This window comes from Azospirillum sp. FG154 (assembly GCF_057809575.1).
In genome coordinates, this window is record NZ_JBMDKF010000002.1 from 230,686 (window position 1) to 429,336 (window position 198,651).

172 protein-coding genes, 1 tRNA gene, 1 rRNA gene and 2 pseudogenes are annotated in these 198,651 nt (G+C 64.6%); 67 read left to right on the forward strand and 109 right to left on the reverse strand.

Going from position 1 to position 198,651, the window contains the following annotated elements:
- Nucleotides 1-133 precede the first annotated feature (133 nt).
- The gene (locus ACODS4_RS03245; protein ID WP_488860668.1) at nucleotides 134-1,750 is read left to right on the forward strand and encodes an AMP-binding protein; all 1,617 of its coding nucleotides are present in this window, start codon (nucleotides 134-136) and stop codon (nucleotides 1,748-1,750) included.
- Here ACODS4_RS03245 and ACODS4_RS03250 read toward each other — a convergent pair.
- Nucleotides 1,722-2,591: a ChbG/HpnK family deacetylase gene (locus ACODS4_RS03250; RefSeq protein WP_488860670.1), complete on the reverse strand. Its 870-nt coding sequence runs from the start codon at nucleotides 2,589-2,591 to the stop codon at nucleotides 1,722-1,724. The two genes, ACODS4_RS03245 and ACODS4_RS03250, sit on opposite strands and share 29 nt — an antisense overlap.
- Before the next feature lie 73 nt (nucleotides 2,592-2,664).
- Nucleotides 2,665-3,624, reverse strand: coding sequence for a DMT family transporter (locus ACODS4_RS03255; RefSeq protein WP_488860672.1), 960 nt, complete (start codon nucleotides 3,622-3,624; stop codon nucleotides 2,665-2,667).
- 316 nt (nucleotides 3,625-3,940) lie between these two features.
- Here ACODS4_RS03255 and ACODS4_RS03260 point away from each other — a divergent pair, with 316 nt between their 5' ends.
- The 7 genes from ACODS4_RS03260 to ACODS4_RS03290 all read left to right on the forward strand — a co-directional run bounded on the left by ACODS4_RS03260 (nucleotide 3,941) and on the right by ACODS4_RS03290 (nucleotide 10,886).
- Nucleotides 3,941-5,542 carry an ABC transporter substrate-binding protein gene (locus ACODS4_RS03260; protein ID WP_488860674.1) on the forward strand — a complete coding sequence of 534 codons (1,602 nt, stop codon included), beginning with the start codon at nucleotides 3,941-3,943 and terminating at the stop codon, nucleotides 5,540-5,542.
- A gap of 226 nt (nucleotides 5,543-5,768) precedes the next feature.
- Nucleotides 5,769-6,779 (forward strand): ABC transporter permease subunit, encoded by a 1,011-nt coding sequence (locus ACODS4_RS03265; RefSeq protein WP_488860676.1) that lies wholly within the window; start codon nucleotides 5,769-5,771, stop codon nucleotides 6,777-6,779.
- Between the two features lie 8 nt (nucleotides 6,780-6,787).
- The gene (locus ACODS4_RS03270) at nucleotides 6,788-7,702 is read left to right on the forward strand and encodes an ABC transporter permease subunit (RefSeq protein WP_488860678.1); all 915 of its coding nucleotides are present in this window, start codon (nucleotides 6,788-6,790) and stop codon (nucleotides 7,700-7,702) included.
- Between the two features lie 4 nt (nucleotides 7,703-7,706).
- The gene (locus tag ACODS4_RS03275; RefSeq protein WP_488860680.1) at nucleotides 7,707-8,699 is read left to right on the forward strand and encodes an ABC transporter ATP-binding protein; all 993 of its coding nucleotides are present in this window, start codon (nucleotides 7,707-7,709) and stop codon (nucleotides 8,697-8,699) included.
- The gene (locus tag ACODS4_RS03280; protein ID WP_488860682.1) at nucleotides 8,696-9,712 is read left to right on the forward strand and encodes a peptide ABC transporter ATP-binding protein; all 1,017 of its coding nucleotides are present in this window, start codon (nucleotides 8,696-8,698) and stop codon (nucleotides 9,710-9,712) included. Before ACODS4_RS03275 ends, ACODS4_RS03280 begins: the two co-directional genes overlap by 4 nt.
- Nucleotides 9,713-9,806: 94 nt before the next feature.
- A complete protein-coding gene (locus tag ACODS4_RS03285; RefSeq protein WP_488860684.1) occupies nucleotides 9,807-10,295 on the forward strand; it encodes a YajQ family cyclic di-GMP-binding protein in 489 nt (162 codons plus the stop codon).
- 183 nt (nucleotides 10,296-10,478) lie between these two features.
- Nucleotides 10,479-10,886, forward strand: a complete 408-nt coding sequence (locus ACODS4_RS03290; protein ID WP_488860686.1) for a hypothetical protein — start codon at nucleotides 10,479-10,481, stop codon at nucleotides 10,884-10,886.
- A gap of 3 nt (nucleotides 10,887-10,889) precedes the next feature.
- On the opposite strand, the gene ACODS4_RS03295 is transcribed toward ACODS4_RS03290, so the two are convergent.
- Nucleotides 10,890-11,609 (reverse strand): metallophosphoesterase family protein, encoded by a 720-nt coding sequence (locus ACODS4_RS03295; RefSeq protein ID WP_488860688.1) that lies wholly within the window; start codon nucleotides 11,607-11,609, stop codon nucleotides 10,890-10,892.
- A gap of 234 nt (nucleotides 11,610-11,843) precedes the next feature.
- Here ACODS4_RS03295 and ACODS4_RS03300 point away from each other — a divergent pair, with 234 nt between their 5' ends.
- On the forward strand, nucleotides 11,844-13,931 hold the full coding sequence (locus tag ACODS4_RS03300; RefSeq protein ID WP_488860690.1) for a methyl-accepting chemotaxis protein: 2,088 nt from the start codon (nucleotides 11,844-11,846) through the stop codon (nucleotides 13,929-13,931).
- On the opposite strand, the gene ACODS4_RS03305 is transcribed toward ACODS4_RS03300, so the two are convergent.
- Nucleotides 13,928-15,367 (reverse strand): tetratricopeptide repeat protein, encoded by a 1,440-nt coding sequence (locus tag ACODS4_RS03305; protein ID WP_488860692.1) that lies wholly within the window; start codon nucleotides 15,365-15,367, stop codon nucleotides 13,928-13,930. The genes ACODS4_RS03300 and ACODS4_RS03305 overlap by 4 nt on opposite strands.
- 111 nt (nucleotides 15,368-15,478) lie before the next feature.
- Here ACODS4_RS03305 and ACODS4_RS03310 point away from each other — a divergent pair, with 111 nt between their 5' ends.
- A complete protein-coding gene (locus ACODS4_RS03310) occupies nucleotides 15,479-16,741 on the forward strand; it encodes an ABC transporter substrate-binding protein (protein WP_488860694.1) in 1,263 nt (420 codons plus the stop codon).
- A 56-nt stretch (nucleotides 16,742-16,797) separates the two neighbouring features.
- On the opposite strand, the gene ACODS4_RS03315 is transcribed toward ACODS4_RS03310, so the two are convergent.
- Nucleotides 16,798-17,436, reverse strand: a complete 639-nt coding sequence (locus tag ACODS4_RS03315; RefSeq protein WP_488860696.1) for a trimeric intracellular cation channel family protein — start codon at nucleotides 17,434-17,436, stop codon at nucleotides 16,798-16,800.
- 176 nt (nucleotides 17,437-17,612) lie between these two features.
- Here ACODS4_RS03315 and ACODS4_RS03320 point away from each other — a divergent pair, with 176 nt between their 5' ends.
- On the forward strand, nucleotides 17,613-20,054 hold the full coding sequence (locus tag ACODS4_RS03320) for a heavy metal translocating P-type ATPase (protein ID WP_488860698.1): 2,442 nt from the start codon (nucleotides 17,613-17,615) through the stop codon (nucleotides 20,052-20,054).
- The gene (cueR, locus tag ACODS4_RS03325; RefSeq protein WP_488860700.1) at nucleotides 20,051-20,461 is read left to right on the forward strand and encodes a Cu(I)-responsive transcriptional regulator; all 411 of its coding nucleotides are present in this window, start codon (nucleotides 20,051-20,053) and stop codon (nucleotides 20,459-20,461) included. The genes ACODS4_RS03320 and cueR overlap by 4 nt, the downstream gene beginning before the upstream one ends.
- 7 nt (nucleotides 20,462-20,468) lie before the next feature.
- On the opposite strand, the gene ACODS4_RS03330 is transcribed toward cueR, so the two are convergent.
- The 4 genes from ACODS4_RS03330 to rimO all read right to left on the reverse strand — a co-directional run bounded on the left by ACODS4_RS03330 (nucleotide 20,469) and on the right by rimO (nucleotide 23,810).
- The gene (locus tag ACODS4_RS03330; protein WP_119833824.1) at nucleotides 20,469-20,720 is read right to left on the reverse strand and encodes a hypothetical protein; all 252 of its coding nucleotides are present in this window, start codon (nucleotides 20,718-20,720) and stop codon (nucleotides 20,469-20,471) included.
- Between the two features lie 68 nt (nucleotides 20,721-20,788).
- Entirely contained in the window at nucleotides 20,789-21,970 is a 1,182-nt protein-coding gene (locus ACODS4_RS03335; protein WP_488860702.1) for an NAD(P)/FAD-dependent oxidoreductase, read from the reverse strand.
- A 138-nt stretch (nucleotides 21,971-22,108) separates the two neighbouring features.
- Nucleotides 22,109-22,444 carry an HNH endonuclease gene (locus tag ACODS4_RS03340; RefSeq protein WP_488860704.1) on the reverse strand — a complete coding sequence of 112 codons (336 nt, stop codon included), beginning with the start codon at nucleotides 22,442-22,444 and terminating at the stop codon, nucleotides 22,109-22,111.
- A 25-nt stretch (nucleotides 22,445-22,469) separates the two neighbouring features.
- A complete protein-coding gene (rimO, locus tag ACODS4_RS03345) occupies nucleotides 22,470-23,810 on the reverse strand; it encodes a 30S ribosomal protein S12 methylthiotransferase RimO (protein ID WP_488860706.1) in 1,341 nt (446 codons plus the stop codon).
- A gap of 403 nt (nucleotides 23,811-24,213) precedes the next feature.
- Between rimO and ACODS4_RS03350 the strand changes: the two genes are divergently transcribed.
- Nucleotides 24,214-24,606: a MarR family winged helix-turn-helix transcriptional regulator gene (locus tag ACODS4_RS03350; RefSeq protein ID WP_488860708.1), complete on the forward strand. Its 393-nt coding sequence runs from the start codon at nucleotides 24,214-24,216 to the stop codon at nucleotides 24,604-24,606.
- A 94-nt stretch (nucleotides 24,607-24,700) separates the two neighbouring features.
- On the opposite strand, the gene ACODS4_RS03355 is transcribed toward ACODS4_RS03350, so the two are convergent.
- The 5 genes from ACODS4_RS03355 to ACODS4_RS03375 all read right to left on the reverse strand — a co-directional run bounded on the left by ACODS4_RS03355 (nucleotide 24,701) and on the right by ACODS4_RS03375 (nucleotide 28,337).
- Complete coding sequence (locus ACODS4_RS03355; protein ID WP_488860710.1) at nucleotides 24,701-25,066, reverse strand: ribbon-helix-helix domain-containing protein; 366 nt, start codon at nucleotides 25,064-25,066, stop codon at nucleotides 24,701-24,703.
- 123 nt (nucleotides 25,067-25,189) lie between these two features.
- Nucleotides 25,190-25,900 carry a Crp/Fnr family transcriptional regulator gene (locus tag ACODS4_RS03360; protein WP_488860712.1) on the reverse strand — a complete coding sequence of 237 codons (711 nt, stop codon included), beginning with the start codon at nucleotides 25,898-25,900 and terminating at the stop codon, nucleotides 25,190-25,192.
- 104 nt (nucleotides 25,901-26,004) lie between these two features.
- Nucleotides 26,005-26,748: a TfuA-like protein gene (locus tag ACODS4_RS03365; protein ID WP_488860714.1), complete on the reverse strand. Its 744-nt coding sequence runs from the start codon at nucleotides 26,746-26,748 to the stop codon at nucleotides 26,005-26,007.
- Nucleotides 26,745-28,016, reverse strand: a complete 1,272-nt coding sequence (locus ACODS4_RS03370; protein WP_488860716.1) for a YcaO-like family protein — start codon at nucleotides 28,014-28,016, stop codon at nucleotides 26,745-26,747. The genes ACODS4_RS03365 and ACODS4_RS03370 overlap by 4 nt, the downstream gene beginning before the upstream one ends.
- Before the next feature lie 126 nt (nucleotides 28,017-28,142).
- Nucleotides 28,143-28,337: a hypothetical protein gene (locus ACODS4_RS03375; protein WP_488860718.1), complete on the reverse strand. Its 195-nt coding sequence runs from the start codon at nucleotides 28,335-28,337 to the stop codon at nucleotides 28,143-28,145.
- Nucleotides 28,338-28,507: 170 nt separating this feature from the next.
- Here ACODS4_RS03375 and ACODS4_RS03380 point away from each other — a divergent pair, with 170 nt between their 5' ends.
- The gene (locus ACODS4_RS03380) at nucleotides 28,508-28,795 is read left to right on the forward strand and encodes a ribbon-helix-helix domain-containing protein (protein WP_488860720.1); all 288 of its coding nucleotides are present in this window, start codon (nucleotides 28,508-28,510) and stop codon (nucleotides 28,793-28,795) included.
- A 96-nt stretch (nucleotides 28,796-28,891) separates the two neighbouring features.
- Here the strand turns inward: ACODS4_RS03380 and ACODS4_RS03385 are convergent, their stop codons facing one another.
- Entirely contained in the window at nucleotides 28,892-31,999 is a 3,108-nt protein-coding gene (locus ACODS4_RS03385; protein WP_488860722.1) for an ATP-binding protein, read from the reverse strand.
- A 204-nt stretch (nucleotides 32,000-32,203) separates the two neighbouring features.
- The gene (gene ilvD, locus ACODS4_RS03390; protein WP_488860724.1) at nucleotides 32,204-34,069 is read right to left on the reverse strand and encodes a dihydroxy-acid dehydratase; all 1,866 of its coding nucleotides are present in this window, start codon (nucleotides 34,067-34,069) and stop codon (nucleotides 32,204-32,206) included.
- A 251-nt stretch (nucleotides 34,070-34,320) separates the two neighbouring features.
- Here ilvD and ACODS4_RS03395 point away from each other — a divergent pair, with 251 nt between their 5' ends.
- Nucleotides 34,321-35,922 carry a phospholipid carrier-dependent glycosyltransferase gene (locus ACODS4_RS03395; RefSeq protein WP_488860726.1) on the forward strand — a complete coding sequence of 534 codons (1,602 nt, stop codon included), beginning with the start codon at nucleotides 34,321-34,323 and terminating at the stop codon, nucleotides 35,920-35,922.
- Between the two features lie 20 nt (nucleotides 35,923-35,942).
- Here ACODS4_RS03395 and ACODS4_RS03400 read toward each other — a convergent pair whose 3' ends face one another.
- From ACODS4_RS03400 to ACODS4_RS03410, 3 genes are all read right to left on the reverse strand, one after another.
- Complete coding sequence (locus ACODS4_RS03400) at nucleotides 35,943-36,893, reverse strand: glycosyltransferase family 9 protein (RefSeq protein ID WP_488860728.1); 951 nt, start codon at nucleotides 36,891-36,893, stop codon at nucleotides 35,943-35,945.
- A complete protein-coding gene (locus ACODS4_RS03405) occupies nucleotides 36,890-38,131 on the reverse strand; it encodes an O-antigen ligase family protein (protein ID WP_488860730.1) in 1,242 nt (413 codons plus the stop codon). The genes ACODS4_RS03400 and ACODS4_RS03405 overlap by 4 nt, the downstream gene beginning before the upstream one ends.
- Before the next feature lie 442 nt (nucleotides 38,132-38,573).
- Complete coding sequence (locus ACODS4_RS03410; RefSeq protein WP_488860731.1) at nucleotides 38,574-39,323, reverse strand: RluA family pseudouridine synthase; 750 nt, start codon at nucleotides 39,321-39,323, stop codon at nucleotides 38,574-38,576.
- A 215-nt stretch (nucleotides 39,324-39,538) separates the two neighbouring features.
- Between ACODS4_RS03410 and galU the strand changes: the two genes are divergently transcribed.
- The 3 genes from galU (at nucleotide 39,539) to pgmG (ending at nucleotide 43,304) form a co-directional block, all read left to right on the forward strand.
- Nucleotides 39,539-40,408: a UTP--glucose-1-phosphate uridylyltransferase GalU gene (gene galU / locus ACODS4_RS03415; protein ID WP_488860733.1), complete on the forward strand. Its 870-nt coding sequence runs from the start codon at nucleotides 39,539-39,541 to the stop codon at nucleotides 40,406-40,408.
- A gap of 122 nt (nucleotides 40,409-40,530) precedes the next feature.
- Nucleotides 40,531-41,871 carry a UDP-glucose dehydrogenase family protein gene (locus ACODS4_RS03420; RefSeq protein ID WP_488860735.1) on the forward strand — a complete coding sequence of 447 codons (1,341 nt, stop codon included), beginning with the start codon at nucleotides 40,531-40,533 and terminating at the stop codon, nucleotides 41,869-41,871.
- Between the two features lie 29 nt (nucleotides 41,872-41,900).
- Entirely contained in the window at nucleotides 41,901-43,304 is a 1,404-nt protein-coding gene (gene pgmG, locus ACODS4_RS03425; RefSeq protein ID WP_488860737.1) for a phosphoglucomutase/phosphomannomutase PgmG, read from the forward strand.
- Between the two features lie 59 nt (nucleotides 43,305-43,363).
- On the opposite strand, the gene ACODS4_RS03430 is transcribed toward pgmG, so the two are convergent.
- From ACODS4_RS03430 to fliF, 10 genes are read right to left on the reverse strand one after another with little or no spacing between them, the layout of a single operon-like run.
- The gene (locus ACODS4_RS03430) at nucleotides 43,364-43,717 is read right to left on the reverse strand and encodes a hypothetical protein (protein WP_488860739.1); all 354 of its coding nucleotides are present in this window, start codon (nucleotides 43,715-43,717) and stop codon (nucleotides 43,364-43,366) included.
- Entirely contained in the window at nucleotides 43,714-45,561 is a 1,848-nt protein-coding gene (locus ACODS4_RS03435; protein ID WP_488860741.1) for a hypothetical protein, read from the reverse strand. Before ACODS4_RS03435 ends, ACODS4_RS03430 begins: the two co-directional genes overlap by 4 nt.
- A gap of 8 nt (nucleotides 45,562-45,569) precedes the next feature.
- Nucleotides 45,570-46,370, reverse strand: a complete 801-nt coding sequence (locus tag ACODS4_RS03440; RefSeq protein WP_298379577.1) for a MinD/ParA family protein — start codon at nucleotides 46,368-46,370, stop codon at nucleotides 45,570-45,572.
- Nucleotides 46,367-47,461 (reverse strand): flagellar biosynthesis protein FlhF, encoded by a 1,095-nt coding sequence (locus ACODS4_RS03445; RefSeq protein WP_488860744.1) that lies wholly within the window; start codon nucleotides 47,459-47,461, stop codon nucleotides 46,367-46,369. Before ACODS4_RS03445 ends, ACODS4_RS03440 begins: the two co-directional genes overlap by 4 nt.
- A 45-nt stretch (nucleotides 47,462-47,506) precedes the next feature.
- Complete coding sequence (gene flhA, locus ACODS4_RS03450) at nucleotides 47,507-49,687, reverse strand: flagellar biosynthesis protein FlhA (protein WP_488860746.1); 2,181 nt, start codon at nucleotides 49,685-49,687, stop codon at nucleotides 47,507-47,509.
- A 29-nt stretch (nucleotides 49,688-49,716) separates the two neighbouring features.
- Nucleotides 49,717-51,243, reverse strand: a complete 1,527-nt coding sequence (locus tag ACODS4_RS03455; RefSeq protein WP_488860747.1) for a sigma-54 interaction domain-containing protein — start codon at nucleotides 51,241-51,243, stop codon at nucleotides 49,717-49,719.
- Nucleotides 51,244-51,247: 4 nt separating this feature from the next.
- Complete coding sequence (locus tag ACODS4_RS03460) at nucleotides 51,248-52,210, reverse strand: motility protein A (RefSeq protein ID WP_488860749.1); 963 nt, start codon at nucleotides 52,208-52,210, stop codon at nucleotides 51,248-51,250.
- On the reverse strand, nucleotides 52,210-52,524 hold the full coding sequence (gene fliN, locus ACODS4_RS03465) for a flagellar motor switch protein FliN (RefSeq protein WP_488860751.1): 315 nt from the start codon (nucleotides 52,522-52,524) through the stop codon (nucleotides 52,210-52,212). Before fliN ends, ACODS4_RS03460 begins: the two co-directional genes overlap by 1 nt.
- A 33-nt stretch (nucleotides 52,525-52,557) precedes the next feature.
- Entirely contained in the window at nucleotides 52,558-53,325 is a 768-nt protein-coding gene (locus ACODS4_RS03470) for a FliH/SctL family protein (RefSeq protein ID WP_488860753.1), read from the reverse strand.
- Nucleotides 53,326-53,366: 41 nt separating this feature from the next.
- Nucleotides 53,367-55,028 carry a flagellar basal-body MS-ring/collar protein FliF gene (fliF, locus tag ACODS4_RS03475; protein ID WP_488860755.1) on the reverse strand — a complete coding sequence of 554 codons (1,662 nt, stop codon included), beginning with the start codon at nucleotides 55,026-55,028 and terminating at the stop codon, nucleotides 53,367-53,369.
- A 485-nt stretch (nucleotides 55,029-55,513) separates the two neighbouring features.
- Between fliF and ACODS4_RS03480 the strand changes: the two genes are divergently transcribed.
- On the forward strand, nucleotides 55,514-55,993 hold the full coding sequence (locus tag ACODS4_RS03480; RefSeq protein ID WP_488860757.1) for a helix-turn-helix domain-containing protein: 480 nt from the start codon (nucleotides 55,514-55,516) through the stop codon (nucleotides 55,991-55,993).
- A 12-nt stretch (nucleotides 55,994-56,005) separates the two neighbouring features.
- On the opposite strand, the gene ACODS4_RS03485 is transcribed toward ACODS4_RS03480, so the two are convergent.
- Nucleotides 56,006-56,641 (reverse strand): HD family hydrolase, encoded by a 636-nt coding sequence (locus tag ACODS4_RS03485; protein WP_488860759.1) that lies wholly within the window; start codon nucleotides 56,639-56,641, stop codon nucleotides 56,006-56,008.
- Nucleotides 56,642-56,888: 247 nt separating this feature from the next.
- On the opposite strand from ACODS4_RS03485, the gene ACODS4_RS03490 reads away from it, so the two are divergent.
- The 9 genes from ACODS4_RS03490 to pseG all read left to right on the forward strand — a co-directional run bounded on the left by ACODS4_RS03490 (nucleotide 56,889) and on the right by pseG (nucleotide 66,372).
- Nucleotides 56,889-57,587 carry a hypothetical protein gene (locus ACODS4_RS03490; RefSeq protein ID WP_488860761.1) on the forward strand — a complete coding sequence of 233 codons (699 nt, stop codon included), beginning with the start codon at nucleotides 56,889-56,891 and terminating at the stop codon, nucleotides 57,585-57,587.
- A 143-nt stretch (nucleotides 57,588-57,730) separates the two neighbouring features.
- Nucleotides 57,731-58,900 carry a DegT/DnrJ/EryC1/StrS family aminotransferase gene (locus ACODS4_RS03495; RefSeq protein ID WP_488860762.1) on the forward strand — a complete coding sequence of 390 codons (1,170 nt, stop codon included), beginning with the start codon at nucleotides 57,731-57,733 and terminating at the stop codon, nucleotides 58,898-58,900.
- 20 nt (nucleotides 58,901-58,920) lie between these two features.
- A complete protein-coding gene (locus tag ACODS4_RS03500) occupies nucleotides 58,921-59,865 on the forward strand; it encodes an NAD-dependent epimerase/dehydratase family protein (protein ID WP_488860764.1) in 945 nt (314 codons plus the stop codon).
- Between the two features lie 45 nt (nucleotides 59,866-59,910).
- The gene (locus tag ACODS4_RS03505) at nucleotides 59,911-61,458 is read left to right on the forward strand and encodes a B12-binding domain-containing radical SAM protein (protein ID WP_488860766.1); all 1,548 of its coding nucleotides are present in this window, start codon (nucleotides 59,911-59,913) and stop codon (nucleotides 61,456-61,458) included.
- Nucleotides 61,455-62,180, forward strand: coding sequence for a nucleotidyltransferase family protein (locus ACODS4_RS03510; RefSeq protein ID WP_488860768.1), 726 nt, complete (start codon nucleotides 61,455-61,457; stop codon nucleotides 62,178-62,180). Before ACODS4_RS03505 ends, ACODS4_RS03510 begins: the two co-directional genes overlap by 4 nt.
- Nucleotides 62,177-63,190 (forward strand): GHMP family kinase ATP-binding protein, encoded by a 1,014-nt coding sequence (locus ACODS4_RS03515; protein ID WP_488860770.1) that lies wholly within the window; start codon nucleotides 62,177-62,179, stop codon nucleotides 63,188-63,190. Before ACODS4_RS03510 ends, ACODS4_RS03515 begins: the two co-directional genes overlap by 4 nt.
- 46 nt (nucleotides 63,191-63,236) lie before the next feature.
- A complete protein-coding gene (locus tag ACODS4_RS03520; protein ID WP_488860772.1) occupies nucleotides 63,237-64,220 on the forward strand; it encodes a thiamine pyrophosphate-dependent dehydrogenase E1 component subunit alpha in 984 nt (327 codons plus the stop codon).
- Nucleotides 64,213-65,271 carry an alpha-ketoacid dehydrogenase subunit beta gene (locus ACODS4_RS03525; RefSeq protein WP_488860774.1) on the forward strand — a complete coding sequence of 353 codons (1,059 nt, stop codon included), beginning with the start codon at nucleotides 64,213-64,215 and terminating at the stop codon, nucleotides 65,269-65,271. Before ACODS4_RS03520 ends, ACODS4_RS03525 begins: the two co-directional genes overlap by 8 nt.
- Before the next feature lie 33 nt (nucleotides 65,272-65,304).
- Complete coding sequence (pseG, locus tag ACODS4_RS03530) at nucleotides 65,305-66,372, forward strand: UDP-2,4-diacetamido-2,4,6-trideoxy-beta-L-altropyranose hydrolase (RefSeq protein WP_488860776.1); 1,068 nt, start codon at nucleotides 65,305-65,307, stop codon at nucleotides 66,370-66,372.
- 13 nt (nucleotides 66,373-66,385) lie between these two features.
- Here the strand turns inward: pseG and ACODS4_RS03535 are convergent, their stop codons facing one another.
- Nucleotides 66,386-66,898, reverse strand: a complete 513-nt coding sequence (locus tag ACODS4_RS03535; RefSeq protein ID WP_488860778.1) for an RT0821/Lpp0805 family surface protein — start codon at nucleotides 66,896-66,898, stop codon at nucleotides 66,386-66,388.
- A gap of 157 nt (nucleotides 66,899-67,055) precedes the next feature.
- On the opposite strand from ACODS4_RS03535, the gene ACODS4_RS03540 reads away from it, so the two are divergent.
- From ACODS4_RS03540 to ACODS4_RS03550, 3 genes are all read left to right on the forward strand, one after another.
- Entirely contained in the window at nucleotides 67,056-68,696 is a 1,641-nt protein-coding gene (locus ACODS4_RS03540) for an acyl-CoA synthetase (RefSeq protein ID WP_488860780.1), read from the forward strand.
- Nucleotides 68,696-69,433 (forward strand): sulfite exporter TauE/SafE family protein, encoded by a 738-nt coding sequence (locus ACODS4_RS03545; protein ID WP_488860990.1) that lies wholly within the window; start codon nucleotides 68,696-68,698, stop codon nucleotides 69,431-69,433. Before ACODS4_RS03540 ends, ACODS4_RS03545 begins: the two co-directional genes overlap by 1 nt.
- Before the next feature lie 84 nt (nucleotides 69,434-69,517).
- Nucleotides 69,518-70,222: an ABC transporter ATP-binding protein gene (locus ACODS4_RS03550; protein ID WP_488860781.1), complete on the forward strand. Its 705-nt coding sequence runs from the start codon at nucleotides 69,518-69,520 to the stop codon at nucleotides 70,220-70,222.
- A 49-nt stretch (nucleotides 70,223-70,271) separates the two neighbouring features.
- Here the strand turns inward: ACODS4_RS03550 and ACODS4_RS03555 are convergent, their stop codons facing one another.
- The gene (locus ACODS4_RS03555; protein WP_488860783.1) at nucleotides 70,272-72,068 is read right to left on the reverse strand and encodes a glycosyltransferase; all 1,797 of its coding nucleotides are present in this window, start codon (nucleotides 72,066-72,068) and stop codon (nucleotides 70,272-70,274) included.
- Nucleotides 72,069-72,290: 222 nt separating this feature from the next.
- Here ACODS4_RS03555 and ACODS4_RS03560 point away from each other — a divergent pair, with 222 nt between their 5' ends.
- Together ACODS4_RS03560 and ACODS4_RS03565 are read left to right on the forward strand one after the other, a co-directional pair.
- Nucleotides 72,291-74,306: a tetratricopeptide repeat protein gene (locus ACODS4_RS03560; protein ID WP_488860785.1), complete on the forward strand. Its 2,016-nt coding sequence runs from the start codon at nucleotides 72,291-72,293 to the stop codon at nucleotides 74,304-74,306.
- Nucleotides 74,303-79,027, forward strand: coding sequence for a tetratricopeptide repeat protein (locus tag ACODS4_RS03565; protein ID WP_488860787.1), 4,725 nt, complete (start codon nucleotides 74,303-74,305; stop codon nucleotides 79,025-79,027). The genes ACODS4_RS03560 and ACODS4_RS03565 overlap by 4 nt, the downstream gene beginning before the upstream one ends.
- On the opposite strand, the gene ACODS4_RS03570 is transcribed toward ACODS4_RS03565, so the two are convergent.
- Nucleotides 78,998-81,097 (reverse strand): 3-hydroxyacyl-CoA dehydrogenase NAD-binding domain-containing protein, encoded by a 2,100-nt coding sequence (locus ACODS4_RS03570; RefSeq protein WP_488860789.1) that lies wholly within the window; start codon nucleotides 81,095-81,097, stop codon nucleotides 78,998-79,000. The genes ACODS4_RS03565 and ACODS4_RS03570 overlap by 30 nt on opposite strands.
- A 314-nt stretch (nucleotides 81,098-81,411) precedes the next feature.
- On the opposite strand from ACODS4_RS03570, the gene ACODS4_RS03575 reads away from it, so the two are divergent.
- Genes ACODS4_RS03575 through ACODS4_RS03585 form a run of 3 tightly spaced genes read left to right on the forward strand, consistent with a single transcriptional unit; the run spans nucleotide 81,412 to nucleotide 82,822 of the window.
- On the forward strand, nucleotides 81,412-81,948 hold the full coding sequence (locus ACODS4_RS03575; protein ID WP_488860791.1) for a sigma-70 family RNA polymerase sigma factor: 537 nt from the start codon (nucleotides 81,412-81,414) through the stop codon (nucleotides 81,946-81,948).
- Nucleotides 81,945-82,376: a hypothetical protein gene (locus tag ACODS4_RS03580; RefSeq protein WP_488860793.1), complete on the forward strand. Its 432-nt coding sequence runs from the start codon at nucleotides 81,945-81,947 to the stop codon at nucleotides 82,374-82,376. Before ACODS4_RS03575 ends, ACODS4_RS03580 begins: the two co-directional genes overlap by 4 nt.
- On the forward strand, nucleotides 82,373-82,822 hold the full coding sequence (locus ACODS4_RS03585) for a periplasmic heavy metal sensor (protein ID WP_488860795.1): 450 nt from the start codon (nucleotides 82,373-82,375) through the stop codon (nucleotides 82,820-82,822). The genes ACODS4_RS03580 and ACODS4_RS03585 overlap by 4 nt, the downstream gene beginning before the upstream one ends.
- Before the next feature lie 71 nt (nucleotides 82,823-82,893).
- On the opposite strand, the gene ACODS4_RS03590 is transcribed toward ACODS4_RS03585, so the two are convergent.
- Genes ACODS4_RS03590 through hyfB form a run of 6 tightly spaced genes read right to left on the reverse strand, consistent with a single transcriptional unit; the run spans nucleotide 82,894 to nucleotide 90,113 of the window.
- The gene (locus ACODS4_RS03590) at nucleotides 82,894-83,418 is read right to left on the reverse strand and encodes an NADH-quinone oxidoreductase subunit B family protein (protein WP_488860797.1); all 525 of its coding nucleotides are present in this window, start codon (nucleotides 83,416-83,418) and stop codon (nucleotides 82,894-82,896) included.
- 12 nt (nucleotides 83,419-83,430) lie between these two features.
- Nucleotides 83,431-85,020 (reverse strand): hydrogenase large subunit, encoded by a 1,590-nt coding sequence (locus ACODS4_RS03595; RefSeq protein WP_488860798.1) that lies wholly within the window; start codon nucleotides 85,018-85,020, stop codon nucleotides 83,431-83,433.
- Between the two features lie 10 nt (nucleotides 85,021-85,030).
- Nucleotides 85,031-86,467, reverse strand: a complete 1,437-nt coding sequence (locus ACODS4_RS03600) for a hydrogenase 4 subunit F (protein ID WP_488860800.1) — start codon at nucleotides 86,465-86,467, stop codon at nucleotides 85,031-85,033.
- On the reverse strand, nucleotides 86,464-87,126 hold the full coding sequence (locus tag ACODS4_RS03605) for a hydrogenase-4 component E (RefSeq protein ID WP_488860802.1): 663 nt from the start codon (nucleotides 87,124-87,126) through the stop codon (nucleotides 86,464-86,466). Before ACODS4_RS03605 ends, ACODS4_RS03600 begins: the two co-directional genes overlap by 4 nt.
- Nucleotides 87,127-88,071, reverse strand: a complete 945-nt coding sequence (locus ACODS4_RS03610; protein ID WP_488860804.1) for a respiratory chain complex I subunit 1 family protein — start codon at nucleotides 88,069-88,071, stop codon at nucleotides 87,127-87,129. It lies immediately after the preceding gene.
- Entirely contained in the window at nucleotides 88,068-90,113 is a 2,046-nt protein-coding gene (gene hyfB / locus ACODS4_RS03615) for a hydrogenase 4 subunit B (RefSeq protein ID WP_488860806.1), read from the reverse strand. Before hyfB ends, ACODS4_RS03610 begins: the two co-directional genes overlap by 4 nt.
- 246 nt (nucleotides 90,114-90,359) lie before the next feature.
- Between hyfB and ACODS4_RS03620 the strand changes: the two genes are divergently transcribed.
- Nucleotides 90,360-92,744, forward strand: coding sequence for a Tex family protein (locus ACODS4_RS03620; RefSeq protein WP_488860808.1), 2,385 nt, complete (start codon nucleotides 90,360-90,362; stop codon nucleotides 92,742-92,744).
- Between the two features lie 158 nt (nucleotides 92,745-92,902).
- On the opposite strand, the gene ACODS4_RS03625 is transcribed toward ACODS4_RS03620, so the two are convergent.
- Together ACODS4_RS03625 and ACODS4_RS03630 are read right to left on the reverse strand one after the other, a co-directional pair.
- Nucleotides 92,903-93,538, reverse strand: a complete 636-nt coding sequence (locus ACODS4_RS03625) for a LysE family translocator (RefSeq protein WP_488860810.1) — start codon at nucleotides 93,536-93,538, stop codon at nucleotides 92,903-92,905.
- Between the two features lie 140 nt (nucleotides 93,539-93,678).
- Entirely contained in the window at nucleotides 93,679-94,116 is a 438-nt protein-coding gene (locus ACODS4_RS03630) for a winged helix-turn-helix transcriptional regulator (protein ID WP_488860812.1), read from the reverse strand.
- Nucleotides 94,117-94,199: 83 nt separating this feature from the next.
- Between ACODS4_RS03630 and ACODS4_RS03635 the strand changes: the two genes are divergently transcribed.
- From ACODS4_RS03635 to ACODS4_RS03645, 3 genes are all read left to right on the forward strand, one after another.
- Entirely contained in the window at nucleotides 94,200-95,015 is an 816-nt protein-coding gene (locus tag ACODS4_RS03635) for an oxidoreductase (protein ID WP_488860814.1), read from the forward strand.
- A gap of 69 nt (nucleotides 95,016-95,084) precedes the next feature.
- Nucleotides 95,085-95,405: a heavy metal-binding domain-containing protein gene (locus tag ACODS4_RS03640; protein WP_488860816.1), complete on the forward strand. Its 321-nt coding sequence runs from the start codon at nucleotides 95,085-95,087 to the stop codon at nucleotides 95,403-95,405.
- An 83-nt stretch (nucleotides 95,406-95,488) separates the two neighbouring features.
- A complete protein-coding gene (locus ACODS4_RS03645; RefSeq protein ID WP_488860818.1) occupies nucleotides 95,489-96,709 on the forward strand; it encodes an E22 family MetX-like putative esterase in 1,221 nt (406 codons plus the stop codon).
- Nucleotides 96,710-96,763: 54 nt separating this feature from the next.
- Here ACODS4_RS03645 and ACODS4_RS03650 read toward each other — a convergent pair whose 3' ends face one another.
- From ACODS4_RS03650 to ACODS4_RS03660, 3 genes are all read right to left on the reverse strand, one after another.
- The gene (locus tag ACODS4_RS03650; RefSeq protein ID WP_488860820.1) at nucleotides 96,764-97,273 is read right to left on the reverse strand and encodes a hypothetical protein; all 510 of its coding nucleotides are present in this window, start codon (nucleotides 97,271-97,273) and stop codon (nucleotides 96,764-96,766) included.
- A gap of 85 nt (nucleotides 97,274-97,358) precedes the next feature.
- On the reverse strand, nucleotides 97,359-98,927 hold the full coding sequence (locus tag ACODS4_RS03655; RefSeq protein ID WP_488860822.1) for a DHA2 family efflux MFS transporter permease subunit: 1,569 nt from the start codon (nucleotides 98,925-98,927) through the stop codon (nucleotides 97,359-97,361).
- 31 nt (nucleotides 98,928-98,958) lie between these two features.
- Nucleotides 98,959-100,068, reverse strand: coding sequence for an HlyD family secretion protein (locus ACODS4_RS03660; protein ID WP_488860824.1), 1,110 nt, complete (start codon nucleotides 100,066-100,068; stop codon nucleotides 98,959-98,961).
- A 213-nt stretch (nucleotides 100,069-100,281) separates the two neighbouring features.
- On the opposite strand from ACODS4_RS03660, the gene ACODS4_RS03665 reads away from it, so the two are divergent.
- The 3 genes from ACODS4_RS03665 to rodA all read left to right on the forward strand — a co-directional run bounded on the left by ACODS4_RS03665 (nucleotide 100,282) and on the right by rodA (nucleotide 103,514).
- Nucleotides 100,282-100,911, forward strand: a complete 630-nt coding sequence (locus ACODS4_RS03665; protein WP_488860826.1) for a TetR/AcrR family transcriptional regulator — start codon at nucleotides 100,282-100,284, stop codon at nucleotides 100,909-100,911.
- 119 nt (nucleotides 100,912-101,030) lie between these two features.
- On the forward strand, nucleotides 101,031-102,194 hold the full coding sequence (locus ACODS4_RS03670) for a GGDEF domain-containing protein (protein ID WP_488860827.1): 1,164 nt from the start codon (nucleotides 101,031-101,033) through the stop codon (nucleotides 102,192-102,194).
- Between the two features lie 147 nt (nucleotides 102,195-102,341).
- The gene (gene rodA / locus ACODS4_RS03675; protein ID WP_488860828.1) at nucleotides 102,342-103,514 is read left to right on the forward strand and encodes a rod shape-determining protein RodA; all 1,173 of its coding nucleotides are present in this window, start codon (nucleotides 102,342-102,344) and stop codon (nucleotides 103,512-103,514) included.
- A gap of 13 nt (nucleotides 103,515-103,527) precedes the next feature.
- On the opposite strand, the gene ACODS4_RS03680 is transcribed toward rodA, so the two are convergent.
- The 30 genes from ACODS4_RS03680 to ACODS4_RS03825 all read right to left on the reverse strand — a co-directional run bounded on the left by ACODS4_RS03680 (nucleotide 103,528) and on the right by ACODS4_RS03825 (nucleotide 134,450).
- Nucleotides 103,528-104,256: an ABC transporter ATP-binding protein gene (locus tag ACODS4_RS03680; protein ID WP_298364752.1), complete on the reverse strand. Its 729-nt coding sequence runs from the start codon at nucleotides 104,254-104,256 to the stop codon at nucleotides 103,528-103,530.
- On the reverse strand, nucleotides 104,253-105,278 hold the full coding sequence (locus tag ACODS4_RS03685) for a branched-chain amino acid ABC transporter permease (RefSeq protein WP_488860829.1): 1,026 nt from the start codon (nucleotides 105,276-105,278) through the stop codon (nucleotides 104,253-104,255). Before ACODS4_RS03685 ends, ACODS4_RS03680 begins: the two co-directional genes overlap by 4 nt.
- Nucleotides 105,275-106,144 carry a branched-chain amino acid ABC transporter permease gene (locus ACODS4_RS03690; RefSeq protein WP_488860830.1) on the reverse strand — a complete coding sequence of 290 codons (870 nt, stop codon included), beginning with the start codon at nucleotides 106,142-106,144 and terminating at the stop codon, nucleotides 105,275-105,277. The genes ACODS4_RS03685 and ACODS4_RS03690 overlap by 4 nt, the downstream gene beginning before the upstream one ends.
- A 146-nt stretch (nucleotides 106,145-106,290) precedes the next feature.
- Nucleotides 106,291-107,364 (reverse strand): helix-turn-helix domain-containing protein, encoded by a 1,074-nt coding sequence (locus ACODS4_RS03695; protein WP_488860832.1) that lies wholly within the window; start codon nucleotides 107,362-107,364, stop codon nucleotides 106,291-106,293.
- Between the two features lie 412 nt (nucleotides 107,365-107,776).
- A complete protein-coding gene (locus tag ACODS4_RS03700; protein ID WP_488860834.1) occupies nucleotides 107,777-108,805 on the reverse strand; it encodes a sigma-54 interaction domain-containing protein in 1,029 nt (342 codons plus the stop codon).
- 142 nt (nucleotides 108,806-108,947) lie between these two features.
- Nucleotides 108,948-109,652: a hypothetical protein gene (locus ACODS4_RS03705; RefSeq protein WP_488860836.1), complete on the reverse strand. Its 705-nt coding sequence runs from the start codon at nucleotides 109,650-109,652 to the stop codon at nucleotides 108,948-108,950.
- Nucleotides 109,653-109,826: 174 nt separating this feature from the next.
- A complete protein-coding gene (locus tag ACODS4_RS03710; RefSeq protein WP_488860838.1) occupies nucleotides 109,827-111,374 on the reverse strand; it encodes an AMP-binding protein in 1,548 nt (515 codons plus the stop codon).
- The gene (locus ACODS4_RS03715) at nucleotides 111,367-112,740 is read right to left on the reverse strand and encodes a cytochrome P450 (protein WP_488860840.1); all 1,374 of its coding nucleotides are present in this window, start codon (nucleotides 112,738-112,740) and stop codon (nucleotides 111,367-111,369) included. The genes ACODS4_RS03710 and ACODS4_RS03715 overlap by 8 nt, the downstream gene beginning before the upstream one ends.
- Nucleotides 112,741-112,755: 15 nt before the next feature.
- Nucleotides 112,756-114,294, reverse strand: coding sequence for an AMP-binding protein (locus tag ACODS4_RS03720; RefSeq protein WP_488860842.1), 1,539 nt, complete (start codon nucleotides 114,292-114,294; stop codon nucleotides 112,756-112,758).
- Complete coding sequence (locus tag ACODS4_RS03725; protein WP_488860844.1) at nucleotides 114,294-114,563, reverse strand: phosphopantetheine-binding protein; 270 nt, start codon at nucleotides 114,561-114,563, stop codon at nucleotides 114,294-114,296. Before ACODS4_RS03725 ends, ACODS4_RS03720 begins: the two co-directional genes overlap by 1 nt.
- A 45-nt stretch (nucleotides 114,564-114,608) precedes the next feature.
- Nucleotides 114,609-115,994 carry a cytochrome P450 gene (locus ACODS4_RS03730; protein WP_488860846.1) on the reverse strand — a complete coding sequence of 462 codons (1,386 nt, stop codon included), beginning with the start codon at nucleotides 115,992-115,994 and terminating at the stop codon, nucleotides 114,609-114,611.
- On the reverse strand, nucleotides 115,987-117,681 hold the full coding sequence (locus ACODS4_RS03735; RefSeq protein WP_488860848.1) for a class I adenylate-forming enzyme family protein: 1,695 nt from the start codon (nucleotides 117,679-117,681) through the stop codon (nucleotides 115,987-115,989). The genes ACODS4_RS03730 and ACODS4_RS03735 overlap by 8 nt, the downstream gene beginning before the upstream one ends.
- Entirely contained in the window at nucleotides 117,671-118,636 is a 966-nt protein-coding gene (locus ACODS4_RS03740; RefSeq protein WP_488860850.1) for a beta-ketoacyl-[acyl-carrier-protein] synthase family protein, read from the reverse strand. Before ACODS4_RS03740 ends, ACODS4_RS03735 begins: the two co-directional genes overlap by 11 nt.
- Entirely contained in the window at nucleotides 118,623-119,588 is a 966-nt protein-coding gene (locus ACODS4_RS03745) for a beta-ketoacyl-[acyl-carrier-protein] synthase family protein (RefSeq protein ID WP_488860852.1), read from the reverse strand. The genes ACODS4_RS03740 and ACODS4_RS03745 overlap by 14 nt, the downstream gene beginning before the upstream one ends.
- Nucleotides 119,588-120,457 carry a hypothetical protein gene (locus ACODS4_RS03750; protein ID WP_488860853.1) on the reverse strand — a complete coding sequence of 290 codons (870 nt, stop codon included), beginning with the start codon at nucleotides 120,455-120,457 and terminating at the stop codon, nucleotides 119,588-119,590. Before ACODS4_RS03750 ends, ACODS4_RS03745 begins: the two co-directional genes overlap by 1 nt.
- A 2-nt stretch (nucleotides 120,458-120,459) precedes the next feature.
- Entirely contained in the window at nucleotides 120,460-121,581 is a 1,122-nt protein-coding gene (locus tag ACODS4_RS03755) for an acyl-CoA dehydrogenase family protein (protein ID WP_488860855.1), read from the reverse strand.
- Nucleotides 121,568-122,866, reverse strand: a complete 1,299-nt coding sequence (lysA, locus tag ACODS4_RS03760) for a diaminopimelate decarboxylase (protein WP_488860857.1) — start codon at nucleotides 122,864-122,866, stop codon at nucleotides 121,568-121,570. The genes ACODS4_RS03755 and lysA overlap by 14 nt, the downstream gene beginning before the upstream one ends.
- A complete protein-coding gene (locus tag ACODS4_RS03765) occupies nucleotides 122,863-123,150 on the reverse strand; it encodes a hypothetical protein (RefSeq protein WP_488860859.1) in 288 nt (95 codons plus the stop codon). The genes lysA and ACODS4_RS03765 overlap by 4 nt, the downstream gene beginning before the upstream one ends.
- A 9-nt stretch (nucleotides 123,151-123,159) precedes the next feature.
- Nucleotides 123,160-124,101: a 3-oxoacyl-[acyl-carrier-protein] synthase III C-terminal domain-containing protein gene (locus ACODS4_RS03770; RefSeq protein WP_488860861.1), complete on the reverse strand. Its 942-nt coding sequence runs from the start codon at nucleotides 124,099-124,101 to the stop codon at nucleotides 123,160-123,162.
- Complete coding sequence (locus ACODS4_RS03775; RefSeq protein ID WP_488860863.1) at nucleotides 124,094-125,086, reverse strand: alpha/beta fold hydrolase; 993 nt, start codon at nucleotides 125,084-125,086, stop codon at nucleotides 124,094-124,096. Before ACODS4_RS03775 ends, ACODS4_RS03770 begins: the two co-directional genes overlap by 8 nt.
- A complete protein-coding gene (locus tag ACODS4_RS03780; RefSeq protein ID WP_488860865.1) occupies nucleotides 125,076-126,461 on the reverse strand; it encodes a hypothetical protein in 1,386 nt (461 codons plus the stop codon). The genes ACODS4_RS03775 and ACODS4_RS03780 overlap by 11 nt, the downstream gene beginning before the upstream one ends.
- Complete coding sequence (locus tag ACODS4_RS03785; protein ID WP_488860867.1) at nucleotides 126,433-127,062, reverse strand: hypothetical protein; 630 nt, start codon at nucleotides 127,060-127,062, stop codon at nucleotides 126,433-126,435. Before ACODS4_RS03785 ends, ACODS4_RS03780 begins: the two co-directional genes overlap by 29 nt.
- Complete coding sequence (locus tag ACODS4_RS03790; protein ID WP_488860869.1) at nucleotides 127,059-127,793, reverse strand: acyl-CoA dehydrogenase family protein; 735 nt, start codon at nucleotides 127,791-127,793, stop codon at nucleotides 127,059-127,061. The genes ACODS4_RS03785 and ACODS4_RS03790 overlap by 4 nt, the downstream gene beginning before the upstream one ends.
- Nucleotides 127,794-127,802: 9 nt before the next feature.
- Nucleotides 127,803-128,060: an acyl carrier protein gene (locus ACODS4_RS03795; RefSeq protein ID WP_488860871.1), complete on the reverse strand. Its 258-nt coding sequence runs from the start codon at nucleotides 128,058-128,060 to the stop codon at nucleotides 127,803-127,805.
- Nucleotides 128,061-128,070: 10 nt separating this feature from the next.
- Complete coding sequence (locus ACODS4_RS03800; protein WP_488860873.1) at nucleotides 128,071-129,012, reverse strand: hypothetical protein; 942 nt, start codon at nucleotides 129,010-129,012, stop codon at nucleotides 128,071-128,073.
- The gene (locus tag ACODS4_RS03805) at nucleotides 129,009-129,416 is read right to left on the reverse strand and encodes a VOC family protein (RefSeq protein ID WP_488860875.1); all 408 of its coding nucleotides are present in this window, start codon (nucleotides 129,414-129,416) and stop codon (nucleotides 129,009-129,011) included. Before ACODS4_RS03805 ends, ACODS4_RS03800 begins: the two co-directional genes overlap by 4 nt.
- A gap of 861 nt (nucleotides 129,417-130,277) precedes the next feature.
- A complete protein-coding gene (locus ACODS4_RS03810) occupies nucleotides 130,278-131,471 on the reverse strand; it encodes an ABC transporter permease (RefSeq protein WP_488860877.1) in 1,194 nt (397 codons plus the stop codon).
- A 2-nt stretch (nucleotides 131,472-131,473) separates the two neighbouring features.
- A complete protein-coding gene (locus tag ACODS4_RS03815; RefSeq protein ID WP_488860879.1) occupies nucleotides 131,474-132,628 on the reverse strand; it encodes an ABC transporter permease in 1,155 nt (384 codons plus the stop codon).
- Entirely contained in the window at nucleotides 132,628-133,320 is a 693-nt protein-coding gene (locus ACODS4_RS03820; protein WP_488860881.1) for an ABC transporter ATP-binding protein, read from the reverse strand. Before ACODS4_RS03820 ends, ACODS4_RS03815 begins: the two co-directional genes overlap by 1 nt.
- A complete protein-coding gene (locus tag ACODS4_RS03825; RefSeq protein ID WP_488860883.1) occupies nucleotides 133,317-134,450 on the reverse strand; it encodes an efflux RND transporter periplasmic adaptor subunit in 1,134 nt (377 codons plus the stop codon). Before ACODS4_RS03825 ends, ACODS4_RS03820 begins: the two co-directional genes overlap by 4 nt.
- Before the next feature lie 360 nt (nucleotides 134,451-134,810).
- Here ACODS4_RS03825 and ACODS4_RS03830 point away from each other — a divergent pair, with 360 nt between their 5' ends.
- Nucleotides 134,811-135,236 (forward strand): ArdC-like ssDNA-binding domain-containing protein, encoded by a 426-nt coding sequence (locus tag ACODS4_RS03830; protein WP_488860885.1) that lies wholly within the window; start codon nucleotides 134,811-134,813, stop codon nucleotides 135,234-135,236.
- A pseudogene (tnpC, locus tag ACODS4_RS03835) lies at nucleotides 135,145-135,891 on the forward strand (IS66 family transposase); the annotation flags it as partial. The gene ACODS4_RS03830 and the pseudogene tnpC, both read left to right, overlap by 92 nt.
- A gap of 31 nt (nucleotides 135,892-135,922) precedes the next feature.
- Here the strand turns inward: tnpC and ACODS4_RS03840 are convergent.
- From ACODS4_RS03840 to ACODS4_RS03895, 12 genes are all read right to left on the reverse strand, one after another.
- Nucleotides 135,923-136,546, reverse strand: a complete 624-nt coding sequence (locus tag ACODS4_RS03840) for a TetR/AcrR family transcriptional regulator (protein ID WP_488860887.1) — start codon at nucleotides 136,544-136,546, stop codon at nucleotides 135,923-135,925.
- A gap of 374 nt (nucleotides 136,547-136,920) precedes the next feature.
- Entirely contained in the window at nucleotides 136,921-138,672 is a 1,752-nt protein-coding gene (locus ACODS4_RS03845; protein WP_488860889.1) for a methyl-accepting chemotaxis protein, read from the reverse strand.
- A 45-nt stretch (nucleotides 138,673-138,717) separates the two neighbouring features.
- On the reverse strand, nucleotides 138,718-141,102 hold the full coding sequence (locus tag ACODS4_RS03850) for an efflux RND transporter permease subunit (protein ID WP_488860891.1): 2,385 nt from the start codon (nucleotides 141,100-141,102) through the stop codon (nucleotides 138,718-138,720).
- Complete coding sequence (locus ACODS4_RS03855) at nucleotides 141,099-142,214, reverse strand: WD40/YVTN/BNR-like repeat-containing protein (RefSeq protein WP_488860893.1); 1,116 nt, start codon at nucleotides 142,212-142,214, stop codon at nucleotides 141,099-141,101. Before ACODS4_RS03855 ends, ACODS4_RS03850 begins: the two co-directional genes overlap by 4 nt.
- A gap of 9 nt (nucleotides 142,215-142,223) precedes the next feature.
- Nucleotides 142,224-143,600, reverse strand: coding sequence for a DUF1329 domain-containing protein (locus ACODS4_RS03860; RefSeq protein ID WP_488860895.1), 1,377 nt, complete (start codon nucleotides 143,598-143,600; stop codon nucleotides 142,224-142,226).
- An 18-nt stretch (nucleotides 143,601-143,618) separates the two neighbouring features.
- On the reverse strand, nucleotides 143,619-145,301 hold the full coding sequence (locus ACODS4_RS03865) for a DUF1302 domain-containing protein (RefSeq protein ID WP_488860897.1): 1,683 nt from the start codon (nucleotides 145,299-145,301) through the stop codon (nucleotides 143,619-143,621).
- Between the two features lie 304 nt (nucleotides 145,302-145,605).
- Complete coding sequence (locus ACODS4_RS03870; protein ID WP_488860899.1) at nucleotides 145,606-146,532, reverse strand: electron transfer flavoprotein subunit alpha/FixB family protein; 927 nt, start codon at nucleotides 146,530-146,532, stop codon at nucleotides 145,606-145,608.
- 1 nt (nucleotide 146,533) lies between these two features.
- A complete protein-coding gene (locus tag ACODS4_RS03875; RefSeq protein ID WP_488860992.1) occupies nucleotides 146,534-147,295 on the reverse strand; it encodes an electron transfer flavoprotein subunit beta/FixA family protein in 762 nt (253 codons plus the stop codon).
- 52 nt (nucleotides 147,296-147,347) lie between these two features.
- On the reverse strand, nucleotides 147,348-148,187 hold the full coding sequence (locus ACODS4_RS03880; protein ID WP_488860901.1) for an enoyl-CoA hydratase/isomerase family protein: 840 nt from the start codon (nucleotides 148,185-148,187) through the stop codon (nucleotides 147,348-147,350).
- A gap of 29 nt (nucleotides 148,188-148,216) precedes the next feature.
- On the reverse strand, nucleotides 148,217-149,332 hold the full coding sequence (locus ACODS4_RS03885) for a saccharopine dehydrogenase family protein (RefSeq protein ID WP_488860903.1): 1,116 nt from the start codon (nucleotides 149,330-149,332) through the stop codon (nucleotides 148,217-148,219).
- A 31-nt stretch (nucleotides 149,333-149,363) separates the two neighbouring features.
- The gene (locus tag ACODS4_RS03890) at nucleotides 149,364-150,650 is read right to left on the reverse strand and encodes an acyl-CoA dehydrogenase family protein (RefSeq protein WP_488860905.1); all 1,287 of its coding nucleotides are present in this window, start codon (nucleotides 150,648-150,650) and stop codon (nucleotides 149,364-149,366) included.
- 25 nt (nucleotides 150,651-150,675) lie between these two features.
- Nucleotides 150,676-151,914: a thiolase family protein gene (locus ACODS4_RS03895; RefSeq protein WP_488860907.1), complete on the reverse strand. Its 1,239-nt coding sequence runs from the start codon at nucleotides 151,912-151,914 to the stop codon at nucleotides 150,676-150,678.
- A gap of 167 nt (nucleotides 151,915-152,081) precedes the next feature.
- Here ACODS4_RS03895 and ACODS4_RS03900 point away from each other — a divergent pair, with 167 nt between their 5' ends.
- Both ACODS4_RS03900 and ACODS4_RS03905 read left to right on the forward strand, forming a co-directional pair.
- Nucleotides 152,082-154,220 carry a 3-hydroxyacyl-CoA dehydrogenase NAD-binding domain-containing protein gene (locus ACODS4_RS03900; protein ID WP_488860909.1) on the forward strand — a complete coding sequence of 713 codons (2,139 nt, stop codon included), beginning with the start codon at nucleotides 152,082-152,084 and terminating at the stop codon, nucleotides 154,218-154,220.
- Complete coding sequence (locus ACODS4_RS03905) at nucleotides 154,217-155,395, forward strand: acetyl-CoA C-acyltransferase (protein ID WP_488860911.1); 1,179 nt, start codon at nucleotides 154,217-154,219, stop codon at nucleotides 155,393-155,395. Before ACODS4_RS03900 ends, ACODS4_RS03905 begins: the two co-directional genes overlap by 4 nt.
- A 64-nt stretch (nucleotides 155,396-155,459) precedes the next feature.
- Here ACODS4_RS03905 and ACODS4_RS03910 read toward each other — a convergent pair whose 3' ends face one another.
- The gene (locus ACODS4_RS03910; protein WP_488860913.1) at nucleotides 155,460-158,069 is read right to left on the reverse strand and encodes a helix-turn-helix transcriptional regulator; all 2,610 of its coding nucleotides are present in this window, start codon (nucleotides 158,067-158,069) and stop codon (nucleotides 155,460-155,462) included.
- A gap of 279 nt (nucleotides 158,070-158,348) precedes the next feature.
- Between ACODS4_RS03910 and ACODS4_RS03915 the strand changes: the two genes are divergently transcribed.
- The 13 genes from ACODS4_RS03915 (at nucleotide 158,349) to ACODS4_RS03975 (ending at nucleotide 171,183) form a co-directional block, all read left to right on the forward strand.
- Nucleotides 158,349-159,887 (forward strand): AMP-binding protein, encoded by a 1,539-nt coding sequence (locus tag ACODS4_RS03915; RefSeq protein ID WP_488860915.1) that lies wholly within the window; start codon nucleotides 158,349-158,351, stop codon nucleotides 159,885-159,887.
- A gap of 48 nt (nucleotides 159,888-159,935) precedes the next feature.
- A complete protein-coding gene (locus tag ACODS4_RS03920) occupies nucleotides 159,936-160,976 on the forward strand; it encodes an NADP-dependent oxidoreductase (protein ID WP_488860917.1) in 1,041 nt (346 codons plus the stop codon).
- Between the two features lie 60 nt (nucleotides 160,977-161,036).
- The gene (locus tag ACODS4_RS03925; RefSeq protein ID WP_488860919.1) at nucleotides 161,037-161,780 is read left to right on the forward strand and encodes an SDR family NAD(P)-dependent oxidoreductase; all 744 of its coding nucleotides are present in this window, start codon (nucleotides 161,037-161,039) and stop codon (nucleotides 161,778-161,780) included.
- 255 nt (nucleotides 161,781-162,035) lie between these two features.
- Nucleotides 162,036-162,779, forward strand: coding sequence for an SDR family NAD(P)-dependent oxidoreductase (locus tag ACODS4_RS03930; RefSeq protein ID WP_488860921.1), 744 nt, complete (start codon nucleotides 162,036-162,038; stop codon nucleotides 162,777-162,779).
- A 65-nt stretch (nucleotides 162,780-162,844) separates the two neighbouring features.
- Nucleotides 162,845-164,587: an acyl-CoA dehydrogenase family protein gene (locus ACODS4_RS03935; protein WP_488860923.1), complete on the forward strand. Its 1,743-nt coding sequence runs from the start codon at nucleotides 162,845-162,847 to the stop codon at nucleotides 164,585-164,587.
- Nucleotides 164,588-164,671: 84 nt separating this feature from the next.
- Nucleotides 164,672-165,046 carry a c-type cytochrome gene (locus tag ACODS4_RS03940; RefSeq protein ID WP_488860925.1) on the forward strand — a complete coding sequence of 125 codons (375 nt, stop codon included), beginning with the start codon at nucleotides 164,672-164,674 and terminating at the stop codon, nucleotides 165,044-165,046.
- The gene (locus ACODS4_RS03945; RefSeq protein WP_488860998.1) at nucleotides 164,971-165,534 is read left to right on the forward strand and encodes a twin-arginine translocation signal domain-containing protein; all 564 of its coding nucleotides are present in this window, start codon (nucleotides 164,971-164,973) and stop codon (nucleotides 165,532-165,534) included. Before ACODS4_RS03940 ends, ACODS4_RS03945 begins: the two co-directional genes overlap by 76 nt.
- 16 nt (nucleotides 165,535-165,550) lie before the next feature.
- A complete protein-coding gene (locus tag ACODS4_RS03950) occupies nucleotides 165,551-167,098 on the forward strand; it encodes an FAD-binding oxidoreductase (protein WP_488860927.1) in 1,548 nt (515 codons plus the stop codon).
- Nucleotides 167,099-167,283: 185 nt separating this feature from the next.
- A complete protein-coding gene (locus ACODS4_RS03955) occupies nucleotides 167,284-167,943 on the forward strand; it encodes an NAD(P)-dependent oxidoreductase (RefSeq protein ID WP_488860929.1) in 660 nt (219 codons plus the stop codon).
- A 73-nt stretch (nucleotides 167,944-168,016) separates the two neighbouring features.
- Entirely contained in the window at nucleotides 168,017-168,409 is a 393-nt protein-coding gene (locus ACODS4_RS03960; protein ID WP_488860931.1) for a c-type cytochrome, read from the forward strand.
- Nucleotides 168,410-168,465: 56 nt separating this feature from the next.
- Nucleotides 168,466-169,908, forward strand: a complete 1,443-nt coding sequence (locus ACODS4_RS03965; RefSeq protein WP_488860933.1) for an FAD-binding oxidoreductase — start codon at nucleotides 168,466-168,468, stop codon at nucleotides 169,906-169,908.
- A 115-nt stretch (nucleotides 169,909-170,023) separates the two neighbouring features.
- On the forward strand, nucleotides 170,024-170,542 hold the full coding sequence (locus ACODS4_RS03970) for a hypothetical protein (protein ID WP_488860935.1): 519 nt from the start codon (nucleotides 170,024-170,026) through the stop codon (nucleotides 170,540-170,542).
- 224 nt (nucleotides 170,543-170,766) lie between these two features.
- Nucleotides 170,767-171,183, forward strand: coding sequence for a transposase (locus ACODS4_RS03975; RefSeq protein ID WP_488860994.1), 417 nt, complete (start codon nucleotides 170,767-170,769; stop codon nucleotides 171,181-171,183).
- A 40-nt stretch (nucleotides 171,184-171,223) separates the two neighbouring features.
- Here ACODS4_RS03975 and ACODS4_RS03980 read toward each other — a convergent pair whose 3' ends face one another.
- From ACODS4_RS03980 to ACODS4_RS04015, 8 genes and pseudogenes are all read right to left on the reverse strand, one after another.
- Nucleotides 171,224-172,066, reverse strand: coding sequence for an HTD2 family dehydratase (locus tag ACODS4_RS03980; protein ID WP_488860937.1), 843 nt, complete (start codon nucleotides 172,064-172,066; stop codon nucleotides 171,224-171,226).
- Between the two features lie 13 nt (nucleotides 172,067-172,079).
- Complete coding sequence (locus tag ACODS4_RS03985) at nucleotides 172,080-173,036, reverse strand: D-2-hydroxyacid dehydrogenase (RefSeq protein ID WP_488860939.1); 957 nt, start codon at nucleotides 173,034-173,036, stop codon at nucleotides 172,080-172,082.
- Between the two features lie 31 nt (nucleotides 173,037-173,067).
- Entirely contained in the window at nucleotides 173,068-174,348 is a 1,281-nt protein-coding gene (locus ACODS4_RS03990; protein ID WP_488860941.1) for a glycerate kinase type-2 family protein, read from the reverse strand.
- Nucleotides 174,349-174,403: 55 nt separating this feature from the next.
- Nucleotides 174,404-175,939, reverse strand: a complete 1,536-nt coding sequence (gene citF, locus ACODS4_RS03995; protein ID WP_488860943.1) for a citrate lyase subunit alpha — start codon at nucleotides 175,937-175,939, stop codon at nucleotides 174,404-174,406.
- A 44-nt stretch (nucleotides 175,940-175,983) separates the two neighbouring features.
- Nucleotides 175,984-176,883: an HpcH/HpaI aldolase/citrate lyase family protein gene (locus ACODS4_RS04000; RefSeq protein ID WP_488860996.1), complete on the reverse strand. Its 900-nt coding sequence runs from the start codon at nucleotides 176,881-176,883 to the stop codon at nucleotides 175,984-175,986.
- Between the two features lie 35 nt (nucleotides 176,884-176,918).
- Nucleotides 176,919-177,734 (reverse strand): N-acyl homoserine lactonase family protein, encoded by an 816-nt coding sequence (locus tag ACODS4_RS04005; protein WP_488860945.1) that lies wholly within the window; start codon nucleotides 177,732-177,734, stop codon nucleotides 176,919-176,921.
- Nucleotides 177,735-177,753: 19 nt separating this feature from the next.
- Nucleotides 177,754-178,458 carry an MFS transporter gene (locus ACODS4_RS04010; RefSeq protein ID WP_488860947.1) on the reverse strand — a complete coding sequence of 235 codons (705 nt, stop codon included), beginning with the start codon at nucleotides 178,456-178,458 and terminating at the stop codon, nucleotides 177,754-177,756.
- Nucleotides 178,459-178,519: 61 nt separating this feature from the next.
- A pseudogene (locus ACODS4_RS04015) lies at nucleotides 178,520-178,945 on the reverse strand (MFS transporter); the annotation flags it as partial.
- Between ACODS4_RS04015 and ACODS4_RS04020 the strand changes: the two are divergent.
- Nucleotides 178,878-179,093: a hypothetical protein gene (locus tag ACODS4_RS04020; protein WP_488860949.1), complete on the forward strand. Its 216-nt coding sequence runs from the start codon at nucleotides 178,878-178,880 to the stop codon at nucleotides 179,091-179,093. The pseudogene ACODS4_RS04015 and the gene ACODS4_RS04020 overlap by 68 nt on opposite strands.
- Before the next feature lie 113 nt (nucleotides 179,094-179,206).
- Here the strand turns inward: ACODS4_RS04020 and ACODS4_RS04025 are convergent, their stop codons facing one another.
- From ACODS4_RS04025 to ACODS4_RS04040, 4 genes are all read right to left on the reverse strand, one after another.
- The gene (locus ACODS4_RS04025) at nucleotides 179,207-180,505 is read right to left on the reverse strand and encodes a TRAP transporter large permease (protein ID WP_488860951.1); all 1,299 of its coding nucleotides are present in this window, start codon (nucleotides 180,503-180,505) and stop codon (nucleotides 179,207-179,209) included.
- Nucleotides 180,506-180,517: 12 nt separating this feature from the next.
- Nucleotides 180,518-181,114 carry a TRAP transporter small permease gene (locus ACODS4_RS04030; RefSeq protein ID WP_488860953.1) on the reverse strand — a complete coding sequence of 199 codons (597 nt, stop codon included), beginning with the start codon at nucleotides 181,112-181,114 and terminating at the stop codon, nucleotides 180,518-180,520.
- Between the two features lie 83 nt (nucleotides 181,115-181,197).
- Nucleotides 181,198-182,217: a TRAP transporter substrate-binding protein gene (locus tag ACODS4_RS04035; RefSeq protein WP_488860955.1), complete on the reverse strand. Its 1,020-nt coding sequence runs from the start codon at nucleotides 182,215-182,217 to the stop codon at nucleotides 181,198-181,200.
- A 72-nt stretch (nucleotides 182,218-182,289) separates the two neighbouring features.
- Nucleotides 182,290-183,306, reverse strand: coding sequence for a TRAP transporter substrate-binding protein (locus ACODS4_RS04040; RefSeq protein WP_488860957.1), 1,017 nt, complete (start codon nucleotides 183,304-183,306; stop codon nucleotides 182,290-182,292).
- 343 nt (nucleotides 183,307-183,649) lie between these two features.
- Here ACODS4_RS04040 and ACODS4_RS04045 point away from each other — a divergent pair, with 343 nt between their 5' ends.
- The gene (locus ACODS4_RS04045; protein WP_488860959.1) at nucleotides 183,650-184,546 is read left to right on the forward strand and encodes a LysR substrate-binding domain-containing protein; all 897 of its coding nucleotides are present in this window, start codon (nucleotides 183,650-183,652) and stop codon (nucleotides 184,544-184,546) included.
- Nucleotides 184,547-184,592: 46 nt separating this feature from the next.
- Here the strand turns inward: ACODS4_RS04045 and ACODS4_RS04050 are convergent, their stop codons facing one another.
- A complete protein-coding gene (locus ACODS4_RS04050) occupies nucleotides 184,593-185,501 on the reverse strand; it encodes a hydroxymethylglutaryl-CoA lyase (RefSeq protein WP_488860961.1) in 909 nt (302 codons plus the stop codon).
- Nucleotides 185,498-186,760: a CaiB/BaiF CoA transferase family protein gene (locus ACODS4_RS04055; protein ID WP_488860963.1), complete on the reverse strand. Its 1,263-nt coding sequence runs from the start codon at nucleotides 186,758-186,760 to the stop codon at nucleotides 185,498-185,500. Before ACODS4_RS04055 ends, ACODS4_RS04050 begins: the two co-directional genes overlap by 4 nt.
- Nucleotides 186,761-187,176: 416 nt before the next feature.
- Between ACODS4_RS04055 and ACODS4_RS04060 the strand changes: the two genes are divergently transcribed.
- From ACODS4_RS04060 to ACODS4_RS04075, 4 genes are all read left to right on the forward strand, one after another.
- The gene (locus tag ACODS4_RS04060) at nucleotides 187,177-188,073 is read left to right on the forward strand and encodes an NAD(P)-dependent oxidoreductase (RefSeq protein ID WP_488860965.1); all 897 of its coding nucleotides are present in this window, start codon (nucleotides 187,177-187,179) and stop codon (nucleotides 188,071-188,073) included.
- A gap of 46 nt (nucleotides 188,074-188,119) precedes the next feature.
- Nucleotides 188,120-189,814 carry an IlvD/Edd family dehydratase gene (locus tag ACODS4_RS04065; protein ID WP_488860967.1) on the forward strand — a complete coding sequence of 565 codons (1,695 nt, stop codon included), beginning with the start codon at nucleotides 188,120-188,122 and terminating at the stop codon, nucleotides 189,812-189,814.
- Nucleotides 189,815-189,893: 79 nt separating this feature from the next.
- A complete protein-coding gene (locus ACODS4_RS04070) occupies nucleotides 189,894-191,246 on the forward strand; it encodes an NAD(P)H-dependent oxidoreductase (protein ID WP_488860969.1) in 1,353 nt (450 codons plus the stop codon).
- Between the two features lie 86 nt (nucleotides 191,247-191,332).
- Complete coding sequence (locus ACODS4_RS04075; RefSeq protein WP_488860971.1) at nucleotides 191,333-191,710, forward strand: VOC family protein; 378 nt, start codon at nucleotides 191,333-191,335, stop codon at nucleotides 191,708-191,710.
- 183 nt (nucleotides 191,711-191,893) lie between these two features.
- Here ACODS4_RS04075 and ACODS4_RS04080 read toward each other — a convergent pair whose 3' ends face one another.
- The 5 genes from ACODS4_RS04080 to ACODS4_RS04100 all read right to left on the reverse strand — a co-directional run bounded on the left by ACODS4_RS04080 (nucleotide 191,894) and on the right by ACODS4_RS04100 (nucleotide 196,007).
- Complete coding sequence (locus ACODS4_RS04080; protein WP_488860973.1) at nucleotides 191,894-192,676, reverse strand: MlaA family lipoprotein; 783 nt, start codon at nucleotides 192,674-192,676, stop codon at nucleotides 191,894-191,896.
- Between the two features lie 66 nt (nucleotides 192,677-192,742).
- Nucleotides 192,743-194,185 carry a sensor histidine kinase gene (locus ACODS4_RS04085; protein WP_488860975.1) on the reverse strand — a complete coding sequence of 481 codons (1,443 nt, stop codon included), beginning with the start codon at nucleotides 194,183-194,185 and terminating at the stop codon, nucleotides 192,743-192,745.
- Nucleotide 194,186: 1 nt separating this feature from the next.
- Entirely contained in the window at nucleotides 194,187-194,846 is a 660-nt protein-coding gene (locus ACODS4_RS04090; protein WP_488860977.1) for a response regulator transcription factor, read from the reverse strand.
- Between the two features lie 176 nt (nucleotides 194,847-195,022).
- Nucleotides 195,023-195,355 carry an SIP domain-containing protein gene (locus ACODS4_RS04095; protein ID WP_488860979.1) on the reverse strand — a complete coding sequence of 111 codons (333 nt, stop codon included), beginning with the start codon at nucleotides 195,353-195,355 and terminating at the stop codon, nucleotides 195,023-195,025.
- 238 nt (nucleotides 195,356-195,593) lie between these two features.
- The gene (locus ACODS4_RS04100) at nucleotides 195,594-196,007 is read right to left on the reverse strand and encodes a DoxX family protein (RefSeq protein ID WP_488860981.1); all 414 of its coding nucleotides are present in this window, start codon (nucleotides 196,005-196,007) and stop codon (nucleotides 195,594-195,596) included.
- A gap of 122 nt (nucleotides 196,008-196,129) precedes the next feature.
- Here ACODS4_RS04100 and ACODS4_RS04105 point away from each other — a divergent pair, with 122 nt between their 5' ends.
- The gene (locus ACODS4_RS04105) at nucleotides 196,130-197,035 is read left to right on the forward strand and encodes a LysR family transcriptional regulator (protein WP_488860983.1); all 906 of its coding nucleotides are present in this window, start codon (nucleotides 196,130-196,132) and stop codon (nucleotides 197,033-197,035) included.
- Between the two features lie 18 nt (nucleotides 197,036-197,053).
- Here the strand turns inward: ACODS4_RS04105 and ACODS4_RS04110 are convergent, their stop codons facing one another.
- The 3 genes from ACODS4_RS04110 to rrf all read right to left on the reverse strand — a co-directional run bounded on the left by ACODS4_RS04110 (nucleotide 197,054) and on the right by rrf (nucleotide 198,392).
- Nucleotides 197,054-198,016, reverse strand: coding sequence for a MipA/OmpV family protein (locus ACODS4_RS04110; RefSeq protein ID WP_488860985.1), 963 nt, complete (start codon nucleotides 198,014-198,016; stop codon nucleotides 197,054-197,056).
- Between the two features lie 86 nt (nucleotides 198,017-198,102).
- Nucleotides 198,103-198,179: transfer RNA gene (locus ACODS4_RS04115), tRNA-Met, on the reverse strand.
- A gap of 97 nt (nucleotides 198,180-198,276) precedes the next feature.
- Nucleotides 198,277-198,392: ribosomal RNA gene (rrf, locus tag ACODS4_RS04120) — 5S ribosomal RNA — on the reverse strand.
- Between the last annotated feature and the right edge of the window lie 259 nt (nucleotides 198,393-198,651).

Consider the following 198,651-nt stretch of genomic DNA (forward strand, 5'->3'; position numbering starts at 1 on the left):
TGGAGCATATCCATGACGGCAAACGCCTTTGCAGCGGCCCGTGACCGGGTTGCGCGGGAACAATCTCTTTGTCGGCGCTGTCCGACCGATTCCATGGCTTCGACCCCGATGACGGCGGGAGGGCGTTGAGCGCATGGAACGTTCCGGCCACACCGACAGCTTCACCCGCGACCGTTTGCCGGCGCCGTCCCAACGCCCTGACTTCTTGCTTGATCGACCCGAGCTTGCCTATCCGCCCCGTCTGAACGCCGTCTCCGCTCTGTTGGACGGCTGGCGCGAACGCGGCTGGGACGAACGCCCTTGCCTGATCGGCGGGGATTCGGTGTGGAGTTACGGCCAGCTTCGCGACACGGTGGACCGCATCGCCCGCGTCCTGACCGAGGATTACGGAATCGTCCCCGGCAACCGGGTTCTGCTGCGCGGGCCGAACACGCCGATGCTGGCGGCCTGCTGGCTGGCGGTCATCAAGGCCGGGGCGGTGCTGGTGCCGACCATGCCGTTGCTGCGCGCGCCGGAACTGGCCGACGTGCTGGAACGGGCGGCGATCACCATGGCGCTGTGCGACCGGCGTTACCTGGATGATCTGGAGGAGGCCGCCGCGCCGTCGATGCGCATCGTCGGCTTCCAGGGCGGCGAGTTGGAGCATCGGATCGCGGGCAAGCCCGCCGGTTTCACCGCCGCCGACACGGCGAACGACGATGTGGCGTTGATCGCCTTCACGTCGGGCACCACCGGGACGCCCAAGGCGGCGGCGCATCTGCACCGTCATCTGCTGGCGATCGCCGATCTGTCGCCCCGCTCCATTCTCCACACCACGCCCGACGACGTGTTTTGCGGGTCGCCGACGCTGGCCTTCGCCTATGGGCTGGGCGGGCTGTTGCTGTTCCCGTTGCGGATCGGGGCCTCGGTGGTGTTGCTGGAGCGCGGCACCCACGACCGTTTGCTCGACGCGGCGATTCGCCATCGGGCGACCATCCTCTTCACCGTGCCGACCGTCTATCGCGGCATGATCGCGCATCTGGAGAGCGACCCGACGCTGGCCGAAGGCTTGTCGTCGTTGCGCCTGTGCGTGTCGGCGGGCGAACCGCTGCCGCTGCTGACCTTTGAAGGGTGGCGCGCGGCGACCGGGCTGGAGATCCTCGACAGTCTTGGCACCACGGAGTTGCTGAACGCGGTGCTGCACGCTGTTCCGGGCGACGTTCGCCCTGGCTCGACCGGCAAGCCGGTGCCGGGCTATGAGGCGATGGTCGTGGACGACGATTTCCGTCCGGCCCCGCCGGGGCAGGTCGGGCGGCTGGCGGTGCGCGGGGCGACGGGCTGCCTCTATCTCGACGATCCGCGCCAAGAGGCCTATGTGCAACAGGGCTGGAACCTGACCGGCGACGCCTTTCACGTCGATGAGGATGGTTTCTTCTGGTACCACGCGCGCACCGACGATCTGATCGTCTCGGCGGGCTACAAGATCTCCGGGTTGGAGGTCGAAAACATCCTGCTGGGGCATGATGCGGTGCAGGAATGCGCGGTGGTCGCGGCGCCCGATCCCGTGCGCGGCGCCATCCCCAAGGCCTTCGTCGTCATCCGCGAAGGGATGCGGCCCGACGACCGGCTGGTGGAGCTGCTGCAAAGCTATGTGAAGGACCACATCGCGCCCTACAAATACCCGCGCGCCGTCGAATTTCTGGACGCCCTGCCTCGCACCGAAACCGGCAAGGTCCAGCGCTTCAAGCTGCGGCGGTGGGACGGCGACTGAGATCGTGGAAGCGGGCCAAGCGGACGCCGCGCTGTTCCAGCAGGGCGGCGAACTCCGGCCCCTTCAGATACTCATACTCGGCCCGGCGCGGTTCGACGAGGCTGTCCACCCGGCGCAACGCCTCGTCGGGCTGGCCGGGATGGACCATCAGCAAATTCCGACCCGACGGCCCATCGAGAAAGCCGTCAAGAAAGCGTGGCATCAACGCGGCGAAGGGCGTGGTCGTCGCAAAGTCGTAGACCCCGGCGAAACGGTCGTTGGCTGGAATGGCGCGGGCGTCGAGCAAGCGGGACAGGCCATGACCCAGCGCGCCAATCAGCAGGGTTTTCGGCACGGCCACCTTGCGGCGCAGGATGGCGCCCACCGGCTCGCCGCAACGGCGGGCGTAGGCGCCCGGCAGCGTGGCCAAGGCGTCCACCACCGCGTCGCGCACCGTCGGCAGTTGATGGACGTGCTGGTGCCCGTCGATGTAGGCCGGGGGGCCGCCCCAGGCGAAGGCGAAGGCGTCGATCTGCCGGGCCAATTCGTCGCGAATTTCGCCTGCGTCCAGCCCCCCCCGATAGGCCAGCGCCATCAAGCGCCCAAGCGGCGGCAAGCGCCCAGCCGGGGCCAGTCTGGGCATCGGCCCCAGCGGCGTCTGATCGGTCAGGGTGAAATGCAGCCCGACATCGGCCTTGTCAGCCAACTCGCGCAACGCGGCGGCGTCGGGCGCCCAGAAGGGACACAGGCTCATCACCGAAGTGGCGGTCAGACGGCCCGCCGCGATCAACTCCCGGATGGCGGCGTTGACGCCGGGCGCCAACCCGTAATCATCCGCGCAGAGCAAAACGGGCGTGGTCATCGGCGGGGCGCTCGGTGCAGGAGGGGGCAGCGTCGAAGATGGCGAGGCGCAACGCGCCGATCAAGGGCCGTCGTCATGGCGCGCCTGTGGACCGGGGCGGCAACGTCGCCAGAGTGACGCCGGGCAGCACGAGCAGAACGCCCAGCAGATGGAACATCTCCAACCCCTCGCCCAGCAACAGCCAAGAAGCCAGAGCCGCCCACAGCGGCGACACGTAAAGCGCCGTGGACGCCTGCGCCACGCCCATCCGGGCGATGGCCTTCTGGTAAGCAAGAAAGGCGAGGACCGAGGCGAACAGCGCCACCCCGAGAAGCGACAGCGCGGTCGGCACGGTGAAGAGCACCGAACGAACGGCCAGGCTTTCCCACAGATAGAAGGGGGCCAAAACCAGGACTCCCGCCAGCGCGTTGGCGGCGAAGCTGGTGACGACCGGCAACGGATTGCGGGTCTGGCGCAGCAGAATGGTGAAGACCGACCAGGACACCGCCCCGATCAGGACCAGAAGGTCGCCCAGATTGAAGGACAGGTGGCGCAGAAGCTCGACGTCGCCCCGCGTCAGAATCACCAGAACCCCGACCATGGCCAGCAGGATGCCCGCCACTTGGCGCGGGCGGATGCGGTCGCCCAGCCAGATAGCGGCGATCACCAGAACCATCACCGGGCTGGTCGCGTAAATCAGGCTGGCGTTGGTCGCGCTGGTGCGCTCCAGCCCGTAATAGACGATGGCCCCGGAAATCCCCTGCCCCAAAAAGCCCAGCAGAAGAAAATGCCGCCATTCCGACAACAGGCGATGCCGGTGAATCAGCAGACCGGGAATGGCCATGGGCAGAATCATTAAAAAGGCAAGCAACCAGCGCCAGAAGGCCAGACCGATGGGCGGCACGACATGGGCGGCGGCCCGCCCCAACACCGGGTTGGACGCCAGCAACGCCGAGGCGATCAGGTAAAGGCCAATAGCGGCCCAAGGGCCGCTGCGCAGGGCGGACAGCATGGTGGCGAACATGGTGGGGTGGCTGTCAGCGAATCGTTTCACTCTAACATGGAGACTGGCGCGGCGCGTCGACCGGGAACGCATGGCTGAGCTTCGCCAAATGGTTCCTGATTCGGCACGCCACCAATCTGTTCGCGTGGCCAATAATTCGATTGCGTTTGCAACTGTTTCGTTTTGAAGTAAAAAAGCGTGCGGAATCGTCCATTTCCAGCCCCGAAAGAATGCTCCGTAGAGTAGAGTAACGACGTATGCATGTTCACGTTGACAGGTGACGCAAGCGCGAGCCAAATGTCGTAAGAACCCCAAAGCCGAATTGGCAAATTTTTGATCGTTTCAACGGGAATCGGGAGACCAAAGAATGAAGCGCATCCTGTTGGGTGCCGGGCTTGGCATGGCTGCGGCGCTGGCGCTCGCGGCGCCCGCCCAGGCCGCCAAAACCCTCGTCTATTGCTCTGAGGGCAGCCCCGAAAACTTCAATCCGGCGTTGAACACGACCGGGACGAGCTGGGACGCGTCCCTGCCGGTCGTCAGCACCCTGGTTCAGTTTGAACGCGGCGGCACGAAGGTCGTTCCGGGTCTTGCCGAATCCTGGACCATCTCCGACGACGGCTTGGTCTACACCTTCAAGCTGCGCGCTGGGATCAAGTGGCACAGCAACAATGATTTCAAACCGACCCGCGACGCCAACGTCGACGACGTGATCTTCTCCATCGAACGCCAGTGGAAGAAGGAGCATCCCTTCCACAAGGTGTCCGGCGGCGCCTATGATTACTTCGCCGACATGGCGATGCCGACCCTGCTCAAGTCGGTCGAAAAAGTTGACAACCTGACCGTCAAGATCACCTTGAACGAGGTCGAGGCCCCGTTCCTGGCCAATATGGCCATGGCCTTCATGGGAATCCAATCGGCGGAATACGCCGAAGCGATGCTGAAAAAGGGCACGCCGGAAAAGCTGGACCAGGTTCCCATCGGGACCGGCCCCTTCCAGTTCGTGGCCTATCAGAAGGACGCGGTCATTCGCTACAAGGCGTTTGACGGTTATTGGGGCGGCAAGCAGCCCATCGACAATCTGGTCTTCGCCATCACCCCCGACGCCGCCGTTCGTCTGGCCAAGCTGAAGGCGGGCGAGTGCCATGTGATGGCCTATCCCAACCCGGCCGACATCGAGGCGATGAAGAAAGACGCCTCGATCACCGTGCAGGAACAGGAAGGGCTGAACGTCGGTTACGTCTCCTTCAACACGATGAAGAAGCCGTTTGACGATGTGAAGGTCCGCCGCGCCATCAGCATGGCCATCGACAAGAAGGCCATCGTCGACGCCGTGTATCAGGGCGCTGGCGTTCCGGCCAAGAACCCGATTCCGCCGACCATGTGGTCCTACAACAAGGCCATTGAGGATTATCCCTTCGACCAGGAGCGCGCGAAAAAGCTGCTGGCCGAGGCAGGCTATCCCAATGGCTTTGAAACCGACCTGTGGGCCATGCCGGTGGCGCGTCCCTACAACCCGAACGCCAAGCGCGTCGCCGAGATGATGCAGGCCGATCTGGCCAAGATCGGCGTCAAGGCCAAGGTCGTTCAGTATGAGTGGGGCGAATACCGCAAGCGCATGCAGCAGGGCGAGCACCTGATGGGCATGCTGGGCTGGACCGGCGACAACGGCGACCCCGACAACTTCCTGTACACGCTGTTGGGTTGCGAAGCGGCCCGTCCGGGTGGCAACAACCTGTCGAAATGGTGCAACAAGGAGTTCGACAGTCTCGTCGTTCAAGCCAAGCGCACCAACGACATCGCCGCCCGCACCAAACTGTACGAACAGGCTCAAGTGATCTTCAAGGAAGAAGCGCCCTGGTACACCATCGCCCATTCGGTGGTGTATATGGGGCTGAACAAGGCCGTTCAGGGTTACAAGATGGATCCGTTCGCGCTCCATTACTTCGACGGCGTTGATCTGAAGCAGTAAGATTTTGCCGATCTGACGCGGTCTCCCCTTTCATTCCCGGCTTGGAAGCCGTGAGGATGAAAGGGGAGGTTCGCATCTGGGATCCGATGTTTTGCGGCCCCTGTGTCCGCCGCTGCGACGCGGGTAGAAATTTGGGAACACGTTGGTGGTTTGCGTGCCCGTCGTTTCTTGACGAACACGACGATGCGCTGTTCAGACTGATTTCTTTCAAAAGAGTGACAATGCGATGCTTCGCTTCATCCTGACGCGGGTGAGCTTGGTGATTCCGACCTTTCTCGGCATCACCTTTCTAACCTTTATTTTGATCCGGCTCGTCCCCGGCGACCCCATCGAGGTTCGCGTCGGCGAACGCGGCATCGCGCCCGAGCGGCTGGCCCAGTTCCGCCATGAATTGGGTCTGGATTTGCCGCTGTGGCGGCAATTCCTCGACTATGTTTGGAACGTCATGAACGGCGATTTCGGCGTGTCGCTCATCACCCACAATTCGGTGCTGAGCGAATTCGTCACGCTGTTCCCGGCGACCCTGGAACTGGCCTTGGCCGCCATGCTGTTCGCCACGCTGATCGGCCTGCCCGCCGGGATTTTGGCGGCGGTCAAGCGCGGCTCCCTGTTCGACCATGGGGTGATGGGCGTCAGCCTGACCGGCTATTCGATGCCGATCTTCTGGTGGGGCCTGCTGCTGATCCTGTTCTTCTCGGTCGGCTTGGGTTGGACGCCGGTGTCGGGCCGTTTGGACCTGCTCTATTACATTGAGCCGACGACCGGATTCATGCTGATCGACACGCTGATGGCGGGCGAATACGGCGCCTTCTGGTCGGCGCTTCATCACCTGATCTTGCCGACCATCGTGCTGGGTACGGTGCCGTTGGCGGTGGTGGCGCGCATGACCCGTTCGGCCATGCTGGAGGTGTTGGGGGAGGATTACATCCGCACCGCCCACGCCAAGGGTCTGTCGGACGGTCGGGTCATCGGGTTGCACGCGCTGCGCAACGCGCTGATTCCGGTGGTGACGGTCATCGGTCTTCAGGTCGGCACGCTGTTGGGCGGCGCCATCCTGACCGAAACCATCTTCTCGTGGCCCGGCATCGGCAAATGGCTGATCGAATCGATTGGCCGTCGCGACTATCCGGCGCTGCAAGGCGGCGTGCTGCTGATCGCCACCTCGGTGATCGCCGTCAATCTGTTGGTTGACGTGCTGTACGGCGTTCTCAACCCTCGTATCCGTCACGCGCGGTGAGTCCCGACATGTCCGCTGATCTCTCCACGCCCTCCGCCGCGCCTGTGGCGGCGCCGTCCCGCCCGCCGCACCCGCTGCTGGAATTCTGGTATCATTTCAAACAGAACAAGGGATCGCTGATCGGTCTGTTGGTGATTCTGGCCATCGCCGTGATCGCGATCTTCGCCGAGTTGCTGGCCCCGTACGACCCCAACATCCAGTTTCGCGACGCCATTCTCGCCCCGCCGGTCTGGTACGACGGCGGAACCTGGCGCTTCATCCTGGGCACCGACGACATTGGCCGCGACATGATGTCCCGTCTGATGCACGGCGCGCGGCTGTCGATGATGATCGGCCTGATCGTCGTCACCCTGTCGCTGGCCATTGGGTTGGCGCTGGGCATGCTGGCCGGTTTCTTCGGCGGCATGGTCGATGTGCTCATCATGCGCTTCATGGACATTTTGCTGGCGCTGCCCAGCCTGCTGCTGGCCGTGGTGGTGGCCGCCATCCTCGGGCCGGGGCTGGTCAACGCCATGCTGGCGGTGTCGGTGGTCGTCATCCCGCACTACGCCCGCCTGACCCGCGCGGCGGTGCTGGCGGAGGTCAACCGGGATTACGTCATCGCCTCGCGCGTGGCGGGGGCCGGGCCGCTGCGTCTGATGCTGATCGTCGTGCTGCCGAACTGCGTGGCGCCGTTGATCGTGCAGGCGACGTTGGGCTTCTCCACCGCCATTCTGGACGCCGCCGCGTTGGGCTTCCTGGGTTTGGGCGCGCAGCCGCCGACGCCGGAATGGGGCACCATGCTGGCCTCCTCCCTCCAGTTCCTCCAGCGCGCGCCGTGGGTCGTCACCTGGCCCGGCGTGTCGATCCTGGTGACGGTTCTGGCCTTCAATCTGTTGGGCGACGGTCTTCGCGACGCGCTCGACCCCAAGCTGAAGCGTTGACGCCATGCCTCTTCTCGACATCAAAAACCTGTCGGTCGAGTTCACCACCCGCGCCGGAACCTTCCGCGCGGTGGATGGAATCGACCTGACCGTGGACGAGGGCGAGGTCGTCGGCATCGTCGGCGAATCCGGGTCCGGCAAATCGGTGACGTCGCTCGCCGTCATGGGGCTGCTGGGCGGCAACGGCCGCATCGTCGCCGACCGCATGAACTTCGCCGGAACCGATCTCTTGACCCTGGAGCCGTCCAAACGCCGGAAGATCACCGGCAAGGACGTCGCCATGGTGTTTCAGGAGCCGATGACCAGCCTGAATCCCTGCTTCACCGTCGGCTTCCAGATCATGGAAACCCTACGGGTGCATGAGGGGCTGACCGGCAAGGCGCTGCGCCATCGCGCCATCGATCTGCTGGAGCAGGTCGGCATTCCCGCCCCGGAAACCCGGCTGTCGGCCTTCCCGCATCAGCTTTCGGGCGGCATGAACCAGCGCGTGATGATCGCCATCGCCATCGCCTGCAACCCGCGCCTGCTGGTGGCGGACGAGCCGACGACGGCGCTGGACGTCACCATCCAGAAACAGATCCTCGATCTGCTGGTCCGGCTGCAAAAGGAACGGGGCATGGCCCTGATCCTCATCACGCACGACATGGGCGTGGTGGCGGAAACCGCCCAGCGCGTCGCCGTGATGTACGCCGGTCAGTTGGCGGAAACCCGCCCGGTCGCCGACCTGTTCGCGCGTCCGCGCCACCCCTACACCGGGGCGCTGCTCGACGCGCTGCCGGAGCGGGCGTTGGGCAAGCGCCGTCTGCCGACGATTCCGGGCATGGTTCCCGGCATCGCCGACCGCCCGGCGGGCTGCCTGTTCAGCCCGCGCTGCCGCTTCGCCACCGACCGTTGCCGGGCCGAGCGTCCGGCCTTGCTTGACGTTGAAAACGGGCGCGCCCGCTGCTTCTACCCCTTGCCTGACGGGCAGGTTGCCGCCGAGGGGGCGATCCAATGACCACCAACGCTTTGAATCCCGACTTTCTGACGGATGGGGACGACCGCGCCGTCGTTCTGGAAGCCCGCCATCTGCGCAAATATTACGGCGTCAAGCGCGGCGTCTTCAAACCGATGGCGACGGTCAAGGCGCTGGACGGCGTGTCCTTTCAGCTTCGCGCCGGGCGGACTCTGGCCGTGGTCGGCGAATCCGGCTGCGGCAAATCCACCCTGGCCCGCTCCGTCACCATGATCGAGCCGCCCAGTTCGGGCGAGCTGCATTACGACGGGCGCGACGTCGTCGGGCGCAGCGCGGCGGATCTGAAGGAGCTGCGCCGCACGGTCCAGATGGTGTTCCAGAACCCCTATGGGTCGCTGAATCCACGCAAGACCGTCGGCTCGATCCTGACGGAGCCGCTGGTCATCAACACCAACCTGTCCAAGGACGAACGCCGCGACCGCGCCGTCGCCATGATGGGCAAGGTCGGTCTCCGCGCCGATCAGGTGGACCGTTACCCGCACATGTTCTCCGGCGGGCAGCGGCAGCGCATCGCCATCGCCCGCGCGCTGATGCTCAGCCCGCGCGTCGTCGTGGCGGACGAGCCGGTGTCGGCGCTCGACGTGTCGATCCAGGCGCAGGTGCTGAACCTGATGATGGATCTTCAGGAAGAGCTGAACCTCGCCTACCTGTTCATCTCCCACGATCTCAGCGTCGTCCGCCACATCGCCGACGCCATCATGGTGATGTATCTGGGCAAGCCGGTGGAGCATGGGGCCAAGGACGTGGTGTTCGCCCGTCCGCGCCACCCCTACACCCGAATCCTGCTGGCGGCGACGCCGCGCGTCAACCCGGCCCTGCGGCTGGAGCGGGTGGTCCCGAAGGGCGAGCTTCCCTCGCCGCTCAACCCGCCGCCGGGCTGCTCCTTTCACAAGCGCTGCCCGTTCGCGACGGAGCGTTGCGGGGTGGAGGTTCCGGCGCTGCGTCCGGTCGATGATCGGCTGGTCGCCTGCCACCACGCCGAACAGATGAACTGAGCGCTGACCGTTGGGCGGAGAAGGCGGCTGTTGAGTGCGGCGGCCGTCTTCTTTAGGGTGCGCCGAATTCGTTTGTTCCAAGGAGAAAACCGCCATGCCGTCGTTCGACATCGCGTCCAAGACGGACATCCACGAGATCGACAACGCGCTCGCCGGTGTCCGCCGCGAGGTTGAAACCCGCTTTGACTTCAAAGGCTCGAAATGCACGGTCGAGCGGACAGAGAACGACATCGTCCTGCTGGCCGATGACGAGCCGAAGCTGCTGCAAATGCAGGAGCTGCTGCGCGTTTACGTGACCCGCCGCAAGCTTGACGCTTCGGCGCTCGATTTTTCGGCCAAGCCGGAGCGCGCGGCCAACGACGCGCTGCGCCACACCGTCACGGTCAAGCAGGGCATCGCGCAGGAGTTGGCCAAGCGCATCGTCAAATCGATCAAGGACAGCAAGATGAAGGTCCAGGTTTCGATTCAAGGCGACGAACTGCGCGTCACTGGCAAGAAGCGCGACGATCTGCAAGAGGCCATCGCGCATGTGAAGCGTATGGGGATCGAGCAGCCGTTGCAGTATGACAATTTCCGCGATTGAGCGGAACGACGCCTTCCCCGGCAAAGCCTGCCGGGGAAGGTGGAAGATTCTGCCGGGTGATCGGTAATTTTTGCCGGTCAATCGGTCGCAGCCTCCAATGCTTCGTTGACGATGCTGCCTTTGGCTTCTGGCGTGAAAATTGCTTAGACCTGTGGGTTCGCCAAACGCCACAGGGGTGGTCCCATGTCGATGATGGCCAACAGCGAGGCCACGCAAGCGATGCGCATCCGGGCGGAAGACGTCCTGGAGCGCAAAGGGGCGTCCGCGACCCGCGACGCCGGGGCGTTGGCGGGGCAATTTGCGGCGATGCTGCAAACGCTGAACGGCGTGGATCAAGGGGCTACGGCCGGTGTCGGGGCAAGCGCGGTGGCGCCCAACAGCCAACCCTCCATCCGGTTGGGCGTGGGGGCCGTCACCCTGTTCGCACAAGACGTCGGCGGTTCCAACAACGCCCAGGGCGGCGAAACGCCCGATTTGACCACACAGGATCCCGCTGGACCGCTTCAGGTGGTGGAAAGCGCGATCCAGAGCGGCGATGGCTCCAATTTTCGCTGGCTCACCACGTTGCTGACCCAGAACACGGCGGCGTGACCGTCACGCGGTGACGAGAAAGCGCCGCTCCGTTCCTTCCAAAACCACAGCGGTCAAACGGTGCGTGGCGTAGGCGCCGGTGTCGACGCCAATGCGGTTCGCGTAGGATTCCGGTTCGCTTGTCACGGTGTGGCCGTGAACGATGATTTTGCCATGATCGTCGCTGGAATTCAGGAACTCGTGGCGGATCCAAAGCCGATCCGCGTCCTTCTGCCGATCCAGCGGCACGCCGGGGCGAACGCCCGCGTGAACGAAATGATAGTCGCCCAAGGTCGCTTGGCAGCGCAGGCCGCTGAGGAAGGCGCGGTGATGGTCGGGCAGCGCTTGGTTCAGGGCGCGCTGCGCCTCGGCCAACGCCGCTGGCGGCGCGTCGGCGGCTGGAGCCGGAACGCCATAGCTGGCCAAGGTGGCGCGTCCGCCATAAGTCAGCCAACCGGGGGCCGCGCGCAGGTCGCTGAGGAAGCGGACCATCACATCCTCATGATTGCCGCGCAGACAGACCGTGCTGAAGACCGGCGGCAAGCCGCTGATGAGTCGGTCGATGACGCGAGCGGAATCGGGACCACGATCAATGTAATCCCCAAGGAAAATCAGAGATTTTACCAGATTGGGGGCGTCGTCGGCGTCGCGCGCGATCTGATCGAGCAGCGCGTCAAGCAGATCGAGTCGCCCATGAATGTCGCCGACAGCGTAAACCCGCGTGCCACGCGGGACCGCCGCCATGGATCCTGCGACCGTTGGTTCTGATTGGCGCACAAAGCCGAACATGTGGCCTCTCCCCGTTGCGACGCTTGAATTCCATTGAGCCTCTTTTGAGCGGCTTTGCGCAACCCTGGATCAACGCAGAAAATGTTATAATCTTCTAATAATAGATGAATTCTATTTACTGCGATCGGTTATCAGTCAAACATGACTCAATTGTTGCATATGGCAGGGTTGGATGCTGTGGCGGGTTGGATGACGTTGGGTTTGCGGACCAAGATCGTGGTCGGCATGGTCGCTGTGTTGGCCGTTGGAGCAACGGCGATCACTGGGGTTTCGCTGTGGTTGTCGCGCGAGTCGGCGCAGGAGGCCGCCATCGCGCTGGTCGCCGAAACCGCCGAACATCAGGCCGCGCGGGTCGCCGCCGACATTGGAGCGGCTGTGGATGGCGCGCGGGGAATCGCCGCTTTGGTGTCGGTCGAACATGGTTTGCCGGGACCGCGTCGCGCTGTGGTCAATCGCTATCTGGGACAACTCGCCACCGCCAACCCGCTTTATGCCGGGGTGTGGATCGACATGGCCGACGATGGTTTTGATGGGCGCGACAAAGAGTTCGCCCAACGCACCAGCGGCGCGGAAATCTTGGGTCTGCCCAAGACCGGGCGGATGAGTCTGCTGTGGTTGCCGTCGCCGACCGGGCCGAAGGCTGACGACAGCGAGGGGGTCGCTTACGCGGACGTGCAGGAGAAAGAGTATTACAAGGCGGCGGCCTCGGCGAAGAAAGAGGTTGTGACCGAACCCTATCTCGACGATCTGACCAAGCAGTTGATGACCAGCGCCGCCATGCCGGTGCTGGACGGCCAACGGGTGATCGGCGTTGCGGGCATTGACCTGTCGCTGGCCGGATTGACCGACATTGTGCGGTCGGTGAAGCCTTATGGCGACGGTTATGTCGCGGTGCTGTCCTCGTCGGGGCAGTATGTGGCGCACCCGGATTCGGCGCGCCTGTCCAAGCCCGCCGACGATCTGCCCCCGGCGGCGCAACGGGCCGTGGCGGCGGGAACGCTGTTTGAAGGCTACGCCCAATTGGCGGGCCGCGAGCATTATCTGCGCGTGTCGCCAATCCGTCTTGGCGGCACAGGGACGGTGTGGTCCTTCGTCGTCGCCGCGCCGACGGCCAGCATCATGGAGGACGCCAACCGGCTGACCTTGTTGTCGGCGTTGGTCGGGTTGGGCTGCGTCGCCGTCGGCGCTTTGGTCGCGTTGGGCATCGGCGGCGGCTTGGCCCGCCCCTTGACCGGGATGGCGGCGGCGATGGCGCGGTTGGCCGGGGGCGATCTCGACACGCCAATTCCCGCTCTCGACCGCCAGGACGAAGCGGGAACGATGGCCCGCGCCGTGGACGTCTTCAAACTGGGCTTGATCCGCGCCCGCGATCTCGATCAGGCGCAACAGGCCGAATGGAAGGCGCAACAGGAACAGGCGACCGCGCTGGCCGCCTTGCAGCGCGGCTTTGAATCGAAGGCGGGCGGTCTGGCGGGCGAAATGTCCACCGCCGCCATGCAGTTGAAGGCGACGGCGGAATCCCTGACCACCATCGCCGCGCGGACCAACGGCCAGGCCGTATCCGTCGCCGCCACCGCCGAGCAATCCTCCGGCAACGTCCAGACCGTGGCGGCGACGACCGAACAATTGTCGGCCTCGATCCGCGACATCGGGCGGCAGGTCGATGAATCGGCGCGTATCGCCAGCGCCGCCGTGGCCGACGTCGAGCGCACCAACGCGACGGTGGAGGCGCTGGCCCAGGGCGCCCAGCAGATCGGCGACGTGGTGACGCTGATTCAATCCATCGCCGCGCAAACCAATTTGCTGGCCCTCAACGCGACCATCGAAGCCGCCCGCGCGGGCGAGGCGGGCAAGGGATTCGCCGTGGTGGCGCAGGAGGTCAAGAATCTCGCCAACCAGACCGCCAAGGCGACGGAGGACATTGTGTCCCAGGTCGAGGAGATCCGCACGGTGACGAAGGAGACGGTCGGGTCGATGCAGAGCATCGGCGACACCATCGCCCAGGTCAGCCGCATCGCCTCCACCATCGCCGCCGCCGTCGAGGAGCAGGGGGTGGCGACCGAGGAAATCGCCCGCAATATCCAGCAGGCGGCCCAAGGCTCGCGCGAGGTCAGCGACACCGTCGGCGGCATTCGCGGCGCGGCGGCGGAAACCGGCGGCGCGGCCAGCCAAGTGCTGTCCGCCGCCGCCAGCGTCGCCGACCGCTCCAAGGCGCTGACCGCCGAGGTTGACGGCTTCTTCGCCGCCGTTCATCGGGTGCGCGCGTCGGGGGGCTAAGCGCGCCCTGTTTTGGGAAGGTCGGCCAGGGTCAACAGCGGGCGGCGCAGGCACCCGCCCGCGACGTCGGCGCGCAGGGCGTCGATGTCCTGCTGGCGGATGCGTTCCAACTCCGCCCGGTTGGCGTCGATGAAGGGGTTTTGGTCGGTGGAGTTTTCGGGCCGGGCGTGCTCCAGGTGATAGAGCGGGCCGGGCGTCCGCTCCACCGTCAAACCCAGGCGGCGGAAGCGGACGACGATCTCGTCGTCCTCATAGCCCCAGGACAGGAAATTTTCGTTGTAACCGCCCGCTGCGAACAGCCGTTCCCGGTCGAAAAAGGCGCTGCCGCCGGGCGAACTGCGGTGCATCAGCGGAAAGCGCGGGCACATGGCGTTCAGCGGAGCGGCTGACAGGGTGTGGCCGAAGCGGTGGACCTCGCGCCCCATGATCCAGAAGAACCAGCCATTGTAGGGAAAGACCAACCCGTCGCCGCGCCGGACCGCGTCGCGCGCCAGGACATATTGGACCGGATCGACGACGATGTCGGTGTCGTGCAGGGCGACGACGGGCGTCTCCGCCGCCTCCGCCATCCGGTTGATGAGAAAGGCCTTATGGGTGTAGGGCGTGTCGTTGCCGGTCAGATGCAGGTGACGGCAGCGCGCCGCCAACTCCGGCCCCAACGCCTCGGCGACGTCGCTTGGCCCGTTCTTGTCCTCGCCGATCAGAATGGTCGTGTCGGCGTGCTTCAGGATGTAGGCGACGATCCAGCGCAGGTTGCGTTTGCGGTCGGCGCTGTCGGCGCGGAAGGGGATGAGAAAGGTCACGTCGCGCAGATCATGCCGCCCGTCGGGGCCGCGCGCGTCCAGGACGGCGCGGCGGGCGTGAAAGGCGGCGGCCTCCCCGGCGATCTTCCCGGCGAGGGACTCGTCGTTCGGGTCGAGCGACTGCGCCATCTCGTAAAAGCCGACGGCGGCGCCGGGGCGGCCCAGCATCGCCTCGATGTTGCCGCGCTGGCGCCAGCCCGCCGGATGGTGCGGGTGGCGGGTCAGCAAAATGTCGAGCGCGGCCAGCGCCTCGTCGATTCGCCCGATGCCTTGCAGCGCCTCGCTCAGATGATATTCGGCGTCGGGGAAATCGGGGCGCAGCGCGATGGCCCGGCGGTAGCAGGCGATGGCCTCCTCCGTCTCCAACGCGACATGGTGCAGGGAGCCGAGGTTGAACAGCGCGTCGGCGTCCGGCGTGCCGTCACGCTCGCCCAACTCCACCGCGCGCAGCAGCAGGGGGCGCGCCGCCGCGTGATCGCCGCGAAAGGCGTGGAGCACGCCCAGCCGGTGCAGGGCGTCGGCGTTGTCGGGGTCGGCGTCCAGCACGCGGCGGTAAATCACCTCCGCCTGTGCGTGGCGTCCGGCGGTCAGATGGTCGAGGGCGGCGGTCAGCGCCTCGCCGATGGTGGCCATGGGGGAAATTCCGGGCAGAGCGTTGAGATTCCACTTTGACACAACGGGCCGCGCGGGTGGACTCTTCGGTCATCAGGATCGAACTGTTCCATCAAAGGCGCCGCCCGAATCATGACCAACGATCATAAGAACCGTTCCGCCGGAGGACTCGCCCTCACCCGCCGCCAGCTTGGTCAGGCCGCCCTGGCGGGCGGCGCGCTCGCCAGCTTTGGCCGCGCCCCCGCCTTCGCCCAGAACACGACGCTGAAGGTCGGCGTGCTGCTGCCGCGCTCCGGTCTGCTGGCCCAGGCCGGGCAGGCCTGCCAGCGCGGGGCCGACATCGCGCCCGCCGTGCTCGCCGACATGGGCTACAAGGTCGAGGTGATGTCCGCCGACACCGAATCGAACGTCGACGTCGCCCGCTCGCGCACGGAAAAGCTCATCAACGATGGGGCGCAGGTGATCGTCGGGGCGTTCGACAGCGGCCAGACCGCCGCCGCCGCGCAGGTCTGCGAACAGCGCGGCGTGCCGCTGGTGATGAACATCGCCGCCGCCGACCGCCTGACCGAACAGGGTTACAAGACCGTGTTCCGCAACTTCCCGACTTCCACCATGCTGGTGTCGAACGGGTTGTCGCTGATGAAGGATCTGTTCGCCGCCACCGGCGTCACGCCGAAATCGGCGGTGTTCCTGCACGCCAACGACACCTTCGGCATGGCCAACCGGCAGGCGATGGACGCCCTGTTCCCCAAGCTGGGCATGCCCTTCACCCTGGTCGATTCGATTTCCTACGACCCCAAGGCGCAGGATCTGGCGGTCGAGGTGGCCAAGGCCAAGGCGACGGGGGCCGAACTGGCCATCGTCACGACCCGCGCCAACGACGCCATCATGCTGGTGCGCGAGATGGTCAAGCAGCGTTGGGAGCCGAAGGGCATCGTCTCCCCCGGTTCGCCCGGCCTGTATGACGAACAGTTCTACAAGGTGCTCGGCAAATACGCCGATTTCGCCATCACCAACCTGCCCTGGTACGACCCGAAAGCGCCGCTGACCAAGATTGTCGAAGCGGCCTTCAAGAAGCAGTTCCCCAGCGACCGTTTTGAAGGCTACGCCTTCAACGTCGCCTTCACCTTTGAGGCGATCTTGATCGCCGCCGACGCCTTCAAGCGCGCCGGTTCGGCGGATTCGGCCAGTCTGCTGGCGGCGCTGCGCGCCACCAACCTGACCAACAAGATGATGGTCGGCCCGGCGATCACCTTTGACGAGAAGGGCCAGAACACGCAGCTCATCTCGGCTTGCGTGCAGAACCACAACCAGCGCCCGACAGTGGTCCTGCCGAAAGCCTCGGCGGAAACCGCCCCGGTGTTCCCGGCGCCGGGTTGGGGCAAGCGCGGGTAATCAGGATCGGACGGTGCGGCGACGGTCTTCCCTGTTCGGGGCCTGTCGCCGCCCCCTCAGCTTCCCGGCGCCCGGGGCGCGCTCCAGCCGCGCAGGACGCTGACGACGCGCAGCACGAACACCGCCGTCGCCCCGGCCACGGCGACGGGAACCGGCGGCAGTCCCAGATGCTGCCCGGCGATCACGATGATCGCCCCCAGCAGGGCGGCCATCGCGTAAATTTCCTCGCACAGCACGCGCGGCACCTCAGCCACCAGCAAATCGCGCATCACCCCGCCGCCGCAGGCGGTCAACACCGCCAACAGCGCGGCGGGCAGGGGGGCCAAGCCAAAGGCCAGCGCCTTGCCGCAGCCCGCCACGGCGAACAGCCCCAACCCGGCGGCGTCCAGCACCATCACCGGCTTGCCCAGCCGCTTGATCGGGCGATGAAAGAAAAAGGCGACGAACCCGGCGGCCAGGGCGGCGAGCAAATAGCGCTCGTCGCGCAGGCTGGCGGGGGGAACGGCGCCGATCAGCAGATCGCGGAACACGCCGCCCGCCAAGGCGGCGGCCAGCGACAGCACCAGCACGCCGAAAATGTCCAACCGCTTGCGCACCGCCAGCGTCCCGCCGCTCAGGCCAAAGACGAAGACGCCGATCAGGTCCATGACCATCAACAGGGTGGACAGGTCGCTGGGCATCGGGATGGTGGGCATGGCGGATCCGCTGGTCTCGTCAGAACGCCCAAGGTTTCAGCACAGCGGCGCGTCGCCGCCAAGGAAAACCGGATATGCGCCAATCCGCGCCGATTTGTCCCTTGACCTTCCAATCACTGGAATCACCATAGTCAGGGGCGCGGCGAGACAAGGCCAGACCAGGAAGGACATCCGGCATGACCAGCGCGACCACGAATCCCACACACATCGACGCCCAAGCGGGGAAGGATCTCGACATCGGCGTGTCGGGCATGACCTGCGCGTCCTGCGTCCGGCGGGTGGAAAAGGCGTTGGGCCGCGTGCCCGGCGTGACCGAAGTCGCCGTCAATCTGGCGACGGAGCGGGCGCGCGTCGGCTTTTCCGGCCCCGTTGACGCCAAGGCGGTCGCCGAGGCCATCGAAAACGCCGGTTTCCACGCCGAACGGCGCGACATCGAGCTGTCCATCGGCGGGATGACCTGCGCGTCCTGCGCCGGGCGGGTGGAAAAGGCGCTGAACCGGGTTCCCGGCGTCGAAAGCGCGGCGGTCAATCTGGCGACCGAACAGGCCCATGTCGTCGTCTTCGGCGCGGCGGCCGACGCGGCGCGGCTGGCCGAGGCGGTCGAACGGGTGGGCTTCACCGCCGCCGCCCTGGTCGCCGGAACCGAAGACGCGGCGGCGGAGGAGCGGGCGGATCGCGCCCGGCGGGAGGGGCGGCGGGTGTTGATCGCGGCGGCGCTGTCGGCGCCGCTGGCGCTGGGCATGGTCGGCGATCTTGCCGGGTTTGACGGGATGTTGCCGGGCTGGGCGCAACTGGGGCTGGCCAGCGTGGTTCAGTTCTGGCTGGGCGCGCGCTTTTACCGGGCGGGCTGGGGGGCGTTGCGCGCCGGGGCCGGGAACATGGATCTGCTGGTGGCGCTCGGCACCTCGGCGGCGTGGGGGTTGAGCCTTTATCTGCTGGCCACGGCCCATCCCGGCCACACGCCGCATCTCTATTTCGAGGCGTCGGCGGTCCTCATCACCTTTGTCCTGCTCGGCAAATGGTTGGAGGCGCGGGCGAAAGGCCAGACGGCGGCGGCGATCCGCGCCCTGATGGATTTGCGCCCGGCCACCGCCCGGCTGCGGCGGGACGGCGTCGAGCGTGAGGTCCCGGTGGAGCGGATTCGCGTCGGCGATCAGGTCGTCGTTCGCCCCGGCGAGCGGATTCCGGTTGATGGCGTGGTGGCGGAGGGCGCGGGCGCGGTCGATGACTCCATGCTGACCGGCGAAAGCCTGCCGGTGGACAAGGAACCCGGCGGGCGCGTCACCGGCGGTTCGATCAATCTGGATGGGGCGCTGGTGATCGACACGACGGCGGTCGGCGGCGAAACCATGCTGGCCCAGATCGTCCGTCTGGTGGAAGGCGCGCAGGCGTCGAAGGCGCCGATCCAGCGATTGGTCGATCGGGTCAGCGCGGTGTTCGTTCCGGTGGTTCTGGTCATCGCGGCGCTGACGCTGGCCGGATGGTGGCTGGCGACCGGCGACGCGGAATTCGCCATCGTCACCGCCGTGTCGGTGCTGGTGATCGCCTGCCCCTGCGCGCTGGGTCTGGCGACGCCGACCGCCATCATGGTGGGAACCGGCGCGGCGGCACGGCATGGAATCCTCATCAAGGACGCCGAAGCGCTGGAACGCGCCCACGCCGTCACCACGGTCGCCTTCGACAAAACCGGCACGCTGACCGAAGGCAAGCCGCGCGTCACCGATCTGGTCGCGGCGGCGGATTTGGACGAAAGCGGTTTGTTGCGGCTCGCCGCCGCCTTGCAAGCGGGCAGCGAGCACCCGCTTGGCTACGCCGTGCGGGAGCGCGCCGCCGCCCTGGGGTTGGCGGAGCGTCCGGCGGATTTCCGGGCGCTGGCCGGGCGCGGGGTGACGGGAACGGTGGACGGGCGCGCCCTGCTGTTGGGCAACGCGCGGGCGGCGACCGAGTGGGGCGTGAGCGATCCGGCGCTGAGCGACCGCGCCGCCGGGTTGGAACAGGCCGGGCGCACGGTGTCCTGGCTGGTGGAACGCGCGGAGACGCCGCGCGCCTTGGGCCTGATCGCCTTTGGCGACACGGTGAAGCCGGGAGCCGCCGCCGCCATCCGGGCCTTGCGGGCGCAAGGCGTCGAGCCGGTGATGGTGACGGGCGACAATTGGGGGGCGGCGCGCGCGGTGGCGGCGTGTCTGGGCGTCACCCGGATCTTTGCCGAGGTTCTGCCCGGCGACAAGGCCGCCGTCATCGCCACCCTGAAGGCGGAAGGCCAGCGCGTCGCCATGGTGGGCGACGGGGTGAACGACGCTCCGGCGCTGGCGGCGGCGGATGTCGGCGTCGCCATGGCGACGGGAACCGACGTGGCGATGCACAGCGCCGGGGTGACGCTGATGCGCGGCGATCCCCGTCTGGTCGCCGGGGCCATCGACGCGTCGCGGCGGACCTACGCCAAGATCCGCCAGGGGCTGTTCTGGGCCTTCGCCTACAACGTCGTTGGGATTCCGTTGGCCGCGTCGGGCCATCTCAGCCCGGTGTTGGCGGGAGGGGCGATGGCGCTGAGTTCGGTCAGCGTCGTCCTCAACGCGCTGAGCCTGCGCGGCTGGGCGCCGCCGAAGGGGGAGGAATGATGATGAATCCGGGGGGCGTGACCATCGGCGACGCCGCCAAGGCGTCGGGCGTCAACGCCAAGCTTATCCGTTATTATGAATCCATCGGGTTGATCCCGCAGGCCGGGCGCACGGCGTCGGGCTATCGCGTCTACAGCCCGGCGGAGGTCAACGTCCTGCGCTTCGTCAAACGCGCGCGAAGCTTGGGCTTTGGCATCGAACAGATTCAAAGGCTGGTCGGTTTGTGGCGTGACCGCAGCCGGGCCAGCGCCGAGGTGAAGCGGGTGGCGCAGGCCCACATCGACGAGTTGGAGGCGAAAATCGCCGAACTGGCGGCGATGCGCGACAGCCTGCGCGAATTGGCCGACGCCTGCCACGGCGACGACCGCCCCGATTGCCCGATCCTGCGCGATCTGGCGGGGCCGTGAGGAGCCGTCAGCTTTCCTGAACGGTTTCAATCTCCGACAGGTCGGACAGGCGGCGGGCGAGGCGGTCGGTGCAGCGGATTTCCAGAATGCCGAACCCGGCGTTCGGGGCGATGGAATGAAGCTCCCCCGCCATGCCGTTTTCGCTGGCGAAGCGCTTGACCCGGTCCACCATGGCGTCGCGTTCCGGGCGTCCGGGGCGCAGGCCGGGCAGGGGGCGGGTGAAGTGCAGCTTGTAACGCTTGAAGATCGCGGGGGCCAACGGGGCGTCCTTTGGTGGTCCGATGCGCCCAGATCACGGACGGAACGCCCCGCTGTCAACCCCCGCCCTCAGATCACGCAGGTTTCCAGCAGCGGGCGGTTCTCGAGCAGACGTTGATAACCGAAGGGCGTCAAATCCAGGCTGCGGTAGCCGCCATGGACGATCAACTCGGCCAGACCGCGCCCGACGCCGGGGGCCTGTTGCAGGCCATGGCCGCTGAAGCCATTGCAGAACAACAGGTTGGCGACGTCCGGGTGCGCGCCCAGAATGGCGTTTTGATCGACGTCGTTGTATTCGTAGAAACCCGCCCAGGAGGCCGTGACCTTGATCGCCTCAAAGGCCGGAACGCGGGCGGCCAGCGCGGGCCACATCGTGTCGTCGAACAGGTCATGCTCGACGGTCAGATCGTCGGTGTCCGGGTCGCGGTCGGCGGGGGGCGGGGCGCCGCAGATGAATTGCGCGCCTTCCGGGCGGAACCAGACGCCCGACGGGTCGATGACCAGCGGGCAGGCGGGCAGCGGATCCCGGCAATCAAAAACGAAGACGCAACGCTTGCGGGCCGACACCGGCAGGGGAATTCCGGCGAATTCGGCCACCCGGCGGGCCTTGGCCCCGGCGGCGTTGACCACCACGCCGCAGTCCAGCCGCTCGCCATTGTCCAGCAAAACGCCATTCACCCGGTCGCCGACCCGATGCATCCCGACCACGTCGGCGGCGATGAAGGTAACGCCCAGCGCCTTGGCCTTGCGGCGGAAGCCCTGCATCAGGCTGTACCCGTCAAACCAGCCCTCGCCCGACAGGCCGAGCGACCCGGCGACCAGCCCATCGACCGACAGCCAGGGGAAACGGGCGGCCAGTTCCTCCGGCGTCAGCAGGGCGACGTCGACGGCGCTGGCCTTTTGAATCGCGTGGTTCTTGCGGAGAATGTCGGCCCCGGCCTCCGTCGCCAGATAGAGATAGCCCGGCTCGCGCAGGCCCAAATCGACCGGATCGTCATCGACCGACAGATGATCGCTGACCGACCGCAAGAAGGAGATGCCGAACTGCGACAGGGCGATGTTCGCCGGGGTCGAGAATTGCTGACGGATCGAGCTGGCCGACAACGCCGAAGAGGCGGTTCGGTAGGTCGGATCACGTTCCACCACGGCGATTTTGCCGCCAAACGCCGGGTCGGAGGCCAGGAAATAGGCGACCGAACATCCCATCACGCCACCACCGACGATCACCACGTCGAACCGACCGCTCATCATGCCTCCTGCTGGCTTCATCGGGGCGGATTGAACGCCGTCCCCCCTCTGTTTGCTTGGAGCGAATTATGCACGGAACATCGGCTTGGAAAATAAGAGAAAATTATCGCACAGCTTTTGTTATAATGAATGAATTATAACTTATTTCTCTTGCGATATGGCTCGCGCCACGGCGATCCATTCCTGCCCCTCTTCGGCGGCGCGCAAGGCCCGCAGGGGCGGCCAGATCCCCAAACGGCTGGCGCGGCGTTGGGTGAAAAAGCGGTCGAGTTCGTCTGGGCTGGGCAGGCGGTCGCCCTTGCGCTGGTTGCAGCGGCGGTGCGCCAGAACCACGTTGGCCGGGATGTCGGTGCCGCCATAGGCCTGCGGGATCAGATGGTCAAAGGTCGCTTTTCCCCCGACCGGCTCCCCGCAGTAAAAGCAACGCCCGCCTTGCAGGACGTCCATCAGTTTGGCGTCGTCCGGCGTGACGGGCATCGCGACCGCTCCACAGCGTTGGAAATCAGACGTCGCGTTCGACGCTGCCCCACAGATCATACTCGTCGGCGTGCTCGATGGTGACGTCCACCAAATCGCCGGGCTTGAGCGTGGTTTCGCCGTTCAGGAAGACGTTGCCGTCAATTTCCGGCGCCTCGGCGTAGGAACGGCCAATGGCCCCATCCTCGTCCACCTCGTCGATCAGCACGCCGAGAGTCCAGCCGACCTTCTTTTGCAGCCGTTCGGCGCTGATCGCCTTTTGGGTCTCCATGAAGCGTTCCCAGCGCTCTTGCTTGACCTCTTCCGGGACGGCGCCCGGCAGGGCGTTGGCGGGCGCGCCGTCCACCGCCTCATACTTGAAGCAGCCGACGCGGTCGAGTTGCGCCTCTTGCAGCCAATCCAGCATGAACTGGAAATCCGCCTCCGTCTCGCCGGGGAAGCCGGTGATGAAGGTGGAGCGCAGGGCCAGATGCGGGCACTCCTCGCGCCATTTGCGGATGCGGTCCAGTTGCTTTTCCTGGGCCGCCGGGCGGCGCATCGCCTTCAAAACATTGGGCGAGGCGTGTTGGAACGGGATGTCGAGATAAGGCAGGATCTTGCCCTCCGCCATCAGCGGGATGACCTCGTCGACATGGGGGTAGGGGTAGACATAATGCAGGCGGACCCACACGTCGAGATTGGCCAACTCCGTGCAGAGATCCAGAAAGCGGGTGCGGACCGAACGGTCGTACCACATCTCTTCCTTGTATTTGGCGTCAACGCCGTAGGCGCTGGTGTCCTGCGAAATGACCAGCAGCTCCTTCACCCCGGCGACCGCCAGCTTTTCCGCCTCGCGCAGCACCGACGTGATCGGGCGGCTGACCAGATCGCCGCGAATGGACGGGATGATGCAGAAGGTGCAGCGGTTGTTGCAGCCTTCGGAAATTTTCAGATAGGCGTAATGGCGCGGCGTCAGCCGCAGCCCTTCCGGCGGCACCAGATCGGTGAAGGGGTCGTGCTTGGGCGGCAGGGCGTCGTGAACGGCGCTGACCACCTGTTCATACTGGTGGGGGCCGGTGACGGCGAGCACGCCGGGGTGGGTCTTACGGATGACGTCCGGTTCGACGCCCAGGCAGCCGGTGACGATGACCCGCCCGTTTTCCTTGATCGCCTCGCCAATCGCGTCGAGCGATTCCTGCTTGGCGCTGTCCAGGAAGCCGCAGGTGTTGACGAGCACGACGTCCGCCCCGTCGTAGGACGGCGAGATCTCGTACCCTTCGGCGCGGAGACGGGTCAGAATGCGCTCGGAATCGACGAGCGCCTTCGGGCAGCCGAGGCTGACGATGCCGACCTTGGGGGCGGACTTGGAAGCGGGTGATGTGGTCATCTCGCGCGTATACAGGCGAACGTCGGACGACGCCAGTCAATTCGCCATCCCTGTTGGCGGGTACGGTCCCGGCTGCGGTGTTTCCGCACGCTCCGCGCGAGGGGAGGGTGCGACAATTCGCAACCACCGGATGGCCTTGAGGGTTGTTTCGTTTTCGTTTGAGCCGCACTACAGTGCAGTCCGATGATGATTGGTGGGCGTTCGGTCCTTACGGGCCAGGCGTTCGCCCCGTCGGATAGTGTCTCCATTTTGTAGAGTGAAGACGATGGCTTTGGTGGAATTGCGCAGACCCGGAAGCGACCGTGCGGCTTTGTCGGACGGCGCGGCTGCGCGTTCGGCGGCTCCCACGAACGGGCTATCCGCCGCGTCATCGTCGGCTTCGCCGCAGGGGATCGCCGAGGTCATGATGCACATCGGTCATCTGGCCGACAGTTTGGGCTACACCCACGGCCTCAAGCCTTCGCAATGGACGGCTCTGCGCTATTTCGCCGGGACAACCAGCGGCCAGCGAACAGTGTCGGCCTTCGCCGACTTCCACGCCACCACCCGTGGCGCGGCGTCGCAAATGGTCGAGGTGTTGGTGAACAAGGAACTGTTGGTTCGCGTGCCGGTGCCCGAAGACCGCCGGGTGATGCAGCTTCATCCCACGACCAAGGCGCAAGAGCTGCTGCGCTATGATCCGTTGAAGGAATTCGCCAGCGTCATCGCCGATCTGCCGACCGCCGATCAGTGCCATCTGGCGGAAACCTTGTCGGAGTTGCTGCGCGGGTTGTTGGCGAAGCGACAAACCGCCTGATCGGACGCTCTCGGGCGCTCAGGCGAACGTCAAACAGCCTCCGTCCCTCTTGTGGGGCGGGGGCGATCATTTTTCAGGCTTGGAATCGGGGTGTTCAGGCGTCGCTGCTGATGGATGAGCGATCAAACGGGGTGCTGGCGAATGGATCGCCCTGCCCATGCCCGGCGCGCGCATGCCCGCGTTCCGTCGCCGCTTGTCGAAAATAGCCAACGACAAAGACACGCAACGCGTTGGCCAAGGAAACGCCGCCTTGCCCACCCAGACGGCGGTTTTGCTGTTCCATCCGTTCTTGAACGTCGGCGCACAATTCGTCGGCGGTCAAATCCTCCCGGCGACAAATTTCATCCAGCCCCTCCCAATAGGACGGTTCAAGACGAACCTGGACATCGCGTCCCGCCACAATCAAAGGGCGAGCGATCAATGACGCGACGCCGTGAGTTTGATTCTTGCGCGCCGCCAATTTTCCATTGTCCGACATGACCATTCGTCCTCTTGATACCCGTCCGGCTGCCCCCCTGCATTCGTACTATAACCCGATTGAAGGGTGATTGGGGAACAAAACTGCAAGCAGGTGACGATTGGGTCAAGACACGCGGCTGGTTTCTCCGGCCATGTCTTTGAGCAGGGAGAGATTATTGATGACGATGAAGCCCTTGGCATAGGTCACGATGCCGGATTTGCGCAGGGCGCCGAGGCTTTTGTTCACCATCTCTCGCGTGACGCCCAGCATGCTGGCCAAGGCTTCCTGGGACAAGGGTTGGATGATGCGCAAGCCCGAGGGGCCATTTTGCCCGTAGCTGTCAGCCAGATAAAGAAGCTTGCGGGCAAGGCGGCGGGGAACATCGTGGAAAACGGCGTCTTCGATGTTTTCAGACACCCAGCGCAGGCGTTCGCACAGAACAATCATCATCCGGGTGCACAGGCGGGGATGACGCTCAAGAAACGGAATAAAATCGGCGCGGTCGATCCGATACAGTTCCGTCGGTCCCAAAGCGACGGCGCTGGCGGTTCGTTCACGCCCATCCAACAACCCGATCTCGCCCAGAACGTCGCCGCTGTTCAGAATGTTCAGCAGCATGGTCTTGCCATCGGTGGACGAGGTCCGAATGGCGATCTGCCCCTTCAGCACGGCGTACAGGCAATCCCCTGGATCGCCCTTGTCAAAGATCGTCTGCTCAGGGGTGAATCGGCTGGTGTAGCCAAGGGGCAGGAGTTCGGCCATTTGCGTCTCGTCCAGCTCTTCGAGCAGACGGTTGCGCCGCAAAATGGCGGCGACGTCCGTTGGTGCGCTCATTCACCGCTCCCGCCTGTTTGTCCCGCCCCGCCATCAGTTGGTGGCGCGCGAAAAATCATGGCGCACTCACCAAAGCGAGAACAACCAGTGTAGAACAAGCGGCGTTACATCGCGAGGGGAGACGCTTCGCGCACTGCACGATCCCACAAGCTGGTGCGCTCGAAATGGAAGCGTGCTTCCGGCGTTTGGTCGGCGCACCCCAGATGGCGGCGCATGACCCGCAGCATCTGGCGGGCGTCGTCCCGCTTCTGGTCGAAGCGTCCGGTCGGCAGCCACGTCTTGAAGGCGGCCAATTCGTCGCCAGGCAGGCCGATGTCGGCGGCCAACCGCAAGGCGCGACCAAACCCACGCTCCCGGTACGGCAATTCCTTGGCGATGGCTTCAAGCCGCAGGCCGACGCTCGGCGACAGCACCCGCTCCGCCATGGCGTCGGCCAGGGTCCGGCGGATGTTGACCATCGCCTCCGACAGGGCTGGATAGCCAAGTTCGGCGGGGCCATGAACCACGGCGACCTCGTCGTCATCCTCAAGCCGTCCATCGCGGTAGGCTTCAAAAATCGCGCCGACGCCGATCATGCCGAACGGGTGCAGTTCGGCGGCGCGCAAGGCCCCCATGCTGGACGCGCCGAAGACCGGAATCCCCGCGTGGATGGCGAACAGAATTTCTTTGTGCCAGACCGAGGGAACGCTTTCAAAAAAGCCGTCGATGACGCCAATGGCCTTGGGCTTTTGCGCGCACAGGCGAATCACGTCGCCCTGGGCCACCGGCGGCAGGAAGGTGGCGTTCAGTTCCCGTTCGGCCTCATCGCGGGGCAGGGTGGGGCCGAGAAACACGCAGACGTCGTTCATGCGGCCTTCTCCATGGTTTGGGCCGAGGCGCGCTGCCCACGTTCACCCAGCAGATAATCGGGGGATTCATCCAGCCCTTCCAGGCCCGGCGCGATGACGCGGACCACGGGGACGCCAAATTCCGGCTTGGTCAGATCAACCGCGATCACCTCTTTGATCCCAACCGCGCGCAGCCGGTCCAACTGGTGCTGAAGATCGGCGTCGATGGTCGCCGCGCTGTGGGTTGGGCAATCGCTGAAGGGTCGTTGGCCGACGTCGGACAGGATGCGGGCCTTCCACCGCGCGTGCTGCGCCGGATCAAGATGGCGGTCATATTCGGCGCGGGGCATGTCGTCGCGCGCCCCGGCGATGAAGGTCAGGCGGCTTTGCGCGGCTTCGGTCAACGCGCGGGACAGGGCGATTTCTCGATCGGCGTGGCATCCCATGCCGTTGGCGGGGCGGATGGAGTGCTGCGGGCAATCCTCGCGCTCGACGGTGCGGCAGAGGAAGGCGGGCAGTCCGATGTCGCTGCTGATGTCCCACACGCCGACCGCGACGCCTGCGGCCTCGAAACGCTCGATCAGCGACCGGCACACAGGGTCATCGACGCTGTCGAGGTCGATGCGGGTCGCCCGCTGGGCCGCCGCGTCGCGCTGGCGCCACAGGGTGGTGGCGTCCCGCTCGATCAACTCGGTGACGGCGTGGCTGGTCGCCTCGGTCACATGGTTGCCCGACGCCAGACCGTTGGAACTGGCCAGAAAACAACCATGGCCCGGAGCCGCTGGCATGGTGAAGTTCAAATGAACCGTCTCGAACGGCGTCCATTTGCGTCCACCGTTCAGCAGGTCAACCCCTTCGATCCACAGGATCGGGGTGTGCGGGGTGTAGGCGCTGGTGGCCAACCGGGGCAGCCGATCCACATCGACCACCGGGTGGGTCCAGCGCAACTCCTCAAAACTGGCGAATTTCAGCGGAAGCGTGATGCGTTCGGCGTGGTAGCTCTCAATCGACTCCATCACGCCCGACGCCTTGGCGGCGGCCAGCGTGACGCCTTTTCCTTGCGACACGGAGATGGAGCGCGCGTTGGGGCGCGTGACCATCACGACGGGAATGCCCACCGTGTCCAGGCCGGTGACGTTGGCGACCCGCGTGATGCCCATCACAGGCAGGAAAGGAGCGACGCGGGCGAGGGTCTGCTCTGGCGCGACAATGCGATGCGTTCCCACTGTGTGGGCCTTGACCGCTTCAAAGGCGGCGGCGACGGGAGCGTCGCATTGATCGAATGGCATGGCGGAACGCCCCAGGCATGAGCATCGACGGTGATTGAGCGGTGTTGTTCCTCGCGCCTTGCCGACCTGACCGATGGAACGGAACCGATCAGAGGGAGCGCAAGGCGCGAGGAACCTCGTTCAATCTCATTCGGCCGGCGAGATGTTGTAGCGCCCAGCTTCTTGATCGGCGGTGTCATAGCCGTCCCGGCTGCCCGCCCGGATGGCTTTGCGGGGCGGCTGCGCGCCAACTTCAGCGACTTCAGAGACGCTGTGCGGGGCAACCGCGTAGAGACGGCCATCAGCGCCGCGAATCATCGAAGCCTTTGAGATCATGGTCATGAATGCGATTCCATTTCATCGGAGGTTGCACCCGGAGGTGGGCTTGGGACAGATCATTAGGTTCCTTAGCTTCTGGCGCTGTGAAGTTTTTCACAGATCAATACCCAGGTATGACCTATTCCTCGTTCCTGTTGAGCCGCTCATCCAGGAACGGTGAAAGGGGAATTGCGATGCAAGCGCTGGAAACGGTGAAGGACGGGGCGGTTGACGTCTCGTATGTGGCGGCGGCCTTGGCCCCATGGCCGATGCTTGCGGTTCGCACTGTTCCTTTGCGGGATCGGCGCATCCGCATCCGCTTGGAAGTGGCCGTTTGGGACGGTCTTGAGATTATCGCCGAGCAGTTGGGGCGCTCTGTTCACAGCCTGTGCGGCGAGGTAGACGCGGCCCGCCCGAACCACATCGCGCTGACCAGCGCCATACGCACCTATGTTCTGGAGTATTTCCGCAAACTGGCCTGAGATTGACCAGAGGATGCGGGCGGCGGTCGTTTGCCCGTCGAATTTGCGTAAGCTGATGATTGGGGAGATCCGCTCCAGCAGTCTTCGGCGCGCGCGTCAAGCGCGACCGGCCAGCAGAGTTGGGGCGAAATCTTCGCACGCGTCGAGCAATCCGGGGATCGCCAGGGTCCGGGCGATGGTCTGGACGCGGTGAATCCGGGTCATACGGTCGGCCCAGTTGCGCGCGTCGGGATGTGCGGCGTTGGCGATGAACAGGTTGCCATAGGCCTCATACGACAATTGACCGGTCTTTATAGCGACGTCGATCACGTCCTGCGCGACAGCGAGGGCGTCGCGGTGTTTTCCCGCATGCGCCAACGCTTGCGCCTGCCAAAGCAGGACTTGCGGCAGGAAAACACGCGGGTGGTAGGGGTTTCGGGCGTTCCCTTGGCGCTGAAACGACGCGAAGCTCTCCTCGAAAAGCTGGAACCCGGTCGAATGTTCGCCGGTCAGGACGCTTGCGTAACCCAATCCGCCGGTTATCAAGGGGCGCAGGATGGGCGCGCGCGCCGCTTCGGAAAGCGACAGAGCCTTGCGCAACGGCGGAATAGCCTGCTCGACATCGCCAAGCACGAGGCAGGCCCAGCCCAAATGGGCGTTTGCGTAGATTTGGGAAAAGACGTGGCGTGATTCTTCGGCGATGTCGACCGCGTGCGCGCCCGCTGAAAGGGCTTCGGCGCGGCGGTTGAGACCGGCCAGACTGCGCGCGCTGACGCTGGGTGGGTGAACGGCGGCAAAGGTGGCCATGCCATAATTGCCAACCTCCAAATTCCCCCGCAACAGGGCGTCTCCGGCGCTCAACGTGGCCAGCGCCTGGGCGAAATACCCTTGATCGGAAAGGACGCCGCCCAAACGGAACAGCAATTGAATGCGGATTTGCTGGTGGTCCCGGGCTTCAAGCGCCTGCAAACCCTGTCGGCACACGGCGATCGCGTCCTCCAACTCGCCGTAAGCCCAGAGAAAGGAAACCAGCGTCGCGTTGGCTTGGGCCAGACGCGTCGAATCATCGGACTCCTCAGCCAAAGCGCGGGCTTGATTCAGATGGTCGTGAACATCGGTTCCACCACGCGGCAACAGGGTCCGAGGCAGGTCGATCAGCAGATCAATCCGGCGCGGGATGTTGCGTCGGGATTTGTCCAACGCGTTCAGGGCGCTCAGGGCGTTGCGGTAGTGGCGCGTGGCGTCTTCCAGCTTTGAACGGGATTCCGCCTTGCGCCCGGCCCGGCGACCACAGACATAGGCGGCGCTCCAGCTTTCAGCCCGAAAAGCGTGGTGAGCCAACAGATCGATCCGATTGGGCAAATCGGCGACGCGCCGCTTGCGCAACGCGCGGAAGACGTTGGCGTGCAGGGCCTTGCGGGCCGCCTTGGTCAGGGTGGCGTAGGCGGTTTCCTGGATCATGGTGTGGTGGAAGGCGTATTCCAAATTGGGCAGCAAGCGCGTCCGTAGGATGAAGCCAGCCCGTTCCAGATAGCTCAAAGATTTTTCCAACCCGTCGCCCTGCGGAGAGGCCAGGGCGCTCAACAGACCGATGTCGAAGGTTGGGCCGATCACCGCCGCGTTCAGCAGCACTTGACGGTGGTTTTGATCCAGCAAATCCATCCTTGCGGCCAGCAGCCCGTGCAGGGATCGCGGCAGATTTTGCGCCGCCAGCGGATCGATCAGGCGAAAGGCGCCCGGCGTTCCGGCAATCGCTTTGGTGGATTCCAGCGCCCGAAGGATTTCTTCAAGATACAGCGGAACCCCCTGGCTGCGGTCCGCCACCTGGGTTTTCAGATCGGTCAGGGACCAGTCGGGGCCAAGCCAATGGTTGAGAAATTGCTCCCCCTGCTGGCGGGACAGGGTTTTCAAATCGAGGCAGCGGATGCTCTTGGCCGGCGCCCAACCTTCCACGCTGGATTCCAGGCGCAAGGCCGGTGGCCGCATGGTGACGATCACCAGCAGGCGCGCGGTCTGGCCGGTCAACGCGGCGGTCAGCGCGTTGAGAAGGCGGATCATCACCGGACGAGCCCAATGGGCGTCTTCGACCAGCACCAACATCGGATGATGGGCTGACAGGTCGAGCAGCGCCCCCACCAGCCCTTCAATGGCCAGGGTCAGCCGTTGAGACGGGTCAAGGCCGTTCCACAGTGGGGTTAGAGCGTCGAAGCCGAGCAATTCGCGCACAGCGTCGGCGGCCTGGGAACCGACCCGCCCTTCGGCGGCGGCCACAACGCGCTGAGCGCCGTCGTCGTTGGCCGACTCCGCCACCTGGACGGCGAGATTTTGAGCCACCGCCTCCAGATCGTCGAGATCGCCCAGGCGACGGACGGGCATCTGCGACCATAACAGAACGGTCCATCGGCGATTCCGGGAGTTTCTTAGGAACTCGCCGACCAAACGGGATTTGCCGATGCCGGCCTCGCCGCGCAGAATCAAGGCCGCCGCCTGTCCGGCTTCGGCCTGCGCGGCCAATTGGTTGATGGTCGCCATCTCCGAGTCCCGCCCGATAAAGGGGGCGTTGGTCGCGCGCAGCAGATCGGTGGCGGTCCGGCGCACCGCCCGCGCGCCCTCCAAGGCAAAGGCGGGCATCGGCACGGCGCCCTTGGCCAGGATGAGGCTGCCGACCGGTCGGACAGCCACGCCGACCGGAGCAAGGTCGAGGGTGTCCAGGCTCAACTGGGCGCTGTTGGGGTCGGCGCGCTGTTGCAGCTTTGCGGCAAGATGAACGCATTCGCCAACCGCGCGGTAATCGGCCCAGACGCCGCTTTCCACGACATGGGCCACCACATCGCCGGAACTGATGCCGATGCGGACTTGGAAATCGGGAAGATCGGCGGCTTCGACCGTGGCGCGGACCATGTCCTGGGCGGCCAGACAGGCGCGCAGAGCGTGGTCTTCCTGGGCGTTCGGGGCGCCGAACACGGCCATGAAGCCGTCGCCCAAAAGTTGCGACACCATGCCGTCGTAACGGGGAACCGCTTCGATCAGACTGTTCAGAATCGACAACAAAATCTGGTCGGCGTCTTCCGGGTCACGACCAGCGACCAGGGCGGAGGAGCTGACGATGTCGACGAACAGGGTGGTGAGGACTTTGCGCTCAGGCGTCTTGCCGCGCACAGGGCGTGCAACGTCATGGGGAGCCGAACCTCCCAAACCTTCGATGATCCTCTCGACCACCGCCATGTCCGCCCCCCTGCGGAATCCGCGTTGACATATTAGAGCATGTATTTTGCATTTTGTGGATATCTCAGCGCTGCAAAGCAGATTCTTTTTCACGCTGAGAGAACGATGCATACTATAGTATGCAATTGATGAAAAAGAGAAAGCGCCGAGAATACTCCCGACGCTTTCTTTCTCATTCAGTTTCCGTTGGTTGCGTGAACAACCTCAACGAGGGATGGCAAGACCTTCCACCTGCGACACGTCGCGCACCGCGCCTCGGTCGGCGCTGGTGGTCAGCGCGGCGTAAGCGCGCAGAGCGGGGGAAACCACACGGTCGCGCGCAACCGGTTTCCATCCATCCACACCCTTTGCGTTCATCGCGTCACGGCGAGTCTGCAACGCTTCGTCGCTGATGGCCAGGCGAATGGTGCGGTTGGGGATGTCGATTTCGATGCGGTCGCCTTCTTCCACCAGACCGATGGCGCCGCCGCTGGCCGCTTCCGGCGAAGCGTGGCCGATCGACAGGCCGGAGGTGCCGCCGGAGAAACGCCCGTCGGTGACGAGCGCGCAGGCCTTGCCCAGCCCCTTCGACTTCAGATAGCTGGTCGGGTAGAGCATTTCCTGCATGCCGGGGCCGCCGCGCGGGCCTTCGTAGCGGATGATGACGACGTCGCCCGCCTTCACCGTGTCGCCCAGAATCCCGGCGACGGCGTCGTCCTGGCTTTCAAACACGCGGGCCGGACCGGCGAAGACGAGGTTGGCGGCGTCGACGCCCGCCGTCTTCACGATGCAGCCCTTTTCGGCGATGTTGCCGTACAGAACGGCCAGACCGCCGTCCTTGCTGAAGGCGGTCTCGGCGTTGCGGATGACGCCAGTTTCGCGGTTGAGGTCCAGTTCCGGCCAGCGACGTTCCTGGCTGAAGGGAACCACGGTCGGGATGCCGCCGGGGGCGGCCTTGTAGAGGGTGTGAACCGCCGGATCGTCGGTGCGGATGACGTCCCAACGGTCGATCGCCTCGCCCAGGCTGGGGGCGTGGACGGTCGGGGCGTCGCGGTTCAGCAGACCGGCCCGGTCCAACTCGCCGAGAATGCCGAAGATGCCGCCCGCCCGGTGCACGTCCTCGATGTGGACGTCGGAGACGGCGGGGGCCACCTTGCAGACGTTGGGAACGCGGCGCGACAGACGGTCGATGTCGGCCATGGTGAAATCGACCTCGCCCTCCTGGGCGGCGGCCAGAATGTGGAGAACGGTGTTGGTCGAACCGCCCATGGCGATGTCCAGGGTCATCGCGTTTTCAAAGGCGGCCTTGGTCGCGATGTTGCGCGGCAGGGCGGAGGCGTCCTCCTCCTGATACCAGCGGCGGCAGAGATCGACGGCGACGCGGCCCGCCTTGAGGAACAGTTCCTTGCGGTCGGCGTGGGTGGCCAAAATGGTGCCGTTGCCGGGCAGCGACAGGCCCAGCGCTTCGGTCAGGCAGTTCATCGAGTTGGCGGTGAACATGCCGGAACAGGAGCCGCAGGTCGGGCAGGAGCCGCGTTCCATCTCCGCCGCTTCCTCGTCGGTCACGGTGGGATCGGCGGCGGCGACCATGGCGTCGATCAGATCGACCGACTTCACCTTGCCGCGCCACTTGACCTTGCCAGCCTCCATCGGGCCGCCCGAGACGAAGATCGCCGGGATGTTCAGGCGCATGGCGGCCATCAGCATGCCGGGCGTGATCTTGTCGCAGTTGGAGATGCAGACCAGCGCGTCGGCGCAATGGGCGTTGGCCATATACTCCACGGCGTCGGCGATCAATTCGCGCGAAGGCAGGCTGTAGAGCATGCCGCCATGGCCCATGGCGATGCCGTCATCCACCGCGATGGTGTTGAATTCCTTGGCGACGCCGCCCGCCTTTTCGATTTCACGGGCGACGAGCTGACCCAAATCCTTCAGATGGACGTGGCCCGGAACGAATTGGGTGAAGGAGTTGGCGATGGCGATGATCGGCTTGCCGAAATCGCCGTCCTTCATGCCGGTGGCCCGCCACAGACCGCGTGCGCCCGCCATGTTGCGGCCATGGGTGGAGGTGCGGGAACGGTAATGCGGCATGGACGTGTCCTCGACTGATCGCGCGCGGGCGGTTTCGCGAAAGGAATGGGAAGAAACAGGTGGGCACCTTAGCAATCTCCTGTCGGCGTTTCCAGAGCCGCGACGGGGGGCGAAGCCCTGCCATGCGTGACGTGGGCGGCGCTGGGTCATGGGGCGGGCCAGAGCCAATCTTCCAACCGGCGCGGACTCGTGGCACAACCCGCAGCGCGGTCGTTCCCGTGGCCGCCGCTTGCTTCGGAATGATCCTCGCCATGAACCAGACGCTTTCCCACTCCTCGGCCCTTGACCGCCTGTCGCGGGCGCCTTGGTGGGCGCTGTGCCTGGGGCTTGCGGCTGTCATGGCGCTGTCCGTTCTGCTGGTTGGTTTTAGGCTGCCCTATTGGGTGCACGCCGATCAGGATCTGGTGCTGGCCTATCATGGCCTGCTGTTTGGCGACGGCTTGCCGCAGGAGTATTTCGACCATCCCGGTTACGGCTATTTCCTGGTCATCGACGGTTGGTATCGGCTGCTCCACGCGCTGGGTCTTCTGCCGGTCGCCCGTTTGTCGGCGCTGCCGCCAGCCAGCGACGCGGCGGCCAACGCGGCGGCGTGGCAGGCGTTGGTTGAGGCCGGGCGGGCGCTGTCCATTGTCCTGACCGCGCTGTTCGCCGTCACCTACGCGACGCTGGTCCGCGACCTGGTCGGGGATCGCCGGGTGGCGCTGCTGGCGGGGGTGCTGTTGGCCTTCGGCGTCGGTTTGACGGCGCAGGGGCGGCAGATGCGCACGGATTTGTTGTCGGCGGGATTCGTCGTCACCGCATTGTTGATGGCTCTGGTCGCGGTGCGGCAACCGCCGGGGAAGACGGGCCGCTCCCTGCTGTTGCTGGGCGGGGCCGGACTGCTGGTCGCCTTGGCGATGGCGACCAAGGTGCAGGCTGTGTTTCTGGCGCTGGTGATACCCGTGGCCGCCCTGCTGTTCGGGCGGCGCTTCGTCGGAGAGGCGGGCTCTTGGGGGCGGACGGCGCTGCTGGCGGCGCTGGCGGCCGCAGCGCTGGTTCCGGCGGTCGGCTTGATGGCTGACGGGATCGCGTCGTGGGGGCAGGCGGTCTATCCCTACACCTCGGTCGGCGGCGGACTGTCGGGGCGTTACCAGGGCGTGGTCGTCGGATGGGGCGTGTTGGGCGTGTTGGCGTATGGCTGGGTCTGGCGGACGCCGTTGGTTCACAATCTGGCGGCGCTAGCGGCGCTGGCCTTGGGGATCGCGCTTGGGCTGCTGGCGCTGGAGATCCGTTACAACCTGCAAAACGTCATCGCTGTGGCGAATTTCATTGAGCACATGTTCGTCTTCACCTCCTGGCGGCACGCCAGCGCCTTGCAAGGTCAGGGGCAGGTGGTTGGCGAGGGGCTGTTGACCCTGCTGATGAGCGGCGTTGGGCGGACGCTGGCGATCCGCACCATCATCCTGCACCCCGACAACATCCCGCAGACGGTCATCGTCGAATGGTTCGCTCTGGGCGGCGCGCTGGTTCTGTGGCGTCGGGGCGAGCGGTTGGCGGCGCTTCAGGCGTTGTTCCTGATTCTGGTCGCTTGGGGACTGGAATCGCTGTTTTCCCTGCGTGGCTTTCAGCGGGCCTACGCGGCTTACACGGATCCCTTGGTGGTTCTGTCCGCCGCGTGGGTGCTTGCGCGACTGCCGGAGCTGTTGGACGGCGCCCGGTCCCGCCGTTGGATCGTCGGCGGAGTGGCCCTGGTGGTGGTGGCCGCCCACGCTTGGCCGATCATCGAGACGCGCCGTTTGCCGAACCCGGCCAGCCATTGCGACTGGATTCCAACCTACCTGCCGCGCGTCGAACCCTTTCCGTTCTGCCGTTGAGCGACGGAAGCGGACGAGCCTCAAGCGCGGGCGCGGTCGATGGCCTCCAGCACCCCGGCGCTGTCCATGGCGTCGAATTCCGGGCGGTGATGCACGATCACGCGCGGACCGGAGCTGTGAATTGGGTTCGACGCGTCGGAGAACACGGCGACCGTCGGGCAGCCGACGGCGGCGATGAGGTGGGTCGGCCCGGTGTCGTTGCCAACCGCCGCCCAGGCCCGCCGCGCCAACCCACCCAACTCCGGCACACTGGTCTTTGCGGTCAGATCGACGGTTTGCGGACAGAGTTCGGCGATGGAGCGGGCGATGTCCGCCTCTATAGCCGTGCCGATGACGACGGGCGTCACCCCGCGCTGGACCAGCGCCGCCGCGATTTCCGCGTAGCGTCGCATCGGCCATCGTTTGTCCGGGCGTCCGGGGGAGGAGCCGGGGATCAGCAGAGCGAAGGGGGTGGGGATGCCGAAACGAGCAATGTCGGCGTCCAGCCAGCCCAGATCCGGCACGGGATCCGGGACGATGCCAAAAGGAGCCAATTGTCGGGCGTAGCGTTGGAGAACCGGCGTCTTGCGTCGCCCGTCATAGCGGTCCGGGTGGGACGCGCCCGGCGCCGTGCCCGACCATTCCGGCCAAGGGCCTGGAAAGAACAGGCGGAAATACAGGTCGGTGCGGGTTTGCGCCTGCAAATCATAAACGCGGTCGAATCGCCCGGCGCGCAGCGTTCGGCGCACCGCCAGATAGGCGGACAAGGAGCGCTCGCGCGGATCTTCCAACACCTCGTCGAACAGGCCGCTCATCCGAGCCAGAGGGGCCAGGGATGGGATGGTCAACAGACTCAGCCGATCACCCGCATGGTGACGGCGGATGGCGGCGAAACTGGTTTGGGCCAAGAAGAAATCGCCAAAAGCGCCCAGCTTGACGATCAGAATCCGCCGCTGTCGCGCGGAGGCGTGGCTGTGGTCGGCGGCGCTCATCGCCCATCCGCCGGAACACGGGCTGCCAGCCGAAGCGTCAGCCCCGCCGCGAGAAAACCCGCCATCCACCAGGGTTGCCACACCCCATAGGCGGTGCTTATCATCGCCAGCCCGGTGGCGAACAAGGCGAGCGCGAAGGGTTGATCCCGCTGGTCGAGACTCTTGACGCCGTTCAGCAGCAGCAGCGTGATCGCCAGAGCCAGGGCCGCGCCCACCCCCCCCAGCTCCAGCCATACTTGCAAGAAGGCGTTGTGCGGGTGCAGCGGCAGCAGGCTGTCGGTGATCGGCGAGAAGCGCGACACCTCGCCATGCGGGGCCAACGCCCGTGAAGCGTCGATTCCCTGCCCCAGCAGCGGTGTTTCAAGCGCGCGGTCGGCCGCCATGCCCCAAATCTCGACCCGATGCTGGGCGGAGGTGAACAACCAGGGCGCGCGCGTCAGATCCAGAACACGGTCGAACAGCAGCACCAGCGGCAGCACGGCGACAAAGGCCGCCGACACCACCGCGCCCAGCAGGCGGCGGGTCATCGGACGGGACCAGAGGGCCAACGCATAAGCCGCAAGACCAATGGCGATGCCCAGCATGGCCGACCGACTGGTCAACGGCAGACAGAGCAAGGCGTAGGCCACCGGCAAGGCGAGAGCCAAGCGGCGGCGCCCGATCCGGTCGATGGCCAGCGCGGCGGGCCACACCAACAGGCACAACAGCGCCGAACTGCGTTTGGGAACGTTGCTGTAGAGGATCTGGGCGATGTCCTCGGCGGGTATGGCGTTCCACCAGCGATGAACCGGAAAATTCAGCAGCGCCTCGATTCCGAACAGCGCCACCCCGGCCAGCAGACCGCCCAGGAACAGACCGGTCAACCGCCGGGCCTCCACGCCGGGCTGTTGCGACACCCAAGCCCCACCGACCAGCGCGCCAAGAGCGATGTAGCCAATTTCGGCGACGGTGGCGATCGACCGGCCAGACGGACTCCACAGACAAGACAGCAGAGCCAACAAAAGGAAAAGCCCGACCAGCGTCGTGGGAACCAGCGCGCGAATCAGCCGCCCCACCGCCTGCCGTCGCGCAAGCCCGGCGAAGGCGATCACGGTGGTCAGAATGGCCCACACCGGCAACCCGCGCGGGGCCAGCGCCGCCAATGGGCCGAGCGACGCCGCCGAAAACCCGGACGCCGCCGTCAGCAGAATCTCGGGCAAACCGTTGGAAGACGCGTGACGCGACAAAGGGAGGGCCATGGACACACAAACGGGGGGTTGCTGTGGGTTGTCGCGACTTAACAGAACTCCTGACGAGAAAGCAACGGGCGCCACGGGCGCTACCCCTGATCCGCCGCGCTCGCCCTTGAGCGGCTCATGGCGTCCATTGACATTTCATAAAATTAACATAAAATACAAATTATCTATCTGTGGGAGGTTCGTGGCATGACCGAACCAATTCCAAACACAGCGTTTCCAATGGCGCAGGACGGCCACGCGTTGTTGAGCGTCGTCGTGGCCCAGCCGTTGGCTTCGGCCATTGTCGCGTTTTTTCTGCTCTACGCATTGTTGACGGTGTTTTTGCGGCTGGCGGATTGGGCGGAACCACCGTTGCGTCGCCCCCGCCGCCCAACAAGCCCCACACCGCAGCCGAAACTCTGGCGCTTCCGCTGAAGCGCGGTCCGCGCGCCCTTCGCCTGCGTTACGTGGACGCTTGCCAGCCGCAGGCGGCGAGCGCCTCGACCATGTGAGACGGCGGCGGGGCCACAGCCGTCACTGGCGGATATTGATGGGCCAGTTGAAAGGCGACGGACCGAGCCACCAGATGCAAATTTCCCGGCGGGATGCGTTCCGGTCCGTAAAATGGTTCGCCAATCAGCGGGCAGCCGATGGCGGCGCAATGAACGCGAAGCTGGTGGGTGCGTCCGGTGCGCGGCGTCAGCTCCAACCAGGAGCGCCGCCGTTCCTCGTCAACGCCCAGCACCCGGTATTCGGTGATCGCTGGCTGGCCGGTCGGGTCGGGCAGAATGTTCCACGCTCCCGGCTCCGTGATCTTCAGCAGCGGCAGGTCGATCACCCCCTGCGGCGTGTCCGGCACGCCATCGGCCACCGCCCAATAGGTCTTGGCGACGTGACCGGCGGCGAACATGGCGCCCAGCCGTTTCAGCGACCACAGGGTGCGACCCAAAATCAGGCAACCGGCGGTGTCGCGGTCCAGGCGATGAGCAAGCTTTGGCGGCGCGCCGTCGGCGTCGGCCAAGGCGGGCAGATACAGTTCGAGATGATCGACGATGCGCCCGGATTTGTGAACGGCCAGCCCGGCGGGCTTGTCGATCACGAACAGCCAAGGGTCTTCATGCAGCACGCGGGCGCGCAGCGAGTCGGGGGTCAGGGTGGGCGTCATGGCCGCAACATGGACCAGCTCCCGCCGGGCGCGCAAGGGCGAAGCCATGGCGGGGCGGCACGGTGTCGCGGTTCTGTGGAAGGTTCGGAATAATCGCCCCGCGTCGGTGTTCATCATGACAAGGTGACGGCGCGCGCTGGTCTGGAAGGTTTGTTGCGCAGGATGCCAAGGCGTGGCAGAAAGCCGACGGAACGGCGGCGCTGGCGCCAAGCTGGTCGGTTTCCGATCTATGAACGACATGTTTCAACGATAAGAGAACCTCAATGCGAAAACCCGTGCGCAAGGTGGTGTTCCCCGTCGCCGGTCTCGGCACGCGCTTCCTGCCCGCCACCAAGGCGATCCCGAAGGAAATGTTGCCTTTGGTCGATCGCCCGCTGTTGCAGCACGCCGTGGAAGAGGCGCGGGCGGCTGGCATCGAGGATTTCGTGTTCGTCACGGGCCGTTCCAAGCGCGCCATCGAAGACCATTTTGACGCCGACACCGAACTGAACCGCACCCTTGAGGAGCGCGGCAAGCTCGACGCCCTGGAAGAGGTGCGGCACAGCGAGATCGCGCCGGGTCGCTGCTTCTACACCCGTCAGCAGGTTCCGCTGGGTCTGGGCCACGCGGTGTGGTGCGCCCGCGCGGTGATCGGCAACGACCCCTTCGCCATCGTGCTGCCCGACGATTTCGTGCAGGGAAACACGCCCTGCCTGAAACAGATGGTCGAGGCCTATGACGAGGTGGGCGGCAACATCGTCGCCGTCGTCGATGTGCCGCGCGAACACACCAGCCGCTATGGCATTCTTGACGTCGAAAAGGACGATGGCCGTCTGGCCACCGTGCGCGGTCTGGTCGAAAAGCCCAAGCCGGAGGACGCGCCGTCGACCCTGTCGATCATCGGTCGCTACATCCTCCAGCCGGAAATTTTCGAGCATCTGGAGTTGCAGCAGCGCGGCGCGGGCAACGAAATCCAGTTGACCGACGCGATGGCCAAGCTGATCGGCAACCAACCCTTCCACGGCCTGCGCTTTGAAGGCACGCGTTTTGACTGCGGCGACAAGGTCGGCTTCATCGAGGCGACCGTCGCCTACGCGCTGAAGCGGCCCGACATGGCCGACAAGGTGCGTGAGATGCTGCGGAAATATTGCTGATCCACGGAAATTGTTGGAAACATACACCCGCCGCCGTTCGTTGACCCGGACGGCGGCGGGTGTTTGTGTTGCGACGGGTTGACCGACGAACGCCGCATGATGGAAGAGACAAGGGGCACACGATGCGCATCGCGATGATCGGCACGGGCTATGTCGGCTTGGTGTCCGGCGCCTGTTTTTCGGAGTTTGGCGTTCACGTCACCTGCGTCGACAAGGACGCGGAGAAGATCGAGCGGCTGAAGCGCGGCGAAATCCCAATTTATGAGCCGGGCCTTGACGATCTGGTCGCCCGCAACGTCGCCGCCGGTCGCCTGTCCTTCACCTTGGATCTGAAAGAGGCGATGGAGGGCGTTGACGCCGTGTTCATCGCCGTCGGCACGCCGTCGCGCCGGGGCGACGGGCACGCCGACCTGTCCTATGTGTACGGCGCGGCGGAAGAGATCGCACAGAACCTGGACCATTACACGGTGGTCGTCACCAAATCGACCGTGCCGGTCGGCACTGGTCGGGAGGTCGAGGCGATCATCCGCAAGGTCGCGCCGAACGCCGAGTTCGACGTCGCGTCCAACCCGGAATTTTTGCGCGAAGGCTCGGCCATCAGCGATTTCATGCGGCCCGACCGCGTCGTCATCGGCGCCAGTTCGGATCGCGCGGGCGAGGTGATGCGGCAATTGTACCGCCCGCTTTACCTGATTGAGACGCCCATCGTCGTCACGTCGCTGGAAACGGCGGAGCTGACGAAATACGCCGCCAACACCTTCCTCGCCGCCAAGATCACCTTCATCAACGAGATCGCCGATCTCTGCGAAAAGGTCGGGGCCAACGTCCATGACGTGGCGCGCGGCATCGGGTTGGACGGCCGCATCGGCAAGAAATTCCTGCACCCTGGTCCCGGCTACGGCGGCTCCTGTTTCCCCAAGGACACGCTGGCGTTGGTGCGCACCGCCCAGCAGGTCGGCAGCCCGCTGCGCATCATCGAGACGGTCGTCGACATCAACGACAAGCGCAAGAAGCAGATGGCCCAGCGCGTCATCGCCGCTTGCGGCGGCGACGTGACCGGCAAGACCATCGCCGTTCTGGGCGTCGCCTTCAAACCGAACACCGACGACATGCGCGACAGCCCGTCGCTGGACATCGTTCCGGCCCTTCAGGCGGCGGGCGCGACGGTGCGCGCCTATGACCCGGCGGCGATGCACGAGGCGGAAAAGCTGTTGCCCGGCGTGGTCTGGGCCAAGGACGCCTACAGCGCCCTGGACGGCGCGGATTGCGTCGCCATTCTGACGGAATGGAACGAGTTCCGGGCGCTGGATCTGCGGCGCGTCAAGGCGCTGTTGACGGCGCCGGTCATGGTGGACTTGCGCAACATTTACAACCCGGACGACATGGCCCAGGCTGGCTTCGTCTACAGCTCGATTGGTCGGCCCGCCGCGTCGACCAAAAGCCCGGCCAACACGACCGCTTGAACGACGGCGCCCAACGGAGGAAAAACAGCATGAGCGAAGCCCATATTTTCCATTCCACCGTCCTGCGTGAATACGACATTCGCGGCATCGTCGGCACGACGCTGAATCCCGCCGACGCGCTGGCCGTCGGTCGTTCCTTTGGCACCGTGGTTGTGCGCAAGGGCGGCAAGACCGTCTGCGTCGGCTATGACGGTCGTCTCTCCTCGCCCGCGTTGGAAGAGGCGCTGGTCGAAGGGCTGATGTCCACCGGCCTGCATGTCCTGCGCATCGGCCTTGGCCCGACGCCAATGCTGTATTTCGCCACCCGCGACCGCGAGGCGGCGGCCGGCATCATGATTACCGGCTCGCACAACCCGCCCGATTACAACGGCATCAAGATGATGCTGGGCAAGGGGCCGGTCTACGGTCAACAGATTCTGGAGCTTGGCGCGCTCGCCGCCGCCGCCGATTGGGAGCAGGGCGAAGGCTCCTCCGAAAAGATCGACGTTCAGGACGAGTATGTCGCCCGCCTGCTGAAGGATTACGACGGCCTCCGCGATCTGACCATCGCTTGGGATTCGGGCAACGGCGCGTCGGGCGAGATCCTGCGCCGTCTGACCGCCAAGCTGCCGGGCAAGCACGTCCTGCTGTTCGATGAGATCGACGGCAATTTCCCCAACCACCACCCCGATCCGACGGTGGAAAAGAACCTCGTCGATCTGAAGAAGGCGGTGGCCGATCATGGCTGCGACCTTGGCATCGGCTTTGACGGCGACGGCGACCGCATCGGCGCCATCGACCATCTGGGCCGCGTGGTGTGGGGCGACCAACTGGTCGCGCTCTACGCCGCCGACGTTTTGAAGAGCCACCCCGGCGCCACCATCATCGCCGACGTCAAGGCCAGCCAAGCCCTGTTCGACGAGATCGCCAAGCATGGCGGCGTGCCGCTGATGTGGAAGACCGGCCATTCGCTGTTGAAGGCGAAGATGGCGGAAACCGGATCGCCGCTGGCCGGTGAAATGTCGGGTCACATCTTCTTCGCCGACAAATGGTACGGCTTTGACGACGCGCTCTATTGCGGCGTTCGTCTGGTCGGTCTGGTCAGCAAGCTGGGCACGACCTTGGCCACGTTGCGCGACGGCCTGCCCGACATGATTAACACCCCGGAAACCCGCTTCCAGACCAGCGAGGAGCGCAAGTTCGCGGTGGTGGACGAGGTCAAGGAACGGTTGAAGGCGGCGGGCGCCAACGTCAACGACATCGACGGCGTGCGGGTCAGCACCCCGGACGGCTGGTGGTTGCTGCGCGCCTCCAACACCCAGGACGTGCTGGTCGCCCGCGCCGAATCCTTCACTCATGAAGGCTTGGAGCGTCTGAAAAGCGCGTTGATCGAACAGTTGCTGGCGTCGGGCCTGGAAGCCCCCTCTTTCGAGGGCGGCGGCACGGCCCACTGATCGGCGTTTGCTGATTGCAAAACAAACGGCCCGCCTCTTCCAAGGGGCGGGCCGTTTCGTTACAGGCGGCGCAACCGCGCCATCAGTTGTGGGTTGTCCCAGTTGGGTTGCCGGTCTTCGATGACCACCCGATGGGGCAGCGGCGCGGCGCGTTCCACCGTCACCTCGACCCAGCGCGGCACCAGCTCGTTGTTCAGGTCGTCGAGCACGGCCATGGCCAGGGATTCCGGGCTGGCTGCGTCGTTCGGCGGTTCGGCCAGATAGCGGGCGAGTCCGGCGACCTCCAAAACCAGCCGGTCGGGCACAAGACGGATGGTCAGCCGCGTGCCGGGGATTGGCTCGCCGCGCAGCTCCACCAGAAAGTCATGACGGCTGTCGGGCGACGGCGTTGTAGTCAGCGACTCCCGCCTCACGCCGAAACCCCCAACCCGGCCCGTCCGGCGCGGGTCAGCTTGACCCAGCTTTTCGCCCCGGATTGGAAGGACAGCCCACCGCTGTACCCCACGGCGCGGACGCTGTCGGCGAAGACCTGAATCAATTGAACGCGCAGATCGGGCGGCAACCCGGCGTGGCTGCGCAGAATCAGGTCGAAATGGTTTGGGCGCACCAGCCCATCCAACTGCATCGGGCCAAGACGGCTCATCTCCACGTCGATCAGGAAGCGGCTGCCAGGCTTGGCCTTTTCCTTGCCTTCGCCCCCCTCCTCATCGCCCTTCAGAGGGTGGACGTAGACATGGATGGGCTTGACGCCGTTGGCGTCCATCATCGGCAGGGTGTAGGGCCGCCAGTCGCCGGGCAGTGGTTCGGCGGCCTGTTGCTTGACGCTCTCAAAATCCTTTTCAAGCTGGGCCAACAGATCCCGGCGGCCAGATTTTTCCAGCGCGCTTGTCGCGTCCTCGCCCAGCCAGCTCCGCGCGTCGCCGCCTTGGATCGCCGCCATGAAGAAGCTGAGGGCCGCCGTCAGCTTGCGGTTTGGCTGCGGCATGGTCGCTTGCAGCGCGCGGGCCGCCGCCGGATCGCTGTTGAGCAGAGCCGCCATCGCCAGCCGCAACGCGGGCCAATCCCGCTCGCTCATCGGCGCCAACGGATCGCCGCCGGGAGGGGCGGCGGCTTGGGTGGCGCGGGCCAGATCGGTCAGCGCGGCGGTCACGGTGGAGCCTTGCGGCAAGCTGGCCGGGACGTTCAGCGCCAGCATGCCTTGTTTGGTCGCCAGAATCGGCTGACCCTGCGGCGTGCTTCCGGCCACGGTGCCGCGCAAAATGGGCGTGTCGGGGGCCAAATCAGCGGTGCTGCCATCGGTGGTGGGACGTTGACCGCCGTCGGTTAGATCCCCTTGCCCCCCTTGACCGCCCGGCTGCCGGGCCTGCCCTTGCCCGGCGTCGGGCGGCAGGTTCGGCTGGTTGGCTTGGGGCAGGGTGACGGTCAGGATTTTTAAGGCGACCGTCGCCCCGCGCGGCAGGTCCGGGGCCTCTGGGCGGGCGTCGGGATTGGTTGGCTTCAGCGTGGGCGTCTCCGCGCCGGGATGGGCGGCGTCCCCGCCCAACTCGACCGAAGCGTCCGGCATCGGGGCCGAGGGCAAGGGCGCGCTGGTGGACGGGCTGGCCGCCGCCCCGGAGGCAGGCGCTTGCGTCGCCGTCCCACCCGCAGGGGCAGCCGTCGCCGGTCCACTTCCGACCGACGGCGCGGCGGTGGTGGAGCCGGGAAGGGTGGGCTGGTTGGGCGCGGCGGCGCCGCTGGCGGTCGGCGGTCGCGTCGAGGTCGCCGCCGCCAACACCAGCGCCGGAACCACGGTTCCAACGGTCAACATCGGCAAGGTTGGAACGGCGGGAGTCGCCGTGGGCGTCGGCAAAATGACGCTGGGGGGTTGGGAACCGCCAATGGTCGGCGACGACGCTCCGCTCGCCGATCCAGCGGCGCCTGGCGTCGCAAGGCTTTGCAGCAGGATGAGCGCGGTTGGCTTGGTCTGTTGTCCCTGGGTTGATCCCGGCGTGATTTGCAGCGTCACCGGCTTGTCCACCGGCAGCGGGGTCGGGCTGTCGAGCAGCACCTCGCCAGCGGCGGTGCGGATTCGGGTCAGTCCTTCGGGCGTTTCACCGGCCACGGTGCCGGTCAGCACCACCGGGCGGCTGATGTCCTGAAGCCGGTCGGGCAGCTTGGCCACCGCCGCCTCGGCGACCGGCGTGGCTGGGGGAGTGGCTGGGCTTGTTCCCGCCGTTGAAACAGCCGGTGTGACCGGCGGTGGGATGGCCCCGCCCATCGCCGCCGTCAGGTGGGAGCGTTGGCGAGAAGCCGCTGCACGATGGCCTCCACGTCGCGGGCGGCGTCGCTGGCGGGCGAGCGGGTCAGCAGCGGCGTTTGGTTGCGAATGGCGTCGCGCACCTTCAGATCCCGGCGGATGATTCCGGCCAGCGACGGCTTGTATTTCAGGAAATTCTGACAGGCTTTCAGGATGGTGCCGTAGGTCCGTTCGCCATCCTTCACGCTCTGCGCCATGTTGACGACGATCCGCAGATCCGCCGCCGGGTTGGTGGCGTGGGTCAGCTTGATGAAGGCGTAGGCGTCGGTCAGCGAGGTCGGCTCGTCCGTCGTCACCACCAGCGTGACGCCCGCCGGGCCGGACAGGGTGCGCACCGTGCGGTCCACGCCCGCCCCCATGTCCATGACCACCCGGTCATAATCCTTGGCCAGCTCCAGCAAATCGTTGCGCAGGCTGGACAGGCGTTGGCTGGGCAATTGCGCCAGCGTGCCCGATCCAGACCGCCCGGCGATGATGTCGAATCCGGTGTCGGGGAAGCGTTGGGCGGCCTTGGCGAGCGTGACCTCGCCGTTGATGACGGCGCCCAGATCGTTTTTCGGCGAGAAACCAAGCTGAATGTCGACGTTGGCGAGGCCCAAATCGCCGTCGAACAGCAGCGTGTTCATCCCCGCCTTGGTCAGGGCGTGGCTGAGCGTGATGGAAAACCACGTCTTGCCGACGCCGCCCTTTCCGCTGGCCACGGCGATCACGTTGACGCCGCGCAGCGGGCGAACGTTCTTAAGGGCGGCCGGGAACACCGGATCGGTCATGGCAGAGTCCTCGACGCAGGCGAACTGGCGGCTTTTGCCTTGGTTGCGGGCTTGGTGGGTCTTGCGGCGGGCTTGTTGCGCGGGGCTGGAGCCGTCTCCCGCTCCTCCGCCTCCGCCTCCGCCTTTTCGGCGGGGGGAATAATCATACGGGCGAGCGACATTGGATTGAGCGTGGTCAGCCCCTCGGCGACCTTGGACGACACGCTGGCGTCGCAGAAGGACAGACGCGCCCGGTTGGCGATGGCCAGCAGGCTGCCCAACCGCCGGGTGATGTCCAGCCGCGTCACCAGCAGGCGGCGCACGCCGAGGGCCTTGAAAGCCAGCGCGATGTCCGACGCCTCCAACGCGTCCAGCCCGGCGGGCAGAACCAGCACCGGCTCGACCTCGCCCGCCGACAGCAGGGCGCGCAGATCGTCCATGTCCTCTTCGCTGAAGGGATTCCGTCCGGCGGTGTCCACCAGAACCAGATCGGTCTTGCGGTGAACCTCATAGGCGCCGGCCAGCGCGTCGGGATCCTCGACGGTCGCCAGCTTCAATTTCATCAGGCGGGTGAAAGCCGCAAGCTGGTCAACGCCGCCTGCGCGCACCGTGTCGGTGGTGATGACGCCGACCGACCGCTTTTTAAACACCGCGCGGGCGGCGAGTTTGGCGACGATCAGGGTCTTGCCGGTGCCCGGCGGGCCGACCAGCACCAGCGGCTTGACCGCTGAGCGGCCATCGGGCAGCGGGTTGAAGCTGTACATGGAATCGAGCGCCGACCCCAGCGCCAAACAAGGATCGTCGGTGTCCAGACCGGACGCCGCGTCGATCAACTGTTCGGCCAGCGCGGCGGGAACGCCGTGGCGGTGCAGGGCGTCGGCCACCGCCTCGCCCACGTCGATTTCGGGTTCGACCGGCTTTGCCGGTTTGCTGGGCTGGCGGTTGCGCTCCTGCGCGACCGGCATGTCGTCTTCTTCGACGGCGGCGGTGACGCGAACGCCGCCGCCTTCCTCCTCACGCGTGGCCACGATGATGGCTTCGTCGCCCAGAGACTGGCGCACCATCCGCATGGCGTCGGACATGGTTTTCGCGTGGAAGGACTTCAGCCGCATCGGCGGAGCCTTCGATCAGTCAGAGGAAGAGCGGATGGCGCCATGTCAGATCTGCCCCAGGGTCTTGATCCGCGCCTTGGGGTGAATCTCGTTCTGCGACATGACCACGGTCGTCGGTCGGAACCGCTCGACGATCGAGCGGACGAAGGGACGAATCAGCGGGCTGGTCAACAGGACGGGGCTCTCGCCCATCATGGCGTGTCGCTCGAAAGTTTGACGGACGGAGGTGATGAACTGCTGCAACTTGGACGGAGCCATCGTCAACTGCCGGTCGTCGCCGTCGCCCACCAGCGACTCCGCGAACGCCTGCTCCCATTCAGGGGACAGGGTGACGAGCGGGATGAAGCCCATCTCGTTCGTGTTCGTGTCGCAAATCTGCCGGGCGAGGCGTGACCGCACATGCTCGGTGATCTGGGTGATGCTGCGCGTCTGGCTGGCCGCTTCGGATACCCCTTCCAAGATGGTGGGAAGATCCCGGATCGAAACGCGTTCGGCAAGGAGATTCTGCAACACCCGTTGCAATCCGCCCACAGTGATCTGATTCGGCACCACGTCGGCGATCAGCTTTTGGTGATCCTTGTCGGTTTCATCCAGCAGCTTTTGCGTTTCGGTGAAGGACAACAGTTCGGGCATGTTGTCCTTGATAAGCTCGGTCAGATGGGTCGTCACCACGGTCGAGGGATCGACGACGGTGTAGCCCTTGAACAGCGCCTCTTCGCGATAGCCGGGTTCGATCCAGATCGCGGGCAGGCCAAAGGTCGGCTCCACCGTGGTTTCGCCGGGCAGGCTCATGGCGTCGCCGCGCGGATCCATGACCAGCAGCATGGTGGGGCGGATGTCGCCACGCCCGGCCTCGATCTCCTTGATGCGGATGATGTAGGTGTTGGGCGGCAGTTGCAGATTGTCCTGGATGCGGACGGCGGGCATGACGAAGCCGACCTCGCCCGCGATCTGCCGCCGCAAGCCCTTGATCTGATCGGTCAGCCGGTGGCTGCCCGCCTGCGGTTGGTTGATGAGCGACAGCAGGCCATAGCCAAGCTCCAACCGGATGAGGTCGATGGCCAGCGCCGTGGCGATGGGTTCGTCGGCCATTTGCGCGCCGCCCGGCCCCAAGCCGCCGGGCGCGCTGGCCGCCGACGCTTCCTCCGCCGCCCGCTGGGCCTCTTCGGCCTCCTGTTTGGCGCGCATCTTCGGCAGGTAATAGGCCGCGCCGCCGACCAGCGCGATGATCGGCACGAAGGTCAGCATCGGCATGCCGGGCAGCAGCGCCAAAACCAGGATCGCGCCCGCCGACAGGGCGAGCGCGGAGCTGTGGCCGGTCAACTGGCCGACCACGGCCTTGTCGGTCGAACCGCCGGCGCCGGCCTTCGACACCAGAAAGCCGGAGGAAATCGAGATGACCAGCGCCGGAATCTGCGAGACCAAACCGTCGCCGATGGTCAGCTTGGTGAAGGTGTCCAAGGCCTCCATCACCGGCATGCCGTGCCGGACCACGGCGATGGACACGCCGCCGATGATGTTGATGAACATAATCATCAGACCGGCGACCGCGTCGCCCTTGACGAATTTCGACGCGCCGTCCATGGAGCCGAAGAAGGCGCTTTCGTCTTCCAATTCCTTGCGGCGCGCGCGGGCGGTGGATTCGTCGATCATGCCCGCCGACAAATCGGCGTCGATGGCCATCTGCTTGCCGGGCATGGCGTCCAAGGTGAAACGCGCCGCCACTTCGGCGATGCGGCCCGAACCGGCGGTGATGACCTTGAAATTCACAATGGTCAGAATGCCGTAGACGATCACGCCGATGATGAAGTCGCCGCCCATCACGAAATTGGCGAACGCCTCGATGACGTGCCCGGCGGCGCTGGTGCCTTCGTGACCGTGCGTCAGGATCAGACGGGTCGAGGCCATGTTCAACGACAGCCGCAACAGCGTCGTAATCAACAAAATGGTCGGATAGGAGGACAGATCGAGCGGTTTGACGATGAACAGCGTCACCATCAGGATGAGGATCGAGACGGTGACGCTGATGCCCAGCATCATGTCGAGCAGAAGCGACGGCAACGGCATGATGAGGCCGATGACGATCATCATGATCCCCATCGCCATGATGACGTCGCCGCGTTTCAGCGACGTCTTGGCGACCTGGAACATCTCGCCGAACGCGGCCATGTTGCCGCTTCCGCCGCCACCGCCGGGGCCGCCGGGGTTGTGTTCGGTCAAGGCCATGCTGTGCCGCTCCAACGCTCAATCACGGGTCAAGCCGTCGCCCGTTCTTCGTTGCCCGGCGCGGCGACGGGGCGCCCCTCGTCGCCATACTGCTTCAGCTTGTTGCGCAGCGTGCGGATGGAAATGCCCAGGATGTTCGCGGCGTGGGTGCGGTTGCCCAGGCAATGGGTCAGGGTTTCCAGAATCAGGTCGCGCTCGACGTCGGCGACCGTGCGCCCGATCAGCGCCTGGAGCGTCGTGCCGCCGCCATTGCCGTTTCCATAGCCCGGCCCCTTGGCCCCCTTCGGTCCATAGCTGGTCGGCAAGGCGGCGGGCGGGGCGATGACCAGCGGCGGCGTGGTCGGTTGCAAGGCCGACGGGATGGCGGCGGGAACCGTTCCCCCCGGCCCGGCGAAGGGGTTGGCGACCGGCGAGTTGGCTGGGATCGACGCCTGCGCGCCGCCTTCCGGGGCCAGCATCTGGCTGGTCAGCATGATGGCTTCCGGCCCGACCTCTTCCCCGCGCGACAGCAGGACGGCGCGGTGCATGGTGTTTTCCAGCTCGCGCACGTTGCCGCGCCAATGATGGGCCTTCAGCATCAGCAGGGCGTCTTCGGTCAGACGCTTGTCGCCCAGCCCGTTCGCCTCGGCGTATTTCTTCAGGAAATGCTCGGCGATCATCGGAATGTCGGCCGGGCGTTCGCGCAAGGCCGGAATGGCGACGGCGAAGACGTTCAGGCGGAAATACAAATCCTCGCGGAAATTGCCCGACCGCACTTCCGCTTCCAGATTGCGGTTGGAGGTGGCGAGGATGCGGACGTTGATCTTGACCGGCTGGGCCGAGCCGATGCGGTCGATTTCCTTTTCCTGGATCGCGCGCAACAGTTTGGCCTGAAGACGCGGATGCATTTCCGACAATTCGTCGAGCAGCAGAGTGCCGTTGTTGGCCTCCTCGAACTTGCCGAGCCGTCGGGCGACGGCGCCGGTGAAGGCGCCCTTCTCGTGACCGAACAGTTCGGATTCCAGAAGATTTTCCGGGATGGCGGCGCAGTTCACCGCGACGAACGGTTCGTTCGCCCGTCGGCTCTTGCGGTGGATGTAGCGAGCCATCAGCTCCTTGCCGGTGCCGCTCTCGCCGGTAATCATGACCGAGGCGTCGCTGGGCGCCACTTGATCGGCCAGCCGCAGCGTCGCCAGCATCGCCGGATCGGAACAGACGATGGAGTGGCTTTCCTCGGCCACCGCTTCCAACACCGCCGCGATCAACTCGGCGTTGGGGGGCAGCGGCAGATACTCCTTGGCGCCCGCGCGGATGGCGCGCACGGCGGCGGCGGCGTCGGTGCCGATGCCGCAGGCGACCACCGGGATGGTGATCCGTTCGGCCTTCAGGCTGTCGATGAAGACGGCGACGTCGAGTTTGACGTCGATCATCACCAGATCGGCCCCGGCAGCGGCGCGCAAGGCGTTGAGCGCCCCCTCGATGCTGTCGGTGTGCGACACCTTGGCCCCCCGCTTCATGGCGATCTTGCCAGCGGCGGTGATGTAGCCTTCCAACGTTCCAACGATCAGCAGACGCATGGCGTTACGCTCCCACTCTCGGGGCTTCCCGGTCGAAATATTGGATCCGCTTTCCAGGCGGCAGAACGGCGTTCAGGAGCATCTCCAGACGCCGGGGATTTTCTTGGCGCGCGATGGAAACGGCGCCGATCGTGTAGAGAGTCTTGACCAGGGCGTCATCCTCCGCCGCCCGCTCGACCTTCGCGGCGAGCGGGGCGAGAACGACGTTGCCAAGAACCGCTCCGTAAAAGGTGGTCAGCAGCGCCAGCGCCATGGCCGGGCCGATGGCCGAGGGATCGTTCAGGCTGCCCAGCATCTGGACCAGACCGACCAGCGTGCCGATCAGCCCCATCGCCGGGGCGACTTCCGAGGCGCGGCGCAGCACGCCCGCGCTTTTGCCATGCCCGCCCGCCGAGGCTTCGACCTCGCCCGTCAGCATCCGTTCCATCACATCGGGCGGCAAGCCTTCAGTGATGAGCGTCACGCTGCGGTGAAGAAACGGTTCGGCGCGCAACTCGGGCAGCACGTTCTTCAAGGTTTCCGGGCCAGCCCGCCGCGCGGCTTCCGCCAGCAGCAGGACCTGACGCGCCACGCCCTTGGGGTCGAGCGTCTGGTGGATCAGCACGGCGGCGGCGTTCTTCCAGGCGACGGCGACGTCGCCCAGCGAGAAGGAGGCCGTCGTCACCGCCAGCGTGCCGCCCAGCACGATCATCAGCGAGGGCGGATCGACGAAGGCGCGCAAAGACCCGCCCGAGGTGATGGCGATCAGGATCACCGCCGCCGCCGCCGACAGGCCGACCAGGGTCGCCACGTCGAAACCACCGCGCAACCGCACGCTCCGCGCCGGGGCGGCGGGAGCCGTCGTCTTGGCCGGGGGCGATTCCGCGCGCGAGTCGGCGGACCGCGCCTCGGTCCGGGCGTCCGGCTTCGGCGGCGGTTTGGCGCGGGGCGCGCCCGGCGTTGCGGCGGCGTCGGAGGCGTTGGCCATCAGCCCCGATCCGACTTGATGATTTCCGTCATGGTCACGCCCAGCCGATCCTCCACCACCACGACCTCGCCACGGGCGACGAGACGGTTGTTGACGTAGATGTCGATGGCCTCGCCAACCTTGCGGTCCAGCTCAACCACGGCGCCACGACCCAGCTTCAGCAATTGGGCGACCTGCATGGTCGATTTGCCCAGCACCGCCGAGATCTGAACCGGGATGTCGTAGACGGCTTCCAGATCCTTGGCGACGCCGGATCCGTAATCGTCGCCGTCACCGGCGTTCAGGTCGTTCAGCGAGAAATTGTCGCTTGGCATAACGGTCTCTGACCTCCTCGTTTCCGACCCCCTTTAGACGGGGACCGGAGCCTCCAGCAGGCGCCCGGCGCAGCGCTCGATTTCCGCCATCAGTTGGGCGGTGTCGCGCTCCACGCCGCCGTCGGCCCATTCGATCCGGCAGCCGCCGGGGGCGACGGTGGAATCGCCAACCACCATCAGCTTTGCCCCAAAACCGCGCGACCCGACCGTTTGGTCGAGATGATCGCGGACCAGATCAATGGTGTCCTCGGCGACGCGGATCACCAGACGCGGTTCGTCGATCAAATCGGTCAGGCAGGCGCGCACCATGGCCTCCACCTCCACCATGCCGCCGCGCCGCGCCCATTCGGGCATCAGCTTGCGGACGATGGCCAAGGCCAGATAGATGGGCTGGTCGGACCGCATGGCGTTGGTCGCCTCGCGCTCGGCCAGCAGATGGGCGACTCCGTTGCTGATCTGGTCCAGCGCGTTGGCGATGCGGGCGTTGACCGTCGCCTCGATTTCGGTCTTGCCGCGCTCATAGCCGGTGTTCTGCCCGGCGACCATGCCCTCGCCAAAGCCCTTGCCGTAACCGGCGGCGGTGCCCTCCGACTTGCCGGCGGCGAAGCCTTCGGCGTGGCCTTGCGCGCGCGCGGCCTCCAACTCGGCTTCGCTGAAGGTTGGCGGCGGCGGGGGCGGGGGGGGCTCCGGCTCCTTCGGAAGTTCTGGTTCCGGCAGATACTCGTCATCCTCAGCGTGGGACATGCGCGGAACCGCGTCCACGTCGAAGGATTCGTCAAACAGGAATTTGCGGACGCTCATGGCCGAACCGTCCAGGCTTCAGGAAAAATGAACGTCATCGCTCAGCTCTCCTGATACAACCAGTTGCGCAGGATCGAGACCGCTTCTTCCGGGTGTTTGTCGACGATCTCGCCAACCTTGCGCAGCGAAGAGGCGCGCACGCGGCCCTCGACGCGGTTGATGTCGATCATCTGCTCCAACTCTTCGTCGGCTTGGGCGGCCTCCAGCGCCAGATCCTGGGCCAGCGCGCCGGTCGGCGCGGCCAGCGCGGCGGGCATGCCGGCCTGATCGGTCAGCAGCCGGTCCATCTCGTCGTCCTCCTGCATGTCCGCGCGTTCAAACGCGCGGGAAATCAGCGGACGGATGACCAGAAGGATGATGAGGACGGCGACGATGCCGAGAACCACCATTTCGGCGATGCGGAACACGTCGTCCTTGCCCAGACCCATGAACAGGTCTTCAGGCTTCGGCATGTCGTCTTCCGGGGTCCAGAAGCGCATGTTGATGACTTCCAGCGTGTCGCCGCGCACCGGGTCGAGACCGACGGCGGAGCGGACGAGCGCCTTGATGCTCTCCACCTCCTGCTCGGTGCGCGGTTGATAGACGGGCTGGTTGTCCTTTGACATCTGATAGGCGCCGTCCACCAGAACGGCGACCGACAGGCGGCGGACCTGTCCGCTTTCCCGGACGTGGGATTTGGAGGTCTTGGTGATCTCGTAATTGATCGTTTCTTCGGCGCGACTGGACTTGTTCGACGACAGCGGCCCGCTGGTGTTGCCCGACTGGGCGGTCGGCAGATTTTGATCGACCGTCACCGGGGCCAGCGGGTCGCGGTCGCTGCTTTCGTTCGATTCGTTGACCGTCTGGGTCGAACGGACGACTTGGCTTTCTGGGTCGAAGATTTCCGAATTCGTCGTGATTCGGTCGAAATCCAGATCCGCCGACACCTCGGCCCGGACCTTGCCGTAGCCCAGCGTGCGGCCCAACAAATCCTCGACGATGCGGGCCAGGCGGGTTTCATAGGCCTGCTTCTTCTCGTCGGCGTTCGCCATCATGGCGTCGGGCGTGTCGCTGCCGGTGCCGCGCGCCAACAGCTTGCCCTTGTCATCGACGATCGAGATCCGACCGGGGTCAAGGTTGGGAACCGACGCCGCGATCAATTGTTGGATCGCCTGGATATTTTCACGCGACAATTGCGCGCCGGGCCGCAGCTTCAAGAAGACGCTGGCGGTCGCCGGATTCTGCTGGCGGGCGAACAGTTCGCGCTTGGGCAGCACCAGATGGACGCGGGCCTGCTGAACGCCGTTCAACGTCTGCACCGTGCGCGCCATCTCGCCTTCCAGCGCGCGCAGGTGGTTGATGTTCTGCATGAAACTGGTGGCGCCGAAGCCTTCCGACTTGTCGAACAGCTCGTAACCGACCGACCCGCCGGACGGCAGGCCCTGGGCCGCCATCTTCATGCGCACCGGGCCAACCTGATCGGCGGGAACGGTGATCCTTGTGCCGGTCTTGTCCACGGTGAAGGGGATTTTGGACGCTTCCAGACTCTTCGCGATGGCCGCCGCTTCGCTGGGCTGGAGTTCGGCGTACAGCAGCTCCATCTCGGGCGTGGACAGGCGCGTCGTCAGATAGACGAAAAAGCCGATCAGCAGCAGGCCGACGCCGCCGATCGCCGCAAGGCGCGCGGGGCCGAGATTGCGCAAGGTCTGCAACAGGTTGTTCACGCGCCATCCCCAATCGGAATCCGTCCCGGCATCCTCACCCCATCCATCCGTTCCGCAATCGCGAACACGATGTTTGCAAGTTCCGCGCCGATCCCATGCATCAAAGGATCATGCTGGAGCGTCTTGATGAACAGAGGGTTAATGGGCGGCATATTTTGCCCAGTGCCCGGCAAAATATGCCTAGCGCAGGGCCGGTGTTGCCGGTTTGACACGCCGCCAACCACCACCCCCAGTGGTTTCCCCGTGGGGCAAAAAAACAATCATAGCGTATATGATGAATGGCTAAGTATTAAGGGAATTATCCAGGCCAGATGGAATAAATGCATCAGCTGAGGTTGACAATTGCCTCCCCCTGTCTTAGCTGAGTTGCAAATCATGCCCGTGTTCCGACGAATCAATCTCCGGTATCAGACATCTTCATGCTTGATCCGGCGGATTTGTTTTTTGCTGGATGGGCGCGCGCTAAATCACCCGAGGGGACTGCCATGAAAAGACGTGGCCGTGAGAAAAAAGAAGGCCTGAACGATGTTGATGTTTTCGTCGGACAACGTCTGCGGGAACTGAGAATGTTGGCGGGTCTAAGCCAGAGCGACGTCGCGGCGGCTTTGGGACTTACTTTCCAACAGTTGCAGAAATATGAGCGCGGGTTCAACCGTGTGTCGTCCAGCCGTCTGTTCAAGCTTGGGCAATTCTTCCGAGTTCCGGTTTCGGTGTTTTTTGACGGGCTGGAAAGCCGTCCGGCCACAGCCGACGCCGAGGCCTGCGTCGTGCGCGCCGCCGACTCCGACACGACGCTGGGGTCGCGGGAAGCCTTGATGCTGGCCCGTTATTTCCAAAGCATTCCCGATCCCCATGTCCGGGCGGCGATCCTGGAACTGGCGGAGCGGTGCGCCGACCAGACGCCTCTGGAGGGCGGGGCGGCGGATCATGCCGACGATCAGGTTCGGGCGGGTGGAACCGCCTGAGGCGACGCTCTTTTACGGGATGTTTTGAGCGATTCGGGCCGTGAGGCGCTTCAACTCCGCCAAAAAGCGGTCCGTCGCCAGACCGGGGGGCCATGGCTCCCAAGGAGCGCCGCCATAGGCTTTGGCCAGGGGGTCGGCGTCGAGCGGCTTGAAACGAATCTTCAGGGTCTTGCGCACTTCGTCGGGGGTCCAGCCGACGACGTGCACAGCCTCCGTCGCCGCCGCCACGCGGTCGGCGCGTTTGTGCGCGCGCTTTTCCTCGTCGGTCCAAGCGGGCAAGCCATAGCGTCGGAACACAGCCTCTTCGAGTCGGGCCGACAACGCTCGAAACCGCTCGCCGAGAAAAGGTTTCAGCACGCTGATGCAATCAAAGCCCAACAGCCCTTCTTCGGCGTCGTGCAACAGTTCGCGCAGTTCGCTGAGCGGATCAAGGCCGGTGGGCGCGGCGGCGCGGCGCAGCAGCATCACCGTGATGGAATGTTGGGCCACCGACAGCGGCAGCGGCCAGACGGAATGGCCGCCCCAGCGGTAGGTGCGCGCCAACCCCAGGGCAAGATCCCCGTCGTCCCAGTCAAACGGCGTCGGGTGCAAAAGATCCAAACGTCGGCCCGACGGCATGCGGACCCAGGCGCGCGCATCGCTGGACATCGGCGTTTCTCCCAATCTGTAAGGCCGCGCCGCCAACTACGGCATTCCGCCGCCTCTGCCAACTGTTCCAATCAAGGCACGCGCTGGTTGGTTTACGGTGAGCCGGCCCCGCTCCTGCGCTGAAACCGGGACGCGCGTCGAAAATTAATTGTCAATTAACGAGACCCGCCTTACCGTGAAAAGGCGTGAACAGGATGGCGGACCATTGTGAGGTCCGCTCGCCGAGCGACTTATGGGGGATGGGATCATGTCGGACGGTGTGTCAAGCGTCAGCCAGATGGTCTCGGACCTCAACAAGTCCCTCAAGGCCGCCATCGCCAATGTCCAATCCCAACAGCAGGCGCAGACCCCGGCGGCGGAGGTCAAGAGCTATGAAAAGCAGGTCCGCAAATCCTCATCGGACAGCCGCATGTTTGCGACCGACATCGGCGTTTTGTCGAAAAACGTCAGTCGGCTGAACGTGGTCGGCACGCTTGCGCCCAACGATCCGGTTGATTTTTACAAATTCCGCGTCACCAGCAAAGGTGAGGCGACGATGGGGCAAATTGGCGATCAGGGCGTGCAAGTGCAGTTGTTGAGCAAGACCGGCCAAGTGCTCGCCGACAGCAACAAGAACGCGGGCAAAGCCTATGATTCCTTCCGCAGTCTGCAACGTGGGCAGTTGTCGTTGGACCAAGGGGATTACACGGTGCGGCTAACCCGTGACAAAGGCGAATCGGCCAAGGATCCCAAGAATTACGCCATTCAGTTCAGCATGGGCGGCTATTCCCAGGATTACGACACCGTCGCCAAGGCGCCCCGCAAAGGCGACAGCCCGTTCCAGATGACGCAGGCCCAGCAGCAGATGCTTGATGGCCTGAACTCGGCGATCAGTTCGATGAACTCAATTCCGACCGGCCAGACCGGCACGCAAAAGCTGATGGGAAGTTTCAGCCTGTTCGCCTGACGCGGGTGATGACGGCGTTCCATGTTCGGTCATTAAAGCGTTGTTAACAGCCTTCGTTCCAAATCGGAACGGGCTGGTCGCGGGTTCGTGTGGGACACCCCGAGTGATCTGTGACGGCCAGTCAACAAACCGGGGTGGGGTGTATGTTCTACGAGTTGGCGGCGACCACATGGGGGTCGGAGGAGATCGCGGCGATTGACCGCGTCGTTGCGTCCGGTCGTTTCACCATGGGTGAACAGGTCGCGGCCTTTGAGCGTGAGTTCGCCGATTATTTCGGCGTGAAGCACGGAGTCATGGTCAATTCCGGCTCCTCGGCCAATTTGATCGCCGTCGCGGCCTTGGCCTATAAAAAGGAGCGCCCGCTCCAGCGCGGCGACGAGGTGATCGTTCCCGCCATCTCTTGGGCCACCACCTATCACCCACTGCAACAATATGGTCTGAAGCTCCGTTTCGTTGACGTTGAGCTGGACACGCTGAACATCGACGTCTCGAAGCTGGAACAAGCGCTGACCCCGCGCACGCGGGCGATTGTTCCGGTGTCGATTCTGGGCAACCCGGCGGCGCTGGACGTCATCCGGGCCTTCGCCGACGCCCATGGCCTGTATGTCATGGAAGACAATTGCGAATCGATGGACGCCGAACTGAACGGCAAGAAGGCGGGAACCTTCGGCGACCTCAACACGTTCAGCTTCTTCTTCTCGCACCACATCTCGACGATGGAAGGCGGGATGGTGCTGACCGACGATCTGGAACTGGCCCATCTGTGCCGGTCCATGCGCGCCCATGGTTGGACCCGCGACCTGCCGCACGACACCCCCTTGTACGAGCGCACGTCATCGGATCATTTCGAGGCCTACCGTTTCATCCTGCCCGGCTACAACGTCCGTCCGTTGGAGATGGAGGGCGCCATTGGTCGCGAGCAGTTGAAGAAGTTGCCGTCGCTGACCGCCGCCCGACGCAAGAACATGGCGTTGTTCCAGGCGCTGTTCGCCGGGGATGAGCGTTTCATCATCCAGCGGGAACATGGCGTTTCGTCCTGCTTCAGCTTCACCGTCATCCTCAATCCGGCCTTCAACCCGGATCGGGAAAAAGTGTTCGCCGCGCTGAAAGAGGCCGACATTGGCTTTCGCATCATCACCGGCGGCTGTTTTCTGCGCCATGACGTGCTGAAATATTACGATTACGACACGGTCGGCGCGATTGAGAACGCCTTCACGGCGCATGATCTGGGTTTCTTCGTTGGCAACCACCCCTTTGACCTGACCCCGCAGATCGAACGGCTGCGCGCCGTGCTTGATCGCGTGTGCTCCTGAGTCCTGACCGGAAGACGCCCATGGCCGACAGCAAGAACATCCTCATCACCGGCGGCGCCGGCTATCTCGGCTCCATCATGGTTCCGGCGCTGCTGGACGCCGGTCATAAGGTCACGGTGCTCGACAGTTTCCTGTTCCGACAAACGCCGCTGGCCCATGTCTGCGCCCACCCCAATTTCGACATCCATCGTGGCGACGCCCGCAACGAAGAGACCTTGCGCCCGCTGGTCGCCAAGGCGGACGTGGTGATCCCGCTGGCGGCGCTGGTCGGCGCGCCGATGTGCGACGCCGACATCCTGGCGGCGACCAGCACCAACCGCGACGCGGTGCTGACGCTGATTCGACTGCTGTCGAGTGAGCAGCGGATCATGATGCCGGTGACAAATTCCGGCTATGGTATTGGAGAAAAAGGGAAGTTCTGCACCGAAGACACGCCGTTGCGCCCGATCTCGCTGTATGGCCGCACCAAGGTGGAGGCGGAAACGGCGGTGTTGGAGCGCGGCAACTCCATCTCCTTCCGGCTGGCGACGGTGTTCGGCATGGCGCCGCGCATGCGGGTGGATTTGCTGGTCAACGACTTTGTCTATCGCGCCATTTATGATCGCGCGGTCGTCCTGTTCGAGCCGCATTTCAAGCGCAACTACATCCACATCCGCGACGTCGCCCGCGCTTTCCTGCACGGGCTGGACAATTTTGAAGCGATGAAGGATCGGCCCTACAACGTCGGCCTGTCGGACGCGAACCTGTCGAAATGGGAATTGTGCGAAGTCATCGCCCGCCATTTGCCGAAATTCGTGTTTCTGGAGGCCCCCATCGGCGAGGATCCCGACAAGCGCGATTACATCGTGTCGAACGAACGGATCGAAGCGACCGGCTACAAGCCCGCCTTCTCGCTCGACGACGGCGTTCGGGAGTTGATGAAGGGCTATCGCATGCTGCGCAACAGCCAGCATGGCAATGTCTGACCACGAACGCGCGGCGTTCGCATCGAACAAAGGCTCCTTCCGCCCATGACCACCCCCACCGACGGCCGCATCGACCTCGTGCTTGTCCATCCCGGTGGGCGGAAGCAGGTTTACCAGACTCTGGCCGACGACTTGACGGCGGTCGAACCGCCGGTGTGGTGCCGTTTGATCGCCGATTATTGCCGGACGCGGGGCCACCGGGTCGCCATCATCGACAGCGAGGCGGAATCGCTCGATCCGGCGGCCGTGGCTCTGCGGATCGCGGAGATGGATCCCCGGTTGGTGGCGCTGGTCGTCTATGGGCATCAACCGTCGGCGTCCACCCAGTCGCTTCCGGCGGCGGGCGCGGTGGCCCGCGCGGTGAAAGACGCCGCGCCGCGCCGTCCGATCATCCTGATTGGCGGCCACGCCGCAGCGTTGCCGGAGCGCACTTTGCGCGAGGAAGCGGTGGATTTCGTCGCGACCGGCGAGGGACCGGTGACGGTGGACGCCCTGCTGCGCGCCCTGCCGACCGACAGGTTGGACGTCATCGCCGATGTTCCCGGACTGGCCTTCTGGCAGGACACGGACGAAGGCGAGCGCGTGGTCCGACGCAGCGCTCCGGCCCCCTTGGTCGAGGATCTGGACGGCGACTTGTCCGGCGACGCTTGGGATCTGCTGCCGATGGACAAATATCGGGCGCACAATTGGCAGTGTTTCGGCGATATGGACCGCCGGATGCCTTATGCGTCGATCTACACGACGCTCGGCTGTCCCTACAAATGCAGCTTTTGCTGCATCAACGCGCCATTCGGCAAGAACGGCTACCGTTTCCGCAGCCCGGCGTCGGTGATCGCCGAGATTGATATCCTGATCGAGCGCTATGGCGTGCGCACCTTCAAGATCGTCGACGAGATGTTCGTGCTGAACGAGCGCCACGTCACCGCGATTTGCGAAGCGTTGATTCCGCGCAACGAGGCGCTGGGCGGAACGCTGAATTTCTGGGCCTACGCGCGGGTGGACACGGTCAAACCGGCGATGCTGGCGATGCTGCGCCGGGCTGGGGTTCGCTGGTTGGCGCTGGGCATCGAATCGGGCAGCAAGCATGTGCGCGACGGCGCCAAGAAAGCGCTGCGGTCGGAGGACATCGTCGGCATCGTCCGGGCGATCCAAGAGGCTGGCATCAACGTCATCGGCAACTACATCTTCGGGCTTCCCGACGATGATCTGGACTCGATGCGCGAGACTCTGGAGCTTGCCAAGGAATTGAACTGCGAGTTCGCCAATTTCTATTCGGCCATGGCCTATCCAGGCTCACCACTCTACAATCAGGCGGTGGAACGAGAGCGGGATTTGCCGGAAAGCTGGAGCGGTTATTCGCAGCACAGCTATGATTGCAAGCCACTGGCGACGGAGACACTGTCGGCGGCGGATGTTTTGCGGTTTCGGGATGCGGCCTTTACCGAATATTTCACCAATCCACGCTATTTGAAGATGGTCGATCAACGTTTCGGCGACGCCACCAGCCGTCACATTCGGTCGATGACCCGGCACACGCTTCGTCGTAAGCTGCTGGACGAGGCTGATGGTTTGCAGGAAAGGGCGATCGGTTGAGGTCTGAAGACGCTCTTGCCAACATTGACGTCGCGGTGCTGGCCGGTGGGCTGGGCACCCGCATCCGGGGTGTGCTGGGCGACACGCCGAAGGTTCTGGCTCCGGTGGCCGGTCGGGCTTTCCTTGGCCATCTGCTGGATTACCTGTCGACCTATGGCGCGCGCCGGGTGGTTTTGTGCCTGGGTCATCTGGCCGACCGGGTGACGGCGTGGCTGGCGCGCGGCGATTCGGCCGGCGCCATGGATGTGGTGTGTCAGATTGAACCCCGCCCCCTTGGCACCGCCGGGGCGTTGGGCTATGTCCGCAAGGAATTGCGGTCGAGCGTCGTTCTGGTTGTCAACGGCGACACGTTTCTCGACGCCGATTTGCGCGCTTTCGTCGCTTCGCACAGACTGTCAGGGGCTGAAGCGTCGGTGTTGTGCGTCAACGTGGACGACGCCGCCCGTTATGGCCGGGTGGACATTGGGCCGGACAGCCGCATTCGCCGCTTTGTCGAAAAGGCGCCGGGCAGCGGCACCATAAACGCCGGGGTCTATCTGTTTTCCACCGCATTCCTCGACCGGATCATCGCCGAGGGGGCCGTGTCGCTGGAACGCGACGTTCTGGAAAAAGCCCCGCCGGGCAGCCTGCACGCCCATGTGGCGAAGGCCCGTTTCATCGACATCGGCACGCCGGAGAGTCTGGCGGCGGCGGGCGGCGTGATCGTCGGGAGAGACGCGTGATTATCAGCCGCACCCCTTTCCGCGTCTCGCTGTTCGGAGGGGGCACCGATCTGCCGCAATGGTACAACCGTCATGGCGGCGCGGTGATCGGCGGGGCCATCGACAAATATTGCTACATCAGCCTGCGCGCTCTGCCGCCCTTCTTCGCGCACAAGCACCGCATCGTCTATTCCAACATCGAACAGGTGCGCGAGGTCGAGGAGATCAAGCACCCGTCGGTGCGCGCCTGTCTTTCCGAAATGGGCATCGAAAACGGGTTGGAGATCCACCACGACGGCGACCTTCCGGCGCGGTCCGGTTTGGGATCCTCCTCCTCCTTCACCGTTGGTCTGCTGAACGCGCTGCACGCGTATCGCGGCCATATGGCCAGCAAGCAGGAGTTGGCCGAGGAAGCGATCCGCATCGAGCAGGAGGTGATCGGTGAGAATGTCGGGTCGCAGGATCAAATTTGGGCGGCCTATGGCGGGCTGAACCGCATTGATTTCCAGCCCGACGGCGCCATCGACGTGACGCCGCTCATCATTGACCGCGACCGGCGCGACGCGCTCCAGAGCCATTTCGTCCTCTATTTCACCGGCCTGTCCCGCTTCGCTTCGACCATCGAGGGCGAGAAGATCGCCAACCTCGACAAGCGCGAGGCGCAACTGCACGCGCTGCGCGGCATGGTGGACGAAGCGGCGGCGATGCTGAGCGACCCCCGGCGCGACCTCTGCGATCTGGGCCGTTTGCTGCACGACGGTTGGATGCTCAAGCGCGAGCTGTCGACAAACGTGTCGAACACCGCCATTGATGAGCTGTATCAGGCCGCCCTGTCGGCGGGGGCCTTGGGCGGCAAGCTGTTGGGCGCGGGTGGCGGCGGCTTTTTGCTGCTGTTCATCCCACCGGAACGGCAAGCGGCGGTGCGGGAACGCCTGAAGGACTTCATCGCGGTGGCCTTCCGCTTCGACAGCGGCGGCAGCAAGATCGTCGTCTATGAACCCACTGATTTCGAGCGCCGCCGCCGCGCCTGACGCTTGCGTTGGAACCGGCGGCGATGGTGTTGAGAGGAAAGTCTCCGTGTCCATAGCCCAAGACGCCCAAGCCCCCGCCGTAGCGCAAGATCCGGCTGTGATCGAGCGCCTTTACCGCGCGCTGCGCCTGACCCGATTGGTGGAGGAGGAGGTGGCGCGCGTCTATCCGACCGACGTCATCAAAAGCCCGGTGCATCTGTCCATCGGGCAGGAATTCATCTCGGTCGGCGTCTGCGACGCGCTGGAACCACGCGATCATGTGTCGATCACCTACCGGGGCCACGCCGCCTACATCGCCAAGGGCGGCGACCTCAACGCGATGATCGCCGAGATGTACGGCAAAAAGGCGGGCTGCGCCCAGGGGCGCGGCGGGTCGATGCATCTGGTGGACATGCAAGCGGGGGTGATCGGCGCCTCGGCGGTGGTCGGCACCTCGATCCCGGTGGCGACCGGCTTCGCGCTTGCCGCCAAACGCAAGGCGACCGGCGGGGTGGTCGCCTGCTTCATCGGCGACGGCGCGACCGAAGAAGGGTGCTTCGCCGAAAGCCTGAATTTCGCGGCGCTGCACAAGCTGCCGATCCTGTTCGTCTGCGAAAACAACGGCTACGCCATTCACGAGCCGCTGGCGAAACGCTGGGCGACCGAACGGTTGTGCGAGCGGGTCGCGACCTACGGCATTCCGACGACGAAGATCACCGACGGCGACGTTTTCACCGTGCGCGACGCGGCGCGGTCGGCGGTGGCGGCGATGCGCGCCGGGCAGGGTCCGGCCTTTCTGGAAGTAACCTGCTATCGCTGGCGCGAGCATGTCGGCCCGAACGAGGATTTCAACCAAGGCTACCGCCCGGCGTCGGAGATGACGCCCTGGGCGGAACGCGACGAGGTGGCGCGGCTGGCCAGCCTGCTGCCGCCGGAGCGTGTCGCCGCCCTGGAGACGGAAATCGTCGCCACGGTGGCCGCCGCCTTCGCTTTCGCCGAAACCAGCCCCTTCCCGGTGTCCGAGGACCTCTATGACCACGTCTATGCCTGAAGGGCGCCTGCTGCGCTATGTTGACGCTCTGCGCGAAGCGGTCGCGCAGGAAATGCGGCGCGACGGGGACGTCTTCGTCTTCGGCCTCGACGTGGACGACCACAAGTCGATCCAGGGTTCGACCGCCGGTCTGTTGGCGGAATTCGGGCCGGAGCGCGTCTTCACCACGCCCTTGTCGGAAGACGCGATGACCGGCGTGGCCATCGGCGCGGCCATGGCCGGGATGCGCCCGATCCATGTCCACATCCGCATGGATTTCCTGCTGCTCTGCATGAACCAACTGGTCAACATCGCCGCCAAGGCGCGCGCCATGTATGGCGGGTCGGTCAAGGTGCCGCTGGTCGTCCGCTCCATGGTCGGCAAGTCGTGGGGGCAGGGCGCGCAGCACTCCCAGGGCCTGCATTCCATGTTCATGCATGTGCCGGGGCTGAAGGTGGTCGCGCCCAGCAACGCCCACGACGTCAAGGGCTGCATGATCGCGGCGATCCGCGACGACAACCCGGTGATCTTCATGGAACACCGGCTGCTGTACCCGACCGAGGCCTATGTCCCGGAAACCCCGTATGAGGTTTTGCCGGGCAAGGCGCGGGTGGTGGCGCCGGGCGACGACGTGACGTTGGTCGGCGTCTCCAACATGGTGCTGGAATGCCTGCGCGCGCGTGAATTGCTGGCGGAAATCGGCATCGGGGCGGAGGTGATCGACCCGATTTGGCTCGCCCCGCTCGACATCGACACCATCGTGGACTCCGCGCGGCGCACCCGGCGGCTGGTGGTGGCCGACAATGGCTGGACCGCCTGCGGGGTGGGGGCGGAGATCGTCGCGGCGGTGCTGGAGCGGGTCGGGCCGGAGGGCGGAATCGCCGTCAAGCGCATCGGCTTCGCCGCCACCGCCTGCCCGCCGTCGCCAGCGCTGGAGGCCGCCTTCTACCCGAATCCCGGCACCGTCGCTTCGACCGTTCATGCGCTGGTTCGTCCCACGGCCCCCGCCTGGACTCCCGACCCGGAACGGGCCAAACTCGCTCATCAGGCGCAGTTTCGCGGCCCCTTCTGACAGGGGAGCGGCTGCGCATTCGGACAGACGCCGATGGCCATCATCCTTGCCCGCGCCGACGCATCGCCTGAGATTGGAACGGGGCATGTGATGCGTTGCCTCGCGGTGGCCGAGGCGTTGCGCGACGACGGGCATGAGGTGCTGTTCGCCAGCGCCGAATCCACCCCGGCCATCGACCGACGGTTGAAAGCGGAGGGTTTCCGACAAATCGCCATCGCCGGGCCGGTGGGGCAGGCGGCGGATTTGGCGGCGACCCGCTCGGCCATGCGGTTGGAGCATTGTTCGGCGGTGATGCTGGACGGCTACCATTTTGGCGAAGCCTACCGCGCCGGGTTGCAGGCGGCGCGGATCCGTGTGATGGCGTGGGACGATCTGGGCGACGGCGGCGCGCTGCACGCCGATCTGGTGGTCAACGCCGCGCCGCAGGCGCATCGGCTGCCCTATGACCGCATGGCGCCGGGTGCGGTTCTGCTGCTCGGCCCCAGCTACGCGCCGTTGCGCCGGGAGTTGCGGTTGGCGGCGCGGGAAGCCCATCACGCCATCGCGGATCGTCCGGTTCTTTTGCTGACCTTCGGCGGGTCGGACCCGCTCGGGTTGACCGGGCCGCTGTTGGCGGCCTTGGCGGAACGACGGCCTGACGATTGCCGTTTGGTCGCCGTGGTCGGCGGCAGCAACCCGCGCGCGGCGGAGGTCGCCGCTCTGGCGGATCGTCTCGGGCCGGGCGTCGCCGTCCAGGTCGATTGCCCACGCATGGGGGCGGTGATGGCCGAATCCGGGCTGGCCGTGTCGGCGGGCGGCGGAACCATGGGGGAGTTGGCGGCTTTGGCTGTGCCCACGCTGCTGGTGGTGACGGCGGACAATCAGGCCTTGGCCAGCCAGGACGCGGCGACGCTGGGCTGGTGCGACGCGCTGGACGCGCGCGACGGCGACATGGTGGCGACCATCGCCGACGCAGCGTTGACGCTGTGGGCCGACGGCGCCCGCCGCCAGCGCATGGCGGCGGCGGCGGGCGCGTTGCCGCTGGACGGCGAGGGGGCGATTCGCATCGCCCGCGCTCTGACCGCGCCGCGCGCCCGCGCGCAGCCGCGCGTTCGGGCCTGATCGCGTTTTTCCGTCAGTCCACAACCCGCCAACTGCCGTCGCGCTGTTGGCACGCGGCGCCGACGCCCTGTTGCGTCCGCCCGCCGACGACGATGCTTGTCTGATACTCGCGGCAGAATTCGCCGCTTTGGCTGCGGCCATCCCGCACCGGGGTGTAGGTTCCGTAATTGCCGGTTTCCGGGTTGTTCCAACGGATGGTCTGGCCGGTCGGCGCGCCATAGGCGTTCTGGGCGGCCTGCTCCGCGTAGGTCTGATCGGCGCGGTCGAGCGAGGCGCCCGCCGCGTTGCCCAAGGCGGCGCCCAGCAGCGTGCCGATTCCCACCGCGACCAGCTTGCCGCTGCCGCCGCCAAAGCGCGACCCGGCGACGCCGCCGACCACGCCGCCCAGAATGGTTCCGGCGGTCTGTTTGTTGGCTTGAACGCCGCCGAAGCTGTCGCCGCCATAGCCGGGCTGGGCGCAACCGGCGAGCGGCGCGGCCAACAGGCTGGCGGACAGGAGGGCGGCGAGAAGGGGACGGGCGCTCATGGTTGGCTCTTTGGTTGCGCGATGCGAATCGCTGACACAGGGGTGAACATGGCAGACCCGCAAATTGTTCCATCCGCGTGACGCCATCGGTTGCTTGCCCCTATGATCCACGCAACGGCGCATCCAGCGCCGACAAGAAACACATGGGGGAAACGCGATGCTGCCGACCGGCGACCGCTATGAAACGGTGCGCGATCACTTCGTGTGGCGCGTGCCGGAACGTTACAACATAGGCGTGGACGTCTGTGACCGCTGGGCGGACGCGGACCCGCAACGGCTGGCCTTGATCCACAAACGCCGCGACGGCGGGGTGGAGGAGCACCGCTTCGCCGACATCCGCGCCCTGTCCAACCGCTTCGCCAACGTGCTGATCGCCCATGGGGTGGAACGGGGCGACCGGGTCGGCGTTTTGCTGCCGCAAGCCCCGGAAACCGCCATTTCCCACATCGCCGTTTACAAAATGGGCGGCGTCGCCGTGCCGCTCTTCGCCCTGTTCGGGGTCGAGGCGTTGGAATACCGGCTGGCCAATTGCGGGGCGCGGGCGGTGGTGACGGACGCGGCGGGGGCGGCCAAAATCGCCGAAATCCGGCATCGCCTGCCCGACCTGCGCGCGGTTTTTCGGATCGACGCCGAAGCCGACGCTGACGGCGGCGACGCCATGGACGGCTGCCTGGATTGGCACGGCCTGACCGACGCGGCGTCGGACGTTTTCACCCCGGTGGACACGGCGGCGGACGATCCGGCGATCATCATCTACACCTCCGGCACCACCGGACAGCCCAAGGGGGCGCTGCACGCCCATCGCGTGCTGCTGGGGCATCTGCCGGGGGTGGAGATGTCCCACGATCTGTTCCCGCAGCCGGGCGACCGCATTTGGACGCCCGCCGATTGGGCGTGGATCGGCGGCTTGCTCGACGTGCTGCTGCCCGCTTGGCACCATGGCGTGACCGTGGTGTCCCATCGGTTTGAGAAGTTCGACGGCGAGCAGGCCTTTCGTCTGCTGGCGGAGTTCCAGGTCCGCAACACATTTTTGCCGCCAACGGCGTTGAAGATGATGCGGTCGGTCGTCGATCCGGCGGCGCGCCACGCCTACCGCCTGCGCTCGGTCGCCAGCGGCGGCGAGACGTTGGGGGCGGAACTGCTGGATTGGGGCCGCCAGACCTTCGGCCTGACGATCAACGAGTTTTACGGCCAGACCGAATGCAACATGCTGGTCTCCTCCGCCGCGACGCTGATGCCGTCCAAGCCGGGGATCATCGGACGCCCGGCGCCGGGCCATGACGTGGCGGTGATCGACGAGCGGGGCGAGCGGCTGCCGCCCGGCGAATTGGGGTTGATCGCCGTGCGGCGGCCCGACCCGGTGATGTTTCTGGGCTATTGGAACAACCCGACGGCGACGGCGGCGAAATTCATCGGCGATTGGCTCGTCACCGGCGACCAGGGGGAGTTGGACGCCGACGGCTACATCCGCTTCGTCGGGCGGGACGATGACGTCATCACCTCGGCGGGCTACCGCATCGGCCCGGGCGAGATCGAGGATTGCCTGATCGGCCATCCCGCCGTGCGCATGGCCGCCGTGGTCGGCGCGCCCGACCCCCTGCGCACCGAGATCGTCAAGGCCTTCGTCGTGCTTCAGGACGGGGTGACGGCGGACGACGCGCTTGTCGCCTCGATCCAGGAGCATGTGAAAACCCGGCTGGCGGCGCATGAATACCCACGCGCCATCGTCTTTCTCGACAGCCTGCCCATGACCACCACCGGCAAGATCATCCGCCGAGAACTGCGCGACCGGACATGATGACCGAACTTCTGCTGTTGACCGCCGCCTTTTTGGCGGGGGCGATGAACGCCGTGGCCGGTGGGGGCAGCTTCCTCACCTTGCCCGCCTTGATCTACGCCGGGGCGCCGCCCGTCGCCGCCAACGCGACCGGCACGGTGGCGCTGCTGCCCGGCTACGCCAGCGGGCTGTACGGCTACCGCCAGGATTTGACTCCGGTGGGCGACGTCAGCTTGCCGTTGCTGTCTTTGGTCAGTCTGGCGGGCGGGTTGGCCGGGGCGGGGCTGTTGCTGGTGACGCCGGACGCGGTGTTTCGCGGCATCGTGCCATGGTTGCTGCTGGTCGCCACCGGGCTGTTCGCCTTTGGCGGCGCGTTGGCCGCCCGCCTGCGCGCGGTCGGGCTGCACGGGCGCGGCGCGCTGCTCGGCACGCTGTTCGCCGTGTCGGTTTATGGCGGCTATTTCAACGGCGGGCTGGGAATTTTGCTGCTGGCGCAGTTGAGCCTGTTCGGCATGACCAACCTCAACGCCATGAACGGGCTGAAAAATCTGTTCTCCACCGTGCTGACGGCGATCGCGGTGGCCGCTTACGCGCTGGGCGGGGCGGTGGATTGGCCCAAGGCCACGTTGATGGTGCTGGCGGCGGTGGCCGGGGGGTATGTCGGCGCGCGGCTGGGCCGCCGCATTCCCCAACCCATCCTGCGCGGGAGCATCATCGCCGTCGGCCTGGGCATGAGCGCGGTGTTTTTCGCCAAGTGAACAAGGCCCCGCGTGAGGAAAGATGAAAAAGGGAAGCGTGCGCGGTAAAGTGCGCTCCCCTTCGTTTCCGCCGGTGCGCCCGCCATGCTGTCCGTTTCCGATCTCGACCTGTTTTACGGCGACGCCCAGGCGCTTGACGGCGTGACGTTGGAGGTGGCGGAGGGATCGACCACGGCGATTGTCGGCGCGAACGGCGCGGGCAAAACCTCGTTGATCCGCACGGTGGCGGGCATTTTGAAACCGGCGCGCGGCAGCATCCGTTTCCGGGGCCGGGACATCGCGGGGCTGCCCAGCCACGTCGTGTGCGACCTCGGCGTTGGGCAGGTGGCGGAGGGGCGGCAAATCTTCCCCAGCCTGAGCATCCGCGAGAATTTGGAGATGGGCGCGGTCATCCCCCGCGCGCGCGCCTCGGCCAAGCAGACCATGGAACGGGTGCTGGCCCTGTTTCCCCGCCTGTTGGAGCGGATGGATCAGGCCGCCGGAACCCTGTCGGGCGGCGAACAGCAGATGCTGGCGATTGGCCGCTGTCTGATGGGCAAGCCCGATCTGATTATGTTCGACGAGCCGTCGCTTGGCCTGTCTCCCGCACTGGTGCAGGAGCTGTTCCGCATCATCCGCGCTTTGGCGGCGGACGGCATGACGATCATTCTGGTTGAACAGAACGTCGCGGCGTCGCTGAAAATCGCCCAACGCGCCTATGTTCTGGAAAATGGCCGGGTGGCGCTGTCCGGCACGGGCGCGGCGTTGCTGGACGATCCGGCGGTCAAACAGGCCTATTTGGGTCTGTGACGTCAGAAGGCGGACAAGGAGCGGGGGCGCCGCTCCTTGTCGCCAGTTGTCAGCGGGGCTGTTGCGCCTCCAGCGCGTAGCCCAACAACCGCTCCACCGAGCGGGCGCGGTCGCCGGTGTCGGCGAATCGCGCCTTGGCGGCGGCGGATTGTCGGGCGCGCAGATCGGCGTCCTCCACCAGAGCGACCGCCCGCTCCAGGAACGCCGCGTCGTCAGGGACGATGAAGGCGGGACCGGCGACGCTGGCGACGTCGCCGCCGCTGCGCGTGACCACCGGCAGCCCCTCGGCCAACGCGAAGGCGGCGCTGCCGCCACCGCCCTGGCGGGTCGGGTTCAGATAGGCCGTGACCACCCGATAGAAGGCGCGGATGTCGTCCACATGACCCAGAACGTCAACGCGGGCGGCGTTGCGCAGCGCGGCGACGCGGGCGGGCAGATTCTCCACCGCGCCCGCGAAGGCGACCCGCGCGGCAGGAAGCCGATCCAGCAGCGCGTCGATGCGGGCCAGGAACTCCGGCCCGGCCTCTTGATCCAGGCGGTTGCCGACGACGGCGAAGACTGGCATGCCGTCGTCCAGGCCAAAATCGCCGCGCGTCAGCGGCGCGCCGCCCTCGGGCAGAGTCCAACCGAAGGAGAAGGGGCGGAAACGGTCCCGCACGTCGTCGGGCCAGCCTTCCGCGCTGTCCTCCGGCCCCCAGCCCAGAATCAGCCGGGCGAGCGACGGCGGCAGCCCGGTCGAGGTCGGCAGGCAGACGACGGGCCGAGTGCGGGCGAACAGGTCGGCGATGGTGTTGGAGCCGCCGAACGACACGATGACGTCGGGATCGAAGCCTTCGACCGCGTCGACGATGGCGTGCAGCTTGCCTTCGTCAAAATGCTTTTGCGGAAAGGACAGCATCCGCACCCGCGCGCCGAAGGCGGTGATGGTCTGATCGCCGTCATACTCCTCGGTCACATTGTAGCTGTATTCGGGCACGAAGCCGTTTTCGCCCGCCACCGCCATGGCGTTGGGGTTGATGATGACGACCTCGCAGCCCTGCTCGTTCTGAAGGCGGCGGGCGTAGTCGAAGGCGTCCACCGTCGGCTGATGGCCCTGACCCAGCATCTGGTTGGTGATGAGCGCCACGCGCTTGATCGAGTCGCGCGGTTGGGCGCGGCGCACCCGAACGGCGATGCCGTAACGTCGGGAGGTTTCTTCGACCAGCAGGCGGTAAAATCGGCGGAAGGGGCCGCCGGTGAAAGCCCCGACGTCGCCCAGATGAGCCTCGCCCTGGAACAGGCGCATGGCCATGCCCCAATAGGCGTAATGGAGCGACGCCACAGAAAAACGCAGAGGCTCGTCCAGCACCGCCTGAACCAGATTCTGGTAATGCGCGATGTCGCCCGACAGCAAGAACAGCAAGGAATGACGGCGCATCACGTCGCCCATGCCATAACTCGCGTCAACCTCCGCCGTCGCAGCCTTGCGGGTGTCGTCGTCGTAGCGGCGGATCAGGTTGGCCAGCGCCCCGATGTTGGCCCAGCCTTCGCCCTGGTTGTTGAGCAGGGTCAGCGCGCGGGCGAAGCTGAGCGCGGCGTCGCGCGTCCGCCCGCAAGCGTGCAGGGCATGGCCGAGGTTGGCGTGGAACAGGGCCGATCCACCATCGCTGACCACCGCCTTGCCGATCAACTCCGCCGCTTCCGCCGCCCGTCCGCTTTGCAGGGCGATCACGCCCAGCAGATGCAGCGCGTCGGGGTGGCCGGGCGATGCGTCCAGCACATCGCGATACAGGCGCTGGGCCTCATCGGTGCGCCCGGCGCGGTGATGCTCGGTCGCGACGGCCAGCGTCTGTTCGATCATGTCCATGATGACGTTCCTGTTGCCGGGTCCGTGGGACCCTGAATTCGGCGGCTGGTTGTGCAGATCGTCTGTTTGATCCCCCCATATTTACCCTGTTTTGCCGACGGGGCGGTCAACTTTTCGCAGGGTCATGGGTGGGGCGGATGGAAAAGACGTCCGCTCTGTGCATCCTTCTGAAACATGCTATTGGCTGAGGCCACACGCGCCAACCGACCAGCAGGCGGCAAAATGAACCGGAACCAACGCAGGGCCGCCAACACGAACGCCAAGGGGGGCAAGGCCGCCGCCGCGCTGTTGGCGCAAGCCGTGCCGCTGCATCAGGTCGGTCGGCTGGCCGAGGCCGAGGCGCTCTATCGGCAGGCTTTGGCGGCCCACCCCCGCCAACCCGACGCGCTGCATCTGTTGGGCATGATCGCCTGCCAGACCGGACGTTTCGCCGAGGCCGCCGATCTGATTGGACAGGCTGTGGCCGCGAACCGGACAGCGCCCGATTATCACGCCAATCTGGCCTACGCGCTCCAGGCCCTGGGGCGGGCGGAGGAGGCCGAAGCGGCGGCCCGCGCCGCCCTGCGCCTGCGCTCTTCCTTCCCGGAAGCAGCCAACACGTTGGGCAACGCCCTGAACACGCAAGGGCGGTTCGATCAGGCCGCCGACGCCTACCGCGAAGCCCTGCGAACCCGGCCCGACTACGCCGAGGCGCTGGGCAATCTGGGCGCCGTCCTGCGCACGCTGAATCGTTCGGGCGAGGCCGAAGCGGTGTTGCGGCAGGCGTTGGCGCTGGCCCCGCGTCTCGCCGACGCCCGCGCCGCCCTTGGCCTCGCCCTGCTCGATCTGGACCGGAACGACGAGGGGGAGGCCGTTTTGCGCGAGGCGCTGCGCCAACGCCCCGATCACGCTGGGGCGTTGCTGGCTTTGGCGGGAGTGGCGCAGCGTCATGGCCAGACCGTCGAGCCGCTCTATCGGCGTTACATGACCCTGCAACCATCCGATGCGGAAGCCTGGAACGGCTGGGGACTGGATCAGCAAAAGCGTGACCGCGTTGACGAGGCCGCCGCCGCCTTCGCCAAGGCCCTGCGGTTGGTCCCGTCGATGACGGAAGCCTTGACCAATTTGGGCAGCGTGCGCCGCTTGCAAGGGCGCTGCGCCGAGGCGGCGGCCCTGCAACGCCGGGCGCTGGATCTGCGGCCCGACTACGCCGCCGCCCATTCCAACCTTGGTCAAGCCCTTCAGGATCTGGGCGACGACCGGGCGGCGGAAAACAGCTACACCCGCGCGTTGGAGTTTGATCCAAAGGAATCGACCGCCCGTTTCAACCGCGCCCTGCTGCGGCTGCGTCATGGTCGCCTGAAAACCGGGTGGGAGGATTACGCCGACCGTTTCACCTCTGGGCGTTTGGGGCGTTCACGCGAATTTCCCATGCCGGAATGGCGGGGCGAGGATTTGACCGGGCGCCGTTTGCTGCTGTGGGCGGAGCAAGGGTTGGGCGACGAGCTTATGTTCGGGTCGGTCCTGCCCGATCTGGTTGGTCGGGTCGGCTTCCTCATCATCGAATGCGATCCCCGGCTGGTTCCGCTGCTCCAGCGCTCCTTTCCGTCCGCGCTGGTCCGGGCGCCGACCCTGCGGCCCGATGACGCGGATCGCCATCTGCCCTTCGGCTCGCTGCCGCGCCTGCTGCGCGGGCGGTTGGCCGATTTCCCGGCGCGGTCAGGCTGGCTGGTCCCGGACCCGGCGCGCGCGGCGGATTGGCGCGGGCGGTTGGCCGGTTTGGGGCCGGGGCTGACCGTCGGCGTCGCCTGGACCAGCCGCCGGATCACCACGGAGCGGCGGGCCGCCTACACCACGCTCGACCAATGGGGGCCGCTGCTGCGCCTGCCCCATCTGCGGATCGTCAGCCTTCAGTATGACGGGCGGGAGGACGAGATCGCCGCCGCCGAACGTCGTTTCGGCGTGACCATCCATCGCTGGAGCGATCTGGACCAAACCGCCGATCTGGAGGGGACCGCCGCCCTGATCGCCGGGTTGGATCTTGTGGTGACGGTGGCCTCCTCAGCGGGCGAATTCGCCGGAGCGTTGGGCGTGCCGGTCTGGCGCCTTGGCGGCCTGGATTGGACCCATCTGGGGGCGGCGACCCGCCCCTGGTTCCCCAGCATGCGCAGTCTGCGTCCGCTGGTCGGTGGCGGACTTGATGGGGCAATTTTCCAGGCGTCTCAAGATATTCTACGTTTTTGTGGAGGTGATTTGTGAGCGTAGACGCATGGTTTTCCGAAGCCCTGCGCCTGCACCAAACGGGCGCTCTCGACGCGGCGGAAGCCTTGTACAGCAAGGTTTTGCGCGCACGCCCCAAGCACGCCGACGCGCTTCATCTGCTTGGCGTCCTTAAGCATCAGATGAATAAAAATGATGAAGCACTTGAATTTATTGATAAAGCAATCCGCCTTGACCCCAAACCCGCCGATTTTCACGGCAACCGGGGGTTGGCGCTCCAGGCGCTGGGTCGGCTGACGGAGGCGGTGGCGGCGCAAGAGCGCGCCATCGCCCGCAACCCCAACCACGCCGGGGCGCGGTTCAATTTGGGGCTAGCCCTGGCGGCGCTGGGGCAACGTGAGCACGCGGTTCTTCAATACGCGGAGGCGGCGCGGTTGGCCCCCGATCTGGCGGACGCGCACCTCAATCTCGGCGCGCTCCTGCATGATCTGGGGCGGTTTGAGGAGGCGGTCGCCGCGCACCGCCGGGCCGCCCAACGCTTGTCCAGCGACCCGCGCCCCTGGAACAACCTCGCCGCCAGCCTGAACGCCTTGGGCCGGGCCGGAGAGGCCGCCGACGCGCTGAGCCAAGCGCTGGCGCGCGGCGGCGCGGCGACCAGCGACGCCGTCGCGTTGGCTGGTCTCGCCGCCAGCCTGCACGCCGCCGGGCGGTTGGAAGAGGCCGCCGGGCGCTACATCGACGCGTTGAGGATTGAACCAGAAAATCCGATATTTTTGAACAATTTCGGCCTTCTTCTTCAAGCGATGAATCAACCGAACGACGCCGCGTCTTGCTTCGACGCGGCGATGGCGATAGACCCGAAATTCGCCGAACCCTGCGACAATCTCGGCTCGATCCGGGCCGCCCAAGGCCACCCGACGGAGGCCGAGGCCCTGCACAGCGCCGCACTGGCCCGCAAACCCGATCTGGCCGGGGCCTGGAACAATCTGGGCAACGCCCGCAAGGCGCAGGGTCGGACACAAGCGGCGTTGCCCGCCTGGCGGATCGCCGCCGCGCTGGAACCGGGTCGGGTGGAGGTTCACTCCAACCTCGGCAACGCTCTGCGGGAGGAAGAATGTTTTGCGGAGTCCGAAGCGTGCCACCGCCGCGCGCTTCGCCTCAACCCCGGCGCCGCCGTGCCGAACAACAATTATGGCCACGCCCTGCAAGGGCGGCAGGACTTTGCCGGGGCCGTTCCCTGCTACCGCCGCGCCGTCGCCCTGGATCCGGCCTACGCCGAAGCCTGGAGCAATCTTGGTCTGGCCGGGCAACGGCTGGGCGACCCACAGGCCGAGCGAAGCTATGACCGGGCGCTGCGGCTGCGGCCCGATCTGGCGCTGGCCCATTTCAACAAGGGGCTGTTGCGGTTGGAGCGTGGCGATTTGGCCGCTGGTTGGTCAGGCTACGCGTGGCGTTTCGCCTCCGGGCAGGTGGGGGTTGGGCGGCAACCGCGCGCGCAAGCGTGGCGGGGCGAAGATCTGACTGGGCGTCGCCTGTTGATCTGGGGAGAGCAGGGGGTGGGCGACAGCATCCTGTTTTCCGGTCTGTGCGCGGAAGTGGCGGCGCGAACCCGCTCCACCATCCTTGAGGTGGACCGGCGTCTGGTTCCACTTTTCGCGCGCTCTTTCCCCGGCGTCCTGGTGCGGGCCGAGGCCATTGACGGGCAGGGGCGGGAGAGCCGGGCGATCGCCGATTACGACCGCCATGTCCCGATGGGGTCGCTGGCGCGCGTGACCCGTCCCGGCCTGCCCGCGTTTCCCGCCCGACCCTCCTGGCTGGTTCCCGATCCGGCGCTGGTCGCGCAATGGCGGGATCGGGTGGCCAAACTGGGCGGCGCTTTGACCGTCGGCATCGGCTGGCGCAGCCAGTTTCTGACGGCGGAGCGTCGCGCCGCCTATCTTGATCTCAACCAGTGGGGAGCGCTGTTCGCCATTCCCGGAATCGCCTGGGTGGTTCTGCAATATGGCGATTGCGCGGACGAGATCCGGCAAGCCGAGGCGCGTTTCGGCGTTCGTCTGCACCGCTGGGACGATCTGAACCTGAAGGATGATTTCGATGGGGTGGCGGCGCTGATCGCCAATCTGGATTTGGTGATTTCGCCCGCCATGTCGGTTGGCGAGCTGGCGGGGGCGCTGGGCGCGCCGGTCTGGCGTTTCGGCACGCGCGACTGGACTCAACTGGGAGCGCGGGCGCGCCCATGGTTTCCGACGATGCGGCTGTTCCAACCGCGCGCGGGCGAGGCGTTGCCCGACACGCTGGCCCAGATGGCCGCCGACTTGCGCCGACTTGCGCCGTCAGAGGCGGCCAAAGCCGGGCCACCGTCGCCCGCCGACCCAAAGCTTTTGGCGGGGCTGCTGGGCGAGGGGCTGCGGCATCACCAAGCGGGGCGGTTGGCGGAGGCCGACGGCTGTTACCGCCGCATCCTGGCCTTGGATGGCGATCACGCGGACGCGCTGCATCTGTCGGGCGTCATCGCCCACCAGCAAGGGCGCAACCCGGAGGCCGCAGCCCTGATCGAAAGGGCCATCGCCCAACGGGGGGAGGTCGCCGAGTATCACGGCAATCTTGGATCCACGCTCCAGGCGCTTCACCGTTTGCCCGAGGCGGTGGCGCGCTACGAAACCGCGCTGCGCCTGCGCCCGGTCCACCCGGACGCGCTGAACAATCTGGGCAGCGCGCTTCAGGCGCTGGGCCGCTTGCCGGAAGCCGAGGCGCGGTATCGCGCCGCCTTGGCGCAGCGCCCGGATTTTCCTCAAGCGCTGGCCAATCTCGGCACCCTCCTGCACGCCATGGGGCGGAGGGTCGAAGCTCTGGCCTGCTTGAGTGACGCCGTGGCGCGCGATCCCCAGGCGCTCGACGCCCGGCTTGGGCTGGGCGCGCTGCTGAACGATCTGGGTCGGGCGGTCGAAGCCGCCGAACAGTATCGGGCGGCGCTGGCGTTGGCCGAGGACGACGCCGACGCCCACGCCGGTTTGGGCGTCGCCCTGTTCCATCTGGGCCGCCGCGCCGAAGCGGCGGACAGCCTGCGTCAGGCGGTGAATCTGGGCGGCGACCGGGCGGCGACGCTGGATTTGTTGGGGGCGATCCTGCGCGGATTGGGCGACCCGGCGGCGGCGGCTTGGCACCGGCGGGCCATCGCGCGGGAGCCGGATCGGGCGGCGACCCACGCCAATCTTGGCCTCGCGCTGGCCGGGCAGGGGCGGATTGAGGCCGCCATCGAACAGCACCGCCGCGCCCTGGCCCTGTTCCCGGCCTTCGTCGAGGCGCTGAACAATTTGGGCGTCGCCTTGCAAGGGCGCAGTGAAACCATAGACGACGCCATCGCCTGCTGCCGCCGCGCCGTGCGCCTGCGCCCGCAATCGGCGGAGAGCTGGGGCAATCTGGGAGCGTCCTTCCTGACCGGCAAGCGCTACGACGAGGCTGTGGCCGCTTGCCGGAACGCTCTCGTTCTGGCCCCGGCGCTGGCGGGGGCCTGGACCACCGGCGGCGCGGCGCTGAAAGGTTTGGGCCGCTTTGGCGCGGCGGCGGCGCGGCATCGCCGGGCCTTGCGGGTGACGCCCGGTCACGCGAAATCCTGGTCCAACCTTGGAACCGCTTTGGCCGGCGATTCGCGGTGGGACGACGCGCGAGCGGCGCTGCGGCGGGCGTTGGCGCTCAACCCCGCCTTGGCCGAGGCCCATCTCAACATCGGACACGCCGCGCAGGTTCTCGGGGCCACGCGGGAAGCCCGGCTGGGAGCGGAGCGGGCGTTGATCCTGATCCCGGATCGGGCCGACGCGCGGATGAACCGGGCGCTGCTGCGGTTGGCGGCGGGGGATCTGGCCGGGGGGTGGTCGGATTACCAACAGCGCTTCGCCAGCGGGGAGGCGCAGGCCCGACGCTTCGCCCTGCCCGAATGGCGGGGGGAAGACCTGGCCAGTCGGACCATCCTGGTTTGGGGAGAACAAGGGCTGGGCGACGAGATTCTGTTCGGCACGGTTTTGCCCGATCTGCTGGCGCGTGCCGGGCGGGTGATCGTCGAATGCGACCCGCGTCTGGTCCGCCTGTTCGCCCGCGCGCTGCCCGGCGCGTTGGTCCGTCCGCCGACGGTCGATCCGCGCGACGCCGATCACCACGCGCCGATGGGCGACGTCGCCGCGCGCCTGCGGCCCAGCCTTGCCGCCTTTCCCCCGCGCGTTCCCTTTCTGACGCCGTCGCCGGAGGACGCCCAGCGCTGGCGCGACCGTCTGGCGGCGTTGGGGCAAGGATTGACGGTGGGGGTTTGTTGGCGCAGCAGCCGGGTCACGGCGGAACGGGCCGGGGCCTACAGCCGCTTGGCGCAATGGGGAACGTTGTTGACCTTGCCCGGTCTGCGGCTGGTCAATCTGCAATATGACGAGTGCGCCGAGGAGTTGGCCGAGGCGCGGCGCCGCTTCGGCGTCGCCCCCCATGTTTGGCCCGATCTGGATCTGCGCGACGATCTGGACGACGTGGCGGCGCTGATGGCCGGGCTGGATCTGGTGGTGACGGCCCCGACGTCGGTCGGGGAACTGGCGGCGGCGGTGGGAACCCCGGTCTGGCGACTGAGCGGGGCGGGGGACTGGTCCACGCTGGGCAGCGCGGTTCGCCCCTGGTTTGCCACCATGGGTTTGCGCCAAGCTGGGGACGGCCATGACGCCGCGCTGGCCGAGGTCGCGCGGCGCCTGCGCCGGTTACAGGTCGCGAAAGCCCCGGCCCTCTAGAACCAGACGGCGCAGCAGCGGCGACAGTTCCCAATGGCTGCCGCCAAACCGGGCGTGGTAGCCCTCGACGGCCTCGGCGATCACCGGCAAACCCACCTGATCGGCCCAGAACAGCAGCCCGCCGCGATGGGCGGGAAAGCCGTAGCCGTGCAGCCAGATCGCGTCCACGTCCACCGGGCGGGCGGCGATTCCCTCATCCAGGATCTTGGCGGCCTCGTTGACCATGGCGTAGAGGCAGCGATCACGGATCTCGTCGTCCGACACCACGCGCGGGACGAGTCCCCGTTTGGCGCGGTCGGCGGATATCAAGGCGTCCACCGCCGGATCGGGGATGGCGACCCGGCTGCCCGGCTCGTAGCGGTAGATCCCGGCGTTGGTCTTTTGGCCGAAGCGCCCCTGTTCGGCCAGCGCGTCAAGCCAATTGACCGCTTGAGCGTCGGGATCGCCGGATTTGCGCCGCTCCTCGCGGATGCGCCAGCCGACGTCGATGCCCGCCAGATCGGTCATGGCGAAATGGCCGAGCGGAAAGCCAAACTCCGTCAGCACCCGGTCGGCCTGCTGGGGCGAGGCGCCCTCGTCCACCAGCGCCATGGATTCCCGCCCGCGCTGGTGCAGGATGCGGTTGCCGACGAAGCCATAGCAGACGCCGACCAGAACGCCGACCTTGCCAATCCGCCGCGCCAGATCCATCACGGTGGCCAGCACGTCGTCCGCCGTTTGCGCCCCCCGGACATTCTCCAGCAGGCGCATCACGTTGGCCGGGCTGAAGAAATGCATCCCCACCACGTCTTGCGGGCGGCTGGTCGCGGCGGCGATGGCGTTGACGTCCAACGTCGAGGTGTTGGTGGCCAAAATCGCCCCCGGCTTGCACACCCGGTCCAACTCCCCAAAGATCCGACGCTTGATCTCCATGTTTTCAAAGGCCGCTTCGATCACCAGATCGGCGTCGGCGAGATCGTCGTAGGACAGGGTGGGGCGGATCAACGCCATGCGGCTGTCCACCTGCGCGTCGGTCAGCTTACCCTTTTTCGCGCTGGCTTCGTAATTGCGGCGGATCGCCTGAACGCCCCGGTCGAGCGCTTCGGCGGCGGCGTCAAGCAATCGCACCGGAAAGCCCGCGTTGGCGAAGCACATGGCGATGCCGCCGCCCATGGTGCCGGCCCCGATCACGGCCACCGCGCGCACGTCACGTTTAGGCGTGTCGGTGGGCAGGCCGGGGATCTTGGCGACCTCCCGTTCGGCAAAGAAAGAGTGGATCAATCCGGCGCGCTGGGGCGACTCCATGCAGGCGAGAAACAACTCCCGCTCGCGCGCCACGCCGTCGGCGAAGGGCAGGGTGACGGCGGCCTCGACCGCGTCGACGCAGCGGTGCGGCGAAAACAGATGGGGCGCGCGCTTGGCCAGGACGGCGCGGCGCTCCGCGAACAGCGCCGGGTCGATGCCGGTGATTGTGTCGGTCCGCGCGCTGGTCGGGCGAGGCGTCCAGCCCTCCGCCAAGGCGCGTTCGGCCAGACGCAGGCCCGCGTCCAAGGCTGAATCGCTGTCATCGACCGCGTCGATCAAGCCAAGCTCCAGCGCCGTCGCCGCCGTCACCGGATCGCCCGACAGGATCATGTCCAGCGCCTTGGCCGGACCAATCAGGCGCGGCAAGCGTTGAGTGCCGCCAGCCCCTGGCAGAAGCCCGAGCTTCACCTCCGGCAAGCCCAGCTTGGCCGACCGCAAGGCCACGCGGAAGTGACAGGCCAAGGCGACCTCCAGCCCGCCGCCCAACGCCGTTCCGTGGATCGCCGCGACGATGGGCTTGGCGCTGGCGTCGAAGGCGGCGATCACCTCGGGCAGGATCGGCGGCTGGGACGGCTTGCCGAACTCCCGGATATCGGCCCCGGCCATGAAGGTTCGTCCGGCGGCGGTCAGCAGCAGGATGTCCGCCTCCGCGTCGGCCAACCCGGCGTCCAGCGCGCTCCGCAGGCCGCTGCGGACGCCGACGCCCACCGCGTTGACTGGCGGGTAATCAACGGTGATGACGCCGACGCGACCGACGCGCCGATAGGACACAACGCTGCTCACCATGATCGTCTGAACTCCCAAAGGGCGGATTCGGTTGGATGATTGTTGACGGGACGGGGCAGGCCCGGATGGTCAGTGTAGCAGACGAAAGCAGAGATGCAAGTTTTCGGAATTTAATTTCATTAAGCGGAATTTGATGAATCTCGATTTTTAACTCATAATATTAGTTATGGAAAATACGAGAGGGTTTGAGAAAAATGCGCGCTCTGGCGCAGGATGTGCCCGCCTATGCCGTATAACCTAACGTAAGCAACCTGGAGCGAACGGACACGGGCGTGGAGCCTTGGGCAGATGAGGCGGTTTCTGACGAGGCGCTGATGGCAGACGCCGCCGCCGGAGACAGCAAAGCGTTCGGAATTCTCACGCGCCGTCATCTGCGCCGCAGCATCGCCTTGGCCCAACGGGTCTCGGGCAACGCCAGCGACGCGGAAGAGATCGTGCAGGATGCGTTTCTTCAGATCTGGGCCAACGCGGATCGTTGGCGTGGCGATGGCACACGTTTTACAACGTGGCTGTACCGCATCGTGGTCAATCGAGCCATCGACTATCGGCGACGGCGGACCTTTGCCCCGCTTGACGCCGCCGACGAGATCGCCGACCCGGCCTGGAGCGCGGAAACATTGGTGGATGGCCGCAAGATTGGGGCGGAGGTGGACGCGGCGATCGCCGCCCTGCCGGAACGGCAACGCGCCGCCCTCAGTCTTTGCTATCATGAGGAGATGACCTGCGCGGAAGCGTCGGAGGTTCTCCAAGTGTCGGTGTCCGCCATGGAAAGTCTTCTCGTGCGGGCGCGCCGCGTGGTGCGCGCCCGTCTTCAACCCCTGATCCGTCAGAAGGACGGCGCACGGCCATGACACTCAAAGAGTTCACCCGTTATGCCTCGCTCCACGGCGCTGATCTTGATCGCTGGCCGGTCAAAATCGTTGACGCCGCCCGAGATTTTCTTGATCGCAGCGAGGAGGCGCGCAACGTCCTGGCCGACGCCGCGCTGACCGATGATTTGTTGAATCAGGCGACCATTCCCCATGTGTCGGCGGAGCGCGAACAGCGGGTGTTCGACCGGATCGCCGCACGAATCGCTGAACAGACTGCGCCGGATTTCGTGCCCTGGTTCCTCGCGAAATCCCCGATCCGCATCGCGCCGATGGCGGGGTTTCTCGCCATGATGGGATTTCTTGGGTTCCTGTCCTACACTCAGGGGCTGTTGCCCATGCCCAGCTCGACACCGTCGCATGACTTGTCGGGCGTGATGATCGTCAGCTATTTGGGAGAGATACGATGACGCCGCCGCCTCTTCGGCGCCGTTGGCCCTGGTTCCTTCTGATCGGCTCCTTGGCGGTCAACATGTTGGCCGGGGGCTTTGTGGTCGCGTACGCCCTGCGTCCGCCGCCTCCGCCGCCGGGGCCGGAACACGCGCTGGGGCATTTCATTGAACGGGCGGCGGAACGTCTGTCCCCCGAAGACGCGGCGATTTTGCGCCGCGCGCTGGAAGACGCCCGCCCGCTGTTTGTGCGGATCCACGCCGCGCGCGGTGATTTCGGGGCGCGGATGCGCACCGAGTTGATCGCGACTCCGTTCAATGCGGAACGGGTGCGGGCGCTGTTCGACAGCAACCGGGCCGCCGACGACGCTCTGCGCGCTGAGATTGAGGCCCGCGTGGTGGAAACGATGAAGCGCCTGTCGCCGCAAGGCCGTTTGGGGTTGGCGGAAAGCCGGATGCCGCCTTGATTTCGCACGCGTTGTTCTGTTGATGGAAGGGCCGGAACCGTTGGAGTTCCGGCCTTTTTTGTTTCTGGCCGCTACGCGGCCCGCGCGCTGCGCTCCAACAAAGCCAACAGCCCTGCCAGCAACTCGGTAGGCCGAGGCGGGCAGCCGGGGATGCGCAAATCGACGGGAATCACCGTCTCCACCGGGCCGAGGCAAGCGTAGGATCCGGCGAACAATCCGCCGTCAATCGCGCAGGCCCCGCAGGCCACCACCCATTTGGGATCGGGCGTCGCCTCCCAGGTCCGGCGCAGGGCGTCAGCCATGTTTTTGGTGACAGGCCCCGTCACCAGCAGCACGTCGGCGTGGCGAGGCGAGGCGACGAAACGCAGACCGAAACGTTCCAGGTCATAGAGCGGGTTGTTCAAGGCGTGGAGTTCCAACTCGCAACCGTTGCAAGACCCGGCGTCCACCGCGCGGATCGACAGGCTGCGGCCCAGCCGCGCCTTGGCGGCGCGGTCCACCTGCCCCGCCAGTTCGGCCAAGCCGTCGGGCGACGGATCAGGGGCGGTTTCCGTCACCGGACCGCCGGTCAGCGACCGCAGGATGTGCTTGAACATGGTCCGCCTCCCCTACAGGTCGTGGCCGGAATAGGAACAATTGAAGGATTTGTTGCACAACGGAAAATCGGCGACGATGTTGCCCTCGATGGCGGCCTCCAACAGCGGCCATTGGAACCAGGAGGGATCGCGCGGGTGGCAGCGCTCCACCGTTCCGTCGGCGGCGATCCGCACCCAGGTCAGAATCTCGCCCCGGAAGGATTCGACCAGCGCCATCCCCTCGCCTCCCCCGCTCGCCTTGGCGTGGTCCAGGACATGGTTCAAGGCGAGCAGCGGCGGCGGGGTGATGCCGTCGGGGCCGCGCGGCACGCCGGGCATGCGGCGGACGATCTGCTCGACCAACGACAGGGACTGTTCGACCTCGCGGATGCGGATCCAGACGCGCGCGTTCACGTCGCCCTCGGTCAGGACGGGAACCTCGAACTCAAGATCGCTGTAGGGGGCGTAGCCGGGCGATTTGCGGGCGTCCAGCCCCCGGCCCGACGCCCGCCCGACAGGACCACCGGCGCCAAAGCGGTTGACCAGCCCGGTGTTGACGATCCCGGTGGACACCGTCCGGTCCTGCAAAGACGCCTTTTCGTCGTAAATGGCGACCAGCGGGGCGAAGCGGCGGCGCAACTCGACGGTCAGGTCGAGCAGCCGTTTCGGCCCGGTTTCGGCGATGTCCGGGAAAACGCCGCCGGGGACCACGCAATCCATCATCAGCCGGTGGCCAAAACAGGCGTCGGCGGCGCGCAACACGGCCTCGCGCAATTGGCTGAGTTCGGCCAGCATGAAGGCGAAGGCGGCGTCGTTGCAGATCGCGCCAATATCGCCAAAATGGTTGGCGAGTCGCTCCAACTCCGCCATCAGGGCGCGCAGCCACAGCGCGCGCGGCGGGACCGAGAGAGAGAGAGCGGATTCGACCGCGCGGGCGAAGGCGATGGAGTGCGCGACCGTGCTGTCGCCCGACAACCGGGCGATGATCCGCGCCGCCTCCAACACCGGCTTGCCGCGCGTCAGCCCCTCGATCCCCTTGTGGACGTAGCCAAGCCGCTCCTCCAACCGCGCCACGGTTTCGCCGTTGGCGGTGAAACGAAAATGGCCGGGTTCGATGATCCCCGCATGGACCGGGCCAACCGGAATTTGATGCAGGCCGTGGCCTTCGCTTTTCAGGAAGGGGTAGGGCGCGGTTTCCGACGTGGCGCCTTCCTCCGGCGTCTGGGCCAACGGATGACGCACGCCCCAGCGCCCATGATCCAACCAGGGGCGCGGGTCAGTGATTCCCTCAGCGATCAGGCCGAACAGGTCGCAGGCGGCGCGCTCCAACCGGATGGCGGCGGGGCGGACGGCGGACAGGCTGGGGAACCGCCCGTCCGGGCATGGCAGGCTGACCAGCCCGACGTCGCCGGACAGATCCTCGCGCAGAGCGGCGTGAACCGTCAGGACGTCGGCGTCACGGTCGCCCCACAGGCCCAGCAGCGACCAGTTGTTTTGCCCCAGATGGTCGATCAACAGCCGCCAACCGGCGCGGTCGGTGACGTGGCGCGGCCAGGGCCGATGGTTCGGCGCCGGGCGGCCAAGGCGGTTGAGCAGACCGAACAGGGGTTCTTCGCCGTACATGCGCCCTCCCCTAACCCAACATCGCGGCGACGGTCTGGAACCAGGCGACCAGCGGTCCCGGCAACCACAGCCCGGCCAGCAGCACCAGCGCCAGATGCGCGTAAAGCGGCGCCAGCGTCCCGTGAAGCGGGTGGCTTTCCCCCGTCGGCGCGCCAAAACAGATTTGCTGAACCCGCAGGACCAGCGCCCCAAAGGCCAACAGAATGCCCAAAACCAGGACCAGCGCCAACAGAGGTTGCCGCGCGAAGGTGTTGCTGATGAGCAGGAACTCGCTCATGAACACGCCAAAGGGCGGCAACCCGGCGATCGCCACCACCCCGGCCAGAAGGCCCCAGCCCAAGGCCGGATGGCTGACGGTCAGCCCCCGGATGCCGTCGATCCTTTGAGTGCCCTTGGCCTGCGTCGCGTGGCCGACGGCGTAGAAGATCGCCGATTTGGTCAGGCTGTGCATCGCCATGTGCAGCAGACCGGCGAAATTCGCCAACGGCCCGCCGATGCCGAAGGCAAAGGCGATGATGCCCATATGCTCGATGGAGCTGTAGGCGAAGAAGCGTTTGATGTCGCGCCGCCGGTACAGCATCAGCCCGGCCAACAACAGCGACGACAGCCCCATCGTCATCATCAACGGCCCGGGCGCCATCGTCGCCCCGTTCGCCGCCAGCAGCATCTTGAACCGCAACACGGCGTAGAGCGCCACATTCAGCAGCAACCCCGACAGCACGGCGGAAATCGGCGTCGGGCCTTCGGCGTGGGCGTCGGGCAACCAGGCGTGCAGCGGGGCCAGACCAACCTTGGTGCCATAGCCGATCAGCAGAAAGACGAAGGCGAGGTTGAGGATGTTCGGCTCGATCTTCGCGCTGTCGGCCAGCAGTCGGGTCCAGGTCATCGCCGCCAGTCCCGGCCCCATCACCGGCTGCGCCGCCAGATAGATCAGGATGGTGCCGAACAGGGCCAGCGCGATGCCGACGCCGCACAGGATGAAGTATTTCCACGCCGCCTCGATGCTGGCCGCCGTGCGGTACAGGCTGACCATCAGAACGGTGGTCAGAGTCGCCCCCTCCACCGCCACCCACAGCACGCCCAGATTGTTGGCCGACAAGGCCAGCAGCATGGTGAACAGGAAGGCCTGATACATGGCGTGGTAAAAACGCAGCCGCAGCGGGTTCAGCTTGCCGCTCGCCACCTCATGCCCGATGTAGCTGGCCGAGAAGACCGAAGTGGTCAGCCCGACGAAGGCGGTCAGGGCGATCAAGGTGACGTTGAAGGCGTCCAGCACCAGCATGGCGGTGGCCGCCGGTTTGGCGGTGAACAGGGTCAACGTCGCCGCCAACGTCACCGCGCAGGCCCCGACGTTCAGCCAGGAGGCCACGCGCCAGTTGGGCACGAGAACCAGCAAAAGCGCGGCGACCAGCGGCGCGATCAGGACGAAGGGCAGCGCCGGAGTCAATCGCTTTCCCCCCGGAAACTTTCGATCTTGCGCATATCCAACGTCTCGAACCGTTCGCGAATCTGGAACAGGAAGATGCCGAAGATGATGAAGGCGACCATGACGGAAAAGGCGATGGACATCTCCACCACCAGCGGCATCCCCGCCACGCCGACCGCCGCCAGAATCAAGCCATTCTCGATGGACATGAAACCGACCACCTGGCTGACCGCGTTGCGTCGTGAAATCATCATCAACAGCCCCAGCAGCACCACCGACAGCGACAGCGCCAGATCCTCGCGGGTCAACGCCGTGGCGTTCTCCGTCACCGGCAGAACCAGCAGGATCGACAGCGTGACCAGCGACACCCCGGCCACCATGGTCAAGCCGATGCCCAGCGCCGGTTCGACCGTCCGTTCGATGTGCAGGCGTTGGATGATCCGGTGCAGCGCCAGCGGAATGGCGATGGCCTTCAGGGTCAAGGTCAGGATCGCGGTGATGTAGAGATGCGGCTCGTCATGGGCGTAGGCCTGCCACGCCGCCGCCCCGCTCAGCGCCAACGCTTGGACGGTGAAGACGTTCAGCAGCGAGAACAACCGCCGTTGGTAGAGCAGCGCGAAGCTGGTCAACAAAACCAGCGCGCCGAGCAGGTGGGCCGCGTCGTAACCGATGTCGATCACTCACACCCCCCGCGACACGTAAAGGAAGATGGCCCCCAGCAGGCTGAGCAGCAACGCCCCGCCCAGAAATTCGCCGACGCGAAAGACGCGCATCTTGGCGACGCTGGTCTCGAACACCGCCAGCGCGGTTCCCGCCGCCGCCAGCTTGGCCAGAAAACTCAGCAAACCAATCAACAGATTGCCTTGGGTCGGCGTCGCCATGCCCCAGGGCAGAAAAACGCAGGCGATCAGCGCGGCGTAGAGCAGCAGCTTGAGCATCGCCGCGCCTTCGATCAGCGCCAGATGGCGACCGGAATATTCCAGCACCATCGCCTCATGCACCATGGTCAGTTCCAGATGCGTCGCCGGGTTGTCGATGGGGATGCGGGCGTTCTCGGCGATCGCCACCATCACCAGCGCGATCAACGCCAGCGCCAGCGACACCCGCAAGCCCACGGTTCCGCCCATCATATAGGTGGCGATTTCCGCCAGCGAGGTGGTGCGGACCAGCACGGCGACGGAAAACACCACCATCAGCATCGCCGGTTCGGCCAGCGCCGCGATCATCATCTCGCGCGAGGAGCCGATGCCGCCGAAGCTGGTTCCCGTGTCCATCCCGGCCAGAGCCAGGAAGAAACGCGCGGTTCCCAACAGCGCGATCAACGCGATCAAATCGGCGGTGGGGGCCAGCGCCAGATCGGTGGTGAAAACCGGCACCAACCCGGCGGCCAGCCAAATGGCGGTGAACATCACATAAGGGACGGAACGGAACAGCCAGGAGGCGTTGTCAGCCAACACCGCCTCTTTGCGCAGCAGCCGGGCGAGGTCGCGATAGGGCTGAAGCAAAGACGGCCCCCGCCGCCCCAGCAGCCGCGCCTTGACCAGCCGCACCCAGCCGGTCAGCAAGGGCGACAGGGCCAGCACCAGCGCCATTTGCACGATCTGGTGGATCACCGACGCGATCATGACCGCACCACCGCGACCAGCGCCAGAACCACCACCAGCGCGGTGAACATCAAAGTCAGATAGCTGCGGATGGTCAGGAATTGCAGCACGTCGGCCCGGTCGGCCAGCCAATTCACCGTGCGGCGGATCGGGGTGAACAGATAGGCCCAGGCCGGATCGGTCCAGCGCACGGTCAGGCGGGCGGGCCGGGTGTCGCCCGGTTCCGGCATCTCAACCCGGTCATGGGCGTTGAACACCGTGCCGCCGAAAGCGCGGCGGATCGGTTGGGCGAAGCTCGACGCGCTGTATTGCGACAGGGCCGTCGGGTCCGGCTCCACATGGCCGCAACCCCAAGCGATGGACCAGCGCACCTTGTCCGAGGCCCAGCGGTGGATGACCAGCACCAGCGGAATCGACAGCGCGGCGATGGCGGCCAGCATAATCAATCCGTTGTAAGAGTTGCCGATGGCCGAGGTCGGGGCCAGCCAGATCCAGGGCTGATAGCTGCGGTCGTCGAACGGTCCGGCCTCCACCATCGCGCGGACGGCGGGTTCAAACAGACGGATCAGGAAGGTCGGCAACACGCCCAACACCACGCAAAGAGCCGCTGGGATCATCATCCCCGCCCGCATGGCGACGCCAACCTCCCCCGCCCCTGCGGCCTCGCTTGAGCGCGGGCGCCCGAGGAAGGCGACGCCATAGAGCCGGACGAAGCAAGCCGCCGCCAGGGCCGCCGCCAACGCCACGACCGCGCCGACCACGGCGATGCCGATCTTCAGCGACCATTCCGGCAAAGCCGGAGCGTTCAAAATCGCCTGGAACAGCAGCCATTCGCCGACAAAGCCGTTCAGCGGCGGCAAGGCGGAAATCGCCGCCGCGCCGATCAAGGCCAGAACCGCCGTCACCGGCATTCGATGGATCAACCCGCCCAGCCGGTTCAAATCACGCGATCCGGTCGCCGTCAGAACGGCTCCGGCGACAAAGAACAGCAGGCTCTTGAACAGCGAATGGTTGACGACGTGCAGCAGCGCGGCGCTCAGCGCCAGGGCCGCGATCACCGGGGTGTGGCTGGCCTTGAAGACCAGCGCCAGCCCCAGCGCGATGACGATCACCCCGATGTTTTCAATGGTGGAACAGGCCAGCAGCCGTTTCACGTCGTCTTGCATCAGGGCGTAGAGCACCCCCATCACCGCCGTGACCGCGCCCACGATCATCAGCGCCCCACCCCACCACCAGACCGGCTCGCCCAGCAGATCGAACAGCACGCGGACCATGGCGTAAATCGCCACCTTGGTCATGACGCCCGACATCAGGGCCGACACATGGCTGGGCGCGGCGGGATGGGCCAGCGGCAGCCAGACATGCAGCGGAACCAACCCGGCCTTTGACCCGGCCCCCAGCAGGACCAGCAGCACGGCCAGCGCCGCCGCGCCTGCGGTCGGCGCGTGTTGGCGGATGGCGTCGAACTGGTAATCGCCCGCCCCGCTGGCCAGCAGGCCAAAGGCCAGCAGCAAGCAGGCCGTTCCGGCGCTCGCCATAATCAGATAGAGGCGCGCGGCCTCCGACGTGTCCGGCTCGCGGTGGGTGGACAGCACCAACAGCCAGGAGGTCAGCGACATGAATTCCCACGACACCAGAAAGGTGAAGGCGTCGTCGGCCAGCAGCACCAGACTCATGCCCGCCAGAAACAGAGGGAAAAAGGGCAAAACCGGGCCGGAGTCGCCGTGCCCATGCCCGCTTCCATGCCCGTCCGTCTGCGCCCGTTCATAGCCCCAACCGAACAGGCTGGCGGTCACGCCGCCAAAATTCACCACCAGCAGGAAAAAGGCGCTCAAGCCATCGGCCCGCAGATGCGCGCCGATCCAGGGCAGGCCCATCGGCAGGGTGATGGTCGCGGCCCCGCTCCGCCCCGCCAACGCGAAGCCAGCCCACAGGGCGACCACCGCGCAGACCGTCGCCGTTCCGCCATAAACGACCGCGCCGCCCCACGGCGCGCGACGCGCGACCACCCCGACGACCGCCAGGGCGAACAGCGCAAGAAGGGCAACGAGCGGAACCGTCACGGCAACAAACCCACGGAATGCATGTGGGGATATTGTAAGGATATTGCCCATAGGCTTGGCAAGCGAAAAAGACACTGGAAATTTTGTCCAATGGTCGCGTTTGCCGGAATGATTTTGTGGCACAGCCGAAAGGCGGCCCCCGTCCGCCCATCACCCACCCATTCAGGAGGCTGGCCGGATCCGCCCAATCGCGCTATAGGAGCCGCCTTTGTTTCCCTTCTCCAGCCAGCGCGGATTCCCCTGCTTATGCTGTCCATCAGCCAGCGCATCGCCGACGAACTGTCGGTTCGCGAAGCCCAAGTCGCCGCCGCCGTCGCCCTGATCGACGAAGGATCGACCGTCCCCTTCATCGCCCGTTACCGCAAGGAAGCCACTGGCGGGCTGGACGACACGCAACTCCGCAACCTGGAAGAGCGGTTGGGCTATCTGCGCGAGTTGGAAGAGCGCCGCGCCGCCATCCTGTCCACCATCCAGGACCAGGGCAAGCTGACGCCGGAGCTGGAGCGCCAGATCAAGCTGGCCGACACCAAGACCCGGCTGGAGGATCTCTACCTCCCCTACAAGCAAAAGCGCCGGACCAAGGCGCAGATCGCCCGCGAAGCCGGGTTGGAGCCGCTGGCCGATCTGTTGCTGTCCGATCCGACCAAAAACCCGGAGGCCGAGGCCGCCGCCTTCGTTGACGCTGAAAAGGCGGTCGCCGACGTCAAGGCGGCGCTGGACGGGGCGCGTCACATTCTGGTCGAACGCTTTGGCGAAGACGCCGAACTGGTCGGGCGGTTGCGCGCCGCCATGGCCGAAAAGGGCGTCGTCACCTCCAAACTGGTCGAGGAGAAGAAGGCCGAAGGAGCCAAATTCTCCGACTATTTCGATTTCTCGGAAAATTGGGCGAAGATCCCGTCGCACCGGGCGCTGGCGCTGTTCCGGGGCCGCGCCCAGGGCGTGCTGACCATCGGCCTGGATCTGGTGGTCGAGGACGGGCAACCCCATCCGGCGGAACGAACCATCGCCGCCCATGCCGGCATCCGCGACCAGGGCCGCCCCGCCGACAAATGGCTGTCGGACGTCGTGCGTTGGACCTGGAAGCTGAAGATCGGGCCGCATGTCGAAACTGACCTGATGGGCGGTTTGCGCGAACGGGCGGAGGACGAGGCGATTCGGGTTTTCGCCCGCAACCTGCATGATTTGCTGCTCGCCGCCCCCGCCGGGCAACGCGCCACCATCGGGCTGGATCCCGGCATCCGCACCGGGGTGAAGGTGGCGGTCGTCGATTCGACCGGCAAGCTGGTGGAAACCACCACGATCTACCCGCACCCGCCGCGCAACGATTGGGACGGCTCGCTGGCCGTGCTGGCGGCGCTGGCCCACCGGCACAAGGTCGAATTGATCTCCATCGGCAACGGCACCGCGTCGCGCGAGACGGACAAGCTGGCCGCCGATCTGATGAAGCGCCATCCCGAATTGTCGCTGACCAAGCTGGTGGTCAGCGAGGCCGGGGCGTCGGTCTATTCGGCGTCGGAAACCGCCGCGCTGGAATTCCCCGGCCTGGACGTGTCCCTGCGCGGCGCCGTCTCCATCGCCCGGCGTCTTCAGGATCCCTTGGCCGAGTTGGTGAAGATCGAGCCGAAATCCATCGGCGTCGGCCAGTATCAGCACGACGTCGCGGGCGGCAAGCTGGCCCGCTCGCTTGACGCCGTGGTCGAGGATTGCGTGAACGCGGTCGGCGTCGATCTCAACACCGCCTCCATCCCGCTGCTGACCCGCGTGTCGGGCCTGAACGAGACCATCGCCCGCAACATCGTCGAACACCGCGACCGCAACGGCGCCTTCCGCTCGCGCAAGCAATTGCTGGAGGTCGCCCGACTGGGTCCGAAGACCTTCGAGCAGGCGGCGGGCTTTCTGCGCATCCGCGCGGGCGACAACCCGCTCGACGGCTCGGCGGTTCACCCGGAAGCCTACCCGCTGGTTCAGCGCATCCTGAAGACCACCGGCAAGGATCTGGGCAGCGTCATCGGCGACGCCCGTTTCCTGCGCGCCCTGAACGCCGAGGATTTCACCGACGAGCGGTTCGGCGTGCCGACCATCGAAGACATCATCAAGGAACTGGAAAAGCCGGGCCGTGACCCCCGCCCGGAATTCAAGACCGCCACCTTCCAGGAGGGCGTCGAGCAGTTGAAGGATCTCCAGGTCGGCATGATCCTGGAAGGGGTGGCGACCAACATCACCGCCTTCGGCGCCTTCGTGGACATCGGCGTCCATCAGGACGGTCTGGTCCACATCTCCCAGCTTTCCACCAGTTTCGTGAAGGATCCGCACAGCGTGGTGAAGGCGGGCGACGTGGTGAAGGTGAAGGTTCTGGAGGTGGACATCCCGCGCAAGCGCATCGCCCTGACCATGCGCCTGACCGACGCCCCGCCCCGCCCGGCCCCCGGCGAGCGAGCGCCGTCCGGCGGCCCGCGCCCGCAAGGCGGCGACCACGCCCGCCCGCAAGGCAGCCGCCCGCCGGACCGCGACCGCCGCCCGGCCCCGGTCACCTCCGCGCCGAAGGCTCCGGCCAAACCGGCCAAAGCCCTGGAACCGATCAACAGCGCCTTCGCCGAAGCCTTCGCGCGGGCGCAGACGAAGAAGAGCTGAGGGGCGTCCTGCCCCCTCCCCGACCCTCCCCCGCTTTCGCGGGAGAGGGGGACAGGCACCTTGTCAAAGTACGGCGGAGTGCCTTCTCCCGCAAAGCGGGGGAGGGTTAGGGAGGGGGCAATCCATTGCCAAACCTCCCCCGATTCAAACCAAAACCCTCACCCCTGCGGCGCGGCGTCGGCGACCAGACGGAGGCCCAAGCCGCCCATGGCGGCGGCGGCGACTCGGTCCACCCAGCCTTTCGACCGCAGGTAGGCCGCGCACGGCTTTTCCGCCGAAAAGGCGACGGCGACGATGGCGTACCATCCGGCCTCCACCACAAAGACCGAGGGCGGCAGGGCCAGCAGCAGCCAGGCGGACGGCTCGGCGGGGAGAAGCGCGGCGAAGATGCTGCCGTAGACCACCGCCGTTTTCGGGTTGCTGATCTGGGTGACGAAGCCCAGGGCGAAGGCCCGCCACAGCCCGGTTGGCGCGGTCGGGCCGTCCGCCGTGACGGTCAGCGGAACCGACGCGCCGCGCCACAGGCGATAGGCCATCCACAGCAGATACAGGCCGCCGACGATCTTCAACCCGGCATAGAGCCACGCGAATTGGGTCAACAGGCTGTGCAGGCCGAACAGCGCCAGCCCGGCGAACAGCACGCCGCCAATCCCCATGCCGACCGAGGCCGCCAAACCGGCTTGCCGCGACACCGACACCGAACTGCGGGCGATCATCAGAAAGCTTGGCCCCGGACTGACCACGCCGACCGCCAAACCACCCAAAATGCCCAGCAGGGCCACCATAGGATCCATGCGTGGACTCCCCCATCCGTCTTCGGGCCATGCCCATCCTGTGCAAACATAACGACAGGCGTGGCCAACCGTCATCAAGCCCTTTGCCGCCTTCGGCGGGCTGTCGCCTCAGTCAGCCCGGCCCAGCCCCCAAATTGCTTTCAATCCGGCTCAATGATTCTGAACGGCCTGGAACCAATTTCCGCGCCAGTCTCAACATCGACCAGCTTCGCTTGGATATCCTTTCCCGTTTCAGCGTCGACATACCGCGCGATCCGGCCCCCCCCGCGATGTTTCCGCCCCCAGGCGCCGATCATGACCAGGACCGGCAGAAAATCACGCCCCGCGTCAGTCAAGACATACTCATCGCGTGGCGGTCGCTCTGAATAGCGGCGTTTTTCAAGCAAACCACCCTCCGTCAAGGTGGCAAGCCGCTTGGTCAGGATGGTCGGGGCAATCCCAAGATTTTTTCGGAACGCGTCGAATCGCGTGATGCCCATGGCCGCGTCGCGAAGGACCAGAATGCTCCAGGCGTCGCCGACGCATGCGACGCCCCTGGCGATCGGGCATGCGGGTGGAGAGGAATCGTCTCTGTTCATATCATTTCGATAGTGACTTAGTATCGAAATGATAGTATCACATTTTCCAGACAGACCCTACCCTTGATGAAATGGAAATCAGAATGAGCAGTGCCAATCGCGGCGTCGCCCTTGTGACCGGCGCGTCCACCGGCATCGGGTATGCGACGGCCATCACGCTGGCCAAAGCTGGCTTCCGGGTTTTCGGCACCAGTCGGAAGCCGACCTCCGATGGCCCTGCCGACGTGACGATGCGCGTTTGCGACGTGAGCGACGACGCATCGGTGTCAACATTGGTTGCCGACATTGTTGCGGAAACGGGGCGCATTGATTTGTTGGTCAACAATGCTGGCGTCGGTCTTGTGGGAGGGGCGGAAGAATCCTCGATTTCCCAAGCTCAGCAGCTTTTCAGCATCAATTTCTTCGGCATTCTTCGGACAACCAACGCTGTGCTGCCGATCATGCGGCGTCAAAAGAGCGGCAGAATCGTCAATATGAGTTCGGTTCTGGGTTTGATGCCGGCGCCGTTCCTCGCGCTTTACGCAGCGAGCAAACACGCCGTTGAGGGCTATTCGGAATCGCTGGATCACGAGGTGCGCGCGCAGGGCGTCCGAGTCATCTTGGTTGAGCCTGCCTACACCCGAACATCCTTTGAAGAAAATCGCTCAGAGGTGGATAGCATTCTGGAAATTTACAACCAGGACCGCGCCAGGATGGGCGGAGTGATTCGCAAAGCCATGGAAACCGGCGACATGCCGCAGGTCGTTGCCGACGCTGTCCTGAAAGCGGCAACCGTTCACACCCCTAAACACCGCTATACGGCGGGAAAAATGGCGCGGCAAGTTAGCATTTTGCGCCGCTTCGTTCCTGAATCGTTGTTCGATAAGAGCCTACGAAAGCAAAACGGTCTCCCCGTTTGATCAATCGGCGTAAGATGCGCGTCGCCTTCTCGCAGGCTGATTTGACCATTGAATAAGGACCGCGCCGTCATGATTATCACCAGCACCGATTCGGTCGAAGGGCGTCCGATCACGCAGTATCTCGGCATGGTCGCGGGCGAGGCGATCATGGGGGTGAACGTCTTCCGCGACCTGTTTTCCTCGGTGCGCGACATCGTCGGCGGACGCGCTGGGGGCTATCAGGACGCGCTGCGCGAAGCGCGCGAGGCCGCCTACGCCGATCTGACCGACGCGGCGCGCGCCTTGGGGGCCGACGCCATCGTCGGCGTCGATCTGGATTACGAGGTGTTGGGCAAGGAAAACGGCATGTTGATGGTGTCGATCAACGGCACGGCGGTTCGTCTGACGTAACGCGACCGTCACGGAACGTCGCTGGACAGACGCATCGGCATCCGTAAACTCCCGATTTATAAATGAATCGGGAGGGCGGACCTATGCGGGATGGAGCTTGCGGTGCTTTCAGTCGTTGGGCGGGACGGTTTGGCGCGGCGGCGCTGGCCCTTGGGTTGCTCGCGGCGTCTCCGGCCTTGGCGCTGGATGGCGTCGTTGAGAAAAAGCTGTTTGAAATGCCATTCTACACCACCACCGGCGGCGGCACGATCAAGAATGTCCGCATTGGTTGGGAAAGCTACGGCAAGCTGAACGCCGCCAAAGACAACGTCATTCTTCTGACTCATTTCTTCAGCGGCAGCAGCCACGCCGCCGGGAAATACAAGGCCGAAGACGCGGCGCCCGGCTATTGGGACAGCATTGTCGGGCCGGGCAAGCCGCTGGACACCGACAAATATTTCATCATCAGCTCCGACACTTTGGTCAATCTGTCGCCCAAGGATCCGACCGTCATCACCACCGGCCCGGCCAGCGTCAACCCGGACACCGGAAAACCTTACGGTCTGACCTTCCCGGTCGTCACCATCCGCGATTTCGTCAATGTTCAGAAAAGCTTGCTGGACAGCCTCGGCGTCACCGGGGTGCAGGCGGTGATGGGCGGGTCGATGGGGTCGCTCCAGGCGCTGGAATGGGGCGTCGCCTATCCCGAGATGGTCAAGCGCGTCATCGCCGTCATCGGCGGGGCGGAGGCCGATCCCTTCCTGATCGGCTGGTTGAACCTGTGGGCCGCGCCGATCAAGCTCGATCCCAATTGGAACAACGGCGATTATTACGGCAAGACGGAACCGAAAGCCGGGCTGACGGAGGCGCTGAAGCTGGTCACGCTGCACGCGCGTCATTGGAAATGGGCCGACGCGGCGTTTGGCCGCAAGTGGGCGGACGAGGGCAAGGATCCGCGCGCGGCGCTGGGCAACCAGTACGCCATCGAAGCGTGGCTGGACAAGGCCGCCGCCGGACGCGCCGCCGTCAGCGACGCCAACCACTTCCTCTATCTGGTCAAGGCCAGCCAGACCTTTGTGATCGGCAACGGCGCGTCTCTGGAAGAGGGGTTGGCCAAGCTGAAGGCCCCGACCCTGCTGATTCCGTCCGCCGACGATCTGGTCTTCGCCCCCGACCGCAACATGCGCCCCCTGAAAGAGCGGCTGGAAAAACAGGGCAACGCGGTGGAGTACACCGAGGCGATCACCTCCACTCTGGGTCATCTGGACGGCGTGGCGAACATCGCCAAGGCGGGCGACAGCATCGCCAAATTCCTGGCCAAGTGACGGCTTGCGGAATGGGGGCGGCGACGCCCCCGATTCCGGCTTGTCACACGACGCTCAGCCGTTGAAGCTCAACAGGCTGGGCGCCTTGTCGATGATCTCTTCTAGGATCATCGACGCGGTTTCCAGATCGCGCTCCATCTCCGGCCCCAGCTTTCCGGCGTAACCGGGGCGTTGAAGCTTTTCGCTGGCGTCGTGCAAGCTGCGCAACTCCGCCACGAAAATCTCGCGCGCGCCCATCGGCAAAACCGCGTTGGCCGACAACACGAAGAAGAAACGCATGCTGGCGCGCACCAGCAAGGCCAGCATCACCATGTCCAGCCGCTCGAACTGGTCGCGCAAGTCGTCCGATCGGTTGTCGACAAGATTGCGCAGTCGTTGTTCGATCAGAATGACCAGCGCCTGAAATTCGCCGACCTTGTCACGAAATTCCCGGTAGGCGCCAAAGCTGTGTTTGCTTGCCTCTTTTTCGGCCAATGCGGCCAGTTTGGATGCGTCGCGGCATTGGCGCTCCAGCGCGCCCAACAGCTCTTTGACTTCGGCTCGTGTGTATTGACGCTTGCTCATGGGAACCAGGAACGGGCAGACCAGTGATTGACGCGTTATAGCACAACCCGGACGCTACAGCCTATCCCGCTGTCAACCTGCCCCCTCAGTGATCGGCGGCCACCGGCGCGCCGGGTCGGCGGACCAACGGCATGAACAGCAACGCGACGAAGAACACGCCGGACATCAGCAGCAGGCAATCGTTGAAGGTCAGGATCAAGGCTTCGCGCTGCATCATGCCGACCAGCTTGGACATGGCGGCGAGGTTGGCGTCGGCGACCAAACCGTCGAAGCTGGCGGCCAGACCGTCCAGCGTCTGCCGCACCTCGGCGCGGGAGAGATTGAGGTTGTCGCCCAAGCGGTTGGTGTGCAGGGCAAGCCGGTCGATCATCACGGTGTTGATCGCCGCCAAACCGATGGCCCCGCCCAGATTGCGCATCAGGTTGTACAAGCCGGAAGCGTTCTTCAGCTTGTCGGGCGACAGAGTGCCAAGAGCAATGCTGTTGATCGGGATGAAGCACATCATCAGGGACATGCCGCGCACCGCCTGCGGAAGAAACAACTCCCAAAAGCCGGTCTGGTTGGTCAGATGGCTGTTCAACCAAACGCCGGCGCCGAACAGAACCAAGCCAATGCCCAGCATGAGCCGCAAATCAAGCTTCTTCGACAGCGCCCCGGCGATGGGGGCCGACAGGAATTGGAAAATTCCGGTCACGAACATGATGGTGCCGATTTGCAGGCTGTTGAAGCCGCGCACCCGCGCCAGAAACAAAGGTTGGAGATAGACTGAGCCGTACAGCCCAATGCCAAGAAGGAAGCTGTAAAGCGAGCCGATGGCGAAATTCCGGTCGGCGAAGGCGCGCAGCTCGACAACCGGGTTGCGGTAGCTCAAGACCCGCCAGAAGAACCCGACTCCACCGACGACGGCGACCACGGCCAAACCCGCCACGGTTTCATCGGCGAACCAATCGTTGCGCGGCCCTTCCTCCACCACATACTCAAGGCTGCCCAGGAAGGCGGCCATCAGGCCAAGGCCCAGAAAGTCAAACCCCTTGCGCAGTTCCGGGTTGGGGCGATCCACATCGACCAAGGACCAGACGAGCGAGGTGACGATGATTCCCGGCACGACGTTGGCCAGAAACAACCAATGCCAGGACAGGCTTTGCGTCAGCCAACCACCCAGCGTCGGGCCGATGGTCGGGGCCATGGTGGCGACCAACCCCATCATCACCGACACGCCCGCCCGCTTTTCCGGCGGGAAAATGGCGAAGCTGGTGGCGAAGACGGTGGGGATCATCGCCCCGCCGATGAAGCCCTGCAAGGCCCGCCAAAAAATCATCGCTTCGATGCCGCTGGAAAAGGCGCAGGTCACGCTGGTCAGGGTGAAGCCAGCGGCGGCGATGGTGAACAGGATGCGGGTGGACAGGATGCGCGAGAGAATCCCCGACAGGGGGATCATCACCACCTCGGCGATCAGATAGGCGGTCTGCACCCACGAAATCTCATCGGCGCTGGCCGCCAAGCCCGCCTGGATTTCCGACAGGGAACTGGAGACGATCTGAATGTCCAGGATGGCCATGAACATGCCGACCACCATGGCGAAAAAGCCGATGCGGTCGCGTGCGGTCAAGGTCCGCATGCCCTGCGCCGAAAGCGCCGACGAGTTGGTCGTCATGGTGAAAGTCCCCCTCCCGAACGCCGTCGGCTCACTTGGCGGCGACGGCCTGCTTGCTGGTCAAGGCGCCGAAGACGCCACCGGCCACCGCGTGCGGCGTCGCCTCGCCGCCGCGCGTGTCCACCTCCGCCGTCACCGACAGGCCGGGACGCAGCAGGCCGGACAGGGGGTTGTCGCGCGGCAGGGCGATGCGCACCGGCACGCGTTGGACAATCTTGGTGAAGTTGCCCGTCGCGTTTTCCGGCGGCAGCAGGGAGAATTTGGAACCCGAGGCCGGGGCGAAGCTTTCCACCGTGCCTTCCAAAGTCTGGCCGGGGAAGGCGTCAACCGACACCGCCACGCTTTGCCCCAGACGCATGTGGGCAAGTTGGGTTTCCTTGAAATTCGCCACGACATAGACGTCCGGCAGCGGCACCAGAACCAGCAACTGCACGCCGGGCCGAGCGTATTGGCCGACCTGGACGCCGCGATTGCCGACGACGCCATCAACCGCCGCGCGGATGACGGTGTTGGTCAAATCGTTGCGGGCGGACTCAAGAGCGGCTTCGGCTTGGGCCAATCGGGCTTCGGTTTCGACGCGGGTGGCGTGCAGAACGGCGACCTGGTCGTTTTCGGCGGCGAGAGCGGCGCGGGATTTGGCCACCTGAGCCACAGCCTTGCGCAGATCGGCGTCCGATGTTTCCAGCTTTTGCCGACTGGTCCAACTGTCGTTGGCCAGCGAGCGGTTGCGGTCGTAATCCTGCTGGGCGCGACGCTGTTCGGCCTCGGCGCTCGCCAGTGTGGCGGCGGCTTGGTCGATGATGGCGCGTTGCAGCTCCAACTTGCTGTCGAGCGTGCCCAGCCCAGCCTTCTGCGCGGCCACCGCCGCTTCGGACTCCAGCACCTTGGAGCGAAAATCATGATCGTCGAGCACGGCCAGCACGTCGCCCGCCCGCACCAACTGGTTTTCCGCCGCGCGCACTTCGCGCACATAGGCGGACACCTTGGGGCTGACGATGGTGATGTCGCTTTGCACATAGGCGTTGTCGGTCGATTCCATGAACCGGCCCGTCGTCCACCAGCCATAGCCGCCATAACCGACGCCGGTCAAAGCCGCGACCGCGACAGCCGACAGGATGATTTTCCGCAAGCCCGATGCCATTGCCTGTATCCCTTGAACCCGTTCCGGTTCGCGCTGTCGCGCGACGTTCCGTCGCGCCTTCAAACTGAACCGTTCAGTTTAGTCTTGTCGGAAGATGAGCGATCACCTATGTCTTGTCAAGATCGAACTGAACGGTTTAGTTTTTAGAAGAGGGGTTGTCGTCCGATGCGGAACGCGGTAGGGGCGAAGCGGATAGTGACAGACGAGGCGTGCATGACCAAACTGGTTGCCCCCACTCCCGAAGCGGGATCCAAACCGGCCCAAATTCTGGCGGCGGCGGGCGCCCTGTTTCTGGAAAACGGCTATGGCGCGGTCAGCATGGACGCGGTGTCCAAGAAGGCCAACGTCTCCAAGGCGACGCTTTACGCCCATTTCGGCAGCAAGGACGAACTGTTCCGCGCCATGGTCGCTTGCGAGTGCGCCAGCGCGGCCTTGGCCAACGTGTGGGACAAGGCGATGGCGCTGCCCGCCGCCGAAGGGCTGCGCATGATCGGTCTGGAATTCGTCACCTTCGTTCTGTCACCCAAGGCGCTGGCCGCCCACCGTGTGGTGTTGGGCGAGGCGCATCGTTTTCCTGAACTGGCCCGCGCCTTTTACGAGGCTGGTCCGGCGTTGACGGTTGGTCGGGTGAACGATTATTTGAGCGCCCTCAATCGCCGGGGCGAGTTGGCCATCCCCGACATCGACATGGCCACTCAGCAATATTTCGGACTCATCAAGGCCAATCTGCACATGAAACTTCTGCTGTGCCTGACCGAACGGCCCAGCGACCTCACGATCCGACGTTTTGTGGACGCCGCCGTCGATCTGTTCGTCAAGGGCTACGCCCCGCCCATGTCTTGATCGAATCACGTCCTGTCTGTGCGGTCGACAAGGCTGTCTTGTAATGGATGGTTGCATCGGATAGCGTTCCAGCCATACGGGCGTACTCGGTCTGGCTGGAAGGGCGCATGAACGTCGATATGATTGTCATCGCTCAGATGATCGCGGCGCTCAGCCTTGCCGTTGGCGCGTCGGTTCTTTTGGCCTCGTTGAACTATCCGCGCCACATCCGGCATGCGCTTCAGTCCTACGCCTACGCAAAACTGCTGCTGGGGGCGGCCTTCCTGGTCGCAGCCTTTCGCGATGGCATGCCCACCGAAGTTTTTGCGCCCGTGGCCAATGGTTTCGCCACTGCGGCGTTGTCTTTGAACTATGTCGCCATTCTTCGCATGCAAAACAAACGGACGCCGCGTTGTCTTACGGCGAGCGTGGGCGTTCTGGTGGCGGTCGTCTGCTTTCTGGCCTTGCGGGTCAGCCCCGATGATCTGAACCTTGTCCGCGCCATCTCCAGTGTGGTTGGCGCCGTGTTCCTGCTGGTGATCGCGGTTGAGCTTCTGTGGTTTTATCAAGGTCGGGGGATCGCCCATTACATGTCCGGCGGGGTGATTCTCGTAAATTTTCTGACGCTTGGGGTGCGCATTTGGGCAAACCTGTCCCAGATCGGCCCATCGGACAACCTCGTCATCAGCGATGGGGTGGAACGTGGGGTGTATGCCGTCACTTTTCTCAGCAACATCATCGGCGCCATCATTTTTCTGCTGATGGCCAGCGACGAGTTCAACAAGGAACTTCAAATCCTTGCCAACACCGATGGCCTGACCGGGGTTTTGACCCGGCGCCGCTTCCTGGAAATGGCCGAGATTGAGTTCCGCAGGGCCAAACGCTATGGACGGCCGCTGACCTTGCTCATCATCGACATCGACCGTTTCAAAGCGATCAACGATCAGGCGGGGCATCCCTTTGGCGATCGGGTGATTAAGGCGGTCGCCGATTGCTGCGCCGCGAATCTCCGGCCGGAGGATTCCATCGGGCGTTTGGGTGGCGAGGAGTTCGCCATTCTGCTGCCAGAAAGCGACCTGGAGGTTGGTGAACGGATTGCGGAGCGGCTGCGAGCCAACATAGAGCGCAGCGTTGGGGTGTTGGGCGCGGAAAAGGCCTTGGCGGTGACGTGCAGCGTTGGCGGCGTCGCGCTTGCCCCCGATCATGACAGCTTCGCAAGCTTGATCGAGCAATCCGACGCCGCGCTGTATGAGGCCAAGGATCGGGGCCGCAATCGGGTCCATTTCGCCAAGGCCGCCGCCTAGCCCCCTTGCTTTGCTTGGCAGACGTGACGGGGGTTTGTGAGAAAAGCAGGACGCCGCACGGCCCGGCTTTACGCCCGCAGCGGCTTCCCGCATTATCCGCCGCGCCTGCCCGGACGGCGTCGCCGGGTTTTTTGACGAACAGAGCAGATGGTCGCGGTCCTTTCTCCACTCGGGTCCGGCGGGTTGGAGCCTCAACGCTCCCAACTCACCCTTGGAACCAAAGTCCGGCTTATCAATTGGGGGCTGGTTTTGCTGGTCGCCATCATCACGGCGGTCGGCGTCGCCCTGCTGTTTTCCGCCGCCGGTGGGCATTGGAAGCCCTGGGCGCAGCCGCAGTTGGTGCGCGCCATCCCCGGCTTCGTGCTGATGCTGACCATCGCCCTGATCGACGTCCGCCATCTGATGAAGTCGGCCTACATCATCTTCTTTCTGGTGCTGTGCCTGTTGATCGCGGTGGAATTGATGGGCCGCATCGGCATGGGCGCGCAGCGCTGGATCGATCTTGGTTTTTTCCAGCTTCAACCGTCGGAATTGATGAAACCGGCGCTGACCTTGGCGTTGGCGCGGTACTTTCACGGCGTCACGCTGGACCAGATCGGGCGGCCTTTGCTGCTGATTCCGCCGTTGCTGCTGGTGTTCACGCCGGTGGCCTTCGTGCTGATGCAGCCCAATTTGGGCACGTCCCTGCTGCTCATCATGGGCAGCGGCGCGATGTTCTTCGCCGCCGGGGTGCGCATCTGGAAATTCCTGCTGGTGATCGGCGGCGGCCTGGGCGCGATTCCGGTGGCCTGGGAATTCCTGCATGATTACCAGAAGCAGCGGGTCTACACCTTCCTCGACCCGGAAACCGATCCGCTGGGGGCCGGTTACAACATCCTGCAATCGAAAATCGCGCTGGGATCGGGCGGGCTGTTCGGCAAGGGCTTCATGTCCGGTTCGCAAAGCCAGTTGATGTTCCTGCCGGAAAAACACACGGACTTCATCTTCGTCGTGTTGGCGGAGGAGTTCGGCATGGCCGGGGCGGTGGCCCTGCTGGCGCTGTATCTCATCCTGTTGATTTACGGCTGGGTGATCGCGTTGAGCTGCCGCAGCCAGTTCGCCCGGTTGGTGGCGGTGGGCATGACGACGCAGTTCTTTCTGTACGTCATCGTCAACGTGTCGATGGTGATGGGGCTGATTCCGGTCGTCGGCATTCCGCTGCCGCTGGTGTCCTATGGCGGGTCGGCGATGATGACGCTGATGATCGGCGTCGGCCTGCTGCTGAGTATGTCGGTCCACCGCGAGGTGCGGATTCCGAAAAGCGGCGTCACGGATTTGTGACGCCCCTGCCCGCTCACGCCTCTTCGGCGCCGAGGTAGGATTCGATGACGCGGGGATCGGCGACGATCTCCGCTGGGGAGCCGTCGGCGATCTTTTCGCCATGGTCGAGCACCACCACCCGGTCGGACAGCGCCATGACGGCGCGCATCACATGCTCGATCATCAGGATGGTCAGACCTTCGCGCCGGTTCAGGTCGCGCAGAACCTCGACCATGCGGTCCACCTCGGTCGGTCGCAGCCCCGCCAGCACCTCGTCCAGCAACAGCAGGGTCGGACGGGTGGCCAGCGCGCGGGCCACCTCCAGCCGCTTGCGATCGGGCAAGGTCAGGCTGCGGGCCGGGCGCTGGGCTTGATCGGCCAACTCCAACCGCTCCAACAGGGCGCGTGCCTGCCGCCGGGCCGTTTCGACCGAGCGTTCGCGGGCCAGCGCGCCGACCACCACATTCTCTTCGACCGTCAAGTGACCGAAGGGTTTGACGATCTGAAAGGTCCGGCCAATCCCGGCGGCGCAAACCCGGTTGGGCTTCAGCCCGGTCAAGCGCTGCCCCTTCAGGGTGACGGTCCCTTCGTCGGGCGGGAACACCCCGGCGATCAGGTTGAAGCTGGTGGTCTTGCCCGCCCCGTTCGGGCCGATCAGGGCCAGAATGCGCCCTTCCGGCACGGTGAAGGTGAGGTTCGACACCGCCTTCAGGCCGCGAAAGCGCTTGGACAGATTGTCGACGGTCAGCAGCGCGTCGCTCATCGCTCGTCCCCCTCCCCGCTCGCGCGGACCAGCCCCAAACGGCTGGCCAGCCAGGGCCAAACGCCGTCCGGGCGGAACACGACGATGACCACCAGCGCGACGCCGTAGAACAGTTGCTTCAGCCCCGGCAACTCCCACCCGCTCACCTCCAGAAGGAAGGTCAACCCCTCGCCCAGCGGCGTCAGGATGAAGGCGCCGAGGATCGGGCCGATCAAGGTGCCGATGCCGCCGACGATGGCGGGCAGGATGATTTCGATGGAGCGACCCATCGAGAACACCTGTTCGGGGAACAGATTGTTGAAATAGAAGGCCTGGAACACCCCGCCCAGCGCAGTCAACGCCGAGGAGACGGCGACGGCGGTCATGCGGGCGTGGAACAGATCGACGCCGACAGCCTCCGCCGCCTCCGCGTCCTCGCGCACCGCCAGCCATTGATAGCCCAGGCGGCTGTGCAGCAGCAGGCGCGAGATCGCCAACGCCGCCAGCACCAGGGCGAGGATGACGTAATAGAACAGGGTCGGCGAGCCGCGCAGATTCAGCGGGTCGCTCACCCCGGCCTCGACCGGCAGGAAGAAACCGCCCGATCCGCCCAGCCATTGCATGTGGTCGAAACCGACCCGCGCCACCTCGGCGAAGGCGATGGTCAGCAGGGCGAAATGCACGCCCTTGACGCCGAAGCGGAAACCGAGAAAGCCGATGCCGCAGCCCGCCGCGACGGCGACCAGCATGGCCAGAAACGCGCCCGCCCACGGACCGACGCCGAAATGGATGAACAGCGCGGCGCTGGCGTAGGCCCCCAACCCGACATAGAGCGCGTGGCCGAGCGACAACAGGCCGGAAAAGCCCATCATCACGTTCCACGCCTGCCCGACATAGGCGAACCACAGCACCGTGGTCAGCACCGACACCAGATAGCGGTCGGCCACCAGCGGGGCCAGCAGCAGCGCCAGCCCGCTGAGCGCCAGCAGCGCCGCCCCGCGCCCGGTCACGCCCCAGGCGTTGCGCAATCCCAGGATCGTCATGACCGTTTCCCCAACAGCCCTTGCGGGCGCAGCAGCAACACCAAAATCAGCACCGCGTAGCTGAACAGGGATTTCAGCGACGGCGTCAGCAGAAAGCCCGCCAGCGTTTCCGACAAGCCGATCAGCACCCCGCCCAACAGCGCGCCGGGCAGGCTGCCCAGCCCGCCGACGATGACGATGATGAAGCTCAACAGCGTGTATTCCGGGGCCAGTTGCGGGCGGGCGTCCACCAGCAGGGTCATCAGCGCCCCCGCCGCCCCGACCACCGCCGCGCCGATGCCGAAGGTCAGCGCGTAAAGCCCGTCGATGTTCAAACCGACGACGCGCGCGCCCAACGGGTTGTCGGCGCAGGCGCGGATGGCCTTGCCGGTGCGGGTGAAGCGGAAAAAGGCGAACAGACCCGCCGCGATCACAATCGCCGCCGCCCCGGCGCGCACGCGCACCTCGTCCAGCAGCAGCGGGCCAAGCTCCAGCGTGTCAAAGCCATAGGGCACGGCGACGTTGCGGGAATCCGGCCCGAACAGCATCAGCATGGCGTTGACCAGAATGGTGGCGACGCCCAGCAGCAGAATGAACTGCATGTGCTCGGGCCGCTCGACGAAGCGGTTGACCAGCCCGCGTTGCAAGCCCCAGCCGCAGACGAACAGAACGGCGGCGACGATGGGGGCCGACAGCAGCGGGTCCAACCCGGCGTACCCCGCCAGCAGCACCGCGCCATACATCCCCGCCACCATCATTTCGCCATGGGCGAAATTGACGACGCGGACGACGCCGAAAATCACCGACAGTCCCAACGCCGCCAGCCCATAGAGAAGGCCGGTCAGCAGACCCGAGGCGGCGATGTTGAGGTAATAGTCGATGGGCATGCGGAACCGCGCGGACGTCGATGAAGCCGTTGCGGCGTACCAGCCCTGTCGGCGCCAAGCAAGAGAAGATCGCGGCGGCGGCGCAGGGGCCTGGAGTTTTCCTGGAAAAGTGGAGAGCCTTCCGAGACAACAACGTCAACTGCGGTTCACACCTCTTCAGCATCAGCATCAGCATTGTGATGGTGGCTGTTGGAAGATCTCTCGGTACGGAATTGGCGTGGCGACAATCCAGTCACCCGCAGAAACTCACGGTTGAAGTTTGATTTTGTTTGGAAACCCGATTCAAACATGATCTGGCTGACCAGCATGTCGGATTCTTCCAACAGGTGACAGGCCTCGCCAACCCGAAATTCATTCACATATTGAGATACGCTTTTGCCGTGGATGCGATTGATTGCTTCGGAAATCCGCCGCGCCGGGATATGCAGCTTGCGAGACAATCGCGTAAGGTTAAGATCGACCTCCTTATAATATTTTTTTTCCCGCATGGCTGTTTCAACGGCAAGCGCAACGATCGAATCCTCTCCATTTGTTTCAAGCGGCGTCGCGCCATCGTCCGGCTCTTCGTCCTCCATAATGGGAGCCGCTTGGCCACTGATGGCAACCGAGGCAGCCCAACCGAGTAGCAGCAAAGCAACCGCGTTTGCGACCGCAACCATTGTCGCTGCGTGAAAGCCGCTGCCATAGACAGCGTCCAGACTAATCAGGATGTCGGTGAACGCCGAGGCCAGGACGACGATCGAGGTTATTTGCAGGGAACGATAGGATAGAAGCGCTCCATCCAATCTGGTCGACAGCAAAGCGTCTGGACCGATCCAAGCAATTCTGGAAAGTGCGAAACCATAACCAAGGAAAACAAGTATCAGTGTCCCACCAACAAGGTCCGGCCAAATTATCAATTCGGTGACAACCATCAATGTGGGTATCAGATGGAATCCCAACAAACGACGCTGACGCAGAAGATTTTCAACTGTCAGGCTTTTGAAGGATAGCCACGAGAGTGTAGCGACCAATGCCGCAAGCGTCGCCTGATAGGGCAATACCTTCGTTATGCCATAGCCCCAGCGCAATCCGAGGATAAAAGATTGAATCGCAAAACAAACCAGAAGGAAAATAAATAGAATTTCTTCCAATGTCCGCGACCGATCCTGCTTAACGACGCGCACTATTAGTATGGAAATGAGAATAGTGACAACAAAAGGAAGAGGGATAAAGATCATATTGGACCAACTCATCTTGTTGCATGAGGAGAATGCTAGAAAGTTCCCTATTCCTGCTCATTTCCCTTCAGTCGGGCCATCGATTAAAAATCACACTCCTTTATTCAATTATTGATTGCATTTGATTTAAGAACATTTCATTGATATGCCATCCATGAAATCATACCGCTTCCCGGTGGCGATTTCCAGTTGCTCATTCCGGCATTGATAATCGTTCAACCGCTTCCGCTGTATGGCGCATAGGCCCTTTCGCATCGTGTCTCAAATTGGTGGGGTATGATGACCGGGCGAACGGCGCATGGTTACGCATCAGCGCAAGCTGCGCCGTCTCGGTCAAATGAGGGTGAGCGCAAAGCTTGGCACATGGAAACCTTGCGCTCGACAGCCTGCTCGCCTTCTCAAATTCTGGGCGTCAGACCGTAAAAAGCAGCGCATGATTGCCGACTTGATGCTTGTCGCGGGTTTTCTGCAGGCGACGATAGAGCGCGCTACGGCTGATGCCAAGACTGCTGGCCGTCTTGATAACGTCATTGTCGAAATCCGCGAGCCGCCGACGGACAATGCCATCCTCGATCTCGTCAAGGGTGGCATGACGTGGATCGCACCCCAAATCGTCCTCCAGCGGAGAAGGGTGGTTTCGGTCGCGCAACGGTTGCTCCAGGATTCGCAGATTCAGATCCGAGGCACGAATACCGCAGTCCTTGCACAGGACGACGGCTCTTTCCATCACGTTCGATAATTCGCGGATGTTGCCTGGCCATGAATGGGTGAGAATGGCCTCGATTGCGGAGCGATGCAGTTCAAGCCTCGGCTTACGGTACTTGAGAGCAAACCGGCGCAGGAAATGATCCGCCAGAAGCGGAAGATCGTCGTTGCGTTCTCTCAAGGGCGGGAGCTTGATCTCGATCGTGTTGATGCGGAAGAGAAGATCGAGGCGGAACCGGTTGTCACGCACCAGAGCGGCAAGGTCCGCATTGGTGGCGCCAATAAAGCGCAGATCCGCAGCCTCGGTCTGGGAGGACCCGATACGCTCGAACTCCTTCCGGTCCAGCAGGCGCAACAGTTTCGCCTGCTGCACCAGGGGGGTGTTTGAGATTTCGTCCATGAAAAGAGTGCCTTCATGGGCAAGCTCGACTCGTCCGACTCTGTCGCCTTTGGCGTCTGTAAACGCTCCTCGGACATGGCCGAAGAATTCGCTCTCGAAAACGGCCTCTGGAATCGCTCCCATGTTGACAGAGACAAAACGTTTGGCGGCCCGGCGTGATTTTCGGTGCAGAAGTGCGGCCATTTCCGTTTTACCGGTGCCATTCTCTCCCGTGAGAAGAACATTGGCATCGCTTTGAGCGATCTGTTCAATACCATCCATGATCTCGCGCATGACCTTGGATTTTCCGATGATCGGTTCGCGTTCCGGTAAAGTTGCAACTTTCTGCTCCGGCATCCCTCACCCTCCCTGGCTGAAAAAGCGACACGCCTGCTCAGCCTAAAATATTCGATTGGGAAATCTCTAATGTCGCGATGCGGGCGTCGTTTGATGCGATGAGCGCCTGTTCAGCCGTCGATGCCCGGTGACGACCGGCTGGTCAGTCGATGTTGACCTTGGCCTTTTCGGCGGCGACCCGGATGTCGGGCTTTGCTCCCTGTGTGTTGGGATAGCGGCTATTGGTCATTGCCGCGTCGGCGTCGATCCGATAGCTGATGGCATCGACCTTGACGAAATGCACATCAACCTCGGTGAGTTTTGCGTCGATTAATATGGTCTCATTGCCTTTCACATTATCATACGATATTTTGGCTTTGAGAGCGTTTGCTTTCAGATCGATATCGCGCGCTTCACCTGACAGGCTGAAATTTACAGCTTCACTCTTCAGCTTCACTTGATCAAAGATGCCCTTCAGATCGACCTCCGCCGCCGGTTGCTCGATGGTTATGCTGCTGCCTTGGCGAACATTGACGGTGACGACGACGTGGCAGCTTGACAGATTGCTGGAGGCGACCGTTACGGTGAGCGTGTCGCCTTCAAGCCGCATGCTGCTGGTTGTCGTGCATTCGCCATAACTCCAAAGCGACAACATCTGTCCGATCCAGCCTTGGTGGCGCTGGTTGATCGTGCCGACGAACGGGATATCGGTTCGGGTGGTCAGAACGACGCTGCCGGGCTCTCCGATCACGCGGACGTTCTTGACGGCGGACAGGTCCAGCTTCCCATCGGCGCTCCCACCGGTGGCGAAAACTGGCAAGGGGGAAAGGATCATGCAAAGAACCATGAAAAGTCGGGCGAGCGACATGGACGGGCTCCTGGGTGGCGGATCAACTGACCTCAAGCTCTCTGACTTTGCGGTCACATTCGACCGTGATCCGGTTCTTGTCCGTCCTAATACGCGTTCAAGGACCTTCGAGGACTGCCAAACGAAAGGCCAACTGTCTGCGGGGACCCTGCTCCCTGGGGGCCTGCCGGGAAATCAGTGGATCGGCTCGCGGGTGAAGAGGCGGGCCAGACGCTGGCGGTCGACCTTGCCCGCCTGCGTCAACGGCAACGCATCCATTGCATGCACTGAACGGGGGCAGAACGCCGGGGGAAGCTTGGCTTTGAGATGGGCGGCGACCTCGGCGTCAAGGCCAGGCGACCGCCGTGACGACTGGACGACCAAGCGAAGCGAGCGAACCTGATTGCCCTCGTCACGATCGACGAGGAGAGCCGCGTTCTCGACCCCCGCGCATTCCATCGCCACGCGCTCGATCTCACCGCACTCGATACGGTTGCCTTTCCACTTGATCTGGCCGTCGCGACGTCCTTCGACGAAGAGACCACCAGTCGCATCGAGCCAGCCATAGTCGCCGGTGCGATAAGCGCGCAGGTTCGGTGTCGAGGTGGTTCCTGTGAAGGCCGACCCGTTGCCGGGATGGAGGACAGGGAGATAACCTGGCGAAATCTGGGGACCGATGAGCTCGATCTCGCCAACCAAACCGGGGGCGAGAGCTTTCCCCGTCTCATCCAGGATGCGGACCGCCATGCCGCCTTGCGCCGTGCCGAGCGGCAATGGGCCAGCGCCGACAAGCTGGTCCTGGTTCAGGGCAAGGCAATGGGTGACGCAGGTTGCTTCGGATGGGCCGTAGCCATGCAACAGCTCGGCATCGGGAAAGCGTTCGCGAAGCAGAGCCAGAGTGCTGCGATTGACTTGCTCGCCACCAACGAAGAAGGTTTTGAGGCGCGGCAGTTCGCGCGCGCAGAAAGCCGGGTCGGCGAGCATCATCGAAAGGAATGCCGGAGTGGAGGTCCAGCTTCCCGGTCCGACCTCCGGCATGCCGATGTCTCTGGAAAGGTGGCGCAAGGTCGCCCGTGCGTTGACGTTGTTGCGGTGGTCGAGAAGATAGACCGGACGCCCTCCGCGCAAGGCTGGCCAAAGATCGCTCGCCGACATGTCGAAAGCGAAATTCGCATGGTTGACATGGCCTCCTCCATGCCCCGCGCACCCATCGCAGAGCGGTCCGAACCAACCGAGGAAGCTCGCGAAGTTGCTGCGGCTGATCTGCACCCCTTTCGGCGTGCCGGTGCTTCCCGATGTCATGGTGAGACAGAGCAGGCCGTCACCCCGCACAGGAGGCATTGGTCCGAACTTCCGAAGCGGCGCAGTCTGAGCGGGTGTGATCTCGCGACTGTGCAAGGTGGGGATCGGAAGATCCGGGCGCCCGGAGCCGACGGCCAGAGCAAAGGTGGCTGAGGCGGTGCGGGCGATGCTGTTTAGACGGGTGGCTGGGCTGGAGGCGTCGGCAAAGACATAGCCACGCCCCAACCAGATGGCCGCCAGCATGGCGGCCACGGCCTCCGGTTCCTTGTGACCGTGAATGAGCATGATCCCATCCGGAAGATCACGAAGAACGGTGAGGAAGCGAAGGATCTCCGCGCCAAGCTGGCCGTATGTCCAATGGGCGTCGGGCATCACCAGCGCGGGAGCGTCGGGAGCCGATCCAATTGTGTCGAACACTGGCTGGAACAAGCTTTCAAGCATGGACGGTTCCTTCATCGATTTGCCGGGCCAGGCTAGGGCGGTGGCGGCGTGGACGGACCTGCACCCGTATCTCTCCGCGTGGTTCCAGGTTGACCCGCATGATCGGCGTCAGGTCTCCAGGTCGTGTTCCATCCGCCAGCGCGAGGTCGAAGCGGGATAGCAGCGCACGTGTCGCGAAGGTCATCTGCTGAAAGACGAGATTCATGCCCGAACATGTGCGAGGACCCACGCCAAACGGGAAATAGCTGTTCGGCACTTGGCTGGCGCGCGGGAGGAAACGGTCGGGATTGAACGATTTCGGTTCCGTCCAATAGCGCGGGTCACGATGGATCAGCCAATTGGCGAAGAGCACCATCGTACCGGCCGGCGCCGAACAGCCACCGAACGCCATGTCGCGCACCAGCCGACGCTCGATGAAAGGCAAGGCCGGGTAGAGACGTTGGGTTTCCCGCACGGCTGCAAAGGCGACCGGGGTCTTGGTCACTTGATCGGTCGCGGCAAGACCGGACCCGGCGCTTTCGTCGGCTATCCGCGCCGCAAGCATTTGATCGCGCGCCAGATTCGCCACGGTCCACACCAAGGCAAGGGCATTGATGTGAAGACTGGCGGCGATGAGGCCGATCACCACGGAGCCGACCGCATCCTTTTGTTCATGCTCGCCAAGGCCCGAGGGCAAGGCCGACAGGCAGGCGGCCGCGATCGTGTCGCCGCCAGTTCGGGCGCCCGCCATGGTCGCCGTCAGCACCTGATCGATCTTCGCCTTGGCCTCGGCGAACTGCGGCAGGACGAGATAATCCTCCGCCTTGGCGCTGGAGAGACGGGCCATGACGAGAAAGCAGGATTGCAGGCTTTCCACAAGATCGACCGCCGCCGAATGGGGAACATCAGGACCGAGGATCGGGCCGCAGACGCTGCGAACCGCCCAGTCGATGGCAAGCGGCATGAGCGGAACCCCGCGCGGGTCGCCGCTTCGCGATTCGATCTCCTCCACGAGCATCCGTGTTGCCGAAGCGAGGCATCGCGTGAACCAAGGGCTGGCCAGACGCGTCAGCGTGGTCATTTGTCGGCGCATGGCGCTCCATTCCTCACCTTGGCGGGCGGTGAGCAAGGAGGGACCAAGCAAGAGGCGGGTAAGGGCGGCGGAAGTCGGCAGGCGATCGAAGTCTTTCACAAAGGCGTCGCTCTGGCCTTGCCATTGGCCGACATGTTCGGCGGCGGCAAGGAGAAGGGTTTCGGAGCCATCCTCGAAGCGCAGCCGGAAAACATCACCAAAACGGCGAGCGCCCTGTTCGCTGAGGCGCAGCAGTCCGCCGGCTGCGGCGGCGCCCGCGACCTCGAACACCGGGCAGGCTGGAGATGGTTGCATGGGGCAGGTTCTCCTTCAGAGCGAAGCCTCGCCACCGGCATGGATGTGAAGCATGGAGTTGGTTTCGGCCAAGGCGCGCAAACGGGTTCGGTCAAGCTTTCCGTTCAGATTGAGTGGCTGCGGCAGCCCGCCGTACCAGCGGCGGGGCAGATAGGCGGCCGGCAGGCGCCTGGCCAACGCGGAGGCAAGCTCGGCCAGGTCGCTTTTGCTGGTCGGTCCGACGACGAAGGCGTCCAACCCGCGCGCCTCGCCACGGATGGCGAAGACATCGACGATGGCGTCCTCCACACCAGGCAGCGACCGGATGAAACCTTCAATGGCGTTGAGATCGATGCGGACACCCTGCACCTTGACCTCCCGGTCGAGGCGGCCGTGGAAGTGCCAGACACCAAAACGATCGACATGCCCCTGGTCGCCGGTGAGATAGGCGTTCGCCGTGGGAAAGGCGCGGTTCTGGCGTTCGGGCAAGCCGATGTAGCCAAGCCCCACCGCTCGGCCGCAGATCAGAATTTCTCCACCTTCACCGTCAGGCCGGGCATGGCCATCAATTGCGAGTTGCAGCCATGTGCCCATGCGGGGCTGGCCGATGGGGATCGCGTCATCGGATGCCAAATGAGCCGGGGTGATCTCCACGCCGGTAACGGCGACGGTGCATTCGGTTGGACCATAGGTGTTGTAGATGCGGGCGCCGGGAAACCGCTCCCAGATCCTGGACACGGTGTCTTTGGGCAAGACCTCGCCGCAAAAGAGGAAAACCGCCAGGTCGGGAAGCGTGTCCGCCTTGAATTGGGGAGCCTTCAGATAATAGCGGATCACCGAAGGGGTCGAGACCCACCAGCCAACCTTGTCGGACCGCAAGCGCGCGATATGCGAAGCGGGATCCGCGAAATCGCGATGATCCAACGTGCACAGAGGTATCAGCGTCGTCCAGGACAGCCAGAGTTCAAAAAGCGATACATCGAAGCAATGGCGGACATTGCCGGTGACGGCGGCGGGCGTCCCCAATGTTTCGCGCAACGTGATGAGCCAGGCGACAAAATCCTGCAAATTGTCATAGCTGATCTGGATGCCTTTTGCGGCTCCCGTCGTGCCTGAAGAGAACATGATGTAGCAGACGTCCCGATCTTCGACATGGGGCGGACTCACGGGTGCTGGCGCCGCCTGTTCCGACGGCTGCGGCACCATCAGAACGCTACAGTGAAGTTTTGGCCGGGTGGATCGAGGTTCCGTGGCGACAAGAAGCAGGCCGGCCGCACAGTGGGCCGCGATCTCCGCGATGCGCTGGACCGGCGTGTCGGGTTCGACCGGCACGATGGGGCGGCCAAGGAGGAGCGCCGCCCAATAGGCGATGGGGAAGCGGCGATCCTTGTGCGCCAAAATCAGGATAGGGCTGCGGTCTCCCTTCCATCGACCGGATATCCGGTTCGCGAGGCGGCTCGCTTCCCGGTGAAGGTCGTCGAAGGACAGATCTCCATCGGCATGACGCCAAGCTGGGCTTTCCGTCCCGGCGAATGCGTGAAAGCAGTCCAGAAGGGCGGCGTGGGCGCCCGCCATCACGCCAAAGCCTTTTCGGTCTCGGACATGCATTTGCCGACATGGGCGGCGATTGTGCGAACGGTGCGGAAATCTTCGGACTGCATGCGTGAAGGGTCCATTCTGAGCCCCTCAACCGTCTCCTCAAGCATCAAGTTGAGATCGAGATACAGCCCACTGTCAAAGCCAAGATCCTCGACCAGGAAGGTCTCTTCGGTGATGGCATGGCTGTCGTCGATGTCCATGACCTGGCGGATGGCATCGATCACTTCGTTCACATAGGTCGTCATATCTGACATCTCCGAAGCGGAAGGATTGGTCGAGGGGAGTTCGGTTCAGGCGTCCAGAGTTTCACGCTCCCGGACCCGGCACTGGATGCGGACGGGCGCGCGGGGTTCCAGCAGGATGCGCTGGACGGGCTTCCAAGCGACCGGCTTGCAATCGGGCACGCGCTCAAGCGTCATCCGTCCGCAGATGCGGGAAACGGCGAAGGTGAGCTGGGGGAGAGCGAAATTCATGCCGATGCAGCCACGCGGGCCAAGGCCGAAAGGGAAATAGGCGCTGTGATCGATCTTGCCGTTTCCAAGGAAGCGCTCCGGGCGGAAGCTGAGCGGATCCGGCCAGACCTGCGGATCGCGGTGGACCAGCCAGGGGGCGAACATGACCGTCGTTCCCGTTGGCGCCTCCACGTCACCGAAATCAACCGGCTCGCAGGTGACTCGTTCAATGAAGGGGACGATGGGCGTGATGCGCAAGGATTCACGCACTGCGGCTTGTGCTTTGGGGAAGTCATCCATGCGCCAATCCCGCCCGTGAGCCGACAGGCTTTCCGTATCCTTCCGGCTTTCCGCATGGATGCCGTCGGCGATCCCGGGCGCGTCCGCCAATTGGAAGAGGGTCCACAGCAATGTCAGCGCCGTGGTGTGGATGCTGGCGACCAGATTGCCGGAGACGATGGGGACGAGAAGCCGGACAAGGTCGGCATCATCCAACCCCTCGCCCACGCTGTCCGCGACGACGGAGACCATGGATTCCCCGCCTGGCTTCCGTGTCCGCACCGCCTTGTCGACCAGGGCGATGGTCAGGTCGCGCATGTGGACGACACGCGGATCCTCGCGCAACGCGGCGATGTCGCGTTCCTCCTCCGCGTGGAGCGTCAGCTCGAACATGGTTTTCACCAGACCGTCGACGACCGCGAGCGTTTGTTCGTCTTCGATCTCGTGACCGAGCATCGGCTTGCTGACGGCACGGGCGGCCCAGATGGCGCAGGTCTCCCACAGGGTGGCCCGCCCCCCGTCACGCAAAAGATCGTCAAGCAGGGCGTCGCTGGCGGAAACGAGGGCGGAGGAGAAGCTTGGCTCGGTGATGCGCATCAAGGGCATCGACTGGCTGCGCCGCTCCTTCCAGAGTGGGCCTTCCGGCGTGCTCGTCACCGAATCCTTCAGAAGGAGGGCGACGACGGCGGCGGTGGAGGGAAGCTGTTCGACTTCCTTCCGGAAGGCCGCCGGATTGCGGCGAAACACGTCGTTGTGGCGCCGGTCGGAGAGGAGCAAAATCTCCGAACCGTTTGGAAGAACCACGCGCACGGTTCTTCCGTGACGGCGGGCGGCCAATTCCGCCCAGGTCTGGAAACCGGGGAAGCCGTGACCATCGAGGCGGATCGTATAGGTCGGGATCTGGGACAGCGGTCTGGGACGAGGCGCTGAGACGGCTTCATGCATTGATGATCTCCTCCGCAGGGCGGCTGATGCCGCCGCTCCGGTTGTGACGCGTACCGGGGACCGGGGCCGCAAGCCGGGCGGGCTGTGGTTCCGAGACGGAGCCGGACGTCCGTTCCGCGAGGGGCGTGGCAAGACGGGCGCTCAGAGCGAGCTTGTCGATCTTGCCGTTTCCGTTTCGCGGCAGATGCGCCTGGATATGGAAAGCGGCAGGCGCCATGTGGCTTTCGAGGCGCGCGCCGCACCAGACGGCAAGCTCCTGCGGGAACCGCTCCGCATTCGGGATCGACGACATGGCGACCGGCTCGACGAAGGCGATGACCTTGTGGCCAAGCACTGGATCGTCCACGCCGAGAACTGCGGCCTGGGCGATGGCCGGATGCGCGAGAAGAACGTCCTCCACCTCACGTGGAGCGACCTTTTCGCCCCGGACCTTGAGGACATCGTCCTTGCGGGCGATGAAATACAACAGACCGTCACCATCCAACCGACAGATGTCGCCGGTGTGGAGCACCTGCTCCCCAGGCAGGGGACCCGGCTTCAACTTGCGGTCGGTCTGCTCCGGGTTCCGCCAGTAACCCTTCATCACCGTGCTGCCCCGTATCACCAGTTCACCGGTCGCCTCCCGGGTGTGGCGGACGCCCTGCTCATCGACGACCCAAAGTTCGGTGTTGGGGATGGCGCGACCGACGCTGCCCGGGTGTGTCGCAAGCAGGGTCGGCGGCAGATAGGTGCAACGGTGGCACTCGGTCAAACCATACATGGAGAAGATCTCGGCCGACGCGAACAGCTCACGCAGAACCCCGATCTGGCGTGGGGACAACGCGGCCGCCGTATTGGTGACGATGCGGATCGCCGAAAAATCGAACCGGGCGGCGAGCGGTTCGATCAGCGCGACCATGGTCGGGACCAGGGGGAGAACCGTGGCCTTGGACTGCACGAGCCGATTCAGTGAGAAGAATGGCTTGGCGAATGATCGTTCGACGACCAGTTCCGCTCCCACAAGCGCCGTCATGGTGATCTGGTGGAGGCCATAATCGAAGGTGAAGGGCACAGCGCAGAAAACCGCGTCGCTGGCCTGGTAATGCAGATATTGGGCGACCGAGCGGGCTGCGGTGAGCACGTTGAGATGGCTCAGCATCACCCCTTTCGGGTTCCCGGTCGAACCCGAGGTGTAGATGATGAGGGCGAGATTCTGGTCGAGGTTCGCCGGTGGAGTCTCCGCCTCGTCGTCACGGCCCAGCAGGAGATCGGGCAAGCAGGCGGCGGACGGCGCATCGACGGATCGGTCGGCGACGATCAGCGTCATGTCGAGGCCTTGCGCCGCATCATGCAGCGTCTTCCAAATCTCCGCGTCGGCGATCGCGACCGAAGGCTGGCAATCCTCCAGAATCCAGCGAAGCTTCTGTTCCTTGGTGTCGGCATTGACCGGCACGATGGTCGCGCCGCTGTAAACCGCCCCCCAGAAGGCGAGCACGAAATCGACGCTGTTGCCCATGAAAAGCACGACCCGGTCGCCAACATCGACACCGTCGGCGCGTAGATGCCGGGCCAGGCTGGAAGCGGCGCGATGCATCTCGGCGAAGCTGAGCGAACGCCCTTCGCCGGTCACGCCGATGCCGCCGGGATCACGCAAGGCAGCCTGCCGCAACAGGCCACCGAGGAGATGGTTATCCTGATTACCAAGCATCGTCACCATCCTTCCTGAGAATGAGAGCCGCGAAGGTTCCGGTCATGCCTGCGGCGAAGGTCATGGCGTATCTGTCGCGTGCGGTCTTTCCAGTGCTGTCGCGCCAAGACCGCAGATTGATGAAGGCGTCTCCGCAAAAGCAGTGGCCGAGTATGGACAGGTTGTCCTTGATGATCTCGACGTCGGGGATGCCAAGCTGCCGGGCCACCTTGTCGAAGGTGAAAGGGCTGAGATGGGTCGGCAGGAGGATATCGAGTTGCCGAGCTCCGATCCTGGCGCGGGCAAGGGCGCGCTCGATGACGGCGATGATGGTGGGGATATAGGCGTCATCGAAACGGTTGCGGGTTTCCAGGTCATGCTTGACGACAGGATCGTAAATGCCGGCCACGCGCCCATGTGCGCTGGCGACGACATGGAAACCTTTCCCATCTTCAGGATGGACATCTATCAGGGCTGCGGTGGTCCCCTCGCCGAAGAGTCCGCTCTGTGGCGCGTATTGCAGCACCGCGTCGAAGCACTTCTCGCCGGTCAGGATGACGAAAAGGCGGCCCGACGCGTTGGCGTTGACGGCCCCGGCGAGGAATTCGAGCGCGCTGATGGCCGAAGCGCAGGCGCTGTTGGTGATCGAGAACACCTCGGGGATGCCGCCCAGGAAGCGGCGCGCCAACTCGCCCAGGATGTGGTGGTCGATGGGAGTGGTGTTGTTCAGGGCATGACAGTAGAGAAGACCGTCGATGCGACCGAACGCGCCGGGATTGGCGGTCATGAGCCTCGACAGACTTGCGGCCAGAGTGTCCCGAAGGCTCCCACCCTCATGAAGGCAGGCCGACCGCAGGCCGTAGAGGCGGGAGAAGATGCGCTGGTCGCGGTCGCTCCAACCATACAGGTCTTGCAATTCGTCCAGTCCCACGAGGCGGCCATCCTCGACCGACGTGGCGATGTCAAGAATGCGCATGGTGGAAGATCCCAGGCTTGGCCGTCGGCAATGCGATGCGGCATCCAGCGGCGAATCCGCCCAGGGCCACTGAAAGCAGGGTGCAGGCCCGGTCGTCGGAAGCGGCGAAGCCGTCGTTGAGATGACGGTCGAGCAGCAGCAGCGGATCGACCGTGTAGCAATGGCCCGCGAGTGGCAGAAGATCGAGTTTGATCCGTTCGACCGCGACCCCGCTGGCTCGACAGAACTGGGTCCAAACGAGCCGATTGATGTTGTGGGGCAGGATCGGTTCCCCGCCGTCAAGGGAAGCGTCCAGTCTTCGCAGGATCGAAAGCACCGAATTGGTGTGGGCGGCGTTGAAGCGCCGCATTTCCTCAGGGGTTCCGTACTGACCAAAGGCGAAGCCGGGAGTGTTGGCGACGAACAGATCCAACACCCGGATCCCTTCCTCGCCGCGATCAACCGTAAGACCGGCAAAGGCGTCGCCAAGCAGCGTGCAGCCGGGGATGTAACGCTCGGTCATCGGCAGCGCCGACTGGTCGTCACCGGCAAGAATGGCGACACATTCGGCAAAGCCGCCAGCCAGGAGTTTCCCGGCAAGGTCGAGCGACCAGAAAAGGCCGGCGCAATTGTATTGGTCGATTTCAAAGCTGTTGCGGATCCTGGCCAGAAACGGATGGTCCCGCCCCAGGCGAACCATTGGAGACGCATCCCCGGAATACTGCACGGGAATCCCGTGGGTGTAGATCAGCGCATCCGGCAAGGCGCCCGCATGCCGTCGCTGCAACTGATCGAGAACCAAAGCGAAAGCATCGGCGATGTCCGATCCGGGCGCGGAGACGGCCACGGTGTCGATGCCGAAGACACGGGTGAAGACGCGGGCCTCGACAGCGGGCGCGCCGGTCGCACGGATGATGTCGGCGGCGGGAACCCGCATGGCCGGAATGTGGCTTGCCAGCGACGCGATGCGCATCAGGCGGCCCTCCCCCAATGGAAGGCGACGCCGGTCAGGCAGACGCTGTCACGGGTCAGCAGAAGATAGGTGCCGCCCGGCTCGGCAAGCTCGCTCATGCGCGCGAATGGCCCGGAGCACAGCAGCCGTGGGTCGGCGGCGGCGGTGGCCGCGAGAGCCTTGCGGTGGTTCGACAGGAGATTGAGCAGGAATGGTTCGGCGATGAGGGTGATGTCCTGAAACCGCAGCGCGAGCTTCTCCGTCAACTGCCGAAAACTGTTGTCGAGGCTCTGGCCGGGCAATGGCACACGCATATAGCCGGCATAGAGCAAGCCCTCGGTCAAGCTGGTGTCGATGGAGATCACACAGGCGCTATTCGCCGGCTGGTAGCGCTCGACGATGTCCGAACGGTAGAGAAGATGTTTCTGATCCATGGCGAGGAGCAGGCCACGGCTGCGGCCATCGCGCAGGTACCTGCACATGCAGTCGAGAGCGAAGAAGGGGGCGGAAAGGCCATGATCGGAAATGGCAAAGCCGAAGCTGTCGTCAAGTTGCAGCTTGTGCATGACGAAGTTGGTGACTGAAGTGCCGAGATGGAGATCCGGCAGCCAGTGCGCCAACAGGACGAAGTCGATGCGCGAGAGATCGACCCGGTTGCGCAGCCGGTCCAGAAGCGCGTCGGCCATCGCCGCGAAGGGCGCGCGGTCCGGCGCGCTGAGCCACGCCTCGACGTTGCTGTCGGCGTCGCTGTAATCAAGGCCATTCGAGCGGAAAAATGCCTTGGTGTATTGCTCCCAATAGTCCTTCTGATCCAGCCAATGCGGTGACGGCGCCTCCAGCGCTGTGAACTGATCGCAAATGATGTGAGTGGGATCGATGAAAAGCGTCATGGTCAATGCCCCGGCTGGTAAGAGCGGAAAGCATTGAGCGAATGGATATGAGAGCTGCCTTCCATGTACTCGAAGGCGCGACCGTCCCGTATCAGCTTGAACAACGATGAATCGGCGAATATTTCGCGTGCGGGAAGAGCATCCACAATGTAAGCGCTGACTGCATCCACCAGCGCTACGGCATCAAGCTTGAACTGGCTTGTCTGATGGGAGGCCGCCCGACCGACGGCATGGTCGAGACCAATCCGCACCATGCGCTGAAGAAGGGCCGCATGGGTGAGCGCGAACTGGTCGAAGTCCGCGCCGACTGCCCCCAGCCTGGCGACGCGATCGAGCAGACCGCGCGCGGTGCCCAGCGCCATGGCCGCCACCAAGGGGCGATGCCGGGAGAAGACCGAATTGATGGCCATGAACCCGTCACGCAGCGACGAGGGGACGCCGCCGATCAGCATGTCCTCCGTCACCACGAGATCCCTGATCCGGATCTCGGTCAAGTCGGCGCCGGCAAGTCCCACGGTCGCCAGGCGTTCTATCGCGAAGGCGTCTCCGGCTTCGCCCGGATGCACCATGACCAACGCTCGTCGGTTGCCCTCCTCGAACCGTGCGAAGACCAGACCGACGCTGGCGCGCTTGGCGCCGCCAATCAGGATCTTATGGCCATTCAGGACATAGTGGTCGCCCCGTCGCCGCAACACCGTTGCGCAGTTGGCGGCGTCGCTGCCGCCGGATGGCTCGGTGATGGCCAGGAAGGTGAATTGCGGCGCTTGCCGATAAGGTCCGAAAAACCGTTCCTGCTGCGTCGGCGTGCCGAGGATGCCGACCGCCGCACCGGCCAGGGAGGGGCCGGGCATGGCCATCAGGCTGCTGGCGTCGAAGCGCGCCAGACGTTCGATGATGGCCAGAAGGGCGGGATACTTCGCCTCCGGCAGCTCGATTCCGACATCCGCAGCCTTGAAACCATTGAAGCGTTCCGGCACATCCAGAAGCGCCAGCGCCTTGGCGAGATCATCCTCGAGGAGCGGCGCGTAGGCGTCCGGGTCGCGATCAAGCGCAAGGCCGGTGCGGCACAGCAATGGTCCCAGCCGACAGAATCCTTCGATTGCCGGATGCTCAAGCAGGTTCATGGGTCGGCTCCTTCAGGCGGATGCGCGCGCAGTCCAAGGGCTGTGGAGTTTGCATCCTGATGAGATGCCTGACGCTGTCGGCATGTCGGACGATCAGCGCCTTGACGCCATCGATCATGATTTCGGCGGGATGGCCAAAACTCAGGAAATGGATCGGCGACGCGCTCGGCCCATAGGCGCCGGATTGGCCGATCACGATCAGATCGCCGGGCAGAAGCTCAGGCAACGCCACGTCCTGGCCGATGATGTCGGTGGGCGTGCAGAGAGGACCCGTGACGGTCCAGAGTGCGGTCGCCCCGTCCTGCTCGGTCTTGCCGACGACGGTGATGGGAAGGTTCTTGCGAAAGGCGGAACCCAGACCGGCTGCGGCGCTGTTGCAGTTGGAGCCGCCATCGCAGACCGCGAAGCGTTTCCCCTTCGTCTCCTTGACCGTTCGCACACGGGTGACGAAGACCCCTGCGGGAGCGGTCAGATAGCGGCCAAGCTCAAAGGCGATGCGCGTCTGCGGCTGTTCGCGCTGTCGTCGGGCCAACTCCGGCGCGAGGTCCCGCGCGAGCGCATCAATATCGAGGTCCTGCTCCTTCTCGAAATAGGGAATGCCGAAGCCGCCACCGACATCCACGAAGTCCAGCGCCTTCCCCGTCTTCCGCGCCACGGCGTCGGCAAGTTCCAGAATGCGCCGGGTGTTCTCCGCGATGGCGGCGTGATCGAGGATGCGGGTCCCCATGTAGACATGGAGACCGTGCAGGCGCAGGTGGGAGAACCGGACGAGGCCATCCAGAACGGCATCAAGGCTCTCGCTGTCGATGCCGAACTGGGTGGCTCGTCCGCTCATGGCAAGCCTCGCCCCGCCGGTCCGGAACCCGGGATTGATGCGCAGCGCCACCGCCTGGCATGTGCCGTGGGACGCGGCTATCTTGTCGAGAAGACGCAACTCTGAAAGGGATTCGGCGACAACGGCGCGGACTCCCACCTCGACAGCCCGCGTCAGCTCGGGCATGCCCTTGGCTGGACCGACGAAGATCATGTCCTGTGCCGCCACCCCTGCGGCAAGGGCGACCTCCAACTCGCCAAGACTGCAAATTTCGGCCTTGGCGCCGGCTTCGCACAGCGTTCTGACCACCGACAGGTTCGGGTTGGCTTTGAGCGAATAAAAGAGATCGGCGTTGGGGAAGGCGTCACGCACGCGCCGGACGCGGGCGCGCAACGTTTCGGCGTCGTAGCAATAGAACGGCGTGCCGACAGCATCGGCCAGTGCGGACAAATCGGGGGGAACGGGGATCATGCCGTCACCTCGGAGAGCAGCGTGCCGAGATGGTCGGACAGGGCCTTGATGCTGGCGAATGCGTTCGGCAGGTTGCCGTCGAGCTCCTCGACCAGTTCGAAGAGGTCGATCGGCATCCCGTCGAGCAACTGGGTCAGTTCCGAGATGAAGCGGACGAAGTCCAGGGAATCGAGCACTCCGCCCTCGCCATAAAGAACGGCGCCCTCCTGGGCCCCGGCGAGGCGTTGGGCGTCGATGCCGATGTTTCCAAGGGCCTTGGTGATGACGGGCGCAAAAGCAGCCATGATTCATCCTTATGAATTGGGGGTGTTCACTTCGAGAAGGGCGCAGGACGCGGTCGCGCCAAGGCCTATGCTGACGAGAAGAATCTTGTCGCCGCAGGACAGGAGTCCGTCATCATCGGCGGCCCCCAGATTGAGAAAGGGATCGGCGGCGAAACAGTGACCAAAGCGCGCGCCGGACGGCATGAAAATCTGGTCCGGGCGGGCGCCGAGCATCTGTCCTATCTGGCGCCAGGACGCGGCATTGGCGTTGTGCGGAAAGAGCCAGCGGATCTCGGCAAGATCCACGCCGAACATGCCAAGGGCCGTCGTGATGCTGGCGACCGCGAATTCAAGATAGAATTTGTCGAACCCGCGAAGATAGTCGTCATCCGGGCGACCGCTGTTGAGGCTGAAGCGACCGTCATGCCGGGTCGCGCCGTACAGCAGCCGAAAGCGGCCGGGTCGGCGCCCCACCAGAATGGCGACCGCCGCCTCTCCCATGATCGTGGTGTTGACGATGTGGCGGACCGTGGGGTGAAAGGCCTTGTCGCCGACGACGATAAGACCAAGCCCGCCCGGTGGCAGCACCGCCTGATGGAGCGCCAGCGCTGACACGGCCGAGGCGCAGTGGTTCATCGTCAGGCTCAGGCTGACGCTTCCGCCTTTGTGGTAGGTGTCGAGGATGCTGTCCTGCGCCCGGGACGTCATCGGGCCGGAACTCATCAGTGTGTGGCAATAGGTCATGAGCGAAATGTCTGCCGCGCGGAGACCATTGCGGGCGATGACGTCGGCCTCCGCCAAGCGCAGCAGGGCGTCGAGCGGCTGCTCCGGGTCGCAGCGGAATTCCTCATAACCGAAGAAACGGTTGTGCATTCTCGCTTCGCGCGGGTTGAGGCCCAGGCCGACGGCGGTATCCCAAATGGTTTCGATGCGTGCGGGCGCGGCGATGGAAAGGTCGATGACGTCAAGCATCGGCGCTCCTCCCGTCTTGAGCCGGATCGCTCAGGAAACGCAGAAGGCGGTCATGGAATTCAGATGCCCGCAGGATCGCGAGATGACTGTAACCATCGGTGAAGAAGCTTTGGCCGCGCCGCGCCCCCCTGGCGATCTCTTCGGCATTGCTCCTGGCGATCATCCAATCGCGCTTGTCCTGGACGGCGAGCACGGGACAATGGAGTCTTGCGAACAGCGGCGGCCCGACGTCGGCAGGCGCGGCGCCGAAACGGACACGGTAACGGTCCCGAATTGCCGGCAGGAGACGCGGCGGCAGTTGATTGGCCGCCAGATAGGTTTGCAGCAGGCCATCAAGGGAGGACGGGGCGGAAAGGGTGACGAGACGCTCCGCCTTCAGACCACGATCCATCGCGATGGCGGCGATCAGCCCACCGGCCGAGTGGCCGACCACGGCGGCGAACGGACCAAGGGGATTGCAGCATTCAACCAACGTCAGCCCGAGTTGCTGAAAGGCATAACGATCCCCGTGCGAACTGCCATGGCCCGGCAAGTCCGGGGTGAACACCTGATAACCGGCCTCGACCATGGCGTCGACCAGCGGGGCCAGCCCGGCTCCCGTGGCGTTCCAGCCGTGAACGAGGAGAAGACGCGGCCCATCGAGCGGCCCGCAGGACCGGATGTCGACACGGGCTTCGCCGCATCGGACCGTCGTCAGCCGCATCCGCGCCATGTGGTCGAGCGCACGCTTGCGCGGCTTGGCCCGTTTGGTGATCTCGAACCGCTTCAGCGCCAGATCGGCGGCCAGGCGTGGCGACAGGCGGGCGGTGACTTCGATTTCAAACTTGCGCAGCTTCCAGCTTATGACCCGGAAATGGGTCTCGGGCGATCCATCCGCGAGAAGCGTCACCTTGTGGCCGAAGCCCAGAGCGATCATGGTCCTTGCCCGAAACTGGCGAAGCCGGGCCAGCAGCCAGAGTCCCGGATAGACGGCTTCATACAGCATCGCGCGCCTCCTCCCGCCAACGCGGGGCGCTGCGCAGCAGATACAGGAACTGGACGCCGTAGAGCAGAAGCGACAACGTGCTGAAGGCGATCAGTATGAAACAGATGTCGGAAAGACTGTCGCCGACGCGCAGATAGGCGAGCACGCTCAGGCAGGTCATGGTTTCGACGAAGACAGTCACCAGCAGGACGAAGAGGCCGCGTTCAAGCTGCTCCAGGATGATCTGCAACATGGTCGCAACCGCTGTCGTGAAAAAGGTCGGCGCGAGGCACAACAGGATTTCGGCGCTTGACAGGCGCAAGGCGGCGGCATCGGCGGGCAGGACAAGATCGAGCAGTTGTGGCGCGCCGACGATGAGAAGGAGCGTCGCCAGGGCGTAAAATATCGCCATAGCCGGAGTTGAGATCATCAGGTGCGATGTGGCCGCCGGTGTGCCCTGCGCCTGATTGCTCAGGATCGCGATGGCCGAACCGGCGGCGATCGCCGGAACCATGAACAGAATGCGCAGCCGGATGACGAGGAGGAAGGCGGCTGCGGTTTCGGCTCCGAGATTTGCCATCGCCGGGAAGAGCACGGCGGCGCTGGCGAAACCGGCCACCATGGTCAGGAAGACCGGTAGGCCAATCATGACGAGCAGGCGACGGAGCCGGGCGAGCGTTTCCTTCAGCAATGGGCTGTCCCCCCCGTGGCTGCACCGGTGGGCGCCGATGATGACGATCGGCGCGGCGACGAGCGGACCCGCGACGTTGCCGAGCAGGACGGCCTCGAAGCCCCAGCCGAAGCCGGTCATCGCCGCATAGGTCAGCGACAGATCGACCGCCATCAGCAGGATCAGGGACAGCACCCCGGTTTTGACGTGTCCCTGGCCGCGCAGGGCGGCGTTGTAAACCTCGAACAGAAAGAACGGCACAATCGAGAGTATATAGAGGGGAAGGGGCTGTAGAACCTGCGGCGCGAGGATGCCCGGAGCCGCCGCGACGGTTGCCGCCGCCGGTCCCACGGCGAGACTTTGCAAGCCGTATGAGCAGACGACCAGCGAGGCGGCGACCAGAAAACCCGCCAGGAGAATGATCAGCGATGATTGCCGGATGCCGGCGAGTGGCCAATTCTTCTTCGAGCGGGCGCTGAAAACCTGATTGGTGATCGCCAGCGTCTCCAGAAAGGCGAGCAACAGCAGATGGTAGGGCTGAAGCAGCGATAGGGTGGTCAGGACCCCCGTGTCCGGATGATAGGAAAGCAGCCAAGCCTTGCTGAATTGCAATCCCGACGCGGCGAGCACGCCAAGCGACAGGGGCAGCGCCATGCCGATCATATCCCGCAGGACCGAAATGCGTCTGGAAAGGCGATCAAGTGAGAGAGGCTGGATCGTCATCATCGGTCCTTCCTGGGCGCGGGAGACGTGGGTGGAACGCGAGGGCGCGTCCAAACAGCGTGAGCGTTATGCATGGAGTGGCGAAGGTGGGGCCTGCCCCATGGCGCAACCGTTCGAGCGGGTCGTCGATGACCATCACATGGCGATGGGCGACGAGAAACTCCGGGACGAGATTGAATGCGTGCGTCGCCGCCTGGCCCGAGTGAATGCGAAGAGCCAGGGAAGGTCCCACATGTCCAAGCATGTCGAGCAGCTTTTGCAGGATCGGCGTCTTGGCTTCGGCTTGATGCCCACGGTGGATATAGAAAAGGCAGACGTCTTCAATACGCTCGACCAAGCCACAGAGGCTGTGAAACGCCTGACCGAGGGTCGCGGGAAAGAGGGCATGCGCGTCGCCGCCGGGGAAACGGGCCGCCAATGGCGTCCTATCTCCCGCCGCTCCGACCGTCATCGGCGCGATATTGTGGGCAAGCCAGTCACCTGCCAGCGGAAGGCGTTTTTCGGGAACCGGGCGCCATTCGGTCGGCGCCTCCACCGTGAGGCGGCCAAGCGAAACTGCGTTTCCAGGGGGGCTCGCCGGGTTGATGAGGGGCCAAACGCTCATGCCGCCCCCTCCAGCCGCAGCTTTTCCGTCGGCTGGTCCGCAATGGCTGAAGGTCGGGCAATGGTTCGATCCAATGCCGGATAGAGGCTGGCGAGCACAAGCGAAAGATGGTCCAGGGCGACAATGCCGCTGAGAAGAAAGGCGTGACCGCCCATCAGCTTGTTGAGCATGGTTGACGCATGGGTGATCGTCTGGTGATGGCGGTCCGCACAGGCGCGGACGCCGTCTTCATGCACGCCCTGCCAGCGCTGTAGCAGGGCGACCTCGCCGAAACACTGCTGAATCCGGGCATGGACGCGGGCGAAATCCGCACGTACGAGCTGGTGCTTGAGGACCGGCTGCCCGAAGCTTCTGCGCGACATCAGATGGTGATGGGTCATATCCAGACCGCGCGCCAACAGACCGAGGCGCAGATGCAGCAAGGGGAGGAGCGCGGACGGCGGCGTGATCTCCGCAGCGGGCGTTTCGCAACGCAAAAGAGCAAGACCAAGAGCCTTGAGGGCAGGATCATGGATCGTGTCGCACTTGCCCGGCGCCGGGCCGCCCGAAAGCGCGACGATCTGCCCCGCTCCGCCCACGCCGACAAGCGCCAGACCCGAGAGGGCCAGATAACCGTCCTGTCCCGTCATCCGCTTGGCGAAGGCGCGCAGGGCGGCGTCATAAGCGCCCTGTCTTGCCAGTTTGAAAAGGTCCGGGTCGTCAAACGGCATCCAATCCACCGCATCGGGCATCGGAGCCTCCTAGGCCGCTTGCGCGGCGGTGCGTTGCAGGAAGTCCTTGAGCGTGCCGATGTCGTTGAAGGCCGCTTCGCCGATCGCGTCCGGGGCGAATTGCAGGTTCGGGACACGGTCCTCCAAGGCGAGAAGGAACTGGACGAACATGACGGAATCGAGATCGAAATGTTCGTCGAGGCGCATATCCTCGGAGATTTCCTCGATCGGCCTTTCCGTCACTTCGATCAGGCATTCCTTGATGATGGTCAGCAGATTGTCCGCCATGGTCGGCTCCTCAGTGGTTGGATTGAGAGCGCTCAAGAAGCAGCGCGGCGTAGGTCACGCCCATGCCGGCGGCGAATGCGAAGACACGGGCTGGATCACGGGGGGCAACGGACAGGTCGCACAGATTGGCGGCGATGTCGGAGCAGTACATGTGCCCGTCGCAGGCTATGTCGCCATAGGCCATCACCTCTTCCCACCCGAACGCTCCGGCGAGGCGGCGCAGAAGCGGAAGATTGAGGTTGTAGGGAACGACCGTGTAGGGCGTGGCGGCAAAATCGGGGTCGATTGCCAGCGCTTCGTGGAGAAAATGATGGAACCGCTCGTAGAACGCATCGTTCAGAACGCGTTTGTCATCCGGAGCCATGTCATCCGGATTGCGGTGAAAGCGCGGCAGATGAGAAACACAAGATCCGCGCACACACCATTCGCCCGATGTTTCATCGAGGATGATCGACACCGGGCGTTCCGAAAGAAGACCGACGGACAGTCGGCTGAAGGCGGGATGGAAGGCCTTCTCGCCAGCGAGGAGGATGACGGTGTGCCCAGGGCCACGCGCTTCCTTCGTGCGAAGCGCCCAATGGGCGGCGGCAAGGACGGAGGCGCAATTGGTCATGGACAGGGTGAAGCACTCCCAACCGCCCAGCCCGGCGGCGGTCGCAAGCTCTGAAAGCCAGTCGGCTTCGCTGATCGTGTTGTGGGTCTGGGTTTTGCAGTAGATGATCGTGCCGGCGGCACGGCCTTGACCATCTGGACGAAGGCGGGCTGCGGCCCTGACAAGAACATCCGCGAGCATCAGCCGCAGCGATGAGGGGGAGCGCAGCACGCTCCTCAGATCATAGAACCGTTCGTATGTGCGGGCGCTGCGCTCGCTTATGCCGTGGCTTTCGCCAAGGTCACGCAACACGACCCGTTCAAGTCCGCTGCGTGGCGCGATGCAAGTCAGGAAAGTCATGGCGCGGCATCCTCGATGATCTCGACCATCCCGGCGGCCTGCTTGAAGAGGTGCGAGGCGCGCAGCGCCTTGTCGATTCCCTGGAACGGACGCGTGACCATCAACCAGCCGTCCGCCCGCATCGAGCGCAACGTCGCGTCGAAATCCTTGACCGAGTAGCAGATGTGATAAGGGCTTGCCCCGTCGATGCAGTTCCCCAATCGGCGCCGCATGGCGGTGTTGCCGGGGTACGGCTCGACCAACTCGATGTATGGCCCCCCCGCTTCCGTTCCCAGCAGACTGATGTAGACGCCTTGGGCGTCAAGCGGCTTGCGGTCCACATGACGAATGGGGGCCAAGGGCGCGAAAGCCCGCGCTGTCGATTCAGTTTCCGAGACGAGGTATCCGATATGATGAATCTTCATGGTGTCCCCCCACGATGTTCCAGGGGCCGACTCGTCTGTGGATGGCACGGCGTTCCCGGAACAATGACCAGAAAAGCAAGTGACGTGCCAAAGCCATTGCAGCCACGTCAGAAAACGATTTTCTCATCGATACGCTCACGCAATGAGTGTAAATCATTGGAACAATGGGGCAAAATCCATTGGCTGTTCGTCTGCGGCGGCGTTGAGATGAGTGGGGTACAGGCCATAAGCTCATTTTTGCGAAATATTATTTCTATCCCAGGAAACCTTCTTCCGTTTTTGGGTCCTATTATCGCGACATGACAATTGGAGACGGGCGCCGATTTCGGGAATGGGCGGCGATGGCGGTTCGACCTTCACGTCCCGGCGCCGGTTTGAGACCAGGACCGGCCAGTTTCAGAAGCGAGTTCCAACAGCGATTTGCGGCACGGCATGAATTCCCTGATCCCGAAAATCCGGGAGGGTCCTGATCGCGCTCGCTATCCCGGTGGTTTCACACATGTTCCATCGCGACCGCGATGGGATGATGCGGCAGAATGATGAAGATCGTCGGGCCTGACGGGACTTGCCTGTCAGCGGATCGCACCACGCCGCCACAAGGCGCGGCCTGACCTCAGAGAGATATTAACAATAAAAATCAATTGTCTACAGTCAGTCCAGCGCTTCAATAAGCGCCAGACGGACGCCAACCGGCGATGGGAATGTCATCGGATTTTCAGGACTGGCCCGGCGAAACGAAGCCGGCGCAGGCTCGAAACGGTCCGTTCAAGCCCGCGCCGTCGGAGGCCCCAATTGTCAGGACAGATCCTTCGCAACCTGTCGCAAGCGATTGCACGGAATGGCTTCGCTTCTGGCGCGCGATCAGATTTGCTGGCGCAACGCATCGCGGATCGGAGTCCGTGCGGCGGCCAGGGCCGGAACACCGCCGCCGATCAACCCGATTCCCAAGGCGAGCGCAAGGGCGGCCAAGGCTCCGTCCAGCGACACCGTCAGAGCGAAACCGACCTGGGTTCCATCGCTGCCCAAGGTCGACATGGACCAGCCATCCAGCGTTATCATCATACACACGATCCCCAACGCGCCTCCTACCACGGCGAGGCAACAGGCTTCGAGCGCCGTCGCCACAAAGGTCGAGGAGGGGCGAAACCCAAGCGCCCGCACCGTCGCGATCTCTGCGGCGCGGTCGGAAACCGAAGCGGCCATGGTGTTGACCGTCCCGGCGACGGCGCCGATGGAAATCGCCAGCGCGAGGGGTACGCCGAACCAGAGGATCAACGCCGATGTGCGGGAGGTCTGGTCGGCGTAGAAGTCGCTTTCCGTCCTCACGCTGACACCGGCGCTGCGGTCACTCTCCACATATGCCCGCAGCGCCGCAATGGCCGAGGGATCGGAAAGCCGTAAGCGCAGGCTTTGCACGACGCCCTGGCGGTTGAATATGGTTTGCACGACGGCCAGATCGGCAAGGATCTCGGACTCGAACACCGATCCCCCAGCCTCGAAAATACCCGCAACGGTCCATTTCGATGAACCGAAGGTGACTTGGCTGCCGACCTGGAAGCCGGGATAGGCCAAGGCGATCCGCCGTCCGACGACCAATTCAGCCTGTCCCGGCGAGAACGGACGACCTTCGATCAGCCGGAAGCTTGGCCGCAAGGTGAAACCATTGGCGCCGATGCCACGGAGCGACAAGCTGGTCGGCAATTCGGACGCCTGGGGCGCCGCATCCACGGCCACTTGCAACTCCGCCGACATCATCGCCTCGCCGCCCTGATTGCGGGCAATGCCGGGAGCCGCCTCCAGGGCATGAAGCTGGGCGATGGCCAAGCGGCTGCCGGCCTCGGAGGTGGAACCGGCGCTCAGGGCGATCGCCACATCCGTCGATCCCGCCGCCGAGTAAGCGGTGCGGAAGCCTGCGGCCATGGAGAGGAAGCCAAGCAGAAGCATCGAGGTCAGGGCGACGGAAATCACCATCGAGGCGGTGATCCAACCGCGCCGGGCGAGCGAGAAGGCGCTGATACGCAGCAGGATCCAGACCTGCACGGCGATGGAATACATCGTCAAACCCTCCTGATCGCTTGTATGACCTTGAGCCGAAGCGCATGGCCGAGAGGGGCGGCTGTGGTGATGGCGGTGACGGCGAGCATCAGGGCGACGGCTTGCCAGACCGTGGTCCAGGACAGGTTGACGCTGGGCGCCAGCGTTTGCAGCTCTTCACCAAAAAATCCGATGAAGAGCGCGGCGGCGCCAAGTCCGATGAGGCCTCCGCCCACGCAGATGAACAGCATCTCGGCAGCGATCAACGCGATGATCCTGTTTGCCGGGAACCCAATGGCCTTGAGAATGCCGATTTCCGTCCTGCGCTCGCGCACCGCGAAGGCCATGGTGTTGGCGACGATGAGCAGGATGGTCAGGAAGGCGACGGCGAGAACGATGGTGACGATGAGCGAGATGTTGGCGAACTGGGCGGCGAAAGCCCGGTTGAGTTCCGATTCCGTGCCCGTTCGGGTCTGAGCCGCCGAGTTGAGGAAGGTCTGGTCGATGGTTTGGCGCACCAAGTCGGACGAGGCCCCCGGTTCCAGCAGAAACACGAAACCGTCCACGGTGTCCCGTCCGGCGAGCCTGGCCTCGTTGAGATAGTCGTAGCGGATAATCATGAAGCCGGTGTCCACGGTCGACCGCTGGCCATCGAAGATCCCGAGGATCTCGAATGTCCAATCCAGCGAGCCGTTCCGTTGCCGGATGCTGTTGCTCGTGATGGTCACGCGCTGGCCAACCTGCCAGTTCATCCGCTGCGCCAGCATCCGGCCGATGAGAGCGCCGTCGCGTTGCGCGGCAATCTTGTCCTGAAGCGCTGCCGGAAAAAGGAAATCATCCGCATAGACGACGGCATAGTCGGGAAGAGGAACCGCGTTGACGCCGATGACGGCGTGCGGCTCCAGGTAATGGCCGCGCAGACGTGCGGCATAAGCGGTTCTGGCGACACCTGCGGTGGCCGCGATGGCTTGGGCATGGGTGACGGGCAAAGGATCGCTGACGCCGATCCTGCTGACCGTCACAAGCCGCTGCCTTGCCTCTTCACGATGCGAGAAGCCCTCATTGACACTGGTCAACACGCCGAAAACGGAGAATGCGATGGCGACAGAGAGTATGAGAAGCAGCGTGCGTGACAGCTTGCGTGTGAGGTTCTTGCTTATCAGGGTTAGAAAACTCATCACGCCGCTTCCTTCTTCAGGAACTGCCCCTTCTCCAGGTGCAGAGTCCGCTTTGCGAATTGCGCCGCCTGTGGATCGTGGGTCGCCATGATGATGGTTTTGCCGAAGCGGGCGTTGAGCAACCTCAACAAGGTGAGGACATCGTCGGCGGCCTCGCGGTCGAGATCGCCGGTCGGCTCGTCGCAGACGATGATCTTCGGATCCCCAGCGATGGCGCGACCGACCCCGATCCGCTGCTGCTGACCACCCGAAAGCTGATCTGGACGATGGTGGGCGCGCTCTTTCAGCGAGAGCAGATCAAGGATCGTCTCGCAGCGCGCCTGCCGTTCGCGGCGGCTCAGATTGCGCAGGAGCAATGGGATCTCGATGTTCTGCGCAGCCGTCAGTGTTGGCAACAGATTGAAGAACTGGAACACGAAGCCCAGGTTTTCAGCCCGCCAACGGCTCAGGCGAGTTTCACTCAGGGAATCGATGCGCAACGCGCCGACCGTGATCGAACCGCTGTCCGGCCGGTCAAATCCACACAGCAAATTCAGGAAGGTCGACTTGCCGGACCCCGATGGACCCATGATCGCCAGGAAATCCCCCGGGGGGATGTCCATGGACAGATTGTCGAAGACGTGGCTGGTCACGCCGCCGCGTGTGAAGCATTTTGTCAAATCATTGAGATGTATGCTGTTCTCAAGGCTCATCGAAGGGCTTCCCGTGCGTTGGAGGAGTTGTCGGCGGCCAGATTCGGATCCGGGACGATGGTGATCTTGGCGGCCATTTCAGGAACTATCGCCTTGGGGGGCTCGGCGAAGGTCAGTTGGACCTTGATGGTGCCGCGTTCGCGCGAGCTCATCGGTCGGATGGCCTTGACGGTCATGGGGAAATGCATCCCGGGCAGGGCGCTGAAGGTGGCGTCGGCCGCTTGTCCACGGCGGATTTGACCGACGCTGCTTTCGGCGACTTCCATTTCGACCTCCAGCGAGGCGGGATCGAACAGAATGGCGACGCCCTGGCCTGGACGATTGGAATTGTTCGCCGACAGCGTCGTTTCCCCCGGATCGACCAGAAGCTGGGCGATGACGCCGGTGATGGGAGCCCGCACCTTGTGCTGTTCCAGGACTAGGCGCGTCCGTGCCGCCTCCCGGCGGGCGGTTTCCGCCTTCGCCTCTTCCAACGCCAGTTGCGCCGCCTTCTGATCGACGGCGAAACGGGCGTCTGTCAGGGTCGTTTCGGAAACCACTCCGCGTTTCTGCAATTGAGCCAGCCGGTTCAGCGGGTCTGACGCGATCACGAGCGCGACTTTCGCGGACCGCACGGATGCCTCGGCCTCCGCAACCTTGGAGGCGCTGATCGCATAATCCTCCGCAGCGACGACATCCTTGAGCGCAATCAACAATTGGCCGGCTGCGACATGCTCGCCTTCCTCGACCTGGACCGAGTCAACGATGCCGGTGGCCTCGGCCATCACAGTGATCTGATGGCTGGCGACCGCATATCCGGAACCGACGACTCCTCCGCGGACGGCCGCCAAGCGGGTTGGCGGCGTTTCCGGCTTGCCGACTGCGGCAGGATGTTGCGCCGCCACGCCTTCGACCGGTAGCGATGGGATGGCTGGCTCGTTCCGCTCTATAGCTCTGGCTGCAAGGCTCGGATAGGAAGCCTTGACGAGGCCTTTCCGGTCGGCGACGACGGCGCCCGCCATGACCGCGCCGATGAACAGGACACCAAAGAGCTGCATCTTCCAGGGAGATCGGGGGGCGCCCCGGGCTTCGATCCGCAAAGATCCCAGTTTCTGGACGAGATCGTCGGCATCGCTGGGGGCGCCGGCCATGTGGGTCTTCCTCGATGAAATTCGACACCCACGGTACAAGCAAGGGCCATGCCTTGATGAAAAGTGTTTATCTCCAGCGCCTTAGATAAGGATCGGCCAGCCGATCTCTCAATATCGACACTGATTTCCAAGTCTTGGGACTGAATTGCGCCAGGATTCCCGGCGGCCCCGTTTCCTGAGCGACTGTGGATGACGTTGGTGCAAAAGGCTGGGTTGGGAAGCCCAGAAGGGTCATGAGCGTGGCCGCCCCCTTCGTGCCGGATCGGTATGGCCGAAGAGAGGAAGAGGACGGACGGGATTCCCGTGACGGGTTGAGAGCTGGAGGAAAGGCTTCCGGCGCCCGTCGCGGAGGTTCCCGCCATGTCAAGACCATCAGCCCCGCCCGGCTCCGACCGGGCGAGCCTGTACGATGACATCACCGGCACGATCATCGCCCAGTTGGAGGGCGGCTGCGTGCCCTGGGTTCAGCCCTGGGGGACGGCGGCGGCGAAAGCGCCGCTCGCCATGCCGAAGAACGCCAGCACCGGACGCTGTTATTCCGGGATCAACGTGCTGATCCTGTGGGGCGCGGTCATCCAGCACGGCTTTCCGGCCCAGACCTGGCTGACCTTCCGCCAAGCCTTGTCGTTGGGTGGCGCCGTCCGCAAGGGCGAACGCGGCGTCACCATCGTCTACGCCGACCGCTTCATTCCCGACGACGAGAGGGCGACTGTGGGTGTATTTGCGCGACGAACGTCCCCATGCCGGACCAGCGCCGCCAGCGGTGCTGTACCGCTACACGCCTGATCGCCGGGGTGAGCGCCCGCAAACGGAACTGGCCAGTTTTCGCGGCCATCTGCATGCCGATGGCTATGCTGGATTCGACGCTCTGTACGAAGCCAAGAACGGTCGGCCCGCCGCCGAGGTCTCCTGCATGGCCCATGTGCGCCGGAAAATCTTCGACGTTCACGCCACCACCGGCTCGCCCCTGGCCGAGGACGCCCTGAAACGGATTGCGCTGCTCTTCACCATCGAGCGCGAGGTGACCGGGCAGTCACCCGAGGAGCGGCGGCGCGTCCGCCAGGCCAAGGCACGGCCCGTGACCGACGACTTGGCGCTGTTCCTCGGCACCACGCTGGACCGCATTCCCGGCAGGAGCGAACTGGCGGCGGCCATCCGCTACGCCCGATCACGCTGGACGGCGCTCACCCGCTATCTTGAGAACAGTCGCTTGGAGATATCCAACAATGCAGCCGAGCGCAGCATCCGCCCCATGGCCATTGGCCGACGAAACTGGATGTTCGTCGGCTCCGACAAAGGTGGCGTCCGTGCCGCGACGATCCACACCATCGTGGAAACGGCGAAGCTCAACGGCCTGAATACCCACGCTTACCTGAGAGACCTGCTGGGCCGCATCGCCGACCTCCTGCCCTGGAACATCAAACCCACGTCCTGCGCCTGACGGTACCGTCAATCCGTTTCTGCCGCAGTCATCAAACGACGCTTACGCCCAACCAGCCGCGTAGGAAATAGCCAACCACTTGTCGGGCAGCCCGTGAGACCTCCTCTGGGGGGATCGTCTCACTCAGTCCCCAAAGACAACCTTCGTGCGGTCCAGCTTCACAGAGCGCCCGGAAATGTGCCGCAGCCCCAGGCAATGCCAAATATTCCCAACCCGGTGCGTCAGTTCGCTCTGCCAAGCGCCGCAAAATGGCGGCAATCTGCCCTTCAGTGCGCCGCAGCCCGCGCTCGAAGAAGATACGACCAACGTCTGGAAAGCGGCCAGTTTCAGCCATCACCAGCCGGGTCACGGCAAGCACGGAAGGGGCCACGATCAGATTCAAATAGGCTTGTGCGGTGTCCTCCAGCACAGCCTCAGGTTCCTTTCCCTCGACGTCAACTGCGGCGAGAGCGGAGCAGGCCAAAGTGCCGACCTCCTCAACATAAGCTGCGAACAGCGCCGCCTTGGAAGGAAAATAACGATAAAGCGTGGTCTTGGAACCTCCCACCTCAGCAGCGATGCAATCCATCGAAGTGTCAGCATAGCCGTTCCGAAGAAAGATTTCGCCAGCTACCATTAGAATTGCAGTCCGTCGGTTGGATATGCCGCCTGACATGATTACATTATCTCTGAATGATACGTTCTTTTTGATGTCTCGTCCATTTGGCTCCCCTTCAAAAAACTCAATCAGCCCGTCATAGGTTTAGATCCCCGTGCGTCACATTGAGTCCGACTTCATGCGATCCACTCTGAGCGGCGGCAAATGCGAAAAACAAACTGACGCGGATTCGGCTTGAGAATAAAATTCTCCGTCAGGACCGGGGTCTCCTAAAATCGCAGCGGTCTTCTGCGCCAAGGAAACAAGTCCATGATTGATCCGCCCAGTCGGTCAATAGGAGGGCGTTATCCCATTGGCGCGGAGGGCGCATCCAACAGGCAAGCCTCCCCCATTCGCACGATTCCCCTGCCGAGGTCTCCCGCACAACCCTTTCACCCTCTGCCGACCTTCAAAAGAAATCGATCCACGGCGGTTCGCAGATTTCCGGCTTCACCGACCAAACCGGCGGCGGTAGACAGCATTTCACCTGCCAAAGCATTGGTTTTGTCGGCGCCGTCGGTGAAGCCGACCATTTGACTGCGGACGGTGTTGGCCCCGCTGGCCGCCCTGTTTGCCTGCCGGGCGATCTCACCGACGACCTGCCCCTGCTGGGCGATCGAAGCGCTGATCGAAACCGCGATGTCCTCCAAGCGGAGCACAATTTGTCCGACGGACTTGATGGTTTCCGCAGAGTCCGCCGCAGCTTGGCGCATTCCATCGATCTGCCTTTGCACCCGTTGGGTCGCCAACGATGTCTGGCTGGCAAGAGCCTTCACCTCCTGAGCCACAATCGCAAAGCCACGTCCAGCCTCCCCTGCCCGCGCCGCCTCGATCGCCGCGTTCAGAGCCAGCAGATTGGTTCTGTTGGCGATGTCATTGATAAGGTGCACCACATCGCCAACCTCGTCGGTCGCCGCCAACAGCGCCAACATCGCCGCCTCAGAACGTTCCGCGCTTCCTGTCGCGGATCTGGTCATGCTCTCGGCCTCCGAGACGCGCTGCACGATCTCATGAATGTTGGTCGAAAGCTCTTCCGTCGCCGCAGCCACGCTCTCGACGCATTCTGTAGCCTCTCCGGCATTGCAGGCGACCTCGTTTGATTCCTGCCGGGCGTGGGCGGCGAGATGGTCGAGTTCCATCGCGGCCTCATGCATCTGTGTCGCTGCTCCGGCGACGGCTTCGACCACGTCGGCCATGCGGCTCTGGAAATCGACAGCCAAGCTTTGCAAAACCTCGCGTTGTCGCTCCTCCTGCTGTTGGCGCATAAGCTTGCGGCTGACGCGCAGTTCCTCAGCTTCACGCATGGCGGTCTGGAAAACAGCCAGCGCGCGCGCGGTGGCGCCAATCTCGTCGCCCCTTTCCCCACCATGGATGACGATGGACAGATCACCCTGAGACAGACGATGCATTTCGATGACGATCCTGCGCAGGGGACGCGACAGGAACCGGCTGGCAACCATCATCGCCAGGGCCAGAACCAGGATGGCTCCGACGCCGCCAGTCGCCAGCGTTACCGCAACCGTCCGGTGGTATCGTTCCTCGGCCTGGATGCCAGCATCGACAATGAGCTTGGCGATGTCCTCGGCCAGACCGTCGAACTGGCTCAATGTGGTCGCGATGTCCATGTTCAGGAACGCCTCTTCCGCCCCCCGCCTGTCCTTGGCGACCGCCAGGCGCCGAACCGTCTCGGCGATGGCGAGCAGGCTGTCGAGTTGCACCAGGGACGATTGGATTTCATCGCGCCGCTGCGGCAGAATCCGCTGCAATTCGGCGACGTTGACGACGAAACTGGTCTTCAGCGCCTTCAAATCCTGTTCGGCATAGCGCAGAGTGTCGTCGTCGCCCCTGATGAGCAGGTCCATCGCAACAATCTGGATCGACCGCAATGTTCCTGTCGCGATCAGGGCGGCCTTGCTGCGCTCAGCCAGTTCCACCACGGAACCATAATTGGTTTTGATGGTCCGCATCTGCGCAAGGCTGTAGAGGGACAGCCCGGCGCAGAGGATAATCATCAACGACAACAGGAACGCGATCTTCCCCGCCATCGGAAGATTGGCCAGCAACCGTCCGGCAACGCCAAGGCTATTCACGCCACGCCCCCAGCCATCGGCGCCCCGGCGCGCCAGCGCCTCGTGATCTGCCATGTCAGCCCCCTTCCTCTGACCGATCATCTCCTCCTTTCCTGTCATTCACAGCGCCATTGCGGACGGCTGCGGCGAAGGCTTGGGCTCCAACAGGAAATGCGCCAGCGCAGGAAGCAAAACCAAAGCGCCGATCATGTTGCCGATGAACATAAAGGCCAACAAAATCCCCATGTCGGCCTGGAACTTGATTGGCGACCACGCCCACACCGCCACGCCTGCGGCCAGGGTGAAGCCGGTCAGCATCACCATCCGCCCGGTGAACAGCAGGGAGGCTTCAAAGGCGTCGGACAGGGATTCGCCCTTGCGCAGATGAGCGAGCAGGATGCTCATGACATACAGCGCGTAATCGACGCCGATGCCGACGCCCAGCGCGATCACCGGCAGCGTCGCGACCTTGACGCCAATGCCGAGCATCACCATCAACGCCTCGCACAGCAGAGAGGTGAGGGCCAGCGGCGCCATGGTGCACAGGACCGCCCGCCACGACCGGAAGGTTACGAAGCACAACACCAGCACCGCGCCATAGACCCACAGCAGCATTTCGCGATTGGCCTGCCGCACCACGATGTTTGTCGCCGCCTCGATGCCGGCGCTGCCGCCGGCCAGCAGGAAGCGGGTGGCCGCGCTGTCGTTGGCGTCGGCGAAGCTCTGCGTCGCGTCGACCACCGCGTTCAACGTATCCGCGCGGTGATCCTGGAGATAGGCGGTCAACGGCAGGACCGAACAGGAGTCGTTGAACAGCCCCCGAGGCGAGTTGGCCGTGATGGTGTTCAGCATGTCGCGGTTTCTCGGCAGCTCGAACCATTTCGGGTTGCCTTCATTGTAACCGCTCATCAGCAGACGCTGCTGCCCGGCCAACGACGCGGTGCTGTCCACCGTCGGCAGACTGCGCAAGAGCCAGTCCAGCGCATCGACCCGCATCAGCGCGTCGTGGCTGGAGCACTCGCCCTCCACCGTCCGCACCATGACGATGAAGGCGTCGCCGCTCGCCCCGTATTTGGCGTTGATATAGGCGTTGTCACGGTTGTAGCGGGAGTCGGCGCGAAGTTCCGGCGCGCCCGGATCGAGATCGCCGATCTTCAGGCGCTGGCTCACCAGAAATGCGGCGACCGCCACCACGAAGCAGACGGCGACCGTCGCCATGGCCCGACGGCGTTCGGTCAGCCTGCCCAGCCAATGCCAGACGGGATGGCTCTGGCCCCGCTCGGCGCGCAGGCTGCGCTCTGCCGCGATGGGGCTGACGCCGACATAGCTCAACAGGACCGGCAACAGGATCAGATTGGTGAAGATCAGGATCGCCACCCCCAGACTGGCGATCATCGCCAGTTCCTGGATGACGGCGATGTGGATGATGAGCAGCACGGCAAAGCCGACGGCGTCGCACAGCAGGGCGGTCAACCCTGCCAGGAACAGCCGACGGAAAGTGTAACGGGCCGCCACCTCCTTGGGCGCGCCCCGCCCGACATCCTGCATGATGCCGTTCATCTTCTGGGCGCCATGGCTCATGCCGATGGCGAAGACGAGGAAAGGGACGAGGACCGAATAGGGGTTGAGTTCAAACCCGAGCGTCGGCAAGGCGCCCAGTTGCCAGACCACCGCAACGAGAGAGCAGACGACCACCAGCAGGGTGCTGCGCACGCACCGGGTGTGTGCGTAGAGGACCGCCGCCGCCAGTACAATGGACAGGACGAAAAACAGAGCGATCTTGCGCAAGCCGTCGATCAGGTCGCCGACGACCTTGGCGAAGCCGGTGACGCGCACCGGCACGCCCTGCGCCTCGTACCGGGCGCGCACCCGCTCCAGACGGTCGTTCAGAACGCCATAGTCGATAAACCGATGTTGTTGAGGGTTGTCGGCCAGAAGAGGAACGGAAATCAGCGCGGATTTCTCGTCGAAGGAGACGATCTTGCCGATCTCCCCGGAGCGGCGGACATTGACGCGCAACTGTTGGAGATCCTGCGGACTGCCCCGGTACTCGCTGGGCACCAGTGGCCCGGCGTCAAACCCCTCCTCGGTCACACCCTGCCAGCGGGCGTTGGGTGTCCACAGGCTCTTAAGCCCGACGCGATCGACCTCTGGAAAAGCGACCAACTCGTTGGTCAACTGCCTGAGCGTTTCAAGAAAACCTGAATCATAGATGTCGCCGCCCGGCGCTTCGAGCGCGACCCGTATGACGTTGGGATTCGGCAGATCGCTCTTCATCGCCGTGTAATTGACGATGAAGGGGTGTTCGGTCGGAATCATCTTCTCGAAACTGCCGTTGCTGTGCAGCCGTGGCAGTTGGATGGCTGCGGCCACAGTGACGGCGGCGCAAATAAGAAGAATGACAAGGCGATAATTGAACAACAGACGTTCCACAACGCTTCCCGACCCGGGGTCGAACGGAAGCGCGCCGTCTTCAGGATGCAGAGTGAGGGTTGAAGCGGTCATGGGCGTTTGCTTTCGATCGACGGGCTGGCCATCAGCGGGCCGGGAAGACGGACAGCTCCCTGGCTGCCCCCGAGGACGAGGGTGCCGTCGTCCGCCAGGACCATGGTCGCCGGACTGCCCACCGCCGACACCCCTGATTTCTCAAGGTCGCGGCCCTGAAGCCGGTACAGGCCGCCTGCCTGATCCGCCAACAGAATGGCCCCATCCAGCAATGGCAGACTGGCGACGACCGATACGGGAGCCGGGAGGGGCAACGGATCGAAGCTGCGACCGCCATCAGCGGAGTGGAAGACATTGCCACGCAACCCGGCGACGGTGATCCCGGCAGCCCCCAGTTGCGCGGTGAACAGGCTTCCCTCATAAGGCAGATCGAGTGTGGCGAAGCTGTCGCCGCCATCGCCGGAGCGGAGCACCAGCCCTTGCTCGCCAACAATGACAATTTCCTGCCCCCTGGTCCGCACCGCATAGAGATGACGATCCAAGGTCCCGAGGTGGGATGACCACGCCTCCCACCGAAGACCGTCATCGCTGCGCAGCAACTGGCCGTAGGCGCCCGCCAACCACAGACGACCGCGATCATCAACGGCCAGATCCAGCCAGGGGCGGTCGCGCCGGTCAGCGGCAAGCTCGTCGGCGAGGCGACGGGCCGTGCGGCTCCTGGGATCCGCGTCGCCAAGTTCCTTGGCGAGCCGATCAGCCGCCTGCCGGTAGAGGCCGAGAACGTCGCGATGATCGAACTGCCGCTTCCAGGTCGCGCCGCCATCCTCGCTGGACAGCAGCACGCCGTCATGCCCGGCCGCCCACCCCCGTTTCGGGTCGATGAACAGAACGGCGGTCAACGTAACGCCGACCGGAACCGCCGCCTGACCCCAGTTCGCGCCATTGTCATCGGAATAGAGAATGACGCCGCGTTCTCCAACCGCCACCAAACGCTTGCCAGCCCGCGCCAGCCCAAGAAGGACCGCCCTCTCAGCTCTCGGTGAGATCAGGGCCGACCGCTCCAGCGGATCGGCCTCGCGCGGGGCCGCCGCGACGGTCGAGGATTTCGCCATGACGGCTGCAAGGACAAGAGTCACTCCCAGCGCCGCGATCCGTCGCACCCTGCGATCCATGACGCATCCTCAACGGAGTTGGTTGCCGACCATGGCGTCGGGCGTGAAGTCCGAGTCCTTCAGGTCTGTGCTGGCGGTGACGCCGATTGTCGCGCCCGGCGCGTTCATGAAGGGACCGGCATACCAGGCGCCGGAAACCAGATCGTAATAACCGAAGGTGACGATGTCGGTCATGCTCATCTCGCCATAGGTGATCGGCGTGCCGTACAGCGTCCGCCAGAGCTGGCCATTGACGTCCCAGCGATCGGCAAGCAGCGCCAGCCAGGAATCCTCATCCACGTAATAGACGCTGCGCGGCGAGGTGTGGCGTTTGCCGGATTTGAGATTTCCTTCCACCACCCACACCCGGTGCAGTTCCCAGCGGACGTAATCAGGGTTCATGAAGGACGAACCCATCACGGTTTCCGCGCTGTCGGGCTGCAACAGCTTGTAGGTGTTGTAGGGAACCAGAATCTCCTTCTTGCCCAGCATTTTCCAGTCGTAATAGCCAGGACCGGAACCGAAGACGCTGACCTCGTCGAAACTGATCATGCCGGCCGAGGTCGGCAGCGGCGTGTCGCCGTTCGAGTTGGGGAGCTTCCGCACCCGGCGCTGGCCGGTCAGGTAAACCCAGGTGTTGGTTTTCGCATCGTCCACGTTCAGGCGACCGACCAGAGCCTCACCGGCGCGGATCGGCGGGCCGTCGTTGAGCACGCGCGTCAAAAAGTAAACGCCGTCGAACTTCTCGACCGAGCCGTTCGGATCGTAATAGGGCGTTATGTTGTGCTGTTCGCCCTTCATCACCATCACTTTCTTACCGTCAGCCGTGACCATCCAGGTCTGGCCGTTGGTCCCGCGAGTCTGGTTCCCGATGTAGCGAAGGATGTGGTTCCAGATCACCTCAAGTCCGCTTTTGGGGATGGGAAAGGGGGGGCCGCCAAATGCGCCCGAGGGAATCGGGTAGTTCGTGCCATCAACAAGCTTTGCGCGGGTGGCGTTCTTGAAGGTGTTGTCCTGGACCCATTGCGGCGTCATCGCGGTGCGATGGGTGGGGTACACGTCGATCCGGTAGGCCGGATAACGCTGAAGCATCGCCTTCTGACCATCGGTCAGCTTGTCGGCGTGCTGCGCCATGTTCTTGGCGGTGATCGAATAGAGCGGCTTTTCGGCGGCGAAGGGATCGGGTCGGCGCTGGGCGGTGGTGAAACCGGGCGGCACCTTCACCCCTTCGCCGGTCCAGGCCGGAATCGTCCCGTCCTTGTTGCCCGCACGCTCGGCGCCCAGGGGGGTCAGGGTGGATTTGAGCTGCTGCGCCTCCTGCTCGGTCACGGCGGCGGCGGCAGGCAGGATCGGGGCCGCGACGCTCACACAGAGCGCCGCACCCAGGAACAACATGTCCAGTCTCATCGGGATCTCCAGAAGAGCTTAGAAAGTCCGGCTGATGTTCAGCGAGACGAAGTCACGGTCCTTGAAATACTGCTTGTAACCCCAAGCTTGGGCGCCGCTCCGGCCGACCGAGCTGAACAACACATCGGCCCCTCCGAAGTAATGGGTCAGGTTCAACCCCATCTGCCAGGTGTCGAGATAACTGGCCTTGACGCCGACATTGATCGTCCCCCCGTTTTCCGGCATCGGGGCCAGACCGACCATGTTGCGCGATCCCTTCGGCTGGTAGCTGAAGCCGATCGGCAGACGCAGATCAACGCCGGGCAATGCTTGGTAATAGACCGGCTCGAACAGCATCTGGAACCGCAGACTGTTCCGGCTCCCGTTCGGTTGACAGACCGAACCGGGGAAACTGGCGGGTTGGCAGCCGCTGAGGGTGTCGGCATTCTCCGTCACCTTCAGGACATGATTGAAGGCAACCTCGCCAATCAGCGAGGCGTCGTCCCAAAGCGGCGAGTTCCCGAGATTGGAGCCGAAAGCCGAAACATTGACGTGCATTGTCCGACCGACGGCATACCGGGCGCCGCTGCCCAGATCATAGGCGTTGGGCGACAGCAGATCCTGGTTGCTCCGCATAGAGGCTTCGACGGCGTAGTTGAACAGGCCGACGCTGCGGTTGGCGCTGGCGCCGAACGTATTGATGCCGTTGTGATACGCCTCGTAAAATCTCCCCGTTACCGGATTGGTGACGGTCTGGCTGGTCTTGCTGTTGAAGCGGAGGGCATACAGGCCATAGTCGGTGTCCTCGCCACGGAAACGCAACGCCACGCCACCCTGACCGGTGTTCTTCCCGTCGCGGGTTTCGCTGCGCCGGAGCGCTCCGGTGGGGGTGTAGACCAGATCGCCGCCAGCCTGAAAGTCGATCGGGGAAAAGTAGCTGCCGGCCCCCTGCGTTCGATTGGGCCGCCACCCGAACTGATAGATGGCGTATGCGGTCAGTTCGTCGGTCAATTGAATCTGCCCCGACGCCTGCGGAACCGGACGCAGGATTTCCTGGAAGCGCAGATTGGGCACCGACAGAGCCTTCGCCTGATCGATGGGGGACATGGCGCCGGCGATGGCGTTGTCCCCGAAGAACAGGCTTTCGCCCCAAATGACGCTGTGCTGACCCAACCGCAAGGTCGCCTGCCGTCCATCGACATCGAAGCGGCTGGACACCAGCGCGTCGAGCAGTTCGGCGTTGCGGCCATGAACACGCCGGGTATAGGAACTGAACCCGGTCGGGTTGGAGGGATCGGCGGTGTTGACGGCGCTGGTTCCGGGTCCAAAGGCTCCGGCGGTGTTGTTGTCATTGTGCCGGTTGTAGACGGTGTCGTACCAGGCGGCGCCGCTCAGTCGCACACCGAACTGCTGATAGCTCGCCTCCAGTTCGCTCAGCAGGTCGGCGCGGTTCGAGACGATGCCGCGCTTGCGAAAATTGGTGTCGCCATCGCTGAGATTGGGATTGCCAAGCAAACCACTGTCGGCGTTTTTCAACCGATAGGCGGAACTGTACTTCACTGTGTTGTCCCAGCGAAGCTTCAGATCGGGAATGTCGGTTTCGATCTGGCCAGCCGATGCGGATCCCGCAGTCAGAATAACCGCAAACGGAAGAAGCCTCTGCAAGATCCGTTGTTCCAGCCGATAGCGGGACGTCGCCCCTTTCCAGAATTTTATCACCACGTCTCTCCTCCCCAATTCAAGCGCATTGATGATTTTTCTTCAGATCGCCTCATTAACTGAGGTCAACACAGGCTTTCTTTTGGAAATTTCCTGTATTTTTATTTCAGGTTCATCTCTGGATCTCTTCACAATCACAAAATCCAGAACCGCTTCACGCCAGTGTTCCGTGACTCTGATTGTTTATGGATCATACGATGATGATGGGGGCGGTAGCGCCCCCCCGTGAAGAGTGGGGTCCACCCCCTGTCGCCCGCCAAGAAAGAGAACGCCCTTCACCGGCGATCTCTGCGCACGGGCAAAGCCTTCAGAGCTTGCCGCTCAGTTCTGGAACGGCAGAAAAGAGATCGGCGACCAGACCATAATCGGCGACCTGGAAGATCGGCGCCTCTTCATCCTTGTTGATGGCGACGATGATCTTGGAATCCTTCATTCCGGCCAGATGCTGGATGGCGCCGGAAATTCCCACCGCCACATAAAGCTCCGGGGCGACGATCTTGCCGGTCTGGCCCACTTGCCAGTCGTTCGGGGCGAACCCCGAATCGACCGCCGCACGCGACGCGCCGACCGCCGCCCCCAGCCGATCAGCCAGCGCCTCGACAACGGCGAAGTTCTGCTGCGATCCGACGCCGCGCCCCCCGGACACGATGATCTTCGCCGAAGCCAGATCCGGTCGCTTTGACGCCTCGATCTTGTCAGCAATCCAGCGCGACAGCCCCGCATCGACCGGGGCGACGCGGTTCTCAACCGGCGCGCTCCCCCCTGGTCCGACCGGCGCGAAGGCGGAGGCGCGGACGGTCAACACCTTGACCGGATCGATCGACCGCACCGTCTGGATCGCGTTGCCGGCATAGACCGGTCGCTCGAACGTCTCGACATCGACGATGCCGGAGACATCGGACACGACCATCACGTCGAGAAGGGCCGCGACACGCGGCATCACATTTTTTCCGTGGGTGGTGGCCGGCGCCACGATGTGGGTGAAGTCCGCCGCCAGCGACGCGATCAGCGCCGCCATAGGCTCGGCCAGACGATGGCCGAGCGCCGGATCCTCCACGCACAGGACAGAGGCGACGCCCTCCAGCATCGCCGCCTCCGCAGCCGCGCCGTCGGCGACCGCATCGGCGCACAGCACAGTGACGTCCCCGAGCAGGGCGGCGGCGGTTAGCGCCTTCGCCGTGACATCGACCGACAATCGACCGTTCGACATTTCCGCTATCAGAAGAACAGCCATCTCAGATCACTCCCGTTTCGCCCTTCAGCCGGGCGATCAACTCATCGACCGAGCCGACCTTCACGCCCGCCTTGCGTCCGGTCGGCTCCACCGTCCCCAGGACGGCGAGACGGGGTGCAAGATCGACGCCGCAATCGACCGCCATCCTGGTGTCGAGCGGCTTCTTCTTCGCCTTCATGATGTTGGGCAGGGAAGCGTAACGCGGCTCGTTGAGGCGCAAATCGACCGTGACCACAGCGGGCAACCGCGCCGAGATCGTCTGCAGACCACCATCAACCTCGCGAGTGACCGTGACCGCTTCACCCTCAATCAGGATTTCCGAGGCGAAGGTGGCCTGCGACCAGCCGAGCAGCGCCGCCAGCATCTGACCCGTGGCGTTCATGTCGTTGTCGATCGCCTGCTTGCCGCAGAGGATCAGACCCGGTTGCTCCTCTTCCGCCACCTTGGCCAGCAGCTTGGCGACGGCCAGCGGTTCCACGTCAGCGGGGTCATCGACCGGCGTCTCGATCAGGATCGCGCGGTCCGCCCCCATGGCCAGGGCGGTGCGCAGGGTCTCCTGCGCCGGTTTCGGTCCGACGGACACCACGACAACCTCCGCCGCAATCCCTTTTTCCTTCAACCGAACCGCCTCTTCCACGGCAATCTCGTCGAAGGGGTTCATGGACATCTTCACATTGGCCAGATCGACACCCGATCCGTCCGCCTTGACACGAACTTTCACGTTGTAGTCGACGACCCGTTTGACGGGAACCAGCAGCTTCACGTCGCGCACTCCTTTTCCTGCACGCCGCAGACCGGCGGACACGGCATGGGTTTCACCGCCTGGCGGCGAGCGCCCGAATGCTGCCCGGCAGGTCAAGTTCAAATTCACGGGTTTGGCCGACCTCGGCCATCCGCTTCGCTTCCCTGGCGATCATTCCGCTGGCGATGCCGGCGCGAAAGCCGACATTCTCAACCGCCAGCCCCGCGAACATCGGTTCGACAAAGGGTTCAACGACCTTGTCCAGCACGGCGCGGTGCATGGCGATGACCTCCGACGTCAACGAGGCGATGCGGGCGACGAGATCGGCGACGTAGGCGTCGATCTCACCGTTCGGCAGGGCCTTGTTGACAAGGTTCCAGCGCTCGAACTCGAGGCCGGTGAAGTCCCGCATCGACAGCAGGATTTCCAGACCGCGCGCCGGGCCAGCCATCATCATCAGCCGGGTGCTGCCGCCGCCAGCCGCAAGGAAACCGGCGCCGGCCTCTGGATTGCAGAACAGCGCGCCTTCCGTGGCGAAGCGCATGTCCAGCGACAGCAGGAACTCCAGCCCGCCCCCGCGCGCCCGGCCCTTGACCTTGCCGATGGTGATCTGCGGAACGTTCTGCCAGATCAGGCCCAGCGACTGGACGGCGTTGATGTCGGGATATTTGCTCTGCGTCGCCGGATTCTTCAGCGACGCCTCCAACTCCGTCACGTCGAAATGGGCGATCCAGAAATCGGGGTCGGCGCTGTCAAGGACGACCACCTTCAGATCGCGGCGCTGCATCAGCATGCCGCCGACCTGCATCAGCTCGCCCACCATCTGGCCATTCATCAGATTGATCGGTGGGTTGTCGAGCGTGACGTAAAGCACGCCGTTCTCTTCACGCAGCTTCAGCGTTTGAAAATTCATGGGATCCTCCCGGTACCGTATTCCGTGTTTCAGACCAGCCGTTCGACCTTGATGCCGCAATAGCCGTAGCTTTCCAGCACCCCCATCAACTGTCTGTGGTCGAAGGCCTCGCACGGGCTGGCGAACCCGGCCACCGACGGACGATCCTTGCAAAGCCGCATGGCGCCATAGGCCTGGACCAGGCCGGTGGTGTAGTAGCCGCCATTGCTAATCATGGTGGATTTGACCATCACGGTGCTGCCGGAGCCGACGCAGACATCAATGGCGCGATGGACGTAGCGCGATTCCCGTGGCGGTGTCGCCGGGGCGATTGACGTCGCCATGGCGTCCATCATCGGGTAGAGCGCCGCGTCCGGGATCCATTGGAGCGACACCTTGTTGGCGCGCTCCAACTCCAGCTCCTTCTTGTAAAGCTCCTGATTCCACATCGCGACCATCATCTTGCAATTGCGCACCCGTCCGTCCCGGCTGAACCAGACCGGGTGGGAGGCGCCGCCCCATTGCGACGCGCGCAGCACGCGGCCCGATGGGGTGGTGAGGTCGCAGGTCTCGACCCCGGCATAGCGGATCAATTCGCGATTTTTCAAATACGCCGATGGCTGGCGCACGGCGTCCAGGATGGTCTGGGCGGAGGCCACCGTCGGCACCGCCTCGGCAATGCCAGTCATGTCCAGGGAATCGACGCCAGGCGTCTCCAAACAGAACCGCGCCCCGATCTCCGACACGCCATACATGTAGGATGCGGACGGGATGATCAGCCGATCCACAGCCTTGAAGCGCTCGTCCCAGTCGCGCAGCAGTTCAGCGACCCAGTGCTGTTCGCCGGTGGTGTCAAGGTAATGAACCCGCGCGTTGCAGGCCGCCTCCACCACTTCACGACCGAAGCGGTTGAACGGCCCGACGGTGTTGCACACGACCTTGCGGCCGGACAGCAGTTCGGTCAGCGCCTCCACCGTGTGCTCCACCGCCGCGATCTCGAAGCGGGCGGATTCGATGCCCGGGACCATGGCGACCGACTTCTCGATCTTCTCCCGGTTGCGACCGGCGGCGATGAACGGCACCCCCAGTTCACGCAGATGCTCCATGACCAGACGGCCGGTGTAGCCGCTCGCCCCATAGACGACGACCGGAAAATCCTTGCTCATGACGTCTCCACCCTCAGGGTTGTTTTTGCTGTCAGTTTTTTCCCCAGGCGCCGGCGCGGTTCATCTGCGCGAGCAGGAAGCCGTAATGCATGAAGAGGATGTTGGTCTCACCATCCTCGATCTGCATGGCGCGGGCGTCCCTCATCAGTTTTTCGATGGGAAACTCCTGGGTCAGTCCCACACCGCCGAACAATTGCAGGCACTCGTTGACGACGGTGAACATCTCGGAACTGCAAAAGGCCTTTCCTGCGGCCGTGAAATAGGGATGCGGCGCGGGCGAAATCCTGGTGTAGTCGGCGACATGGCGCGACATCGCCTTGATCGCCTCCACCTTCGCGCCCAGCCGACCAAGCCGGAATTGGGTGAGCTGCAAGTCGGCCAGCAGGGCACCGCCCTGTTTGCGTTCGTTCGTGTAGGCCAGGGCCAGTTCAAAGGCGGCCCGCGCCAGCCCCGCAGACAGATGGCTCATCGCCGTTCCGGCATGCGCCCAAGCCATCGCGTGCTTGATCTCGTAATCGTCGCGCGCGGCGATGGCGAAGCGACGGGGCAAGCGCACCTGGTCGAAATAGATCTCGCCCTGCGGCAGCGCCCGCTTGCCGAGCTTGCGCAGCGGCTTGCCCCGCGAAACGCCCTTCACGTCCAACGGCACGATGACGTTGCAGCCATACGTGTCGCCCTGCGAATCGTGATAGCCCTGGCCGTAGTCGGCGACGATGTCGAGCAGGCCGACCTGGGCGACGCAGCCGTTGGACACCCAGGCCGAACTTTGACCGTTCACAACGATTTCGTCGCCGATGAACCGGGCCGTCAGATTGCCGACAGTGCCCTTGGCGCCGACCGCGCGTTCCTGTGGATACAGGATCAGCCCGTCCGATCCGCGATCCGGTTGGGTGGCGATCCAGCAGCCAAGCTTGCCCTGGCAAAGCTCGATCAATTCACGCTCGCCACTGGCCAGCGCGCCGCGCAGCGGCATTTCGCCGGCGCCGGTCGACACCGCCAACCCGACGTCGCCCCACCCCATCTCGGCGATGACCAGGGCTTCCAGCCGGGCGGCGGCGCGGGGGTCAAGCCCCTCCAACGCCTCCGGTCCCATCCCCAACGTCGTCGCCGCCTTGTGGAAATCCCAGAAGGGTGATCCTTCGGCATAGGCATGATCGGGATCCATGCGGTCCAACGCGCGCCCGATGGGTCGCATCACCTCGGCGGCGAAACGGTGAATGACCGCCTGGGCCGCCGTCTCCTGCTCCGTCAGCCCGGCGTCGAAGCCCGACAGTTCGACATGGGGAAACGGCAAGGCGTGGGTCGTCGTGTGTTCCACCTCATCTCCTCCCGCATTTGTTCGTTCATCGGGTGAACAGGTTGACGGTGACGACGGCTTCTTCGTAGCCGACCTGACCACCGCCGTTTTCCTGAAGCGCAACCCGGGCGCCCTCGACCTGCCGCACACCGGCCTCGCCGCGCAGTTGCGTGACCAACTCGGTGATCTGGCCAAGGCCGGTGGCCCCGATCGGATGGCCCTTCGACTCCAGCCCGCCCGAAGGGTTGACCGGGATGCGGCCGCCGATCGACAGTTCGCCGCGCTCCGCCGCTGGCCCGGCGCCTCCCATCTCGGTCAGGCGCAGGAACTCGACGGCCATGATCTCGCCCATGGCGGTGGCGTCGTGGACCTCCGCCACCGACACGTCCTGCGGCCCCAGACCGGCGGCCTCATAGGCCTTGTCCGCCGCGCGGCGGGCCGCCGCTTGCTCGAAGGCGTCCGCAGCGCGGGGAGACGCGGTGGCGATCGCGGTGGCGGCGACCTTGACCGCGCGCCCCGCCGAACCGTTCAGCCGCTTCAACCCCCGCTCGGAGCAGACCACGACCGCAGAGCCGCCATCCGACACCGGCGAACACATCGGGATGGTCAGCGGGTAGGTGATCGGCGCCGCCCGCATCACCTCCTCGATGGTGAACGGCTTGCGGTACTGCGATTTCGGATTGTCGACCGAATGCATATGGTTCTTGGCGCTGACCGCCGCGATCTGGCGCTGGGTCGTGCCGAACCGGTTCATCCAGAACCGGCACATGGCGGCGTAGATCGCCATGAAACGGCTGTAGGGCCGGTCGGACTCGCTGCCCTCGGGCACCTCGATCCCATGGCCGAGCGCCAGCAGCTTGGCCGCGCTTTCCTCGGCGCGGCTGACGTCCCAGCCGCCTTCAAACAGCGAGATCGCCCGGAGCTTGTCCGCGATGTTCATCTTCTCAGCGCCGATGGCGAGCGCGACGTCGCATTGCCCGGCGCGGATCGCCTGCACCGCCAACTGGAAGGCGCTGGTCCCAGACGCACAGGCGTTTTCAATGTTGTAGACCGGAATCGACGGCAGCCCGATCCGCGCGAAGACCACCTGACCCGGAATGGCGTATTGGCCCTGCAAAGCGCCCTGGGTCTGGCCGGAGTAAAATGCGGCTTCGATCTGCGACAGATCGGCGCCGGCGTCGGCGACACAAAACCCCAAAGCCTCTTGAGCCAGTTCCCAGACCTGCTTGTCAGGATGGCGACCGAATTGGGTCATTCCGACCCCCGCGACATAAACGTCGCCCATGCGCCCCTCCCCCGTCTCGTCGTCGCCGGCTCTTGCTCCGGCTGGATGATTGTTGGGCCTACAATTATTCAAACCGCTGACGACAATCTCCCCCCTGTCGCGGGGGGGGGATCTCGGGACCGGCGGGACCTATCACCCTTCCGCATAAGCTGAAAATGGGAGGGAACATGCCGGACGACGCTGAACGGGCGACGACCGTTGAGGTGCTTCGCGTCGAGCGCAAGGGCGCCATAAGCGTCCTGACGATGACGGGCGCCAACATGAACGCCTTGAGCCGTCGGCTGCGGGCCGCGCTGTTCGATGCGATGGCCGACGCGGCGGACGACCCTACGGTGCACGCGGTGCTGCTGGCGGCGGACGGCCCCGCCTGGTGCGCCGGCGCCGATCTGAAGGAGATGGACAGCCCCGAATCCGAAGCCGATCCCAGTCTACAGGAAGCCATCTTCGGCCTGATCCGCAGCATGGACAAACCGATCATCGCGGTGATCGCTGGCGCGGCGCTGGGCGGTGGCTTAGAATTGGCGCTCGGCTGCCACCACCGGCTCGCCACACGGAATGCGCGGATCGGCCTGCCGGAGGTGACGCTGGGCCTGCTGCCGGGCGCTGGGGGAACCCAGCATCTGCCCCGCGCCATCGGGCTGGAGGCCGCCGCCGACGTGATCCTGAGCGGCAGAACCGACCGCGCCGCAGCGTTCGAAGGCACGGCGCTGTTCGACGCCATGCTGGGCGACAATCCGCTGGCCGAAGCGCTGGCCTTCGCCGAAACCCTGCCCCGGGCAACCCAACCGCCCCTTCTGCGCGACCGACCGGTCGGGCATCCCAATCCCGAAGCCTATCTGAAGGCGGTGCGCATGGCGGTCGAGGGCAACCCGCGTCGCACCAGCGGCCATCTTCCGGCGGTTGACTGCCTGCTGGCCGCCGCAACAAAATCCTATGAGCAGGGGATGGCGTTTGAATATGCGGCCTTCCGCGCCGCGCGCGCCGACCGGGCGTCAGAACCTTTCCGCTACGCTTTCCTGGCCGAACGCCGGGCGGCGCAAGTGCCCGGCCTTGACCCGGCGGCCAAGCCTCGACCGCTGGACAGCGTCGCGGTGATCGGCGCCGGCGTGATGGGACGCGGCATCGCCCTGGCCTGCGCCCAAATCGGCCTTCCGGTGATCCTGATGGATCAGGCCGAGGACGCGCTGTCCCGCGCGATGGCCGCCATCGCCAAGACCATCGGGGACGGCGTGGCGCGCGGTCGGACAACGGAGGCGGAGGCCGCCCGCACCCTGTCTCTGGTGGCGACGGCAACCGATCCCGACGCCATCGCCGGGTGCGATCTTGTGATCGAGGCGGTGGTTGAAACGATGGCGGTCAAACAAGCCGTCTTCCAGGCGCTTGACCGGACGATGAAGCCCGGCGCGATCCTGGCGACCAACACCTCGACGCTGGACATCGACCGGATCGCCGCCTTCACCTCCCGCCCAACCGACGTGGTTGGTCTTCATTTCTTCAATCCGGCCAACGTGATGCGGCTTCTGGAGGTGGTGCGTGGCAAGGCCACCGCCGACAGCGTGCTGGCGACGGCGCTGGCGTTCGGCAAGCGGCTGCGCAAGGTGTCGGTCGTCGCCGGGGTATGCGACGGCTTCATCGGCAACCGAATGGTCGAGCAGTATCTCCGGCAAGCCCAGTTTCTGGTCGAGGAGGGCGCCAGCCCGGCCGAGGTCGATGGGGCGTTGGAACGCTGGGGCATGGCGATGGGGCCGTTCCGCATGATGGATCTGGCGGGCAACGATGTGAACGACGCCATCCGCCAGCGCCGCCGGGCGGAAAAGCCGGACGCCATCCTGGCGGACATTCCCGACATCCTGACCGCCAACGGCTGGTTGGGCCAGAAATCCGGCATCGGTTGGTACAGCCACCCGCCAGGCGCCCGCCGCCCGGTCGAGAATGCCGAGCTGACCGCCGCGCTGGCGCAATGGCGGGCCGGAAACGGCATCGTGCCGCGACGGATAAAGGCGGAGGAGATCGTGGACCGCTGCATCCTCGCTCTGGTGAACGAGGGCGCGGCTCTTCTGGCGGAGGGCATCGCGTCGCGCGCCTCCGACATCGACGTCGTCTATCTCACCGGCTACGGTTTCCCGTCGGCCAAAGGTGGCCCGATGCATATCGCCGACCGTCTCGGCTTGCGGTCGGTGTTGCGCCGGATGCGCGCATTCGCCGCCATCGGCTGCGGGGATCCGGGATTCTGGGCGCCGCATCCGCTGCTGACCCGCCTCGCCGCCGATCTGAAAAGCCTTTCCGAGTACGGAGCTTCCGAATGACCGACGCCGTCATCGTCTCCACCGCCCGCACCGGACTGGCCAAGTCCTGGAAAGGGGCCTTGAACATGACTCACGGGGCGACGCTGGGCGCCCATGTGATCGCCCACGCCGTCCGCCGCGCCGGCCTGGACGGGCCGGAGGTCGAGGACGTCATTCTCGGCTGCTCCAACCCGGAGGGGGCCACCGGGATGAACATCGCCCGGCAGGCCGCCTACAAGGCCGGGCTTGGCGTCACCGTGCCGGGCATGACGGTCAACCGCTTCTGCGCATCCAGCCTGCAAACCATCGCCATCGCCGCTCAACGGATCATGACGGGCGAATGCGAAATTCTGGTGGCGGGCGGCATCGAATCGATCTCCTGCGTGCAGAACGAGATGAACCGCCACATGATGGACGATCCCTGGATCGTCCAGAACAAGCCGGAACTTTACTGGCCGATGCCCAGAACCGCCGAGCGGGTGGCCGAACGCTATGGCATTGGCCGCGACCGGCAGGACGAATACGGAGTGCGCAGCCAACTCCGGGCGGCGGCGGCGGCCGATGCCGGTCGCTTCGCCGATGAAATCGTGCCGATGACCGTGACCATGGCGGTGGCCGACCGCAAAACCGGCGCCGTCACAACGAAAGAGGTCACGCTGGATCGCGACGAAGGGATTAGGCCCGACACCACGCTGGCGGGAATGTCCGCCATCCGCACCGTCTACGAGGGTGGCGTCATCACCGCCGGGAACGCCTCGCAACTCTCCGATGGCGGGTCCGCCTGCGTGGTGATGAGCGCGACCGAGGCGGCGCGACGCAACCTGACGCCGATGGGCGTGTTCCGTGGTTTCGCCGTCACCGGCTGCGAGCCGGGCGAAATGGGAATCGGCCCGGTCTTCGCCGTGCCGAAGCTTCTCGCGAAGGCTGGCGTCCGCTTGTCCGACATCGACCTTTGGGAACTCAACGAGGCGTTCGCGGTCCAGGTGCTGTATTGCCGCGACCGGCTGGGAATCCCTGACGACCGGCTGAACGTCAACGGCGGCGCCATCGCGGTCGGCCATCCCTATGGCGTCAGCGGGTCGCGCATCGCCGCCCACGCCCTGATCGAGGGCAAGCGGCGGGGCGCGAAGCTGGTGGTGGCGACCATGTGCATCGGCGCCGGTCAGGGCGCCGCCGCCTTGTTCGAGGTCTGCTGACGCCATCCCCGCCATGGCGGGTGGAACCGACGAACGGACATTCGGGTTCCAGCCGCCATGACGGTCAAAGAATGCCCAGCATGCGGGCGCGGGCGACGGCGATCTTGCGTTCCCCGGCGTCCAGCTTCTGAAACAGGTTCTTCAGGTGCCACTTGACCGTCTCGTTGCTGAGGCCGAGCGACAGGGCGATTTCCTTGTTGCTGAGATGGGCGGCGATGCCGCACAGGATGTCGTACTCACGCCGGGTCAGGATGCCGATGTTTCCCTCGCCGCCAGCCGGAGTCGGCAAGACTGACGGAGCGGACGCCTTCGGCGCCAGCTCTCGCTGGCCGGACCGGTTCAGCGCCATCAGATCGGCGTGAAGTCGGAGCAACCCCCATCCCTTCGCCGTGGCGGCGGCCTCTTCGAATTCGGCTTGCCCCGCCGCTTCCCCGGCCTGGACCAAGGCCACGCCGTGCAGGGCCGACGCGAGCAGTTGATCGCTGCCACGACCCAACTCTTGCGCCAACCGGACCGCCCGCGCCGCCGCGTCCACCATCGGCGTCTCCCCGGACCGTTCCGGCAGCACCGCGCGCGCCAAATTGGCCTGCAAGGAGATGATCGAGCGGATTTGCACCGGGCTGTCCGGCGGCAACAGCGCCTCCAGCGTGTCCAGCCGCAACGACGCCGCGCGGGCGAGGCTGGAATGGCCATGCCGCGCATGGAACCGGGCGAGCATCGACAGGCCGACCGCCTCGACGCGCGGCAACTGGCGGGTCTTGCCGGTCGACACCAGCGCCGCCAACAGGGATTCGGCCAGATCAAAACGCCCTTCCGCCTCGGCCAGCCGGGCCGACGCCAGATGGCCCGCGATCAGCGCGTCGGGGGATGGCAGCTTTTCGATCATCGCCAGCCGTCCGCCGATGATTGACCGGGCCTCGTCGATCTTCATGATCTCGACGGCCGCCTCCGCCAGGACGGCGGCGATCAGCGACACCGCGAAACTGCGGCGATCAACCTCGGACAGCAGTCGCTCCATGACCGGCTTCAGCACGTCGTAGGCCATGGCCGGCTTGCCCTCCCACAGGAAGGACAAGGCGATGTAATAGTCAGCGTAGGCGTGGACGATGCCCGAACTTTCCCTGCCCCCCCGTTCCGCCTCGGTTGCCGCGATGATCGCGCGGGCCTCGACCGGGCGACCGGACAGATGACGCTCCGTGGCCAGCACCAGGGCGTGGAGCAGCGTTTCGCTCTGCAAACTGTCCGGTGGCGATTCCGGCCAGTCCTGAGCGAAGGCGGCCAACCTGGCGTAATCGTCGCGATACCCGGCGATGGCCACTTCGATCAGAGCCACCTCGAACCGCTCCGTCCGGGTCATGTCGGATTTGGTGCACAGGAGGTCCAGCAGCGGCTGCACCTTGTCGGGACGGTTGGCGTTCGCATAGGCCCAGGCGGCGGGCAGCCAGAACGTCGGACGAGTCCGCAGGTCGGCTGGGGACAGCCGCTCGATCCAGCCGATGACGTCCGACGGTCGCCCCTCGGTGGTCATTTCGCGCACCGCCATTTCCACCAGATCGAGAGCGACATCGTCATCGCCCGCCCGCCTTGCCTCCTGCGCCGCCTCTTCGTGCAAGCCGTTCCGCGTGTACCAGCTCGCCGCCGCCCGGGCGCAAGCGGCGCGGCGGGCGGGCGGCCACAGCCGATGGAGCCCGGCGAGCAATTTACGAGCGGCCGGGTGCAAGGTCATCCAACGGTCGGTCTGCGACCGGACGATCAGCGGCGTGGTGTCGGCCAACCGTTCCAGATCGGCCAGCGGCGCGTCGGGACCGATAACCGCCGCAACAAGCTCTGGATGGATCGGATCGAGAAAGGCCACCGCTTCCAGCATCTCGCGCACCGGCGGAGTCTGGTGGTTCAGGATCGCCTCTGTGAAGTATTTGCCAAGCGCCATCGACACCACCTCTTCCGGCGGTTTGGCGAAATCCTTCCCGACCTGCGACGACAGCACCAGTTGCAGGCCAAAAGGCCAGCCGTCGGTCAGCCGGTGCAAATGGGCGCACAGAGCGGCCGACGCCCGCCCCTGAAGCGAACGGGCGGTGACGGCGAACGCCTCATCCTCGGTAAAGCGCAATTCCTGAGCGGTGATGCGGATGAGAGGGCAGCAGAACAGCGGGGCTTGCTGGAAGATCGGATTTCCAGGCCGGGTGGACAGCGCAATCTTCAGATTCCCCGGCGCGTTGGCCAGGGCAAATGCCACTTCCTCCTCCTGCAATTGCGGACTGACCAGATCGGCGTCGTCGAGGATCAGCAGGCAGTCCTTGCCGCATTGGGCGATCTCGACGATCCAGCCAGTCAGAGCGGCCATGGTGTCGTCGGCATCCCGCACCCAGGCGGCGAAGGCCTCGTCCAACACCGCCTGCCCCTTGCGGGTGCTGGCCGCGACCAGACCCTGGACAAAGCGCCGGGAATCGTATTGGCCATCGAGGCTGAGCCATATGATGGCTTTACCCTGTTCCCGCGCTTCGGCGTGCCATTGGGCGAGAAGGTGCGTCTTGCCAAACCCCTGGGGGGCGCTGACCTCGATGATGTTGGAGCCGGCGCCGACGAAACGCTCGAACGACAACCGACGCCGAACCAACGAATTCGCCGACAGCGACGGCGGCGTCGTCTTCAATTGAAGGGACCAGGGCCACATTGTCAAAATCCTCCCAGAGCGCCGATCCATCTTTGTCTTTTGCGGTTGGCTGACCCCGCATGTGGCGGCCAACGGCTTTTTTCGATGGTTTCGACCTTAACTCTGCCAAAGCGTAGCCTGTCTGCGATGGAAAAGACCAGTCCCCTCGACGCTGCGCGCCGCCATCGCCGCTTTATGGGCGCCCCCCCTTCGCTGGGGGGAGGGAGGGGAGGCGCCACCCGCTATGGTGCATGAAACAGCGCCTTCAAGGCGCACGCAATAAGCACAGGGAGGGCGGTCGTGCCGCTGATTTCACTCTTCGACCGGGGCGCCAGCCTCGGGCGCGAACGCGTCGCGTTTGTGCGCGGTTCCTCTGAAATGACGTTCGGGGCTGCACAAGATCAAACCTATCGCATCGCCCGGGCGCTGGCTGCGGTGGAGGTGCCGCGCGGCGCCCACTGCGCCGTGCTGTCCGACAATGATCCGGCATCCTGGTTGTGCGTGCTGGCGGTCTGGCGGGCGGCGCATGTCTGGATTCCACTGAACCCGCGCTCGCCACTGGCCGAACACGTCCATCTGATCGACGGATTTGATGTCGAGTTGCTGTTCTTCAAGAAGATGTTCGCGCCGATGGTGCAGGAGATTCGCAACCACTGCCCCAATCTGAAGCGGTTGATCTGCATTGACGGCAAGGTCGATGACGCGTTGAGCCTGACCGACCTCACGATCGACCTGCCCGCCCTGCCGCCGGACATTCACGCGGAAGAGGATGAACTGGCGGCGATCATGCCGACCGGCGGCACCACCGGTCGCCCCAAAGGGGTGATGCTGACCCACCGCAGTCTGGTGATTTCGGTGGTCAACGGCATCCTGAACACCCCCTACCTGCCGGGGGAGGAGATCGTCAATCTCGCCGCCGCGCCGATGACCCACACCGCCGGTTTCCTGTCGCTGTCGGCGACGGCGCGCGGCGGCAAGGTGGTGGTGATGACCCGACCGGACCCACAGGAGCTTCTGGGAATCGTGACGGGCCAGGGCGTCACCGAATTCTTCCTGCCCCCGACCGTGATCTATCGGCTTCTCGACATGCCGGACATCGAACGGCATGACTTTTCCCGGTTGAAGTACCTGATGTACGGCGCCGCGCCGATGTCGGTGGAAAAGCTCCGCCATGCGTTGCGGGTCTTCGGCCCGGTGATGTTGCAAGGCTATGGCCAGACCGAAGCGCCCGGATCGATCTCCTTCCTGCGGCCCGGCGATCACTTCCGCAACGGCGCGGTGGCGGAGGATCAGCGCCTGTCCTCCTGCGGTCTGCCGTCGGTGTTCAACAGCACCGCGATCCTGGATGAACAGGGCCGTCCTCTGCCGTCCGGCAGCACCGGGGAGATCTGCGTGCGCGGCGACATCGTGATGAACGGTTACTACAAGCAGCCGGACAAAACCGCTGAAACGATCATCGACGGCTGGCTGCACACTGGCGATCTCGGCCACATCGACGCCGAAGGCTTCCTTCACATCACCGACCGCAAGAAGGACATGATCATTTCCGGCGGCTACAACGTCTACCCCAGCGAGGTCGAGCAGGCGATCTGGAGCCATCCGGCCGTGTTGGACTGCGCCGTGATCGGAGTGCCCGACGCGGATTGGGGCGAAGCCGTCAAGGCGGTGGTGGAGTTGCGACCGGGCGCGACGGTCACGCCGGACGAGCTGATCGCCTATTGCAAGGAACGGGTTGGGTCGGTCAAGGCCCCGAAAACCGTGGATTTCATCGATAGTCTGCCGCGCAGCCCCGTGGGCAAGGTGGTCAAGAAGGACCTCCGCGAGCGCTACCGCAACTGACCAACCACACACTTCATAATAATCGACTGTCCAATGGGAGGAAGAACAATGAGCAGCACCGTGAACACGGTCGTCAACCGTCAGTGGATTTTGCAGCGCCGTCCGCAAGGCCCGATCAGCCGGGAGGATTTCACATTCGTCGAAGGCCGTGTGCCCGAGATCGTTGACGGCGACGTGCTGGTCCGCTCGCTCTACTTCGGTTACGACGCCAGCCAGCGGATCTGGTTGACCGACGATGGCGGCTACATGAAGCCGATCATGCCGGGCGAGCCAATGCGCTGCATGGGCATCGGTCAGGTGATCGACAGCCGGAACCAGGATTACAAGTCCGGCGATCTGGTGGAAGGCTTCATGAGCTGGCAGGACTACGCCGTGGTGCGGGCCGACGGTCCGATGCCGTTGCGCCATCTGCCAAAGGCTGATTTCCCGTTGTCTTGGAATCTCGGTGTCTTCGGGGTCGGCGGTCTGACCGCTTACTTTGGCGTGACGGACGGGTTGAAGGTGAAGGACGGCGACACCGTGGTCATTTCCGCCGCGACCGGCGCCACCGGCAGCCTCGCCTGCCAGATCGCCCGGTTGCACGGCGCCAAGACGGTGATCGGCATCGCCGGCGGTGCGGACAAATGCAACTGGGTGGTCGAGAACACCGGCTGCGACGCCTGCGTCGATTACAAGAGCGCTGACTGGACCAACCGGTTGGCTGAACTGGCGCCAAACGGTGTGGACGCCTATTTCGACAATGTCGGCGGCGACATGCTCGACGAGATGTTTCTGCTCATGGCCCCCAAGGGCCGCATTCTGATCTGCGGAGCGATGTCCCAGGGCTACACCGGCGTAAAGGTGCAGGGGCCGACCAACTATATGCGGATCTGCACCCACCAGTTGACGGTCCAGGGCATTCTTCTGTTCAACTACGCGCAGCAAATCCCCCAGGCCGCGCAGCAGATTGGGCAGTGGGTGATGGAAGGCAAGCTGAAGGTCTCGGAAAACCTCCAGGAAGGTTTCGAAAAGGCTCCCGATCTTCTGCCCACCATGTTCACCGGCAAGGATCCCGGCAAGCTCGTGCTCCGCATCGCCGATCCCCAATGATCGGCAAGCGCCGCACGAACCGGGAGAGCATGAGAACGGTGAAAGCGCAGGAGGATTGGAATGCAGGATTTGGAGAACAAGGTCATCCTTGTCACCGGTGGCGCGTCCGGGATCGGGGCCGCCATCGTCCGACAGGCGGCGGCGGCGCGCGCGCGGGTCGCCGTCGTCGGGCGCGATCTATCCGCAGTCGAAGCCTTCGCGTCCGGCGTCGCCCAAGCGCGGGGTTATGAAGCCGACGTCCGTTCCGCAGAGTCGATGGAGGCGGTGTGCGCGGCGGTCGTCCGTGATTTCGGTCGGCTCGACGGGGCGGTCAACAACGCCGGCATCGGGGGCGTTTTCGCCCCCTTCGCCGAAGCCGCTCTCGACAATTGGCAGGCGGTGCTCGACACCAACCTGACCGGCGTGTTCAACAGCACCCGGGCCGAACTGGCCCGGATGCTGCCCACGGGCGGCGGTTCCATCGTCAACATGGGGTCGCTGTCCAGCCTGCTGGCGGAGCGGCACATGTCGGCCTACATCGCGTCCAAACACGCGGTTGTCGGGCTGACCCGCGCGACGGCCATCGACCATGCCCGGGACGGAATCCGCTGCAACGCCATCTGCCCCAGCTTCGTCAAAACGCCGATGACCGAGGCCGGGATTCCCGATCCGGCGGTCTGGGACGCGATCGCCGCGCAGCATCCGGGCGGGCGACTGGTGACGGTCGATGATGTCGCGGAGATCGCCGTCTTCCTGTTGAGCGACCGTTCGACCGGCATGACCGCCAGCGTCCATCTCGCCGATGCCGGGGTCGCGGCGGTTTGACATCCCCGGTGGCGCGCAAAGACCCCACAGCCGCAAACCGATGCGAACAGTCGGCGCAAAGTCGGCATGACTTAGGGCCTGTTTGGAAACGCTTTCGAGCCACCGATACCTCCCTGCTTCGTCATCCCCGCGCAGGCAGGGAATCAGGGATCTCCAAAGAACACCGGACGCCAAAGCCTGGTCTCCGCCGTCGCGGGGATGGCGTGGTGACAATGAGCGCTTTCAAACAGTCTCTTATAAAATGAGGAGGAAACGATGCGGGATCTTCAGGACAAGGTGGTGCTCGTCACCGGCGGCGCGGTCGGAATCGGGGCGGCGGTGGTGCGCTCCGCCGTTGCGCACGGGGCGCAGGTCGCCATCATCGACCGTATGGCGGCGGCGGCGGCGGCGTTGGCCGCCGAAGTCGGCAATGCCCGCGCCTACGCGGCGGACGTCGCCGACTTCGGCGCGATGGAACAGGTCTGCGCCCGCATCGTCGCCGACTTTGGTCGGTTGGACGGAGCGGTGAACAACGCGGGCGTCGGCGGCGAGTTCGCTCCGGTCGCCGCCTGCACCCTGGACAATTGGAACGCGGTCATCGCCGTCAACCTGACCGGCGTGTTCTACAGCATGAAAGCGGAGCTGGCTCACATGCTGCCAGCCGGTCGCGGCGCGATCGTCAACATGGCCTCGATGGCCGGCCTGCTCGCCGAAGCGAATCTGCCGGCCTATGTCGCTTCGAAGCATGGCGTCGTCGGCCTGACCAAATCGGCGGCGGTCGATCACGGTCGGGATGGAATCCGCTGCAACGCCGTTTGTCCGGCCTTCGTCAGGTCGCCGCTGACCGAACCGCTGTTCGCCAACCCCGATTTCGTCGCGATGATGAACGCCCGCCAGCCAATGGGCCGCACCGTCACCGCCGAAGAGGTGGCGGAGACCACCGTCTTCCTGCTCAGCGACCGGGCCGGTGGCATGACCGGCAGCGTGCATTTGCTCGACGGTGGAATCGGCGCAACCTGAGCGGGATTGCGGAAGCCATCAGCAATCCGACAGCGCCCCGAAGCCATGAACCGAAAGCATACGCCATGCCCCACTATACCGCCCCCCTGAAAGACCACCGTTTCCTTCTCCACAATGTCTTTCCCGCGTCGGATCTGTCGCGCGCAACCCTGTTCCAGGACAGCACCCCCGATATTCTCGACGCCGTTCTGGAAGAGGCGGCCAAGTTCTCCGAACAGGTTCTGGCGCCGCTCAACCGTTCCGGCGACGAACAGGGCTGCACCGCCGTCAACGGCGTCGTCACCACGCCCGACGGCTTCCCGGAGGCGTACCGGCTGTTCATGGAAGGCGGTTGGGCCGGGCTGACCGCAAGCCCGGAGCATGGCGGCCAAGGGTTGCCGCACACCCTGCACATCCTGGTGGACGAGATGACCACCTCGGCCAACCCGGGCTTCGCCATGTATCGCGGCCTGATCGACGGCGCCTACAAGACGATCTTGCAGCATGGCTCAAAAACGCTGAAGCAAGACTATCTGGCGCCGATCGCCACGGGAGAAACATTGCCGACCATGAATCTGACGGAACCGCATTGCGGCAGCGATCTAGGGCTGTTGCGGACCAAGGCGGAACCTCTGGCGGACGGCGCCTATCGGATCACCGGCACCAAGATCTTCATCACCGGCGGCGAACACGATCTCACCCGGAACATTCTGCATCTGGTCTTGGCGCGGTTGCCGGACGCGCCGGAAGGAAGCCGAGGAATCAGCCTGTTCCTGGTTCCCAAATACTATGTCGATCCGAAAAGCGGCGCCGAAATCCGCAACGATGTGACCTGCGGCGGGATCGAACACAAGATGGGCCTGAAGGCGTCGGCCACCTGCCTGATGAATTACGACGGCGCCCGAGGCTGGTTGGTCGGCGCTCCGCACTCTGGACTGGCGGCGATGTTCACCATGATGAATTCCGCGCGGTTGGGTGTTGGCGTTCAGGGGGTGTGCGCGGCGGAAGGCGCCCACCAGATCGCTGCGGCCTATGCCGCCGAACGTCGGCAAGGCAAGGCGCCAGGTTCGACGGGCGTCGGCCCCGATCCGATCGACCGGCACCCGGATGTCAAACGCATGCTGACGACCCAGAAGGCGTTCGCCCAAGGCGGTCGGGCGCTGGCTGTTCGGGTGGCGCTGGCGCTTGATTTCAGCCATGCCGCCGCGACCGAGGCGGAACGGCAAGCCCACGAGGAGCGGGTGCAACTGTTGACCCCGATCGTCAAGGCATTCCTGACCGACGTTGGCAGCGAGGCGGCCAATCTGGCGCTCCAGACCATGGGTGGCCATGGCTACATTCGCGAATGGGGAGTCGAGCAGTGGGTTCGCGACATTCGCATCGCGGCGATCTACGAAGGCACCAACGGCATTCAGGCGCTGGATCTGGTCGGACGCAAATTGTCGATGAAGGGCGGCGGTGCGGTCGAGCGCTACTTCAGTGACTTGCGCAGCCTGTTCAAACGGGCGCAACCGCTGTTTCCCGCAGCCGTCGAAGGGGAAAAAGCTCTGGCGGCTCTGGTCGACGCCACCAGCTTGGTGTCGGCGGCTGGGCCGATCGGGCGCTGCGAAGCGGCGAGCGATTACCTCACCCTGTTCGGATTGGTGGCCTTGGCCGGCGAATGGGTCGAGATGGCGCGGGTGTCCGTGCAATTGCGAACCACGGACCCGGTGTTCCATGACGACAAGATCGGGACGGCTGACTTCTATCTGCGCCGGATTCTGCCGCGCCATCTTGGCCACGCCGCTGCCATCCGGGCGGCGATCAACAGCGCGGACAATCGGCATTAGGCCGACGGGTAACACCCTGTCGGCTCGACCGAATCGGCCAAGCGCCTCATAGCATCTTTAAAAATCGCCCAGGGAGGGACAGGAATGAGATCAGCATGGCAGAGATTTTGCCTGGTTGGAACAACGGTGGCAAGTCTGCTCGGCGCCGTGGATTCCGCCGCTGCCCAGACATCCGCTGCATCCGGCAACGAGCCGGAACGGCTCTACAACACCTCATGCACCTTCTGCCACAGTCGACCGTTTCCGCCATTCCCGGCGCCGGAGTTGCGCGGTCGCAAGCTGGATCCTGCCACAATCAGGCATTTTGTGCGCCATGGCCCTGGCGGCATGGCCCCGTTTCGCCCGACCGACCTCACCGACGAAGATTTGGAGCGGCTGAGTCAATGGATCGCCGCAAGCCCCGCTCCGCCCAAGCCGGCGCTGCCGCCGATGCCACCGACACAGGGGGCGAAGCCATGATGCCCGATCGACGTGATTTCATCAGCATGCTTGCCGCAGCGGCCGGCGCCACCGCTCTAACCGGACCGACAAGCGCCGTTGCGCTGTCCGTTTCACTGAAAGACCGCAGAATATCCTATGCTGATGCGCTGGTCATTGAAACCGGCCTTCCCACCGACGCAGCCTTTGTCCGTGGCGTCGCGGCGACGCAGACGCATCGGTTTTGGACAAGCTCAGAAGGGTATTTCGATTTGGTGGCCCGCTTCGCAGGGCACCAGGGCAGGCCCATTCTCGCACTCACCAACCCAGCCAACGCCATCTTGATCGAACAGGCGTTGCGCGACGGCGGAGGACGACTGGTGGAGCGGCGCTCTCTGCGCACGCCTGCTCAATACGACCAATCGGCCTGGGCCTACACTGTCGGAAGCCATTTGGTTCACGGCACTCTGACCGATCATCCACATTCTCATGATGGCCATCTCGTCGCCGCCATCGTGGCACATCTTTGAACTCATGGGGAATCGCATGACCAGTCAAGCCGTTCTTCCGCCCGGCGTCTCCAGAGAACACTTTGCTGCGGCGCTTGCCGAATACCGCGCCATCGTGGGCGATCAATGGGTCTTCGCCGATCTTGAACGTTTGGCTCCCTATTCGCGGATCATTATTCCCGACGATCCCATGGCGCATCAGCCTTGTGGGGCGATCGCTCCCGGATCGGTCGAGGAAATTCAGCGCATATTGGCCGTCAGCAACAAATACAAGATACCGCTCTGGTCGATCTCCACAGGTCGCAATTTGGGCTACGGCGAAGCCGCACCCGCGACGCCTGGACAGATGGTCCTCGACCTGAAACGGATGAATCGGATTATCGAGGTCGATCCTGAGTTGGGAACGGCCTTGGTCGAGCCGGGCGTCACCTTCAAACAGCTCCACGACTATCTGACGGAGCATAAGCTTCCATTCTGGCTCAACAAACCCGCTCCCGCGCCGATCGTCGGCCCGGTGGGTTTCACCCTGGAGCGCGGAATGGGCTATACCCGCTATCAGGAGCAGGCCCAGAATTTCAGCGGCATGGAGGTCGTCCTGGCCGATGGTTCGGTCGTCCGCACCGGCATGGGCGGCGTCGAAAACAGCAAGACCTGGCAGGCCTATCGTTGGGGATATGGTCCATGGATCGACGGACTTTTCCTTCAGTCGAACTTTGGCATCGTGACAAAATTGGGCCTGTGGCTGATGAAGCGGCCCGCCGCCAACAAGACCTGGAAAGCCGCGTTCGCTGACATCGAAGGGGCGAGCCGGGCGATTGAGGCTCTGCGCGATCTGCGACTGGATGGCGTGATCGACAACGGATTCGTCATCCACATGGGCGTAGGCGTCGCGGAGACCCAACGCCGTGCTGACATCTTCAAGGGACCCGGCGCCATTTCCGAAGAAATGTGGTCGGCGATGGCCAAACAAGCGGGTGTGGCTCTGTGGAGCGCCATTGGAACCGTTTACGGCACACCGGACCAAGTGAAGGTCAATCTGGGAATCATCCGGGAAGCGATGACGGCGGTCGGCGGAACCTTTGCGACCGAAGATCAGGCGGAGGGGCCGATCGATCTATTTCTCTACGGCAATATCAAGATGTTGACGGCGAACGGCATGTCTCTGGAGGATTTTGCCATCTTCAATTTCCGTGGCTCGGGTGGCGCTTGGTTTGCTCCCGTCATCCCGGCCAAGGCAAAAGACGCCATGGAGTGTTATAAGATCTCGCAACGAGTCCTTGCCGAGTTCGGCTTCGACTACCTCGGCGGATTCTTTATCGGATACAGCGGTCGCCACTTTGACGCCGTGAATATCCTGGTGTTTGATCGGGACAATCCCGAAGAGTTGGAACGCGCCAAGCAATGCTACGCGAAAGTCGTCAGCCTCTGCGCCAAAGCCGGCTATCCAGTCTATCGGGCCAGCACGGCAGTCATGAAAATGACGGCTGATTTCTACGGCGAGGCCCAGAAAACGATCAATGCGCGCCTGAAGCACGCGCTGGACCCCAACCACATTCTTGCGCCTGGAAAGTCCGGGATTGCTTGAAGTTGATGTGCTGATCCAAGCGCTAGATCAAATTGTGCGTAGTCCGGTTTGACCGACAGATGGCTGTCATCTGTCGGAATCGGAGCACAAGGATCACTCACCAAAATTACCAAAGAAAAACTCCCGCACCATCATAATCAAATGATGAAAATTGCGGCTCCTTCCATAGTCAAGAGATGCGAATCATGAAAATTCTATTGCTTGGCGCAACGGGCCGCACCGGGCGGGCCGTGCTCCAGACCGCGCTTGAGGCCGGCCACGAGGTTGTGACGCTCGTGCGCGACCCGGCCCGTCTGTCGGTGCAACAGCATGACCGCCTGTCGGTGATCGCGGGCACTCCCGAGAATGAAGCGAATGTTTCGCAAGCGCTGTCGGGCTGCACCGCCGTCATCAGCACGTTGAACAACAATCGCACGTCGGATGCGCCTTGGTCCAAGCCGGTCTCTCCTGCAGGATTCATGACGGGCGCCATGCGCAATTGCGTAGCGGCGATGAAGGACCAGGGCATTTCACGGATCGCCGTCCTCAGCGCGGCTGGCGTCGGCGATTCCTTCACCGCAGTGCCATGGCTGTTCCGATGGCTTATCCGCCACACCAACCTGGGTCATACCTACCGCGACCATGAAACACAGGAACAAGTCCTGGCGGACTCCGGGCTTGAGTGGACCGTCGCCCGACCGGTGGGGCTGAGCGACAAGCCAACCAACCGCGCGCTGGCGATCGCATTGGGCAAGCCGCAGAAGAGTTCGATGACGATCCAACGCAGGCATGTCGCTCGGTTCCTCGTTGACTGCCTGCAAGACCCCAAGCTGATCGGCAAAGCGGCCTTCCTCTACGAGACGTGATTATCCGGCGACAAGGGGGCGGCCGTCCTACCGGACATCGCCTGCTTATCGGCACCAGACGAATGGGGTAGCAATGAAGATTCAAGCGATGAGTATGGTTGTGGCCGTACTGGTTGGCGCCGTCTTGGGTCCGGCATCGGCCGCAGAGGGGACATCCGCCGCCAACGGGGAACTCGCCTTCTATCGAAATTGCAGTTCCTGCCACTCAATCGAAAAAGGCAAGAACCTGATCGGTCCCTCTCTTCACTTGGTATTCGGGAGGAAGGCCGGATCATTGGAAAACTACAGGTATAGCGACGCGCTACACGCCCTTGACGCGATCTGGACCGCTGACAAACTCGACGTCTATTTGAAAGATACGCAGTCGGTCGCCCCAGGCAATAAGATGTGGGTCCGCTTTCCGGACGCGACGGTCCGTGAGGAGATCATCGCTTTCCTGGCTGCGCGCTCCGAGGCGGGCAAGTGATCGTCGCTGAAGCGACACCAATCCGGGATTGTAAATCAATTGGAGGTTGTTAGGCCATGACGATTTCACGCCGCCCCCTTCTGAAAGCCCTCGCCGCCCTGGCGGCGGTTCCCGGATTTCCTGCCTTCGCGGCAGCCACGAAGTGGCAGGCCGCCGCGCTCGAGCAGGAGCTGGGTTGCCCGGTCCTCACCCCGGAGAGCGGCATCAAATATCAAATCGCCACGGAACTCTGGAATGGCTGGTGGAAGAAGAAGCCGGCATTCATTGCCAAATGCAGCAATGCGAACGACGTTGCCCGCTGCGTCGACTATGCGCGCAGCACCAATACGCCTTTGTCGGTGAAATCCTGCGGACACCACCCGGCCGGCTTTGCGCTGCGTGACGGTGGCATGACCATTGACCTGTCCGAGATGATGAATATCGACGTCGATCCTGTCGGAAAGCGGGTTGTTGTCCAACCCGGCGTACGGATCGGTCACTTGCAGATGGCGCTCGAACCACACAAGCTTTACGCGGTGGGTCCTATGACGTCGACGGTCGGCGTCGCAGGGATGATGATGGGTGGTGGCTACGGCTGGTTCTCCGGTGAGGCCGGATTTGCGGTGGACAACCTGATCTCGGCCGAGATCGTCACCAGCGACGGCAAGATACGCAAGATCGACGCCCAGAAAAATCCCGATCTGTTCTGGGCGATTCGCGGAGGTGCGGGGAACTTCGGCGTCATTACGTCACTCGAGTTTCGCGTCCACGACCTGCCGCCGCTGACCGGTGGCGTCATCGTCTATGCCGGTCCAGATGTGGAAGCGGCTGCCAAGGGTTGGGCGCGATACACGGAGGATCCGGAACTACCACCAGAACTGTTCTCGAATCTGGTGATACTGCCGTCACCGCCCGGCGTTCCAGTACCCACCGTCCTGTTTATGACGAAGAGCGCACTCCAAGGGAAAGCGAACGACACAGCGCTGGAAAGATTGCGCTCCTTCGGCAAGCCGGTGCAGGACGCAATGCGTCCGGTTTCGCTGACGGAGATGCAGGGGATGGCCGATTTGGATGGCGAAGCCGGGTACAGCTATGCGGTCAACACCCACCTTTTCAAACATTTGCCGGACGAGGCCATCGACATCATGCTGAAGGCAATGGCCAATCCCCCGTCCCCACACGCGATCATACTCTGGGGGCCCCAACACGGGGCGATGCGGAAACCAGGTCCGACAGACACCGCGTTCTACCATCGCGACGCCAAGGTCAACGGCTTCGTGCTGAGCCGTTGGACCGATCCCGCCGACGCGGAGAAGAACATCGAATGGGTCCGCCGGGTATGGAACGATCTCAAGCCCTACTCGACCGGACAGGTCATGTTGAGCTTCACCAGCGAGACGGAGCCGGATTTGGGGAGAATCTGCTTCGGCGACAACTATGAAAGATTGTCCCACATCAAGCGTGAATATGATCCCTCCAACATGTTCAGTTCTACGGTGAATATCCGGCCAGCCGCATAGGAGGACCGTCAAGAAGTCCCCGTCGTGTCGACCGCGCCAAGACAAGCCGTCGCACCACCCGTGCCGCTACGGTAAGGCAGACGTATTTTATCGGTCATTCAAAAGGGATCGAACCATGGTCACCGTTCAATCTACAACCTGCGCCGACCTGCGTCACTTCCTGATCGTGGAGATGGCCATAGCCGGAACCGTCAATGGTGTGATCATGGCGGTTATCGCATGGCTTGTCTTTTCCGGGCACGAGCCGGTGCCTGTCTGGGGAGTCGATGGTCTGGTCTTTGACTTGCTGCCCAGTTCCGCCTTGCCGGTGTTCACAATGGCGCTGATCCTGCCGGCCGTGTTGCGCAAACGCCTCAGCAAGGGGGAGCGGCTTCCGGCGTACGATTGGAGCGACCTGGATGATTGGAGTCGTGCGCTTCCCAAGGGTGTCGTCGCCCTGGCGTTTGTCTTAGGGATCGTCTGGGCCGCCCTCTTCGTTCCGGTCGGAACAGCCATGCTGTGGATTTCCGGTTGGAGCACAGTGTCCCAATGGTCAACTGTGCTGGGCAAAGCATTGTTCGGTGTGCTTCTAGGAGCCAGCGCAGCACCATTCATCATACTGTCGACTCTGGCCCGATTGAACGTAAGCCGCTGAAGTAGAATAAATGAACCGCGCCGGGATTGTCGGCGGCTATTGTTCGTGAGTCACGCGGCTACTGGCATGGTCTCCCTGTCGGCATAATAACGTCGCTCGGCCTCGGCTGGCGGAATATTTCCTATGGGTTCGAGCAGGCGCCTGTTGTTGAACCAATCGACCCATTCGAGAGAACCAGGCGGACCGCCCGTGACCGGATTTCCGGGGAAAATTTGTTCGTTGTCTTGCTCATCGTCGCTCCATCCTCTCAGGAGTGGGAGCCGCTGACAATCCCGGCGCGGTTCATTCCTGGCGTCGGTGAACTGACCGCCGCCATGCTCCTGATCGAAATGCCGGAGCTCGGCGCCATGGACACCAAGCAGGCCGCCAGCCCCGCCGGACTTGCTCCCATGACCCAGGCGTCCGGACACTGGAAAGGAAAAGACCACATCCGTGGTGGAAGAGCAGGACTGCGCAGCGCCCTCTATATGCCAGCTCTGGCTGCCACCCGGTTCAACCCCGATCTCAAAGCGCTCGACACCCGCCTGACCGATGCCGGGAAGCCAGCCAAACTCGCCATCACCGCCGTCATGCGGAAGCTCGTCACCATCGCCAACGCACTCCTCCGAAAAGGAACAGCCTGGCAACAGAAAACAGCTTGATCAAAACGGATACTCTCCACTTTTCACAGGCCACTCCAACTCACCCCGCGTCCAGTTCGGCGGACATGGCGACGAAGCCCTCATGATCCGTAACCCACATCCGCGCGCCGGATGCGGTTGGCGCCGCGCACACGGTCAAGGGATGAATGTCGAACAAGGGCCGTTTCGCCCGGAAGCGGAAGCCCGTAATCCACGTCCCCGGCTTATGGCGCAGATACAGATCGACCAACAAGGTGGCGCTGAGAGGGCCGTGGAAGACCAACCCCGGATAACCCTCGACCTTGCGGCAATAGCTGCGGTCGTAATGGATGCGATGGCCGTTGAAGGTCAGCGCCGAATAGCGGAACAACAGCACCGGATCAGGAACAAGCGACCGCTTCCAGATCGGTTCCTCGGCAGGCCGCTCTCCCGCTGGGGGCGGGTCGTCGGGCTTGGCCGCCTCGCGATACACGATGTCGTGGATTTCGGTCACGGCGGGGCCGGTGGCGGTGGCGATCTCGTGCCGGACCTTCACAAACACCATCTGGCCCGAGCGGCCCTGTTTCAGCTCGACGTCGTCAATGACAGATTGGCGGCTGATGGCCTCGCCGCTGCGGATGGGGTGATGGAAGGACAGGCGGCCCCCCGCCCACATGCGGCGAGGCAGATCCACCGGGGGAAGAAAACCGCCCTTGTGGGCGTGGCCGTCCCCGGCCAGATCGCGTTGCGGCGCGCTCGGCAGGAAGTACAACCAATGGCCAAGCGGCGGCACCTCGCCCGCGCGCCAGGGCGGGGCGTCATGGTCCAGCGTCGCCGCCAGCCCGGTCAAAGGGGCCTGGGTGGCGATGTCCTCAGCGCGCTCCGAGCGACCAATCCAATTCCGCAATTCCTCAAAACGCGTCATGCCGTCCCCTCTGTCAGGAAATCGCATTGACCATCCGTCCGGTCAGATAACCGACGAGGTTTTCCTCGGCGATCGCCATCATGCGCCGCCGGGCCTCAATGGTCGACCACGCCATATGGGGCGTGACGATGCAGTTGCGCGCGGTCAGCAGCGGGTTGTCCGGGCGCGGCGGCTCCTCGCACAGCACATCGAGCGCGGCCCCGGCGATGCGACCGGCGTTCAACGCATCGGCCAAATCCTGTTCCACGATCAACGGCCCGCGCGAGGTGTTCAACAGCAGGGCCGTGCGTTTCATCCTGGCGATGGCCGTGCTGTCGATCATGCCCCGGTTGGAGTCGAACAGGGGGCAATGGAGGCTGATGACGTCGGATTCGGCGTACAGGCGATCAAGCTCCACACAGCGCAGCGTTTCGCTTTCCAAACTCCGATCCGGGTGGGCGTCAAACGCCAGCACGGACATGCCAAGCGCCTGCCCCACCCGGGCAAAGGCCTGCCCGATCCGCCCGAAACCAACCACGCCCAGAGCCTTGCCGTTCAACTCGATGGACGGGGCCAGCCAATAGCACCAGTCGGGCGAGCGCGCCCAACCACCCGCCCGCACGTCGTCGCTGTGCCGCCCGACGTGATGGCACAGTTCCAACAGCAGCGCCGTGGCGTATTGCGCCACCGACGCCGTGCCGTAGGTCGGAATGTTGCAGACGGTAACGCCATGGTCCCGCGCCGCCGCCACATCCACGATGTTGTAGCCGGTCGCCAGAACGCAGACAAAGCGCAGCGCCGGGCAGCGATCGAACACCGACCGCGTCAGCGGAGTCTTGTTGGTGAAGACCACGGCGGCGTCGCCGATCCGCTCCACGATCTGGTCAGCGGCGGTGCGGTCGTACACGGTCAGATCGCCGTGCCGTTCGATGCCGCTCCAACTCAGATCGCCCGGATTCAGGGTCCAGCCATCAAGCACCACGATGTTCATGAGCGTGTCCTTAGCAAGAGGATCGCCGCCCTCAGGGGCGGTCGATCAGAATGGCGCGAAAATCGTTCACGTTGGTCAGGGTCGGCCCGGTGACGAGGCTGTCGCCCAAGGCCCCGAAATAACCGTGCCCGTCATTGTCGGCCAAACGGTCCTTGGGGTTCAGCCCAAGCGCCCAGCCCCGCCGCAGGCTGTCGGGGCCGAGAGTGGCTCCGGCGATCTCCTCGACGCCGTCCACCCCGTCGGTGTCCGCCGCCAGGGCGTGGATGCGGGGATGCCCGTCAACAGCGACGCCGAAGGCCAACAGGAACTCCACATTGCGGCCGCCCCGCCCCTGCCCGCGCACGGTCACGGTGGTTTCCCCGCCGGAGAGCAGGACGCACGGCGCGGCGAACGGCTGGTCCCGCTTGGCCACATGCAGGGCGATTCCCGCCAGCGTGGTCCCGACGTCCTTGGCCTCCCCCTCGATGGCGTCCCCCAGAATGTGGACGGGATAGCCCGCCGCCCGCGCAACGGCGGCGGCGGCCTCCAACGCCATGGCCGGGGTGGCGATCATGCGGGTTTCGCTGCGGGCAAGACGCGGGTCGCCCGGCTTGACGCTTTCCCCTCGCCCGCTTTCCAAAGCCGCCCGCACCCGTGGCGGAGCATCGATGGCGAAACGGTCGAGGATGGCCAGGGCGTCGGCGCAGGTGGTGGCGTCGGCCACCGTCGGCCCGGACGCGATGTCGCCCGGATGGTCGCCCGGCACGTCGGACATCAGCAGGGTGACGACCCGCGCGGGATGGCAGGCCGCCGCCAACCGCCCGCCCTTGATGGCGGACAGGTGACGCCGAACGCAGTTGATCTCCGAAATCGTCGCCCCGGATCGCAGCAGCGCGCGACTGACCGCCTGTTTGTCCTCCAGCGTCACCCCGTCGAGCGGCAGAGCCAACAGGGCCGATCCGCCGCCGGAAATCAGACAGAGCACGGTGTCGTCCGCCGTCAGCCCGCGCACCGTCTCCATCATCCGCCGGGCGGCGTCCAGACCCGCCGCGTCCGGGACCGGATGGGCCGCCTCGGCAATCTCGATGCGGTCGCACGGAACCGCGTAGCCATAGCGCGTCACCACCAGGCCCGACAGGGGGCCGGGCCAATGGGTTTCGACCGCGCGGGCCATCGAGGCGGACGCCTTGCCCGCGCCGATCACCACCAGCCGCCCCTTGGGCGGTTCCGGCAGATGCGGCGGCAGGCAATGGTTGGGCTGGGCGGCGTTCACCGCCGCGTCGAACAGGCGCCGCAGCAGCGCGCGGGGGGAATCGGCAAGCGGGGCGGTCATGATCGGATGGATCCGTCGTCGGTCAGTCGGAGGGAGCGCGTCGATGCCGGATTCGTCAACCGGGGTTGGCGCGGATGACGTCGATCACCGTGCCATCCCGATATTGCCCAACGGCGAGAATCCGGCCCTCCGCCGGGTTGACCGACGGCGGCGTCACGCCTTCGCGCAGGGATGCCTTGTGTTGAAGCTCGTCGATGGACACGACCGGCAACCCGGCGTCGCGCAGCCGCTCGCGCAGATCCTCCCGCCGGGGATTGACGGCGATGCCCGCCTCGGTCACGACGGCGTCGATGGTTTCGCCAGGGGTGGTGACGAAGGACACCCGTTCAACGATCTTGGGATGGGTGTTCGTCGCCAGCGACGTTGTCACCAAGGCCAGCTTGGCCCCCGCCGCCGTGTCGCTGTGGCCGCCGGAACCGCCCAGGATGACGCCGTTGTTGCCAAGCGTGACGTTGACGTTGAAATCCAGATCGACCTCCGCCGCGCCCAGCATCATGGCGTCGAGCTGGTTGACGACCGCCCCGCAGGTGTGGGGGTTGCCGTATTGCGAGGCCGACATGGATTGATGGGCCGGGTTGCGGCGGTAGGAATCGACCGCCTTCAGATCGAAACATTGGACATCGAACAGGGTGCGGAACAGCCCGGCCTCCAGCATGTCCACCAGGGTTCCGGTGATGCCGCCCGCCGCAAAGCTTCCCACAATGCCCCGTTCGGTCATGATGGCTTTCAGCGTGTCGGCGACGGCCAACGACACGCCGCCAGCGCCCATCTGAAAGGAAAACCCGTCCTTCAACAGGCCGGACGCGTCGATCACCACCGCCGCCATCGCCGCAATCGCCTTGCCCTCCGGCTTGGTGGTGACGCGGGTGATGCCCGACACGATGCGCTGCGGGTCGCCGATGCTGTCGATGGGCACGACGAAATCGACGTCCTCCTGCGAGATGTCGATGGGACAGGCCGGGTAGGGAACGAGATGGTCGGTGATGGCCACCACCCGGTCGGCGCAGCGCGCGTCCACCATCGGATAGCCCAGGGCGCCGCAGGCCGATTTGCCCTGCACGCCGTTGATGTTGCCATAGGGGTCCGCCGTGGGGGCGGCGACAAAGGCGACGTCGATGCAGATGTCGCCCGCCTCCAACGCCCGCGCCCGCCCGCCATGGGTCAACAGAACCGCCGGTGTCGGCAGCGCCCCGGCGGCGATCGCCTCGGCGACGGGGCCGAGGATGTAGGTGGCGCTGATGCCGCTGACAACCCCGTTGCGGATGTGATCGGCCAAGGGGGCATGGACCGGAAACAGCGAGGTCGCGGCGACCGTGATGTCGCGGAATCCCATCGCCGCGATCTCCGCCATCACCGCGCGCAGCACATCGTCGCCGTTGCGCAGATGGTGGTGGAACGACACCGTGGCCCCGTCCTTCAGACCGCAGGCTTCGATGGCCGCCCGGATGGAGGGCAGCAGCTTTGTCTGTCCGGGACGGACGGCCTGCCGGGTTACGGACCGCCGGGTGGCCGGACCCAAACGGGCGAAGGCCCCGGCGAACGGTTCGACCGGCCCATAGCCCTCGATGAAAGCCGGAACGGAACGGATCATGGGTGGTTTCCTTCGGCTGTGTCTGTGGCGGGCCTGGGATGGCGTCAGGCGGTTCCGTCCGCCGCGTCGCCGTCGGCGGAGGCGGCGCTCAGGATGCGTTCGGCCAGTTTCAGATGGGGACCATCCAACATCCGACCGTCCAGGGTGAGAACGCCGTTTTGCGGGTTGCCCGCGAACAGGTCCCGCACCGCGCGCGCCCAGGCGACGCGGTCCGGCGACGGGGTGAACAGCGCGGCCACCGGGTCGATCTGATCGGGGTGGATGCATTGCTTGCCGGAAAAGCCGTCGCTGACCGCCGCAGCGGTTTCGGCCAACAGGGCGTCGGGCGCGCGCGTGTCGGGGAAGGGCGTGTCGATGGCCGGAACCCCGGCGGCGGCGGCGGCGGTGAGCAGAGCGGCGCGCGCCGCCGCAATGGGCGCGGTCCATCGCCCGTCGGGACGCCTCGGCGCGATGCCGAAATCAGCGGACAGATCCTCCGCCCCGAACAGCAAGGCGCGCAAACGGGGCGTCACCCCCCGGTAGTGGAGGTTTTGCAGCGCCAGGGCGGATTCGGTGGCCAGCGCCCAAACACCAATGCCGCCAACCGTCCGCCCCGCCGCCGTTTCCAGCGCCTCCAAATGATGGTCGAGCCGCCGCAGATCCTCCGGCCCGTTGCATTTGGGCAGCAGGATCGCGTCCGGCCCGGCGGCGACCACCGCCGCCAGATCAGACAGATGCCACGGCGTGCCATAGGGGTTGACGCGCACGATCAAACCCGGACGCTCCCCTGACCGCTGCCGATGGCCGGTGATCGCCGCCGCTGCCGAAAGGCGCGCCGCCTCCTTGGCGGACACCGCGACGCTGTCCTCAAGATCGAGGATCACGGCGTCCGCCGCCGAGGCCAGCGCCTTGCTGATTTTCCGTTCCGAATCCGCCGGAGCGAACAGCGGGTTTCGCAATCTCATCACGCCCTCACACTCTTGTCATTCTGCGGCACGCGTCAATCCAGCCGGATCGTCAAACCGTCCGGATCTTCGGCAACCCGTGGATGGCGCGCCATCACCAGCGGATCATGACCGGGAATGACCAAGGACGGATCGGACGACAAACGGCGCAAGCGGTCATAGCCGTCCAGCAGGGCCGGAAGATTGGTGACGAGCGGAAACACCTCGTTCCGTTCCAGATGACGGTAATAATGGCAGGCGTCGGACGCCAGCACCAGCCAGCCACGGCGCGTGTTGACCCGGACGAACTGCAAACCGGCGGTGTGGCCCGCCGCCAGATGAACCGATACCCCAGGGGCAAGCGTATCATCGCCGTCGTGGAAGGCGACGCGCCCCTTGAAGACATTGCGCACCAGTTCCACCACATCCTCGGGTTCGTAGGCCGCGCACAGGCAGCGGCGCCGCATCATCCGCCCGGTGGCGAAGGCCATTTCCTTGTCCTGGATGTGGAAAGTGGCGTTTGGGAAGAGCGCGTAGTTGCCGACATGATCGTAGTGGAGGTGCGTCACGATGACGTCCGTCACCCGGCCTGGATCCACCCCCAGCCGCGCCAACCCTTCCCCCGGGCAGCGCAGGAAGGTTCGGCGACGACGCTCCCCGACCGCGCGGGTGAAGCCCATGTCGATGACGATGGCCGTCGCGCCGGACCGGATCACCCACACGAAGTAATCCATGTCCACGGCCGGGTCGTGGGGATCGCTGCCCAGAAAGATGTCGGTCGAGGGGCGACCTTTCAATTCGGCGTATTTGACCGCGTACACCTCGTATTCCGGCAAGCCGGTCCGGGTGGCGGCATCGAAAGCGGGGGTCATGGCGCGTTGTCCTCACGCATCAGGAATGAACGGGGCTGTTGGTCGCAAGACCCGGCGACGGCCGGGACACCCGCCAGATCAGCAGGACGCCGATGGTCGCGCAGACGGCGATGGACCCCAGCCCCCCTTCAAACCCGCCAAAGCGGTCGCGGAACTGCCCCATGATGGTCGGTTGGATGAAACCCGACAGATTGCCCACCGCGTTGATGGCGGCGATGCCCGCCGCAAAGGCCGCACGCGGCAGGACGGTGGGCGGGAGCGACCAGAACAGCGGCAGGGCGGAGAAAATACCGGCGCTCGCCACGCACAGAAACACCAGCTTCACGACCAGCGTGCTGGAAAACGCCGTGCCGATCAGACCGACAATGGACAGCAGCACCGCCCCACAGATGTGACGGCGGCGTTCGCCCAGCCGGTCGGACCGCGCGCCCCACAGGATCATGGCGATCCCGGCGCAGGCGAAGGGGAGCGCGGAAAGCAGACCGACCGTCAGCTTGGAGCCGCCGAACCCGGACACGATTTGCGGCATGAAAAAGCTGAGGCCGTAGTTGATCCCGGTCAGGCCGAGCCACGCCACCGCCAACAGCAGAACCGCCGGGGTGCGGATCACACGCCACAGGCCGACATGCGCGACGGGCGCGCCCTCGTTCTGCGCCAGAGCCTTGCCCAACCAAGCCCTTGCCCAACCAAGCCCGCTCGTCGTCCGCCAACCAATCGCAGTCATCGGGCTTGTCAGACAGCACGACATAGACGACCGGGGCCAGCAGGATGGCCGGAAGCGCTTCGATGAGGAACAGCCATTGCCAGCCATGCAGACCCCAAACCCCATCCATCCCCAGGATCAGCCCGGACACCGGCGAGCCGATGACGCTGGCCACCGGCATGGCGGCCATGAACGCGCCGATGAAGCGACCGCGATAGGCGGGCGGAACCCAATGGGTCAGGAAGAAGATGATGCCCGGGAAGAACCCGGCTTCCGCCGCGCCCAACAGCAAGCGCACCGTGTAAAAGCTGGTGGGGCCTTGCACAAAGGCGGTTCCCGCCGACAGCACGCCCCACGTCACCATGATCCGCGCGATCCACAGCCGCGCGCCGTAGCGCTCCAGCGCCAGATTCGACGGAACCTCCGCCAGGACGTAGGTGATGAAAAACAATCCCGCACCAAAACCGAATTGGGCGGCGGACAGCCCGATATCCACGTTCATCGTCAACGCCGCGAACCCGACATTGACGCGATCAAGAAATGATATGACAAAACACACAAACAGAATGGGCAAAAACCGCCTGGTGATTTTTGCCATTGTTCTTGTGGAAACGGAATCGTCCATTGTTTTTCCTCCCGATCCGAACGTCATGTGACGCGATTGGATGATTTGTTTGTTTTTCCAGCAATCATCGTCCAATCGGGCATGGGTTCAAGTTCCGGTTCGCGATTGCCGCCATCTCCATCCGGGATGGCGGCGTCCGCAGGCTCACATCATCCCGAGCGTCCGGGGCAACCACAGCGACAGAATGGGCGCGTAGGTGATGAGAACGAGAAAGCCCAGCATCGCCAGCAACCACGGCCACACCGCCACCGTCAGTTCGGTGATGCCCATCTTGGTGATGCCGCTGGCGACGTAGAGGTTGAGGCCGACTGGCGGGTGGCACATGCCAACCTCCATGTTGACCACCATGATGATGCCGAAATGGACCGGATCGACGCCCAACGTCACCGCCACCGGGAACAGAATCGGGGCCATGATGAGAACGATGGAGGACGGCTCCATGAAATTGCCCGCCATCAGCAGCAACAGATTGGTCACGAGCAGAAAGGCGATGACGCCAAAGCCCTGCGCGACGATCCAATCGGCGACGTGCTGCGGAATGTTTTCCGACGTCAGGACGAAGGAGAACAGCACGGCGTTGGTGATGATGTAGAGCAGCATCGCCGACATGTTGGCCGATGACAACAGCACCTTGGGCACCCCCATCAACGGCATGTCCTTGTAGACGAACACCGCGATGACGAAGGCGTAGACCGCGCTCGTCGCCGCCGCTTCGGTCGGGGTGAACGCCCCGGTGTAGATGCCGCCAATGACGATGACGATCAGCAACAGGCCCCAGATCGCGTCACGAAACGCGCGCCAGCGTTCCCCGGCGCTGGCCTTGGGCATGCGCGGATAGCCGAACTTGCGCGCCCGATGCCAGGTCACGCCACCCAACAGCGCCGCCAGCATCAAACCGGGAATCACCCCGGCCATGAACAATTGCCCGACAGACGCCGAATGTTGGCTGCCGCTGGTCGCCACCGAATACATGATCATCACGATTGAGGGCGGAATCAGAATGCCCAGCGCGCCTGACGTGGTGATGACGCCCGCGCCGAAGTGGCGCGGGAAACCCTGCCGCACCATGGCGGGCAAAATGATGGAACCGATGGCCACAACCGTCGCCGGGCTGGATCCCGACACCGCCGCGAACAGCGCGCAACCAAGAACACCAGCCAACCCCAAGCCGCCATGCCAATGGCCAACCATCGACGTGGCAAACAGAATCATCCGGCGGGCGACGCCGCCGTGCGTCAGGAAATTTCCCGCCAGAATGAAGAACGGGATCGCCATGATCTCGAACTTCTCGATGCCGGTGAACAGCTTCAGCGCCACCGCCTGCACCGGAACCTCGGTCATGGTGAAGAGGAAGGTCAGAACGGTCAGACCCAGCGAAATGGAAATCGGCATGCCGGTCAGCATCAGGACCAGCAACAGGCCAAAAATGACGGCGGCGCTCATGGCGTGGCCCCTTTAGGAACGGGTGGTGTCGGTGGGCGATGGGGTGGCGACGCCAACCGGCGGCGCGTCCCCGTCCTCCAGTCCGTCAACATGGCCGTGATCGTGATGCGGCAACGCGCCGGTGCGCAGAAAGGCGGCCATGACCTGGAGAAAGCGGAAGCACATCAGATAGGATCCCAACGGGATCGCCAGATAGACGATCCACATCGGCCATTCCAGATCGGCCGAGGTCTGCTCGGTCTGCGCCATGTGCCAGACGAAATTGGCCCCCAGGGACCCGACGGCGCCGGTGAACAACGCCCCCGCCAGCAGACCGATCACGATGAAACGGCCCCGCGCGGCGGGTTCCAGCCGGTTGATGACCACATCGACGCCAACATGAATCCCGGTGCGCACGCCATAGGCCGCCCCGAATTTGGCCATCCACACGAACATGTAGATGCACAACTCCTGCGCCCAGGCGAAATCCCAATGCAGGATGTAATTCTGGATGACCGGCAGACCCGAGGCGTAACGGTGAACCACCGCCACAAAGATGATCGTGGTCGCGGCCCCCATCAGCGTCGCAATGAGGATTTCCTCCAGGCGATTAAGACATTTCAAAAACATGAAAACTCCGTGGCGCGGCATGGCGCAGCCGGTTGGAACAGAACGGAGGGGGGGAAGCGCCGCTCCCCCCGGGGCACGCCGGATCAGAAGGTCGAGGGATCGAATCCGGTCGCCTTGTAGATGCTCTGGATCAGCACGTCGCCGACGCGGGCCGCCATCATCTTGTGAACCGGCAGCAGCGCTTTTTTCAAACCGGCCTTTTCCTGGGGCGTCAGTTCGACGATGTCGGTTTTGCCCGATTTGCGGATGGCGTCGAGCGCCGCGTCGTCGTCCTGCTTGGCGATGCTGTTGAAATAGGCCGTGGTGTCCTTGATCGCGGCGGTCAGCACCCCGCGCAGATCGGCGGGCAATTCATCCCAAAAGCGCTTGTTGGTCAGCAGAAGGTAGCCGTGATAGCCATGGTTGGTGATGGTCAGCGCCTTCTGCACCTCGTGGAACTTCTGGGTGTAGATGTTGGAAAAGGGGTTTTCCTGCCCATCGACCACGCCGGTCTGCAACGCCTGATACACTTCGGAGAAGGCCAGCACCTGCGGCAGGGCGTTCAGCGCGCGCATTTGCGCGTCCAGAACCTTGGACGATTGGATGCGCAGCTTCAGACCCTTGAAGTCCTCCGGCATCCGCAGCGGCCGGTTGGCGGTCATTTGCTTGAAGGAATTGTCCCAAAAGGCCAGGCCGGTGATGCCACGGGATTCGGCCTTTTTCAAAAGCTCCTGCCCGATGGGGCCTTGTGTGACCGCCTGGGCGTCGCTCATGCTGTCGAAGAGATAAGGCAGATCGAAAACCTCGAACTCCCGCAGCCCCATCGATCCCAGCTTGGCGTAAGCGGGGGCGAGCAACTGCACCGCGCCCAACTGCAGGGCTTCGATCTCCTCCTTGTCCTTGTAAAGCTGGCTGTTCGGGTACACCTCGACCACAACGCGCCCGCCGGTTCGCTCCTCGACCAACTTTTTGAAATAATCGGCGGCCTTTCCCTTTGGCGCGTCGGCGGTCACGACATGGCTGAATTTGATGGTGACGCGGTCCTGGGCAACCGCCGGAAGCGCCATGGCTCCCAAGGCGACAGCTCCCAGAATGACGGCGTGCGACAGCGAACGAAGGAACATGATGATGCCCCCCTGATGAATGGGACTGTGTGTGGGATCGCAACGGACGACGCGGCGCTGCCGCGCAACGTCTCATGGCGCGAGGAAGCCGGTTTCCTTGTGGATGGCCTGGATCAGATCGCGGCCCACCCGCTGCCCCATGTCCACATGCACCGGCGTCAGAGCCTTGCGCCAGGCGGCTTCCTGATCAGGCGTCAGGGTGTGGTAGGTCGATTTGCCCGATGCCTTCATCGCCGCCAGCGCGTTGTCGTTGTCGGTCCGGGCGATCTGGTTGACATAGGCGGTGGCGTCCCGCATCGCCCCTTCCAGAATCGTCCGGACATCCGGCGGCAAGCCTTCCCAGAAGGTCTTGTTCACGATCACCGCGTAGCCGATGTACCCATGGTTCGACAGCGTCGTGTGCTTTTGAACCTCGTCGATCTTTTGGGTCAACTGGTTGGACGGGGTGTTTTCCGTGCCATCGACCACGCCGGTTTGCATGGCCTGATACACTTCGGAAAAGGCCATCACCTGCGGCAGCGCGCCCAGGGCGCGGAACTGCGCCTCCAGCACCTTGGACGACTGGATGCGCATCTTCAGACCTTTGAAATCCTCCGGCATCAGCAAGGGACGGTTGGCGCTCATCAGCTTGAACCCGTTGTCCCAATAGGCCAAACCAATGATCCCCTTGGATTCCAGCTTTTTCAGCAGCGTCCGCCCGATCGGGCCTTCCGTCACCTTGCGCAGCGCTTCGGTGTTCGGGAAGATGTAGGGGAGGTCGAACACCTCGAATTCCTTGGCGCCGAGGGGGCCGAATTTCGACAAGGCGGGGGCCAGCATCTGCACCGCTCCCAGTTGAAGCGCCTCGATCTCCTCCTTGTCCTTGTAAAGCTGGCTGTTGGGGTAGACCTCGACCTTCACCTTGCCGCCGGAACGCGCCTCGGCCAACTCCTTGAACGTCTCCGCTCCTTTCCCCTTCGGGGTGTCCGGCGTGACGACGTGGCTGAATTTGATGACGATGGGCGATTGCTGCGCCGCAGCCCCTCCGGGGATCAGCGCCAACGACGATGCGCCAATGGTCAAGGCCATCAGCCAAGACTGAATCTTCATGCATTCCTCCCAAATCGGTCCATGGATTGGCGGCGGTGCGCAACACCACGCCGATCCCGCCGGGCGAACCGGTGTCGATTGTTCTTTTTGCGGATGATCGGCGACGTCTTCGATAAGGCCACGCCACCCGACCCGGCGGAATCACTGTTTGGGAACGCGCGACATCGCGTTTGGCGATGACGGCGGATCAGCGGCGCACAGCCATCGCTGTTGACGATGCCATTCGCCCCGAATGGCGAATTGCATGATGGCAAAGACGGGGACACGATGGCTCGACGCGCGTTGTGCCCGGCCCTCGCCGTCGCCTGAACGCACCGCGCGGCGACCGGCAGGGAGGCTCAACATGGTGCGCCACGATCTTTTGACGCTTCAACTGTTCACGACCGTAGCGGAATGCGGGAACATCGCCCAAGCCTCGGCGCTGCACAACATCGCGGCGTCGGCGGTCAGCAAGCGGATCGCCGATCTGGAATACGGGATGGGCGTGCCCCTGCTCTACCGCCGCCATAGGGGGGTCGCCTTGACGCCGGCGGGCGAGGTCCTGTTGCGCCACGCCCGCGCCATCACGCAGATGACCGAACGCATGTCCGCCGACATGAGCGAATTCGCCAGCGGCGTGCGCGGGCATGTCCGCATCGCCGCCAACATCTCCGCCATCGCGCAATTCCTGCCCGACGATCTGGCCAGCTTCGTCAACGCCAACCCCGATGTGCGGATCGAGCTGCGGGAGGAAAACAGCGACACCATCCTTTCTCTGGTGCGCGACGGTTTGGCCGATCTGGGCATCTACAACGGCGTCATGCCCGCCGACGACCTGGAAACCCTGTCCTACCGCCGGGATCGCCTGGTCGTCATCGTGCCTTGCGGCCACGCGCTGGACGGGGCGGACTCCGTCGATTTCGCCCATGTGCTCGACCATGATCTGGTCGGTCTGCAAACCGGCAGTTCGCTGCAAGCGATGTTCCGGGCGAAGGCCGCCGAGCTTGGGCGCAGCGTCCGCGTGCGGGTGGAGGCCATGAGCTTTGACGGGGTGCGGCGGATGGTGCGCGCCGGGTTGGGCATCGCGATCCTGCCCGATGGGGCCGCCCTGCCCTACGCCGAAACCTCGCGTTTGGCCGTGGTTCCCCTGGCCGAACCATGGGCGGCGCGCGAAATCCGCATCGCCGCGCGCGAGATGTCCAGCCTGCCCAAGGTGGTGCGCGTCCTGATCGACCATTTGCGGGGGCAAAGCGCCGAGTGATCCCCCGCCACGGGACCAACCGCGCGCCTCACCCCCGCCTTGACCGTCACGCCGCCACCACCCGATGGCGGGGCAACGCGCGGACATGCCCGCCCACGCACGCGCCGGGAATGACAACCGCCCGGTCGGCGACGGCCAGCAAACGGTCCAGATCGATGCCGGTGCGCACCCCCATGTTGGCGAAGGTGAAGACCAGATCCTCCGTGGCCGTGTTGCCGGTGGCGCCCGGCGCGAAGGGGCAACCGCCCAATCCCCCGGTCGCCGCGTCGAACACGCGGATGCCCGCGTCATAGGCCGCCAGCGCGTTCGCGATCCCCAGCCCGTAGGTGTCGTGCCCATGAAAGGCGAAACCGACCTGCTCAGACCCGTAGTGCGTGCGCAGCCGCCCCATCAAGCGACGGACATGGTCGGGAAAGGCCCGTCCGGTGGTGTCGCACACCCCAAATTCCAGCGCGGACGTTTGCGCCAGCGCCTGCTCGACAAAGCCGCACACCCGGTCCTCGTCCACCCGCCCCTCGAACGGGCAATCGAAGCAGGTCGCGAGGTTAAGGCGGAGCCGGAAGGCGCGCGGCGCGGCGCGCAGCAGAACCGCAAGGTCGGCGAAGGACTCGTCCGTCGTGCGTCCCACGTTGGAGCGGTTGTGCGCTTCGGACACCGAAATCACGAACACGATCTCGTCCACCCCGGCCTCCAACGCCAGCAACCCGCCTTTGGCGTTGGGGGCGAGCACCGATATCCGCCGCCCCGCAGGCTTGCCGATGGCGGCCAGAACCTGCCGGACATCGGACATCTGCGGAATGGCCTTTGGGCTGACGAAGGCGCCAGCCTCCAACCGCGTGACACCGGCGTTCAGCAGACCTTGGCACAGCGCGATCTTGTCCGCCGTCGGGATGATGGGAACGACGGCCTGGAAGCCGTCGCGCGGCCCAACCTCGACAATCTCAACGACGCTCATATCACCCCCTCCGCCGCAAGCTGTTCCATCATGGTCTGAGACAACCCAAGCAAACCGCCATAGACTTCGGCGTTGTGCGCGCCCACCTCCGGGCCGGGCCACCGGATCGCGCCGCCGCCCACACCGCCGCTGAACATCGGCAAGGGTGCCGGATGCAGCACGGTTCCAAAGGCCGGATCCACGACCTCCCGGATCATGCCGCGTTCCAGGAACTGCCGGTCGTTGGCGATGTCGGCGATTGAATAGATCTTCGTCGCCGGAATGTTGACGGCGGCAAGGCGTTCAACCGCATCATCGACCGTCAGGCCAGCGGTCCACTCCCCGATGATCGCGTCCAACGCCTCGGCGTGGCGCACCCGATCCGGGTTTTCGGCAAAGCGTGGATCGCGCGCCAGAGCGGGCCGATCCATCAGCGTGGCCAGCGCCACGAACAACGGGGTCGAATTGGCGGCGATCAGCACCCATTCGCCGTCCTTGCAGCGGTAGGCGTTCGACGGCGCGTTGGTGGGCAGGGTCGAGCCGGTCGGTTCGTGCACCTTGCCCAACAACCCATATTCCGGCAGACACCCTTCCATCAGGCTGAGAACCGATTCGGTCAGCGCGACATCGACCACCCGCAATTCCGGGGTTTGCCGCGCGCGTTGGTCCAAAATCGCGGCCAGCGCGCCGAACGCGCCGTACAGGGCGGCGACGCTGTCGCCCAGGCTGACGCCGGTGCGGGCGGGCGGCAGATCGGTGACGCCGTCGGGAAAGGCGGTCAACCGACGGATGCCGCCAATCGCCTCGCCAATCACGCCAAAGGCCGACCGATCCGCGTAGGGTCCGCTCTGGCCATAGCCCGAGATCCGGACCAGCACCAAACCGGGGCGGGCGCGTTGCAGCGCGTCGTGATCCAGGCCCCAGCGCTCCAACTGGCCCGGCCGGTAATTCTCGACGAGAACGTCGCATTCCCGCACCAGAGCGAGCAGCATCTCCTTGGCCCGCGCGCTCTTCATGTTCAGGGTGATCGACCGCTTGTTGCGCCCGTGCACCGACCACCAGATGGACGACCGACCGCCCTGCATCTCGCCCCAGCCCCGCACCGGATCCCCGCGACCGGGGGCCTCCACCTTGATGACGTCGGCCCCAAGATCGGCCATGAGGCGGGTGCAGAACGGCCCGGCGATGAAATGTCCCAATTCCAGCACGCGCAGGCGCGTCAAGGGACCATCAAGCGATGGCGAGGCTGCGTTGTCTGTGGTGCCCGTTTCCACGCTCATGACGGTCGTCCTTGCTGCTAATTTCCTGGGCGATGAAACGATGGCGGCGCGCCCGCTCCGTGGTTCGACCCGGATGGCGGTCGATCCGGCAGGACAGCCTCGCATGGACGGCGCGGCGCGCTGAAGACGCCCCTTGCGGCCCCGACCATCGCCATCCGCGATGCTGACCCCATCCGCTCATCCGGCGCGATCACGCAGGACAGCCGCGTTCCCAATACGCGGAACGGACCATCTTCAGCGACGATGGTTACCGTCGCCAACGGTTGATGGCGTCGTCGCTTTCCCCGGTTCATCGTTCATCCATCGTCGAACACGGCGGCAATGGTCCGCAAAGCCACCAAACCCGCCCGGCACGCGTGGCGCGTCCGCATCGACCGGCGATCCAGTTGACTGGGCAAAATAAGTGGGGAAACGAGATGAAGGTCGGATTTATCGGGCTTGGCCAAATGGGCAAGCACATGGCGCTCAACCTTGCCGGATCGGGCCACCCGTTGACGGTCAGCGATCTTCGCCCGGATTCCTTCTCGGCGTTTGACCGGGAAACGGTGCGGACGACGACGGACGCCCGCGACACCGCCGACGCCGATGTCATCTTCTTCAGCCTGCCCAACGGCGATGTGCTGAAATCCCTGCTGTTCGGGGACGATGGGCTGGCCGCGCGGCTGCGCCCTGGCCAAATCCTGGTCGACACCAGCACCATCACCTATGGCGCGGCGGTGCAGGTGGGCAAGGACCTCAGCGCGCGCGGCGTCACCTTCCTCGACGCCCCGGTATCGGGGATGGAGGCGCGGGCGAAGGATGGAACCCTGACCTTCATGTGCGGCGGCCCGCGCGACGCGTTCGAGACGGTGCGCCCCCTGATGGCCGTGATGGGCAACACCATCCTGCACATGGGCGGATCGGGCAGCGGACAATTGACCAAGCTCATCAACCAGTTGCTGTTTGACGTCAACATGGCCGCGCTGGCCGAAATTCTGCCGATGGCGGTCAAGATGGGGCTGGATCCCGCGCAGGTCGGTCAGGTGGTCAACAGCGGCACCGGGCGCAGCTACGCCTCCGAATTCTTCATTCCCAACATTCTCCAGGACCGTTTCAGCGCCGGATACCCGATGCGCGCCGCCTACAAGGATCTGGTCAGCGGGGCCGACATTTCGGCCAGCGTCGGCATTCCGCTGCCGGTTCTGGCGGCGGCCACCGCCACCTATCAGCAGGCGTTGCTGCGCGGGCATGGCGACAAGGACAAGGGCGGCATGATCCTCGTGTTCGAGGAGCTGCTGGGCGTCCGTTTCCGTCAGACCGCCACCGCCCTTTGATCGGGCTTCTCCGCGCCCACCCCCCTTCGATCACGGATGTTCCAGCATGACCAGCCCCAAGGGTCTTGATCGCGGCCTGACCAACTACGGCGACCGTGATTTCGCGCGCTTCCTGCGCCGCTCCTTCGCCCGCTCCACCGGCCTGTCGCCGGATCTGTTGAGCAAGCCCATCGTCGGCATCGCCATGACGCCGTCGGGCTTCAACAACTGCCATCGCCACATGCCCGATCTGGTCGACGCGGTGTCGCGCGGCGTTCTGGCCGCCGGGGCGCTGCCGATGGCCTTCCCGACCGTGTCGTTGGGGGAGGTGTTCCTCAACCCCACCAGCATGATGTACCGCAACCTGATGGCCATGGACACCGAAGAGATGATCCAGGCCCAGCCGATGGACGCGGTGGTGATGATCGGCGGCTGCGACAAGACCGTTCCGGCTCAATTGATGGCCGCCGTGTCGGCGGGCCTGCCCGCGATCCAGTTGGTGACGGGACCGATGTCCACCGGACGCCACCGGGGCGTGCGGCTGGGGGCCTGCACCGATTGCCGGGGTTTCTGGGGCAAATACCGGGCGGGAACCGTCGATGCCGAGGAGATCGCCACCGTGGAAGGGCGGCTGTCGGTGACGGCGGGGACCTGCGCGGTGATGGGCACCGCCAGCACCATGGCCTGCATCGCCGAAACCCTGGGCATGTCGCTGCCGGGAACCGCCGCCATCCCGGCGGTGCATTCCGCCCGTCTGGTGGCGGCGGAGGAAAGCGGCAAGGCGGCGGTGCGCCTGATCGCCAACCCGATCACCCCGTCGCAGATCATCACGCGGGAATCGGTGGAAAACGCCTTTCGCGTGCTGATGGCGCTGGGCGGCTCGACGAACGCCATCATCCACCTGACCGCCATCGCCGGACGGGCGGGCATCCGCATCCCGATGGACCGGCTGAACGCGATCTCCGACGAAACGCCGGTTCTGGTCGATCTCAAGCCGGTGGGCGAAGGCTATATGGAGGATTTCTTCGCGGCGGGCGGCGTCGGCGCGGTGCTGCGCGAGCTGCGCCCGCTGCTGCACCTCGACACCATCGACGTGGAGGGCCGCAGCTTGCGCGAACGGTTGGAGGAGCCGCTGGATTGGGTGGATCCAGCGGTGATCCGTCCGGCGTCCAACCCGGTGTCCCCGGTGGGCGGCCTGATCGCCCTTCAGGGCAGCCTGGCCCCGGACGGAGCGATTTTCAAACGCGCCGCCGCCACCCCGGCGCTGTTTGAAACCGAGGGCCGCGCCGTGGTGTTCGAGGATCTGGAGGATCTGAGCCGCCGGATCGACGATCCCGACCTCGACGTCACCGCGACCGATGTGCTTGTCCTGAAGAACGCCGGGCCGCACGCGGCGGGCATGCCCGAAGCGGGCTACCTGCCCATTCCCAAAAAGCTGGCCCAGGCTGGGGTCAAGGACATGGTGCGCGTGTCCGACGCCCGCATGTCGGGCACGGCCTTTGGCGCCGTTGTTCTGCACGTCGCCCCGGAGGCGGCGGCGGGCGGGCCGCTGGCCGCCGTGCGCGACGGCGACCGCATCCGCCTGTCGGTGGCGGAAAAGCGGATCGATCTGCTGGTCGATGATGCCGAAATCCGCCGCCGTCTGGCCGACCATCGCGCACCGCCCAAGCCGCGCCGTGGATACAAGGCGCTCTACCGCCGCGAGGTCACGCAAGCCCCGGACGGCTGCGACTTCCGTTTCCTGATGCCCGACGCCGACTGATCGGGTTTCGGCGGTCACGGCTGTTCCCCACCCTCATGACACAGGGCGTGGCGGTTCTTCCGCCACGCTGGAGGTCCGTATGAATCTGTTCAGCAAATTGCGCGAACGCGACGCCGCCGGGAACCCGGTGCGCGTCGGTTTGATCGGGGCCGGAAAGTTCGGCGCCATGTATCTGTCCCAGGCCCTGCGGACACCGGGCATCCAGGTGGTCGGCGTTGTCGATCTGTCGCCAACCCGCGCCATGGAGAATTTGGCGCGCGTGAACTGGCCCAAGGAGCGCTGCGCGGCCGCGTCGCTCGACGACGCGGTGAAGACCGGCGGGACCCATGTCAGCGACGATTGGCGCGCCCTGGTCGCCCATCCGGGCGTCGAAATCATCCTGGAATGCACGGGCAACCCGATCGCGGCGGTCGATCATTGCCTGGCGGCCTTCCAAAACGGCAAGCATGTGGTGAACGTCACCGTGGAGGCCGACGCCTTTTGCGGTCCGTTGCTGGCGCGCAAGGCGCGCGACGCTGGCGTGATCTACAGCCTGGCCTATGGCGATCAACCGGCGCTGGCCTGCGATCTGGTGGATTGGGCGCGCACCTGCGGCTTTCCCATCACCGCCGCCGGACGGGGCCACAAATGGTTGCCGCACTACCGCGAATCCACGCCGGACACCGTTTGGAATTTCTGGGGCCTGACTGCCGAACAGGCGCGGGTCGGCGGTCTCAACCCCAAAATGTTCAACGCCTTCCTCGATGGCTCCAAACCGGCGATTGAAAGCACCGCCATCGCCAACGCCACCGGCCTGGAGGCCCCCGACGATGGTTTGGCCTTCCCCCCCGGCTCGGTGGACGACATCCCCACCCTGATGCGCCCGGTCGCCGAGGGCGGCGTTCTCGCCCGCAAGGGCATGGTGGAGGTGATCTCCTGCCTGCGCACCGACGGAACGCCGATCCCCTACGACATCCGCAAGGGGGTTTGGGTCTGCTTCGAGGGCGACACCGAGTATCTGCGCCGTTGCTTTGAAGAGTACAAGGTCGTCACCGACCCCAGCGGGCGTTACATGTGCGCCTACAAAAAATGGCACCTGATCGGCTTGGAACTGAGCGTGTCGGTCGCGTCCGTCGGGTTGCGCGGCGAGCCGACCGGCGTCGCCACCTGCTTCAACGCCGACGTGGTCGCCACGACGAAACGCGCCTTGACCCCTGGCGAGATTCTGGATGGCGAAGGCGGCTACACCGTGTTCGGCAAGCTGGCTCCGGCGGCCAAATCGGTGGCGCAGGGCTGTGTTCCGCTGGGCTTGGCGCACAATCTCAAAGTCGTGCGCCCCATCGCCAAGGACCAAGCCGTGACCTGGGACGATGTGGAGATCGATTCCTCGTTGGCGGCGTTCACGCTGCGTCGGGAAATGGAACAGATCCACTTTGGCAACGGCACCCGGTAACATCACCGCCCACGCGCCACCCTCGGAAAATCACGCCCTCCCGTCGCCCAGCCATGGGATGACGGGCCATCATGCGGAGAGCGTTCATGATTGTGCGCCTTGACCATTTTGTTTTGACCGTCGCCTCCATCGAACGGACCTGCGCGTTTTACCAACGCGTCCTGGGCATGAACTGCGTCACCTTCGGCCAGGGTCGCAAGGCTCTGGCCTTTGGCCAGCAAAAAATCAATCTGCACGAGGTTGGCAAGGAGTTCGAGCCGAAGGCCCATCGCCCAACCGCCGGTTCCGCCGACTTTTGCCTCATCACCAACACGCCCTTGGCGGAGGTGATCGCGCATCTTCAGCGCCAGGAGGTCGTCATCGAAGAAGGCCCCGTCGCGCGCACGGGCGCGATTGGTCCCATTCAATCCGTCTACATCCGTGACCCCGATGACAACCTCGTCGAAATCGCCAATTATCCGTGACATGACCTGTTCCAGAGTCGGTTTACGGCCTGGAGCGTTTTTCTGATCGCCAAAGCGCAGGACAGCGGCGGGTCTTGCGGTTGGAGACGGGGTGATAGCGCCCCGTCTGCGCCCCGTCTGCGCTGATGAGCGCGAACCTCCTTGGAATGGACGACGGAACAGGGGGCGGACGTTGGCGTCCTTTCAGGGTGGGAACTCCAAAGACTCCGCCTTTCCATTGGTCGGCTGACCGCCAGTCCTGCCCTCTTCAACGAAGGCCTCGCGATGCTGCGCGTACACGCTGCGCAGCGTGGCGTAGTAATCCATCGAATTTCTCTCCAAATCCTCCGTCACGGGCAGCATCCGGGCGCGCCCATCGACCATTCCGGCGGCGGCGGCCGAAAGTTGGACCACCTGCGCGCCCGGAACATAGCCGACCGGATCGCCGAAGAACCCCAAAGCCGTTCCAACCGAATCCCGCACATTGGAGGATCCAAACAGAGGAAGCTGGACATCCGGGCCGGATCCGACGCCCCAGACTCCCAGGGTCTGCCCGAAATCAGCCCGGTGCATCGGCAAATCCCAGTCGCTCGCCACATCGAACAGCCCGGCGCCGCCCAGCGTGCTGTTGACGGAAAAGCGTTGCGTCGTGATCCAGGCCCGCCCCATGTTGCCCTGGAGCATGTCGTTCACCAGCACGGCGGGCGCTTGCAGATTTTGACTGACATTGCGCAGGCCGTCGCGGGCGGCGGCCGGAACATAGGTCTGGTAAGTTCGCGCCACGGGTTGCAAGGCGTTGCGGTCAATCCATTGATTGCCCTGAAAGATGATGCGGTTCATCGGCTCGGCGGGATCATTCCCCCCATCATGGCCCACGCGCGCGGCCGGATCGACCGGCGTTCCGGCGCAGGCGCCAACAGCCAGAAGCCAGGCGAGCGCAACCGCCCGCCCCGGAAACAACGTGCGATGCGACAGAACGGCTTTCATCGGCTCGCTCCCATATCCGTATTCATCATGTGGATTGCTTCGACTGACCATTTCAGGATGTGTTGTTCAACGCGATGGCGCGACGGTCTGGGGCGTTGAGGCGACCATCACCGGTCGGGGCAGAGTCGCCCCCGGCAGGCGCAAGCGGACGAGCAATCCACCCAGCGCCCCCGGCTCCAACCGCTCCACGGGCACACCCATGCGCTGACACAGTTCGGCGACAATTGACAGGCCAAGCCCCACCCCATCGTCGCCAGAGCGCCCCAGCCGCTGGAAACGCGCGAACGCCCGTTGAAACGCCTCCGGGGCCAAGCCGGGGCCATCATCTTCCACCAGCAGATCAAAGGCGGTCGGATCATCGGCGGCGATGTCGGCGACGGGTATGTCGGCACCGGGGGTGATCGTGACGACGACACGGCCCGGCGCTCCGGCATATTTGAGCGCATTTTCAACGATGTTGCGCAGCACGATGGCAAGCAGTTCCGGGCGCGTCGTGACCCAAGCGGAACGGGGCGATTCCAGAACGACCTCCACCCTCCGCCTGTTCGCCAATGGGACCAGATCGGCGACGACCGACTGGACGACCCCGACCAAATCAATGCGGTCGGCGGGATTCTGCGCGAGATCAACCGACTGGGAGCGGGTGACGTCGAGAAGCTGCGAGATCAGCCGTCCGGCCCGATCTGTCGCTTGCAGGATGTTCGCGAAGCGGGGGCGGCTACTGTCAGGCAGATCCTCTCCCAGGGCTTCGACCTGCGCTCGGATCGCGGTCAGCGGCGTGCGCAGTTCGTGCGCCGCGTTGGAAACGAAGTCACGCTCGCGCGCCAGCACAACGCGCAGTCCCGCCATCAGGGCGTTGAGCGCATGAGCCACCCCACGCAATTCGTCCGGGGCCTCCGTCTCGTCCAGCGGCTCCAGATTGTCCTCGCCGCGCTCGCGCACCTGTCGGGCGAACGCGCCGAGCGGCGCCAGACCAGAGCGGACGCCGACACCAAGAGTGATGGCGATCAGGATCGTGCTGACCAGCACATAGGCTGCGGCCAGCCCCGCCACATGGAGCGAAGAGAACAACGGATCGAACAGATTGACGCCGATCACCACCCGGGTGCCGCTGCGCTTGTCCTCGAAACCATGGAAGATCCGCGTGGTGTCGCCGATATCGGTCTCGCCATGCATTGGCAAGGCCAGCAGTTGATCCGGCGGCAGCGCCTGCGAACTGTAGAGAAGCTGCCCTTGGCGGCTGACGACGACCAGATAATCACCAGGATCGAAGTCCGGCCCCCACCGCTGTTCCAGGCGCGGCATCGTCATCGGCGGCGTTGCGATGGCTGGCGTCGGCTGGCTCGACGCGAAAGCCAGCATCAGTTGCGCCGTGTGGGCGGTCCGGCTGTGGATCGACTGACTGTATTCCAGCGCGACCGCCACGATGATTAGGACCGATGCCGGCGCCCAAACCGCCGCGATCAACCAAGCCAGACGACGTTGCAGCCGCGCGCGGATCGACAGCATTCTATTCCCTCGGCAGCATGTAGCCGACCCCACGGATCGTCTGGATCAGATCGGCTCCCAGTTTGCGGCGGATCTGCGACACGAAGACCTCCAGCGTGTTGCTCTCGGCCTCGCCGTTCCAACCGTAAAGATGCTCCTCCAGCGTGTTGCGCGTGAGAACGCGCCCTTGATTTTCGATGAAACGCAACAGCAGCGCGAACACCTTCGGGGTCAGCGCGACGCTCTCGCCGCCGCGCCACACCATGAAGGAAGCGGGGTCAATCCTCAAATCCCGGTATTGCCGAACATCCGAGAGAGGGTTGCCGCGTCGGCGGGCAAGCGCCCGGCAGCGAGCCAGAAGCTCCTCCATCTCAAAGGGTTTGACCAGATAATCGTCGGCGCCCAAATCCAGACCACGCACCCGGTTGTCCAGTTCGTAGCGCGCGCTCAGGATCAGGATCGGCGTTCCCGACCAATCAGTCCGCCGCTCACGCAGGATCTCGAAGCCGTCCCGGTCGGGCAGGCCCAGGTCAAGGATCATCAGATCGAAGCCCGCCAATTCCACGATCCCATCCAGACTCGCCCCGTCCTCAAGCCAATCGACGGTCATTCCAGCCCGGATCAGCCGCGCGCGGATCGCGTCGCCGATCAGGGGGTCATCTTCGACAAGCAAAATCCGCACGGCTTGCTCCCAACAGCTTGACGCCAGAGTTGCCGCGAGAACCTGAAGCCAGCCTGAACCATACTGACGCATCAGGATGGGTTTGCCGCCAACGGGGGAACTGCGGGGGGGGGGACCGCCCACACACCGGATCGCGGTCGCCGCAGGGACGACGACCATCCAACCGGAACGGCGCGTCAGTCGAGGCCGACTTTCCCCTCGGCCCAATAGGCCTTGGTCAGAATGCGATTCGGGGTGACGCCGTTCTTCCGCAACGCCCGCAACAGGCTTTGGACCGTCCGGGCGCGCCCGGCAAGGACGAAGCCGGTGTCCTGATTCCCCGCATGGAGCAAAGCGCCGGTCAGCCTGTCGAGATGGCCGTCATCCGACTGTCGGTCGATCACGGTGGCGCGCAGCCCCAGCCAATCGGTGACGCCATGCATGGCGTTCCGGTCGCCAACCTCGAAAAGGGCCTGGGCGGGTCGCCACGCGGCGGCGAGGCCGATCACGGTTTCATCGCCGACAAGCATCCCGGTCCTCGCGTCAAATCGGGACAGGTCCAACGACTTGCGTGGACCGAACAGACGGACCAATTGGCCGGGCCGGGCGTCGCGCGCCCACAGGCCGCCAGGTCCGGGGGCCAGCGCGTGGGCGAGAAGCCTGCATCCACGGCCAAGGGCCGCCACCGTGGCGCAGGAAGTGTGTGGGCATGCGCATGGCAATCAACCGGATAGGGTCGGAGCGGGATGGAATTGGGGCTGGATGCGGTCAGCGGGGGTGAATCGGCAGGGCGCGACCGCGTCCCCACAGGACGAAGGCCGTCAGAGCCAGCACCACCACGTTCATAGGCACGACCGCCGCTTCGCCGCGCGTCAGATGGAACAGCAGAGCCAACACCTGCAACACGATGATGCCGATTGCGGCGAGCGTCGTCAGACGCGGTTGGATGCGCGTCAGCGACGGCAACAGGACGCCAAGGCCGCCGAGCAGATCCACAACGCCCGTCACCACCGCCAGGCGCGGATAATCCCCTGTCCAAGGGATCATCGCGGCGAGCTGGTCTGCCGACATGGCCAGCTTGGTTCCGCCAGCATAGACGAAGAAGAGCGCCAACAGGCTTTGAACGGTCCACAGTCCGGGACCAAGGAGGTTGCGACGAGGGGCAAGGGTTGCGCTGCTCATGGGGAGATCCTTCCGTTATGGCGTTGTCGGCGGCATCGTTGCCGACCACCACATTGCCGGTCGAAAACCATCTTCGGAAGCGATATGATTTCGATGAAAACCATCTATAAAGGAGATGGAATGTGATCGGCGCCTTGACGTTGGACCAATTGCGCGTGCTCGTCGCCATCGAGGAAACGGGCAGCTTCTCAGCCGCCGGACGCAAGCTCCGGCGCGTGCAATCCGCCATAAGCCATGCGATTCAGACGCTTGAGGACACGCAAGGACTCCAGCTCTTCGACCGCAGCGGTCGGACGCCACGCTTCACCGAGGCTGGCCGCGTGCTGGCTGCTCAGGCGCGGCAGGTGCTGCGCCAGGCTGAGGCCTTTGAACGCGCCGCGCAGTCGATCGCGGCGGGATTGGAGCCTGAGCTTTCGATCGCCGTCGACAGTTTCGTGCCGACGGGTCCGGTGATCCGGGGGCTGGCCAACCTGCAACTCGCCTTTCCCGATCTTACGGTGACGCTGTTCACCGAGGGAATCGGAGCTGCGGAGCGACGTGTGCGCGATGGCGGCGCCACGCTGGGGCTGTGCGCGCTGCTGCCGTCCACCACGCAGGATTTGCAGGCGACGGCGCTGACACAGGTCACGCTGGCGCCGGTCGTGGCGCCGACGCATCCCCTGGCAAGCGAGACGCGCCCACTGACGCGGGACATCCTGGCCGAGCATGTGCAACTGATCCTGACCGATCCGCTGCAACGCCCTGGTCCCAGTTTCAGCGTCGTCAGTCCACGCGTGTGGCGTTTCGTCGACATCGCCAGCCGTCTGGAGTTTCTGCTGGCGGGTTTCGGCTGGGGAACCATGCCGCATCATCTCGTGGAAACGGCCCTGGACTCCGGTCGCTTGGTGCGCCTGACGATCGACGACCCGGCGGTGCTGCCGGGATCAATCGGACTGTTCGCCATCCACGACCGAAGCCGCCCCCTTGGTATTGGCGCGCGCTGGCTGCTTGAGGAACTGCAACGCCAGGGCTGGTTCACCAAGCCCTGACGGACGACGGCGGGTTTCCTACCAGCGATAACTGAGACCGACGAGCGCGCTGAATTGATCCGCGCTTCCCTCCTGCTTGACGAGCGGGCTGTCGGCAGCGTCGCCGAGCATACGGGAATAGCCCAACCGGCTCATGGCTTGGATCGAGTCGGTCAGGGCATAGCCGACACCGACGGCGACGCCCGCATCCTTGAAACCAGCGCCCGCGTCGTAGCGGGCCAATCGGCGGACGGATCGGGCGGATTGGGCGGCGGTTATGCCGAAGCTGCTGCTCATGTAATGGTCGTCGGCCCAGGTGAGGTGCGGCGATACGCTCAAACGGGTCCGGTCGCCGAACAAGCGGATCGAATACTCCGCTTCGGCCGTGGCCACGAGGCCATCGCGGTCGCCGCCCAGGTCGCGGGCAACTTCCAAACCGAATCCCACGGGCCCCATCTCATAGCCGAGCCGAACAACGGCCACCGCGCCGCCGTCCACATTGCCCAACCCCTTCAAGGCGTCGTTGCTGCTTTCCTTGCGCCCCATATCGTAGCGGAGACCAAGATCGATCTTCACAGCATCGGTGGCGAACGGAGTGATCAGGAGTCCCGGTCCTCCCTTCGTGGTGAGCCGCACCCGGTCCCGCCAGGACACCTCGACAATCGGGATCGGCAGCACCTTGTAGTCGTTGGAGCCTTCATAATCCGGCGCGTACATGCCGCCGCCGCCCAGCATGAAGGTCCAGTCATTGGATGGTTTGCCGGCCTCGTTTTCCGCCGCTTGCGCCGCGTTGCCCGCCATGGTCGCGCAGAGAACCGCCGCCAGGACCATCCCGCAGTCGAATGATGTTTTCATGATGGTGGAGTGCGCCTTATGCAAAAGTAGGTTCGGCGCCGACCTTGTCATCGCTTGCTGAACGGGAGCTGAAGGGAACGAATCAACCATTAAAAATCCATCCAATCCGCCGAATCCATCCAGAAGCTTTCCTTCTGTCGCTTCCACGAGGCTTCCAGTGAGCCGTTCCGGAGGCGGAATTGCGCACAGCAAAAAGCCCCTGAAAGCGGTTTGCTTTCAGGGGCTTTATGATTTGGTTGCGGGGGCAGGATTTGAACCTGCGGCCTTCAGGTTATGAGCCTGACGAGCTACCGGGCTGCTCCACCCCGCGAGTGTTCTTTGGTGCGTGGCGCGCTGTGTGGAGGTGGGTTTGTGAGATGACGGCGCGTTTTTGTTGGATCGTTGTGGTTGTCTCTTGTGCCTGAGCGACCTGGCGGCGACCTACTCTCCCACGCCTTAAGACGCAGTACCATCGGCGCAGAGGCTTTTCACGGCCGAGTTCGGGATGGGATCGGGTGTTTGGCGCCTCGCCATGACCACCAGGTCACGCAGGCACAAGACCGACAACCAACCGCTGCGGCGTCCTGTTTCCAGGGGTCGCAGCCGAACCAACGTTTGTTTCGCGCTGTTGTGCAAGTGAAGGGAGGATGTTTGTATCTGAACCGGCGGTTTGCGTCAAGTCTTTGTTTGGACTGACGTTCGCTGTGCTGAACAGGCTTGCCGCTGCGCGCGGCGCGTCTCGTTGGAGTGAGATCAAGCCGCTCGAGCGATTAGTAAGGCTTAGCTTCAGGCGTCGCCGCCCT

Coding starts and splice junctions, on each gene's coding strand:
- ACODS4_RS03370 (WP_488860716.1), bottom strand. CDS start 28,016: ATGCCATTCGATCAATGCGACGCTCCCGTCGCCGCCGCCTTTGAAGCG.
- ACODS4_RS03780 (WP_488860865.1), bottom strand. CDS start 126,461: ATGATGACGATCCAGCCTCTCTCACTTGATCGCCTTTCCAGACGCATT.
- ACODS4_RS03455 (WP_488860747.1), bottom strand. CDS start 51,243: ATGCGTCTGCTGATCGTTGGAACGTTGGAAGGCTACATCACCGCCGCT.
- ACODS4_RS03300 (WP_488860690.1), top strand. CDS start 11,844: ATGACGTTGGGTTTGCGGACCAAGATCGTGGTCGGCATGGTCGCTGTG.
- ACODS4_RS03885 (WP_488860903.1), bottom strand. CDS start 149,332: ATGAGCAAGGATTTTCCGGTCGTCGTCTATGGGGCGAGCGGCTACACC.
- ACODS4_RS03735 (WP_488860848.1), bottom strand. CDS start 117,681: ATGCTTGGTAATCAGGATAACCATCTCCTCGGTGGCCTGTTGCGGCAG.
- ACODS4_RS03840 (WP_488860887.1), bottom strand. CDS start 136,546: ATGTCAGGCGGCATATCCAACCGACGGACTGCAATTCTAATGGTAGCT.
- lysA (WP_488860857.1), bottom strand. CDS start 122,866: ATGATCCCCGTTCCCCCCGATTTGTCCGCACTGGCCGATGCTGTCGGC.
- ACODS4_RS03880 (WP_488860901.1), bottom strand. CDS start 148,187: ATGAATTTTCAAACGCTGAAGCTGCGTGAAGAGAACGGCGTGCTTTAC.
- ACODS4_RS03655 (WP_488860822.1), bottom strand. CDS start 98,927: ATGACGACCAACTCGTCGGCGCTTTCGGCGCAGGGCATGCGGACCTTG.
- ACODS4_RS04095 (WP_488860979.1), bottom strand. CDS start 195,355: ATGCTTGTCGGCGATGAAACCGTGATCGGCCTCGCCGCCGCGTGGCGA.
- ACODS4_RS03895 (WP_488860907.1), bottom strand. CDS start 151,914: ATGGGCGACGTTTATGTCGCGGGGGTCGGAATGACCCAATTCGGTCGC.
- ACODS4_RS03545 (WP_488860990.1), top strand. CDS start 68,696: ATGACCGAACTTCTGCTGTTGACCGCCGCCTTTTTGGCGGGGGCGATG.
- ACODS4_RS03630 (WP_488860812.1), bottom strand. CDS start 94,116: ATGAACAGAGACGATTCCTCTCCACCCGCATGCCCGATCGCCAGGGGC.
- ACODS4_RS03270 (WP_488860678.1), top strand. CDS start 6,788: ATGTCCGCTGATCTCTCCACGCCCTCCGCCGCGCCTGTGGCGGCGCCG.
- ACODS4_RS03945 (WP_488860998.1), top strand. CDS start 164,971: ATGGATCGCCGCAAGCCCCGCTCCGCCCAAGCCGGCGCTGCCGCCGAT.
- ACODS4_RS03590 (WP_488860797.1), bottom strand. CDS start 83,418: ATGTTCAAGCACATCCTGCGGTCGCTGACCGGCGGTCCGGTGACGGAA.
- ACODS4_RS03920 (WP_488860917.1), top strand. CDS start 159,936: ATGAGCAGCACCGTGAACACGGTCGTCAACCGTCAGTGGATTTTGCAG.
- ACODS4_RS03620 (WP_488860808.1), top strand. CDS start 90,360: ATGCTGTCCATCAGCCAGCGCATCGCCGACGAACTGTCGGTTCGCGAA.
- ACODS4_RS04065 (WP_488860967.1), top strand. CDS start 188,120: ATGACCAGCCCCAAGGGTCTTGATCGCGGCCTGACCAACTACGGCGAC.
- ACODS4_RS03940 (WP_488860925.1), top strand. CDS start 164,672: ATGAGATCAGCATGGCAGAGATTTTGCCTGGTTGGAACAACGGTGGCA.
- ACODS4_RS03525 (WP_488860774.1), top strand. CDS start 64,213: ATGCCTGAAGGGCGCCTGCTGCGCTATGTTGACGCTCTGCGCGAAGCG.
- ACODS4_RS03365 (WP_488860714.1), bottom strand. CDS start 26,748: ATGAACGACGTCTGCGTGTTTCTCGGCCCCACCCTGCCCCGCGATGAG.
- ACODS4_RS03500 (WP_488860764.1), top strand. CDS start 58,921: ATGGCCGACAGCAAGAACATCCTCATCACCGGCGGCGCCGGCTATCTC.
- ACODS4_RS04030 (WP_488860953.1), bottom strand. CDS start 181,114: ATGTTTTTGAAATGTCTTAATCGCCTGGAGGAAATCCTCATTGCGACG.
- ACODS4_RS03665 (WP_488860826.1), top strand. CDS start 100,282: ATGACCAAACTGGTTGCCCCCACTCCCGAAGCGGGATCCAAACCGGCC.
- ACODS4_RS03820 (WP_488860881.1), bottom strand. CDS start 133,320: ATGAGCCTTGAGAACAGCATACATCTCAATGATTTGACAAAATGCTTC.
- ACODS4_RS04045 (WP_488860959.1), top strand. CDS start 183,650: ATGGTGCGCCACGATCTTTTGACGCTTCAACTGTTCACGACCGTAGCG.
- ACODS4_RS03420 (WP_488860735.1), top strand. CDS start 40,531: ATGCGCATCGCGATGATCGGCACGGGCTATGTCGGCTTGGTGTCCGGC.
- pgmG (WP_488860737.1), top strand. CDS start 41,901: ATGAGCGAAGCCCATATTTTCCATTCCACCGTCCTGCGTGAATACGAC.
- ACODS4_RS03280 (WP_488860682.1), top strand. CDS start 8,696: ATGACCACCAACGCTTTGAATCCCGACTTTCTGACGGATGGGGACGAC.
- ACODS4_RS03350 (WP_488860708.1), top strand. CDS start 24,214: ATGATGCACATCGGTCATCTGGCCGACAGTTTGGGCTACACCCACGGC.
- ACODS4_RS03710 (WP_488860838.1), bottom strand. CDS start 111,374: ATGCTTGAAAGCTTGTTCCAGCCAGTGTTCGACACAATTGGATCGGCT.
- ACODS4_RS04075 (WP_488860971.1), top strand. CDS start 191,333: ATGATTGTGCGCCTTGACCATTTTGTTTTGACCGTCGCCTCCATCGAA.
- rimO (WP_488860706.1), bottom strand. CDS start 23,810: ATGACCACATCACCCGCTTCCAAGTCCGCCCCCAAGGTCGGCATCGTC.
- ACODS4_RS03685 (WP_488860829.1), bottom strand. CDS start 105,278: ATGACGATCCTGGGATTGCGCAACGCCTGGGGCGTGACCGGGCGCGGG.
- ACODS4_RS04000 (WP_488860996.1), bottom strand. CDS start 176,883: ATGAGATTGCGAAACCCGCTGTTCGCTCCGGCGGATTCGGAACGGAAA.
- ACODS4_RS03935 (WP_488860923.1), top strand. CDS start 162,845: ATGCCCCACTATACCGCCCCCCTGAAAGACCACCGTTTCCTTCTCCAC.
- ACODS4_RS04085 (WP_488860975.1), bottom strand. CDS start 194,185: ATGCTGTCGATCCGCGCGCGGCTGCAACGTCGTCTGGCTTGGTTGATC.
- ACODS4_RS03785 (WP_488860867.1), bottom strand. CDS start 127,062: ATGAGCGTTTGGCCCCTCATCAACCCGGCGAGCCCCCCTGGAAACGCA.
- ACODS4_RS03460 (WP_488860749.1), bottom strand. CDS start 52,210: ATGGCCAACGCCTCCGACGCCGCCGCAACGCCGGGCGCGCCCCGCGCC.
- cueR (WP_488860700.1), top strand. CDS start 20,051: ATGATGATGAATCCGGGGGGCGTGACCATCGGCGACGCCGCCAAGGCG.
- ACODS4_RS03495 (WP_488860762.1), top strand. CDS start 57,731: ATGTTCTACGAGTTGGCGGCGACCACATGGGGGTCGGAGGAGATCGCG.
- ACODS4_RS03360 (WP_488860712.1), bottom strand. CDS start 25,900: ATGAGCGCACCAACGGACGTCGCCGCCATTTTGCGGCGCAACCGTCTG.
- ACODS4_RS03990 (WP_488860941.1), bottom strand. CDS start 174,348: ATGACCGCCCCGCTTGCCGATTCCCCCCGCGCGCTGCTGCGGCGCCTG.
- ACODS4_RS03930 (WP_488860921.1), top strand. CDS start 162,036: ATGCGGGATCTTCAGGACAAGGTGGTGCTCGTCACCGGCGGCGCGGTC.
- ACODS4_RS03690 (WP_488860830.1), bottom strand. CDS start 106,144: ATGCCCATCGACTATTACCTCAACATCGCCGCCTCGGGTCTGCTGACC.
- ACODS4_RS03715 (WP_488860840.1), bottom strand. CDS start 112,740: ATGCAACCATCTCCAGCCTGCCCGGTGTTCGAGGTCGCGGGCGCCGCC.
- ACODS4_RS03830 (WP_488860885.1), top strand. CDS start 134,811: ATGTCAAGACCATCAGCCCCGCCCGGCTCCGACCGGGCGAGCCTGTAC.
- ACODS4_RS04050 (WP_488860961.1), bottom strand. CDS start 185,501: ATGAGCGTCGTTGAGATTGTCGAGGTTGGGCCGCGCGACGGCTTCCAG.
- ACODS4_RS03765 (WP_488860859.1), bottom strand. CDS start 123,150: ATGGCTGCTTTTGCGCCCGTCATCACCAAGGCCCTTGGAAACATCGGC.
- ACODS4_RS04070 (WP_488860969.1), top strand. CDS start 189,894: ATGAATCTGTTCAGCAAATTGCGCGAACGCGACGCCGCCGGGAACCCG.
- ACODS4_RS03750 (WP_488860853.1), bottom strand. CDS start 120,457: ATGACGCTTTTCATCGATCCCACTCACATCATTTGCGATCAGTTCACA.
- ACODS4_RS03295 (WP_488860688.1), bottom strand. CDS start 11,609: ATGGCGGCGGTCCCGCGTGGCACGCGGGTTTACGCTGTCGGCGACATT.
- fliN (WP_488860751.1), bottom strand. CDS start 52,524: ATGCCAAGCGACAATTTCTCGCTGAACGACCTGAACGCCGGTGACGGC.
- ACODS4_RS03670 (WP_488860827.1), top strand. CDS start 101,031: ATGATTGTCATCGCTCAGATGATCGCGGCGCTCAGCCTTGCCGTTGGC.
- ACODS4_RS03505 (WP_488860766.1), top strand. CDS start 59,911: ATGACCACCCCCACCGACGGCCGCATCGACCTCGTGCTTGTCCATCCC.
- ACODS4_RS03435 (WP_488860741.1), bottom strand. CDS start 45,561: ATGGGCGGGGCCATCCCACCGCCGGTCACACCGGCTGTTTCAACGGCG.
- ACODS4_RS03610 (WP_488860804.1), bottom strand. CDS start 88,071: ATGATCGCGTCGGTGATCCACCAGATCGTGCAAATGGCGCTGGTGCTG.
- ACODS4_RS03445 (WP_488860744.1), bottom strand. CDS start 47,461: ATGCGGCTGAAGTCCTTCCACGCGAAAACCATGTCCGACGCCATGCGG.
- ACODS4_RS04060 (WP_488860965.1), top strand. CDS start 187,177: ATGAAGGTCGGATTTATCGGGCTTGGCCAAATGGGCAAGCACATGGCG.
- ACODS4_RS03575 (WP_488860791.1), top strand. CDS start 81,412: ATGGCAGACGCCGCCGCCGGAGACAGCAAAGCGTTCGGAATTCTCACG.
- ACODS4_RS03570 (WP_488860789.1), bottom strand. CDS start 81,097: ATGGTGAGCAGCGTTGTGTCCTATCGGCGCGTCGGTCGCGTCGGCGTC.
- ACODS4_RS03380 (WP_488860720.1), top strand. CDS start 28,508: ATGCAAGCGCTGGAAACGGTGAAGGACGGGGCGGTTGACGTCTCGTAT.
- ACODS4_RS03635 (WP_488860814.1), top strand. CDS start 94,200: ATGAGCAGTGCCAATCGCGGCGTCGCCCTTGTGACCGGCGCGTCCACC.
- ACODS4_RS03800 (WP_488860873.1), bottom strand. CDS start 129,012: ATGACTTTCCTGACTTGCATCGCGCCACGCAGCGGACTTGAACGGGTC.
- ACODS4_RS03250 (WP_488860670.1), bottom strand. CDS start 2,591: ATGACCACGCCCGTTTTGCTCTGCGCGGATGATTACGGGTTGGCGCCC.
- ACODS4_RS04035 (WP_488860955.1), bottom strand. CDS start 182,217: ATGTTCCTTCGTTCGCTGTCGCACGCCGTCATTCTGGGAGCTGTCGCC.
- ACODS4_RS03960 (WP_488860931.1), top strand. CDS start 168,017: ATGAAGATTCAAGCGATGAGTATGGTTGTGGCCGTACTGGTTGGCGCC.
- ACODS4_RS03640 (WP_488860816.1), top strand. CDS start 95,085: ATGATTATCACCAGCACCGATTCGGTCGAAGGGCGTCCGATCACGCAG.
- ACODS4_RS03245 (WP_488860668.1), top strand. CDS start 134: ATGGAACGTTCCGGCCACACCGACAGCTTCACCCGCGACCGTTTGCCG.
- ACODS4_RS03755 (WP_488860855.1), bottom strand. CDS start 121,581: ATGAACCTGCTTGAGCATCCGGCAATCGAAGGATTCTGTCGGCTGGGA.
- ACODS4_RS03965 (WP_488860933.1), top strand. CDS start 168,466: ATGACGATTTCACGCCGCCCCCTTCTGAAAGCCCTCGCCGCCCTGGCG.
- ACODS4_RS04080 (WP_488860973.1), bottom strand. CDS start 192,676: ATGAAAGCCGTTCTGTCGCATCGCACGTTGTTTCCGGGGCGGGCGGTT.
- ACODS4_RS03705 (WP_488860836.1), bottom strand. CDS start 109,652: ATGTCGCTCGCCCGACTTTTCATGGTTCTTTGCATGATCCTTTCCCCC.
- ACODS4_RS03625 (WP_488860810.1), bottom strand. CDS start 93,538: ATGGATCCTATGGTGGCCCTGCTGGGCATTTTGGGTGGTTTGGCGGTC.
- ACODS4_RS03925 (WP_488860919.1), top strand. CDS start 161,037: ATGCAGGATTTGGAGAACAAGGTCATCCTTGTCACCGGTGGCGCGTCC.
- ACODS4_RS03955 (WP_488860929.1), top strand. CDS start 167,284: ATGAAAATTCTATTGCTTGGCGCAACGGGCCGCACCGGGCGGGCCGTG.
- ACODS4_RS03335 (WP_488860702.1), bottom strand. CDS start 21,970: ATGATGAGCGGTCGGTTCGACGTGGTGATCGTCGGTGGTGGCGTGATG.
- ACODS4_RS03775 (WP_488860863.1), bottom strand. CDS start 125,086: ATGCTGTATGAAGCCGTCTATCCGGGACTCTGGCTGCTGGCCCGGCTT.
- ACODS4_RS03585 (WP_488860795.1), top strand. CDS start 82,373: ATGACGCCGCCGCCTCTTCGGCGCCGTTGGCCCTGGTTCCTTCTGATC.
- ACODS4_RS03770 (WP_488860861.1), bottom strand. CDS start 124,101: ATGCTTGACGTCATCGACCTTTCCATCGCCGCGCCCGCACGCATCGAA.
- ACODS4_RS03725 (WP_488860844.1), bottom strand. CDS start 114,563: ATGACGACCTATGTGAACGAAGTGATCGATGCCATCCGCCAGGTCATG.
- ACODS4_RS03720 (WP_488860842.1), bottom strand. CDS start 114,294: ATGGCGGGCGCCCACGCCGCCCTTCTGGACTGCTTTCACGCATTCGCC.
- ACODS4_RS03810 (WP_488860877.1), bottom strand. CDS start 131,471: ATGTATTCCATCGCCGTGCAGGTCTGGATCCTGCTGCGTATCAGCGCC.
- ACODS4_RS03275 (WP_488860680.1), top strand. CDS start 7,707: ATGCCTCTTCTCGACATCAAAAACCTGTCGGTCGAGTTCACCACCCGC.
- ACODS4_RS03910 (WP_488860913.1), bottom strand. CDS start 158,069: ATGTGGCCCTGGTCCCTTCAATTGAAGACGACGCCGCCGTCGCTGTCG.
- ACODS4_RS03290 (WP_488860686.1), top strand. CDS start 10,479: ATGTCGATGATGGCCAACAGCGAGGCCACGCAAGCGATGCGCATCCGG.
- ACODS4_RS03805 (WP_488860875.1), bottom strand. CDS start 129,416: ATGAAGATTCATCATATCGGATACCTCGTCTCGGAAACTGAATCGACA.
- ACODS4_RS03470 (WP_488860753.1), bottom strand. CDS start 53,325: ATGAGCGTCCGCAAATTCCTGTTTGACGAATCCTTCGACGTGGACGCG.
- galU (WP_488860733.1), top strand. CDS start 39,539: ATGCGAAAACCCGTGCGCAAGGTGGTGTTCCCCGTCGCCGGTCTCGGC.
- ACODS4_RS04055 (WP_488860963.1), bottom strand. CDS start 186,760: ATGAGCGTGGAAACGGGCACCACAGACAACGCAGCCTCGCCATCGCTT.
- ACODS4_RS03550 (WP_488860781.1), top strand. CDS start 69,518: ATGCTGTCCGTTTCCGATCTCGACCTGTTTTACGGCGACGCCCAGGCG.
- ACODS4_RS03815 (WP_488860879.1), bottom strand. CDS start 132,628: ATGAGTTTTCTAACCCTGATAAGCAAGAACCTCACACGCAAGCTGTCA.
- flhA (WP_488860746.1), bottom strand. CDS start 49,687: ATGGCCTTGACCGAACACAACCCCGGCGGCCCCGGCGGTGGCGGCGGA.
- ACODS4_RS03660 (WP_488860824.1), bottom strand. CDS start 100,068: ATGGCATCGGGCTTGCGGAAAATCATCCTGTCGGCTGTCGCGGTCGCG.
- ACODS4_RS03560 (WP_488860785.1), top strand. CDS start 72,291: ATGAACCGGAACCAACGCAGGGCCGCCAACACGAACGCCAAGGGGGGC.
- ACODS4_RS03375 (WP_488860718.1), bottom strand. CDS start 28,337: ATGACCATGATCTCAAAGGCTTCGATGATTCGCGGCGCTGATGGCCGT.
- ilvD (WP_488860724.1), bottom strand. CDS start 34,069: ATGCCGCATTACCGTTCCCGCACCTCCACCCATGGCCGCAACATGGCG.
- ACODS4_RS03580 (WP_488860793.1), top strand. CDS start 81,945: ATGACACTCAAAGAGTTCACCCGTTATGCCTCGCTCCACGGCGCTGAT.
- ACODS4_RS03730 (WP_488860846.1), bottom strand. CDS start 115,994: ATGCATGAAGCCGTCTCAGCGCCTCGTCCCAGACCGCTGTCCCAGATC.
- ACODS4_RS03310 (WP_488860694.1), top strand. CDS start 15,479: ATGACCAACGATCATAAGAACCGTTCCGCCGGAGGACTCGCCCTCACC.
- ACODS4_RS03555 (WP_488860783.1), bottom strand. CDS start 72,068: ATGGACATGATCGAACAGACGCTGGCCGTCGCGACCGAGCATCACCGC.
- ACODS4_RS03680 (WP_298364752.1), bottom strand. CDS start 104,256: ATGAGCGACGCGCTGCTGACCGTCGACAATCTGTCCAAGCGCTTTCGC.
- ACODS4_RS03490 (WP_488860761.1), top strand. CDS start 56,889: ATGTCGGACGGTGTGTCAAGCGTCAGCCAGATGGTCTCGGACCTCAAC.
- ACODS4_RS03860 (WP_488860895.1), bottom strand. CDS start 143,600: ATGAGACTGGACATGTTGTTCCTGGGTGCGGCGCTCTGTGTGAGCGTC.
- ACODS4_RS03260 (WP_488860674.1), top strand. CDS start 3,941: ATGAAGCGCATCCTGTTGGGTGCCGGGCTTGGCATGGCTGCGGCGCTG.
- ACODS4_RS03700 (WP_488860834.1), bottom strand. CDS start 108,805: ATGCCGGAGCAGAAAGTTGCAACTTTACCGGAACGCGAACCGATCATC.
- ACODS4_RS03855 (WP_488860893.1), bottom strand. CDS start 142,214: ATGGATCGCAGGGTGCGACGGATCGCGGCGCTGGGAGTGACTCTTGTC.
- ACODS4_RS03745 (WP_488860852.1), bottom strand. CDS start 119,588: ATGCGCATCGCGTCGCTGGCAAGCCACATTCCGGCCATGCGGGTTCCC.
- ACODS4_RS03650 (WP_488860820.1), bottom strand. CDS start 97,273: ATGAGCAAGCGTCAATACACACGAGCCGAAGTCAAAGAGCTGTTGGGC.
- ACODS4_RS03645 (WP_488860818.1), top strand. CDS start 95,489: ATGCGGGATGGAGCTTGCGGTGCTTTCAGTCGTTGGGCGGGACGGTTT.
- pseG (WP_488860776.1), top strand. CDS start 65,305: ATGGCCATCATCCTTGCCCGCGCCGACGCATCGCCTGAGATTGGAACG.
- ACODS4_RS03480 (WP_488860757.1), top strand. CDS start 55,514: ATGAAAAGACGTGGCCGTGAGAAAAAAGAAGGCCTGAACGATGTTGAT.
- ACODS4_RS03970 (WP_488860935.1), top strand. CDS start 170,024: ATGGTCACCGTTCAATCTACAACCTGCGCCGACCTGCGTCACTTCCTG.
- ACODS4_RS04100 (WP_488860981.1), bottom strand. CDS start 196,007: ATGAGCAGCGCAACCCTTGCCCCTCGTCGCAACCTCCTTGGTCCCGGA.
- ACODS4_RS03985 (WP_488860939.1), bottom strand. CDS start 173,036: ATGAACATCGTGGTGCTTGATGGCTGGACCCTGAATCCGGGCGATCTG.
- ACODS4_RS03695 (WP_488860832.1), bottom strand. CDS start 107,364: ATGATCTTTATCCCTCTTCCTTTTGTTGTCACTATTCTCATTTCCATA.
- ACODS4_RS03340 (WP_488860704.1), bottom strand. CDS start 22,444: ATGCCCGTCACGCCGGACGACGCCAAACTGATGGACGTCCTGCAAGGC.
- ACODS4_RS03315 (WP_488860696.1), bottom strand. CDS start 17,436: ATGCCCACCATCCCGATGCCCAGCGACCTGTCCACCCTGTTGATGGTC.
- ACODS4_RS03740 (WP_488860850.1), bottom strand. CDS start 118,636: ATGCGCATTCTTGACATCGCCACGTCGGTCGAGGATGGCCGCCTCGTG.
- ACODS4_RS03540 (WP_488860780.1), top strand. CDS start 67,056: ATGCTGCCGACCGGCGACCGCTATGAAACGGTGCGCGATCACTTCGTG.
- ACODS4_RS04020 (WP_488860949.1), top strand. CDS start 178,878: ATGAAAAACAATCCCGCACCAAAACCGAATTGGGCGGCGGACAGCCCG.
- ACODS4_RS03845 (WP_488860889.1), bottom strand. CDS start 138,672: ATGGCAGATCACGAGGCGCTGGCGCGCCGGGGCGCCGATGGCTGGGGG.
- rodA (WP_488860828.1), top strand. CDS start 102,342: ATGGTCGCGGTCCTTTCTCCACTCGGGTCCGGCGGGTTGGAGCCTCAA.
- ACODS4_RS03410 (WP_488860731.1), bottom strand. CDS start 39,323: ATGGCTTCGCCCTTGCGCGCCCGGCGGGAGCTGGTCCATGTTGCGGCC.
- ACODS4_RS03305 (WP_488860692.1), bottom strand. CDS start 15,367: ATGGCCACCATCGGCGAGGCGCTGACCGCCGCCCTCGACCATCTGACC.
- ACODS4_RS03980 (WP_488860937.1), bottom strand. CDS start 172,066: ATGACGCGTTTTGAGGAATTGCGGAATTGGATTGGTCGCTCGGAGCGC.
- ACODS4_RS03595 (WP_488860798.1), bottom strand. CDS start 85,020: ATGTACGGCGAAGAACCCCTGTTCGGTCTGCTCAACCGCCTTGGCCGC.
- ACODS4_RS03405 (WP_488860730.1), bottom strand. CDS start 38,131: ATGGCCCTCCCTTTGTCGCGTCACGCGTCTTCCAACGGTTTGCCCGAG.
- ACODS4_RS03790 (WP_488860869.1), bottom strand. CDS start 127,793: ATGCCCGATGCGGTGGATTGGATGCCGTTTGACGACCCGGACCTTTTC.
- ACODS4_RS03485 (WP_488860759.1), bottom strand. CDS start 56,641: ATGTCCAGCGATGCGCGCGCCTGGGTCCGCATGCCGTCGGGCCGACGT.
- ACODS4_RS03905 (WP_488860911.1), top strand. CDS start 154,217: ATGACCGACGCCGTCATCGTCTCCACCGCCCGCACCGGACTGGCCAAG.
- ACODS4_RS04005 (WP_488860945.1), bottom strand. CDS start 177,734: ATGACCCCCGCTTTCGATGCCGCCACCCGGACCGGCTTGCCGGAATAC.
- citF (WP_488860943.1), bottom strand. CDS start 175,939: ATGATCCGTTCCGTTCCGGCTTTCATCGAGGGCTATGGGCCGGTCGAA.
- ACODS4_RS03440 (WP_298379577.1), bottom strand. CDS start 46,370: ATGACCGATCCGGTGTTCCCGGCCGCCCTTAAGAACGTTCGCCCGCTG.
- ACODS4_RS03385 (WP_488860722.1), bottom strand. CDS start 31,999: ATGGCGGTGGTCGAGAGGATCATCGAAGGTTTGGGAGGTTCGGCTCCC.
- ACODS4_RS03400 (WP_488860728.1), bottom strand. CDS start 36,893: ATGAGCGCCGCCGACCACAGCCACGCCTCCGCGCGACAGCGGCGGATT.
- ACODS4_RS03950 (WP_488860927.1), top strand. CDS start 165,551: ATGACCAGTCAAGCCGTTCTTCCGCCCGGCGTCTCCAGAGAACACTTT.
- ACODS4_RS03825 (WP_488860883.1), bottom strand. CDS start 134,450: ATGGCCGGCGCCCCCAGCGATGCCGACGATCTCGTCCAGAAACTGGGA.
- ACODS4_RS03795 (WP_488860871.1), bottom strand. CDS start 128,060: ATGGCGGACAATCTGCTGACCATCATCAAGGAATGCCTGATCGAAGTG.
- ACODS4_RS03850 (WP_488860891.1), bottom strand. CDS start 141,102: ATGACCGCTTCAACCCTCACTCTGCATCCTGAAGACGGCGCGCTTCCG.
- ACODS4_RS03535 (WP_488860778.1), bottom strand. CDS start 66,898: ATGAGCGCCCGTCCCCTTCTCGCCGCCCTCCTGTCCGCCAGCCTGTTG.
- ACODS4_RS04010 (WP_488860947.1), bottom strand. CDS start 178,458: ATGACTGCGATTGGTTGGCGGACGACGAGCGGGCTTGGTTGGGCAAGG.
- ACODS4_RS04025 (WP_488860951.1), bottom strand. CDS start 180,505: ATGAGCGCCGCCGTCATTTTTGGCCTGTTGCTGGTCCTGATGCTGACC.
- ACODS4_RS03900 (WP_488860909.1), top strand. CDS start 152,082: ATGCCGGACGACGCTGAACGGGCGACGACCGTTGAGGTGCTTCGCGTC.
- ACODS4_RS03395 (WP_488860726.1), top strand. CDS start 34,321: ATGAACCAGACGCTTTCCCACTCCTCGGCCCTTGACCGCCTGTCGCGG.
- ACODS4_RS03320 (WP_488860698.1), top strand. CDS start 17,613: ATGACCAGCGCGACCACGAATCCCACACACATCGACGCCCAAGCGGGG.
- ACODS4_RS03265 (WP_488860676.1), top strand. CDS start 5,769: ATGCTTCGCTTCATCCTGACGCGGGTGAGCTTGGTGATTCCGACCTTT.
- ACODS4_RS04040 (WP_488860957.1), bottom strand. CDS start 183,306: ATGAAGATTCAGTCTTGGCTGATGGCCTTGACCATTGGCGCATCGTCG.
- ACODS4_RS03870 (WP_488860899.1), bottom strand. CDS start 146,532: ATGGCTGTTCTTCTGATAGCGGAAATGTCGAACGGTCGATTGTCGGTC.
- ACODS4_RS03285 (WP_488860684.1), top strand. CDS start 9,807: ATGCCGTCGTTCGACATCGCGTCCAAGACGGACATCCACGAGATCGAC.